Consider the following 227442-nt stretch of genomic DNA (forward strand, 5'->3'; position numbering starts at 1 on the left):
ACCAGGCCCGGTGACAACACCCCCCGGATCATTGGTGAGACAGGGGCACTGAGTCATGCCGGGCCCGGCGACCGTGACCCCTCCCTACGGGGTCACCAGCAAGGTAACGGGTGGATCCCTCGTCCGCGGCAAAGAGCTTGACCAATGTGCCGTTGGTGCGGACCACTTCAAGCCAGTGACTCTGGTCCGCCAACATGGTGCGGCGGTTCACCAAGGGATTGCCCTGCTGCATGATGGTGACGGACATGGGGTTCTGCTTCCCGACACAACCCTGCAGCAGCGTGGTGTAGGCCGTCGTGAACTTGGCGGCCTCATCCTCGGTGCCGAAGCGAAGGGCCTGACCAACCGCGCGTCGCTCGTCCTGGTCCTTGTAGTCGGAGGCAAGCACATGCTGGGGGGGTCGGCAACTCGATGCTGGCCGTGCAGCCCTGCATCACGAGTCCGGAGATCACCTGCTCGGGCTCGCGGGCATGGACCCAGGAGCCGTTGGGTTGATACGTTCCCTCGTCGCCCTCGCCAGGAACGGCTTTCCACCGCCCCAGCTCGGCGGCAAAGACGCTGTGGTCCAGATCGCCCGCAGTGGTCGCTGCGGGTGTCCTCGGAGCCTGCGGGGGAGATGCCTGGGCCTGGGTCTCGGGTGCCTCGGCGGGGGTGGTCGCGGCGGAGGCGGCACTGGCCCCTGTGCTGGGGTCGCTCGTCGAGGAATTCTGCTCCCCACTGCCGCACCCGGTGAGCAGGGCCAACAGGAGGAGCGTCGTGGTCGGGATGCTGGTCCGTCGCATTCTCATCGCACCTGGAAGTGTTGCCAGTCGAAGCCGCTCAGCCACTTGAAGCCATTGGCCTGGAAGGACTTGGTCATCGCGGAGTCGGAGAAGAGCATGCCGGGGCGACGATTGCTGCGGTCGACATAGGTTCGGCCATTGACCGGGTACCAGTAGCCATTCGGCTTGCGGTACGGATTCTCCCGCGGGTTGACGTCGACCGAACGGCCGTAGGTGTGGGGACTGGTGACATAGGGGTTGCCGTTGACCTGACGGCAGAAGAAGGCCGACGTGTTGTCAGCCGACATTGAGTTGTCGTCATTGCCGTAGGGGCTCGGGTCCTTCATCACGCGCATGGGGAAGTGTGCGACGAAGGCGGCGGTGAAGACATTGCGGAATCTGCTGACGTCGGTACTGCGCACGATCAGGTGCCCGGTGTGGATGCGTCCGTCGAAGCCGAAGTGGTTCATGGAGATCCGGGTGAGTTGTGAGGGTCCCACCGGGCAGCCGGCTCGGTAGGTGACCGGCACCATCGCGGCGGTCACGGAGCTGGTGCCGATGTCGATTCGGGCTGCCTTGTATTCGCGGAAGGTGCTCGAGAACCACGCACTGGGGTTGCTGTTGTAGTTGCTCTCCACCTTCCAGGTGCGGCCTATGATCCGTCCATTGTCATGGTTCAGGTGGGCGGTGAACCTGCCATCGGCGGTGGTGGTGACGGGGTGGGTGTAGGACCAGCGGGAGCGGCGCTCCTTGGGGAACCACGCCCAGACGGCCAGGCGGACTGTCCGGCCCGACATGCCGGTGGTCACCCGGCCCTGGATGCGAGTGCCCTTCACGGTGGACGCCGTGTAGTTGCTGGCGCTCATCCGGATGGCCGGGGCAGAGACCGCGATCGCGGGGGTGGTGGCGCTTACTCCGTTGGGGGCGGTCACCGAGGCGGGTTCAGGGCAATGCTGCCCGTGGCGGCAGCGGCCCGCATCTCGGCATCGGGACTCGGGGAGCTGCTGGGTGTTGAGCTGGGTGCGTCCTGCACAGCGCTGCCGGTGGCGTCAGGGGTCGTGGGGGAAGCGGCTTCGCTGGGCGTCGCCGGTGCGACGGGACTGTCCTGCGCATCCGGCGTCGGAGTCGTGCTGGGGCTCTGGGAGGCGACAGGGGAGGGGGACGACGTCGGTGTGGCCGAAGCGCTCGGTGTTGGGGGTGCACTCGGTGTTGGGGCTGCCTGCGCGCCCAGAGGGACGGTGAGGCCTACTGCGAGGGCGGCTGCGAGGTCGGTGGCAGCGGCGCGAACATGCATGTCTGGGCTCCTGTCCCGGGAACTAGTGCGCTGATCACAGCTGTCGGGGGTGCCAGCAACAGGGACCCGGTCGAGTCAGATCTTTCGGATCCGCACCCCGCGCACCTCGTGGTTGGGCCCCTTGCGGAGGATCACCGTCGCGCGGGGGCGGGTGGGGGCGACGTTCATCACCAGGTTGGGGCCGTTGATCTCGTCCCAGACCTGGTTGGCGAAGGCGATCGCCTCGTCGTCGGACATGGTGGCGTAACGGGCGAAGAAGCTGCGCGGATCGCTGAAGGCCGTCTCGCGCAGGGTGAGGAAGCGTTCGACGTACCAGTGGCGGATGTCCGCCTCGTCGGCGTCCACGTAGACGCTGAAGTCGAAGAAGTCGCTCAGGGCCAGCCCGGTGGTGCCATTGCTGCGGGCGCGAGCGGGCTGCAGCACGTTGAGGCCCTCGACGATGAGGATGTCCGGCCGGTCCACCACTTCCACATCGTCGGTGATGTCATAGGTCATGTGGGAGTAGACCGGTGCCTCCACCTTGGGGGCGCCGGACTTCACGTCGACGACGAAACGCAGCAGGGCCTTGCGGTCATAGCTTTCGGGGAAGCCCTTGCGGTCCAGGATCTCGCGGCGTTCCAGCTCGGCATTGGGGTAGAGGAAGCCGTCGGTGGTGATCAGCTGCACCTTGGGGCGGCCGGGGGAGCGGCTGAGCAGCTCGCGCAGCAGGCGGGCCGTGGTCGACTTGCCGACGGCCACCGAGCCGGCCACGCCGATCACGAAGGGCGTGCGACGCACATCGAGCCCCAGGAAGGCATTGGAGGCGCGGTAGAGGTGGCCCGTGTGGCGCATGTGCAGGTGGATGAGCTGCGTGAGGGGCACATAGACCGCACTCACCTCGTCCTGGTCGGTCGGGTCACCCAGACCGCGCAAGCGGTTCAGCGTCTGCTCGTCCAGATCGATGTCGGTGTTGTCGGCCAGGTCTGCCCAGGCGGCGCGATCCAGCTCGACATAGGGCCCGGACGGGTCGGTGGTCGAGTCCCGACGTGCCGTCGACGAGAAATCAGTCATCATTCGCCCTGCGTTCGGTGCAGGGCCTCCTCCGCACGCTAGATTCACACGTGTTCGGGTCCGTGTCCACCATGGATGGCTTTCTGGCGATCCGCTGAGCGCGCTGATTCGCGAATCGCTCACGTCATTTGTACACTTCTTGCCATGTGTGGAATTGTGGGTTATATCGGGCCGCGTAGCGCCCAGACCGTCGTCGTTGAAGGGCTTCGCAGGCTCGAGTACCGTGGCTACGACTCGGCCGGCATCGCCGTCGAGTCGAATGGCGTGATCTCGGCTCGCAAGAAGTCGGGCAAGATCACCAATCTGGATGCCGAGATTGCGGGCAACCCGCTGCCGGAGAGCAATCACGGCATCGGACACACCCGCTGGGCCACCCACGGTGGGCCCACCGACCAGAATGCGCACCCGCACGTGAGTCAGTCCGGCCGCGTCGCCCTGGTGCACAACGGCATCATCGAGAACTTCGCCGAGCTGCGCGCCGAGCTGGAAGGCCAGGGCGTCCAGTTCAAGAGCGAGACCGACACCGAGGCCGCCGCCCAGCTCCTGGGCAAGCTCGTCGACGAGGGCACCCCCCTCACCGAGGCCATGCACCAGGTGGCCAACCGTCTCCAGGGCGCGTTCACCCTGGTGGCCATCGACGCCAACGACCCCGACCGTGTTGTCGCCGCCCGTCACGACAGCCCCCTGGTGGTCGGCGTCGGTGAGGGCGAGAACTTCCTCGGCTCCGACGTGGCCGCCTTCCTGGAGTTCACCCGTGACGCCATCGAGCTGGGCCAGGACCAGGTGGTGGAGATCACCCGCGACGAGGTGAAGATCACGAACTTCGACGGCACCGAGGCCACGGCCGTCAAGCCCTACCACATCGACTGGGACATCGCCGCCGCCGAGAAGGGTGGCTACGACTGGTTCATGCGCAAGGAGATCTACGAGCAGCCGCAGGCCGTCGCCGACACCCTGCTGGGCCGCTATGACGCCGACGGACAGCTGACCCTGGACGAGGTGCGCATCTCGCCGGAGGAGCTGCGCCGCGTCAACAAGATCATCATCGTCGCCTGCGGCACCGCCTACCACGCGGGCATGGTGGCCAAGTACGCCATCGAGCACTGGACCCGCATCCCCTGCGAGGTCGACATCGCCAGCGAGTTCCGCTACCGCGACCCGATCATCGACCCCAACACCCTGGTGGTCACCATCAGCCAGTCCGGTGAGACTGCCGACACCCTGATGGCCATCCGTCACGCCCGTGAGCAGCACGCCAAGGTGATCGCGATCTGCAACACCAATGGCGCCACCATCCCGCGCGAGTCCGACGCCGTGATCTACACCCACGCCGGTCCCGAGCGTGGCGTCGCCTCCACCAAGGGCTACCTGACCCAGGTTGTCGCCTGCTACCTCCTGGGCCTCTACCTGGCCCAGGTGCGCGGCATGAAGTACGGCGACGAGATCAAGGCCATCACCGACGAGCTGGCCACCATGCCCGAGAAGATCCAGGCGATGCTGGACAATGACCAGCAGGTCCTGGACCTGGCCGCGCGCCTGAAGGACCAGCCGTCCTTCCTCTTCCTTGGCCGTCACGTCGGCTACCCGTCGGCGCTGGAGGGTGCGCTCAAGCTCAAGGAGATCGCCTACAAGCACGCCGAGGGCTTCCCCGCTGGCGAGCTGAAGCACGGTTCCATCGCCCTGGTCGAGCAGGACATCCCGATCTTCATCGCCGTCCCGCCGCGTGGCCGTGACCAGCTGCACGACAAGGTTGTCTCCAACATCCAGGAGGTGCGCGCCCGTGGCGCCCGCACCATCGTCCTGGTGGAGGAGGGTGACGACTCCGTCGTGCCCTACGCCGACCTGATCATCCGGCACGCCAAGACCTCGACCCTCCTGCAGCCGCTGCTCAGCATCATCCCGCTGCAGCTGTTCGCCTGCGAGGTGGCCACCCTGCTGGGCCACGACGTGGACCAGCCGCGCAACCTGGCCAAGTCGGTCACCGTCGAGTGACCTGAACCGATCCACCGCAACTGCCCTTTCCGGATTCCGGGGAGGGCAGTTGCGGTGTGTGCCCCCTCGGGTGGGGACAGGGTGCCGATCCTCCTGACGGCAGCACGGGCGTTTGCCGGGGGTGCGCGGACGGATATCGTCGTCCTGTGACTGATCAACCAAGCTTCGACGGAGGGCCCGGCTGGGTGGTGGATGCCACCACACTGCGGCCACGCATCGTCGATCCGGGCGGCTTCGCGGCCGATCGTGCGGGGGATGCGATGCTGCCCGTGCTGCAGTGCCTGTGGGGTGGCGATCCGGCGAGTGCCCGAGTGCTCCTGACCGACCTGCCCAGCGGCTACCAGCGCGACGTGCTCCTGGCCGAGGCGAACTCGCGTCTGGGCCAGCACGACGAGGCGGTCACCGGTCTGCGACTGCTTCGCACGAGTGCGCGCGATGCCGGCCGACGAGCCCATCTGGAAGAACAGCTGGGCCGGGCCCTGTTGTCCGCGGGTCGCCCAGCCGAGGCGTTGGGGCACTTCTCGGATGCCCTGGCCACGCGGCTGGCGACGGGTGCCTCGGCACGGAGCGTCCAAGCCCTGCGCCATGGGCTTGACCTGGCACGGGCCCGTGCCAGGCAGTGAGGTGATCTGGTGGCCGTGATCGGAATCGGCACCGACCTGTGCAGCATCGATCGATGGCAGGCCATGTGTGAGCGGCGTCCAGCGGTGGTGGAGCGCATCCTGACCCCCGCCGAGCGAGACCTGTCCCCGTCATCGCAGGCCGCTCGCTGGGCGGCCAAGGAGGCGCTCGCCAAGGCCCTCGGGGCGCCGGCCGGGATGGCCTGGAGCGATTGCGAGATCGTCCGCGACGAGCTGGGCGCCCCGCACTTCGAGCTCCAGGGAACCGTCCAGGCCCGCGCCGACGAACTGGGCATCACCCACATCCATCTCTCCATTTCCCACGATGGTGGCATGGCCACCGCACTAGTCGTCTGCGAGGCACGATGATTCCCGTCCACAAGGCACAACAGATCCGCGACGCCGAGGCCGCCTTCATGGCGCAGAATCCGGACGTCGATCTGATGCAGCTGGCCGCCGAGGGCGTCGCCGAGTGCGCCTTGCGCATGCTGGGCGATCCCGAGGGTTCCAGGCGCTATGTGCTGGTGGCCGTCGGCCCCGGCAACAATGGCGGCGACGGACTCTTCGCCGCGGCTCGGCTGGCTGAGGCGGGTTGTCAGGTCTCGCTGTGGCTGACCGCTGGCACAGCGCACGAGGCCGGACTGGCCGCGGCGACCCGAGCCGGGTGCCAGGTGGTGGAGTGCATCAGTGCCGCCGCCCACCTGGCAGAGGTGGACCTGCTCATCGACGCCGTGCTGGGCATCGGCGGACGGCCGGGCCTGGAACCCGCCGTCGCCACCTTCGCCGCCGAGGCCAGCATGCTCGAGGTGGACGTGCTGAGCGTTGACATCCCGTCGGGAGTGGATCCGGACAGCGCCGTACTGCCGGAGGACTGCTTCCGGGCCACTCGCACGATCACCTTCGCGGCCCGCAAGCCCTGCCACGTGCTCAAGCCTGCCGCGTCGGCCAGCGGTGTGGTGGAGGTCTTCGACCTGGGTCTGGAATTGCCGCGTCCGGCGCTGCGTCAGGCGCAGGTGGGCGACATCGCGCGGCGCTGGCCCCTGCCGGGCCCCACCAGCGACAAGTACTCCCGGGGTGTCATCGGCATCGACACTGGGTCGGCGCGCTACCCGGGTGCCGCGGTGCTGGGCACGATCGGCGCGCTGCATGCCGGGGCGGGCATGATTCGCTTCGTCGGTCCGGAGGTGGCTGCCAATCTGATCCGCACCACCTTGCCGAGCGTGACGCATGGTGAGGGCGCCGTGCAGGCCTGGTTGCTGGGTTCTGGCTGGGGCCAGACCGAGGCCAATCGCGAGCGTCTTGCTGCCCGGCTGGCGGCGGGCAAGGTGCCGGCCGTGATCGACGCTGACGCGCTGGTGATGCTGCCCGACACCCTGCCTGCGAACTGTCTGTTGACCCCGCATGCCGGCGAGCTGTCCCGCATGCTCGGCGTGGAGCGCTCCATCGTCGAGGCCGATCCGTTGCGACACGGCAGGATGGCGGCGGAGCGCTGGGACTCGGTGGTGCTGCTGAAGGGCGCCACCCAGTACGTTGTCACCCCCGACGGGCAGATGACGCTCGCCGTCCCCGGCCCCTACTGGAGTGCCCAGGCCGGATCCGGGGACGTGCTGGCCGGGATCTGCGCCACCCTGCTGGCCAGTGGCCTCTCGGCTGCCGATGCGGCGCTGCTGGGGGCCTCGGTGCAGGCGATGGCCGCCCAGCGTCGCCGGGGGCCCTTCCCGCCCGACGTGATCGCGCGTGAGGTGGCCACCATCGTCGGCGAGTTCGACTTCATCGCCTGATCCAGACCAATGACTGGGCCGGTCCCCTGAGGGGACCGGCCCAGTTACGTCACGTGGTGGCCTGCTGTCAGCGGGCGTCTGGAGGACCGATCAGAGCAGCGAGCTGGTCAGGCGGGGGAGGGTGACGCCCATCCGGATGGCCTCCCGGTAGTGGTCGACGAGTTCCTCGCAGATGTGGGACCAGGTGCGGAACTCGACGGACTCGCGAGCGGAGCGGCCGAAGGCCTCCCGCTTGTAGTCATCTCCCACCAGGTCCATCACGTAGCCGCGCAGCTGGTCGAGTCGGCCGGGCTCGTAGAGCCAACCGGTGTGTGAGGGCGCAACCAGGTCGATGGGGCCGCCGCGACGCGGGGCGATGACCGGCAGGCCGCTCGCCTTGGCCTCCTGGAGCGTCTGGCCGAAGGTCTCCAGCTCACCGGTGTGCACGAACAGGTCGAAGCTGGCCAGCAGGCGCGGAAGCTCGTCACCAGTGCGCATGCCGAGGAAGATTGCATTCGGAAGGTTGTCCTCCAGCTCGGCGCGGCTGGGGCCGTCACCGATGATGACCAGCTTGATGCCGGGGATGTCGGCGATGGCCGCCAGGTCACCCACGCGCTTCTCGGCCGCCAGGCGACCCATGTAACCGACGACCCGCTCACCATTGGGGGCCCAGCTGCGGTGCAGCTCCTCGTCCCGCTTGGCCGGGTGGAAGCGCACGGAGTCGACACCGCGAGCCCAGATGCCCACCCGCGGGATGCCCTGCTCCAGCAACTGGTTGCGGGCATAGGTGCTGGGTGCGAAGTTCAGCGTCGCCAGCTCGTGGGCCTGACGCAGTCGGTACCACAGGAGCGGCTCCAGGGCCGGAAAGCCGTATTGGGCGGCATAGGTGGCGATCTCCGTCTGGTAGATGCCGACGCTTGGGATGTTCAGGCGGGCCGCGCTCAGGGCGGCCTTGTAGCCGATGGCGAAGGGGGCGGCCAGGTGCACCACGTCGGGACGGAAATCGGCCAGCGCACGCTCGATCATGAAGCGCGGGGCGGTGTTGACCCGGACATCGCTGTAGCCGGGCAGACCCACGGAGGCGAGTGTGACCACCGGGAATCCCTCGTACTGCTTGGGCACACGCCCGGCATCATTGGGGGCGAGGACCATCGCCTCGTGGCCGGTGGCCCGCAGGTGCTCCAGCATGCGCAGCACGGAGTTGGTGACCCCATTGACCTGGGGAAGGAATGACTCGGTCGCAATCGCTACTCGCACATTTCGATGGTAACCACCTGCCCAGCGGGGCTCGTGCACGTTGGCACGCCAGGGGGATGAAGCTTGCGTGACTTTTGATCGGACTTCCCGTCACCCTGAGTTCACGTGTTCGGCCCGCGTTCCGACGCACGTACCAGAACCGACCCGCTGCGGTTCTTGCTCCTGAGAACGGGCTGATCCGAACAAATTGGGTTGTGGGAGCCCGGCTGGTAGAGTTTCCACAGTTGTGGGTGATTCGTGCCCGGGAGTCCACACCCGGGGCGGTAGTCCCCCCAGCGCAGTAGAGCGGATCAGTTGCAGCTTGGATGAGGCGACCAATTCGCCCCCAGCGCCTGATGCCTGATGGCCTCGAGTGCCATGTTCCGTCGCCCATCAATCTGCGTGCAAGTTGTGAAAGTGCATGTTGGTGCGCCGCGGTTCCTTGTGTCGAACACGTGTCCAGTAACCGATGTCGACGAACACGGAGTCGTTCCCGGCCCGTGACGAACCAGCCACGACGGCTGCCCCGACGGGCGCACTGCGCCCAGAAGTGAGTACCACCATGCCCCGTCCCACCCCGCATGGCCGCAAGGCCGCCAAGACCCCCGGATTCAAGCCCGCCAAGAAGGGCCCGAAGAACTTCAAGGCCGACGGAACTCCCAAGAACCGCTGGAGCGCGGACAAGCGAGCTGCCCTGGGCCACGCGCCGCGCAGCAAGTGGGAGAACCGTGATGACCGCGCTCCCCGTGGTGAGCGCGAGGAGCGCGGCTACCGTTCCAATGAGCGCGAGGACCGCGGATTCCGTGGCGACCGTCCGGAGCGCGGCTACCGTGGCGACCGTCAGGAGCGCGGCTACCGTTCCAATGACCGCGAGGAGCGCGGATTCCGCCCCGAACGTCGTGAGGACTTCCGCTCCAATGCCCCCCGCACGGCCGACTCGAAGGGTCGCAACTTCGAACGCTTCGACCCGCGTTCCGTGGAGCCCCGCGCCGAGGATCGCGGCGACCGTCGTGAGGGTGGCTTCGGGGGGCGCGCTCCCCGTCAGATGGACCGCGGCCAGTTCGACGGCGGCAGCCGCGGAGGCCGCCAGGACCGTTTCGAGCGTGGTGATCGTCGGGACTTCAGCCGTGGCGATCGTCGTGAGGGCGATCGTTTTGAGCGTGGCGATCGTCGTGAGGGCGATCGTTTCGAACGCGGCCCGCGCAAGGACTACCGCCCCGCCCGCAAGTTCGACTCCGCGCCGCGCCCCAAGTGGGAGCCGCGCGTGGACCGTCAGCCCTGGGAGCGTCCCGAGCGGCCGCAGCGCGATGAGCGTCCGGCCCGCGGTCATGGCAAGGATGACCGGATGCCGGCCGATGAGCGCACTTGGCGTGACGAGCGTCCGGCGCGCAATGAGCGTTCGTCCTTCACCCGGGATGACCGTCCGTCCCGCGGTGAGCACCGCTCCTTCGACCGTCGCGAGAACCGTTCCTTCGACCGTCGCGAGGACCGCCCGGCCAACGAGAACCTGGACCAGATGAGCTGGGAGGCCACCGACCTCGGCGAGGTCGACGACTCCGCAGTGGTGGAGACCGAGGGCTTCGCCGCCCTGGGCGTGCCGAAGAAGCTCGTCGCTGCACTGGACAAGCAGGGCATCACTAGCCCCTTCCCGATCCAGACCGCCACCATCCCCGACGCGATCGCCGGGCGCGACGTGCTGGGCCGCGGCCAGACCGGCTCGGGCAAGACCCTGGGCTTCGGCCTGCCGATGCTGACCCGGATCTCCCAGGCCGAGTCCACCGGTGGCGCCCCGCGCGGCCTGGTGCTCGTCCCCACCCGTGAGCTGGCCCTGCAGTGCGCGGACGTGCTCGCCCCGCTGGCCAAGACCCTGCGCCTGGACCTGACGCTGATCGCCGGCGGCATGGGCTACGGCCCGCAGCTGCGCGCCTTCGACCGTGGCGTCGACATCGTCGTCGCCACCCCCGGCCGCCTGATCGACCTGCTGGAGCAGGGTGCCGTGGACCTCTCGCAGGTCCTGGTCACCGTCCTCGACGAGGCCGACCACATGGCGGACCTGGGCTTCATGCCCGCCGTCACCACCCTGATGGACACCGTGCCGGCCGACGGCCAGCGCCTGCTCTTCTCCGCGACCCTCGACGGCGCCGTGGACAAGATCGTCAAGAAGTACCTCCATGACCCGATCACCCACGAGGTGGACTCGGACCGCGCGTCGGTGACCACCATGGAGCACGTGCTGCTGCACGTCCCGCCGCACGAGAAGAACGCCATCACCGCGGAGATCGCCAACCGCGAGGGCCGTTCCGTGATCTTCTGCCGTACCCAGATGGGCACCAACCGCGTCGCGGAGCAGCTGCGCGCCGCCGGCGTGATGGCCGGTGCGCTGCACGGTGGTCTGACCCAGGGCGCCCGCACTCGCATTCTCGCTGCCTTCAAGGAGGGCACCGTCCCGGTCCTGGTGGCCACCGACGTTGCGGCCCGTGGCATCCACGTCGACGACGTGACCCTGGTGCTCGAGGTGGACCCGCCGATGAACCACAAGGACTACCTGCACCGCGCCGGACGCACCGCCCGTGCCGGGACCAAGGGTGTCGTGGCCTCCATCTGCCTGCCCCACCAGCGCCGCAGCATGCTGCGCCTGTTGGGTGCCGCCGGTGTGAAGGCCGAGCAGCTCAGCACCCACCCCGGTGAGGAGGCCCTGGCCGAGAAGACCGGCGCCCGCCCCGTGACGGCAGCCCCGATCGAGGATGCCGAGTACGAGCGCATCATCGCTCCGAAGCGTGGCGGCGGTCGTGGCCCGCGCCAGGGTGGTGGCCGCGGTGGCTTCGGCGGTGGCCGTGGTGGCTACCGTGGCCAGGGTGGCGGTGGCCGTCGCTTCGGCGGTGACCGCGATCGAGGTGGCCGCGGCGGCAATGGCGAGGGATGGCGCCGCGATCGCTGAACGGCGATCGAGGACCGCTGTGCACGCGCGTAGAGTTGGACGACGTGAACAATCCTGACCAGGTGAGCCTGCGCATCGCCGAGCGTTGCGACGCACCCCAGATGCTGCAGGTCATCCACGAGGCATTCGGCGCCCGGCCGGCGGTGGACCCGCCGGCCGCGGCCCTGTCCGACACCGTGGCCGACATCGAGGCCCGGCTGGCCGCTGCCCCCGGCGTGATCGCGGAGGTGGACGGCCGGATGGTCGGCTGCCTCCTGACCAGCAGCGACGGCGAGGTCGGCGGCCTGCACCGGGTCAGCGTGCTGCCCGGCGAGCGCACCCACGGCGTGGCCGCCCAGATGGTGCGTGGCGCCGGTGAGGTGCTCGTCGAGCTGGGTGCTCGACGGGCGGAACTCCTGTGCCGCAAGGAATTCCCGGAGACGCTGCAGTGGTGGACCAACCACGGCTTCCGGGTGCTGCGCGACGCTCCCCTGGGGCACGTGATGGGCATCGATCTGCCAGCCCTGGTGGACGTGCCCACCGGTGAGCAGATGCAGGAACTGGGCAGGCGACTGGCCGGGATCCTGCGCGCCGGGGACGTCGTCGTCGCCTCCGGAGACCTGGGCGCCGGCAAGACCACCCTGACGCAGGGGATCGGCGCCGGCCTGGACGTCGACGGGCCGGTCATCTCGCCCACCTTCGTGCTCAGCCGGGTGCACCACAACCGTGGCGACGGCCCGGACCTGGTGCACGTCGACGCCTACCGGCTGGGTTCGGAGGCGGAACTGTTCGACCTGGACCTGGACCAGACCCTGCCCGAGGCGGTGACGCTGGTGGAGTGGGGCGCGGGCCTGGCCGAGGGACTGTCCAACTCGGTGCTGCAGATCGACATCCGACGCAGCGTCGACCCCGACGACGAGACCCGCACCGTCTACCTGCAGGGCACCGGCGAGCGCTGGCACGGCGTCGACCTGCACACCCTGGGAGAGGAACTCTGATGGCCTGGACCCTTGCGCTGGACACCTCCACCGACATCTGCCTGGCACTGGCCAAGGACGGGCAGGCGGTGGCCTCCCGGCTGATCGCCGACCGTCGCGGACACGCTGAGAAGCTGATGCCCGCCGTCGTCGAGCTGTGCACCGAGGCGGGGATCACCGTCGCCGACGTCACCGAGGTGGCCGTCGGTCTGGGGCCCGGTCCCTTCACCGGCCTGCGGGTGGGAATCGTGACTGCGCACACCATCGCGTCGCTGGCCGGCACCACGATGCACGGCGTGTGCAGTCTGGACGTCGTGGCCCGTCAGTGGGTGGACGCAGCGGACGCACCCCACGGTGACTTCGTGATCGCCTCCGACGCGCGACGCAAGGAGCTCTACTGGGCTCGCTATGACCGCACGGGCAGCCGCATCGACGGACCGCACGTCAGTGCCCCCACCGAGCTTCCCGAGGGCCTGCCGATCGCCGGCCCGGGTCACACTGCCTTCCCCGAACTCTTCATCGCTGGTGGCCCCGAGCAGTTCGACGCGTCCGTGCTGGCCACGCGCTGGGCCGAGCTGCCCGACGCCGGCCGCGACGCGATGTACCTGCGCAAGCCGGATGCCGTCGCGCCGACCACCCGCAAGTCCACCCTGCTCAGCAGCAGCGGCAAGCGCCTGACGCTCAAGCCGCTGCAGGCCGACGCATGATCTTCGGGGCGGCCCGGGAGGCCGATGTCGACGCGATCATGGAGCTGGAGTGCGGCGCCTTCCACCCCTGGGAGCGGTGGGGGCGGCAGTCCTGGCTCGACGAGATGCACGCCGACGACCGGTTCGTGATCACCGCACGGGATGCCGACGACCGGGTGATGGCCGCGGCCACCTTCCAGTGCGTCGCCGATGACGCGGACCTCCACCGCATCATGGTCGCCCGCCAGCACCGTGGCGAGGGTGCCGCCAAGCACATGATGCGGGCCGGGATGGAGTGGGCCCGGGCCATCGGTGCCGAGCGGATGTTGTTGGAGGTCCGTGAGGACAACGACGCGGCGATCGCGCTGTACGAGACCTTCGACTTCGAACCGATCAGCCGTCGTGAGAACTACTACGGGCAGGGAGTGCACGCCATCCTGATGGCCGCGCCTCTTGCCGCACAGCGCCCCCAGGGGCTGAGTGATGATGGGTTGGACTGATGAGTGAACCGCTGATCCTGGGCATCGAGAGCTCCTGCGACGAGACCGGCGTCGGAATCGTCCGGGGCAATGAGCTGTTGGCCAATGAGGTGGCCAGCTCGGTGGAGCAGCACGTGCGCTTCGGTGGCGTGGTGCCGGAGGTGGCGTCCCGGGCACATCTGGAGGCGATGGTTCCCGCGTTGGAGCGTGCGCTGGCCGCCGCCGACGTGGACCTCTCGGAGCTGGACGGCATCGCCGTGACCGCCGGTCCCGGGCTGATGGGTGCCCTGGTGGTGGGTCTGGCCTCCGCGAAGGCACTGGCCGCGTACACCAACAAGCCGCTCTACGGACTGAACCACCTGGCTGGCCACGTCGCCGTCGACCTGCTGGACCACGGTCCGCTGCCGACGCCGGCCGGCGCGCTGCTGGTCTCCGGTGGTCACACGGAGCTGCTGGTGGTCAACGACATTGCCACCGACATCGTCCAGGTGGGCGGCACCATCGACGACGCCGCGGGCGAGGCCTATGACAAGGTGGCCCGCGTGCTGGGCCTGCCGTACCCCGGTGGACCCGTGATCGACAAGGCCGCCCAGCAGGGCGACCCGAAGGCGATCCGCTTCCCCCGTGGCCTGACCACGAAGAAGGACCTGGAGAAGCACCGCTTCGACTACTCCTTCAGCGGCCTCAAGACGGCCGTCTCCCGCTGGGTGGAGACCCGGGAACGCGACGGTCTCGACCTTCCGATCAATGACGTCGCAGCCAGCTTCCAGGAGGCGGTCTGCGACGTGCTGACCGCCAAGGCCGTCGACCTGTGCGAACACCACGGCCTGGAGCACTTCCTCATTGGTGGTGGCGTGGCTGCGAACTCGCGACTGCGCACCCTGCTGGAGGAGCGCATGGCGGCAGCAGGCGTCGAGCTGCGCCGCCCCCGCCCCGGGCTGTGCACGGACAATGGTGCGATGATCGCTGTCCTGGGTTCCGAGGTGGTCAAGAAGGGCGGCAAGCCGTCCAGCATGGACATCGGCGCCAACTCCGGGCTGCCGATCTCCACGATCCTGGTCTGACCCCTCGACAGGCTCGGGGAACTCACGGTGGCCGAGCCTGTCGAGGCCCCGACGGCAACGAATTCCGCGGGTGTGTATACGCATACACACCCGCGGATTTCGTTGTTTTCCGGGACTTCTAGAGGAGGACCCGCAGGATGTGCACGCCCAGGATGACGGCGGTGAAGGCCGGGTAGAACCACGCGAGCCATGGCGACGAGCGAGGCCAGCTCAGGTCCTCACCGGTGACGGGGGAGCGCGGGTGCTCCCGTCGTTCGCGCCAGGTGAGCCAGGCACCCGTGGCGAGCAGGGATCCGGCCAGCAGCCACAGGCTCCACAGGGGCACCTCGAAGACCGTGCGGTCCTGTTCCACGAGCACCCACCAGGCAGCCATGAAGACGACGACGCCGGCGACGAGGGGCCGCCACGAGGTGGTCAGGTGTGCGATCAGCTGGGTCGCCAAGCCCCACAGCGTCGCCAGCCCGGCGAGGGCGAGGGCGCCCAAGGTGATGCCGACCTGGCTCGAGAGGGTCGCGTCGCTCGGCAGGTAGATCGTGATCAAGAAGGCGCCGATGGTGACCAGGGGCGGCAGCATCCGTCGGGCGAAGTTCGTCGCGGGGACGGGTCCGGGACGCAGCTGGCGGGCGTAGGCGAGAGGATCACCGAAGGCCTCGTCGGGGTGGACCTGTGCGTCGCGGCAGTATTCCCGCACGGCCGCCAGTGCCTCGCCCACCTCGCGCCCCGAGGCACCGCGCAGCCTCAGCTCCTGGCTCAGGGTGGCCTCCCACTTCTGCAGTTCGCCGACGTCCATGGCGGATTCCTTTCGACAAGGGGGCTCAGCGGTGGGCGAGCCAGCGGAAGAAGAGCAGGGCACCCGGGCCCCACAGCGGCATCGCGGCCAGCACCCACCACCAGAAGGCGGGCACCATGCTGGGGGTCTGGCCGGTGCGGGGGTCGATCGTGCGGTCCCTCGTCCACCGCCAGGCCGCGACGGTGGCGAGCGAGAGGCACAGGAAACAGAGCGTCCAGAGGATCCAGGCAGGAGCGACGATCGCCGTCGTGGTCCAGTCGCGCAAGGCCTGGGAACCCATCTGGAAGCCCATGAAGGTCACCATGAACAGGAGGAACCCCTGCCCCTTGTGCCATTGCATCCGACGTTGGGACACGACGATGCCGAGCATCGCGACCAGCCCGAAGGGGACCAGGGCAAGGGATCCCCAGGACACGTCCACAGGCTCCCGCAGGCCGACCAGCGGCATGAAAGCCGTCATGTAGCCGCCGATGATGGCCAGGACCATGCCGCCGTAGGTCAGGGCGATGGCTCGGGGACTGCGTTGGTCGTCGGTCAGTTCGGCGGCATAGGTCACGGGGTCCCCGAAGGCGTCGACCAAGCTGTCGCCAGTTTCCTGCACGTGCGCCTCGATGGTGGCCCACGCCTCGCCCATCTGGTGCCCGGAGGCCCCGCGCAGCCGCATCTCCTCCAGGAAGACGCCTCGCCAACGCTCCACGTCTTCACCGCGGGTGTTCCAGATGATGCCCTTCTCCATGGCCATGTCAGTGTCCTTCCCTGTCGCAGATGAAGCCGTGGGTGAGGCGGCTGAACCGGTCCCACCGTTCCGCCTCGCTGGCGAGGTATGTCTCGCCTGCCAGGGTCAGGCGGAAGTACTTGCGGCCGGGGCCGCGGGAACCCATCTGCCATTTGGTCTCGACGCGTCCCGCCTCCTCCAGGCGGGCCAGCAGGGGGTAGAGGGTCCCGCCCTTCACGGTGCCCAGCCCGATCTCCTCCAGGCGCGTCGCGATGGCGTAGCCGTAGGTCGGACCTTCGGACAGGATGCGCAGCACGGAGAGCTCCAGCACTCCGCGCAGCCACTCCGTCGGCCATCCCTCGTCCATGGATTAGACAGTACGCCAATCTAGTCAGGCGCGCTACACAAATTGGCGCACTACCCAAAGATTCCGTCGAAAGTCGTACCCGCGATTCCTGCGCCCGTCCGACGCGAACCGCACCACACAAGGGCAATGATGGGGCGGTGAACACTGCACCGCTCCCCAGCCCCTGGTGGCGACGGATCCCCGGCGTCTGCTGGGCCGCCGTCATCGCCGCCCTCTATGGCCTGCTGACCCTCGGTGCGACGGGGTGGGGAGCCGGGTTTCCGGACGTCCTGGACCGTGCCTCGCTGGCGCGGCACACGCTGGCCTGTCTGGTGGTGCTGGCCGCCTTCCTGGCCCTGGTGCGCTGGCCCGTTGCGGCCTTCCTGGTGGTGGCCGTCGCCGTCTTCCAGCTGCGCTTCATGCCGGGCCTGCTGGACTTCGCCCCCAGCTCGTTGCTGATCCCGGCCGGTTACCACCTGGGTCGCCGCACCCGCACACGGACCGCCGCTGCCCTGGCGCTGCTCGCGACCATCGTCGGCGTCGCCGCGTCAGCCGTGCAGTACGGCAACCAGCTGACGGATATCGGGGTGGACCAGGCGACGCTGCCAGAGGGGATGCACTACACGGCTTCCACGGTGCTCACCTTCATCACGGGGCACGTACAGGACGTGCTGCTGCCCGTCCTGGCCGGAATCATCGTGCGTCGGCAGGTGGCGCAGGCGGAAGCCATCGAGGCCCGCGCGGCGCGGGAGCGTGCCGCCGTGATCACCGCCAAGGCAGCCCGCAAGGTCAATGCCGACGACTCGGCCACTGCAGGGGAGCTGATCGACGACGTCGTCACCGAGACCCAGGCCGCCCAGTCCAGCCTGCGGCAGATGGTCCGCGTGCTGCACGACCCGGATGACGTGGTCCCGCTGCACCCACAACCACGGCTGGGGGAGATCGACGCCTTGGTGCAGCGCGCCCGGCAGATCAACCCGGACATCGTGCTGGAGGGCGACGACCCGGACGGCATCCCCGCGTCGGACTCGACGGCACTCGCGGCAGTGCGGATCGTGCAGGAGTCTCTGACCAATGCCCACCGACACGCCCCGGGCGCCCCGGTGACCGTGCGCCTGGAACGCGACGGTGACTGGCTCGCCGTCGAGGTGGTCAATGGACGATCGTCACGCCTCGTCGACGACACCGGGCTGGGCATGCGTCAGGGCATCGAGGGCATGACCCAGCGCGCCCGACTGCTGGGAGGCTCCCTGGAGGCCGGACCACACGGGCGGGGGTGGCGCGTGGCTGCCGAGCTGCCGCTGCACCCCGTCGAGGTGGATCTGTGATCCGGACGACTCATCTGACAAGGATCTGCACCCGGCTCGGTGTGCGAGACCGGGTGCAGCTCGTCGTCTGGGCCCATCGGTGCGGACTGGCGGGGTGGCGCCGGCGGCACCGGCGGATCAGCGACGGGTCACCCGTCAGGCGCCGATCCGAACTCTCAGGGAGTTCTTGGCCCGGGCCGCGAGCCGTCAGGCCTTGAGGGCCTGGGCGTGGACCGCGTCGAGCGCGGCGATCTCGGCCTGCACCTCGGCGACGGTCGCGCCTGCGTCGAACCAGACACCCACGGCGTGGGTCAGCTGGCGGTTCACCTGGCGGTAGCCCTCGGGCTTCTTGCCCAGCAGCGTGCGGTCGCGGCTGATACGGATCTCCCAGATCTTGGTGTTGAGCACGTCCTTGACGTAGATGGTGGCGCGGTCGGTGGGCTGCAGGTCGGGGTAGGTGGAGACCCGCTCGAAGGTGGCCTGCACGTCCTGCTTGCTCTCGTTGATCATCTCGACGGTGGCGGTGGGATTGACCAGCCGGAGCACGGCGCGGGTGATGCAGAAGCCGAGCTCGATGTGTGCGGTGTCCACCTTGGTGGTGAGCTCGGTGGTGGCGCGGTGGATCGTCTGGGCGGTGAGCAGGAAGAGCTCCACGCGCGGCTTGACGATGGCCATGTCGAAGGCGGGCACGCGTCCGGCGACGATCGCCTCGATGGTGCCGCGGAGCTCGAGGGCGGTCTTGACCAGGTTGCGGATCTCGGTGCGGTAGTCGACCTTGGGCCGATCTGCCTCGGGGATGCGATCGAGGGTCTGCTGCAGGCTGGTGAGTTCGGCCAGGCGGGCGTCCACCAGGGCAAGCGACTGCTCGGCCTCCTGGAGTGCGGTGGTGGTGTTGGTCTGGCTGGCGGGTGCCGAGCTGGCCACCGGGGCCGCGACGGCTGGCAGTGCGGGCGCCAACAGGGCGGCGCCAAGGGCGGGGACGAGGAGGACGGAACGCTTCATGAATCTGCTCCTGGATGGTGTGTGGGGTGGGTGTCCGGGAGGGACGATCAGGAGATTATCCAGAATTCTTCGACGGCTGGTGGCCGCGCATTGTCGATATTCCCGTGGTGATGAATTCTATCGGGGGAGACCATCGGTCGTTCATGGTTCAACGTGATGAAAGGGCTTGTCCATGCGGTGTTTCGGGTATCCAGGAAGGCATGTCACGTGAAGGAGTGACACCAGTTCATGGGACATCCAGCCGTTCCGGAATGTCGCGAAATGACCCGGTGCGGGGGAGTTCAAGTCAACCCGGAATTCTGGTTCGTGGTGGGGGGATTCGGCCATCGTCGTCGTCCCCGCGGCGCGCCGGGAAGGTAGGCTCGGCGCATGCCCCTGACCCCCATCCTGACCACCCTTGCCTTCGTCCTCCACCCCGACGGAGAGCGGGTGCTGATGGTCCATCGCACGGCCCGGCCCGGCGACGAACAGCTCGGCAAGTACAACGGTCTGGGCGGAAAGGTCGAGCCTGACGAGGACGTCGTCGCCTGCATCCGTCGCGAACTGCGGGAGGAGGCCGCCATCGAGGCGACCGGTCTGCGGCTGCGGGGCACCGTCAGCTGGCCCGGCTTCGGCCGTCACGGCGAGGACCACTTCGGCTTCATCTTCGTCGTGGACGCCTTCACGGGAGAGGTGCCGGACATCAACGAGGAGGGGGTGCTGAGCTGGGAGCGGATCGACGGACTCGACCAGCTGCCGATGTGGGAGGGGGACCGGCACTTCCTGCCGCTGGTCTTCGACGAGTCGATCGCCCAGTTCCACGGCTGCCTCCCCTACGAGGACGGCCGCCCCACCGGGTGGAGCGTGACAACCCTGTGAGTCTCCTGCACAGCCCCGAGGGTGCTGCGGCCCTGGCTGAGGCGATGGGGGAGATGGACCCCTCGTCGCTCGCTGCGGCGACGCGCCTGCGACGCACCCACAGCCCCGAGCTTGCCGCCGAGGCGCTCGGTCAGGCGGAATTGCGACGCAGGGCCCGCACCAAGTTCGGCGAGGATGCCGGCCGACTCTTCTTCACCCACGACGCCCTCGAACAGGCCACCCGCCCCGCCGTCTCCGCCTGGCGCGCCCGGCGTCTCCGGCGGGAGGGGATCACCCGCGTCGTGGACCTCGGGTGTGGCATCGGCGCCGACGCGCGGGCCCTCCTGGCCGAGGGGATCGACGTGGTGGCCGTCGAACTGGACGAGACCACTGCCCAGCACGCCGCCGCCAATCTGGGTGCCGGAAGGCCCCTCGACAAGCTCGGGGACCTTGGGTGTTCGTCGGCCGAGCCTGTCGAGGCCCCCAGTGCCGTCGTCATCCACGGCGATGCCGTCGCCCTCGCCCCCGAGCTGCTGGCCGGGGCGGGCCCCGAGACCTGTGTCTTCATCGACCCGGCCCGGCGCACCGAAGCTGGGCGCACGTGGAAGGTGGAGTCCTTCACCCCGCCGTGGGACTTCGTCCTGTCTCTGCTCGACGGTCCGCACTCCACGGTGGTGAAACTGGGGCCCGGTGTCCCCAAGCAGCTCCTGCCCGACGGCGTGGAGGCACTCTGGGTGGCCGAGGGGCACGACGTCGTCGAGTGCTCCCTGTGGCGCACGCCCGGCGCGCGCCCGGTGCACGGCGCGGTCCTGCTGCCCCTCGACAAGTTCGGGACGCGGGAAGGTGAGGAGCCCCTCCGCGTCGACGCACGGGCCCACGAGCCGCTGCCCGTAGGGCCCGTGGGGCGTTACCTGCTGGAACCGCATGGCGCGGTCATCCGTGCCGGAGCCCTGGACCGGATCGCCCCTGACGCCTGGCTGCTGGATCCCCAGGTGGCCTACCTGTCCACGGACCATCCCGTGGACACGCCCCTGGCCACGTGCTTCGAGGTGCTGGAGAACCTCGACTACAACCCCAAGACCCTCAAGGCGTGGGTCCGGGAGCATCGTGTCGGGACCCTGGAGATCAAGAAGCGGGCCCTCGACGTCGATCCTGCAGAACTCCGCAAGAGGTTGCAGCCCAAGGGCCCCCATCAGGCGACGATCATCCTGGTCCGCACCCCGGCAGGTGCCCGCGCTCTCGTGGTGCGACGCGCGTCGGCTGGCACTCGGCTTGAAGGAGTGCCAGCGTCGGTATAACTTTGGTTCTGGCACTCGGTGATGCTGAGTGCCAACAGCCGTCGGCGGCACCCGCGACGACGCCCCGGCTGCTCACATGACCTTGAAGATCGACGCCTCACCAGGCGCTACTAGTCAGAAAGGGGTTTGACGTGGCAACCACGATCAAGCCGCTCGAGGACCGCGTCCTCGTCCAGCCGCTGGAAGCAGAGCAGACCACCGCCTCGGGCCTGGTCATTCCGGACACCGCCAAGGAGAAGCCCCAGGAGGGCAAGGTCGTCGCCGCAGGCCCCGGCCGCTTCGACGACCAGGGCAAGCGCGTCCCGATGGACGTTGCCGAGGGCGACGTCGTCGTGTTCAGCAAGTACGGCGGCACCGAGGTCAAGTACGACGGCCAGGAGTACCTGCTCCTGAACGCCCGCGACATCCTCGCCATCGTCCAGAAGTGACCCACTTCGCGGCAAGGGGGGCGACCCCCTTGAACCCCCGCGACACTCGCGCGCTCCGCAGCTCGCAAGCTCGCAGCTGCGCTCGTGAGACGAAGAAGTGACCTCTGCCGCGCCCGCTGATCCAGACGGACGGCGGGCGCGGTTCTCACACCCGCAAGAACTCACTCCACAGGAGTATTGAATGCCCAAGATCCTGCAGTTCGACGAGGAGGCCCGCCGCTCGCTCGAGCGTGGCGTCGACACCCTCGCCAACACCGTCAAGGTGACCCTCGGCCCCAAGGGCCGCTATGTCGTGCTCGACAAGAAGTTCGGCGCTCCGACCATCACCAATGACGGCGTGACCGTCGCTCGTGACGTCGAGCTGAACGACCCCTACGAGAACCTCGGCGCCCAGCTCGCCAAGGAGGTCGCCACCAAGACCAATGACGTCGCCGGTGACGGAACCACCACCGCGACCGTGCTGGCCCAGGCCCTGGTGCACGAGGGCCTGAAGGCCGTCGCCTCCGGCTCCAACCCCGTGGGCCTCAAGCGCGGCATCGACAAGGCCGTTGCCGCCGTCGAGGAGGAGCTGAAGAAGGTCGCCAAGCCGATCGAGACCACCGAGGACATGGCCGCCGTGGCCAACATCTCCTCGCGCGACGAGGTCATCGGCAAGCTCATCGCCGATGCCTTCGACAAGGTCGGCAAGGACGGCGTCATCACCGTCGACGAGTCCAACACCTTCGGCACCGAGCTCGAGTTCACCGAGGGCATGCAGTTCGACAAGGGCTACCTGAGCCCCTACTTCGTCACCGACGCCGACCGCATGGAGGCCGTCCTCGACGATCCGTACATCCTCATCCATTCGGGCAAGATCAGCGCCATGAACGAGCTGCTGCCCGTGCTGGAGAAGGTCATCGAGGCCAAGGGCACGCTCTTCATCGTGGCCGAGGACGTCGACGGCGAGGCGCTGTCCACCCTGGTGGTCAACAAGATCCGCGGCACCTTCACCTCCGTTGCCGTCAAGGCTCCCGCCTTCGGCGACCGCCGCAAGGCCATGCTCGAGGACATCGCCATCCTCACCGGCGGCCAGGTCGTGGCCCCCGAGGTCGGCCTCAAGCTGGACCAGGTGGGCCTGGAGGTCCTCGGCCGCGCCAAGCGCGTCGTGGTCACCAAGGACAACACCACCATCGTCGACGGCGCCGGCGAGTCCGACGAGGTCGCCGCCCGCGTGCAGCAGCTGCACGCCGAGATTGCCCGCTCCGACAGTGACTGGGACCGCGAGAAGCTGCAGGAGCGCGTCGCCAAGCTGGCCGGCGGCGTCTGCGTGATCCGCGTCGGTGCTGCCACCGAGGTGGAGCTCAAGGAGACCAAGCACCGCATCGAGGACGCCGTCAGCGCCACCCGCGCCGCGATCGAGGAGGGCATCGTCGCCGGTGGCGGCTCCGCCCTCGTCCACGCGTCGAAGGTCCTGGAGGATGGCCTCGGCCTGGAGGGTGACGAGAAGGCCGGTGTGCAGATCGTCAAGAAGGCCGTCGTCGAGCCGCTGCGCTGGATCGCCGAGAATGGTGGCGAGCCCGGCTACGTCATCGTCAGCAAGGTTGCCGAGCTGGAGCCCGGCCATGGCTACAACGGCCGCACCGGCGAGTACGTCAACCTGATCGAGGCCGGGGTCATCGACCCGGTCAAGGTGACCCGTTCCGCTCTGGCCAATGCCGCCTCGATTGCTTCGCTGCTGCTCACCACCGAGACCCTGGTGGTGGACAAGCCCGAGGATGCCGACGAGGACGCCCACGGACACGCGCACTGAGCGACGCTGCGCTGATGGGCATCGCGAGGCCCCCGTCGGTTGGCGGGGGCCATCGTGCGCCATGACGAATATGTTTGATTGAACCGCTCTAGGGATTGCGGAATTCCTGCAGACACAGAAATTATGCCCTATGGTGAGCGTATGACCCGGTGATGGACTGCGGTCACGTGCGACAAGGAGGTCGAACAATGATGAAGGTGCGTACGCTCGCTTTGGCTGCTTCACTGGCGGCGACTGGGGCCGTTGCCGCGCCACAAGTGGCGCGGGCTGATTCGTGGCAGCTCACGGGCACCGTCGAGTCGTGCCACGCCTACTCCTTCGGAACGATGTGCAATGTCACGAAGAAGTACAAGCGTGTCGGGAATTCCTATTGCGATGCTGGGTTGAAGCCCGGCATGGATGCAGGAGCCTACTGGAGCTACTGTTACAAGGAGGTCCGCTCCACCGTTTACAAGTAGTCTGCGGAGAAAGCTGGCGTGGGTGGCCCAAGGTCTGGGCCACCCACTTGGTTTGGGTGGCCTGTGCACCATCAGCGAGAGGACGTGTTCTAAGCTGCCTCATGGCGAGAGCAAGCGCCTGTCTCTGACGGACCAAATCGTCAAGACTTGCTTGGGTCGAGCCTTGGTAGTAGCAGCGGCGTTTAGACGCCCGACGAAAGAGACGCAATGTCCACAACCCCGGCCCCGTCGGCGGCCAAGCAGGCCCAGGCGCACGTCCAGCGCTTCGGCACCTTCCTCTCGGGCATGGTCATGCCCAATATCGGCGCCCTAATCGCGTGGGGCCTGATCACCGCTCTCTTCATTGAGAAGGGCCCCTTCCCGCTGGGCAAGATCGGCGGATTCGGCCAATCGATGGTTGGCGGCAAGCTGGTTGACAACATCGGCATCGTCGGCCCCTCCATCAACTACCTGCTGCCGATCCTGATCGCCTTCCAGGGCGGCCGGATGATGTACGAGAAGAACCCCACGCGCGGTGGTGTCCTCGGCGCCATCGCAACGATGGGCGTCATCGCCGGTGTCCCCGGATACCCGATGTTCATCGGGGCCATGATCATGGGTCCGCTGGGCGGCTGGACCATGAAGAAGCTGGATGCTCTCTGGGACGGCAAGATCAAGCCGGGCTTCGAGATGCTGGTGAACAACTTCTCCGCAGGCATCTGGGGCACCATCATCGCGATCTTCGGCCTCTTCGCGGTGAGCCCGCTGGTCAAGATGCTGATGGACGTCCTGACCGTCGTCGTTCGCGTGTTGGTGCGCAACAACCTGCTGCCGCTGACGAGTGTCTTCATCGAGCCGGCCAAGGTGCTCTTCCTGAACAATGCCGTCAACCACGGTGTGCTGTCGCCGCTCGGCCTGGCCGAAGCCGCGGGCCCGGCCGGCAAGTCGATCCTCTTCCTGCTGGAGGCCAACCCCGGCCCGGGCATGGGCATCCTGCTGGCCTTCATGCTCTTCGGCAAGGGGGCAGCCAAGGCCACAGCGCCTGGTGCCGCGCTGATCCACTTCGTGGGCGGCATCCACGAGATCTACTTCCCCTACGTGCTGATGAAGCCAGCCCTGCTGCTGGCTGCCATTGCAGGCGGTGCCACCGGCGTGGCGACCAACATGCTGCTGCACACCGGGCTCAAGGGTCCGGCGGCTCCCGGCTCGGTCATTGCGATATCCGCCATGGCCGGTGGCGACATCGCCAAGGTGTGGATTGCCATCATCCTGGCCACCATCGTCTCCTTCCTGGTGGCTGCGGTCATCCTCAAGATGGACAAGTCCAGCGACGGTGACCTGTCCAAGGCCACGGCCGACATGGAGGCCATGAAGGGCAAGAAGTCCTCGGTGGCTGGCAACCTGGTTGCTGCCCCCCAGGGCGAGATCAAGAACATCGTCTTCGCCTGCGACGCCGGCATGGGTTCCTCCGCCATGGGTGCTTCCGTGCTGCGCAACAAGATCAAGGAGGCCGGCTTCGGTGACGTCAAGGTCAGCAATGAGGCCATCGCCAACCTGAAGGACGTGTACGACATCGTCGTCACCCAGGAGACCCTGGCGCCCCGAGCCATCCCGAAGGTGCCCAGCGCCACGGTGCTCACCGTCGACAACTTCATGAACTCTCCTCGCTATGAGGAGGTCGTGGAGATGATCCGCGCCCAGCGTTCCGGCCAGGCCGCACCGGTGGCCGCGGCGGCTCCCGCAGCGGAGGAGCCCGTTGCCCCGGCCCGCGCGGTCGCTCCCGCCGCAGACATCCTGGCCACCGAAAGCATCAAGCTCGGTGCCAGCGCCTCCAGCAAGGCCGACGCCATCACCCAGGCCGGCCAGCTGCTGGTGGCCCGCGGCGCCGTGGACGACGCCTACGTCGACGCGATGCACAAGCGCGAGGAGTCGGTCAGCACCTACATGGGCAACTTCCTGGCCATCCCGCACGGCACCAACGACGCGAAGGAGCACATCGTGGAGTCCGCGATGAGCTTCATCCGCCTGGACCAGCCCCTGGACTGGAATGGCAACCAGGTCAAGTTCGTCGTCGGCATCGCTGGCAAGAACAAGGAGCACCTGCAGATCCTCGGAAAGCTTGCGAAGATCTTCTCGAACAACGAATCGGTGCAGGCCCTCGAGAATGCCGGCTCGGCTGACGAGGTGGCTGCCATTCTTGGAAAGGTGAACTCGTGAAGAAGGCTGTGCACTTCGGTGCAGGCAACATCGGACGTGGCTTCGTCGGGCTCCTGCTCGACGAGGCCGGGTACGAACTGACCTTCGCCGACGTCTCGGAGGCGCTGATCGACCAGCTCAAGGCGGCCGAGAGCTACACCGTGCACGAGGTGGGCGACGGCGGTCAGGACCACGTCATCCGTGGCTTCAAGGCCATCAACTCCAATGCGGAGCCGGAGGCTCTGACGGCCGCCATCGCCGAGGCGGACGTGGTCACCTGCGCCGTGGGCCCGAACATCCTCAAGTTCATCGCCCCGGCCATCCGCGCCGGCATCGACGCCCGTCCCGCCGACGCCCCGAAGATCGCGGTGATGGCCTGTGAGAATGCCATCAATGCCACCGACGGGCTCAAGGGCTTCATCCTGGGCGACAATCCCGCCGACGTGGAGGCCAAGGCGGTCTTCGCCAACACGGCCGTCGACCGGATCGTCCCGAACCAGCCCGAGGGCATGGGCCTGGACGTGAACGTGGAGCCCTACTACGAGTGGGCCATCGAGGAGCCGGCCTTCGGCGGGAACCCGCCGCAGATCCCGGGCGCCACCTTCGTCGAGTCGCTGGCGCCCTACATCGAGCGCAAGCTGTTCACGGTCAACACCGGTCACGCCGCAACGGCCTACTTCGGCTACGGCGCGGGCATCGAGAAGATCTCCGATGTGCTGGCCCAGCCCGAGCTCAAGGACAGGATCCACGCGGTCCTGGCCGAGACCAAGGCACTGCTCGTGGCCAAGTACGGCTTCGAGCCGGAGGTCCAGGAGGCCTACGTCCAGAAGATCCTCAAGCGCTTCGCCAACCCGGAACTGCCGGACACGGTCACCCGTGTGGGACGTTCCCCGCTGCGCAAGCTCTCCCGCAAGGAGCGCTTCGTGGGGCCGGCCGCCGAGCTCGCCGAGCGCGGCATGGCGTCGAAGGCGCTGCAGCAGGCCATGCTGGGCGCGATGCTCTTCGACGTCGCCGAGGATGCCGAGGCCGTGAAGGTGGGCGAGATCCTCGCTGCCAACAGCGCCGAGGACGCCGTCGCAGAGCTGACGGGCCTGGATGCCTCGCACCCGCTCTTCGCGGAGCTGGTCGAGGTGGCCACCCGGGCCAAGGCCCAGCGCGCCTGATCCTCGTCGAGGTCACGACGGCCGTTCCTCCCATCAGGGAGGGGCGGCCGTCGTCGCGTGTCCGCTGAGGTCCAGAACTGTCGGTGCTCGCGGATAGGATGGTTCCACTCCCAAGTTCGAAGGTGGTCAGACGTGTCCCTGTCCGATGTCCAGCCCAGTGGTTTCAGCGATCTCGGAGCTGCCGGTGTGCCCGACAAGTTCCTCCCGATGGGCCTCACCTATGACGACGTGCTGCTGCTGCCCGGCGAGACCGATGTCATCCCGTCGGAGGTGGACACCACCGCCCAGCTCACCAAGGAACTCCAGCTCCGCATTCCGCTGATCTCTGCCGCCATGGACACCGTGACGGAGAGTCGGATGGCCATCGCAATGGCCCGTCAGGGCGGTCTGGGCATCCTGCACCGCAACCTGTCCATCGAGGACCAGGCCTACCAGGTGGATCTGGTGAAGCGGACCCAGACCGGGCGGATCACCAATCCCGTCACGATCGGCCCGGACGCCACGCTGGAGGACCTCGACAACCTGTGCGGCCAGTACCGCATCTCGGGCCTGCCCGTCGTCGACGCAGAGAACCGCCTGCTCGGCATCTGCACCAACCGTGACCTGCGGTTCACCCCCGTCGACCAGTGGTCCACCACCAAGGTCAGCGACGTGATGACCCCGCAGCCGCTGTTCACCGGCCGCGACGACATCACCAACGAGGAGGCCACCGCCCTCCTGCGCCAGAACAAGCGCGAGCGCCTGCCACTGGTTGACGCCGAGGGACGCCTGACCGGCCTCATCACCGTCAAGGACTTCGTGAAGTCCGAGCAGTTCCCCAATGCCAGCAAGGACTCCCAGGGCCGGCTGATGGTCGGTGCGGCCGTGGGCTATTTCGGTGACTCGTGGGAGCGTGCCACCACCCTGGTCGAGGCGGGCGTGGACGTGCTCGTGGTGGACACCGCGCATGGCCATGCCAAGCTCCTGCTGGACATGATTCGTCGTCTGAAGTCCGATCCGGCCACCAGTCATGTCCAGATCATCGGCGGCAATGTGGCCACCTTTGCCGGGGCGCAGGCGCTGGTGGAGGCGGGCGTCGACGCCGTCAAGGTGGGCGTTGGTCCGGGTTCCATCTGCACCACCCGGGTGGTGGCGGGCGTGGGCGTTCCCCAGCTGACCGCCGTCCACGAGGCCGCCCGCGCGGCGCGCCCCGCTGGTGTCCCGGTGATCGCCGACGGCGGTCTGCAGTACTCCGGTGACATTGCCAAGGCCCTGGTGGCCGGTGCCTCCACCGTGATGGTCGGATCGCTGCTGGCCGGCTGCGAGGAGAGCCCGGGCGAAACGGTCTTCATCGCCGGCAAGCAGTACAAGCAGTACCGGGGCATGGGTTCGCTGGGTGCCATGAGCAGCCGCGGCAAGAAGTCCTACTCCAAGGACCGCTACTTCCAGGCCGACGTGACCAGCGATGACCAGCTGATCCCCGAGGGCATCGAGGGCAATGTGCTCTACCGGGGCCCGGTGGGCCAGGTGGTGCACCAGCTCGTCGGTGGCCTGCACCAGTCCATGTTCTACGTGGGCTCGCGCACCCTTCCCGAGCTCTACGAGCGCGGGCGTTTCGTCCGGATCACGCCGGCGGGGCTGAAGGAGTCCCACCCGCACGACGTCGCCAACATCGCCGACGCGCCCAACTACTCGCGCTGAGCCGCAGGAGAACTGACACATGTATGACTTCGGACGCAGCAAGCGCGCCACCCGGGCCTACGCCTTCGACGACATCTCCATGGTCCCCACCCGACGCACCCGCGGCATCGACATGGTGAACCTGAGCTGGAAGATCGATGCGGTGACCTTCGACTTCCCGATCATCGGAGCGCCGATGGACTCGGTGATGAGCCCCGAGACCGTCATCAAGATGGGCAAGCTCGGTGGGCTCGGCGTGCTCAATCTGGAAGGCCTGTGGACCCGCTACGAGGACCCCGAGCCGCTCTACGAACAGCTCGCCGAGATCCAGGACCGCTACGAGGCCACCCGTTTCCTCCAGCAGATCTACGCCGAGCCGGTGAAGGCCGAGCTGATCACGGAGCGGATGCGCGTCATCCGTGAGGCCGACGTTCCGGTGGCGGGTTCGCTCAGCCCGCAGAATGCCCGCGAGTTCAGTGACGTGGTGGAGCAGGCCGGTGTCGACTTCTTCGTGATCCGCGGCACCACCGTTTCCGCCGAGCACGTCAGCGAGGCCACCGAGCCGCTGAACCTCAAGAAGTTCATCTACGACCTGGAGGTTCCCGTCATCGTCGGCGGCTGTGCCACCTACCGCAGCGCACTGCACCTGATGCGTGCCGGCGCGGCCGGTGTGCTGGTCGGCTTCGGCGGCGGCGCCGCCCACACCACCCGCGACGTGCTGGGCATCGAGGTGCCGATGGCCTCGGCGATTGCCGACGTGGCCGAGGCCCGTCGCGACTACATGGACGAGTCGGGTGGTCGTTACGTGAACCTGATCGCCGACGGTTCGGTGGGCCGCTCCGGTGACATCGCCAAGGCCATCGCCTGTGGTGCCGATGCCGTGATGGTGGGTGCACCCCTGGCGCGGGCCGCTGAGGCGCCTGGCAAGGGCTGGCACTGGGGTGCCGAGGCCTGGCACGAGTACCTGCCGCGCGGCGAGCGAGTCCACTTCGATCCGGTCGGCACCTTCGACGAGGTCGTGGTGGGTCCCTCCCACATTCCGGATGGCACCATGAACCTGGTGGGGGCACTTCGACGCTCGATGGCCTCCTGCGGCTACACCGACGTCAAGGAGTTCCAGCGCATCGAGCTGGTCACCCGCTGACCTGTTTGCCGGTGGCCGAGCTCGTCGAGGCCCGTCCGTCCCGTGGTCAGGCCCGCCCTCATGGGCGGGCCTGCCTAGTCTGGAGCCATGACTGAGGCCGCCGATCCGGAACTGCTGCGCCTTCGGGGCAGCATCGACAACCTCGACGCAGCGCTGGTGCACCTGCTGGCCGAGCGTTTCAAGGTGACCCAGCGGGTGGGGGAGCTCAAGGCAACCAAGGGTCTCCCGCCGGCCGACCCCGACCGCGAGAAGCGTCAGATTGCGCGGCTTCGCGCGTTGGCCGAGGACGCGCAGCTTGACCCCGAGTTCGCGGAGAAGTTCCTCACCTTCATCGTCACCGAGGTGGTGCGTCACCACGAGGCGATCGCCAAGGAACAGGGCTGATGCAACAGGGCTGAAGGAACAGGGAGCCTCCGGGTCGCGTGGGTCAGCGCACCTCGAAGGTTGTTCCCAGCTGGGCCAGCGACGAGCCGCCCACCCACACGTCGAAGGTGCTCGCATCCTGCACCCAGCCCCGCGTCGCGGCATTCCAGTAGCGCAGCTCGTCGGGTCCCAGCTCGAAGCTGAGCTCCCGCCGTTCACCCGGAGCCAGCGTGACGCGCTGGAAGCCCTTGAGCTCCCGCACGGGGCGCGACGCGCTGCCATGGCGCTGGTGCAGGTAGAGCTGGGCCACTTCGTCGGCCTCACGATCCGAGACATTGGTCAGCGTCACCCGAACGGTTGTCGTCTCGCCCACACCGATCGCGGGATCGTCCACGCGCAGGTTCGAGTACTCGAAGTGTGCATAGGACAGGCCGTGGCCAAACGGGTAGAGGGGAGTGGACGGCTCGTCCCAATAGCGCTCGTGCGCGCTCTCCGGCTGGAAGGTCGTGTAGTGCGAGAGCGTCATCGGCACCTGGCCCACCGTGCGGACCCAGGTGAAGGGGAGCCGCCCCGCCGGTGAGACATCGCCCACCAGGGCTGCGGCCACGGCCTCGCCACCCCGCGTGCCCGGGTACCAGGCCTGGAGGATGGCGGGCAGGTTTTCGTCGGCCCAGCGCAGGTCCAGCGGCCGGGCGGACATCAGCACCAGCACCACCGGCGTGCCCGTTTCCTGCAGTCGCTGCAGCTGCTCCAGCTGGCGTCCCGGCAGGTCCAGACTGCTCACCGACGCCTTCTCCCCGGTCTGGTTCTGCCGTTGACCGGCCACGACCACCACCACGTCGGCCTGCCGTGCCTGCTCGACGGCCAGGTCGATCGCCGCGTCGTCGTCATAGCCCTCACCTGTGACGGTGGGCTCGGCCTCCATGGCGTCGAACATCGACGGGAAGATGCGGTCGGGGATGCTGGCCCCGGGCGCCCACGTCACCTCGACAGCCTCACCGAACCGCGCTCGCAGGCCATCCAGCACGGTGACGGTCTCGTCGACGTCGAAGTCGAAGATCCATGGCCCCAGGCTGTCGCGGGCGCTGTCCGCCAGCTGGCCCACCACGGCCACCTGCTTGAGCGCCGGGACGTCGAGTGGCAGCAGCCCCTCATTCTTGAGCAGAACCAGAGACTTCTCGGCTGCCTCACGCGCCACCTCGCGGTGTCCGGGGGCGTCCAGCGTCTCCTTGGTCAGGGACTCGTCGGCGAACGGGTGCTCGAACAGGCCCAGCCGGAACTTGGCGGTCAGCACGCGTCGTACGGCCTGGTCCAGCTCTTCTTCGGAGACCGCCCCCTCGGCGATCGCTTGCGGCAGGCGCGAGTAGGCAGGGTCCGCCATGGTCATCTCCATGTCCAGGCCCGCGTGCATGGCCCGGGCGGCCGCATCGGTGAGGTCCTTGGCGAAGTGTTGGGTGGCCAGGGAGCGCACCGCATTGGCGTCGGAGACGACGAAGCCCTCGAAGCCCATCTCGTCGCGGAGCACCTCGGTGAGCAGCCAGCGATTGCCGGAGGCCGGAATCCCGTTGAGGTCCATGTAGGCGCTCATGATGTTGGCGGCGCCGGCCTTCACCGCGGCGTGGAAGGGCGGCAGGTAGACATTCCACAGCTCGTTGTCGCTGATGTCGGAGTCCTCGTAGTCGCGCCCTCCAACAGCGGCGCCATAGCCGGCCAGGTGCTTGGGGCCGGCCAGGATGCTGTGCGCGCCCAGTCGTCCCTGTTCGTCAAGCTCGCCCTGGAATCCCTGCACCTGTGCGGCGGCCATCGCCGATCCCAGGTAGGGATCCTCACCGGCGCCCTCGAACATCCGACCCCAGCGCGGGTCCCGAGCGATGTCCACCATGGGCGCGAAGGCCCAGTGGATGCCGACGCTGCGGGCCTCCCGCGCCGCTACCTCCTGCCCGCGACGGGCCGTCTGGGGGCAGAAGGAGGCAGCAACGGCCAAGGGAGCGGGCATCACGGTCCGGAAGCCGTGGATCACGTCGAAGCCGAAGAGCAGGGGAATGCCCAGGGGTGACTTCTCGACGGCCAGCTTCTGCAGTCGATTGGCCGTGGCGACGTCACGGACGAAGAGCACAGATCCTGCCCGTCCCTCGACGATCGCCTGTTCCACCTCGTTGACGTCATTGTCGGCATTCGCCTCGGATGCCTCTGGGGTGGCGAAGTAGAAGAACTGGCTCACCTGCCCGGCCTTCTGCTCCGTGGTCAACCGGGAGACGAGGTCCTCCACCCGCTCGGTGATCGGCAGGTCCTGGTTGCGGAAGGGTTCGTTGCCTGTCATTGCCAACTCCTGGGATTCAGGACGCGACGGCGCGTCCACCTACCAACAGGTTAGTTCCTGGCTCAAGGGTGCGGGGTCATGGGGGTTGTGGGCAACCGGTGCGAGGCGACGAAGGGTGTGACCAAAAGTCTTGGATCTTCATCTGACACAGGAAATGCCCAGTTCCGAGCCGGTGCGTGCCCAACACTGTGAACGGCACCTGTTGGGTGCCGCACCCCCCAGTGGTTCCCCGGAACCCAAACCCCCCCGGAGGAGACATCGATGTCATCTCGTTTCCGCATCGCCACGGCAGCGACAGCCGTCGCCGCGCTGCTGGCCAGCGCAACAGCCATGGCACCCGCCATGGCCAACGCCAACCCCCCGCTCAGCCACACCACGTCAGTTCGGACCCCGCAGATCGGGACCACGGCCACGCTGCCCCAGCGAACCGCCAAGACCCTCGCCGCCGAGGAGGCCCTCAAGAACCCGAAGGTGACCTGGGAGCGCTGCGCCCCGGGCCTGCAGTGCGGCGAACTCGTCGTGCCCCTGGACTACGCGGACCTGGGCAAGGGCACCATCACGCTGCCCATCGCGCGCCGCCCAGCCGACAAGCCCAATCGCCGCATCGGCTCGCTGTTCACCAATCCCGGCGGACCCGGGGGACCGGCCACGATGACCGTCTCCTTCTTCGCCGACGAGTTGGGCAACCAGGTCCGGTCCCGCTTCGACATCATCGGACTGGCCCCTCGGGGCGTCGAGGGTGCCGACTATGCCGCCTGCGAGGGGGAGATCCCGGCGGAGGGAACCGACGAAGTTCAGCCCATCGCCTATCCGATGAATGAGGCGGAGACCCAGACACTCCTGGCAGAAGATGCGAAGATGCGTGCCGCCTGCGCCAAGGGACCAGAGATCCTCAAGCACATGTCCACCGCCGACGTGGCCCGTGACATGGATCTGGCCCGCCGCGCACTGGGCGACAAGAAGCTCACCTACTATGGCGTCTCCTATGGCAGCTACTTGGGCGCCACCTATGCGGCGCTCTTCCCGAAGAATGTCCGTGCACTCGTGGTGGACGGCGTCCTGGACCCCGTCGCCTGGGCGACGGGGCGCGGCAAGCAGGGCACCACGGTGCCGGTGACCGAGCGCATCCTGTCCGGAACTGGTGCGCACGAGGCCTTCGAGGCCCTCATCGACGAGTGCGAGCGGGTCGGGACGAAGCTCTGCCCGGAGGCCCAGACCTTGCGTGAGGACTGGGAGTCGCTTCTGGGGCGGTTCAGCCAGGGCCCCATCGACGTGGGGGACGGCTGGTTCGTCCGCGAGGATGAGGTGTACGCAACGGTGATGTCCATCCTGTACAGCCACGAGGAGTCGGCACTGCTCCCGGTGCTGCTGCACAACCTCAATGACGCGCTGGCCGAGATGGAGCAGGCTGACCGGCTACGCGCCGCCTCGGCGCGGTCCACGGCGAGGTTGCAGGCGGGCGAACGCGCCCGCAGCACACTGATCAAGCTGCAGAAGTCGGCGGAGAAGGCTCGCAAGGGAATGCCGGCCGAGCAGGCCAAGGACAAGCAGGCCGCCCAGCGGATCAAGGCCGCGGGGGAGGGGAAAATCACCCCGGTCCGACGTGGCCCGGGCTTCCAGCCGCTCACGGGGCCTGAACCCACGTCGTCGCAGGAGCCCACGCCGTCGCAGGAGCCAGCCCCAGGCGACGAGTACGTGGAGGAGCCGCAGCCAACCGTCTACGACGCGACCTTCCACGGGGTCCTGTGCAGTGATGCCCTGAACCCGCAGGCCACCGCGGCCTGGACCACGGCGAATGGCCGCGTGCGCGCAACCACCCACGGTTTCGGCCAGCTGTGGCTGTGGAGCTCCAGCGTCTGCGCGGGCTGGCCGGCGCAGACGGCGCGTGCCTATCGGGGACCCTTCACCCAGAAGACGAGCGCACCGGTGCTGGTGATGAGCTCGCAGTACGATCCGGCCACTCCGTACAGCGGTGCGAAGGCCTACCGCAAGATGCTCAGCTCGTCGCGTCTGGTCACGGTGAAGGACACCTGGGCCCATTCGACGCTTGGTGTCTCCCGCTGCTCCGATGCGGTGCGCAATGCCTATCTGCTGACGGGAATCGCACCGATCCGCGACGTGACCTGCAAGCCCGACCATCCGCTGTTCACCCGCCTCGACTGAGACCTGGCCGGTGCCGGCTGGGCGGCGCAACAGATGACAGGGCCCCGACTTCCTGACGGGAAGTCGGGGCCCTTTGCATGAACCGCTCAGTTCAGCAGGCTCAGTTCATCAGATCCGAGTACAGCACGGTGGACAGGTAACGCTCGCCGAAGTCGGGCAGCACGACGACGATGGTCTTGCCGGCCATCTCGGGGCGCTCCGCGATCTCCTTGGCGGCGACGAGGGCTGCGCCGGAGGAGATGCCCACCAGCAGGCCCTCCTCCTTGGCGGCGCGACGGGCCATCTCGATGGCGTCCTCACCCTTGACCGTGAGCACCTGGTCGATGACGTCCTGGTTGAGGATCTCGGGGACGAAATTGGCGCCCAGACCCTGGATCTTGTGGGGGCCTGCCGTGCCTTCGGTCAGCAGCGGGCTCTCGGCTGGCTCGACGGCGAAGACCTTGACCTCCGCCTTCTGGGACTTCAGGAACTCACCGGCACCGGAGACGGTGCCGCCGGTGCCGATGCCGGCGACGAAGGCGTCGACGGTGCCGTCAGTGTCGGTCCACACCTCGGGGCCGGTGGTCTTCTTGTGGATCTCGCGGTTGGCCTGGTTGGCGAACTGGCGGGCCAGGATGCCGCCACGCTCGGCGGCGATCTCCTCGGCCTTGGCCACGGCTCCCTTCATGCCGTCGGCGCCCGGGGTGAGTACCAGCTCGGCGCCGTAGGCGCGCAGCAGGGCGCGGCGCTCCATGCTCATGGTCTCGGGCATGGTCAGCACCACGTTGTAGCCGCGAGCGGCGCCCACCATGGCCAGGGCGATGCCGGTGTTGCCGGACGTTCCCTCGACGATGGTGCCGCCGGGCTTGAGCTCACCCGAGGCCTCCGCGGCGTCGATGATGGCCACGCCGATGCGGTCCTTGACCGAGTTGGCCGGGTTGTAGAACTCGAGCTTGGCCAGGACGGTGGCGTTCTCGCCCACCAGCTTGTTGATCTTCACCAGGGGAGTGCGGCCCACCAGGGCGGTCACGTCGTCGAAAGTGTTCATGGCGATTGAAACGTCTTTGAGTCGTCCTTTGTTCCGCACCGCGGCATGAATTTCGGATCGATCTGGGTGAAGGAAGATCCGTGGGCGGCCACTCCTGCTGCGACTGGCCCGCGGAGGCAGGGGACTCCTACAATCTGCGCATGGCCCAAGACGCAGTTCCCTCGCCCGCGGCGCACCACGACCTCGTCGTCGTGATCGACTTCGGAGCCCAGTACGCCCAGCTCATCGCCCGACGCGTGCGGGAGGCCGGCGTCTACTCCGAGATCATGCCGCACACCGCGTCGGCGCAGCGCATCCTCGATCGCCAGCCGGCGGCCGTCATCCTGTCCGGCGGCCCCCAGTCGGTCTACGCCGACGGCGCCCCCCACATCGATCGTGCGATCTTCGACGCCGGCGTGCCTGTGATGGGCATCTGCTACGGCTTCCAGGAAATGGCCGCCGTGATGGGCGGCGTGGTCTCCAAGACCGGGCTGAGCGAATTCGGCCGCACACCCGTCGTCATCGACGAGCCGGGCGCCTTGCTTGACGACTGTTCGGGTGCCACGGTGTGGATGTCGCACGGTGACTCCGTCACGCAGGCTCCGCAGGGCTTCACCTCGCTGGCCCACACCGAGGGCGCCGCCGTCGCGGCCTACGAGAATCTCGAGAAGCGGATGGCAGGCGTCCAGTGGCACCCCGAGGTGCTGCACTCGGACATCGGCCAGCAGGTGATCGTCAACTTCCTCACCAAGGTCGCCGGATGCCGGCAGACCTGGCAGGCCAGCTCCATCGTCGACGAGGCCGTGGAGGCCGTGAAGGCGCAGGTTGGCGACAAGAAGGTGCTGTGCGCCCTGTCCGGCGGCGTCGACTCCATGGTGGCTGCCGCGATCGTCCAGAAGGCCATCGGCGACCAGCTCACCTGCGTCTACGTCGACCACGGATTGCAGCGCAAGGGCGAGTCTGAGCAGGTGGAGAATGACTTCGTCGAGATCACCGGTGCCAAGCTGGTGGTCAAGGACGTCTCCGATCGCTTCCTCGCCAAGCTCGCGGGTGTCACGGACCCGGAGGCAAAGCGCAAGGCCATCGGCAACGAGTTCATCCGAGTCTTCGAGGACACGGCCCGTGAGATCGCCGACGCCGACGGCATCGATTTCCTGGTGCAGGGCACGCTCTACCCCGACGTCGTCGAGTCCGGTGGCGGTGAAGGCGCAGCAAACATCAAGAGCCACCACAATGTGGGCGGGCTTCCCGAGGACATGCAGTTCCAGCTGATCGAGCCGCTGCGCACCCTGTTCAAGGACGAGGTGCGCGCTGCCGGACTGCAGCTCGGCCTGCCGGAGAAGCTGGTCTACCGCCATCCCTTCCCCGGGCCCGGCCTGGGCATCCGCATCATCGGTGAGGTGACCAAGGAGCGGCTGGACATCCTGCGTGAGGCAGACTTCATCGCCCGCGAGGAGCTGACGAAGGCGGGGCTGGACCGCTCCATCTGGCAGTTCCCCGTCGTGCTGCTCGCCGACGTCCGCTCGGTCGGCGTCCAGGGCGACGGCCGCACCTACGGGCACCCGATCGTGCTGCGCCCCGTCACCAGTGAGGACGCCATGACCGCCGACTGGGGTCGTCTGCCCTATGAGGTGATCGAGAAGATGAGCACCCGGATCACCAACGAGGTGCGCGAGGTGAACCGCGTCGTCGTCGACGTGACCTCGAAGCCGCCGGGCACCATCGAGTGGGAGTGACCTCCCGCTGGCCCGTGCGGGAACGCGACGATGCCCGCCCCGGGGGAATGGGGCGGGCATCGCTGTGTGTGGCGAACTCCAGGGGTTCGGGTCAGTTGCGCGGCTCCTCATAGGGGTTGAAGACATCCTGCGGCCGCTCGGCCGTGGGGGTCTGGGCCTTCTTGGCATCGCTGGAGGCCTTCCACTGCTTGGCCTGGTCAACCAGCCCGTCGACAGCGGCGCGGTCGGAACCCTCATCGGGCATCAGTGCCCACATCAACGGGTAGACCCACAGGCTCATGCCGCCGAACAGCACGGCGAGGGCGGTGACGGCCCGGACGAGGCCGGTGTCGACCTTGAGGTAACGGGCGATTCCGGAGCAGACGCCGGCGACCATGCGATCGTCGGCGGGCCGGACGAGATTCGGGATGAGTGCCATGACGGGTCTTCTCCTGGTGTAGGTGCCCCGGCCGGGTGAGGCCGGGACTGGTGTGTGGCTGGTGTGTCGTGCGAGGTCTTCGTGCCTTGCTGCCTCTTGTCTCCAATCCTGCGCCGACAACGGCTCCCGCACCATCGGGTACAACCCTGAAAGGGTCCCGACACCTCCCCCGAAGGGTGGCGCCTCGACCCCCGGCGTGTGACGCTTGGATCACGATGACCACGCCGGACGACGCCACGCAGGCCGCTGCTGAACAGGTGGCCGATGGAGCCATGCCCCCAGGTCCTCCGGCCGGTGTCGCGATCCCTGCCCAGGATGATGATCTGCCCCGCGCCGTCCGGGACCAGGAGAATGCCTGGCTCGGAGGAGTCTGCTCCGGTATCGCGCGGCATCTGGACTGGCCTGTTCTGCTGGTCCGCGGCGGATTCGTGGTGCTGGGCAGCATGCAGATGGTGGGTGTCCTGCTCTACGGCCTGCTGTGGATGCTCATGCCGGGTGAGGACGAGAAGCCCGAGGCACAAGCGCCCGGTCTGGAATCGGCCAAGCGCCGAGACATGCGTCGCACCTCGCAATCCGTGGAGGGGGCCCGTCGCGACAATGCCGCCGTCGCCGCCCTGTCCCTGATCGGTCTGGGTGTGGTCCTGCTGGCCCAACGGGTGGGCATCGGCCCGTCGAACGCCCTGTTCTGGCCCCTCGCCTTCGGCGGGGCGGGCCTTGCGATCGTCTGGCGGCAGGCCGACGCACCTCGTCCGGAACCAGAGGATCTGCAGCGCGGCCCATTGATGCGCCTGGTGCTGGGCCGTGGCTGGGCGGAGCTGGTGCGCATGGTGGTGGGTCTGGGGCTGGTGGGCACGTCGATCTCCCTGGTGGCCGCCAGCCAGATCGGTGTGGGGCAACTCCCGGTGGTTCTGGGTTTCTCGGCGCTGATGCTGATGGGCATCGCCATCGCCGCCGCGCCGTGGATCGCCCGCTGGCGTCGCGCCTCACAGGCTGCGCATGAGCGGCAACTCCTGGACCAGGCGCGCGCGGACATGGCGGCCCACCTGCACGACTCTGTCCTGCAGACCCTGGCCCTGATCCAGCGCCAGTCCAATGACCCCAAGCAGGTGGCCTCGTTGGCGCGCCGTCAGGAGAGGGAGTTGCGCACCTGGCTGTACGGCGAAGAGCCGACCGACTCATCCCTCAAGGCAGCCCTGACGCGAGCAGCAGAGGAGATCGAGGCAGAGCGCGGCGTCGACGTCGAGCTGGTCTGCGTGGGGGATGCGCAGAGCAACACACGGACCGACGCGGTGGTGCGCGCCGCCCGGGAGGCCATGATGAATGCCGCCAAGCACTCTGGAACCCAACGGGTCGACGTCTACAGCGAGGTGGACGGCAACCTGGTGGAGGTCTTCGTCCGAGACCGCGGCGCGGGCTTCGACCTCGATGCCATCGACGATGACAGGATGGGTGTGAGGCGCTCGATCATCGAGCGGATGGAGCGGCACGGCGGCAGCGCCCGTGTGCGGTCCGCCCCCGGCGAGGGAACCGAGATCCGTCTCGTCATGGAGATCTGAGAGGAAGATCATGGACAGCGAGTCGACCACCGAGTCAGTGCCCACCCAGGCGGCCGAGGACAGCAACGCACAGGTGCCGGCGGGTCCCCGTCGGATCGTCCTGGTGGATGACCACGCGATGTTCCGCGCTGGCGTGCGTCATGAACTGGGCTCCTCCGATCGCGTCGAGATCGTGGGCGAGGGGGAGGATGTCGCGACGTCGGTCACGGCGATCCTCGAGACGCTGCCCGACGTGGTGCTCCTGGACGTCCACCTGCCCGGCGGTGGCGGTGCCGAGGTGGTCAAGCAGGTGCACGCCACCCAACCGCAGGTGAAGTTCCTGGCGCTGAGCGTCTCCGATGCCGCCGAGGACGTGATCGGCGTGATCCGTGCAGGGGCCAGAGGCTACGTGACCAAGTCCATCTCCAGTGAGGAACTGCTGGAGGCCATCGATCGGGTGGCCGGTGGGGATGCGGTCTTCTCGCCGAGGCTCGCGGGCTTCGTTCTCGACGCCTTCAGCGGCAGCATCGACGTCGCCAGCATTGACGAGGACCTGGACCGGCTGAGCGCCCGCGAACGGGAGGTGCTCAAGCTGATCGCCCGGGGATACGCCTACAAGGAAGTGGCCAGGGAGCTGTTCATCAGCGTCAAGACGGTCGAGACGCATGTCTCCAGCGTTCTGCGCAAGCTGCAGCTGTCCAACCGTCATCAGCTCACCAAGTGGGCCACGGACCGCAAGCTGGTCTGACCGGGCCGCCGCGGTGACCGGCGAGGTGGGTTCAGCGCCGCCTGCTGGAGAGCAGCAGTCCCAGCGCGCCCAGCGCGATCAGGACGAAGGGGGCGGCGAGAAGTACCCGGTGCGGCGGGATGTGGTGTCCGGTTCCACTGAGGATCAGCAGCACGGCCAGCATGCCCAGCAGCAGGGCCGACAGCAGGCTGCCGACGTCGCGGTGCTCACGCATGGCTCACCTCTACCGCGGAGGCGGTCATGTCGATGGTGATCACCAGGTCGGGTTCTTTCCCGGACTGGTCGGCGGCCGGCTGCTTGGGCCACCGGCCGTCGACATTGCCCGTGGTGGAGAACTGCGCCTGGTCTGCCTCGTCGCCCTGCTGGACGGTCATCGTCGAAGCCTCCAGTCGGTAGTTGATGGCGACCGTGGCGTCCTGCGGCAGTTCCAGGTGCACGAAGGCCAGCTGTCCATTGATGGCCAGCTGTGCCGGAGCCTGCTGACCAGACAGGTCCAGGGCGCGCAGATCGATGAAAGCAGGCGCCGCATTGATCGTGACGGGTGCCGTCGGCAGGCTTGCCGGCGACGAGTAGCGCAGCTCCTGGACCGTGGACTTCACCGTGCGCTCCGGAGTGACGACCAGCGGTGCGATGCCCACGCAGAGCAGCCCCAGGGCGGTGACCATGGCCAGCCGTGGGCGGGGCCAGCGGAAGAGCCAGGTGAGGAAGAGCGCCAGCGACAGGACCGCGAGGCCCACACCGGCCGGCAGGCGCAACGTAGCGGTGCTGGTCTGGCTGACGACGAGCACGCTGGCGCCGATTGCGAGCCCCGAGACCAGCAGACCCAGGCCCCAGGAGGCGGTCCTGCGTCGGCGCCCGTGCCGTCGCGACGACAGGTCACTCGCTGGCCGAGATGTCGCAACGGCATCAGCCGCCCCACCCGACGTCGTTGGGCTGGGGGGAACCACCGGAGCGGTGGGGTAGGGGCTGGCCTGCGGCTGCGGGGCGGGTGTATCGGGTGCCTGGGGTGGCGCGGCTGAAACCTGCGACAGGCGCTCCTGCCAGGCAGTCACGGCCCGGGAGAACTCGGTCTCGGGGTTCGGAGCGGATGGCCCGGGAGTTTCGGTTGTGGGCAGCGTCGGCTGAACGCGTTGTGATGTCGCAAAGACCTCGTCGCGGTGCGAACGATTGCGGTGGGCGAGCCAGATCAGGCCACCCAGCACCAGGGCTGGCCCCATGCTCCAGGAGCTGGTTGCGGCGAGCACCAGTGCGGCGAGCACGACGATGGGCAGGGCGCTGGAGAAGAGCCGTTCGGCGGGCCAGCCTCGGGTCTGGGGAAACCACTGCTGCACCAGGCTCTCGGTGCGCCCTTCCTGCGGCATCAGTGCCCAGCAGGCGGTATACAGAACGAGGCCCAGACCTGAGCTGAGGACCAACAGGATGGTGGCCAGCCGTACCAGGAGGGGGTCGACGCGCAGCTGACGAGCCAACGAATGGCACACGCCGGCGACCACCGCATGGTCCCTGCTGCGGGGGACTGAGGGAAGTCGACGTGGATCCATGCCATCCATCCTGTTGCGTCGACGGGGAAAAAACATCAGGTGTTTCCCTGACTTCTGCCGCCTCGACGGGGGCGCTCGGCAGGATCAGGGAGACCGGGGCCCTGGGATGCAGGGCCGATGGCGCCCAGAAGGGCCCCGGGTTGTGCCGGGGCCCTTCTGGGATTGGTGTGCACGGACAGCCCAGTGACTGCTGGGGGCCCGTGACTGATTGGGGAAGGTTTGGTGCAGGACCCTGATGTGGGTCAGACGCGATTGCGGCCCTGGATCGCACCCCAGATGCCGAGCACGATGAGAGAGCCGACAATGGCGAGGAGCCAGCTGCGGAGATCGAAGAAGCCGCCCAGCGAGACGTTGAGCAGCAGCGATCCCAGCCAGCCGCCGAGCACTGCGCCGACGATGCCCAGGATCATGGTGACGAACCAGCCGCCGCCCTGGTCACCAGGCATGATCGCCTTGGCGATGGCGCCGGCAATGAGGCCAAGAATGATGAATGCGAAGAATCCCATGACAAAAACCATAGGCGGGAGACCTGCGGTTGTCGCGTCATTCCACTCGGGGCGAAATGTATTCCACCCGAGGGGGTGAAGGACATGGAGCGGTCAGAACAGGGGCCGCCACGGCGCCAGCAGGGATTCGGTGAATTTGGCGACGGGGGAGCGGCGCACCCATTCCTGGCGGGTGAGCTCCAGGCAATTCGCCTCGTCCACTGCCCAGATCTCCTCCATGCGCGCCGCAACGGCCTTGTCGAGGAATTCGGCGTTGATCTCGTAGTTGCCGGCCAGGCTCAGACGGTCGAGGTTGGCCGTTCCGATCGTCGACCAGACGCCGTCGATGGTGCAGGTCTTCGCATGCACCATCGCTCCCTGGTACAGGAACAGACGCACTCCGTACTTGAGCAGGTCGTCGTAGAAGCCTCGGGAGAGCCAGTCGGCGACGACGTGGTTCGACTGGGCGGGGACGATGATGCGCACGTCGACGCCGCGCCGGGCTGCGGCGAACAGCGCGGCGGTCAGGTCGTCGTCGGGGATCAGATAGGCCTGCGTCATCCAGATGTGGTCCACCGCCCGGTCGATGGCCTCCAGGTACATGTTGCGGATCGGGTAGACAGAGATCTTGGGCGTGTTGCGGTGGATGCGTACCGACGTTTCCCAGGACCGCTGAACCTTCTGGACCAGTTCGTGGTTCGGCACCCGGCGGGAACCCAGCACGCCCAGGTGACGAAGATTCCAGTAGTCGACGAAGGCATTCTCAATCTCCGCAACCCCGGGCCCCACCAGGCGGGCATGCGTGTCACGCCACCGGTCGGCGTAGGTGTCGCCAATGTTGTACCCACCGAGGTAGGCGACGCGGGAGTCGACGACCAGGAGTTTGCGGTGGTCCCTGCCGATGTTCCGCGGGGTGGGCACGGGGCTGGCGATGATCGGATGGGTCTGGACCAGCACCGAGTCCGGGAAGCGGAAGAAGCTGCGGGGCACCACCAGGTTGGCGAACTCGTCGTAGACGGCGCAGACCTTCACGCCTCTTTCGGCGGCGTCCACGAGTGCCTGCTTGAAGCGGTGCCCCGTCGTGTCCCCCTTCCAGATGTAGGTCTCGAAGTAGACCGTCTCCGTGGCCGCGGCAATGTCGGCCAACATGTCTTCGTAGAGGTCGTCGCCGAAGGTGTAGATGGTGACCTGGTCCGCCCCTGCCTGGACTGGCAGGGGATCCGCGACGGGGAAGCGGTAGGGGAGGCGGTGACGGCGCTGGATGGAGTCCGCGACGGTGAGTCCCAGGGCGGTGGTGACCTGGGCGGCAAAGAGCCCCGCCATGGCGCGCGTCGCGAGGCTGCGCAGGGGGAATCGGCCAAGCATGCCCCCACGATAGCGACTCGCTGTGGTGGGGCTTCCTCGACGTCCCTGACGCCGGTCCATCCCCGGGTGGCCGCACCTGTCAGCGCCACCGCATAGGGTGTACCTGCCATGACTGACCTCCCCGCACCGCGTGACCTTGCAGCCCCCGACCTGTTCAGCGCCTTCGATCCCGAGCCCGCGCAGCACACCCGCCCGGCCCGGACACCGATGACGGCCGCCCCGGCGACCAGCACCAATGTCGAGAAGTTGCTGGAGGGGTTGAACCCGCCACAGCGCGAGGCCGTGCTGCATGCGGGCGGACCGGTGCTGGTGGTGGCGGGCGCAGGATCCGGCAAGACCCGGGTGCTGACGCGTCGCATCGCACACCTGGTGGCCGAACGCGGCGTCCACCCGGGCTCCATCCTGGCCATCACCTTCACCAACAAGGCAGCCGCGGAGATGCGCAGCCGCGTGGTCGACCTGGTGGGCAACCGGGCCAAGTTGATGTGGGTCAGCACCTTCCACTCGTCCTGCGTGCGGATCCTGCGTGCGGACATCGACAAGTTCGGCATGAACCGCAACTTCTCGATCTACGACGACACCGACGCCAAGCGATTGATGACCCTGGTCACGCGCGACCTGGAGATGGACGCCAAGCGCTATCCGGTCCGTGCCGTCATGAACTGGGTGAGCAACTGCAAGAACGAGCTGCTTGACCACGAGACCGCCCTGGCCCGGGCCGATGAGGGCAACGAGAAGGCCCTTGCGGAGGCGTACGCCGAATACCAGCGCCGTCTGGTGGCGGCCAATGCGCTCGACTTCGATGACCTGATCATGACCACGGTGCACTTGCTCCAGGCCTTCCCCGAGGTCAGGGAGGGCTACCGTCGTCGCTTCCGGCAGGTGCTGGTGGACGAGTACCAGGACACCAACCACGCCCAGTACCAGCTGATTCGCCAGCTGTGCGGCGAGCTGGACGTCGAGTTGACCGACGGGACGCCGGTGGTGGAGCCCCCCGAACTGATGGTGGTGGGCGACTCGGACCAGTCGATCTATGCCTTCCGGGGTGCGACGATTCGCAACATCCTGGATTTCGCCGACGACTTCCCGGGCGCCGACACCATCCTGCTGGAGCAGAACTACCGCTCCACCCAGAACATCCTCACCGCGGCGAATGCCGTGATCGGCCACAATCCCAACCGCCCCGAGAAGCGGCTGTGGAGCGACCAGGGCGAGGGAGCCCTGATCACCGGCTATGTCGCGGACACCGAGCACGACGAGGCGCAGTTCATCGCCACCGAGATCGACAAGCTGGTGGACGAGGGCAAGACGCGCTACGGCGAGGTGGCGGTCTTCTACCGCACCAATGCCCAGTCACGCGCCTTCGAGGAGGTCTTCATCCGCGTCGGACTGCCCTACAAGGTGGTCGGCGGTGTCCGTTTCTATGAGCGCAAGGAGATCCGGGACGCGATCAGCTACCTGCGCTCCATCGCCAATCCGGCCGATGACGTGAGCACCCGCCGCATTCTCAATGTGCCCAAGCGAGGCATCGGCGAACGGGCTGAGGCTTCGATTGAGGCCCTGGCTGTCAGCGAACGGATCAGCTTCAGCGAGGCGCTGGAACGGGCCAGCGAGGCGCCCGGCATCGCCACCCGCAGTTTCAAGCAGATCCAGGGATTTGCCGAGATGATGTCGCGCCACCGCCAGATGGTGGCCCAAGGCGTGCCCGCCGACGAGATCCTCACATCGATCCTGAAGGAATCGGGCTATTTGGAGGAGCTGGAGAACTCGAAGGACCCCCAGGACGAGACGCGTCTGGAGAACCTCGTCGAGCTGGTGGCGGTGGCGGGTGAATTCGTCGCCGCAGCCCACTCGGTGGACCTGCCCGCTGACGCCGAGCTCCTGCAGGAGGACGGCTCGGGGGCCGGTGACGAAGAGCAGCCAGGAGTCCTGCTGTCCGGGATGCCCGAGCCGGACGACAGTCTGCCCGCCTTCCTGGAGCGGATCGCGCTGGTGGCGGACTCCGACCAGATCCCCGATTCCGAGGACGGCGACGGTGTGGTGACCCTGATGACGCTCCACACGGCCAAGGGCCTGGAGTTCGACACGGTCTTCCTGACCGGCTTCGAGGACGGCGTCTTCCCACACATGCGGGCGCTGATGGACCGCGACGAGCTGCAGGAGGAGCGGCGACTGGCCTATGTGGGCATCACCCGTGCCCGCAAGCAGCTCTACCTCTCGCGGGCGGCGGTCAGGACAGCCTGGGGATCGCCCCAGTACAACCCGCCCAGCCGCTTCTTCGACGAGATCCCGGCGCACCTGATGGACTGGCGACGCACCGGCGCCGCGCTGACTGGGTGGGCCAGCACGTCGGCGACGCGCAGCAGCCAGGCACGCCAGGCCACCGGACGTCCTGGCAGCAACCGCACACTGGGGACGAGCACGGCCCCGACTTTCGGGGCGGGCAAGCCCGCGGTGAAGCATGTGGCCTCGGTTCAGCCGGGGGAGCGGGTGCTGCACTCCACCTTCGGGATGGGGACCGTCGTCGCCACCTCCGGAGCCGGGGACCAGATGAAGGCCGACGTGGACTTTGGCTCCGCCGGCCTCAAGCGGCTCAGCCTGAAGCACGCCCCCATGGAGAAGCTCTAGCCCTCCCCCTGGTGGGGCGGGATCGCAGGACAGCAGAAGTCCCGCGCACCGGTTGGTGTGCGGGACTTCTTTTCTGAGATTCTCTTTGGCGCTGGGGTCAGACGTGGACGCCCAGGGTCAGCAGGAAAGTCACAGGATTGCTGGTCGAGTAGACATCGCCCGGTGTGGTGCCCTTGGGGTAGTACTCGAAGTGCAGGTGCGGGCCGAAGGTGCGGCCCTTCATGCCGTTGTAGCCGATGATGGTGCCGGCCTTGACGACCTGACCCGGCTGCACGGTGTAACGGCTCATGTGGGCGTAGAGCGTCGAGCTGCCATCGGCGTGGTGCAGGACCAAGGCGCTGTCGCCGGCCCAGCCCTGGCAACCGCCACAGTTGGTGGCAGCGACACCGTCGGCCACGGCGCGCACCGGGGTGCCCACGGGAGACGGGAAGTCCTGACCGGTGTGCCAGCGGGACCACGAGCCGTACTGGCCCCAGGAGGCGCCGACGGTGTACTGACCGGGGGGCAGCGGGGTGGTGCCGCCCGCACCGCTGAGCGTGGCGGCAGGAGCTTCCTTGGGGGCATCCTGGGCTGCAGGCTGCCCCGACTGCTGCTTGGCCTTCTTGGCTGCCTCGGCCTTGGCCTTGGCGGCCTCCATGCCCTGCTTCTTGAGCAGTTCCTCGGCCTTGCGCTTCTCCTCGGCGATGCGGCCGGCCTCGGCCTTCACACGCGCGAGGTCTTCCTCGATCTGGTCATCGCGGCTCTGGGCACCGGCGTCGGTGGCCTCGGCTGCGACATTGTCGTTGATCTCGTCGAGGTTGCCCTGGCGGGCAACGGCGCCCTCGGCAGCAACGGCCTTGCTCAGCTCGGTACGTGCGGCATTGCGCGAGATGGTGGTGCGGCCGGCGTAGGCGGCCAGCGTGCCGCTGTTCTGTCCCTGCACCTTGCGGGCCTGGGCCACCTGGGACTGGACCTGCTGCTCGATGGTCAGCGCGTCAGGAGCTGCCACGGCGCGGGTGATGTCATGGGTGTTCTTGTCCTTGGAGACCGACGCGGTGTCGACCCGCTCGGAACCGGCGGACGAGGCGGCGATGACGCCACCGATGGTCACGAGGCCAAGGGTGCTGACGGCCAGCGCGGCGAAGCTTCGCTTCAGGACGCTGTTGCTCGGCTCCTCTTCAGCGGTGTCGAGGACACTGTCGAAGTCGAGCTCATCGGGGGTCTCCGAAACCTCCAGTACGCGCTTGGCGCGAACCCTCCGGAAGGGGGTGCGGGACACGGTTCTCCTTGGTGCAGACAGTGGGCTCATCATATGTCGCAGCGCCACATGGCCAACTGCTCCTGGATGAGGGTCCCGATCTCTCGGAACTCCTAAACCTTAGCATTTCTCAGGAAGCGTACACCAATTCACTCGGCCTGAGTGGCCCGTTCTCCGGCACGCACCGCGATCTGGCCCATCTTCGCGCCGCCCAGGTCATAGGACGCGCTCGGGTTGTTGACGAGGTACAAGACCTTGTTGTCGACGGTCACGACGGCGGTGCGGAAGCGGGCCGTCTCTGCGCCCCCCATGCTCTGCTGGACCAGCAGGGTGGTGGCCGTGATGGGGGTCTGACCTGCCTTTCCGCGGGCGGTGGCGGCCTCGGACAGCTTGGCGGTCTCCTGGCGGTCGGAACACTTGGAGAGGTTTCCTCGCAAGGTTCCCGCGAAGCTGTCGGCCGCCTTGGCATCCTTGAAGGTCATCGCAACCACGTCGACGCCGAAGGTCTGCGGGGCGGCATTGTCCTGGGTCATCAGGTAGGTGCGCTGCTCTCGCTTGGTCGGCCCGGCCACCGAGGCCAGCGACATGTTCTCGCACTGACTGCCCTTGGTGGTGACATTGCTCACGTCGGTGACCGACCACAGGCCCGCTCCCGGGGAGACGCGGGGCAGGTCGGAGATGTTCAGCCAGCCCGGTGTGCCGCTGCTGGGCAGGGTGGTGGCTGCAACCTTCGGCTGCTTGGCGCAGGCGCCCGTCGAGCGAGCACACTGGCGGTTGATCGTCGAGGCGGCAGCCTGCACCACCGGGGTGGGCCCCATGGCCTTCTTGGACTGTGTGACGTCATATCCGTGCACCGTGGTGCCGGTACGAGCCAGCAGGAGAGTGTGGTACTCGGGGATGGTGTCCTCGAAGACCACGGTCATCAGCATGGCCTCGTCGCCAACGCCCGTCACGGAGGACGCACTGAGCAAGTAGGTGGGGACGTCATCACACTTGGCCATGTTGGTGGCCCGCAGCTTGTAGGCCTGTCCGGCATCGGCCGTCGTGGCGAAGTTGTCGATCTGGTGGCGGGCGACCAGGGGCAGCGAGGACTTGGTGCTCAGCGTGCGCTGTTTGGTCTGGGTGGCATTCGGCTGGCCCGTGGTGGAGTTCTGGCAGTAGAGCCGGTGCGAGGTGGGGGTCAACTTCTGCAGGGTCTCGACGGCCGTCCAGCCCTGCCCCTTGGCGATCAGCTCGGCGTCCCTGGGAGTCATCAGGTCGCCGTCGACCACGGCCGGCGGCTTGCTCACGCTGGGAGTGGGGGTGGGGGTGATCACCACGACGGGCTTGCGGGTCTGCTGCAGAACCAGGGCGAAGGCGACCACGGCGAGCACGAGGGCCGCCGCGATCCACGGCAACCACTTCTTCCAGCCGCCGGCGGCCGGTGCCTCGGCGCGCTGTGGCGTGGGCTGCAGATCCGCTCCGGACTCCTCGTCACGATTCTGGGCGGCTCTGGCGCCCAGACCGGCGGCGGCGAGCATCGGGTCAGATGCGTCGGCCTCCGCCTCGTCGGCCTCATCGGGCAGCAGTGGCGCGGCCTCGTCGAAGACGTCGATGGGTTCCTCGTCCAGGACCTCCGTGTCAGGAGTCTCAGGGGCCAGCGCACCGACCACCTCGGAGGTTCGCACATTCTCACCGACAGCCGGCCGCATCCAGGCGCTGTGGTCGGCCTCGACGACGGCATCCTCTGGGGTAGGGTCGAACCCGCTTTCCGGTGCCCCCGGCGTGTGGGAATTGACGATCGACTCGTCCTGGTCACCGTCGACGCGGGGCATCGGGTTCTGCTCGTCGGTCACGCGGGTTCCTCCGGGAGTACGGGACAGGGGCGTCAGCCCCTGGTCATTGCTCATGCGGAGTTTACCCGCCGGGCACTCGGGCGGCGATTCATCCGCGCGGACAGGCGTGAAGCTGAAGGGTGGCAGACAGTGGCTTTCTCCAGGACCTCACGTGGCCGGGGACGCGACGACGGCAGGGGCACCCCCGTCGTCGGGACGCGCCACGGGCACCGGTCGATGCTCAGCCTCGTGCCGTGGCCGCTGGTCTGCGCAGCAGCCGCGTTGCTCACCGTGCTCGCCGGAGTGGTGCCCCCGGTGGCGCTGGCGACGGTGGCCTGGGTCCAGGCGCCCGATCTGGGTTTCTGGACCGTGATCGGTGCCGGCGTGCGTGGCTGGCTACTGGCCCACGGGGCACGCATCGAGGTGGGGGAGAATGTACTGGGCATCGTTCCGCTGGGGGTCAGCCTGCTGATCGTGCTCGCCGGCAGTGGCCTGGCGGCGGTGGCCGCCCAACAGGCGCGCACCGGCGCGAGCGAGGACTTTCCCCAGCGCGAGCGCCGCGACCTCGTCCTGCGGGTGGCGAGCATCTTCGTGGCCACCTATGTGGTCTGTGTCCTGGTGGCCGCCGCGTTGACCGATACGGGCAGCCAGACCGGCGTGGCCCTTCTGGGCGGGATCGTGCTCGGCGCTGTCAGTGCCCTGGTGGGGGCGGGCCGAGCCGTGGGCTGGGATCCGACGCAGTGGTGGCCACAGTGGGCTCGCGCGGTTCCCCGGGCGATCGGCGCGGCCCTGTGCGTGATGGGTGCCACCGGTGCCCTGGTCACTGGCATCGCCCTGTGGCAGCACCGTGGGGCCGTCGTGGACCTGCACAATTCGCTGGTCCCAGGGGTGGCCGGGGGCATTGCGCTGCTCGTGCTCCAGCTGGTCTGGCTGCCCAACCTGGTGATCTGGGGCGCCTCCTGGGCCCTGGGGGCCGGTTTCTCCGTCGGCACCGGCACCGTCGTCTCGCCGGCCCACAACCTGACCGGCACCCTGCCGGCGATTCCCGTGCTGGGTGCGATCGGTGCCAATGGCCCGGGCCCGCGGGTGGCTCTGCTGTGGCTGCTGTCCGGCGTGCTGGCTGGCATCGTCGCCGCCTGGGTCATCGTGCGCTCCCGGCCGGCGGCGCGTCCCGACGAGACCTCGCTGGTTGGAGGCCTTTCGGGAGTGCTCGCCGGGCTCTGCTTCTGGGTGCTGGCGCTGGTCTCCGGCGGTGACCTGGGCGTGGAACGGTTGGTGGGCGTCGGTCCGCGGCTGGTGCCGCTGGCCGTGATGGCGCCCACGGTGATGGGCATCTCGGGGCTGGTCACTGGTCTGGTCCTGGGTCTGCTCCAGGCACGACCGATGCCGGTGGAGGCCAATGCGAGCCCGCTGGATCAGGACGAGGAGTCCGGGCACGGCGGATGAGCCGATAGGCTTGGCCGGTGACCTATCGCGTGCTCGTCCTGGTGTCTGGCAGTGGCACCCTGCTGCAGTCCTTGATCGACGCCCGCGACGAGGGGCGGCTGGATGCAGAACTGGTCGCCGTCGGTGCCGACGTCGAGTGTGCGGGGATCGAGCGGGCCAAGGCGGCTGGGATCGACACCTTCGTCCACCCGATGCCGACGCTGCTTCGTCGAGGCACCGACGAGCGACTGGTCTGGGATGCCGCGCTGGCTGACCAGATGGCCGCGCACCAGCCGGACCTCGTGGTCTCCGCAGGCTTCATGAAGTTGCTGGACCGTCCCTGCATGGAGCGCTTCGGCGACCGCATCATCAACACCCACCCCGCCCTGCTGCCCGACTTCCCCGGTGCCCATGCGGTACGCGATGCGCTCGCAGCCGGCGCCACCACGACGGGTGCGTCCATCTTCTGGGTCAACGACGGTGTCGACACCGGCGAGTTGATCACGCAGGAGGCCGTCGAGGTACTCCCCGGCGACGATGAGGCCACGCTGCACGAGAGGATCAAGATCGTCGAAAGGCGCCTGCTGGTGGACGTCGTCAACGACTTGGCTCGCAAGGCCGCCTGCTGACGGCGAACTCTTCTGCCCACGCTGCTGCCCGTCGAGGCAGCACCCACAGACCATTCCCTACGGCACGAAACATTCAGGAGAAGCAATGAGTGACAACCGAATGCCCATCAAGCGCGCACTGGTGAGCGTCTACGACAAGACCGGGCTCGTCGAGCTCGGCCAGGCCCTCGCCGCGGCAGGCGTCGAGCTGGTCAGCACCGGCGGCTCCTACAAGAAGCTCGTCGATGCCGGACTGCAGGTCACCGAGGTCGCCGAGCTGACCGGCTTCCCCGAGTGCCTCGACGGTCGCGTCAAGACCCTGCACCCGAAGGTGCACGCCGGCATCCTGGCCGACCGTCGGCTCGAGGACCACCGCAACCAGCTCGAGGAGATGGGCATTGCCGCCTTCGACCTGGTCGTGAGCAACCTGTACCCCTTCACCCAGACCGTCGCCTCGGGGGCCACGCCCGACGAGTGCGTCGAGCAGATCGACATCGGCGGCCCCTCAATGGTGCGCGCCGCCGCCAAGAACCACCCCAGCGTCGCCATCGTCACCTCGCCGGACCAGTACGAGGACCTGACGCGTGCCCTGGCCGAGGGTGGCTACACCCTCGAGGAGCGCAAGCAGCTGGCGGCCGCAGCCTTCAAGCACACCGCGAACTACGACATGGCCGTGGCCGGCTGGATGGGCCACGTGCTCACCGATAGCACCGACGGCACCGGCTTCCCGGGCTGGGTGGCCGGCAGCTACGAGCGCCTCGACGTGCTGCGCTATGGCGAGAACAGCCACCAGCAGGCCGCCCTCTACAAGAAGAACTTCGGGCCCGAGGGCCTGGCCACCGCCGAGCAGCTGGGCGGCAAGGCGATGAGTTACAACAACTACGTCGACACCAATGCCGCCCACCGTGCCGCCTATGACTTCGACGCCCCGGCCGTCGCCATCATCAAGCACGCGAACCCTTGCGGCATTGCCACGGGCGCGGACATCGCCGAGGCCCACCGCAAGGCGCACGAGTGCGACTCGCTGAGTGCCTTCGGTGGCGTGATTGCCGCCAACCAGACCGTCACCAAGGCCATGGCCGAACAGGTCAAGCCGATCTTCACCGAGGTGATCGTTGCCCCCGACTACGAGGCGGAGGCGCTGGAGATCCTGCAGAGCAAGAAGAACCTGCGCATCCTGAAGTGCGGCGCCCCGGCCCGCGGCGGCGTCGAGACCCGCGAGATCGACGGCGGCCTGCTGATGCAGCAGATGGACGTCCTGCAGGCCGAGGGTGACAAGCCCGAGAACTGGACTCTGGCCGCTGGCGAGCCTGCGGATGAGCAGACCCTGGCGGACCTGGACTTCGCCTGGAAGGCATGCCGCTCGGTGAAGTCGAATGCCATCCTGCTGGCCAGTGACGGCGCGTCGGTGGGCGTCGGCATGGGCCAGGTCAACCGCGTCGACAGCTGCAAGCTGGCCGTCGAGCGCGCTGGGGAGAGGGCCAAGGGCTCGGTGGCCGCCTCCGACGCATTCTTCCCGTTCAGCGACGGCCCCCAGATCCTCATCGACGGTGGAGTGAAGGCCATCGTGCAGCCGGGAGGCTCCATCCGCGACGAGGAAACCATCGAGCTGTGCAAGGATCGCGGCGTGACCCTGTACTTCACGGGCACGCGCCACTTCTTCCACTGACCAGTCCCGTGGCCCGGGCCCACAGTCCGGTGGGAAGAACTCACGCGGCGAAGGGGGCAGAATGGCCCTGACACCGTGGACATGACGATGGCCCGGGACACAGGACGAGACGGAAGGGCAGCGATGACTGCAACCAGGATCGACGGCAAGGCGGTTGCCGCCCAGATCAAGGACGAGCTCAAGGTGCGCGTCGACGCCCTACGGGCACAGGGCGTCGTGCCCGGGCTGGGAACCGTTCTGGTGGGTGACGATCCGGGCAGCCAGATCTATGTGGGTGGCAAGCACAAGGACTGCGCTCAGGTGGGGATCGAGTCGATTCGCGTCGACCTGCCCGAGGACACCACCCAGGAGCAGCTCGACGAGGCCATCCAGGCCCTCAACGAGAACCCCGCCTGCACCGGCTACATCGTGCAGCTGCCGCTGCCCAAGCATCTCGACGAGCACCGTGCACTCTCGCTGATCGACCCGGACAAGGACGCCGACGGCCTGGCCCCGGCCAGCCTCGGCAAGCTGGTGCTCACCGAGCCCGGCCCGCTGCCGTGCACCCCGCGGGGCATCGTCGAGCTGCTGAACCGCTACGAGGTGCCGCTCTCGGGCGCCGAGGTGTGCGTCGTGGGTCGTGGCACCACCGTGGGACGCCCGCTGGGTCTCCTGCTGACCCGCAAGAGCGAGAATGCCACCGTGACGCTGTGCCACACGGGCACCCGCGATCTCGCGGCGCACACCCGCGAGGCCGACATCGTGGTGGCCGCCGTCGGCCGCGCGGGCTTCCTCACCGCGGACATGGTCAAGCCCGGTGCCGTGGTGATCGACGTCGGCGTCAGCCGAGTGGACGGCAAGCCGGTGGGTGATGTCGCGGCCGACGTGTGGGAGGTGGCCTCCAAGGTGACGCCCAATCCCGGCGGCGTCGGCCCGATGACCCGCGCGATGCTGTTGAGCAATGTGGTGGACCGAGCCGAACAGCTGGCCGGGCTGCGGGGCTGACGATGGCGCCCGCCACCGAGCAGCATGCGAGGGACACCGCCATGGCCCGGGCACGGGCCATGGCCGGTGGGGCGACGCTGAACCAGTGGCCCCTGACCGTGGTGCTGGCAGCACTCGGCGTGAGCCTGGCGATCACCGCCACGGGGCACTGGCGTCGTGGCGCCTTTGCCATCGGGTGCAGCGTGGTGTTGGCGGGTCTGTTGCGGGCCTTCCTGCCGCGGCGCGTGGCGGGGCTGCTGGTGGTGCGTCAGCGCTGGTTCGACACGGCACTGTTGCTGCTGGCCGGCGGGGCGATGATGGCCATCACGCTGGTGGTGCCACACTCCCGGCCCGGCTACTGACCCGTCACTGCCCCGGACAACTGGGAGTTCCAATCCAGAACCGCGAACAGGCCGCCACCCACATGTGGGTGGCGGCCTGTTGCGTGGTGCACCGCCGGATGCTTCCGGCAGGCAGTCACCACTGGGTCACTTGACGAAGCCGAGCTCCTTGACGGCAGCGGCCTCTTCCTGCAGCTCAGCCACCGACGCGTCGATCTTTGCGCGGCTGAAGTCGTTGATCTCGAGGCCCTGGACGATCTCCCAGTTGCCATTCTTGTGGCGAACGGGGAAGGAGGAGATGATGCCCTCCGGAACGCCGTAGGAGCCATCGGAGACAACGCCCAGGCTGGTCCAGTCGCCACCAACGGTGCCGAGCTCCCAGTCGTGCATGCAGGAGGCGGTGGCATTCGCGGCCGACGCACGGCTCGACAGGCCGGTGGCGTCGATGATCTCGGCGCCGCGCTTGGCGACCTTCGGGATGAAGGTGTTCTTCACCCACTCGTCGTCATTGATCTCCTCGAGCACCGGCTTGCCGTCCACCGTGGCGTGGAAGAGGTCCGGGTACATGGTGGAGGAGTGGTTGCCCCAGATGGTGAGGCGCTCGATGTGGCGGGTGGTGACGCCGAGCTTCTTGCCCACCTGCGCCTTGGAGCGGTCCAGGTCCAGACGGGTCAGGGCACCGAAGCGCTCGCGCGGGATGTCGGGCGCGTTGTTCATGGCGATCAGGGCATTGGTGTTGGCGGGATTGCCGGTCACCAGCACGCGGATGTCGTCGGCGGCCACCTTGTTGAGGGCCTTGCCCTGCTGGGTGAAGATGCGGCCATTGGCGCTCAGCAGGTCGCCGCGCTCCATGCCGGCCTTGCGCGGGAAGGCGCCCACCAGCATGGCGATGTTGGCGCCCTCGAAGATGGTCTCGGGGTCATCACCAATGACGACATTCTTCAGGTTCGGGAAGGCGCAGTCGTCCAGCTCCATGACGACGCCCTCGAGGGCCTTCATGGCGTGCGGGATCTCGAGCAGACGCAGCTCGATCGGGGTGTCGCCCAGCACGGCACCGCTGGCAATGCGGAACAGCAGGCTGTAGCAGATCTGGCCGGCGGCACCGGTGACTGCAACCTTCACGGGAGTCTTTTGCATGGGTCTTCCTCTTCTCGTCGACACGCGAACAGCAAAAACAGTACAGGTCAGCAATGCCCCAGGGGCTGCCCGCCACTGCACCTGTGTGCATCCTTCGCGGCAGGCGTCATGCTTTCTTGCAGAGCCTAGCCGGGCGGGTGGAGGCCGAGGTGGGCGGGGCACGGCGAGGGCCGCTCCCATGGGGGAGCGGCCCTCGCAGCTTCTCGTGCGGTGCAGTGGGGAGCGGGTGCAGTGGGGATCAGTGCGCGATGGCACCTTCGGCGCCCGCACCGGTCATGGAGCGAACCTCCATCTCCGTGTACTTGGCGGCATTGTGCTCCTTCGAGGTGATGGAGCCGAGCCAGCCCAGGATGAAGCCCAGGGGCACGCTGACCAGAGCCGGGTTGTCCAGCGGGAACCACGCGAAGTCCGCATTCGGGAACATCGAGGTCTTCGCGCCCGAGACAGCGGGGGAGAAGGTGATCAGCACCAGCGCAGAGATCAGGCCGCCGTAGATGCTCCAGACCGCGCCACGCGTGTTGAAGCGCTTCCAGTACAGCGAGTACAGGATCGACGGCAGGTTGGCGGAGGCCGCGACGGCGAAGGCCAGGGCCACCAGGAAGGCGATGTTCTGGCTCTTGGCCGCGATGCCACCGACGATGGCAAGGCCACCGATGACCAGCACCGTGTTGCGGGCCACCTTCATCTCGGCCTGGGGATCGGCCTTGCCGTCCTTCAGGATCGAGTTGTAGATGTCGTGGGCGAAGGAGGCAGAAGCCGTGATGGCCAGGCCTGCGACCACGGCGAGGATGGTGGCGAAGGCCACGCCGGCGATGATGGCCAGGAAGATGGTGCCGCCCAGACCCTTGCCGGGCAGCCAGAAGGCCAGCGCCGGTGCGGCAGCATTCGCCTTGCCCGGCAGCAGGTTGATCACGTCGTAGCCGACCAGCCAGGCAGCGCCGTAGCCGAGCACCATGGTGAACAGGTAGAAGGCGCCGATCAGGCCGATGGCCCAGGTCACCGAACGGCGGGCTTCCTTGGCAGTGGGCACGGTGTAGAAGCGCATCAGCACGTGCGGCAGGCCAGCGGCGCCCAGCACGAGGGAGAGGGCCAGCGAGATGAAGCCGAGCTTGTTGCTGCCGTACTTGCCCATCGGCTCGGTCAGGTCACGCCAGGCGGCACCCAGTGCGGCGGGATCGGAGGCGCGCACCGCATCGGCCTTGGCCTGGGCATTGCCGACCAGGGTCGACAGGTTGAGGCCGGCCAGGCCCAGCACCCAGAAGGTCATGATGCCGGCGCCCGAGATCAGCAGCACGGCCTTGATCATCTGGACATAGGTGGTGCCCTTCATGCCGCCGATGAGGACGTAGACGATCATCAGGATGCCGACCAGCAGGATGACCAGGTTCTGCATCATCGGGCTGCTGACGCCCAGCAGCAGCGAAACCAGTCCACCAGCACCGGCCATCTGGGCGAGCAGGTAGAAGAAGGAGACGGCCAGCGTGGAGAGTGCGGCGGCCATGCGGACCGGCTTCTCCTTGGTGCGGAAGCTCAGCACATCGGCCATCGTGTACTTGCCGGTGTTGCGCAGCGGCTCGGCGACCAACAGGAGTGCGACGAGCCAGGCGACGAGGAAGCCGATGGAGTACAGCAGGCCGTCGTAACCGGTCAGCGCGACGGCGCCGACGATGCCCAGGAAGGAGGCTGCGGACAGGTAGTCGCCGGCGATGGCCAGACCGTTCTGGCGGCCGTCGAAGGAGGCGCCGCCGGTGTAGAAGTCGCTGGCCTCCTTCTTGCCGCCCGTGGAGACCTTGATGACGATCGTCAGGGTACCCACGACGAAGAGGGCGAAGATGAGGATGTTGGCCATCGGGTTGCCCAGCTTGGCCGTCTCCATCAGGGGGAGCTGCATCAGGGTGGTGGCATTCATCGGTTGCCCTCCAGTTCAGCGCGCAGCTTGGTGGCGATGGGGTCCAGGTTCTTGTTCGCGTGGCGGATGTACAGCGCGGTGATGAGGAAGGTCGTGAGGAATTGCAGCAGCCCCAGGAAGAGGCCGAGCGTCACATTGCCGAACAGGGGCTTCTTCATGAGGTCGATCGCGTAGGTGCTCAGCAGTACGTACGCGAAGTACCAGATCAGGAAGGCGGCGCTCATGGGGAAGGCGAAGTTTCGGAAGCGGCTCTTGAGCTCCTGAAATTCGGCCGAGGCATGGACCCGGGCCAGGGCCTCGTCGTCGGCGACATAGGGCCGGGGCGCGGCCGGAGTGCCGGCCGGCGGCAAGTGCTCTGCTGGCTCACCCTGAGGGGCGGCGGGGCGTGACGTGGACATCGTGCTCCTTGCATTTGCTGCTGGCGTGCAGCGATTCGCCTACGTTGGCGGAACTGCCGCAAAGGTAGCGGTTCAGGTGAGGGAAGTCACTACTCATTCGAGATATTTGTCACATGTCTTGGTGGATCTTCATGGCGCGCAGGAGGAACCCCACAGTCCGTGACCATGGGGTTTCCTTGTGTGTAAGAGGTTCGACGCCATCGCTCGATTGGTAGGCCAGGCATTGAAAGACTGGGGCGCTGGAAAAATCTCCGAGGAATGAGACGAACGGTGGTTCGTGAAAATGGTCCGATCGGTGTTTCGTCAGCGGAAGATGATCGTGCGGTGGCCGTCCAGGAAGACCCGCTTCTCCGCAAAGAGCTTGACCGCCTCGGTCAGCGTGCGGCTCTCTTCGTCCTGCCCGATCGCGACCAGCTCGGGAACGGTCCTGGAGTGGTCCACTCGCACCACGTTCTGCTCGATGATCGGGCCCTCGTCGAGGTCACTGGTGACGAAGTGGGCCGTGGCACCGATCAGCTTCACGCCACGCTCGTGCGCCTGACGGTAGGGATTGGCGCCCTTGAAGCCGGGCAGGAAGGAGTGGTGGATGTTGATGGCACGACCGGCCAGGGCCTCACAGAGCTCCGGCGACAGGATCTGCATGTAGCGTGCCAGCACCACCAGCTCGATGTCGTGCTCGTCGACCAGTTCCAGGACGCGGGCCTCGAAGTCCGCCTTCGTCTGCGGCGTCACGACGCGATCCTCGAAGTCGATGCCGTAGAAGCCCGCCAGGTCGCGCAGCGTCGGGTGGTTGGACAGGACCATCGGGATCTCGATGTTCAAGTGACCGCTGCGATGCCGGAAGAGCAGGTCATTGAGGCAGTGCCCCGCCTTGGAGGCCAGCACCAGGGTGCGGGTGGGCCGCGCCGCAAGGTCCAGCATCCAGTCGGCAGCCAGATCGTCCACCACTGGTGCCAGGGCGGCCTCGATGCCGGCCCGGTCCAGGGCCGTGGCCACGGTCACGCGCATGAAGAAGCGTCCGGAGTCCGAGGACGTGAACTGCTGGGACTCCAGGATGTTGCCGCCGGCGGCAACGCATGCCCCCGAGATCGCGTGGACGATGCCGGGGCGGTCATTGCAGGCAATGGTGAGCACCCAGGTCTGCTCGCTGACGGGTGCAGGGGTGCCTTCGGGAGAGACAGGGGAGGGCTGCGCGTAGATCACGGCGACACCCTACCGGCCGGGGCGCCGGGGATACGGGCTCGCCGCGAGCAGCCGTTATCCTGATCTGGTGAAAACACGCGGTCGACGATCGTCCCATCAGCAACCCACCGACCAGGAGGGGCACTGTTGCACCGACCGGGAAGGCGGCAGCCGCCCGCATCACGGGGCTGACGCATGAGTCTGACCGGGGTCCTGACCAATGTCGGGTTGATCTTCCTGTTCATCTGCATCGGTGGCGTCTTCTCGGGCGCCGAGATGGCCTTGGTCTCGCTGCGCGAGAGCCAGGTGAAGGCCTTGGCATCGCGGGGCAAGCGGGGCGAAGCCGTGGCACGTCTCACGGCAGATCCCAACCTCTTCCTCTCCGCGGTGCAGATCGGCGTCACGGTCTCGGGCTTCCTGTCCGCCTCCTTCGGTGGCGCGACGCTGGCACCGGCTCTCAGCCCTCTGCTGGTGAACCTCGGGATGCCGAGCGGTCTGGCCAACACGCTGGCCCTGGTGCTCATCACCGTGACGATCTCCTATTTCTCCATCGTGCTCGGCGAGCTGACGGCCAAGCGGATCGCGATGCAGCGCGCGGAGGGCTTCTCCTTGGCCATCGCGCCGCTGGTGGACACGATTGCGCGCGTCGCCCGACCGGTCATCTGGTTCCTCGGCAAGTCCACGGACGTCGCCGTGCGACTGCTGGGCGGCGACCCGCAGGCCTCTCGGGAGGAGGTCACCGACGAGGAATTGCGTCAGATGGTGATCGGCTCCCAAACACTCGGGGCTGAGGAACGACACATCGTCGACGAGGTCTTCGAGGCTGGTGAACGCAGCCTGCGCGAGGTGATGGTGCCCCGCACCGAGGTGGATTTCCTGCCAGGAGACATGCCGGCCTACAAGGCGATCCGGGAAGTTCAAGGGGCGCCACACTCGCGCTATCCGGTGACCGATGGATCCCGCGACAGGATCCTGGGTTTCCTGCACGTTCGAGACCTGATGGATCTGGACCCCGCCACCCGCTCGGCGCCCATCCGGCAGCTGGTGCGTCCCGTGGTGGGGTTGCCCGAGACGGTTCGCGTCCTGAGGGCACTCACCGACATGCGTCGCAGCCACTCACACTTGGCGATCGTCAAGGACGAGTACGGCGGTACTTCGGGCATCGTGACCCTGGAGGACCTCGTCGAGGAGCTGATCGGTGACATCACCGACGAGTACGACCTGGCGCCCGAGCCGGGCCACAGCCAGCTGAACGACATCGACGGTTTGATGACCCTGGAGGACTTCGCGGACAAGTTCGGCTATGTCCTGCCGGAGGGGCCCTATGACACGGTGGCTGGATACGTGATGGCCCAGCTGGGACATGTACCTGAGGTGGGCGACGAAGTTGCTGCCGAGCTGGAGCGCGACGTGGAGGATGCCCAGTTCGCAGACCTGCCCGAAAGGGCGCGAGTGGTGCTCACGGTCACCGAGCTGGACGGGCGTCGAGCCGCGTGGCTCTCGGCACGACGCGACGAGACAGGCGCAACCGCTGCGCCGACGACAACAGGGGAAGCAGCACCATGAGCATGGCCGCAACCGACGCCGATGGGCAGGACCTGCTGACCACGCAGGAAGTGGGGCCGCTGTTGGCGGCGGCGGTGGCCCATGCGGGTGGCGAGTTGCTGGGCTGGCGGCTGGACCACGTGGACCACGATCCGTCACGTTCCACCACGGCAACCTTCGTCGCGGAGGTGCAGTGGTCCTTCGGGCAGCGCACCGAGCTTCTGGGCTGCAGCGTGCGGGCCAGCGGCCCCGGGGGCAGCGACGACAACGCCGAGATCTTCCATGATGGCCAACGATCAGCTGCGGTGTGGATCTACCCGGCCGACCCGGACCTCCCCGGCCTGGCCAGGGCGGCCTATGCCGAACGCATGGCGGAGGTGGTCAACGAGTACGGGCTTGTCGTCGGCCCGGTGGCGGGGGACGATCTCGAGTTGACGATGATCGGCTACCGGCCGCGGCGCCGTGCCGTGCTCCGGATGACGGTGCGCGGCGAGGTCTTCTTCGTGAAGGTGCTCAGGCCGGACCAGGTGGAGCAGGTCTCGAACCGACACATCATGTTGGACGAGGCCCGCATCCCCTCGCCTGAGGTGGCCGCGGTCACCGACGACCATCTGCTGGTGCTGCGCCAGCTGCCGGGGCGTTCTCTTGCGGAAGCGATCTTCGATCCGGAGCCAGCATGCTCTGCCGAGGACATCGTGGCCTTGCTCGACGCGATGCCCGCGGGTGTCGCCAGACTGGAGAGACGTGCGCCCTGGGTCGACGGCCTGGCGCACTATGCCCGCATCGTCGGCAATGCCCTCCCGGAGGAGTCGAGCAGACTGTCCTGGCTGGTCCCGGAGATCCAACAGGGATTGGCAGGCATCCCGCTGGGCGACGAGCCGACCCACGGTGACTTCCACGAGGCCCAACTGCACGTCCAGGACGGGCGGATCTGTGGCCTGCTCGACGTGGACACGATGGGACCGGGGCGCAGGGCAGACGATCTGGCCTGCCTGGTGGCGCACCTGTCCACGGTGCAGCGCATGAATGCGCAACAGACCGAGCGGGTTCACCGACTGATCCGCACGTGGGTACCGGTCTTCGATGAGCGGGTGGATCCCACCGAGCTGCGCCTGCGAGCGGCCGCGGTGATCGTGTCCCTGGCCACCGGGCCGCACCGAGGGCAGGAACCGCACTGGGAGCAGGAGACCAGTACCATCCTTGACTCCGCCGAGGCGCTGGTGCGGCAGGTGGTCTGAACCCGCGGGGATGGGGTCGGGGCAGGTGTCCCACGAAGGGTGAACGGCAGGTTACGATGTGCGCGCACCCTCACCCCAGGAGCATCCACAGTTCATCTGCTCAGGAGGCAGTTCAGTGAAGAAGTCCCTCGTCGCCCCGGCCCTGTTGTCGGCGCTTGCCCTGTCCGTTGCCGGTTGCGCCAAGGCGCCCGACGCCACGTCCGCTGCCTCTGATGCCGCCAGCGCCGCCACCAGTGCCGCCGGCCAGGCGGCGTCGGGCGATTTCAAGGCCTGCATGGTCTCCGACGAGGGCGGTTTCGATGACAAGTCGTTCAACCAGACCTCGCACGATGGCCTGACCAAGGCCAAGTCCGAGCTGGGCATCCAGACCGGCGAGATGCAGTCCGCCACCCCGAACGACTTCGCCAAGAACATCAACGCGATGGTGGCCGCCAAGTGCAACATCATCGTGACCGTCGGCTTCATGCTGGGCGACGCCACCGTGGCCGCCGCCAAGGCCAATCCCGACGTGCAGTTCGCCATCGTCGACTGGAATGACGCCGCCAAGACCGCCGGCCTGAAGAATCTCAAGCCCCTGATCTTCAACACCGCCGAGCCGAGCTTCATGGCGGGCTACACCGCGGCTGCCATGAGCAAGACCGGCTCGGTGGGCACCCTGGGTGGCATGAACATCCCGACGGTGACGATCTTCATGGACGGCTTCCACCAGGGGGCCACCTACTACAACACCCAGAAGGGCAAGAGCGTCAAGGTGCTCGGCTGGGATCCGAAGAATCCCAAGGGCGGCCAGTTTGTCGGCAGCTTCGGCGACGTCGCCGGCGGCAGCCGCATCGCGAGCACCCTGACCAGCCAGGGTGCCGACGTGATCTTCCCGGTGGCCGGGCCTGCCGGTGAGGGCGCGCTGCAGGTGGCGAAGAAGTCCGGTGGCAAGGTCAACGCCGTCTGGGTGGACACCGATGGCTGCGTCTCCAGCGCCAGCTACTGCTCGAACATCATGACCTCGGTGCAGAAGGCCATGGACGTCGCCGTCTTCGACGCCATCAAGGCAGCCAAGGACGGCAGCTTCAGCGCCGACCCCTACGTCGGCAACCTGGAGAATGACGGCGTGAAGCTGGCCGACTTCCACGAGTTCGACTCCAAGGTGCCCGCCGAGCTCAAGGGCGAGCTCGAGACCATCAAGGGCGACATCGTCTCCGGCAAGATCAAGATCGAGTCGGCTTCGCAGCCGAAGTGATCCCCTAGGCTCGCCACCATCGCGTCGAGCGGGTGACGAGCCGAACCAGACCACTGTTCCCCGCCGCCCGGCAGGTCCGGGCGGCGGGGCCGTGTCCTGACGACGAGTGTGGGAGTATGCCCCTGTGATCGATCCAATCACTGTCAACGCCGACGCTGGCGCTCGGGCCGGGGCCGGCCTGCAGCTGCGTGGCATCACCAAGCGCTTCGGCAGCCTGGTGGCCAATGACCACATCGACCTGGACATTCGCCCGGGTGAGATCCACTGCCTGCTGGGCGAGAATGGCGCCGGCAAGTCCACCCTGATGAATGTCCTGTACGGCCTCCTGCAGGCCGACGAGGGGCAGATCACCGTGGACGGTCAGGAGCTGCACCTGGACAATCCGAAGCAGGCCATGGCGGCCGGCATCGGCATGGTGCACCAGCACTTCATGCTGGTGGAGGTCTTCAGCGTCGCGGAGAACCTGGTGCTCGGCCGCGAGCAGGGCATGGCGGGCACCGTGGACATGGGGGCCGCGCGCCGCCGTGTCCGGGAACTTTCGGACCGCTACAAGCTCCAGGTGGATCCCGATGCCGTCATCGAGAACCTCCCGGTGGGCATCCAGCAGCGCGTGGAGATCCTCAAGGCCCTGGCCAATGACGCCAAGTACCTGATCTTCGACGAGCCGACCGCAGTTCTGACTCCGCAGGAGATCGACGAGCTGATGGCCGTCATGCAGGCCCTGCGTGATGAGGGCAAGGCGATCGTCTTCATCACCCACAAGCTGCGCGAGGTGCGCGCCATCGCCGACCGGATCACGGTCATCCGACGCGGCAAGGTGGTGGGCGAGGGCAGCCCCGACATGACCGAGGCCCAGCTCGCCGAGTTGATGGTGGGCCGCGCCGTGCAGCTTCGCGTGGACAAGGATGCCCCGCAGCTGGGCGCCGAACGTCTGCAGGTGGAGGACCTCGTCGTCGCGGCCCCGTCCGGTGCCGTCATGGTGGACCACGTGGACCTGAGCGTGCGGGGCGGCGAGATCCTGTGCCTGGCCGGTGTCCAGGGCAATGGTCAGACGGAGCTGGCACAGGCGATGCTCGGCACCACCCCGGTCACCAGCGGTCGGATCGTCGTCGACGGCAAGGACGTGACGCGCCTGACCCCCAAGCAGAGCCTGGAGGCGGGCATCGGCTTCGTGCCCGAGGACCGACAGAAGGACGGTTTCGTCGGCCCCTTCAGCGTGGCCGAGAACCTGGTGCTCAACCACGTGGATGACTACGCCCACGGACTGGCCCTGGACATGGGGCGCATCCACGCGAATGCCCTCGAACGCGTCGACGAGTTCGACATTCGCACCAATGGTGTGGACCTGCCCGTGGCCAGTCTCTCGGGCGGCAACCAGCAGAAGGTGGTCCTGGCTCGTGAACTGAGCCGTCCGCTGAGCCTGTTGGTGGCGAATCAGCCCACGCGTGGTGTCGACGTGGGTGCCATCGAGTTCCTGCATGGCCGCATCGTGGCCGAGCGGGACCGGGGAACCGCAGTCGTGATCGTCTCCACCGAGCTCGACGAGGTGGTGGCCCTGGCGGATCGGATCGCCGTGATGTACCGAGGCCGGATCGTCGGCATCGTGCCGCCCGACACCCCGCGTGACGCCTTGGGCCTGATGATGGCCGGCGTCCCCGAAGCAGAGGCGCTTGCCGCCGTGCAGGAAGGAGAGCGCGCATGAGCACCCCCGCACCCGCGGCACACGAGTCGCGCCGGTTGAGCATTCCCTGGGGCGAGGTGGTCACGATGTTGGCCGCCTTCTTCCTCGCCTTCCTGATTGGAGCGATCCTGATGGTCGCGGCGGATCCGGAGGTCAGCGGCAAGTGGGCCTACTTCTTTGATCGCCCCGGTGACGCGCTGGGTGCCTCATGGGAGAAGGTCTCCAGCGCCTATGGGGCATTGCTCGCCGGTTCGTTGGGCAGTTGGAAGGCGATCACGGAGACCACCGCCGCGGCGGCACCGCTGATCAGCGCCGGCCTGGGCATGACGCTCGCCTTCCGTGCCGGCCTGTTCAACATCGGTGCCCAGGGACAGGCCATCGTCGGTGCCACCCTGGCTGCCTATGTCGGTTTCAGCATCGCCGGTCTTCCGCTGGCCGTGCACCTGCCCCTGGCCGTCGTGCTCGGTGTGCTGGGCGGCGCGCTGTGGGGTGGCCTGGTGGGCTGGCTCAAGGCCACCACCGGTGCCCATGAGGTGATCGTCACGATCATGCTGAACTACGTGGCCTCCCTGGGGTTGGCCTGGTTGCTGACCACCAAGGCCTTCCTGCGTCCCGGCCGCAGCGATCCGATCGCCCCCGAGGTGGACTTCAGTGCCACCTTCCCGCGGCTCGAGGGTGGCCAGCTCCACCTGGGCTTCATCCTGGCGCTGCTCGCCGCGGCGGGTGTCTGGTGGTTGATGGAACGCTCGACGATCGGTTTCCGGATCAAGGCCGTCGGTGCCAATCCCGACGCCGCGGCCACCGCCGGCATGAGCGTGCCGCGCACCACCATCATCGCGATGACGCTGTCCGGTGCCCTGGCGGGTCTGGCCGGCGTACAGGCCGCCCTGGGCCCCACCGAGTTCGGTCTGCCGACCCCGCTGTCCGCCGGTCTGGTGGGAACGATCGGTTTCGACGCGATCACCGTCGCGCTGCTCGGCCGTTCCAAGCCCTTCGGCACGGTGCTCGCCGGCCTGCTCTTCGGTGCCATGCACGCCGGAGGTCTGGCCATGCAGTCCCAGGCGGACACCCCGCTGACCCTCACCACGGTGCTGCAGGCGCTGATCGTGATGTTCGTCGCCGCACCCATGCTGGTCCGCACGCTGGTGCCCTTCCTCAAGGCGCGCAAGGCGAAGCCCACGTCGCTGGTGGGTGAGGCCGGTGCCGCCCAGCTTGAGTCCGCACAGGCAGGAGCCAAGGCATGAGGGCCACCAGGTTTCCGCAGAACTCCGGTCAGCTGACCGGCAAGGAAGACGCACCGATGACCGCACCCGCCCAGTCCACTGACGAGATCGTCCTGCGCACCACGGAGAGCGCCGCTGCGCGCCGAAGCCGCACCACAACGGGCGCCCTGGTCTCGCTCTTCGGCCTTCTGCTGCTCGGGCTGGCCTTCAGCGCCAAGGGCTCGGCTCGCTTCGCGCTGTCGGATGCCTTCGATCCCAAGCAGCTGCCCACCATCGCGGTTCCCGGCATGCCCACCGTCCTGGTGTGTGGCCTGGTGACGCTGCTGGCCGGCCTGGGCTACCTGTCCGGCCGCATGCACGGTCGCCTGCCCGCCATCGCCGGAACCTTGGCGGGCGTCGCCGTGATGATCGGATTCCTGGCCTGGGCCGCGGCGGGTCGCGACCTTCCATTTCCGGTGAGCAACCAGCTCAGCGGCACGCTGGCGATCGCGACCCCACTGGTCCTGGGCGCCTTGGCGGGCGTTCTGTGCGAGCGAGCCGGCGTGGTGAACGTGGCGATCGAGGGCCAGTTCCTCGTCGCGGCCTTTGCCGCCGGAGTCGCGGGCTCCGTGACCAAGTCCATCCCCGTGGCGCTGGTGGCTGCTGTCATCGCCGGTGTCCTGATGGCCGCGCTGCTGGCCCTGTTCACCATCACCTACCTGGTGGACCAGGTGGTCATGGGCGTGGTGATCAACCTCTTCGCAGCCGGCATCACGGGCTTCCTCTTCGACCAGTTGATCCAGCCCCAGTCGAGCACCCTGAACCAGTCACCGCAGATGCAGCCCATCCCGATCCCGGGCCTGTCCGAGCTGCCCTTCTTTGGGCCGGTCCTGTTCAACCAGACGGCCCTGGTCTACCTGGCCGTGGCCAGCGTTGTCCTGGTCTGGTTCCTGCTGTACCGCACCAAGTGGGGTCTGCACGTGCGGGCCGTCGGCGAGCACCCCAAGGCCGCCGACACCGTGGGCATCAACGTGGCGCGCACCCGGTGGGCCGCAGTGCTGGCCGGCGGAGTCTTCGCAGGTCTGGGTGGCGCCTTCTTCACGGTGGGCTCCACCGGTGCCTTCGCGAAGGACATCACGGTGGGCAACGGCTTCATCGCCCTCGCGGCGGTGATCATGGGCCGCTGGCACCCCGTGCTGGCAGCGCTGATGGCCATCTTCTTCGGCTTCGTGAAGCAGATGGCCTCGCAACTCTCGACCCTGAACACGCCCGCTCCGAGCCAACTGCTCTTGATGCTGCCCTATCTGGCGACGGTCATCGCCGTCGCTGGCCTGGTGGGCAGGGTGCGCGGACCAGCGGCTTCGGGCACTCCCTATGTGAAGGAGGGCCACTGAGATGGAGCCATGGGTTGACTGGGACCTGCTGCGCCGTCGTGCCCGTGAATTGTGTGATCGGGCCTACGCCCCGTACTCGAACTATCGCGTGGGGGCAGCCGCGCTCGTGGACGACGGGCGGATCGTCGCTGGCTGCAATGTGGAGAATGCCGGGTACGGGGTCACCCTGTGCGCCGAATGCGGGCTGGTGAGTGACCTCGTCGGCGGTGGTGGGGGCCGTCTGCTCGCCTTCACCTGCTGCAATGGCAAGGGTGAGGTCATCATGCCTTGTGGGCGGTGCCGCCAGCTGCTGTTCGAGCACGGGGGCAGTGAACTCCTGGTGGAGACGCCCCGCGGCATTCTTCCGATGCGGGAGGTCCTGCCGCAGGCCTTCGGGCCTGACGCCCTGGCCTGAGGGAGGCCGTCAGTTCTTGGCTCGGCCGGGTGTACGGGCGAGCTCATCGGCCAAGACCGGCGCGAGGATGCGCGAGGTAGCAGACGTGACATGGGTGTGGTCTCGGTAGAGGACATGGTTCCGGGTCACCATCGGACAACCCTGATGGAGGCACAGGATCGTCGAGAGATCGGCGTAGCGGCCCCCGGTGTCCGCCACCAGCCGCTGGCTCGTCCGCTCGGCCTGGGCAACCTCAGCGATGCGGTGCGGCACCAGACAGTTCTGGGCATCGGTGGCGTGCTCGCTCAGACAGTTCCCCGCAGCGGGAAGGTCCGAGATCTTGGGGGAGTACGACGGGTTGTCACCCAGATAGAGGATCCGCGAGGCGGCGGGAATCGCCCCCAGCAGATCGACCATCCCACGTTGCCAGCGCTGGTGGAAACCTGCCGGGTTCGGGGACAGGACCTGGTACTGGGTGATCGTCTGAGCCACCACGACGACCTCCGGCTCGACCTCCGCGAGGCTGCGACGGGCGGCCTGACGGAATGCGTCGCACTCGGCCGCGGACTCCTCGTCGCGGTCACTGGGGATCTCGCCGGGATCGGCAGCGGGGCAGGAGTTGCCCACCAGGGCCAGGACCCGGTAGTGCTCCTGGCGGCCAATGGCGTCCCACGCGTGCCACCACTGGCTGGCGTGGGAGTCCCCCAGCAGGACGAGGGTCCTTTCGGCTGCACGATCACCGCCCCAACAGGCCTCGTTCTGCAGGGCATTCACGTCTCCTGAGCAGCCGTTGGTCTGCACCTCGGTGAGGTCATGCTCCAGCTTGTTGATGGGAGGGGTCATCCGAGTGGGGGTCACCAGCCGGCCGGCGGCTGTGACCGACTCATTGGCGTAGTCCGCTCGAATGGGGGCCGGAACCGCGGCCAGCCGACGATCGAGTGCGGGGATGCGTACTGAACTGGACTGCCCCGACAGACCCCTGTCGGCATGCACGGTCGCCCCGGCCGTCACCAGGGTGAGCACCAGCGTCGTGGCGGCGCTGGTCAGGTAGATGGCACGTCTGCGGCCCTGCAGGGACATCCGCTGGAGGGGATCCTCGACGAGGACGTGGCTGGCCCATGCCACCAGCACCGCAATTCCGGCGAGGGCGAGGCGGGCTGCCAGCGGCAGCTGTGAACCATGGATGGCGGCAGGCAGCACCAGGATGGGCCAGTGCCACAGGTACAGGGAATAGGAGATGTCACCCAGCCAGACCATGAAGCGGTTCTCCAGCACCACGCGGGACAGGGGCGTGGTCCCGTGCTGACCGGCGACGAGCATGGCACCGGCGCCCAGAACAGATGGCACTGCTGCCCACCCGGGGAAGACGGTGCTGGCGTCCAGGAGCACCACGGACGCGAGGATGGACAGGCCACCAGCCATGAGCAGGCGGGTGCGGGCCCGCATGTCGAGCCGTGCCCCGAGGGCAGGCAGACAGGCCAGCAGGGCGCCCACCCCCAGCTCCCAGGAACGAGTGTGGAGCAGGTAGTACGACGGGGTGGGGAATCGGGGCGTCAGGACGACTGCCAGGGCGAAGGACCCCAGCACCACGGGCAGCAAGGCCATGGCCACTCGTCGTCGGGCGCGCGTGACGCGACCCCTGCTGACCAGGAGGACGAGCAGCGGCCACAGCAGGTAGAACTGCTCCTCCACCGCCAGCGACCAGAAGTGCAGCACGGGGGAGGGCGCCGCGTCGGCGAAGTAGCCCTGGATGTCACCCGCGAGAACGAAATTGGCCACGTACAACAAGGTGCCGAGCAGGTGGGGCCCGAATCGGGAGGTGTAGAGCGGAGGTAGCGCCAGCAGCATCGTCAGCAGGGTGACTGCGAGCACCAGCAGATAGACCGGTGCCAGCCGCTTGAGGCGTCGGGCATAGAAGTCCAGGAGATTGACCCGCCCGGTCTGTTCCACCTCACGCAGCAGGACCCCGGTGATCAGGAATCCGGACACCACGAAGAAGACGTCCACGCCGACGAACCCGCCATCCAACCCGGGAATTCCTGCATGGAAGAGCAGTACCGAGCCCACCGCCATTGCCCGCAGGCCCTGGATGTCGGGCCTGAAGCCCTTCTTTCGCTGCGGACTGCTGGTTGGAGTGGAAGGATGCACGGGGGCCTGCCGGGGCTCGGGGACATGATGGCCTTGCCACGCTACCTTGGCGACATCGGGAAAGTTCGCAATCCGGATTCCCGGGCGTTATCGCAGCCATGTGCCAGCACAGGAGGTTCCATGTCACCAGTCACGTCCGCAGCGTTGCGGCAGCTGCCGAAGGTGTCCCTGCACGACCATCTGGATGGGGGACTTCGGCCGCAGACGGTGATCGACCTGTGCCGTGAGAATGGGCATCCCTTGCCCACCAAGGACGCCGAGGGTCTGCAGGAGTGGATCTTCCAACAGTGCGATGCAGGCAATCTGGTGGACTATCTCAAGCCCTTCGAGCTGACGGTCGGGGCCATGCAGACCCCGGAGCAGTTGGCCCGCGTGGCCCATGAGTTCGTGCTGGACATGGCCCTCGACGGCGTGGTCTATGCCGAGACCCGATGGGCACCGGAGCTGCACCAACAGCGTGGGCTGGGGTTGAGCGAGGCGGTGCTGGCGGTCCGTGACGGGTTGGCGAGCGGAATGTCGGAGGCTGCCCGGCTGGGGACTCCGGTGGTGGCCCGCCAACTCCTGGTGAGCATGCGCCACCGGGAGCCGACGGTGACCATCGCGCAGTTGACCGTGGACCACCGGGATGACGGCGTCGCCGGTTTCGACATCGCAGGGGCGGAGGAGGGCTTCCCACCCAGTCGGCATCGAGAGTCCTTCGAGCTGCTCAAGCGCAACAACGCCCACTTCACGATCCATGCCGGGGAGGCCTTTGGGCTGCCCAGCATCTGGGAGGCCGTCCAGCTGTGTGGAGCGGAGCGTCTGGGGCACGGCGTGCGCATCGTCGAGGACATTGACGTGACGGGGGATCGGCCCGTGCTGGGGCCGCTCGCGGCCTATGTCCGGGACCGGCGCATCGCCCTGGAGCTCGCACCCACGTCCAATCTCCAGACGGGAATCGCCGCGACGATGGCTGAGCATCCCATCGGGCTGCTCTTCGACCTGGGCTTCCGCGTGACGGTCAACTGCGACAACCGGCTGATGAGCCGCACCACGATGAGCGACGAGTTCGCGGCGGTGGCAGCCGCCTTCGGATGGGGCATCGACGACGTCGAACGCTGCACCATTTCTGCCATGCACTCCGCCTTCTGGGACCACCAGGAGCGAGAACGCATCATCTCGGAACTTGTCCGACCGGCCTATCGCCTTGTCAGGGACGAGATGGGCGAGTTGTGAAGAAACTTGAGCGTACCTCGCTCAGGGCGGGAATAGTCTGGCTCCGAGCTTCGTTGGAACAAGTGACCGGCTCGCGAGGGCTGGCCACAACACCACAGGAGCAAGACCCCAGAACTGACAGGAGTGACTTTCATGGTTCGCACCTTTGATCCCTTCCGCGAGATGGACCGCTTCGTCAACGAGTTCACCCGTACGCCCGGCGCCGCGCCGATGCCGATGGACCTCTACCGCGACGGGGACACCTTCGTCGCACGCATCGACCTTCCGGGCGTCGAGCCCAGCTCGATCGACGTCGACGTCGAGGAGCGCATGCTGACCGTTCGTGCCGAGCGCAAGGCGGACGAGGGCGGCGAGAGCCGTCGTTGGCTCGCCAAGGAGCGAGCCGCCGGCACCTTCGCACGCCAGCTCAACCTGGGCCAGGGCCTGGCGCTGGACAAGATCGAGGCCGACTACCGCGACGGCGTGCTGACGCTCATCATCCCGGTGGCGGAGCAGGCCAAGCCCCGCAAGATCCAGGTCAACCACTCCGGTGGCCAGCAGATCGAGGGCCAGCAGATCGAGGGCCAGGTGGATGAGGCCGAGGGCGCGCAGCTGAACGGCCAGGAGGGCTGATCCATCGCGTGCCGATGGCGCGCAACAGACACCATGAAGGGGGCCGTCTCGGGGCGGCCCCCTTCGCCGTGGCCGCACTCGGGCGGCCATCGCTGGGGCCGGCTGGCACAATGACCCGGTGATCACTGCTGCAGCCGACGGTTCCTCCCTGTCCAATCCCGGCCCCGCCGGCTGGGCCTGGTTCATCGACGAGAACAACTGGGCCGCCGGTGGATGGCCCAGGGGAACCAACAACATGGGCGAGCTGATGGCCGTGCTCAACCTGCTGCAGCAGACCGCCGTCGTGGCCGACGAGCCGCTGCACATCCTGTGCGATTCGCAGTACGTCATCAATTCGGTGAGCAAGTGGATGCCCGGCTGGAAGCGCAAGGGTTGGCGCAAGGCCGACGGGAAGCCCGTGATGAATGTCGAGCTGCTGCAGGAGATTGACCGGCAGCTCGTCGGACGTGCCATCACCTTCGAATGGGTCAAGGGGCATGCGGGCCACGACATGAATGAGGCTGCTGATTCCCGGGCCCAGGCCGCGGCGCGCGCCTACCGGGACGGCACCGCGGTGCCTGCTGGCCCCGGATTCCGGGGGTCCGGTGCAACGGCCGCGGCCAGTCTGGACGTGGCGCCCACAGCGTCGGAACCGGTGGAGATCGACCTGTTCAGCTTCGACGAGCCGCAGGGCAGCACGGACGTCGATGACGTGGTCAGCCTCGAGGAGTCGCTCTTGCTTGATTCGGTTCGATCGGACAGGGCCCGAGTGGAGGGACTGCTGCACCCGGAGTTCACGGAGATCGGGGCATCGGGCAAGTTGTGGAGTCGGGCTCGGATGCTCGCCTCGATCCAGCCACTCACCAACCGGACCACTCTTGAGGTGATCGGCACGGACCGGCTGGCCGACGACGTGCTGCTGCTGCGCTGGCGCTCCCGCAGTCGGGGTGCGATTGCCCTGCGCAGTTCGATCTGGGTACGCACCACGCAGGGCTGGCAGCTGCGTTTCCACCAGGCGACGCCCGCCGACCTGTGATCTTCTGCTCGCGGGATCCCGTGGACGAGTTTCCCGGGGCCTTGCTTCCCTGACCAACTGGCCAGGGCTTCCATCCTTGTGGCCGATGCCCCCGGGGCATGCCGAGAACAACACTCGGGTGCCTACCCACCAGGAGGATTTCTTGCCCACAAAGAAGAAGATCACCGTCAGCCTGTTCACCAGCTGCCTGGCAGGCGCCCTGGTCTGTGCGCCGGCGGCCCATGCGTCGCCTGCGGGGACGGATCCGACGGCATCCGCCAGTGCCGCTGACCTGCGCGACACCCGCAACCAGATGAACCGGATCCGCAAGGCCGCGGCAGGGGCTGATCTTGAACGCAGGATCCGCAAGGAACTGTCCCGCCACGGCGTCGACTGGCCCGAGCGCCCGGCCCTCGACGGCAGCGCCGACGAGGTCTGCCAGTCGGAGACTGACCTGAGCCGTGCCGTCGAACGGCATCAGGCGAGGCTGAGCCTGGGAGACAGGATCTTCGTCGCCCTCACCTTCGCGGACCTGCTTCCGGTGCTCGAGGTGCTCCTGGCTGATGAGCCGCGGACCGCCTCGATCGACGAGACGGGCAAGGGGGAGGAACTTGAGCGTGATCTTGCGCAGCTGCAGCAGTTCTGGGATGTCGATGCGGCGGCCGTCGAGCTCAAGGGCCTCTCTGGAACGATGCTGGCCGATCGTGTCAGGGTCCAGCGGCTCTATGAGCGCATCGGGGTGCCGCGCGCGCTTGCAGAGTTTCTGGCAGACGCGATCTCCCGTCAGGTGACTGCCAGCCCGGGGCTGGCGGGCGGAGCGAATCCGATTCTCACCCTGAATGCCTTCGCGATCGCCCCGGATCCCGAGCAGAGGCCGGGTGGCCTGATCGTGATGGGCAAGGGGCTGCTGGATGTCTACGACGAGCTGGGTCAGGGCGAGGTCGCCCCCCAGGTGGTCCTGGCGCATGAGTACGCCCACCAGCTGCAGTACCGGACCGGCATGATCGAGCCCGGTGGGGTTGCCACGCCAGAAGGCACGAGGCGCACGGAGCTGCACGCCGATGCGAGCGCCACCTACTTCACCGTCCACAGCCGCGGAGGGCACGTCCTGCCGGCACGGATCCCCGCCGTCGAACAGGTCCTGTACGGCATCGGGGACTGCCAAGTGGACAGCACTGGTCATCACGGAACGCCAGCGCAGCGCCGGCGGGCGGGTCAGTGGGGGATCGCGCAGGCCCGGGCCAGCGAACCCCAGGTGCTCACCGTGGCCCGGTTTCAGGAGCGCTACGAGCTGGCGCTGCCACACCTGCTCACGGGCGCTGCGGCGCAACCTGACCGCGAGGCCGCCTGATCAGCTCACGAGGCCGAGTCCGGGACATTGGGTGAGGCTGCGTAGGCCTCGGTGGGCGTCATCGGGACCCCGTTGATCTCCACCGTGCGCTGCGTGGAGACCTGCGCGCACTGCCGGGCCTCGGCCGAGACCATCGGGGTGTCGACGGCCATCGGCTCGCTGGGGGCGCCGGACTCCACCGTCGGATCCGCCGGGGTGGGCTCCTCGGTGGCCGGCTCCTCAGCGGTGACTGACGTCGCCGGTTCGGCAGCGGCCGACATGCTGCTGGCGTCGGGTGACGGTGTGGGGGAGGCAGAGGCCAGCGGCTGGTCCGCCAGGAGCTTGGCGAACAGCTCCTCGGCCTCCGGAGCCGCGACGACCGTATTGGGATTGTCCGGATTGGTCTCGGTGGGCAGGGTCACGAAGGCTGTCGACTCGGTGGACACCTGGCCCACGGTGGCGGCCAGCTGGGCCAGATGGGTCACAGTGTCGAGGCCGGCGTCGACGGTGAGCGCCCGGGTGCTAGCCTCCGCAAGCCGGTGGACCTTGGCAGGGTTCAGCAAGGTGCCCAGGCTCTCCAGCTCGCGCTGCAGTGAACTCAGGTAGAGGTGTTGTGCGCCGGTGCGGCCCAGGTCCGATCCGTCGCCGAAGCCATGGCGGGTGCGCAGGAACTGCAAGGCCGCCTCGCCCTGCAGGGTGTGCTCGCCCTGCTTCAACTTCAGGTGGGAGTAGGTGTCGTAGACATCGGCGTCGACGCAGACGTCCACGCCACCGACGGCATCGGACAGGCTGATGACGCCGGCGAAGTCCACCATCATGAAGTGGGTGATGGGCAGGCCCGTCAACTCGTGCACGGCTCGCAGGGTGCACTGGACGCCGACATTGAGCGTGCCGTTGATGCGGCCACGTTCTGCGGGCTTCGCAGGATCGGTGGTCTCGGAACTGGTTGACGCTGGGTTCGTCGTCTCGGGATGGGGCGTCCCCGGCGTCGGGGTGGCGGTCAGGTCGGTGCAGTCGGGCAGGTCGATCACCGTGTCCCGCGGGATGCTGACCACGGACAGGTCCTGGTGGTCGGCCGACAGGTGCACCACCATGAGGACATCGGCATTCGTGTCGCCGTCCATCTTGTCGTCGCCGCAGGAACCACCGATCCGGCAGTTCTCCTCGGTCTGCCGCTGGTCGGTCCCGATGATGACGAGGTTCTGGGCAACCCCCTTGGGGAGCCCTTCGAGCGCCTCTCCTCCCACACCACCCGGCAGCTCCACGCTGGTGAGGTTCCGCTCCAGGTGTCGCTTGTAGCCAAAGGCCGCGGCCGCCAAGACGAGTGCCAGCGCCAGGATGATGGCGAGCGCGATCCGCCCTGTGCGGCGTGGTCGGGCGGGGGTGCTGTCTCGGGTGGGGGAGGACATGGGACAGGATTCTATCGCTGGGAGGGTGTGGCCCACCGCGGAGTCGGGGACCGGCTGTGGAGGGCGATAGTCTGTCCCGCATGTGCGCTCATGTTCTCGCTGCCGTCGCGTGGCCCTATGCCAATGGTCCCCGCCACATCGGCCACGTCTCCGGTTTTGGTGTTCCTTCCGACGTGTTCAGCCGGTTCATGCGAATGTCGGGCCACGACGTCCTGATGGTCTCCGGCACCGACGAGCACGGCACAGCCATCCAGGTGAAGGCCGATCAGGAGGGCCTGACCGCCGAGCAGACGGCTGACAAGTACCACCGCATCATTGCGGAGGACCTGCAGGGTCTGGGTCTGAGCTATGACCTCTACACCCGCACCACCACGGACAACCACCGCCAGGTGGTGCAGGAGATGTTCACCGTCCTGCACGACAACGGCTACATCATCAGCCGCACGGAGATGGGCGCCATCAGCCCGTCGACGGGCCGCACCCTGGCTGACCGCTACATCGAGGGTGAGTGTCCCCACTGCGGTTTCGACGGAGCCCGTGGCGACCAGTGCGACAACTGCGGCCGACAGCTGGACCCCGTCGACCTGAAGAACCCGCACAGCCGGATCGACGGCGAGGTGCCGAAGTTCGTCGAGACCGAGCACTTCTTCCTGGACCTGCCCGCCTTCGCCGAGGCGCTGGCCGCCTGGCTGGAGACCCGTCAGGACTGGCGCCCCAATGTGCTGCGCTTCTCCGCGAACTTCGCCAAGGAGCTGCAGCCGCGCGCCATCACCCGCGACCTGGACTGGGGCATCAAGATCCCGCTCGAGGGCTGGGAGGACAACAACCTCAAGCGGATCTACGTCTGGTTCGACGCCGTGATCGGTTACCTGAGCGCGTCCATCGAGTGGGCCAAGCGCTCCGGGGATCCCGACGCCTGGAAGAAGTACTGGCAGGACGAGGCCACCCGTAGCTACTACTTCATGGGCAAGGACAACATCGTCTTCCACTCGGTGATCTGGCCCTCCATCCTGCTCGGCGTCAATGGCAAGGGCGACAAGGGCGGACGCACCAGCGAGTGGTTCGGCACGCTCGACCTGCCCACCGAGGTGGTCAGCTCCGAATTCCTCACCATGGGTGGTTCCAAGGTGGCCAGCTCCCGCGGTGCCTCGATCTTCGTCGGTGACTTCCTCAAGGAGTTCGGCCCCGACGCGCTGCGCTACTTCATCGCCGTGGCCGGGCCGGAGAACCAGGACACCGACTTCACCTGGGATGAGTTCGTGCGCCGCACCAACTTCGAGCTGGCCAATGAGTGGGGCAACCTGGTGAACCGCTCCATCTCGATGGCCCACAAGAATGTCGGCTCCATCCCGGAGGCGGGGGAGTTCACCGCCGAGGACACGGCGCTGCTGGAGGCCTCCGCGCAGGCCTTCACCACCGTCGGCGAGCTGCTGAAGGTGTGCAAGTTCAAGGCCGCGATCACCGAGGCCATGCGCATCGTCAGCCTGGCGAACAAGTACCTGTCGGACCAGGAGCCCTGGAAGCTGAAGGACCAGCCCGAGCGTCGCAACACCGTGCTGCACGTCGCTCTGCAGGTGGTCAGTGACTGCAACACCCTGCTGACTCCCTTCATGCCGCACGCCGCCCAGAAGGTCTTCGAGGCGATGGGCGGCGAGGGGGTCTGGGCCGCGCAGCCGCAGATCGTTGAGGTCACCGAGACCCGCGAGGACGGCTCCGAGAAGACCTACCCGACCTTGCAGGGTGACTTCGCCTCGGAGCAGGCGGTCTGGGAGTCGCGGAAGATCGTCCCCGGCACCCCGCTGGCCAAGCCGAGCCCGATCTTCGCCAAGCTCGACGAGAAGCTGGGGGAGACCGGCCCAGAGTGGGCTCCCATCAAGCACGACTGAAGGGTCACTGACGATCGACGGTCGCAGTGAATGACTGGTGAGGGTGCCAACCGCGATGCGCTTGGCACCCTCACCAGTTCTCAGTCGTCCAGTTCCGCGCTCTCCCCGGTAGGGAAGTAGCCACGGATGAAGGCCGCCGCTGCGCAAAGGGTGGACAAGGAGAAGGCGAGGTCGCTCAAGCGCGCATCCGCACCAGAAACCACGGATCCGTTGCGCATGATGACGCCCGCCAATTGACCGAAGACCACACAGGCTCCGGTGAGCAGGAAGGCCACCAAACTGGCCCAGAACAGAATGTCGAGAATTTTTCGCATGATGATGACTCCAGCGAGTTAGTGGGGGATGGGCAGCCAGCCCATTCCGAGCAGCCAGGCAATGCCGATGATGGGCAGGACAAACCAGAGGATCAGGGGTACGAATGTCTCCTTCGGATCCACCTCCGCCATGCCTGACGCAAGGTAGATCGGGGCGCCTACTGGCGGTGACGCCCCTTCGGTCGAGGTGCAGACAAGAACGGTGCAGATGGCAATGACGGGCGGGACCCCCATCGCCGACAAGGCGATCACCGAGGGCGTGCCGATGGCGGCAGCTGTCGCGGTGGAGGACAGGGGTGTCGCCACGATGATGCACAAGATGCAGACCAAGAGAATCATCAATGGTTTAGGAAGATTTGCGCCAGCCAGAGCGGCATTGAGCTGTCGTCCGACGCCGAGCTTGTTCATGATCTCCGAGGCTGCGAGAGCTGCGAAGAGGGAAATGCCGACAGTGGCGAACTGCGGGATTTCCGCCTCCAGGGCTCGTCGGACCGAACCCCACTGTCCACGCAGTCGATGGCGTCCTTCAATCAAGGCAATGACCGAGATCAGGATCGGGACGTGGACGATGATCGAGACCGACTTGAGCGCTTTTCCGATGTTCTCGGGGCGTTCCAGATAGTCGAAGATTGGTCCGAAGGTCAGCATGACCGGAATTGCGATACCGAGAAAGATCAGCAACGAGGTCCAGCCCTCACGGAGCGCTTGGCGGAAGGTTCGACGTTCCCGAGAGGCCATTGCCGTGATGCCGTCACGGCGGGTCCAGAGCCATACTGCGACCATCCGGTAGAGCACGCAGTAGGCGCCAGCCGCCATCAAGGAGACGTAGACCTGTCCACTGGTCACTCCCATCGCTGCAACAGGTGCTGCCCCCAGAATGATGAACATCGTGGAATTGGGCGGTAAAGACACGCCCAGGCCGGAGTTGCCCGCGACCAAGGTCGCGGCGCGTGCTGAACTCCAGCCGTTCTCCTTCATCCAGGGAATGGTGACTGAGCCCACGGTGGCCGCATTGCCGGCCGTGGATCCCGCCACCATTCCCACTGCGGCGGACCCGGCTGTGGAGACGTACGCGGCGCCACCCGGTAGGCGACCAAAGATCGCGTCAAAGATGTTGATGAGTCGTTCAATGAGTCCTGTCTGCGCGACGATCACCCCCATGAACACGAAGGCCATGCCTGCGAAGGTGACGTCATTTGCCGTGGCCTTCTTGACTGCGCTCCAGAGCAGCTCTGGAGCCTGTCTGCCGCCCACCAAGGCCGTGGCCACGAGCGCGACCAACAGGGCTTCAGCGATGTTGCGTTTCAAGGGAACGTTGAGGATGACGGTTACTGCGATGAACACTGCGAGGGCCACGACGCCCATGGGTCTCTCCTTTCACCGGGCCTGCGACACTGCGACCCCGCGAGGAACCTGTCTACCACGCCTCCTCATGTTGTCGGACCACATCCTTCGGTGTGGCTGGCCGCCAGCGAACGGTCGCCAGTGACCGTCAGTGAGGGGGCGGAATCCGACCGTTCACGTGGATGGCGTCAGGAGTTCACATGCTGGGTTGGCAGGATGAAAGATCCCTGAACAGGCGAGTGAGAAGGGTGGAAGCTCCCCGTAGCTGCCCCTTCCGCAGGTTAGAAATGGGTCATGGAGGCTCTTCCCCGGACTGCACGATCCACCGCCCGTCGGCTCCTGGTGGTGGTCACGGCCGCCACTCTGGCGCTGACCGCCACCGCCTGCGACGACGAGGGGCCGGGTGGCGGCGGTGATGCGGGCGGGGCAGCAGCGGACAAGAGCCTCACGATCGTCGCCGGCTCCGAGCAGCGCTCCGTGCTGGACAGGATCGTCCTGCCCTGGTGCGACTCCAAGGGGTACAGCTGCACCTACACCCTCAAGGGATCGGTTGACCAGGCGCGCATGCTGCAGGGCAACAGCACCGAACACGATGCCTACTGGTTTGCATCCAGCGTCTTCAGCCAGCTCGGCAACACGAACTCGCAGCTAACCGACGCCAAGCCGATGTTCCTCACCCCGGTGGTCTATGCCGGCTTCAAGCCAGTGATGCAGGAGCTCGGGATGGTGGGCAAGGACCAGACGGCCGCGCAGATCATCCAGTCCGTCGAGAGTGGCAAGGCCACGGTGTGGGCCACCAATCCGACGCAGTCCAATTCGGGTGCCACCACGCTGTTCAGTTTCCTCAACCACTTTGCGGGCAACCCACCGGGCCAGGCCCTCACCCAGGAACAGCTCAAGGACCCCAAGGTGGTCAAGGGCATGCAGACCTTCATCCAGGCGATCGACAAGACCCCACCGTCCACCGGCACCATGATGGATGACTGCCTGGCCTCACCCGGGCAGTGCGAGACGATGTTCACCTATGAGGACCTGGTGATCGAGAAGAACCTCGAACTGGTGTCCAAGGGGGAGGAGCCCCTCTACGTCGTCTACCCGCGCGGCGCGATGGCCATCTCCGATGCGCCGCTGGGCTTCTCCAACCACGGGCAGGACCAGGTGGACGCCAAGCACGCCATCTTCACCGAGCTCCAGAACTACCTGCTCAGCGATCCTGGGGCCAAGGACAAGCTGCTCGCCCTGGGGCGGCGTCCCGCCGGTGGCGTCGGACTCAGCCTGGCCAGTGCTGACCCGAAGGTCTTCAACCCGGACTGGGGCATCAAGGCGAACCTCAAGGAGCAGGGCGTCACCTACCCGGCGGCCGCCGTGATCGAGAGTGCCCTCGATGCGTACCACACGCAGTTCCGCAAGCCGGTGGAGCTCTTCTACTGTCTGGACGGGTCGGGCTCGATGGCCGACAACGAAGGATGGGACGGTGTACAGGACGCTGCGGGTGCGCTCTTCGATCCCGAACAGGCCCGTCGCAACCTGCTCCAGACGGCCGCCGGGGACACGACCACGGTTGCCGTCTTCAATGGGGCGATCAAGGCCGGCCCCTGGACGGTGGCGGGCAATGCGGAATCCGACCTGAAGCAGCTCGAGAGCAAGATCCGCGACACCAGCCCCGGCGGTGGCACGGACATCTACTCCTGTCTGGATCTGGCCGCCAGCCAACTGGGCAGCTCGTCGGGCAAGGGCAAGCAGCTGATCGTCGTGATGTCCGACGGCATGTCCGGGACGGGCAAGCGTGACCAGGCCCTGGCCAAGCTGGACCAGGCGAAGGTCCCGGTGATCACGATCGCCTTCGGCAAGGACGCCGACCCCAACCAGCTCAAGGAACTGGCGCAGCGCAGCGGAGGAGCCTTCGTGCAGAAGAATGACATGGTGGCAGCCCTGCGCGAGGCTGCCGGGTACAAGTGATGCTGGCACGCAAGTACTCGCTGGCCACGGCATTGGTGGTGGGAGCCGTGGTCTTCGTCGGCATGTTCCTGGCGCTGGAGCCGGCCACGGACCTGATCCGGCTGGTGGGCCCGACGGTGCTGGCCGCCGTCGCCGCCACCGGTACAAATCTCCTCCTGGCGCGCAGTCCGGCACAGATCGCCGACGAGACCTATGCCCAGGACGCCCGCGCTCTGGGCCGCGGATGCACGGAGCTGGCGGAACAGATCCGTCGCGACGGCAGGCAGCTCCGTTCGGCCAGCATGCGCAGGGAACTCGACCGCATGGTTCAGGTGGTGCCCGAGCTCCTGGCCCGGGTGGAGCGGACCTCGCCCAGCTCGCTCTATTCGTCGGCCAGCCAGCTGAAGGGACACCTGACCTCCCTGCAGGGCGTGGTGCGCACCTACTCCGACATCGAGAAGCACCCGAACTTCTATGACCAGCCGGACCAGCTGCTCCTGGCGGGCGAGCAGGCCGTGCGACGTTTTGTGGAGTTCGGGCACGAGAGCATCCGGCTGGTGAACCAGGGCGACCTGGCCAGCTACCAGGCCAATCTGGCCACCGTGGCGCCGCCCGAGATGCCGGAACTCACTCGATCTCCCTCCCTTGACCCCCACGACCCGAAGGACCACTGATGCGCAATTCAAGGTTCGTCCTGGGGCTGGTGCTGCTGCTGGCCGTGCTGCTGGCGGGAGCCTCGCTCTACCTCTACACGCAGCGGACTCCGTCGGCCCAGAAGCCCGTGGAGCAGAAGCCGGTGACCATCACCTGCGCGGGCGGCTCCGAGAAGTCCAGTCTGATGGCGGACCCGCAGGTGCAAGAGCTGCTGCGCGACAAGCACGGACTGACGGTGAAGTTCGTGCCGATGGGTTCCTACAAGCAGGTCCTGCTGACAGCCGACGAGATAAAGGCGAAGTCGTTCAACTGCCTGTGGCCTTCCAGCGCATCCGCCCGCAGCGTCTTCGAGGCGCGGCACCGCGGCGAATTCCCCGACTATCGCGCCGAGACAGTCCTGCAGTCACCGGAGGTGATCTACTCCGGTCCCCATGCCACCGAGGCGCTGCGCACGGCGGGCCTGGTGACGACCAGCGGCAAGGTCAACAGTCTGGACATCGCAAAGCTGCTCACGGACCACGTGCTGAAGAAGACCACCTGGCAGTCGCTGAAGGCCACCGACCTGGCGGGCCCCGTGCGGATCGGCAGCACCGACGCCCGCACCTCCAACTCGGGCTTCACTCTGGCCCAGCTGGAGCTGACGGTCATTGCCACCAGTGACCTGACCCAGGCCCCCACCATTGCCGAGGCCCGCAAGGCACTCCCGACCCTGCGTCGGATCTACGAGACCTCCGGCCTGCAGGCCGCGAGCTCCGACGACGGCTTCCGCCAGTGGCTCACCCAGGGCGGCGAGTACTCATCCCCGCTCTATGCCGGCTACGAGAACCAGTTGATTCAGCAGTGGATCCAGGCCAACCGGTCCGAGTCCCTGATCTCCGACGTGACGATGCTGTACCCGAGCCCGTCGATCTACTCCGACCACCCCGTCCTGGCGCTCGACGCCGACGCACTACGTCTGATCGACGCGATGAAGGACGAGCAGGTGCAGCAGATCGCCTGGCAGCGATTCGGCTTCCGCTCCGGCACCAATGCGGCCATCAACGACGTGAAGGGTTTCGAACCGCTGCCGCTGGCGCCCCGCGTGCGGACCGTCCCGGCCCCCAACTCGCAGGTGACGCTGGCCATGCTCGACTGCCTGGAGGATGCCACCAAGTGTTCCTGAATCCGGGCCGCCCGACCCCCTGATTCGCCCGACCCCTGAGACCACATCCCCCATCCGTAGTGCTCCAGCAGCACGCGTCGAGAATCCTTCCCAGAAAGAGGCAGAACCCATGTCCGAGAGCAATGCCCCGGCCCAGATGTCCATCGACTTCGGTTCCATCACCGGCGCCCCGGCCCAGCCCACCGGTGCCGCGGAGAGCAGCGTCGCCGTCCTGGCCCAGAAGGTGGCCCAGGGTGCGCCCAGCAGTGAGTTGTCGTGTCTGGCGATGCTCTCGCCGGACCAGCAGGAGCAGGCACGTGCCGTGGCAGCCCAACAACTGCCGGCGATGCTGGCGGACACGCAGCGCCTCGCGACTTTCGGTGACCAGGCTCTCACCGCGGTGAACGCTCAGGTGAACCGCATCTTCAAGGAGGTGGGCCCGGTGGAGATCCCGGAGCTGACCACGATGATGCGGGAGATCAATGACCGGATGCGGGAATTTCGTCGGCACTATGACCCGTCGATCCCGCAGGTGCGGGAGACCTTTGACCGCTTCATGGACGCCGTGCGTGGCGTCTTCCAGCGCGGCCGGGACCTGGTGGAGATGCTCTTCGAGGAAGCCCGCTCGGTGGAGCAGCAGCTGGACCGGATCGCTGGCCAGCTGACCACCAAGCAGATGGAACTCAAGCGCAATGTGGTGCTGTGCGACGAGCTGTACAAGGCCAATGAGGCCTCCATCAGCCAACTCGTCGGCGTGATCGCGGTGATGGAGGCCGTGCTGGAGAAGGCGCAGCAGGAGGCCGACGCCATTGTGGTGGATCCCGCCAGCCCGGACCACCGTGCCCGCAGTGAGGAACGCGCTCGGATCACCGAGCTGATCATGGCCCTGCAGACCCGGATCAACGAATTCCAGCAGCGACTCTTCGTCGCCTGGTCCACCAGCCCGCAGATCCGCAACATCCGATCGCTGCACTACGGCCTGGGACAACGTCTGGCGCTGCTGGTGAACCTGACCATCCCGACGATGAAGCTCACCATTGCCCAGTGGGGTCTGCTGCTGCAGGCCCAGCAGGCGGCGGGCCTGCAGCAGGCCGTGGCCGACGGGGCGAACGAGGTGCTCGGTGCCTATGCTGCGGCGTCGGGGCGTGCGGTGCCCGAGATCGCCCGGCAGATGCAGACGCCGACGCTTCGTCCCGAGACGATCCTGGAGGTGGCTGCCTCCCTGGACACCCAGGCGACCGGTATCGAGGAGGCCGTCCGCTACGGGCAGCAGGCCCGGGCCCAGGTTCTGGGATCCATCCAGACCGCCCAGCAGGCCATGATCAGCAGCTCGCAGCGCTTGGGTGACGCCGTGAGTGAGCTGGTGGGGGCGAGCCAGCGCGAGCTGGAGCTGCCTGCGGCTCCCCAGCTGCCCGAGGCCGTCATCCAGCAGGCGCAACAGCTTTCAAACTGATCGCCGGATGTGCCATCGTGAGGGCGTGAATTCACCACAAGCGGCAGCGCAGCCACAGGTCACGAGCGATCCGCACGGGGACGAGCGGCGCCAGCTCCGCCGCGATGTCAGTCTGTCGGCAGTCTCGGCCGGGCTCATTGCGGTGGCCGTCTCCTATGCAGGACCGCTGCTGGTGGTGCTCGAGGCCGCTCGGCAGGGCGGTCTGGACGAGCGGCAGACGGCTTCATGGGTGTGGGCGGTCTCCGTCGGAGCGGGCCTGGTGTGCCTGTTCGGTTCGTGGTTGACCCGCAAGCCGGTCATGGTGGCCTGGTCCATTCCGGGGGCTGCGCTGTTGGTGACCACGCTGGCGGAGTACAGCTATTCCGACGTGGTGGGTGCCTTCATCGTGTGTGGCCTGGCCTGCGCCGTGCTCGGCGCGACGGGTCTGGTGGGCAAGCTGCTCAGGGCCACCCCGCGGCCCATCACGGCCGCCGTGCTGGCGGGCGTCCTGCTGCCCTTCGCGCTGAAGGTGGCCCGGGCGGTGGCAGAGCAGCCCGTCGTGGCCGGTGGCCTGGTGCTGGGCTATCTGCTGGGCCGTCGGATCCAGCCCCGGTTCGCGGTGATCCTGGCCCTGGTCTTCGGCGGCATCCTGGCGGTGGCCACCGGCCAGTCCAATCCGATGAGCGTGGAGCTGGGCCTGACGCTCCCGGTGTGGACCACCCCCACCTTCTCGCTCGGGGCGCTGCTGGGCGTGGCCCTGCCGCTGGCGCTGGTCACCGTGGTGGGCCAGGATGCCCCCGGACTGATCGCCGTGCACAGCAGCGGCTACGAGTTGAGTGACCGCAAGCTGCTGGGGATCGACGGCGTGTTCTCCGCGCTCTTCGCGCCCTTTGGCTCGCATGCCATCAGCGTCGCCGCGGTGACTGCCGCGATCGCCAGCAGCCCGGAGGCGCACCCGGACCGGAGCCGGCGCTACATTGCGGGCATGAGCTGTGGGCTCTTCTACCTGGTGGGCGGATTTGCGGCCACGACGATCGTCTCCCTGTTCGCCTCCATCCCCGCCGAGATGCTCACCGCCGTCGCCGGTGTGGCCCTGCTGTCACCGCTGCAGGCGGCCGTCTACGACACGATGCACGAAGGGGAGCACCACCGCAGCGTCACCGAGGCGGCGCTGCTCACGCTCGTGGTCACGGCCTCGGGCGTCACCATCCTGGGCCTGGCCTCCGCCTTCTGGGGGCTGGTGGCGGGACTTGGTGCCTACGCGATCCTGCGGCCGCGCATCCGCACAGCGGGAGCCCAGCAGTGAGACCTGATGTGCGTCGGGCCACCGGCGCCTGGGAACCCACCCGGGTGCTGCGAGGCTCCTTGCACGACCTGCGCGAGCTGCTGGAGGAGGTGGACGGCGCTGTCGTGCTGACCGGCGCCGGAATCTCCACCGAGTCCGGCGTGCCCGACTACCGCGGCCCCCGAGCCCAACGCGCCACGCCGATGATGTACCAGGAGTTCGTGGCCGATGAGGCCAACCGTCGCCGCTACTGGGCCCGCAACTACCAGGGCTGGGCCCATCTGGGGCAGGCGTTGCCGAATGCGGGACACCGGGCACTGGCGAGGTGGGAGGATGCCGACCTGCCAACCAGACTCGTCGGGCTCATCACCCAGAATGTGGACGGTCTCCACGAAGCGGCCGGATCCCGTCGGCTGGTGACGCTGCATGGACGATCCGCCGAGGTGGTGTGCCTGGGCTGCGGCCAGGTGACCTCCCGCGCGGACCTGCAGCCGCGCCTGGCCGCGCTGAACCCTGGCGTCGAACCACAGTCAGACATGGGGCATGCCGAGCTGCGGCCCGACGGTGACGCCGTGGTGGATGACTGGGCCGACTTCGTGGTCCCGGACTGCCTGGCCTGCGGGGGAGTGCTGAAACCACATGTCGTCTTCTTCGGGGAGCCGGTGCCTGCCCAGCGGGTGCGGCAGGCCCTCGACTGGTGTGACGAGGCGGACCTGCTGTTGGTGGCGGGCAGCTCGCTGACGGTGATGAGCGGCCTGCGCTTCGCGCGCCACATGCACAAGCAGGGCAAGCCAGTGGTCGTGGTGAACCAGGGCGCCACCCGTGCCGACGAGTTGGCCACGGTGCGCCTGGATGCCTCAACCGGGGAGGTGCTCCCGGCCCTGCTTGGCGCGTGAGCGACGCCGCCAGGCAGGGGCCAGAACCTTGTCGCTGCCGCACAGGCGACGGAGGATCCACACGGAGACGGCGAGCCAGACGACCACGGCTGCCAGGGACGCCTCCAGGCCGAAGACTCCGCCGGAGAGCAGCTCGGGACCAGCCGGATGGCTGACCAGCACCCCGTCGCCATTGGGCGTGGCTCCGGAGACAGCGGAGCCCAGAACTGGCCCGAGCACCACATTCCACGCCGCATGAACGCCGATCACCCACCACAGGCTACGGGTCCACGCATAGAGCAGTCCGAAGACCAGTCCCGCCTCGAGCGCGATCGCGATCGAACCCCACAGGGTCCCCTCCGGATTGCTGACGTGGGCCAGGCCGAACAGGAGGGCGGACAGGACCAGGGATCCCCAGGTGCCCAGGCCTCGCTCGACGAGCCGGAAGAGGATTCCACGAAAGAGGATCTCCTCGGTGATTCCGGCCGCTACGCCCAGCTGGAGCAGTGGGTCCACCAGCGGCGCGTCGGGATTGGTTCCGTCGATGGTGCGCCAGCCCGCGGCCCAGCAGATGACGAAGACCAGGGTGCACGCGGCCGCGCCCAGCAGCAGCCCCCAACCCAGCCCTGCCAGGCGACGCGGATCCAGTTCATGGGGGACCGTGCGCCCCTCCAATCCGATCGCGACGGCCAGATAGGCGCCGATGCTGCACACCAACTGGATGAGGACCCAGACCCACAACGGATCGTCGAGGGAGCCAAAGGGGGCCAGCAGGTAGGCGCTGCCGATGTACAGGCCCAGGAAGGCGACGGCGCGGGTCACGGGATGTGCCAGCCAACCGCGGCCGGGTGCGGGGGCATCGGGGAGGTCTGGCCGGGGGGCGGGGACGAGGTGGGGGTGCTCGACGGGAAGGCTCACGGGACTCCTTGGTGGGGGTGTGGTCACATGGGGGAGTTCACTGTCGCGGGGGAGTTCTGCGGGGATTGGTCCTGCAGCTGGCGGACCAGGGCGACGGCTTGTCGCATCCCCATGGGCTGGAAGCCCTGGGCGAGGGCGCGGTTGCGTTTGTCGGTCTCCTCGCGCCACAGCTGCAGGCCGCGGCGCACCAGGATGGAGGCGGGTTTGCGGTGCTGGGCCAGGTCGCGTCGCAGCCGTCGGACGCAATTGGCATGCCGGGAACGGTCCAGCCACAGCGCTGTCACGGCGATCTCGCGCTCCCGGCAGGCGGTGAGCAGATCCGGTGCGAAGATGCCCTCGGCAATCAGCACCCGCTCGTCCCCGAGGTCGACGACGTGCGTGCCCTCTGCGCGGCTGCGCGCAATCGAATAGCGAGGTACCTCGGCCCGTCCCGTGGTCAGCAGTTCGCCCAGTGCCACCGCGGCGGCCACGCTGTCCCACGTGGCGACGTCATCCCAGTCGATCCGGTCGTCGATGACGGGCAGGCCCGGGGCGTCGTGGTCCTTGTAGAAGTCATCCAGCCGGAACTGGGTGGCCCCGGTCACCCGGGCCAGGCGGGACTTGCCGCTGCCCGACGGGCCGGCAAGAAGTATGACGCTGCGCACAGTGCAGCATTCTACCGATGGGAAGGCTGGCACCGATGACGGCCCGGCATGGGCGCGTCACCAGCCGCCGCCACCACCGCCACCGAATCCGCCCCCACCGCCGCTGAAACCGGACCCGCCTCCCGAGGACTGCATCGAGGAGGCCGCGGCGGCAGCCTGTGAACTCTGCATGGCCGAGGAGAAGGCATCTCCCATGGAGCTCATGGATGAGCCGATGTAGCCGTAGTTGAACCCGTAGTAGGGATTGCCGACGTACCAGGCGGGGGCCATGTCATAGCGGCCCTCGGCGGCCAGCTTCTCGAAGAGCTTGCTCCACCGTTCTGCAACGCCGAACATGATGGCCCACGGCAGGTAGCGCGAGAAGATGTCCTCGCCCTCCTCGAACTTCAGCTGTTCGGCCTCGGCGGTGCGCAGGTAGAGCTCGAAGCCGCGGGCCTGGGCCAGGGCGGCCGAGCCGTCTGCGGTGCGAGCCGGCATCCAGGGGGAGACGATGGCGAGCGCGAGCCCGACCACCACCAGGGCCAGGCCCGGCCATGCCAGGTTGAGCAGGAACATGCCCCCGAGGAAACCAAAGAAGCCGAGCAGCACAATCGCCAGTCCGACCCCGAGCCACATGGTGCGCGTTGTCTGGGGACTGCTGCCGAACCAGTGGCGTCCGCCGGTCACCTGCTTGTAGAGGGCCGATCGAGCCTCCGGGAAGAGCTTGGCATAGCGCTTGTCCTTCAGGTCCCGCGTGGTCACCCGGCTGCCCCGGCTGAACAGGTGTTGCAGCAGCTTGGTCTCGTGCGGCAGCAACTCGTCGGGGTGCGCCGGGCGGGTCCGGGTGAAGGCCCACTCCTTCTTGCCCAGCTGCTCGATCTGGATCTGGCCACGCACCGCCAGGTCGATCAGGGTGGCGGTGACATCGCGCGTGTCGGCACGTTCGTCCACCAGGGTGCCGATCTCTCCGGGGCGCACGCCCGCCGGTGGGGTGAACTGGACGGTGACGGGCGCCTTGCGGCTGGTGCGACGGGTGGCACCGGCATCGCTGGCGGTGGGCGTCAGTCCGGGCGTGAGCCCCACGTAGACCTCGTCGCGGCCATGGCGACGGGCGGCGCGGACCACCATCAGCAGGCCCGCCAGCAGAACGCTTCCCGCGATTCCCGCATTGGCCGGGTTGGGCTCGAAGGCCCGCGCCGGGTTGAATCGCGTGACCACTTCCGGCTCGGCTCCGACGAAACTGCCGGTCGGCACACCGGCCACCACCTGCATGGGCTCACCGGATGCCAGGTTGTTGTGTCGGTAGGTGACGGTCCGCCCGTCCTGGGTCACCCGCTGGCAGGTCTGTGTCCGGTCGATCCAACAGGCCGTACGCGTGACGTCCGTGGGCATCACCAAGGTGGTGCTGGCATTGCGGATGGGCACGGTGAAACCGTCGCCGATCACATTCCAGTTCACCTCGTCCAGACCGCTCTCGGCATTCTCCGGATCGACGATTCCGCGCAGGCGGTAGCTGACCACATAGGTCTGCACCCCACGAACCCGGGTGCCCTCCCGGCCGATCCGCAGGGTGAGCACGCCCGGTTCGCTGCTGCGCTTCAGGTTCGTGGGTGCCCCGGTGGGGCTCGTGATGCGGACGTCGTCGTACGTGATGCGACGCCAGTGGTCCCGGTCGCCTGCGATGGCCTGCCGCGTCACGAAGGTGAGATAGGGGCCGTGGCCCGCATCACGACCGAAGTCGAAGTCGATGGTCGTGGTGACCCGCGCGTCACCGTTGGTCCCGAGCTCGGCCGTGGTCTCGTGACGGGTGATCTGCCACTGCGACGAGGTCTCGTCGCCCCGGGCAGGAAGTGCCGCCATTGCCCCCATCAACAGGGCGAGGAGCGAGGCGAGCATGCCTCGCACGAGCAGGGTGTACCTGGGGCGCACGGGATCCATGCCCTCCACGGTATTGGATCAGTGGGCCCAGCCCTGGACAGCGGGGCTCAACCGACGCCGAGGGCCTGGGCCATCTCGTCGCGGATGGTGGTCAACATCTGGGCCGCCTGGAGGCGTGCCTGCTTGAGCTCCCGAGCCGACTGCTCGGCGTCGACCCGGGCCTCCAGGTAGCACTTCAGCTTGGGCTCGGTCCCCGAGGGACGCGCCACGACGTGGACCCGCTGGCCCGTCAGCTCGATCGCATCCGTGGGCGGCAGGTCATCGGTGCCCGCGCGGAGGTCTCGGATGGTCACCGGCTCACCGGCCAGGGTGCTCGGCGGGTCATCCCGGAGGCGCTGCATGGCGTCGCGGATGACCTGCAGGTCCTCCACCCGCGCGCTGAGCTGGCTGGTGGCATGCACGCCATGGGTGCGGGCGATCTCGTCGAGGCGATCGGCGATGGTCTGTCCGCCTGCCTTCAGCTCTGCGGTCAGCCGCAGGATCGTCAGGCACGCGGTGATGCCGTCCTTGTCCGGCACGTGCGGTGAATCACAGCAGTAGCCGATGGCCTCCTCATAACCGAAGGCCAGGTTGGGTACTCGTCCGATCCACTTGAAGCCCGTCAGCGTGGTGGAGTGCTCCCGGCCCGCGGCTCGGGCCATCGTCCCCAGCAGGGTGGACGAGACCACCGAATTTGCGAAGGTGCCGGGCACCTGGCGGCGGATGGCATCGTCACCCAGCAGGGACCCCAACTCGTCGCCGGTGAGCATCCGCCAACCGACTCCGGGGAAGGGGGCGGCGATGGCACACCGGTCGGCGTCCGGGTCGTTGGCCACCACCAGGTCGACGTCGGTCTGCTCCGCAAGGTCCAAGGCCAGGTCGATGGCGCCCGGTTCCTCCGGATTCGGGAAGGCGACCGTCGGGAAGCTCGGATCTGGGTCATGCTGCTGCGGCACGCTGTGCGCAGCGGGGAAGCCGGCGGCCGCTGCGGCCTGTTCGACCACCCGGGCACCCACTCCGTGCATCGCGGTGTAGACCCACTCCACCTGGCGCGGTGCGTCGGCGGGAATGAGCTGGCGGGCCACGTCGACGTAGTCGTCGACCAGCTCCTGCCCGATGGTGCGGTACTGGGTGCTGCGCGGCAGCTCGCCCTGCGGGCGAGCCGAGACTTCCTGGATGTGGGCCTGGATCTCGGCATCGGCCGGCGGGACGATCTGCGATCCGTCGCCCAGGTAGACCTTGTAGCCGTTGTCCGCCGGGGGATTGTGGCTGGCGGTCACGACGATGCCCGCGACGCACCCCAGGTGCTTGATGCCAAAGGCCACCACCGGGGTGGGGACGTGCTGGTCGGTGAGGATGGGCTGGAAGCCCGCCCCGGCGAAGATCTCGGCCGTGTCCCGGGCGAAGACGTCGGAATTGGTGCGGGCGTCGTAGCCGATCAGCACCGGGCCACCTGCGTGGCCCTGCTCCTGCAGCCACGCGGCGAAGCCCGCGGCGGCGCGGGAGACCACCACGCGGTTCATCCGGCCGGGGCCGGGGCCCAGGGCGGCCCGCAGGCCGGCGGTGCCAAAGGTCAGCGGTCCGGCAAAGGCAGACGCGATCTCGTCGGTGGCCGACGTGTCGCCCTCGTCGCTCGCGGCGAGCAACTCGGCCAGCCGGGCCTGGGTCTGCGAATCAGGGTCGTCGGCGATCCAGGTGAGCACCTGCTGGCGAAGTCCTGCGTCGATCATGGCTTCTCCTTCTGGGCAGTCGGGTGGGAGGTCACAGGCGCTCGAGCAGCGCGTTCAGCAGGGCGGTCAGACGTGGGCCGGCAGCCTTGCCAGCCGCGATCACCTCGCCATGGTCCAGGTTCTGGGAGCTGATGCCGGCGGCGGCATTGGTCACCAGCGAGATGCCAAGCACCTCCAGACCTGCCTCGCGGGCGGCGATCGTCTCCAGCGCCGTGGACATGCCCACCAGGTCACCGCCGATGGTGCGTGCCATCCGCACCTCGGCGGGGGTCTCATAGCTGGGCCCGCTGAACTGTACGTAGACGCCCTCCGGCAGTTCCGGCTGCACCTGGCGGGCCAGGGCACGAAGGCGCGGGCTGTAGGCCTGGGACATGTCGATGAAGGTGGCGCCGCGAAGTGGTGTGGCACCCGTCAGGTTGATGTGGTCGGCGATCAGGACCGGCGTTCCGGGAGCCCAGTCGGGATTGAGCCCGCCACAGCCATTGGTCAGCACCACGGCGCTGGCACCCAGTGCGGCCGCGGTGCGCACTCCGTGAACCACCGGCTCGACGCCACGTCCCTCATAGAAGTGGGTGCGGCCGGTGAGCACCATGGCCACCTTGCCCCGTGGGGTCCGGGCCAACCGCAGCGATCCGCCATGGCCCGCGACGACGGGCTTGCTGAAGCCGGGAACCTCATCCAGGGCGATGGTGGCGATCTCCTCGCCGAGCCGCTCGACTCCCTGATTCCATCCGGAGCCCAGTACCAGGGCCATGTCGATGCGCTCGATCCCAGCCGGAGCAAGGAAGCCACTGCGCACATGGTCGGCCGCCAGCTGGGCCGCCGCGGTCGGGTCACTGAAGTCGAAGCTACTCACCACCCAAACAATAGGGGCGCGGGCCAGAAGTCTGGAAGAATGACCCCCGTGACCAGAGTCGTGATCATTGGCGGAGGCCCCGGAGGCTACGAAGCTGCCCTTGTGGCTGCACAACTCGGCGCGGAGGTGACTCTCGTGGAACGCACAGGGCTCGGCGGTGCTGCCGTGCTCACTGACTGCGTCCCGTCGAAGACCCTCATCGCCACGTCGGAGGTGATGACCACCATCGAACGAGCCGGCGAGCTCGGTCTGAAGGTGACCGCCTCCGGAGAGGACGACAGCATCGCGTCGTCGGTGGAGGTGGATCTGGCGGCGGTGAACAAGCGTGTGCTCGATCTCGCCCAGGCCCAGTCGGACTCCATCGCCGCGCAGCTGGAGCGCGTCGGGGTCACTGTGGTGAACGGCTCGGCCAAGCTCGATGGTCCGACCGCCGTGCTGGTCACCTCTGACCAGGGTGAGGAGCGGATCGAGTCGGACATCATCCTGCTGGCCACCGGGACGACCCCGCGTGAGCTGGAGACCGCCACGTGTGATGGTGAGCACATCCTGAACTGGAAGCAGGTCTACAACCTGACCGAGCTCCCCGAGAAGCTGATCGTGGTGGGCTCCGGTGTCACCGGTGCCGAGTTTGCCAATGCCTATGATGCCCTGGGCGTCGACGTTGTGCTGGTCAGTTCCCGCTCGCAGGTGCTGCCGGGCGAGGACCAGGACGCTGCGGCCGTGCTGCAGGGTGTCTTCGAGCGCCGTGGCATGGAGATCATGAGTGAGTGCCGTGCCAATGCCGCGCGACGTGAGGGCGACGAGGTGGTGGTCACGCTGGAGGACGGCCGCGAGATCCGCGGATCGCACTGCCTGATGGCCGTAGGCTCCATCCCCAATACGCAGGGCATCGGCCTCGAGGAGGCCGGAATCGAGCTCTCCAAGAGCGGTCACATCGTGGTGGACAAGGTCTCCCGCACGTCGCAGCGCACCGTCTACGCTGCTGGCGACGTGACGGGCGTCTTCGCCCTGGCCTCCGTCGCAGCCATGCAGGGACGTATCGCCATGTGGCACGCGCTGGGCGACGCCGTGGCTCCGCTGAACCTCAAGTCCGTCAGCTCCAATGTCTTCACCGCCCCGGAGATCGCCACGGTCGGCATGACCCAGAAGCAGGTGGACGAGGGCGAGCTGAAGATCGGGACCAAGACGCTGCAATTGGCCGGCAATCCGCGGGCCAAGATGCAGGGTGTGACCGAGGGCTTCGTGAAGGTCTTCTGCCTGCCCGTGACCGGCATCATCGTGGGCGGCGTGGTCGTCGCGCCACACGCCTCGGAGTTGATCCACTCGCTGTCCCTGGCGGTGGCCGAGAAGATCACCGTCGACCAGTTCAGCCACGACTTCACGGTCTACCCGTCGATGTCCGGCTCGATCGCGGAGGCGGCGCGTCAGCTGCACCTGCACGACCATCCGGAAAAGCCGTCCAAGACCCAGGTCTGAGGCCGCCCCGGGCGAGTCAGCGGCGCAGGAAGTCCGCCACTCGGGCGATGTAGCCGGGGCGGTCCGCGAAGTAGGCGCCGCAGTGGTCCAGACCATCCACGATCTCGAGGTGGGCGCTGGGCCCTGCGGCGTCGGCCAACCGGCGACTGTGCTCCACGGGGATGACGTGGTCGTCGGAGCAGTGGACCAGCAGCAGCGGTCGCGGTGCGATCTTCTCCACCACGTCAATCGGTGCCACGTCGGCGAAGCGGTAGCCGTAGCGCAGGCTGGTGACCCGGTCGACGAGGGAGACCAGCGGCACCGGCGGCAGGTGCAGGCCCCGCGCAGCGGCCGCGATCACGCCGTGCATGTCGGCGAAGGGGGAGTCGGCGACGACGCTCTCGATCCGCGCGTCCTGCGCGGCGACGAGGATCGAGGTGGCCGCCCCCATCGAGAAACCGACCAGGCTGATCGGCAGCCCGGGCGCCAGTCCCGCGGCCAGGTCAATGGCCGCAACCAGGTCGAGCTGCTCGTAGTGCGCGAGCGATTGCGGGCCGTCTGCTGATTCTCCATTGCCGCGGAAGTCGTAGAGAAGCACGCTGTTGCCGGCTCGCCACAGTCCGGGGCCGATTCCCAACATGTCCGCCTTGCTGCCCCGGTGTCCGTGGCTGATGACCACCACGCGTTCGGCGTCCTCGCGGCCCAGCCACCAGCCTGCGAGCCGGGTTCCGTCAGCGGCGGTGAAGGTGACATCGACGGCGTCGACCCCCACTTCGAACGGACTCATGCCGTAGTCCAGCGCGGGGCGCTGCGGCCCGCTGATCTGGTGGGCGGCTGCCGCGGCACCGGCCAGCACCCCCAGCCCACCGATGCCGAGTCCGCCAAGGCCAAGACCTGCCAGTGCACTGCGTGTGTTCACGGGTGTCAGTCTGGCAGGTCCCGGCCGGAGGTGGTGTCAGTCGCCGAAGAAGTCCCCGATGCCGTCGAACATGCCGCCGATGCCGTCACCGATCGATTCGAAGCCGTCGCCGATGCCGCCGAACATGTCACCGACGCCCTCGCCGATCTCACCGAAGCCGTCGCCCATCCCGTCCATCATGTAGGGCATGCCGCTCATGCCATGGAAGATCATGGAGCCGATCGCGATGTCGCGAATGAGGTTGGAGCCCTGCCAACCGGAGTAGTAGCCCTGGGCCCACGGAGCGTAGGCAGGGCCGCCCTGCCAGTAGGGCACACGCTGGGCACCCACCTGAACCGTGCGGATGTACGGGTCGGCACCGGCCAGTACCCGCTCGGCGTCGGCTGGGCAGGCCGGAATGTCCCGCGGGGCTCCACCCGGAGGAGTCCAGGTGACGTTCTGGCTGCTGGGTCCGTGCGCCGGGTTGAAGAAGCACGGCGGACGCTTCTGGGGCAGCGGTTCTCCCGCCACTCGGGCGTTGACACACGCGATGGCATAGCGGCCGTCCTCCAGCACCTCGGTGACATGGCGGATCTCGTCGGGCTTGGTCACCGCGGCCAAGGAGGCCTTGGCATTGTCATAGGCGTCCAGGGCCCGCTCGTAGTCCTGCCGCATGGCGGTGTCCAGCGGGTGGCCTGCCACTTCTGAGTCAAGACGCTGCAGTTCCTCACCGAACCGCGTGACGTCCTCGTCGGCGGCCCGTCGGCTGGTGGTCAGGGCAGCCTCCAGCTCTGCGGTCCTTTCGGCCTCGAGGGCGCGTCGCCGCTGACTCGACTGGAAGAGCGCGACGGCAGTCACCACCAGGGCCAGCAGGAAGAGGATCTTGAACATGGCTTCCAGTCTGCTGCATGGAAGAGGCGGGCCCAACACCGTGGACCCGCCTCAGCCATATTCATGGAGTCTTCACAGACTCCAGTGGATCATCACTCAGCCGCGGGAGCGTCACCCTCGGGGTCGACGATCTCGGCCAGGACCGCACCGGAGGTGACGGTGGCGCCAGCCTCGCAGCTGATGGACTTGACCACGCCGGAACGGTGAGCGGTCACCGGGTTCTCCATCTTCATGGCCTCGAGCACGACGATCAGGTCGCCCTCGGCAACGGTCGCGCCCTCCTCGACGGCGACCTTGACGACGGTGCCCTGCATGGGGGCGGTCAGCGAATTGCCGGACGCCTCGCTGGCCTTTGCGCCGCCACGGTCACGCTTGGTGGGACGCTTGGCCTTCTTGCCGGCGGGCTTGCTGGCGGCCGCGAGACCACCGGGCAGCTTGACCTCGAGTCGACGGCCGTTGACCTCCACGACGACCGTCTGGGCCTCGACGACGTCCTCGGCCTCACCCAGCTCACCGGTGTACGGGGCAACCTTCAGATCGGCGGCCGTCTCGATCCAGTTGGTGTAGACACCGAAGTTCCCGTCAGCGGCGACGAACGCGGGGTCGTCCAGGATCGCGCGGTGGAAGGGGATCACGGTGGGCATGCCCTCCAGGACGATCTCCTTCAGCGCACGACGCGAACGGGCCAGCGCGTGCTCGCGGTCGACGCCGGTCACGATGACCTTGGCCACCAGCGAGTCGAAGGTGCCGGGCACCGTCATGCCAGCGTGGTAGCCCTCGTCGACGCGGACGCCGGGGCCGCCCGGGGCCTTCCACTTGGTGAGGGTGCCGGGGGCCGGCATGAAGTTGCGGCCGGCATCCTCGGCGTTGATGCGGAACTCGATGGAGTGGCCGCGGATCTCCGGGTCGTCGAAGTCCAGCTTCTCGCCATTCGCGATGCGGAACATCTGCTGCACCAGGTCCAGGTCGGTGACCTCCTCGGAGACGGGGTGCTCCACCTGGAGACGGGTGTTGACCTCGAGGAAGGAGATCAGGCCGTCCTGGGCCACGAGGAACTCGCAGGTGCCGGCACCGACATAGCCGGCCTCCTTGAGGATGGCCTTCGACGACTCATACAGGCGCTCCAGCTGCTCGTCGGTGAGGAAGGGCGCGGGGGCCTCCTCGACGAGCTTCTGGTGACGACGCTGCAGCGAGCAGTCACGGGTGGAGACGACCACGACATTGCCGTGCTGGTCGGCCAGGCACTGGGTCTCGACGTGACGCGGCTTGTCCAGGTAGCGCTCCACGAAGCACTCGCCGCGACCGAAGGCGGTGACTGCCTCACGGGTGGCCGACTCGAAGAGCTCGGGCACCTCCTCCATGGTGCGGGCCACCTTCAAGCCTCGGCCGCCGCCGCCGAAGGCCGCCTTGATGGCGATCGGCAGGCCGTGCTCCTTGGCGAAGGCGACGACCTCGTCGGCGTCGGCGACGGGGTCAGGGGTGCCGGGAACCAGCGGGGCGCCCACCTTGAGGGCGATGTGACGGGCCTTGACCTTGTCGCCCAGGTTCTCGATGGCCTCGGGCGAGGGGCCGATCCAGATGAGGCCGGCGTCGATGACGGCGCGGGCGAAGTCGGCATTCTCGGCCAGGAAGCCGTAGCCGGGGTGCACGGCGTTGGCACCGCTCTGCTCGGCGATGGCAAGGATCTTCTCGACATTGAGGTAGGTCTCTGCCGGAGTGGCACCGTTCAGCGCGAAGGCCTCGTCAGCCAGGCTGACGAAGAGCGCCTCCGAGTCGCTGTCGGCGTAGATCGCGACGCTCCCGATCCCGGCATCGGCGGCGGCACGAATGACACGGACGGCGATCTCGCCGCGGTTCGCCACGAGCACCTTGGTGATCTGGTTTCCCACTGTTCCTCCTTGAACGGGCCACGGGCATGGCCTTGCTCTTCGGATTCTAGGGGCAACCGAGGCCGCCCGTCAGCTCTGGGAGGAACCAATCACACTCTGGACTGATTCCTCACACTACTGTGGTGAGCATGCCCACACCGGACTTCATCCTGGAACTTCGCAAGCACGTCGGAACGGCCCTGCTCTGGTTGCCCGGAACCACGGCGGTGGTGCTGCGTCCGGGGCCACGCGTCGAGCAGGTGCTGTGCGTCCAGCGCGCGGACAACGGCAAGTGGACACCCATCTGCGGCATCGTCGAACCCGGTGAGGACCCGCACGTCGCGGCCGTCCGGGAGGCCGAGGAGGAGGCGGGCGTCATCATCGAGATCGAACGGATGGTCTGGATGAGCCCCACCGGCTGGATGCAGTACGACAATGGGGACCAGAACGACTACCTCGACCACACCTTCCGCGCTCGCTACGTCAGCGGCGAGGCCGTCGTCGGTGATGACGAGTCCGTTGCGGTCGGCTGGTTCGACGTGGACCGACTCCCCGAGGACATGAGCGCCATCCAGCGTCGACGTATTGCCGTGGCGGTGGCCAATCCGGCCGACGTCCTGCTCGGCGTCCAGGCGGCCAAGGACTTCCTGGGGGAGAAGGACCCCGAGTACGGGGCCTGACGGGTCGGGAATCGAGGATCTCAGCGGGAGAAGCTGAGCCGGTTCACGGCCGTGCCGGTCTGCAGTGCCTGCTCCAGTGTGGTGGCCCGCAGTCCGCGATCCGTCAGTCCGTGCAGCACGTCGTCGAGCAGGCGGGGCTTGTCCACGTCCGTGACGGCGGCCTCGCTCGCCAAGTCGGAGGCGTCGGCCGACCCGTCGTGGGCCAGCAGGATGGCTCCCGGCCGGGCATCCGCCATGGCCTTGGCCACCCGCTCCTCGTGGGTGACGTCCTTCCAGTCCCAGGTGGTTCCTGACCACAACACGGTCCGCAGTCCGTGACGGGCAGCCAACAGTCGGGTTGCCGGATTCTGGGCACCGTGCGGAGGACGAAAGAGCGTGACGGGCGCGTCGACGGCCTCGGTGAGTTCCGCATGGGCCCGCCTCAGCCACTCGTCGGCCTCGCGGGTGCGCAGCGACGTGATCCGTCGATGGTCCAGGCCGTGCAGCCCGATCTCGTGCCCGGCGGCGGCCAGGTCACGTACCAGCCCCGGAGCTCGGGAAACCCGCGTCATCAGCACGAAGAAGACCGCACGGGCGTCGTGGTCCGCCAGTACCTCCGCCAGCTGCTCCGTGCTCCCGGGCAGTGGGCCGTCGTCGAAGGTCAGCACCACCTGGGGCTGCTCGGTCCGCACGGAGACGGTGGAGCCGATCACGGGGCCGAGGACCCGATGGGCGGGGGTACGCAAAAGGGTGCGGACTGCAGGCTGCACGGGCATCTCCTGATCTGTACGACGGATGTGGTCTACGACGGATGGGGTGTACGACGGATGTGGTCTACGAAGGCTTGATGCGGACCCCGCGGGGCTGACCGGGAGCCAGGTCCTCGGGCACCCGGGAGAAACGCTGCCTCCAGCTGCCGTGGCGCTGGTACTCCTGATAGGCAAGCCCGGTCGCGGCCAGCACCATACCGAGTCCGCGCATGGCGGCCCTCGCGCCCCGGGCGCTGTGGGTCCGGTCGCCGGTGACGGTGCCCAGGCCGGACCGCAGGCCGCCCCCTGCCAGCCGGACCAACCCCTGGGCCAGGAGTCGCGGGCGGGCCAGCGCGGAGCTGGACAGGTGGATGTCCAGGAGTCCGCCGGTATTGCCATGGCTCAGCGCACGCTGCAGCACCCAACCCCGCGTCATCCGTTCCACTGCCACCTGGTCCTCCACGACGGCGTCGTGGCAGAAGACGATGCGCCCCCCTCGGGCCACCAACTGCCGGGTGAGCAGGGTGTCCTCCCCGCCGCTCAGGCCCAGACTCCGGGCAAAGCGAAGATCGCCCAGTTGGTGCAGGTCCAGGAGCAGGTTGCCGCAGGCGGCGGCCTGCAGGGGCTGGCCGTCCCTCCAACGGCGCCGGGTGAAGAAGCCCCCGGCATGGATCCACGGGTCAACCCGACCCAGATAGCGGGTGTCCACCCAGCCGGCGACGGCCGCCGGGTGGCTCTGCCGCCAGGTTTCGAGCATCAGGCTGAGCCAACCGGGTGCCGGGCGGCCGTCGTCGTCCAGGAAGAGCAGGACGTCTCGGCCCCGAGCCTCATCGAGTGCCCGATTGCGGGCCGCGGCGATGCCGGGCGTGGACTCCACCACGACGCGGACGCCGGGCAGGTCGAGGGCTTCGACGGCGGCGCGTCCCGAGCCGGCAGGATCGTTGTCCACCACCAGAACCTCCACCTGCCACGCGGCGTCCTGCTCCCGGGCCTGACGGCACAACAGGGCCACCGTCTGCCGGATCTGTTCCGGGCGGTGGAAGGTGAGGACGGCGATGGTGACCAGCGTCGGACTGTCCATCCGGCAACGCTAGCCGTGGACAGTGGCAGCCGGCTGAGAGTGTGCTGGACGGATCGTGCCGTCCTCGAGGGCGGTTCGTCCAGCCTGCGGACAGGGGATACCGTGGATCCATTGCGATGGGGGAATCCGGTGGGAGACCGGAGCTGACCCGCAGCCGTGAGGACCATGTCCGAGCCGGAATGCCCATCTCAGCAAAGCTTCATCCACCCGTCGAGGCATGCGGGGGCTGGGGATCGCCCCTGCTGCTCGCATGCATGAGCCTGGGAGTTCCTGCCCGATGTCCCGTTCCGTGGCCGCAGGCCGTGCCGTCGAGGTACCGACCGTGGCCAGACGCACCGTGGCGCGCGCAGTGCACCCGATGGCCTGGTGGGGGTGGGCCCTGGGCTGTGCCGTGGCCGTGAGCCTGCTGCACAATCCGCTCGTGGTTGTCCTGGCCACCGCGCTGGTCTGGCTGGTGGTGCTGGAGCGCAGGTCCGACGCCCCCTGGGCCCGCTCGACCAGTGCCTATCTCACGCTGGCCCTGGTGGTTCTGGGCATCCGGATGATCTTCCAGGTCTTCATGGGCGTCAATCGCTCCGGGCAGGTGCTGTTCACCCTGCCCAGCATCGAGCTGCCGGCCTGGGCCGCCGGAGTGCGGCTGGGCGGTCCGGTGACCCTCGACGCGCTGTTGTACACCCTGTACGACTCGCTGCGCCTGGTGGCCATGTTGCTGTGCGTGGGCGCGGCGAATTCCCTGGCCAATCCGCGCCGGGCGCTGCGGTCGGTCCCGCCGGCGCTCTACCAGCTCAGCGTCGCGCTGGTGGTGGCGCTCAGCGTCGCGCCCCAGCTCATCGAGAGCGTCGGCCGGGTGCGTCGCGCCCGACGCCTCCGGGGTGGTCGGTCGACCGGCTGGCGCGCTGCCGGGACCGTGCTGGTTCCGGTGCTGGAGGACGCCATCGACCGGTCCCTGCTGCTGGCCGCCGGCATGGAATCGCGTGGCTACGGCCGCACGCACCAGCAGGAGCCGGTGGGGCCGGCGACCACGGGTGCCATGCTCGCGTCGATGGTCCTGATCACCTACGGCACCTTCCTGCTGCTGGGCGTGCCCGGTGCTGGTCCCTGGTCCTGGTCCTGCCTCGTCGCCGGGTGCCTGTTGGCCGCGATCGGCATCCGGCTGTCCGGGCGACGCCTGGCGGTCACCCGCTACCGGCCAGATGCCTGGGGGGCCCCGGAACATGCGCTGTGCATGGCCGGCCTGGTGGCGGCCCTGTCCAGCATCGCGCTGGTCCGGCTGGCCCCGGACGTGGCCATGACACCGGCCTCACCGCCGCAGTGGCCGCTGCTGCACCTGTGGGTGCTGCCCCTGCTGGTGGCCATCGCCTCACCCCTGTTCACCACGCCACTGCCGACAGAAGAGACGCTCGCGAAGGAGATGCCGTGATCGAATTCGACGACGTCACCATCCGCCACAGCGGTGCGGCACGCCCGACGATCATGGGGGCCAGCCTGACCATCCCCGATGGGGATCTGTGCCTCGTCGTGGGGCGCACCGGAACCGGGAAGTCCACCCTGCTGGGGGCCATCAATGGCCTGGTGCCGCATTTCAGTGGGAGCCACCTGGCGGGTGACGTGCGCGTCAACGGGCGTTCCACACGCACCCACCGGCCCCGGGACCTGGCAGAGGTGGTGGGACATGTGGGGCAGAATCCGCTGGCCGGCTTCGTGACCGACCTCGTCGAGGACGAGGTCGCCTACGGCATGGAGCAACTGGGCATCGATCCGCGGGCCATGCGCAAACGCGTCGAGGAGACGCTCGACATCATGGGGATCGCCGACCTGCGTCGACGTGCCCTGACCGAACTGTCCGGCGGGCAGCAGCAGAGGGTGGCGATTGCCTCCGTGCTGGCGGCCCAGCCGCGGGTGGTGGTGCTCGACGAGCCCACCAGCGCCCTGGACCCGACTGCGGCGCAGGACGTGTTGTCCGCGATCACGACCCTGGTTCACGAGGTGGGTCTGACCGTCGTGCTGGCGGAGCACCGTCTGGAGAGGGTCATGCACGTCGCTGATTCGGTGCTCTGGTTGCCCGGCGACGGCAGCGTCGAGTACGGCGATGCGGGCGAAATTCTCGCCCGGGCGGACGTGGTGCCGCCACTGAGTGCCCTGGCGCGTCGTCTGGGCTGGCAGGAGGTGCCCCGCAGCGTGCGAGATGCGCGTCGTCGGGCGCAGCGCGAGGGCGTCAGCGTGGCACCTGCCGCGAGCAGTCTGGAGGCCGATGGGCTGGGCGGTGCGGAGGTGGCCCGCGTGCAGGGACTGCAGGTGAGTCATGGCCAGGTGCGGGCCGTGGACGATGTCAGCCTGTCCTTGCGGGCCGGCACGATCACCGCCGTGATGGGTCGCAATGGCGCGGGCAAGTCGTCGCTGCTGTGGGCCGTGCAGGGGGCCATCGACAGCGCGGGGGTGATCGACGTGCAAGGGGAGGACCCGCGTCGCGTGGGGCCTGGGCGCGCCCGGGAGCTGGTCTCCCTGGTGCCCCAGGATGCCGCCGACCTGCTGTACCTGCCGACCGTCGCCCAGGAATGTGCCCAGGCGGATGCAGAGACCGGGTCTGCTTCCGGGACGACGGCGGCGATCCTGGCCGAACTGGGCAGCGACCTGGACCCGGATCGCCACCCGCGCGACCTGTCCGAGGGACAACGGCTCTGTCTGGTGCTGGCCATCCAGCTGGCCGCCCATCCGGCCCTGGTGCTGCTCGACGAACCCACGCGTGGGCTCGACTACGCCATGAAGGAGCAGTTGTGCCGGATCCTGACCCGGATCGCAGCCAGTGGCAGTTGCGTGCTGGTCAGCACCCACGACGTCGAGTTCGCGGCGTCGGCCACGGATCGCACCATCGTGATGGCCGACGGTGAAGTGGTGGCTGACGGTCCCACCCGCCAGGTGTGCACCAGTTCGCCGACCTTCTCGCCCCAGGTCAGCAAGGTCTTCCACCCCAGCGACGTGTTGACCGTCGACGAGCTGGTGGTGCTCCCGGCAGGTCCTGCCACGTCGCCCAGTGGGGTGCCCGCCGGTGCTTGAGGTGGGGGCCGCCCGGGGCGTGAAGAGCAGGCCGGCCGTGGTTCGCGTGACGGGTCGATCGGCCCTGGTGCTCACCTTGGCTGCCGTGATGTCGCTGTTCGCCTTCTGCTGGCCACTGCTGTGGAAGCCGGGCGCGGGCATGACCGGGGGGTCGCAGACCCCGCTGGTCTTTGCGCTGCTGCTGCCGGTGGTGATCGCAGTGGTCATGACGGAGATCAGTGGGGGTGACCTCGACGTCAAGGCGCTCGCCCTGTTGGGGGTGCTGTCGGCCGTGGGGGCGGCCGTGCGGCCCTTGAGTGCCGGGACGGCCGGGCTGGAGTTGGTCTTCTTCCTGATCATCATCGCGGGCCGGGTCTTCGGACCGGGTTTCGGTTTCGTGCTGGGCAACACGACGCTCTTCGCCTCGGCGCTGATCACGTCGGGAGTGGGTCCCTGGTTGCCCTTCCAGATGCTGGCGGCTGGCTTCGTGGGGCTGGGGGCTGGTCTGTTGCCGCGCGCCCGGGCCTGGCTGGAGGTGGCGATGCTTGCCGCCTACGGCTTCGTGGCGGGGTTCGGGTACGGCTGGCTGATGGACCTGGCCTTCTGGCCGTTCACGCTGGGTGGTGCTTCCGAGCTGTCCTTCGTCCCGGGTGCTCCGGTGGGGGAGAACCTGCACCGTTTCGTGCTCTACAACCTGGCCACCTCGATGGCCTGGAATGCCGGGCGGGCCCTCAGCAATGCGGTTCTGGTGGTCTTGCTCGGCCCGGCGATGCTGCGCATCCTGCGGCGGGCAGCCCGTCGGGCCGCCTTCGAGTGATGCGGTCAGGCCCGGAAGACGGGGCGGATGGAGACCTCCTCCACCATGGCTTCTGGGCTGGCGAAGACCGCCAGGGCGACGGCCTCGGCCACCGATTCGGGCCGCAGGTGCTCGGCGGCCACATAGGGCCGACCCATCTGGCGCTGCAGGTCCACCTGCATGTCCGTGTCCACCCGGCCGGGGTGCACCGAGCTGACCCGGACAGTGCCGCGTTCCTCCTCCCGCAGGGCGTCGGTGAAGGCGCGCAGCGCGAACTTGGAACCGGAATACAGCGCCCCTCCGGCGCCGGAACGCAAGCCGGACCCCGAGTTGATGGTGACCACCTGTCCCTGTGCGGCCCGCAACTGGGGCAGGAGCAACCGGGTGAGGTCGGCCACGGCCACCACATTGACCTCGAGGATCTCGCGCCACTGCTCGCGGGTGGCCTCGGCCACGTCGGCGGAGCGGGCGATGCCGGCGGAGTGGACCAGCACGTCCAGACGCTCGACGCCGGCGGCCGCCTCCTCGGTGGCCCGCGCGTCGGTCAGGTCGCACAGGAAGGGGGCGGCACTGGGCAGTGCGTCGGCGACGGACTGCACGGCGGCGGCGTCGCGGCCACCGACCAGCACGTGGTGCGTGTCGGCGAGGCGGCGGGCGATGGCGCGGCCGATGCCGCGGTTGGCGCCGGTGACCAGCGCGACGGGGCGGGTGCTCATGACCGGATCGTAGCCAAACCGAAAGATCGGCCGAAGGCCCTAGGCTGGCCGGGTGACCGCTCGTTCCCTCGTGCCGCTGGCGATCGCCGGGCTGCTGCTGGCCGGCTGTTCCTCGTCTCCCGGGGCATCCGCCCCCAGTCCTTCGCTTTCGGCGGTGAGCGCCCCCGCCGGGGGTGCTGCGCTGCGCCAGCTCGGGCTGGTGCACGGCCCGCAGGACTTCTGGCTGCCCGCCCAGATCGAGGTCACCAGCCAGATCGACCAGCCCAATGTGGTCACCCTCACCATGCCGACGGCCCAGCGTGCACTCCTGGTGGGTTGGCTGCAGCAGGAGTTGCCGCCCGGTTGGACGGTGGACGGCGCCTCCGACGATTCCGTGCTCTTCCATGGAGGGCAGTGGCAGGGGGCCTTCACCTGTTCGACGACGACGTGCGCCGTGACCTTGCGCCACCAGGCCGGCCCCGCCTGAGCACCCGACTTGGTGCCCAGCCCGGCCTCGGGGTAGATTCTTGCCCATGCCATGCAAGTGCGAGATCATGACGGGCCACACCATGCCCGTTCTCGTGTGCGCCTGCATGATGCGCCGAATGTTCGGCTGACAACGCCTTTCGAACCTCACCTCGTCGTGGGTGGGCCCGGTTGAGCACAGCTCCCGGCGGTGTTGTCAGACAGTGCTGCAAGACTTCGTCCGAACTCCCTGCCCACTTCCGGGCCCCACACGAAAGACCGATCATGAACAAGACCCTCCGCACCCTCCTGGCCGGCGTGCTCGCCGTCCTCACGCTGGGACTGGCCGGCTGCGGCGCCGGGGCCGGCGCTGACACCGACAAGCCGCTGGTCATCCTGGCCGACGCAACCCCGCACAGCGAGATCCTGCAGCAGGCCGAGAAGCTGGGCCTGCTGGGCGACACCAAGATCGAGATCAAGACCATCGTCGGTGACATCGATGCCAACCAGCTCGTCCAGAGCGGCGACGTCGATGCCAACTACTTCCAGCACAAGCCCTACCTGGAGACGTGGAAGAGCCAGAAGGGCGTCGACGACCTGGTGGGCGTCGCGAATGTGCACATCGAGCCCCTGGGCCTGTACTCCAAGAAGGTCAAGGACCTCAAGGCAGTCCCCAGCGGTGCGACCATCGCCATTCCTGCCGATCCGTCGAACCTGGTCCGTGCGCTCTTCCTGCTGCAGCAGGCCGACCTGCTGACGCTGGACGTCAAGCCCACCGACGCCAATGTGGACTACTCGCAGATCACCACCAAGAACATCACCGCGAACCCGAACAAGCTGAAGTTCATCCAGATCGATCGTCCGCAGCTGGCCGCCACGCTGGACGACGCAAAGGTGGACCTGAGCATCATCAACGGCAATTACGCCCTGGAGGCTGGCCTGAAGCCCAAGACCGACTCCTTGGCGCTCGAGTCGGCCGACGAGAACCCCTACACCAACCTGTTGGTGGTCAAGAGCGACAAGAAGGACGACCCGCGCGTGCAGAAGCTGGCCGAGGCGCTGCAGAGCAAGGAGATCCAGGACTGGATCAACAGCAATTTCGAGGGCTCCGTCCTGCCTGCCGGAAAGTGACCCGATGATCGAGTTCACCAGTGTCACCAAGGTCTACGACGGGCGCGGCAAGAGCGCCGCGCCCGTCGTGGCGCTGGATGACGTCAACCTGCGGGTGGAGCCCGGCCAGATCTTCGGCATCCTGGGCCGTTCCGGCGCCGGGAAGACGACTCTGCTGCGCTGCCTGAACCACCTGGAGCCAGTCACCAGCGGCACCATCACGGTCAACGGCACCGACTGGACCTCGCTGACGGACAAGCAGTTGCGCAGCGCACGTCGGCAGATGGGCACGATCTTCCAGCACTTCAACCTGCTGGGTTCGCGGACCGTCGCTGACAATGTCGCCTTCGGCCTGGAGATCGCCGGGCAGAAGAAGGACGTCATCGTGCCCCGGGTTGCGGAGCTGCTGGAGCTGGTGGGTCTGCCGGACAAGGCATCGGCCTATCCCTCCCAGCTGTCCGGCGGTCAGAAGCAGCGCGTCGGCATCGCCCGGGCGCTGGCCACCGACCCGTCGGTGCTGCTGATGGACGAGGCCACCAGCGCGCTCGATCCGACGACAACCGAGCAGATCCTTGACCTGGTCAAGAGCCTGCGAGACCGGATGGGTCTCACGGTGCTGCTCATCACCCATGAGTCGGACGTCGTGCGCCGCATCTGCGACGGAGCGGCCCTGATGCAGGACGGCCGTGTTGTGGAGCAGGGCAGGCTGCTGGACCTGGTGGCCGATCCTGACAGCCGGATTGCGGACCAGCTGATCCCCCTGGGGCGCGCGAACGAGGAGCTCACCGGCCCCTCGCAGCTGCTCAGCTTCGTCAATGAGGGCATCGGGGATCCGCTGCTGAGCCGCTTCACCCGCGAGACCGGGATCGATGTCTCGATCCTGGGCGGTTCCGTGGAGCAGATCGCCGGCCACAAGGTGGGACGGCTGCGGGTCAGCTTCGATCACCCGCATGGAGATGTCGACGACGCCGTGATCCAGGACTGGTTCCGCGAGCATCAAGTGACGGTGAGCCGATGAACAAGACAAGCATTGCCGAGTCCCTTCCCGAACTGTGGGCCGCGCTGGGTGACACCGCCTGGATGGTCCTGCTGAGTTTCGTGGTCACCGTGGTCTTCGGGATCATCACCGGCGTCCTGCTGCGCCTGACCGATCACGACGGACTGCGCCCCCATCGCACCTTCAACCGGATCTTCGGCGCCATCGTGAACGTCTTTCGTTCGCTGCCCTTCCTGATCCTGCTGATTGCCGTGATTCCGTTCACCCGTTGGGTGGTGGGCACGGCCTATGGCCCGACGGCCGCCGTGGTGCCTTTGGCCATTGGCGCCATTCCCTTCTTCGGCCGCGTCGTGGAATCGGCGCTGCGCGAAGTGGCGCCGGGCAAGATCGAGGCAGCGCAGGTGATGGGCGCCAGCACCTGGCAGATCGTGCGCAAGGTCCTGCTGCCCGAGGCCATGTCACCGCTGGTCTCCGGAGCGACGCTCACGCTGGTGATGCTGATCGGCTACTCGGCGATGGCCGGCACGATCGGTGGCGGCGGCGTGGGTGACTTCGCCATCAAGTACGGCTACCAGCGCTTCAACACCCCGGTCTTGCTGGTCTCCGTCGTGGTGCTGATCATCATCGTCCAGCTGATCCAGTCCATCGGCGACGCCATCGTGCGCAGCATGGCCCACAAGCGGGGCTGAGACCGCGTCGAACCCACATCCCTGTGCCGGGCCCATCCCGGTGCAGGGATGTGTTGTCTCACCGTGCCGACGTCGGCAGGTTCCACATGGTGTGCCAGGCGACGCCCAGGTCGAAGAGCATCTGTCGCAGCAGGGGCAGGGAGATGCCCACCACGTTGTAGGGGTCTCCGTCGATTCGGGTGATGAAGGCACCGCCCAGCCCGTCGATGGCGAAGCCACCCGCGACGCGAACCGGCTCGCCGGTGGCCACATAGGCATCGATCTCCGCGTCGGTCAGGTCCGCGAACTTCACGATGGTGGTGGCGACGCGGTTCACCTGGCGCAGTTGTCCGTCGCGGTTGACCACCACATGGTGTCCCGTGTGCAGCAGGGCGGTGCGGCCGCGCATTCGGCGCCACAGCTCCACGGCAGCGGCCTCATCGGCCGGCTTGCCCCAGGCGCGCTGGTCCAGTTCGAGCATGGAGTCGCACGCCACCATGGCCCATGGAGCCTCACGGTGGTGCAACTGCTCCAGCACGGTGGTGGCCTTCAACCGAGCCAGCTCGGCGGTGAGGGAACTCGGTCCCGCAGCGGTGACGGATGACTCGTCGGCGTCCGGGACGAGGACCTCGGGGTCGATGCCGGCACCGCGAAGCGTCTGGAGCCGGGCGGGGGAGGAACTGGCGAGAATGAGCTGCACGCCCCCAGCCTAGGGGCTGGAGGCGTGCAGTGGCTCAGATGACGGCTGGTCTCACTTCTTGCCGAGCAGACCGCCCAGGATCTGGCTGACGATGTCGCCGCCATTGGCCTGCGCCTGCTGGGTGGTGGCCTGCGCCTGGCTGGGGTCGAAGGGGTTGTTCGCCGGCGCTGCATTGCCGCCGAGCACGCTGCCCAGCACCTGCGACAGCACGCCACCAAGAACACCTGCGTTGGCATTCGTGCCGGCCTGCTGGCCCGCGCCACCCAGCACCTGGCCAAGGATGTTCCCGGCCATGCTGTTGCTGCCGCCCAGCTGCTTGGCCAGGTAGTTGAGGACGATCGGCGCCAGGATCGGCAGGAGCTTCTTCACCAGCAGGGTGCTCACACCCACCTGGGCGCTCAGGGCCTGGGCGACGCCCTCGGACTGGTTGCCGAAGACGTGGCCGAGGATCTTCTCACCGTCATTGGTGTCCACGGCCTCGAGCTTGACCGGCTCGTTCTCCTGGAGCAGCTCGCTCTCCTGGTGCTGCTGGAGGGCGCTGGCCAGCGAGAGCTCGCCCTCCGGGCTCTGCGCATTCTGGGTCAGGCCGCCCAGGATGCTGGTGACGGCAGGGGCCGCTGCCTTCTCGACCTCGGCCGGGTCCTCGCCAAGCTGCTGGGCAAGCTGCTCGATGGGCAGGGCGGCGAGGATGTCGTTCAGAGCACTCATGTTTCGGAATCCTTTCAAAGGGTGCACGACAACAGTGGCACACGCGGAGCCCGGGGCAGCGGATTTTCGTCTATGGGCGGACATGCTTCAGCTCCCGCCAACCAGTCTTCAGGATTGCTGGTTGCGCGGGAGCTGGAGCAGCTGTGTCACGGACGAGCGCTGTACCGCCAGGCCTCACGGCCGTGCGTCGGCATGCGCCGCATCACGCGCGTGTAGGACTTCCACCCACCGGCCAACGGGCGGTCGTCGGATTCCTCCACCGGCCCGGACGGAGCCATGGCAGCCATCAGCGCGGTGATGACGGCCGCGGTCTCGGCGTCGTCCGGGTTGCCGCCGGTCACCTCGATGGTGAGGGGCGCCTGCGGGGTGGTCTCGGTCTCGTTCTCGCTCATCTGTCTGCTCCCGTCACAGCGGAATGTTGCCGTGCTTCTTCGGGGGCAGCACCTCGCGCTTGGTGCGCAGCAGGCGCAGCACCCGGATGACCTCGGCCCGGGTCTCGTGCGGGTAGATGATCTGGTCGACGTAGCCGCGCTCGGACGCCACATAGGGGTTGGCGAGCTCGTTGTTGTAGTCGTCGATCAGTTCCTTGCGACGGGCCTGCTTGGCAGCCTCGTCCTCGATCGCCGCCAGCTCCTTCTTGTAGAGGATGTCGACGGCGCCCTCGGCACCCATCACCGCAATCTGGGCGGTGGGCCAGGCCAGGTTGATGTCGGCACCCAGGTGCTTGGAGCCCATGACGTCGTAGGCGCCGCCGTAGGCCTTGCGGGTGATGACGGTGAGCAGCGGGACCGTCGCCTCGGCGTAGGCGTAGATCAGCTTGGCGCCGCGCCGGATGATGCCCTGGTGCTCCTGGTCGACGCCGGGCAGGAAGCCCGGGGTGTCGACGAAGGTGAGGACCGGGATGTTGAAGCAGTCACAGGTCCGCACGAAGCGGGCGGCCTTCTCCGAGGCGTCGATGTCCAGGCAGCCGGCGAACTGCATCGGCTGGTTGGCGACGACACCGATGGAACGACCCTCGATGCGTCCGAAGCCGCAGATGATGTTCTGCGCAAACAGCGGCTGGACTTCGAGGAATTCGTCGTCGTCGAGGACGGTGCGGATGACCTCGCGCATGTCGTACGGCTGGTTCGGGGAGTCCGGGATCAGCGTCGTCAGCTTGCGGTCGTGGTCCGTGATCGTCAGGTCCACCTCTTCGTCGTCGAAGATCGGCGGGTCCTCAAGGTTGTTCTGCGGCAGGTAGCTGAGGAGCTCACGCACGTACTCCAGCGCGTCATTCTCGTCGGCCGCCAGGTAGTGGGCATTGCCCGACTTGGTGTTGTGCGTGCGGGCGCCACCCAGTTCCTCGAGCGAGACGTCCTCGCCCGTCACGGTCTTGATGACCGCCGGGCCGGTGATGAACATCTGCGAGGTCTTGTCCACCATGATGGTGAAGTCGGTCAGGGCGGGGGAGTACACGTGGCCACCGGCTGCGGCACCCATGATCAGGCTGATCTGCGGAATGACGCCGGAGGCGTGGGTATTGCGTCGGAAGATCTCGCCGTAGAGACCGAGCGAGACGACGCCCTCCTGGATACGGGCGCCGCCGCCCTCGTTGATGCCGATCAGCGGAACACCGGTCTTGATCGCGAAGTCGATGATCTTGACGATCTTCTCGCCGTAGACCTGGCCGAGTGCGCCACCGAAGATGGCCACGTCCTGGCTGAAGACACAGACCGGGCGGCCATTGATGGCACCCACGCCGACGATGACACCATCGCCGTACGGTCGCTTCTTCTCCAGGCCGAAGGCCGTGGAACGGTGACGAGAGAACTCGTCCAGCTCGGCGAAGGTACCTTCGTCGAGCAGCGCGAGAACTCGCTCGCGTGCAGTCATCTTGCCCTTGGCATGCTGCTTCTCGACGGCCGCGGGCGATGCGGCATTGACAGCGGCGTCAATGCGGCGGCCCAGATCGGCGATCTTTCCAGCGGTGGTGTGGATGTCGATCTCCATGAGGCGACCCTAGCGGGAAATGGGCCAGCCCGCAGCGACAAGATGGGCAATTCCATCCCTCGGGACTAGCGTGGACTGCATGCCGGCCACCGAACCTCTCGATCTCGACAGACTGCGTGAACTGCTGGGGCACACGCCCCTGTGGAGCGACATCCGCTGGGTCCCCAGCACGGGCAGCACCAATGCCGACCTCGCCGCCCTGGCGCGCACCAGCGAGCTGTCCGGTGTGGTGTTGGTGAGCGAGGAGCAGACGGCAGGCCGGGGTCGATTCGAGCGGCGCTGGGAGACGCCGGCCGGGGCGGCGCTGGCCTACTCCCTGCTGCTGCGTCCCGAGCGCCCGGCGCTGGACTGGGGCTGGCTCTCGCTGCTGGCGGGCATGTCTGTGGCGACAGGGGTGGAACGAGCCACCGGTGCGGCCCCCGGCCGGGTGGAGCTGAAGTGGCCCAATGACGTCCTGGTGGACGGCCGCAAGCTGTGTGGCATCCTCTCCGAGCGGGTGGAGACGGCTCCGGGCCGCGCGGCCGCCGTGGTGGGCGTCGGGATCAATGTCTCCCTGTCCGCCGATGAGCTGCCCGTGCCCACCGCCACCTCACTGGCCCTGGCCGGGCTGGCCCAGGACAAGGCTGCCGTGCTCGCCGAGATCCTGAGGGAGTTCGCGCGTCTGTTCGAGCTGTGGGAGCGCGACGGGCAGGTGCACGACGAGTACGAGGCACGGTGTGCCTCGGTCGGTGCGCCGCTGCGCGTGATCCTCGATGAGCAGACCACCGTCCTGGGTATCGGCCACAGCGTCGACGAGTGGGGGCGGCTGGTGGTGCGTACCGAGCAGGGCCTGCAGGCCTTCAGCGCGGGCGACGTCTTCCACCTGCGCCTGCAGGGCTGACCGGGCTCGCAGGGCTGACCGGGCTCGCAGGGCTGACCGGGCTCGTCAGTCGCGCCACTCCTGGTCCACACTGCGGTGGACGCCAGGGTTGGGGACCTCGTGGATGAGCTGCGAGATCATCTCGTGCACCCGAGTGACGTCCGGTACGTCGCGCATCCAGACAGGTTCCTCGGCGGCGGTGGTGAGCTTCAGGGTTCCGCAACCCAGCATCCGGTCCAGGACGCCACGTTCGCTCGAGATGTCGTTGACCCGGGTCAACGGCAGGGCGTGACTGGTCCGGGTCAGGATGCCCTGCTGGTGCACCAGACGACGGGTGGTCAGGGTCCACGTGTTGCTCCACCACCTGGCCAGTGGCAGGAAGCACCACCAGACGAGCAGTACCAGGGCCAGCGCGAGACTGGCCCACACCGTCCACGGCCTGCCCTGCTGGGGAAGCAGGGCCACTGCGGCGCCGATGCCAGCCGCGAGCAGCAGGAAGGCCAGGGTCGGCCACACGAGGGCCACCGGGTGCGTGTGCATCCGGCGGATGACCTGCTCGTCGGGACCCGAGGAGGGGAATGGGCCGGACGCGGGGAGTGGATCGGGGCGTGCCATGGGGCAAGGGTAGGTCGGAAAGAGGAGCAGGCCGGGGAGGCGGGCGCGCGGGCGAATTCTTGGAATCAGGTGAATTCTTGGAATCAGGCAAGAACTTCCTCAGGAAGTGGTCAGTGGTCCGCAGATCCGCAGGCTACGATCATCCCGGTCACCCACGGGGGTGTGCCCTCGGGGATGCAAGGAGATCGCCATGTGGCGTACTGGTTCCGCTCATCGCAGGACGGGTGCTGGCGTCAGCGCCCTCGCCCTGGCCGCATCGATCGCCGTCTGGGGCGGCACCACGGCAGCCAACGCGGTCAGCCCGTGCGATGGTCTGGGCAGTGAGCTCTACCAGCAGATCAACAACACCTCCGGCACCAGCCTGGTCACTGCGTGGAAGAGCGAGTTCGAGCTTGCCTCCCAGTACAACTTCAGCCAGGTCGGTGCGATCGGCAAGGTCTCGCAGCGTCCCGCCGAGGGCCTGGTTCCCGTGCACCGGCTGACACTCAAGGGCGACTTCGTGACCGCACCTGCCCCGGACCTGCAGTCCTGGCTGGACCGCGGATATGTGGACAATGGCATCTACTTCCACGCTGCACCGGCCTCGGCCAGCTGTGGTGTGGCGGTCCACCGCGTCGTGCGCAAGGGCATCCACCGTGAGGTGCTGGCCCAGGACGTGGCGGCCCTGGTGGGCCAGGGATGGATCGATGTCGGGGTGAAGTATCGCGCGGCGTCGGTGGATGCGCCCGTCTCCGGTCAGCTGCCCGGCAGCCCGGCCCCGGCGCCCGCCCCCACCCAGGAGGCCGAGCCCACTCGCGCCCCGGAGCCCGTCACGGCCCCTGCTCCCGCGCCGGCCCCTGCACCTGCGCTGGGCGATGCCGACGCCGATGGCCGGTTCGGCTTTGCGGTGATCCCCGACGTGCAGGACGAGACCACCAATGCCGGTGCTCCCCGCACCGTCGCGCGCAACAAGTGGCTCGTCCAGCGCAAGGGTGCCGCTGACCTGGACCTGCGCGCCGTCCTGCAGGTGGGTGACCTGGTGAACTGGGACACCCCCACCCATGACCAGTACGTCAATGCCTCCGGTGCCATGAAGGTGCTTGAGGACAACGGGCTGCCGTGGGTTGGCGCGATCGGCAATCACGACGGCCAGGCCACGGGGGAGGGCGGCTCGGCCCGTCCCGGCGTCGACACCCGCGTCGCGCTGCGTGACACCACCGTGTACAACCGCTACTTCGACGCCAGCCGCTTCCGCCTGCGCACCGCTTCCGCTGACAACACGCAGGACACGTCGGTGCACACCTTCGAGGCCGGCGGTCTGAAGTGGATGGTGGTCTCGCTGGAAGTGTGGCCCCGTCAGGAGAAGCTCGACTGGGCCAAGCAACAGGTGGCCGCCCACCCGGACCACAATGTGATCCTCCTGACCCACAGTTACCTGGACTGGAATGGTTCGGTCGCCAGCGGCAATGACGGCTACGGCGCCCTGCCGGCCACGGCGATCCGTGACCAGCTGGTCTCCCAGTATCCCAATGTGAAGATGGTCTTCAGTGGCCATCTGGGCCTGGGGCAGACCATGGTGCAGGACTTCGGCACCCATCGCGTGGTGGCGATGCTGCAGAACTACGACAACTTCCATGACACGATGACCCGGCTGGTCCAGGTGGACGCCAAGGCCAACACCATCACCCACAGCTACCGCTCCGCCACCACGGACCGGGTCGTGACCGGTGACACCACCATCGACCAGATGGCCTGGGTGCGGTGACGCGATAGGGTTTCGCGCGTGACACGTCCCTACACCATCGGCATCGTCGGAGGCGGACAGCTCGCCCGGATGATGCACCAGGCTTCCATCGGGCTCGGCGTCCGCGTCAGGCTGCTGGCAGAAGGCCCCGACGTCTCCGCCGCCCAGGTGGTGCGAGACGTCACCGTCGGCGACTACACCGACCGCGAACAGCTGCTGGCCTTCGCCAGCGGCTGCGACGTGATCACCTTCGACCACGAGCACGTGCCGGTGCACCTGCTGCGCGCCGTCGAGGAGGCCGGTGTGGCAGTGCGGCCGGGCCCCGACGCGCTGGTGCACGCCCAGGACAAGGCAGTCATGCGCGCTCGCATGGCCGCGCTGGGCATGCCCAATCCCCAGTTCGAGGTGTGCGAGCGAGCCGAGCAGTTGGTGGCCTTCGGCGAGCGGACCGGTTGGCCCGTCATCGCCAAGATCTCCCGCGGTGGGTATGACGGCAAGGGCGTGTGGAAGATCGACGGCCCCGGCCAGGCGGCCGAACCCTTCGAGGTGATCCGGCAGGCCGGCAGCACCGTGGACGGTGGCACCATCAGCCGCGAGGGCGTGGTGATCGTCGCCGAGGAGTTCGTCGCCTTCACCAGGGAACTGTCCTGCGTCGTGGCGCGATCCCCGCAGGGCCAGGCCGTCGCCTACCCCGTGACCGAGACCGTCCAGACCGGCGGGATCTGCACCGAGACCATCAGCCCGGCCCCCGGCCTGTCCGATGACCAGGCCAGCGAGCTGCAACACCTGGCGCTGCGCATCGCCGGGGAACTCGGTGTGGTGGGGCTACTGGCCGTGGAGCTGATGCAGCGCCAGGACGGCTCCGTGGTGGTCAACGAGTTGGCCATGCGCCCGCACAACACCGCCCACTGGACGATCGACGGGGCCGCCACCAGCCAGTTCGAGAACCATCTGCGGGCCGTACTCGACCTGCCTCTGGGCGATCCTGGTCTGAACGCCCAGCACGTCGTGATGACCAATGTGCTCGGCGGCTCCGAGGAGGACCTGACCGGAGCCCTGCAGCACGTCTTCGCCCGGGACCGCCGGATCCGCGTCCACCTCTACGGCAAGGACGTGAAGCCCGGTCGCAAGGTGGGGCACGTGACCGCCACCGGCGCTGACCTGGCCGAGGTCACCAAGCGCGCCCGGCACGCCGCCGGCTACCTGATGGGAGATCCCAATGCCTGAGACCGAGAACCAGCCCCTGGTCGGCATCGTGATGGGCAGCGATTCCGACTGGCCCACCATGGAGGCCGCCACCACGGCACTCGACGAGTTCGGCATCGGCTGGGAGGCCGACGTGGTCAGCGCCCACCGGATGCCGGAGGACATGGTGCGCTACGGCCGCGAGGCCCACACCCGGGGGCTGCGCTGCATCATCGCCGGGGCCGGGGGAGCGGCCCACCTGCCGGGCATGCTGGCCTCGCTGACGCCGCTGCCAGTCATCGGTGTCCCCGTGCCGCTGAAATACCTCGACGGGATGGACTCGCTGCTCAGCATCGTGCAGATGCCGGCTGGTGTTCCCGTCGCCACCGTGAGCATCGGCAATGCCCGAAATGCCGGTCTGCTGGCGGCTCGGATGATCGCCGCTGGTGACGCGGAGCTGACCCGCAGGATGCTGGACTTCCAGGCGAGTCTGCGCGACGTCGCGCTCGCCAAGGGTGAGAAGGTGCGCGAGCACAACCGCTGAGGCCCCGGCGAGGACCCCAGCGGTGTGAACTCACACCACGTCACGTCGTCGGAAGGCGAGCCAGCCGAGCACCATGGTGACCACCGACAGGCCACCCAGCCAGAGGATCGAATCGCTGCGTGTGAGGGTGTACGCGATCTGTCGGCAACTGTCCCGGTTCACCGTGCAGTCCATCAACCAGTAGGTGTGCGTTCCGTCGAACCAGGCCGAGAGGTGCTGGACCAGCCCGATCCGGTGCAGTCCAGCGAAGGAGCCATTGGTGAGGTAGAAGGTGGAGACCAGCGCATAGCCCGCGATGGTGGCCACCACGGCCACGGTGTGCCGGGTGAGGAAGGCCAGCCCCGCGGCCGCCATGGCCGCCAGCGGGACGATCGCCAGCACTCGCAGCATCTGCGCCGCCAGGTGGGCCTCCTGCGCGCCGGTGAGGTCATTGGTCATGCGGGCCAGTCTGGCCACCAGACCGAATCCGGCCAGGTCCAGCGCACAGAAGACCAGCGAGACCAGCAGCGCCCCCAACCCGACGGCCAGCAACTTCGATGCCACGACGGAGGTGCGTCTGGGTTCCACCACCAGCCAGGTACCCATCGCGCGGGTGGTGAACTCCGCTGCGACGAAGCTGGCCGCCACCAGCATGCTCGCCGCCAGCAGTGTGATCGTCGTGAAGTAGTGCATCCCCAGCACCGGTCCAGAGACGGTGCGCGGCGCGAACCGGTAGGACTGCTGCTGCGGGCCCAGATCGGTGCAGCGCATCGGTTCGGAGCCCTGCATGCCCAGAACCTCGTTCTCCCTCTCGCACTGCTCGATGATCCCGGGGCCGTCCACCTTCCACTGTTCGACGGCCCGTTGATAGGCCTGGGCCATGTCCTGGCGCTGCTGTTCGGTGGGCGGTTTGCTGTCCTGGTACAGGGCAAGGCCCACCACGAGATGTCCCAGCAGGAGCAGCGCCAGGGTGACCCGGGTCAGGCGGCGGTGCCATAGGCGGCGCAGCTCCACGGCGACCAGTCGCGTCATCTCAGTTCTCCTCGGGTTTGTGGGACAGGGTGTTCGTGCGGGCCACCACGGGAGTCAGCGGGGGCAGGACGATGCCGCGTTCGGAGGCTGGACGCAGCCCCGATGCGTCGGTGAGCTCCAGGTAGACCGACTCCAGGTCACGTCGGGAGGCCACCAGTTCGCGCAGGAAGAGATCGTGCTGGGCCAGCAGGCGGGTGATCCGGGCAGGATCCGCAGCGCCCTCGACGAGCAGCGCCGGGCCGTCCAGGGTCACCTGCAGCCCGTCGGCGACGAGCAGCTGGGCTGCCCGGGTGGCATCGTCCACCTGGACCCGCATGCGACTGGCGCGGTTTCCCAGGAGTTCCACGACAGGACCGGAGGCCAGTACCCGGCCCCTGCCGATGATGCTGACCGTGTCGGCCACCTGCTCCACCTCGGACAGGATGTGGGAGCTCACCAGCACGGTGCGCCCTTCACGGCCCAACTCCCGGATCGTCTCCCGCACCTCGTGGATGCCGGCAGGGTCCAGCCCATTGGTTGGCTCATCGAAGATCAGCAGCTCGGGGTCCTTGAGCAGGGTGGCGGCAACGGCCAGGCGCTGCTGCATGCCCAGGCTGTAGGTGCGATAGGGGTCGTCGGCGCGCTCCTGCAGCCCCACCTGGTCCAGGACCTTGTGCACCCGACGCGGATCGGTTCCGGTGGCGCCTGCTGCCAGCTCCAGACTGAGCCGGCCGGAGAAGTTCGGGAAGAAGCGTGGACGTTCCACGACGGCCCCGATCCGGCTGATCACCGCCGGCAGGTCCTGGGGGATGGGGTGGTCGAGCACCCGGATGCTTCCCTCGTCGGGACGAGCGAGCCCCAGCAGCATGCGGATCGTGGTGGTCTTGCCGGAGCCATTCGGCCCCAGGAATCCGTGCACCCCGCCGCGGGGGACCTCCAGGTCCAGACCCTCGACCGCGACGCGTCGGCCCCTGGGGCTGCGATAGCTCTTGCGCAGCCCCTTCGTCTGGATGGCAAGCATCTCGGCCATCGTCATCCTCCCGTCTGTCTCGGGCCCGGTGGGGCCCGTGACGCAACGCTAGGAGTGACCCGGTGGCTCTGTCAGCCGTCTGGCGCACGGCCACGACCGTGGTCGTAGCAGGTGTGGTCAGCGGAGGTACTTCTCCATGCCATCGGTATCGCCGGAGGCCAGCTGGCCGAACATCTCGCCTGCCAGCTGCTCGTCCCAGATCACGGAGGAGCCGGCGGCAGTGTTGGCATGGTCGCTGCTGAGCGGGACGGTCAGGGTCAGACCCTTTCCGCTGGCGATCCGGCGGAAGGAATTGGCGGCGATGGCCATGTCAGCGGGGCCCGTGGACTGGCCGCGCAGCACCGACTCGCCCACGGCCATGTTGAGCTTCCAGTACCGCACCGGGTTGACGAAGGTCCAGGGGCTGACGGCCTCCTTGACGATGGCTGACATCATCTCGCGCTGGCGTTCCACGCGGCCCAGGTCTCCCCGGGGATCGGCCTTGCGCATCCGGACATAGCCGAGCGCCTGCGTACCGCTGAGGTTCTGGCATCCCGCGGGCAGGTCGGTGTGGGAGTCACGATCCTGCATGGGCTCGTCGAGGCACATCTCGACGCCGCCCACTGCGTCGACGACATTGGCGAAGCCGTCGAAACCGACCTCCAGGTAGCTGTCCACCCGCAGGCCGGTGTCCTGTTCGACGGCTGCGACCAGCAGGTCGGGGCCGCCCAGGGCGTAGGCGGCATTGAGCTTGTCACGGCCGTGGCCGGGGATGTCCACATACGAGTCCCGCGGCAGGCTCACGAGCACCGGCTGGCCGATCGTGGGCGTGTACAGCAGCATCATGGTGTCGGTGCGCTTGCCCACCTCGGTGCCCGTGCCCAATTCGGCCTGCTGCTCGGCGGAGAGGTTCTCCCGGGCATCCGAACCGACGAGCAGGGTGGTGGTGCCCGGCTGGTTGCCGGGGCGACTGCCCTCGGGGCGTTCGTCGACCTTGCCGGCGGTGGTCAGGGCGACGATCGGCACCGCGATCAACCACACGATCCAGGCCAACAGTGCCAGCACGATCCATCGCAGCACGCCACCGCGACGCCGCGGGCGTGGGGCGCGGGTACGGACGCTTGATCTGGGGGTCGGCTGGGGGCTGGGCGCTGGCTGGGGACGCGGCGCGGGCTGGGGACGCGGCGCGGGGGCAGCGGCGGCTGGCGCCGGCCGACGTCGCGGCGTCTGGTCGGCCAGACTGCGCGATCGGGGCTCGGCGGGCGCGGCCGGGAACTCATCCTCCGAGTGGATCACCCGCCGCGGGGCCTCCTCTTCCTCGGCCTCCTGGGCTGCCTGCGCTCCCGCGCTGGCGGCCTGGATGCGGCGACGCTCCAATTCTTCCAGTTCAGCGGAGTCCATCACGCACGTCTGGTCGGCGCTGGGGCGCTCGGCTCCGTAGAGCCAGTCCAGATCAGCCTGTCGCCGGGCCTCGTCACGTGAATCCATGGCGTCCACGGTACCCACCCACATGGATGGATCGCACTCTCCGGGCGACGGCGAGTTGGTCGTGAGTGGTGCAGGCGGGCTGGAAGAATGGCCCCCATGACTGCTCCCGACGCACCCGACGACATGACGGCCGCGCCCGCGGCGCGTTCGACGCGCGAGCCGGTCAGCGTGGTCATGCCGGTGCTGAACGAGGAGAAGCACCTGGCCAGCTCGGTCGCCGGCGTCCTGGCACAGGACCATCCGATGGAGATCATCCTGGCCGTCGGGCCCAGCAGCGACCGTACCGAGGAGATCGCGCGAGAACTCGCCGCCGCCGACGATCGAATCTGCGTGGTGCCCAATCCCACCGGCACCACGCCCGATGCCTTGAATCTGGGCATCGCCGCCAGCCACCACGACGTCATCGTCCGGGTGGATGCACACGGCGAACTGGCTCCCGGCTACATCCACCGGGCCGTGGAACTGCTGCAGAGCACGGGGGCTGCGAATGTGGGTGGCCACATGGCGGCCCGTGGCACGACGCCCTTCGAGAAGGCCGTCGCGGTGGCCTACACCTCACCCATCGGTCTGGGCGGGGGAAGTTTCCACCTGGAGAACTCCCCGGAGGGCCCAGCCGAGACGGTCTTCCTGGGGGTCTTTCGACGTGAGGCGCTCTTGGCCGTGGGTGGCTATGACCCGTCGCTGCTGCGCGCGCAGGACTGGGACCTGAACTACCGGCTGCGCAAGAGCGGCCGGACCGTGTGGTTCTCGCCGGAGCTGGAGGTGACCTACCGCCCGCGGTCCAGCACACGGGCGCTGGCCAAGCAGTTCTTCCGCACGGGCCAGTGGCGACGCGAGGTGATGCGTCGCAATCCCGACACGATCAGCCCCCGCTACCTCGCACCGCCGCTGGCCGTGCTGGCGATCGGATCGGGAACCGTGGCTGGCCTTGCGGGGCTCCTTCTGGGCCGACGCAGCCTCCAGGTCGGGCTGCTGGCGCCGCTCGGCTATCTGGGGGCCGTCAGCGGCGCGTCGGCCGTGATGCGACGCCCGATGGAGGCGCAGGTGCGCGTGCGTCTGCCGCTGGTGCTGACCGTCATGCACATGGCCTGGGGAGCCGGCGCGCTCGTCGGTCTGCCGGCAGAGCTGCGCGGCACGGAAGCGCCCGACGAGCGGCGCTGAACCGGCTCAGATCCCGGTGCAGAAGTCCTGTAGCAGGGCTCCGACCCGGGCGGGATCCTCCAGCGGAGCCAGGTGACCCACTCCGTCGAGGACCTCGAGACGCCCGTTCTCGACGCCGCTGCTGATCTGCTGCATCGCCTCCGGCGGGCTCACCGGATCGTCCGCGCCACAGATGCACAGCACCGGCTGGCTGATCGCTGCCAACTCAGGGCGAACGTCGTACTGCGCCAGTGCCTCGCAGAGGCGGGCATAGCTGGCCACCTCGACGTCGGCGATCTCGGCCGCAACGCGGCGGCTGGCCTGGGTGGGCTCGGCGGTGATGTGGGCGCCGAACCACCGGCCGGGGGAGGACTCGGCGATCGGCCGCATACCCTTCTCGCGCACCATGGCGGCACGCTCGAGCCAGTTCTGGGGATCGCCGAAGACGGGGCTGCTGCAGGCGACGATGCCAGCGCGAACCCGCTGCGGGTGGTCGAGCAGCAGGCGCAGGGTCACCGCGCCACCGATCGAGTCACCCGCGTGGATGAAGGGGGCGGTGGCGTCCAGGCCGGACTCGGCATCCAGCGTGTCGAGCACCGCGGTGGCCAGCTCGGCCACGGTGAGACTGTCGTGGTGGGCAGGGCTCTTGCCGTGGCCCGGCAGGTCCCAGCCAACCACGTGGAATCCTTCGAGGGCAGGAACAGCCTCACCCCACAATCGTCCAACCGCGGTGGCCAGGGAGGGACCGACGACCACGAGCGGGTCACCGGCCTGTCCGGCCAGGGTGGACAGGACGAGAGTGGGGCGAGGGCTGTTCATGCTGTCTTCCTTGTCTTTCGTTCTACCTGGTCCTGCGTGCCGTCAGGACCTACTTGATGTCCGACGGGTGCTTGGCGAGCGGGGTGACCTCGATGTCCATGTACTTGAACAGCGGGAGACCCCACAGCACCTCGTGCAGCTGGTCGTGCGACTCGACATTGAAGATCGAGTAGTTCGAGTACTGGCCGGGAATGCGCCAGATCTCGGGCCACACGCCGTCACGCTGGAGCTGCTGGGAGTACGCCTTCTCCTTCGCGATGGTCTCGTCCCGCAGCTGCGGATCGAGGTCGAGAGGGATGTTGACGTCCATCTTGACCAGGTAGAGCATCAGGCCTTCTTCTCCGGGTCGAGGACGAAGCCGTACTCAACGGTCCACTGGCCATTGCCCTGGTCCTGGGGGTCCAGGATGAGCTCGGGCTTGACGGCGCTGGCGATGTCATCGTCATTGTGCTCGTCGCCGGGGAAGTAGAGCTGCGCGGTGAGCAGCTCGTGGCCCGGGGCGGAGACCTTGACGTGCAGGTGGGCGGGACGCCATGCGTGCCAGCCAGCGGCGGCGATCAGCTTGCCGCAAGCACCGTCGGTGGGGATCATGTACGGAGCCGGCTTGATCGTGTGGATCTCGAAGGAGCCGTCCTCCTTGACCGGGAAGGTGCCACGCAGGTTCCACTCGGGCTGGCCGGGGGCGAACTGCGAGTAGAAGCCGAGCGAATCGGCGTGCCACAGCTCCACCTTGGCGTCGGTCAGCGGGCTGCCGTCGGTGCTGGTGACCTTGCCGGTCCAGGTCATGCGGTCGCCGGGCTCGTCGTCGCGCATCGGGATCTTGCCGTCGGCGCAGACCGGTGCGTTCGGAACGTAGTAGGGGCCCTCGATGGAGCCCTTGTTGCCCTCGCGGTGCTCGGTGGCAACGTCCTCGACGGCGTGCTCGACCCAGACGTCCAGGAAGAGCGGCCACTCGCCATCAGCGCCCACCTGGATGAGCCATGCCTTCAGGGCGTTGTACTCGGCGTAGGTGACCTTCTCCTCGCGGACGGTGTTGTTGATCTCGTTGATGATGCGCGAGGCGAGCTTGTCGACGCGCTCCTTCGGGACGTCCTTGACGGCCTCGTAGGCGGCCTTGTCGTGCTGGAAGTTCTCGGTGGCCTTGGTGCCAGCACCAACAGCGGTGCCCTTCGACTCTTCCTCGAGGTACTGCGACATTGCGGTGTCCTTTCGTGTGGGCGGTACTACTTGTCGGTTCGGTAGTGGTTCAGCTTGTCGGTGTCGATCTCGACACCGAGCCCGGGGCCCTTCCGGATGGGAAGTTCGCCCCCCTGGATCTGCAACGGCTCCGTGAGGAGGTCGTCGCTCATGTCCAGGAAATTCGAGAGCTCACCGGCATGGCGGCTGGTGAGGCGGTGTGCGGCACCGAAGGTGACCGTCGCGATGCTGCCGAGCTGGGTGTCGATCTGGTTTCCCATCACGACCTCGACGCCGAGACCCTCGGCGAGGTGCAGGCAGCGCTGCGAACTGGTGAATCCGGTGCGCGCGGTCTTGATCGAGATCGCCGTGGCCGAGCCGCCCAGCAGCTCGCGGGTGATCTCGGCCGGGGTGGTGGCCGATTCGTCGGCGATGTAGGGAGCATCCACCTGACCCACCAGCCAGCGGCGACCCAGGACGTCGTCGGCCGGGTTGAGCTCTTCGGCGAAGGCCAGGTCCAGGTCCTGCATCATGCGCCAGGCGCGGGCGGACTCGGCGGCGCTCCAACCGCGGTTGCCGTCGACATAGAGGGTGATCTCGCTGCCGAAGTGCTCGCGCAGGGCGCGCACCACGTCGACGTCGAGCTCCACCGGGTGGCGGCCGACCTTCACCTTGAAGGTGCTGATGCCGTACAGGTCGCGCATCTTCTGCGCCTCCGCCACCATGGCGGCGGGCTCGTCGAAGCCGAGCATGTGGCTCACGCGCATCGAGTCGGCATAGCCGCCGAGCAGGTCACTGACGTTGGTCTGGAGTGTGTGGCCGATGGCATCCCAGATGGCGATGTCGATCGAGGACTTGGCGGCGGGATTGCCCACCGTGCGCTCCATGCGGGCCGCGTGCAGCTCGCGGGCGAACAGCGAGGTGCCGATCAGCGCGGGCGCGAAGATCTTCTCGATGACGGCGATGATGCCGTCCTGGGTCTCGCCGTAGGTGAAGGGCCGCGGCACGGCGTCGCCGATGCCGACCACGCCGTCGCTGGTGGTGACGCGCACCAGCACGTGGGTGGCGGCATGCACCTCACCGCTGGCGAACTTGAGGGGCTTGAGGTAGTCGATGGCGTACGGGATCGCCTCGATCGACGTGATCGTGGTCATGCGGTCTCCTGGATCTCGAGCCTGCGCACTGGAGCAAGCGGGGCGGTGTCCCGGGCGGCGAAGCCGTGCGCCTCGAGCGCGTCGAGGGCTCGGGCCAGGACGGGGGTGTGGTCGTCGACGCGGACGGCCAGCGACAGGTCGACGGTGGTGGCGTCCTCCACGGAGCGCATCACGACGCCCTGGGGACAGCCGGCCCGGGCCGAGGCGGGCAGCAGGGCGATGCCGAGGTCCGCTGCGACGAGGGCGAGCAGGGCGGCGGTGCCGGGTGCACGGTGGATGATGCGCGGGGCGAAGTCGGCACGGCGGCAGCTGGCCGCCATGGCCTCGTTCACACTGGACAGTTCCGCCGTGTAGGTGATGAACGGCTCGGTGGCCAGGTCCCTCATTTCGACGACCGGTTCGGGCACCAGGCGGTGTCCGGCCGGCAGTGCCAGCACCATCGGTTCGCGCAGCAGCGAACGGACCAGCAGTCGGTCCTCGTCGACGGGGCCGCGCAGGATGGCCAGGTCGATCCGGTCGTCCAACAGGGCGGTGACCTGCACGGGGGTCAGCATGTCGGCGTGGATGTCCAGGCCGACATCGGGCAGGGCCTCGCGCATGATGCGGGCCAGCACGGGCAGCTGGCTGTGGGCGCTGGTGCCGGTGAAGGCGACGCGCAGGATGCCGGTGGTGCCGCTGGCGACATTGCGGACGCGCTCGACGCTCTGGTCAAGTTCGGCCAGCAGGCGTCGCACGTCCGAGTGGAAGTACTCTCCGGCGGTGGTCAGCTCGACGCGACGAGTGGTACGTGTGAACAGTTCGACACCCAGCTCCTTCTCCAGGCGTCGCACGGCCTGCGAAAGGGCCGGCTGGGCCATGTGGAGGCGTTCCGCGGCTCGGCCGAAGTGGCAGGTCTGGGCCACCACGTCGAAGTAGCGAAGTTGCTTGAGTTCCACGGTTCACCTCCCTCGTTGGAGCTGTCATGACCAGATCCGGATCGTCCCGGCGTGGGTCAGTGGCTGATGAGACAACGCTAAGCTGCGGAACCCATAAACACAATGACGAAAGTGTGCTTGATTGATACGCGACGCTTATGAATCGACTCTGGGGTGGTCCTAGGCATTTGCCGGTGTGCTCGGGCATTCCTTGCATGGTGGAGTTGCGAACCAACGACCCCCCTCAGAGCTGCGGAGGAAGCAATGACCACCGATAATTTGGCGCGCATCGAGAAGGTGCTCGACCAGGCCGTGATCGATGATCCGGAGTCCGGCATCTACCGGGCGAACCGTTCGATCTTCACCGACGAGGAGATCTTCGAACTCGAGATGAAGCACATCTTCGAGGGCAACTGGGTCTACCTCGCCCACGAGAGCCAGGTTCCCGAGCCAGGCGACTACTTCACCACCTACATTGGCCGCCAGCCCGTCGTGATCACCCGCGACACGAAGGGCGAGCTGCACTGCCTGATCAATGCCTGTGCGCACCGCGGCGCGATGATCTGCCGTCGCAAGACCGACAACCGCAAGACCCTGACCTGCCCCTTCCACGGCTGGACCTTCCGCAATGACGGAACCCTGCTGAAGGTGAAGGATCCCGAGGGTGCCGGCTACCCGGACAGCTTCGACAAGGATGGCTCGCACAACATGACCAAGGTGGCTCGCTTCGACAGCTACCGCGGTTTCCTGTTCGGCAGCGTCAACCCCGACGTCGTGGAGCTGACCGAGCACCTGGGCGACGCCACCAAGGTGATCGACATGCTGGTGGACCAGTCGCCCGAGGGCCTCGAGGTGCTGCGCGGTGCCTCCACCTACACCTACGACGGCAACTGGAAGGTCCAGGCGGAGAATGGCGCCGACGGCTACCACGTGACCGCGACCCACTGGAACTACGCCGCCACCACCTCGCGACGCAACACCGGTGAGAGCGCCAACTCCACCAAGACCCTGGATGCGGGCCAGTGGGGCAAGTCGGGCGGCGGCTACTGGAGCTACCCGAATGGCCACCTGTGCCTGTGGACGTGGGCGGGCAACCCGCAGGACCGTCCGCTGTGGGACCGCATGGACGAGCTGAAGGAGAAGTACGGCGACGCCAAGGGCGAGTTCATGGTGAAGGGCTCGCGCAACCTGTGTGTGTACCCGAATGTCTACTTGATGGACCAGTTCTCCACCCAGATCCGTCACTTCCGCCCGATCTCGCCCGACAAGACCGAGGTCACCATCTACTGCATCGCCCCCAAGGGCGAGAGCGACGAGGCCCGCGCCTGGCGCATCCGTCAGTACGAGGACTTCTTCAACGCCTCCGGCATGGCCACCCCGGACGACCTGGAGGAGTTCCGATCCTGCCAGCTTACCTTCCAGGCCACCGCTGCGCCCTGGAATGACATGAGCCGCGGTGCCGAGCACTGGCTCACCGGCCCCGACGAGGTCGCCACCGCCCTGGACATGCCGAATGTCATCTCCGCGGGCGTCAAGAACGAGGACGAGGGTCTGTACCCGGTGCAGCACGGCTACTGGGTGGAGACGATGCGCAAGGCCGTCGAGCGCGAGGGCGCAGTGCAGGACTACCAGCAGGGCAAGCGTGGCGCCAAGAAGGGCAAGGAGGCCTGAGATGAGCGAGAAGACCATCAACCACCACCAGATCGAGCAGTTCCTCTACCGCGAGGCGCGCTACCTGGATGACCGCGAGTTCGAGAAGTGGCTCGAGTGCTATGCCGAGGACGTCGTCTTCTGGATGCCGGCCTGGGATGACCGCGACCTGCTCACGGAGGATCCGCAGCGCGAGGTCAGCCTGATCTTCTACCCGAACAAGGGCGGCCTCGAGGACCGCGTCTTCCGCATTCGCACCGAGCGCTCGTCGGCCACCTCCATCCCCGAGCCCCGGACCAGCCACAACATCAACAATGTTGAGGTCATCGAGCGTCGTGGGGACCTGGTGGACATCCGTTTCAACTGGCACACGATGTACTTCCGCTACAACACGGTGGACCCGTACTACGGGACGTCCTTCTACACCATCGACTTCTCGGGCGAATCGCCGCTGATCCGGCGCAAGACCGTGGTGCTGAAGAATGACTACATCCACCACGTGGTCGACGTGTACCACGTCTGATCGGGGGTTGACATGACGACCACCGAGAACGAGGTCCCCACCTACCAGGTGGCGTTGGCCTTCGAGGACGGCGTCAGCCGGTTCATCAAGGTCCGCGAGGACCAGACCGTCGCCGACGCCAGCTACCGACAGCGGATCAACATCCCGCTCGACTGCCGTGACGGTGCCTGCGGCACCTGCAAGGCCTTCTGCGAGTCGGGCGAGTACGACGGCGGCTACTACATCGACGACGCCCTCACCGAGGACGAGGCCGCCCAGGGCTATGTGCTGCCGTGCAGCATGAAGCCCAAGAGCGACCTGGTGCTGCAGATCGCGGGCACCTCGCAGATGGCCAAGGCCGGCGCCTCCAGCTGGAAGGGCCGCATCGTCGGTCTGGAGCACCTGTCGGCCACCACCGTCGAGCTGTCGGTGGAGATCGACAATCGGGACGAACTGGTCTTCCTGCCCGGTCAGTACGTGAACATCAGCGTTCCCGGCACGGACCAGAAGCGCTCCTACTCGTTCAGCAATGCGCCGAGCGAGAAGACGCTGACCTTCCTGATGCGCATCACACCGGGTGGCGTGATGTCGACCTACCTGACCGAGCGGGCGGCCGTGGGCGACCAGCTCGAGATGGATGGTCCGCACGGCTCCTTCTTCCTGCGTGAGTCGACCAGTCCGTTGCTCCTGGTGGCAGGTGGAACCGGCCTGGCTCCCGTGATGTCGATCATGCGGCAGCTGCGCCTTGCGGGCGACAGTCGCCCCGTGCACCTGGTCTACGGCGTCTCCACGGACGCCGACGTGGTGGCCGTCGACCAGATCGAGGAGGTCGCCGCCGGGCTGGAGGGCTTCACCTGGGACTTCTGCGTCTCGCGTCCCGAGGCCAGTGAGATTGCAGGGCGTCCGGTGAAGTCGGGCTATGTGATGAGCCTGATCGAGCCCGGCCACCTGCATGCCGGCGACGTGGCCATCTACCTGTGTGGTCCGCCGCCCATGGTGGAGGCCGTCCGCACCGACCTGAACGAGCGCAAGATTGAGCCCGAGGGCTTCTACTTCGAGAAGTTTGCCCTGGCGGTGCCGGCCGCGGCCGCCGCCCAGGCGAAGCAGGGTCTCGAGGAGTCCGAGGCCGAGGCTGCCGCCGAGGCAAAGGTGGTCGAGTCCGCCAAGGTGAGGGCGACGCCGACATCCGTGGACTCGGTGCTGGGCGGCGAGGCCGCCATCACCCCCGTCGGGGAGGGCCGCAACATCGCCAAGCAGCAGGTCTTCGACGCGCAGGACCTGGAAGTCCGAGCCGGAACCCCCATCGACGATGGCGGCGCCGTGCGGCGGATTGCCAAGCAGCAGGTCTTCGCGGCCAGTACCGACTCCGGCCAGACCGGTGAGGTCGAGGCTGGTGGCACCCTGCAGCCGACGGGTGAGGGCCGCAACATCGCCAAGCAGGAGGTCTTCGGCCCGGCCGAGATCGAGCAGCTGGTGGCCAGCAGCAGCAATACCGCCACGGTGGCCCCTGACGGCTACCAGATCGGTGAGGAGCACCCCGACGTCCAGTTCTCGGACGCCATCTTCGATGCCCGCCAGGCACTCGAGCTGGGCGCCCTCGAGCTGACCATCGGCCGACTGTCCGCGAGCCAGATCTCCGGCTACCGGATGCTCGCGGAATCGACGCTGCCGCACGTGGAGGGGGACCGATTCGTCGATCCGGTGGCCTTCACGGAGACCAATGCCGAATTCCACGACTTCCTGTTCGGGGTGACCGGCAATGACCACCTGTTGCAGGCCTACCACGCGCTGGGTGTCAAGGCGCACATGGCCGAGACGCTGCGCAATGCCACCTGGTGTGATCCGGAATGCACCCGCGACCACATGCGGATCGTGGACGCCTACGAGGCCGGTGACCGGGATGCGGCCCGCGAGCTGATCGTCAAGCACGCCGAGCGCTCCAAGGCGACGATGCGTCGCGCGATGAGCGAGAGCCGTGAGCGGACCCGTCCGCGTTTCGTGACCCCCGGTCGCTTCGCCGACAAGGTGGTGCTCGTGACGGGTTCCGCGCAGGGCATCGGCGCTCAGGTGGCCCGTCGGATCAGCGCGGAGGGTGGCAGCCTGGTGCTGGCCGACCGCTCCGAGCTGGTGCGCGAGCTGGCGGAGGAACTGCAGTCGAACGACCAGGCCCAGGTGCTGGCCGTCGAGTGCGACCTCGAGTCCGGTGATGGTGCCCGCGCCATGGTCGAGAAGGCGCTCGAGCGCTTCGGTCGGATCGACGTGCTGGTGAACAATGTGGGGGGCGCGATCAATTTCAAGCCCTTCACCGAATTCACTGATGCCGAGATCGAGGCGGAGATCACCCGATCGCTGCTGACCACGCTCTTCGCCACTCGTGCCGCGCTGCCGGCCATGGTGCAGGCGGGGCGGGGCGTCGTGGTGAATGTGTCCTCGGCTGCCACGCGGGGAATCCACCGGATTCCCTACTCGGCGGCCAAGGGAGGCATCAATGCGATGACCGCGTCGCTGGCCCTGGAGTACGCGCCGCACGGCATCCGCGTCGTCGGAACGGCTCCCGGAGGCACCGAGGCACCGCCGCGTCGCATCTCCCGGGGCACGCCGGAGGCGCGCACCGAGCAGGAGAAGGCGTGGTTCCAGGCCCACATCGACCAGACGCTGGAGCACTCCCTGCTGGGGCGCTACGGCACGCTGGACGAGCAGGCGGCTGCCATCACCTTCCTGGCCTCGGACGAGGCGAGCTACATCACCGGCACCGTGCTGCCGGTGGCGGGAGGTGACCTGGGCTGATCTCCCGATGGGAGATCGTCCCGAATTCACCGAACAGGTGTCGCGATGGTCCCATCCGGTCTACCCTGACCGGATGGGACCATCGTCGCTCCTGCCCACTCGCCGCCGTGACCTGGAAGCTCTCGTCGAGCTCACCAGCGCCGCGAGCGGAAGTCGTGTGGTTGCCGTCCAGTGGGATGCGGGCGTCGAAACCGGACCGCTGCTGCGGGAGTTGACCGCACAACTGCCGCTCGATCCGGCCCGGATCCACCTGCTGACCGGGCTGTCCTGGCAGTCCTCGACCCCGGGCGCCCTGCTCCGGGGAATTCCCTGGTCCGAACGCGGCGCCGAGGGGCTGCTCGCCTCCGTGACACCCTCCGGACTCGACGGGCCGGACCTGGCCGTCATCGTGGACCAGGCGCAGCACGCCGATGTGGACAGTCTTCGCGCCCTGGTGGAATGCGCGCACACCGCCCACGGCTTGCGCGTCCTGTTGATCATCGGGCTGGAGGAGCAGGGACCGGCCATGGCCGCCCGACCCGCAGCAGAGCGCGCCCTCCTCCACGAAGTGGTTCGCTCGGCCCACGACCGCCATCGCCTGCCCGCGCTGGGGATCGAGGACGTCGTGGAGATTGCCGGCCGCCAGGGACTGGCACTGCTGCCAGGGGTCGCCGCCAGGGTGCTGGACCATTGCGGAGGGCATGACGAAGAGGTGGAGGAGACCATCCGCCTCCTGGCGGACCAGCCGCATCTGGCGCGGCAGCGCAGCATGCCGGTGCCGCCCAGCCTGCGCAACCGGACCGAGGTGACACTGGCCACGCTGTCCGACGAGGCAGTGGGGCTGCTGCAGGCGGTCGCCGTCCTGGAGGTGTGCCGCCCGGGCCTGCCGGTGCAGGTCTCCGAGGCGGGGCGGGTGGCCGGTGTCCAGGCCGAGGGCAGGGCGGTGGATCGTACCTCCGCACTGGTGGACGAGACGAGGAGCACCGGCCTGTTGCGCGTCGTGGACCCCGGCTCCCGCACGGTGGTGCTCGCCAGCCCGTCGGTGCGGGTCTGTCTGCTGGAGGCAATGGGGATCGCGGGGCAACGAGGCCTGCACGCCCGGGCCGCGCGACTGCAGGATGATCCGGAGACCCAGTTGCGCCACGAATGGTACGCAGACCCTCGAGCGGATCGCGGGCTGGCTGAGGGCTTCCAGCGGCTGGCCGCCCAACGGGCCAGGCGCGGCGAGTGGATGGCCAGCGCCCACCTCCTGGAGCTGGCCGCGGAGGCGACGGACGACCCGGTGCGCTCGGCAGACCTGTTCGTCGAAGCAGCCGACGCCGTGGTCGGCGCCGGTGACCTGACGCTGCTGGGTGCCCGGATCGCCCAGCTGGAGACCGTTCGGGAGACGGCCCTGCGGGAGGCCTGCCTGGGTTACATCGGTTGCCTGACGGGACGCCCGAGCACGGCTGGAGCTCGTTTGCAAAGGGCGAGGGAACTGGTCAACCCGCAGCGCAATCCGGAGGTGGCCCGCAAGGTGGCCGAACGGCAGGTGCTGCACGCGCTGGCCAGGTGCCGGGCCGAGGAGCTCCTGGAATGGCACCAGCGCGCTCGGATTCTGCGGCCGGACGGGGACCCGGAGGATCGCTACTGCGAGGCGGAGGCGATCAGCGGTGTGGCGCAGGCCGCGCTGGAAGGGCCTGAGCTCGCGCTGGCTCGACTGGACGGTCTGCTGGCCGAAGTGCCGGAGGGGGCCATGGGCCAGCGGTTGCGGCTGGCCCGGGGTTGGGTGTTGCTGGCGGCCGGGGACCACCTGGCAGCTCGTGACGAGCTGGAACGCGCGGCGGCCGGCGCCGGGGTGGGCAGTTCCTTCCGGGTCACCTCGTGGGCGACGGCGTGGCTCGCCCGGGTGCAGCTGGAGACGGGGGAGTGGCAGCGTGCGGCAGCCACCGCCGCGCGGGGCGCGGACGAAGCCCGTCGGCACGGCCTCTACCTGCTCGTGCCGCTCTTGGAGTGGACCGCGGCCGAGGTGGCGGCACTCCGGGGGGACTGGGAGCAGGCGGAGCGCAGCCTGCAGGCAGGTCGAGCAGACGCGTCCCACTACGAGATCATGCGCGCCCCGGCCATGCTCGCCCGGGCAGCGGTCGCGCGCGAGCGGGAGGACCCGCGGGCGGTCTTGGAGGCTCTGGCGCCCTTCGACCAGTCCTGGGCTCGCGGCTGGGTCTCTGCCCCCGGCTTCTGGCCGTGGGCTGAGATGCGCGCCGATGCGCTGCTCCTGATGGGTCGGCGTGAAGAGGCGGAGGCCCTGGTGACCGCCCATGAGGAGAGGGCCGTGGCGCAGGGGCATCGGCTGCAGATCGCGAGGATGGCGGGTCTACGGGCTCGCTGCCTGTTGCTCGACGGGAGGGTGGACGAGGCCAGGGCCGCACATGCTCGGGCACTGGAGGTCCTGGAGGAGCTCCCGCTACCTCTGGACCGGGCTCGCCTGCACGCTGGGTGGGCGGGGGCGCTGCGACGCTCCGGGCGCCGGACCGAGGCTGAGGCGGCGCTGACGCTGAGCCGCCAGGTGCGCCAGTCCCTGGGGCTCGGCGGGCTTGTGGAGGCGGCCGACCGCGTGGCCGTCTCCGAAGAGGAACCGGGCCGAGCGGCGCGCCCGGTGTTGACGCAGAAGGAGCTGTCCGTGGCCCGTCTGGTGGCCGACGGGATGACGAACCGTGAGGTGGCCGGCCAGCTCTTCATCTCGGTGAAGACAGTGCAGTACCACCTGACGGCCGTGTACGCGAAGCTCGGCATCCGCTCCAGGGCCGAGCTCGCGGCGCGAGGCCTGGCGGATCTGGCGAGCTGACGGTCACTGCTGGCGGGCCAGGTCCTTGAGCATCTCCAGCGCCCTGAGCAGATGGGGTTCTTCGGTCTGGGTCAGGTGTGCGGCCACCAGATCCACGTGGGCGTCCTCGTCGATGAGAGGGATGTAGCGGACTCCCTCCAGCGCCAGGGCCCGCGTGGGTTCCGGGACCACGGCGACGCCTCGTCCTGCCGCGACCAGCGTCACCATCGTCGACGTCTCGCCCACCTCGTGCCGGATCCTGGGCGCGGTTCCGGCGTCGGAGAACAGGCGCAGCACCACGCCGTGCATCGCGGACAGCCGGGGAGCCTGGTGCACGATGAGATCACTTCCCGCCAGCTGGCTGACCGACAGCTCCTCCCGGTCGGCCAGGGGATGGGTGTGCGGCACTGCGGCCAACAGCCGGTCGCGCCGCAGCACCATGGCGGTGAGGGTGGCGTCGTCCACCGGCGGGCGCAGCAGGGCCAGATCGATCCGTCCCTGGCGCAGCGCCGTCAACTGTTCCTGACTCAACATCTCGCCCTGGAAGGAAACGTCGACGCCGGGCAGTTCACGGCCCAGCAGGCGGGACAGCGCCGGCAGCAGGCTGTAGGTGGCCGAGCCGACACAGCCGATGGCCAGTCTGCCCACCATGCCCATCGCCACGCGGCGGGCCCGTTCATCTGCGGCGTCCACGGCCGCGAGGATCTGGCGGGCGTGGAGCAGGTAGTCCTCGCCTGCGGGCGTGAGCGCTACGTGACGGGTGCTGCGGGTGAACAGTTCCACGCCCACCTCCTTCTCCAGACGGCGGATCTGCTGGGAGAGGGGCGGTTGGGCCATGTGCAGGCGCTGGGCGGCGCGGCCGAAGTGGCATTCCTCGGCGACGACGATGAAGTAGTGCAGCTGCCGGAGACGATCCATATTCAATAGAGTATCAATCAAGCTAGATATTGATACTTCACAATATGTGTCGCATTGTCTACGGTCGAGACATGACCTCCTACGTGTACTCCGCAGTGCGCACGCGCTTCGGCAAGTTCAACGGGGCGCTCGCCGGTGTGCGCCCCGATGACCTGACCGCCACCGTGATGCGCGCCATCGTCGACCGCCATCCCGACCTCGACCCCGCCCGCATCGATGACATCGTCTGGGGCAATGCCAACGGTGCTGGCGAGGAGAACCGCAATGTCGGACGCATGGGTGCGCTCCTGGCCGGTTTCCCGGTCAGCGTCAGCGGCACCACCGTGAACCGCCTCTGCGGCTCCAGCCTCGACGCCGTCATGATCGGCTCCCGCGCCATCGAGACCGGCGACGCCGACCTCATCCTCACCGGCGGCAGCGAGTCCATGACCCGTGCCCCCTGGGTGATGCCCAAGCCCGATCGCGCCTTCCCGGCCCGCGACGTGACCGCCGTGTCCACCACGCTCGGCTGGCGACTCGTCAACCCGAAGATGCCCAAGGAGTGGACCGTCTCGCTCGGCGAGGGCAATGAGCTGTTGCAGGAGGAGTTCGGCATCTCCCGCGAGCGACAGGATGAGTTCGCCGCTCGTTCGCACCGGCTGGCCGACCAGGCCTGGAGCGAAGGCTTCTACGACGACCTGGTGGTCGACGTCGAGGGCGTCGAGCTGGAGCGCGACGAGTCGATCCGCCCCGGATCGACCCCGGAGAAGCTGGCGGCGCTCAAGCCCGCCTTCCGCCCCGACGGCAGCATCACCGCGGGCAATGCCTCGCCCCTCAACGACGGCGCCAGCGCCGTGATGCTCGGCTCGGAGCAGGCCGCAGACCTGCTCGGCGCCCAGCCGCTGGCCCGGATCGCCGGTCGGGCCGCCCATGCCCTGGACCCGCACCGCTTCGGTTTCGCCCCCGTCGAGGCCGCCAACAAGGCACTCGAGAGGGCCGGCATCGACTGGGGCCAGGTGGGCGCCGTCGAGCTGAACGAGGCCTTCGCGGTGCAGTCGCTGGCCTGCGTCGACGCCTGGGGCATCGATGCGGAGATCGTGAATGCCAAGGGTGGCGCCATCAGCATCGGGCATCCGCTGGGTGCCTCGGGCGGTCGCCTGATCGGCACGCTCGCCAAGCGCATGAAGACCGAGGGCGTCCGGTGGGGCGTGGCAGGAATCTGCATCGGGGTCGGGCAGGGCCTGGCCGTGGTGCTCGAGAACGAGGAGGGCAAGAACTGATGGCGATGACACAGATCCTGGAGACGACCGACGAGGCCGTCGCTGGCGTGCAGGACGGCGACACCGTCCTGGTGGGCGGTTTCGGCCTGGCCGGCATGCCCTTCGACCTGATCGACGCGCTGATCCGGCAGGGGGCCAAGGACCTCACCATCGTGGCCAACAATGCCGGCAACGGCGAGGTCGGCCTGGCCGCGCTGCTCAAGGCTGGCCGCGTGCGCAAGGTGATCTGCTCCTTCCCGCGCCAGAGCGATTCCTATGTCTTCGACGAGCTCTACCTGGCCGGCAAGATCGAGCTCGAGGTGGTGCCGCAGGGCAACCTGGCCGAGCGGATGCGTGCCGCCGGTGCCGGGATCGGCGCCTTCTACTGCCCCACGGCGGTGGGCACCCCGCTGGCCGAGGGCAAGGAGACGCGCACCATCGACGGTCGTGACTACCTGCTGGAGTACCCCATCAAGGGTGACTGGGCCCTGATCTCCGCCGAGAAGGCAGACCGCATGGGCAACCTCCTCTACCGCAAGACGGCCCGCAACTTCGGACCCGTGATGGCCACCGCCGCCAAGCAGACCATCGCCCAGGTGCACCACGTCGTCGAGACCGGTGAGCTGGATCCCGAGGCGGTCGTCACCCCGTCCATCTTCGTCGACCGCGTGGTGCGCGTCGACGCCCGTTCCTACACCGTGGAGGGTGCCCGATGAGCATCGAGAATCTTGACCGCGAGCCGCTGAGCAAGCCGGAGCTGGCCGCCCTGGTGGCCACCGCCATCAAGCCCGGATCCTTCGTGAACCTGGGAATCGGCCAGCCCACCACCGTGGCCGACCACATCTCGGCCGAGGCCGGCGTCGTGCTGCACACCGAGAACGGCATGCTGGGTATGGGTCCGGCGGCCGTCGGCGACCAGATCGACCCCGACCTGACCAATGCCGGCAAGGTTCCGGTGACGGAGCTGCCGGGTGCCAGCTACTTCCACCACGCCGACTCCTTCGCGATGATGCGCGGCGGTCACCTCGACGTGTGTGTCCTGGGCGCCTACCAGGTGGCCTTCAATGGTGACCTGGCCAACTGGCACACCGGCAAGCCGGACGCCATCCCCGCTGTTGGCGGAGCGATGGACCTGGCGATCGGCGCCAAGGACGTCTACGTGATGATGTCGCTGTTCACCCGCGACGGCCAGCCGAAGCTGGTGCCCGCCTGCACCTACCCACTGACCGGCGTGGGCTGTGTCACCAGGGTGTACACCAACCACGCGGTCTTCCAGGTGGGTCGCCCGGATGGCACCGTCGGTGTGCTGGGCACCTGGGGCATCTCCGTCGACGAGCTGTCCAACCGCTTGGGCACCGAGCTCGTCCAGATCGAGGCTTGAGACCCCTGCGAGCTGCAAGCGGCCGGCCTGTGTGGAGGGTTGGCGTTCAGGATTCTTCCTGGCGCCATTCCACTCCGTGCAGGCCGGCTGCCACGTCGCGGGCCGTGAACTGGACGGTCCGACCGACCGTGAGCGGCTGCTGGACCCAGTTCGCGACGGGGCCGGGCCCTCGGTGGTAGTAGTGCGCCGAGCTGGGTCGCTGGTCGTTGAAGACCAGCTCGAAGGTCATGAAGCCCACGGGAGTGGCCAAGGATCGCCCGTGCTTGCCGAAGCGGCCGTCCTCCGGCTTCCAGAGGACCTCATAGCTGACCATGGCCAACTGGCCGGGGCTCAGCGGAGCCGGCAGGATCATCTCGGCCACCAGGGTGGAGGTCTCCTTGAAGGTGACCACGCGGCCCACCCGGCAGCCCCGCAGGGATCGCAGTAGCGGGATGTAGGGCTCGGGGTGGCTGCCCGACAGGGCGATGGGGAAGCGGACGGCCTCTGCCATGTCGGCGTGCAGCAGCTGCCGTGTGATCTGGCGCTGCCAGCGACTCTGGGGATCGTTGACCACCACGTCGTGCAGGGTCATGGTGCTGAAGGGCGTGTTGAAGGACAGCCCCAGTTCCTGGAGGGCCGTCCTGGGCTGCTCCCAGCAGGGCAGGGCGGCCTCCGGCTGCCACACCAGTCGCGTGTTGCCGGGCAGGCCGGCGATCAGGTGGCCCGGTGGCACACCCAGAACCGTCTCCAACATCTCGACGGCTCGCAGGGACTTGCGACGGGTGGGCAGTGAGCGGCCCGTCTGCCAGTAGCTGAGGGTGGCCGAGGAGACCGGACAGCCAGCCTGTCGCAGACGTGCCTCGACCGTCCCCAGCGTCAGTCTGCTGGCCCGCAGCGCCCCGGAGAGCCGTTCGGCGAAGTCGTCCTCGCAGGTGGTCTCGGGATCGGTTCCGGTGGGGTTCTGGGAGGTCGACGGCTGCATGGCGCCATCATCGCGAGGGTCACGCGTCCCGCGTTCGACAGGGCACCCAAAAAGGCCCGGAAATCCTTGTATGTAACGAAAAACGGGGACTGGACGGGGTGCTCTCCGCGTGCTGTCAGTGCTGTGCTGAGGCGTGCTCGGCCGCGGCGATCGCCTCGATGCGATCGGCGTCTGCGGTGCCCCGCACGACCACCACGGAGCCACCCCCTCGCAGGGCCCCCAGCAGGCCGTGCACCAGATCCTGCCATGGCTCACCCCCCGGCAGGAAGAGTCGACGTTCTGCCTGGGACTCGACGGCATCGAGGGCCGCCTGGTCCAGCCGGGTCTCCCCGTCGTCGAACCAGACCGCGGGCGGATCATTGCGCCAGTGCATGTCGGGCTGGCTGAGTGCTTCGGCAAAGTCGGTCACACCGGCCGCAGGCTCATTCAGTCCCAGGCCGAGTGGATGCAGTGAGCAGGCGACGGTCTCCACGCCGGGCACGGGGTGTGCGTGCGTGGGGCCCACCACGGCGAGCTCGACGCGGTCGAGGTCATCGCGGGGCAGAGCCAGGACGGGATTGCCGTACTGCCAGCTCGCCATCGTCCACACCAGGGTGACCCAGTGGCCGGGGTGTGTGAGCAGCAGTGGGAGGCCGATGTCGTCGCCCTCTTCCAGGCCCATGCTCCCGATCAGGTTCGCCGTCTTGTCCACCCAGTTCGCAAAGGTTCGGGCGGAGAACTCCACTCGGGAGTCGTCATCCAGGTCGTAGCAGGTCAGCAGGGGCCGGGCGCCGTCGCGGACGACGCGCTGCTCCAGCGCGGCGACGGGGTCGAAGGTGCTGCTCATTGGGCCATCGTAGGGGCACGGGCTGCGCGGGTCACGTCCGGACTTCCTGCTGTGTGCGGGCTGAGGGAGCGCCAGCGGGTGGCCGCGGGCTTCACTAGGCTCGGCTCCATGAGACATGTGGTGATCATGGCCGGTGGTTCGGGGACCCGGTTGTGGCCGCTCTCCCGCAAGGGTGAGCCGAAGCAACTGCTGGAACTGGTTGATGGCAAGAGCCTCCTGCGCCTTGCCTACGAGCGCGTGGCGGGCATGGTGCCCGACGCCAACATTCTGGTGTGCTGCGGTGCGGCCTACACCGACGTCGTGGCCCGGCAGCTGCCGGAACTGCCCCAGGAGAACCTGCTGGGGGAGCCCATCGGGCGCGACTCCCTCAATGCCGTGGCCTGGCCCGCCGCAGTCCTGGCCCAGCGCGATCCCGAGGCCGTGATGGCGGTCCTCACCGCGGACCAGATCATCACGCCCGTCGACGAGTTCACCCAGGCGCTGGATGTGGCCTACCAGATCGCGGAGTCCGACGACGACGCCCTGGTCACCTTCGGCGTCGTGCCGGACAGCCCGCACACCGGTTACGGATACCTGAAGCGTGGTGAGGCGCTCAGTGCCTTCCCGCAGGCGAGTGCCATCACCGAGTTCAAGGAGAAGCCCTCGCTGGAGGTGGCCCAGGAGTACCTGGCCAGCGGCCAGTACTGGTGGAATTCCGGAATGTTCGTCTGGCAGGCCGCCACGGTGCTGGAGCAGCTGCGGCAGTTGGTGCCCCAGACCCATGCCAGCGTCCTCGAGCTGGCGGAGCGTCCCGAGAGGCTTGGGGAGATCTACCCCGAGTTGGAGAAGATCTCCGTCGACTACGCGATCATGGAGCCTGTGAGTCAGGGCAGGGGCAGCGCCCACGTCGTCGCCGTCCCGCTGAACATCGAGTGGTATGACCTGGGTGGCTTTTCCGCGCTGGCCGAGCAGATTGCCCACGACGAGGATGGCAATGCCCGCGAGGGTGTCACCGTTGCCCTGGACAGCAGCAACAACCTGATCATCAACCGGGGTCGTCCCGGGACCGTGGTGGCGGTGGCTGGATTGACCGGCATGGTGGTGTGTGTCACAGAGCAGGCAACGCTGGTGGTGCCCATCGAGCAGTCGCAGCGGGTGAAGCAGCTGGTGGGTCTGGTCTCCGAGCAGGTCGGTCCCGAACTGGCATGAGCCCGTCCTGAGCCCGGGCCCCGCGTCCTCGTCGTCGTCGAGGGTGGGGGGCCCCTACTCTTGGTGCCATGGCAGACAGTGTGAAGCGCTACCGCGAGACGGCAGCCACCGTGGTGCTGGCGATCAGCGCGGGATTCATCGTGATGTCCCTGGTGGAGTGGGGCTACCTCCTGGTCAAGGGCGGGACCCTGGTCTCCGCCTCGCGCGCGATCGGCGGCAGCTCGCTGAGTGTCGTGATGGTCCTCGCGTGCGTGGCGACGGCACTGTGGTGCACGCTGGTGAAGCCAGTCACTGCCCGGGGGCGGGCGCTGGCCCGCATGGCGGCCGGGCTCGTCGGCCTGGCAGCTCTCCTTCAGCTGGTCTTCCTGGTGATCGGACTGACCAATGTCCCTGGTGGGGTCTTCCTGGCGGTGGTGGAGGCGCTGGGCGGGCTGCTCGAGGTGGCCATCAAGGCGGCGGCGGCACGGCTTCTGATGGTGGTGGGCCGTGCTGAAGAACGAGACGTCGAACAACCGCAGGCGCCTGCACCGGCCGCTGGCGTCGAGCCGGAAGCGGATCCCGAGCCGGAGAAGCAGGCGGCCAGCTGGACTGCGGACCAGGCGGCCGGGGCCGTGTGGACCCGGGCCGGCGATGCCGCCAGTGGTGCCGAGGCCAGTGGATGGGGGCGGCCGGGGCAGGCGTCGAGCGGCTGGCAGGTGGCCTCCGAGCAGCCCGAAGCAAACACTCGGGAAATAACCTCGGGACCGTGGGCGACGGCCGGTGATGTCGCCTCGGGGACGGTCCCGGCGAGTGGCTCGTCCGCTCCTGACAACGGAGCTCGTCCAGATGGCGGGCGAACGGTGAGCTGGGAACCCGTGCCGCGAGATCCAGAGCGATAGGACTGACGACATACTGGCGTTGCCGTGGGTTCATTTTCGGTGTTTGTCAAATTTCCACACCGGCTTGACTCCGGGCAATTGCACGCATGTAATTGGTCCTGGGGGACGCACAATTCGTGCGACCCCCTTTCGTTTTCTCACACGGTTTCTGACTGTGTGATGACATGGCGCACGAGGTCGAGAGGACACGGGCTGATGGAGCTGCTGACGCTGATGGCAGAGGTCGAGAAAGGAGTGCTCGGCTGGCAGGAGCGGGCCCTGTGTGCCCAGACGGACCCCGAGGCCTTCTTTCCGGAGAAGGGTGGATCCACCCGCGAGGCCAAGAAGGTCTGCCAGACCTGTGACGTGAAGGCCGAGTGCTTGGAGTACGCCCTGGCCCATGACGAGCGATTCGGCATCTGGGGCGGTCTGAGCGAGCGCGAGCGTCGCAAGCTCAAGCGCCGCGCCTGATCCTGTGGAGGCTGCCGAGCACGACTGGAGCTGGGCCCACGAGACGGATGCGACCCACCCCAAGATGGTCGACCCGTCCCGAGTGGTCGCGGTCCTGCTGGTGCACAATGCCGAGCCGTGGCTTGCGAGGACACTGTCCGCGCTGGCACGGCTCGACTGCCTTCCCCCGGTGGTGGCGGTTGATCTGGGCTCCAGCGACGCTTCCCGCACCATGCTCGACCAGGCCCTGGCCGACGGACAGTTGGCCGCAGTGCACGAGGGGGGAGCCACGGAGCCGCCCGGCCGCGCGCTGGCCCGGATTGAACCGGGACTGGAGGACAACGTCCAGTGGCTCTGGTTTCTCCACGACGACGTCGAACCGCGCCCCGACGCCCTGACCGAACTGCTGCGGGGGGCCACGGATGAGGCCGGCGAACCCGCGGTGGACATCCTGTTGCCCAAGCTGCTGGAGCCTCGCCGTCGCAACCATCCGGACCGGATTGCCGAGCTGGGTCAGAGCATCTCGCCCGGCGGGCGGCGCGTGCTGGCCCCAGCCGCTGGGGATCTGGACCAGAGCCAGGTGGCGGCATCGTCGGTACTGGGTGGCTCGACAGCGGGCATGCTCATCGCACGCCAGGCATGGCGACGCCTCGACGGCACCAGCCCCCAGCTTCCCCTCTACCGCGATGGCGTGGATCTGGGATGGCGTGCCAACCAGGCCGGCCTGTCCGTCAGGACCTGTCCCCAGGCGGCCGTCCACCACCGGCGAGCCGGACGCTCCGGTCAGCGAGAGTCGGTGATCGCCAGCCATCCGGACAGCCTGGATCGTCTGCTGGGCCTGCGGTTGGTCGCGGCCCAGTCCAACCACGGGTGGCTCACCGGGCTGCGTCTGATGCTGGGCTGCCTGCTGGCCGCCGTGGGCCACCTGCTGGGCAAGGCACCGTCCGCCGCAGCCGATGACCTGCGTGCGGCCCGCGCCTTCCTGTCGTCCGGTGACCAGACTTCGGGCCTGCGGGAACGCGTCTCCTCGACGCCTGAGCCAGCCGGAACACGACACCTGCGGCCCAGCGCCGGGGCCCGCTGGCGGATGCGATTCGACGCGCTGGCCGGCTGGGTGGCCGACGTGGTGCTGCCCGAACGCGACGCGGAGACGACCCTCGACGAACTCACCACCGATGAGGTGCAGCATCGGGGCCGGCGTCGGTTCCCGGTGCTGGCCGTGGGATTGACCGCACTCGTCCTGACGGCCCTGGTTGCGGGCCGACGACTGTTCGGCTTCGGCGTGTTGGAGGGGGCCGCGCTCGCCCCCTCCCCGGCCGAGCTCACGGACGCGTGGGATGCCTGGCTGCGAACGCCTCTGGGGGCCAGTGGCTTCCAGAGTGCGGGCTGGCTCGGGGCCGGCGCTGTCGGTTCCTGGTTCACCCTGGGGCGGCCCGCGTGGTTCGCCCTGCTCTCCCAACTGTTCTGTGTGCCACTGGCCGCTGTCACGGCCCTGGTCCTGTGGCGCCGCTTTGTTCCCCAGGCTCCGCGCTGGGTCCAGGGCCTCCTGGCCCTGGCCTGGGCGATGGTCCTGCCCGCGATCGGCGCCGTGGCCAGCGGCCGGCCGTCCAGCCTGTTCGTGGCTGTGCTGCTGCCTCTGGCCGCTGCTGCGCTGCACACTTGGTGGTGCCAGACCAGCGAGGGCGCCCAGGCCTGGCGTGCACCAGCAGCCTTCGCGGGCTGGACGACGCTGGTCACCCTCGCCCTGCCGGCCCTGTGGCTCCCCGCCGCCCTGGCCGCCACCGTGACGGCCATCAGGCGTCCCCCGCGGGCAGCCCTGGTGCTGCTGGTCGCGCCCCTCGTCGCGCTGGCGGGCTGGTTGCCCCGGCTGGTGAGGGAACCCGCGCGCCTGCTGAACGGATCGGATCCGCATCGTTGGGCCGAGGCGCCCCAGCTGCCCTGGTGGGCGCTGGCGCTGCTGGTGCTGCTGCTCGCTGCTGCGGCAGTGCTTGGCCTGCTCATGGATGACCGGGGTGTCGACGACTGGTGGCTCGTCGCCCTTGGCATCGGATCGGCAGCAACCGCCTGGGCGGTGACCCGGCTGCCACTGCGGCTCGACGGCCTCGGCGTGCGGGCAGATCCGGACGGCTGGCTCCTGGTGGCCTGTCTTGTCCTGCTGGTGATCGCTGCACGGGGTCTTGCGTCGGGTCTACCCCGGGTGGTGCACATCGTCGCAGGACTGCTGATCGTGGCGAGTCTGGTCTCGGCTGTCTGGTGGTTGTCCGCTCCCGACGGTGGCGTGCAGCGCAGCCGGGGCAGTCTGGGCGCCCACGTCGACGCCGTCCAGCGGTCGAGCCGCCAGACGCGCGCGCTGCTGGTGGAGGTGGCTCCCGGTGGCGCCCGCTGGAATGTCGTCGCCGCCGACGCGCCGATCTGGGGCACCGCGGAGGGCCTGCCCGTGCCCGACGGCGCTCAGCGCGCCGCTGCCGAAAGCCTGGTCACCGCCATGGTGACGGGCCAACCCTCGGACGAGGTGGCGCCGCTGGCCCGTGACCTGGCGATCGGTCATCTGCACCTGACCGGGGCCGATCCCGAAGTCGTCGCCTCCTTTTCCGATTCTGCGGGCTTGGGCCCGGCGGAGACCCGCGACGGGGGCACCACCTGGACAGTCACCGGGCTGGTCACCCGCGAGGCCACCGACGACTGGCAGGGCCCGCGCCACTGGTGGCCGGTGGGTGTGCAGGTGCTGGTGCTGGGGCTGCTCGTGGAGCTGGCTGCCCCGGTCAGCAGTCGCACGGCGGGTCCCCGTCGGGCTCGCAGCGCGGCAGGGGGTCGTCGATGACCAGCGGTGGAACAACAAGCTCCGGCGCCCTGACCCGGGCCGCCGTCGTGGGGCTGGCGGCGCTGGGCCTGACCGCCGCCGCCGTCCTGCTGCCGCCGTGGTCGGCCCCGCAGGCCACAACACCGCACGACGATCCGGCCCCGGCCCTGACGCACGCTGTTGCCTGCCCCCCGGCGCCCCAGGGGCTGGCCGGAGCGCAACTGTTGGCTGCGCCCACTGACCCGACGGCTGCCCCGGCGACGCTGAGCCGCCGCCCCCTGCCATCGGGCGATGACCGTTCGGCCGCTGCGCAGGTCTTGCCGGCAGCTGCATGGCAGCCCGCCGGTGGTGTGCAGCTGGTGGGCAGGCCGAAGGCTGGTACGCGCTGGTGGGGCGAGTGCCGCGCAGCGGCGCAGCGACAAATGGTACTGCTGCCCGATGCGGCCCACAGCCGACTCGTGCTGGCCAATCCGGGCCGGCAGGATGCCGTCGTCGACGTTGACCTGCTGGGCCCGCAGGGGCGCATCCGGGCGGTGGGCACGGCCGGGGTCACCGTGCCCGCGGGTGGCCAGCGGGTGGTCCCGTTGTCCGTGCAGGTCCCGGCTGGGAAACCCGTCGGTGTGCAGGTGGTCGCCGCCAAGGGACGCGTCGCCGCCTGGGCCGTGGTGAATTCCAAGCAGGGCGGTGACTACCTGCCGGCCGGCCCGGTGACACAGCAGGGGGAGATCACCGCCATTCCCGTCTCCGACGCCGTCCAGGTGGTGCTGGCCAATCCGGGTCGCGAGCGCGCCCGGGTGGAGCTGTCCGTGCGGGGCACGAGCGGCACCTTCACCCCGTCGGGTGGCGAAGGCGTGGTGGTGGAACCGGGCAGCAGCACGGTCGTGGAGCTCGACAGCTCATTTGCCGGTGACTCCGGCTCGCTCGGCTTCCGCAGCAATCGCGAGGTGGGCGTCGCGGTGCAGAGTTCCGGTGGAAAGGATCTGGCGCTGATGGCTGCCGGTCAGGCACGCCTGGCGGGCCAGCTGCCGCTGCCCGGTCCCGGGCGGCTCGTGATCGCGAACCCGGGAACGGAGCCCGCAGTGGTGCGGATGAGTGGGGGTGGGCCCTCGTCGACGACGATTCCACCGGGATCCAGCATCCAGGTGGTCCATCCTGCCGCACAAGGGGAAGCCGAAGGAGGGCTGGCACGCTGGACCAGCAACCGGCCGGTGACTGTCGCCCTGGTCCTGACTGACGGCGGGAGCTCGGTGGTCAGCTCCCAGCCGACGGAAGAGGCACGGGAGCAGCTGCCCATCCAGCCGGACGGCTCACTGCGCTGATCGGAGTACCGGGGTCACCAGTCCTCGTCCAGGCTTGGATCGATGTCGCGCACGTGCTGCGCGGTGAGGGCTGCCAGTTGTTCCACCAGGGTGCGGTGCACCAGCTCGAGCAATTCGGCGCGGGAGGCGGCCCGGTGCTCCAGCGGACGGCGGAAGAGCACGATCCGGGCGGGGCGGGAACTGGTGGCCTCCACTGCGACGGCCAAGGGAACCCGGTCATCCATCCAACCGTTGGCGACGTGGGGTACCTCCTCGACCCCGATGTCCACCCCGTCGAGTCCTCCGGGATAGGTCTGGCCGATGCGTTCGACGGCCCGGGTGATGGCCTCGGTGAAGAATTCCTGACTGGTGGCCTGCCTGCGGAGGGGGACCGGGCGCCCTGTCAGGGGATTCGGCAGGGCGAGTGGGCCACGGATTCCGCGGTCATGGCGATCACGTCGACGAGGCATGTCGGCCACTGTAGTCGAGCCCTTCCGCGCGTCCTGCACGGCGGACTCGTGGCCGGGGGCACTGGCGCGATACCCTCGCCCGGTGGCGCAGAGAAGGTGTACCAAGACGGGCTGTCAGCAGACGGCCGTGGCGACGCTCACCTATGTCTACGCGGACTCCACCGCAGTCCTTGGACCTCTTGCCCCAGAACACTTTCCCGGCACCTATGACCTGTGTCGCCAGCACTGCGACCAGCTCTCGGCGCCGCGCGGCTGGGAGGTGGTGCGGCTGCCCGACGGCGAGCCCGCCCCGGCCGTTCAGGATGACGAGGACCTGATGGCGCTGGCCAATGCCGTGCGCGAGGTGGGACTGCTGCCCGAGGAGCTCGGGCACCCCCCGACGCCGCTCGCGGATCCGTTCCCGCCGGAGGGTGGAGTGGTGGTCCTGGCAGAGAAAGGTCACCTGAAGGTGATTGCGGATCGCGGACAGCAGGGGCCGTCCACCCGTTAGATTGACGCGAGAGTCGATCGGGGGATGGACATGATCAATCGAGCAATGCTGCGCGGCGGTGACATCAGGGGAAGCGTCGGAGGAGCCGAAGCAGACCTGGACGCCACAGCCGCACGTGCCCTGGGCGCGGCCTGGGTGGACGTGCTGGAACTGGCCGGCGGGGCCTTCGTGCTGGGCCACGACATGCGGCTGGGCGGCAGCGAACTCGCGCGCGCCTTTGCGGAGGGTGCAGCCCTGCGCGGATCCGACGTGGTGGACCTGGGCCTGTGCAGCACCGACCAGATCTGGTTCAGCGCGGCCGTCCTGGAAGTGCCCGGCGTGCAGGTGAGCGCCGGCGAGCACCTGGTGAACCTCAACGGCTTCAAGTTCTGTTCCGCCCGAGCCGGGCTGCTGCCCGAGAAGCTGCTGCTGCAGGTGATCAACCGGGCCGTCGAGCTGGAACGCAGCTGGCGTGAGCCGGCTCGCCAACGGCCGACGGCACCCATCGTCGTGGGCCGGGTGGAGTCGGACGACACCCTCGAGGACTACGCCGAGCACCTGCGCAACAACATCGACCTCGTGGGTCTGCAGGAACTCACCGTCGTGGTGGATGCGGGCAATGGGATGGCGGCACGTACGGTTCCAGCCGTGCTGGAGGGCCTGCGTGTCACGGTGGTGGGCTTGCACGAGCGCCTCGACGGCACCTTCCCCTTCCGCAGCCCCAATGCCCTGGAACGGATGAGCCAGGAGACCGCGCGGGCGGCAGTCCAGGAGCACTCTGCGGATCTGGCGCTGGTTTTCGACGGTGATGCCGGCCGGTGTGCAGTCCTCGACGAGACCGGCGAGCTGATGAGCACCTCCGCGGTGGCGACGGTGGTGGCCACCGAGGTCCTGCGGCGCCACCCCGGGGGCACGATCGTGGTGGATCCATTGACCGAGGCGGCCCTGGGGCATGTGGTGGAGGGCCTGGGCGGTCAGTTGGTGGTAGCGCCGACGGGACGTCGCGCCCTGCGAGAGGCGATGGAACGCGTCGGCGGTGTCTTTGCGGCCGACCACACGGGACACTTCCTGTTCAGCGACTTCTACGGCGCCGACTCCGCCATGTTCTGTGCCCTGCACGTGCTGGCTGCGGTGGGGCGGGGCGCCGCGCCACTGTCCGCCCTGGCGAGCGCCCAGCACCGCTTCCTCACCTCCGGAGAGCTGAATCTGGTGGCGGACGATCCCCAGCGGGTGCTGGCTGCCGTGGGGGAGGGTTTCCGGGGACACCTGCTCAACGGGGAACGTCCAGACGAGCTGCTGATGCGCGGCCGGGCCGGCGAGCGGGGGGAGTGGTGGGCGAGCATCAGCCCCCGTGCCCATGAGGACTGGCTCCGGTTGACCGTCGAGGCAGAGGACCAGGCCGTGATGGAGGCGATCCGCGACGACGTGTGCTGGTTCGTCAGCCAGCTGGAGCCGGTGGCGGCCGTCGCCTGATCGGTGCCGTCAGGGACCCGGCCCTAGACTGGGTGCTGTTCGCCCGAAGCTCGGGCGTCCCAGCAGCTCAGGAGATCCGATGCCCGACCAGATGGAACTGTCACCCACCTTCCTGGAGATCGCGGCCTGCCCCGCCTGCCACAGCAAGTTCGCGGTCGACTATGACCGCTCCGAGCTGGAGTGCACCAATTCGGGGTGTGGCCTGGCCTTCCCGGTGCGTGACGGGATCCCCGTCCTCCTGATCGACGAGGCCAGGCGCCCCGGGGACCGGTGATCCGATGCTCCGGTTCGACGAATCCCTGCTGGACGATCCGCAGGCCCTGCTCCGGGTTGACGAGCGGCTGCGCGATCTGGCCTCGGCGGGGGCCCGGGTGCGCATCCTCGGCTCGGCCGCCCGTCCGGCCAGGGCCAGCGGCCTCGACATCGACCGCCCCCGTGGTGTGCTGGCGCTGGGCACCGAGGCCCGGCTGGTGCGTGCGGTGCTGGAGCCCGTCTGCCCGGTGCCCTTCGTCGCCTGGCAGATCGACGGTCTGCCCGGTTGGGTGGGTCCGCTGGACCTCGTCGTGGTCCTGGCGAGCGAGGGCAGCGGACCGGATCTGATGAGCGCCGTCGGCGAGGCGGTGCGTCGGGGTGCGTCGGTGCTGGTGGCGGGAAGTCCGGACTCGCCGATCGTGGAGCAGGCCGCCTCACGCAGCACGATGGTGCTGCCCACCGACCACGGCGATCCGCTGGCAGCCGTCGTCGTGACGCTGGAGGTCCTGCACGAGCTGGGCCTTGGCCCCCGGGTGGACCACGAACGCGTCGCCGCCTGTGCGGACCGGGTGGCCGAGGAGTGCTCACCGCACCGGAATCTGGCCCAGAATCCCGCCAAGGAACTTGCCCTGGCCCTGGGCGATGCACAGCCGCTGGTGTGGGGCGGGACCGTGCTCGCCGCTCGCGCCGCGCGACGGATCGCCGAGGCGCTGCGCGTCGCCAGTGGGCGCCCTGCGCTGTCCGCCGATGCGCGTGCCCTGATGCCGGTCCTGGAGGCCTGCACCCCGCCCGACCCCTTCCGCGATCCCTTCGAGGGCGGCGAGGGGGAGGCGCCCTGCGTGCTGGTGGTGGTGGACGACGGGTCCCGTGACGATCGCGTCCGGAGGGAGCGCGGCGAACTGGTGGCCGCGGCCCAACAGCAGGGCGTGCGGATCTGTGAGGTCGTCGCGGCGGCCGACGAGTGTTCCGGGGAGCTCGACCGCTATGTGGAGCTGGTCCAGCGTGGTCGGTTTGCGGCCACCTACCTGCAACTGGGACTGGGGGAGCAGGCATGAAGGTGATGGTCCTGAATGGCGTGAACCTGGGACGTCTGGGCAAGCGCCAGCCCGAGGTCTACGGTGCCACCAGCCATGCTCAGCTGGCCGAGCGGCTTGTCGTGGTGGGGGAGAGCCTCGGCCTGGACGTCGAGGTGCGCCAGACCGATTCCGAGGCCGAGATGGTGGGCTGGCTGCACGAGGCGGCCGACGGGGAGATCCCGGTGGTGCTCAATCCTGCTGCCTGGACGCACTACTCCATCGCGCTGGCCGATGCCGTGGTCCAGGTGCCCCGGGTGGTGGAGGTGCACATCAGCAATGTTCATGCCCGGGAGGACTTCCGTCGGCACAGTGTGATCAGTCCCTATGCCGAGGGCGTCATCGCTGGTCTGGGCCTGGGTGGCTACGAGTTGGCACTGCGCCACCTGGCGGTCGGCAGCTGAGACAGGGGCAGCCACCACATCCCATTGCAAACATGGTGGGCGTCATAGAAGATGAAGTGTGGAAATCACTCGACGTGCCCTGTTGGGGCAGACCTTGGCCGGGGGCGCGCTGCTCGTCGGCAGCGCCCCAGTCCTGACGCCCACACATGCCGCGGCAGCCACTCCTCGCTCCGCACACCTGGTGAAATGGTCCGGGCTGCGGCTGGCCTCCGGAGGCCATGAGGGGACACGGGCGATCCCTCGCGGACTGCACCTGGCGCGCGCGGCGCGCACCACCACCCTGTACGACCCCCATACCGGCCGCAGCCTGGTGATGGACCAGGCCCAGTGGACCAGCGAGGTGATGGCCACCCAGCTCGCAGCTCGTGAGCTGGTTCCCTCCTGGAATGCCAGCACCCCCTTGGGGTCGGCCGTCCGGGTCTGGTTGCGGGCGCGCAGCAGCTCCGGGGTGTGGTCACGCTGGTTCGTGCTCGGGCTGTGGGCGTCGTCGAGTGCCGCAACCACCAGTCCCACCCGCACCACGGTGAACTCCCAGAGCGACGCAGTGGCGAGGATCGCCACCGACACGCTCGTCGCCCAGAGCGGGATCACCCTGAGCCACTTCCAACTGCGGCTGGAGTTCCTGCGCGCCCGGGGGAGCGGCATCACTGCCTGGGTGCACCAGGCGGCGGTTGTCGCGTCCACGGGACGGCAGTCCAGCACCCCGGTCAGTCCACGGGGCGTGGGGGTGGGCCGGGAGGTCCCGGTGCCCGCCTACAGCCAGATGAACCATGTCGGACACTACGAGCAGTGGAATGGCGGGGGAGAGGCATGGTGCGCTCCCACCTGCACGGCGATGGTGCTGGACCGGTGGGGCGCGGGTGCCTCCGCGGCCGAGCTCGCCTGGGTGCGCCCCCAGCCCCACACGGACCCCCAGGTGGAGCAAGCGGTGCGCGGCGTCTGGGATGCCGGTTACCGAGGCACGGGCAACTGGGCCTTCAATGTGGCCTACGCCTCAGCCCGAGGGCTGCGCGGATTCGTGACCCGGCTCAACAGCCTCACCGAGGCCGAACGCTTCATCGCGGCGGGCATTCCACTGATCGTGTCCACCAGCTTCTCCTCCACCCAGCTCACGGGGGCGGGCTTCGGCACCAATGGGCACCTGATGGTCGTGTCGGGCTTCGACTCCGCAGGCAATGTGATGGTCAACGATCCGGCATCGGGGATGAAGGCCAGCAATGCCCTCGTCCGGCGCACCTATGACCGGGCTCAGTTCGAATCAGCCTGGGGGCGCACCGCGGGGACCACCTATGTGATCCATCCCCGGGAGCGCGCCCTGCCGGGGCGGCCCAGCGGTCTTCCTCGTTGGTGAAGGAGGGCTACCGTGGGGCCATGGACACCAGTCGTTCGACGCTCTGCGGCGCCGCCCTCCTGCCGCTGGCCCTGCTCGCCGGCTGTCAGCAACCCCCGTCGCAGCTGGTGCCCTCGAGTGATGCGGTGGTGAAGGTGCACACCTACGGTGAGCACGAGGCGTCCTTCACTGCGAAGAGTCGCCAGATCCATCGTCTGCGCGCCAGCTGCACTGGCAGCGGTTCCATGACGGTGGAGGTGGTGGTGATCGATGACCGAGGAACGCGCACCGAGCGCGGATCGGTGGTTCGCTGCCCAGGAACCTTCGAGGATGATGACACAGGATTCACCCCGGGGCTGCCCGTCGTACTGCGCGTCAGCGGTGACGCGTCGACGGTGGATGGTTGGGCCGAGCTGGTCCCGGGCGGCTGAATCCGGCTCGGGTCACCTGATCAGGCGTCGGGGTCCTGGCCGCCCTTGTCACTGAAGGATTCCCAGATCTCCTTGCAGTCGGGGCAGACAGGGAACTTCTCGGGATTGCGGCTGGGCACCCATACCTTGCCACACAGCGCCACGACGGGGGTTCCCATCACCATGGCCTCAGTGAGCTTCGCCTTGGGCACGTAGTGGCTGAATCTCTCCTGATCGCCTGCCTCCATGTCCTGAGTGCGCTCGTCGATCACCGTCTGCGAGCCGGGAGCCAGTTGCTGAGTCATGCCGAACAGTCTAGGCAGTTGTGTCCGGGGGCGTCACCGCCAAGACCGTTCGCCCATGGGAGAATGCCGTCACCGACGGACGGGGAGAATGCCGTCACCGACGGACGGGGAGAATGCCGTCACCGACGGAAAGGGTGGGGTGAGTGGACCAGGAGGCGCCGATGCCTGAAGGGCAGGCGCGCTCGACCCCACCCGTGGCGGCGCGTCGCCGCCTGATGGCCGGTGTGCTGGCAGGAGTCGTGTGTGTCGCCTTCGAGTCGGTCGCCGTCGCGACTGCCATGCCGGCAGCAGCCCGGGAGCTGGGTGGGATGGGCCTCTACGCCTGGACCTTCACGCTCTTCGTGCTCGGCATGGTCTTCTCGACCGCCGTGGCCGGCCGGGTCAGTGACCGGGTGGGGCCGATTCCGCCCCTGGCCATCGGCACGGCCACCTTCGTGGTGGGGCTCCTGGTGGCCGGCGCAGCGCACTCGATGCCGGTGCTGGTCGCAGCGCGCTTCCTGCAGGGCATCGGCGGTGGTGCGGTCAACCTTTCCCTGATGGTGGTGGTCGCCCTCGCCTTCCGAGAGGACGAACGAGCCTCCGTGATGACCTGGTTCAGCGTCTGCTGGGTGATGCCTGCCTTCCTCGGCCCGCCGATCTCGGCGGCCATCACGAACCACTTCGGCTGGCACTGGGTCTTCTGGGCCCTCGTCCCACCCCTGATCGCCGCGGCCGGGCTGGCGGCAGGACCCCTGGTCCAGCTCCAGCGCAACCACCAGGCGGAGCCGGAGGAGGGCAATCCCGTGCCGCTGTGGGCGGCGCTGGGCGCAGCGCTGGGTGTCGCGGCGCTCCAAGTGGCCGGCCAGTGGCTCGGCTGGCGCGGAGCCGCGCTGGCAGCCGCGGCACTGGTTCTCCTGTTGGTGGCGGTGCCCAAACTGATGCCCCCCGGCTTCCTCACCATGAGGTCCGGGTTGGCCGCCGTCGTGTGGGCCCGCGCCTGCCAGGCCGGTGCCTTCTTCGCCGCGGAGTCCTTCCTGCCGCTCGGGCTGGTCGAGATGCGCGGCATGTCGCTCTTCCAGGCGGGTCTGGCGCTCACCATCGGTTCGCTCGGCTGGACGCTGGGCTCGTGGGTGCAGGCGAGACCGTGGCTGTCCCTTCGTCGAGACCAGATCATCGTCGTGGGAATGGCGTGCACCTGCGCGGGCATCGGCGCGATCGCCGTCGGAGCGTGGCACCCGTCGGGCACCCTGGCGCTGATGGCCGTGGGGTGGACCGTTGGCGGATTCGGGATGGGGCTGTCCATCGCGTCGGGCTCGCTGGCCGTCATGGCCTTGTCATCGGGATCAGAGCTGGGACGCAACACGTCGTCACTGCAGACGGCTGAGGGGCTGGGCAATTCTGTCGTCGTGGGGCTGGCCGGCACGATCTTCCATGCTCTCCACTCCGCGACGACGGCCCAGCACACCTTCGGCTGGGTCTACCTGGCGGCGATGGCGGCCACCATCGTCGGCCTGGTGGCGGCCGCACGCATCGGGCCGGTGCGCAATGCGTCGCACGGCCGTTGAGACAGTCGGGCGAGTGAGGGTGGCCCCCCGCTTGGGCCACATGAGATATTGGAGGAGTGACTTCGACAAATCCGCCGATGGACTGGTACCCGGATCCCGCTGACCCCACTCGCGAACGCTATTGGGACGGTGAGCGCTGGACACACAACACCCGCGAGGTGCAGGCGATGCCCGCGCCGGCCCAGCCCGCGTCGGATCCGTGGGCGGCACAGCAGGGCCCAGCCGGTCAGCCCCAGGGGGGCGGCTATGGCCCGTACCAGGGAGGAACCCCCCAGTCCGGTGCCCCTGCTGCCAATCCCTACGCGACGAACCCCTACGGCACCGAGCCGGCGGGCAAGCAGACCCACACCGCGGACGGGGTTGCGCTGGCTGGCTGGTGGTCGCGAGCCTTCGCGTGGATCATCGACTCGATCATCACCACCACGGTGGCGAGCCTGCTGGGCATGAATTTCGTGCGCCAGCTGACCGACGGCTTCACCAAGCTGTGGCAGGACATGCTGCAGATCGCCGAGAGCGGCGGCACCATGCCGGCCGGCGACATCGCCACGCTGGAGAAGTACGGCCTGGTGCAGCCGATGTACGCCCTGCAGGCGATCGGCGTCGCGGTGCTCTTCGGCTACCTCCTGTTGTGCTGGAAGTTCATGGGGGCCACGCTGGCCCAGCGGATGCTCGGCCTGCGGGTGGTTCCGGTGGACGAGGGGCGCGCCCCTCGCCCGCTCTCGTGGGGACGATCGATCGTGCGAGCCCTGGTGCTGACCTTCAGCGGCATGGTCTGGTTCGTCCAGCTGATCAGCTTCCTGATGCCGCTCGGCACGCGTCGTCGCCAGACGCTGCATGACCTGGCAGCTCGCACGCAGGTGGTCCGGGGTCGGTGAGCCAGCCCGCCGCCGGGTGGTATGCGGATCCGGCCCGACAGGCATCACTGCGCTGGTGGGACGGGTCCCGATGGACCACCCAGATCACCGGCGCCACCCCCAGCACAGCGTCGCCCGCCACACCCGTCCGGTTGGCCGGCTGGGGCGAACGTGTTCGGGCCTACCTGCTGGACGCCATGCCGCTGTGGTTGGTCTCACTGGTCCTCTTCGACGCCTGGCACCAGCCCTTCATCAATGAGCTGGTGGGCGTGCTGAGGGTCTCCTACCTCACCCAGGGAGGTCAGCTGCCCAGCCTGGGGATGCTCTGGGACTACGGTCTGTTCGAGATGTGGCTGGTGACGGCCCTGCCGGGCGTCGGGCTGCGGGTGGTCTACGACATGGTGACGCTGTGCTGGAAGGGTGGAACGTTGGGGCACCTCAACGGACGCCTGCGCGTGGCCCCCCAGAACGTGTGCCAGCAGCCGGGGCAGTGGGATGCCGCCCGTGGGCTGGCCTGGCCCAAGGCCCTGGTCCGCAGTCTGGTGCACCGATTGCTCGCCATCACAGGTATCGGATTTCTGCTGTGCGTCTTGTGGCCGCTGGTGGATCCAGGACGCCGAAGCCTGGCCGATCTTGCCGCCGGTACGCAGGTGGTCCACGTGGATGTGACGACCTCGCTGGGCAGCTAGGCTGTCGGGGACACTCCTGCTGCCGACCACCCGGGAATCCACGATGGCACTGAACGATCCGATCCTGTCCGAGCTGGCCGAACATTTCGGCATCGCCACCGAGTTCTGGGACTGGAAGGGTCGCGAGACCCAGATCAGCGAGGAGACCGTGATCGCGGTCCTCAAGTCCCTGGAGATCGACGCGTCAACCCCCGAACTGGCCCAGCAGGCCGTCGAGGAGCTGCGCAATCGCCCCTGGCGTCGCAAGCTGCCTGCCTGCGTGGTCCTGGAGCAGGGCCAGCCCGGTTGGGTCAATGTCCACGTCAATTCCGGTGCCGACGCGAGCCTGTACATCCGTCTGGAGAATGGCGAGCACCGAGAGACGTGGCAGTCCACGAATGACGCACCGGACCGGGAGCTCGACGGCGCCTGGATCGGCGAGGCCACCTTCCAGCTGCCGGCCGATCTGCCACTGGGCTACCACCGACTCGTGCTGCGCAGCCAGGACGTGGAGGTGGAGTCCAGCCTGATCATCACCCCGAGCTTCCTGGGCCTGCCCGCCAGCATGAATGACCGCCGCATCTGGGGCTACGCCACCCAGCTCTACAGCGTTCGCTCCAGCGATTCCTGGGGTGTGGGCGATCTCACCGACCTGGCAGACCTGTCCGTCTGGTCAGCCACCCAACAGTTCGCCGGGTATGTCCTGGTCAACCCGCTGCATGCGGCCCAACCGCAGCCGCCGCTGGAACCGTCGCCCTACCTGCCCACGAGCCGCATGTACGTCAACCCGCTCTACATCCGCCCCGAGGCGATCCTGGAGTATGCGACGCTCGACGAGTCGGATCGCAAGAAGGTCGCCAAGCTGCGCAAGAAGCTGCTCAAGGAGCTCGACGGCGTTGACGAGATCCGCCGCAATGAGTCCTGGGCCGCCAAGAACGAAGCCCTGGAGATCATCTTCCGGGCCGGTCGCAAGCCCGCCCGCGAGATGGCCTTCAACGACTTCATCCGTCGCGAGGGGCGTCAACTGCGTGACTTCGCCACTTGGTGCGCCCTGTACGAGGTCTTCGGGCCGGACTGGCGCACCTGGCCCGCCGAGCTGCGCCGGCCCACCTCTCCGGAGGTGGCCGAATTCTACCGACAGAACCAGCAGCGGGTTCGCTTCTACAAGTGGCTGCAGTGGGTGGCGGAGACCCAGCTCTCCGACACGCAGCAGGCAGCCCGCGACGCGGGCATGCCGATCGGCATCGTCAGTGACCTGGCCGTGGGCGTCAACGCGTCGGGTGCCGAGACCTGGATGCTGTCCGACGTCTTCGCCCAGGGATGCACCGTGGGCGCCCCGCCGGATGCCTACAGCCAGCTGGGCCAGGACTGGGGCCAGCCGCCGTGGCGTCCCGACCGCCTGGCCGAGCTGGGCTACGCGCCCTTCCGGCAGATGGTCCAGGGCGTCCTGCGCCATGCCGGTGGACTGCGCGTCGACCACATCATCGGACTCTTCCGCTTGTGGTGGGTGCCGCGGGGCAAGTCCGCCAAGGAGGGCACCTATGTCCGGTACGACCACGACGCGCTGATCGGCATCCTGGCGCTGGAGGCACACCGCTCCCAGGCGCTGGTGATCGGTGAAGACCTGGGCACCGTGCAGCCTTGGGTGCGTGAGTACCTGAGCCGCCGTGGCCTGCTGGGCACCTCCGTGATGTGGTTCGAACAGGACGAGCAGGGCCCCACGCCGCCGGAACGATGGCGTGAATACGCCATGAGCTCGGTCACCACGCACGACCTGCCGCCCACCACCGGCTACCTTGCGGGCGATCACATCCGTCTGCGCGATGAACTGGGCATGCTCACGGAGAGCCTGGAGGACGAGCTGGCCGAGGGTCGGGCCGAGCAGCAGGCCATGCTGGAGGCGCTGAAGCGCTATGGCGCGCTGTCCGAGGAGGACTTCGAGAGCCGCGACGTGGAGCAGATCGTGCTGGCCATGCACCGGGCGCTGACCTGGACCCCGTCCAAGGTGCTCAATGCGGCGCTCGTGGACGCCGTTGGTGATCGCCGGACCCAGAACCAGCCCGGCACCATCGACGAGTACCCCAACTGGCGAGTGCCGCTGTCCGCGCCCAATGGCAAGCCGATGCTGCTCGAGGACGTCTTCGAGAGCGAACGAGCCAGCCGCCTGGCCGCTGTGATGAACGGCTACACGCAGCTGCCCGAAAGCCGCTGACCGCTCAGCGCACTCGGATCCCGGCAGCCTCGAATTCCTGGAGGACTGCCGGGACACGGGCCGGGTCGACGGCCGCGGTGAGGTCCATCCGCACGGTCGTCGTGAAGCCCTCGCTCGTGGCATCCAGGGCGGTGGCGCGCACGCAGTGGTCGGTCGCGATGCCCACCACGTCCACGTGGCTGACCCGGTGTCGCAGCAACCAGTCGACCAGGTTCTCACCGCCCTCGTGGCCGCCGACGGTGCCCTCGAAGGCCGAGTAGGCGGCGCTGTAGGAGCCCTTGTCGAAGACGGCGTCGAACTCGACGTCGGCCAGCGCCGGGTGGAAGTCCTGGCCGGGCGTTCCCACGACGCAGTGCGGGGGCCAGCTGTCGACGAAGTCGGGTTGGTCGCTGAAGTGCGCGCCCGGATCGATGTGGTGGTCTCGGCTGGCCAGCACATTCGCGTAGCCGCCGCGGTCGTCGGCCAGGAGCTCGGCGATCCGGGCGGCCACGTCATTGCCTCCGGCGACGCCCAGGGAGCCTCCCTCACAGAAGTCCTGCTGGACGTCGACGACGATCAGGGTGCTGAACATGGGGGAGGGCCTTTCGTTTTTTGGGGGGCTTGGGGAGTCAGATGTTGCGGGGAATGGCCGAGTGCAGGTAGGGGTTGTAGGCCTCGTCGCCCTCGGAGTCGAGGATGATCGTCGGAATGGCGGGCTCGCCGCGGCTGACGCGCAGGGCAGCAACCGGTAGCTCGGCGCGGGACCGGTCGTGGCGTTCGCGGGCCTTCTCAATGGGTTCGCGGCCCACCACCTGGCCGTTCTCCACCAGCGGCACCATCAGCTGGCGGTCATTGGCGTCGCCCGTCGGAGGAGTGCCGATGCCGATGATCTCCGCCTCCGCCACGCCGCGCTCGTCGAAACGGCGCATGGCGAACTTGCGCCCACCGACGGTGTTCTTGTTGGCGGACTTCTTGGCCACCGGATAGAGCTCGGCCTCGGGGGAGTCGTCCTTGGCGCGGGCCACCAGCTTGTAGACGAAGCCGCAGGTGGGGTGGCCCGATCCGGTCACCACGGAGGTGCCCACGCCGAAGCCGTCGACGGGGGCGCCGCGCAGGGCTGCGATCTGCCACTCGTCCAGGTCGCTGGTGACGATGATCCGGGTCTCGGTGGCGCCCAGGTCATCCAGCAGATCACGCATCTGGCGGGCCACGATCGCATGGTCACCCGAATCCAGACGGATCGCGCCGAGCTTGCCGTCGGTGAGGCGGACCGCGGTACGCACGGCCTCCTCCAGGTCATAGGTGTCGACGAGCAATGTGGTGTCCGTGCCGAGCGCAGCGAGCTGCGCGGCGAAGGCGTCCTCCTCGCTGTCATGCAGGAGCGTGAAGGAGTGGGCGGCCGTGCCTCCGGTGGGGACGCCCCAGCGCTTGCCCGCCTCCAGATTGGAGCTGGACGAGAAGCCTGCGACATAGGCCGCGCGGGCAGCAGCGACGGCGGCCTGCTCCTGGGCGCGGCGGGATCCCATCTCGATGCACGGGCGGCCCTCGGCCATCGCGGTCATCCGGCTGGCGGCCGACGCGATGGCGGAATCGTGGTTGTAGATGCTGAGCAGCACCGTCTCCAGCACGCAGGCCTCGGCAAAGCTGCCCTCCACGCGCAGCAAGGGTGCACCCGGGAAGTACATCTCGCCCTCGGGGTAGCCCCACATGTTGCCGGTGAAGCGGTAGTCGCGCAGCCACGCGGCCAGTCCCTCGTTGACGACGTCGGTCTCCAGCAGCCAGGCGACGGTCTCCTCGTCGAAGCGGAAGTCCTCGAGGGCCTGAAGCATCCGGCCGACGCCCGCGACCACGCCATAGCGACGGCCCTCGGGCAGGCGCCGGGGGAAGAGCTCGAAGATGCTGCGCCGAAAGGCGGTCCCCGAGCCCATGGCCGCACGGATCATGGTCAGCTCGTAGTGGTCGGTGAGCAGAGCAGTCGTCATGGGCCCAACCTATTGGACAGGGGGGTAGGGCCGAAAGAGGTTCGACGTGCACCGTCCACTCCGCACGTCGCGGTGGCTCAGGCCTCCGCTGCAGCACGTGCCCTGCGAAGTTCGACGTGCTGAGTCCGGATCAGGGCGGATGATCACAATGCTCGCCGCAGTGCCACACGCGGGCGCTGCATGGGGCTGGTGCTTGCTGGGTAGGCAACAATGGGGCGCATGAGCAGCGAGCCCACCATCACACCGTCGGGTGGTACGGCGGTCGTCGAGCGCACCGACGAGCAGGCTGCGGCGCAACAGCCGTGGGTGACGCTCGTCTGGGATGACCCGGTCAACCTGATGAGCTACGTCACGCATGTCTTCACCAGCTATTTCGGATTCTCCCGGGAGAAGGCCGAGCAGTTGATGCTGCAGGTGCACAATGAGGGCAAGTGCGTGGTCTCCAGCGGCGGCCGCGAGCAGATGGAGCGCGACGTCAGTGCGATGCACGACTACGGCCTGTGGGCCACGATGGAGCGGGCGGAATGAGGGGCGTCGAACCGGAGCATGACCACCTGGCGATCCACTTCGATCGCGACGAGGCGGCACTGCTGGCCAGCATCGTCGACCAGCTGGCGGAGTTGCTGAGGCAGCAGGACATGCCCGTGGAACAGATCGGCCCGGTCGCGGAGGCGGCGGACCCCTTTGCCCAGTGGGAGGCCGAGTTCAGCGGCTCGGCGGGGCCCACCGTCGAGGATCCCGATCTGGATGCACTGGACCAGGCCGATCCAGTCATCCGTCGACTCTTTCCGGACGCCTACCCCGATGACCCAGCCGCCTCGCACGACTTTCGGCGCTTCACCCAGCCGCAACAGCGCAGCCGCAAGGTGGCCGACGCGCAGCTGGTGGTCGCCGACCTGCAACAAACCTCCCGCAAGGGCATCTGTCGCATCCCGTTGGACCATGCCACGGCCTGGCTCAAGACGCTCACCAATGTGCGGCTCTCGCTGGCCGCTCGGCTGGACATCACCGACGAGGTGAGCGCCGAGGAGGCTGCCCAGCGTCCCAAGAGCGATCCGCGGGCATGGATGCACGAGATCTACCAGTGGACCGGTTGGGTCCAGGAGTGCCTCGTCGAAGCCCTCTGATCGGGCCACGACCCGGCGGTGAATGTGAGATACCACTCACTTGCACCGCATTGCTTAGGCTTACCTAAGTTGGGCGTACCATCAATCCATGATCGAAGCCATCAGTCTGTCGGCGGCCCCCCTGGGGGAGCAGCTGGTCCTGGTGCGCGCTGACGGCAGCCCGGAGCTGTGCCGCCGTCTGGCCGCTCTCGGGATCCGCCGGGGCGCCCAGCTCTCCCTGGTGAACCGGACCAGCGGCGGGGGCCGCGTGGTCAACGTCGCAGGATCACGGATCGCCCTGGATCCGTCCATGCTGCAGCGCCTGTTCGTGGAGGTGGGCGCGCGATGAGCATTGACCAGGACTCCCCGAAACTGCTGCAGATCAGCACTCGCGCCGTGGTGCCCAGCGCCAAGGCGTGCTGCGAGGACACCTCCGGTGCCGGCGCCGGTTCCGGCGCTCCCGTCGTGGCGCTGGTTGGCGCGCCCAATGTGGGCAAGTCCACCCTGTTCAACAGCCTCACCGGATCACGCGTGACCATGGGCAACTGGCCCGGCACCACTGTCAGTGTCTCGCGGGGCGTGTGGCGCACGGCTGGCCCGGACTCGGCGGACATGACCCTGATCGACCTGCCGGGCGCCTACTCACTTGACCCCGTCAGCCCCGACGAGGCACTCACCCGCGAACTGTTGGTGGACGGGCCCGTCGACGAGCGTCCAGATGTCACCGTCGTCGTGGCCGATGCCGCGCACCTGGCGCGTTCGCTGTACATCGTCACCCAGCTGCGCGAGCAGCCCACCAAGGTGATCGTGGCGCTCAGCATGCTCGACGTGGCTCGCCACCGCGGTATCGAGGTGGACACCTTTGCCCTCGCCTCGGAGCTCGGCTGCCCCGTGGTGGCCATCGACCCGCGTCGCCGTCAGGGGATCGAGAACCTCACCTCGGCGGTCAGCGAGGCCCTGGGGTCGCCGCGTCCGCGGCCCCGTTCGTTGTCCGCGATCCCCGGCCCGGAGCTGTCCGTGCTGGACGCGGATCTGGTGCGCGAGGACGAGCGCTTCGCCTTCATCGACGAGGCTGTGGCCGCGGGCACCCGGGACTCGGCCGAGGCTCGGGCCTCGTGGAGCGATCGCGTGGACCGCTGGGTCACGGCTCCCGTCATCGGGCCGCTGATCTTCATGGCCGTCATGTGGGTGGTCTTCCAGGTCACCACCACGGTGGCGGCACCCCTGCAGGACGGTCTGGACGCCTTCTTCGTCGGGCCGGTGAGTGACTTCGCCCGTTCCCTGCTGGCCGGCATCGGTCTGGGCGGCAGTTGGGTGGAGGGACTGCTGGTCGACGGCCTGGTGGCCGGCGTCGGCATGCTGTTGACCTTCGCACCCCTGATGGCCCTGATGTTCCTGCTGCTGGCGCTGCTGGAGGACTCCGGCTACATGGCACGCGCCGCAGTGGTGACGGACCGGATGATGCGCAGTCTTGGCCTGCCGGGCCGCGCCTTCCTGCCGCTCGTGGTGGGTTTTGGCTGCAATGTGCCCGCCATCTCCGCCACCCGCATCCTGCCGCAGGTGCGCCAGCGCATCCTGGTGGCCCTGCTGGTGCCGTTCACCAGCTGCACCGCCCGTCTGACGGTCTACGTGCTGGTGGCCACCACCTTCTTCGGCACGTGGGCCGGCACCGTTGTCTTCGCCATGTACCTGGTCAGCATCCTGATGGTGGTGGGCGTGGGACTGCTGCTGCGCAAGACGCTGTGGCGAACCATGGGCGCCGAACCGCTCGTGCTGGACCTGCCGCCCTACCAGGTGCCCACCGCCCGGCTGACCGCGAGTGTGACCTGGGTGCGGCTGAAGGGCTTCCTCAAGACGGCCTCGGGCATCATCGTCGCGACGGTCTGTCTGGTGTGGGCCCTGCAGTCCATTCCCGCCAGCACGGCCCATTCCTTCGGCGAGGTGCCGGTGGAGGAATCGGTCTACGGCGTCGCGGCGCAGGCCGTCACACCGGTCTTCGAACCGACCGGCTTTGCCCAGTGGCAGACCACCTCCGCCCTGGTGGTGGGCTTCGTGGCCAAGGAGGCCGTCATCTCCTCCTGGGCCCAGACCTATGCCGTCGACGAGCCAGAGGAGGGCGGCGACCCCGGAAGTCTGGGGGAGCGGATCACCGCGGACTTCGAGAAGAGCTCCGACGGGCACCCATTGCCCGCCGTGATCGCCTTCCTGGTCTTCATGCTGGCCTACACACCGTGTGTTGCCACCCTGGCCGCGCAGAAGCGCGAGATCGGATGGCGCTGGACCCTGTTCGGCATCGGCATGCAGCTGGTGGTGGCCTGGACCGCCGCGGTGGCGGTCTTCCAGATCGGCCGGTTGTTCTGGTGAGCGGCCCCCTGTCCGCGGTGCTGGCGGCCTTCGAGGGCGGTGCCAGCAGCCTCGACGAGGTGGCGGCGCGCACCGGCCTGTCCGACGACGTGGTGCGCACCAGCGTGGACCACCTGCGTCGGATGGGGCGCATCGAGGCGCGAGAGCTCAGCATGGGCTGCCCGAGCGGGGGCTGTGGCTCCTGTGCCTCGGGCACCGTCGACGGTGCGGCCGGGTGCGGCTCGACGGGTCCCGCGCAGACACGTCGCGGGCCGGTCCTGGTGCAGCTTGGCCTGCGTCGCTCGGGCTAGACTTGTCCGTCAACCACGGTGAGGTGGGCGGTCGCTGTGCCGCACGGACGGGAGATGGTCATGGCTTTGGAGATCGAGCGCAAGTTCAGGCTGCCGGAGGGCGCCCCCATCACCGAGCTCGGTGAGGTTGCGGCCCTGCGGTCCCGACGCGAGATGTCGCTGCGGGCCACCTATTTCGACACCCCGGGCCTGGACCTGGCGCGCGCCGGCATCACCCTGCGTCGTCGCACCGGCGGGCATGACGAGGGTTGGCACCTCAAGCTGCCCGCCACCGGGGATGCCCGGCAGGAGATCGCGGAGCCGATCGTCGAGGGGAGCAGTGAGCTGCAGGTGCCCGGAGTTCTGCGGGCGCGCGTTGTCGACGTGATTGGCCAGGCTCCACTGGCGCCCATCGCCCAGATGGACACCGAGCGTGCCGAGACCACGCTGACCAGCCCGGACGGGGCCCCGCTGGCCCTGCTCTGTGAGGACGCCGTCACCGTGACCCGTGCTGGCCAGGTGCAGCAGTGGCGCGAGGTGGAGGTGGAACTCACGCAGGGAGACGAGCAGGACCTGGAGCGGATCTCGCAGGCGCTGGTGGAGCGTGGGGCCACGGCCCAGCCGCAGGTCTCCAAACTGGTGCAGGCCCTGGGTGACCTGCTCTCCGCCCGGAGCGACGAGCCGTTGACTGCCGCCCAGGTGGTGGGCGCCTACATCGCCGCCCAGGTGGGCGTGCTCCAGGCCCGCCAGGAGCAGGTGCGTGAGGACGCGCCCGACGCGGTGCACAAGATGCGGGTGGCCACCCGTCGCCTGCGCAGCACGCTCAAGACCTTCCGCGACCTGCTGGACCGTGAACGCACCGACGCGCTGCTGCCGGAGATCAAGTGGCTGGCCGACCAGCTGGGTGGACCGCGTGACGCCGAGGTGCTGCGTGACCGGCTGAATGCCGCTGCTGCGGCGCTGCCCGACGAGTTGGTCCACGGGCCGGTGCGGGAGCGGATGGGCTCCGAGCTGGAGCAGCGGCACGCCCACGTGCACGCCGAGCTGGTGGCGGCGATGGACTCGCCGCGACATGCCGCACTGCTGGACGAGTTGGTGCGGCTGGTCCAGGATCCGCCCTTCTTGCCCGCAGCCCACGCCCCGGCGGAGAAGTCGCTGCCCAAGCCATTGCGCAAGGCGGGCCGCAGGGTGGTCCGGTTGTGGGACGCGGCGCAACAGGCCGGGGGAGAGGAGTGCGGCGAGTTGGCGCACGAGGCGCGCAAGAAGGCCAAGGCCTGCCGCTATGCCTGGGAGGCCGTGGTGCCCGCCTTCGGCAATGCGAAGCAGGCCGCCGCGGCCTGGGAGGCGGTCACCGAGACGCTCGGCAGCGCCCAGGACAGCGTCGTCGCCCGCGAGCGGCTGTTGGAGTTGGCGGAGGTGGCCCAGGGGGCAGACGAGCCCACTTTCAGCTACGGAGTGCTCTACGCGCTGGAGCTCGGCCACCAGGACGACGCCCACGGGGAGGCCGACGAGGCGATCCGCCGGGCCCGCAAGGAGTCCCGGCTCTGAATCAGGGGACGGGGTGAATCAGGAGAGCGGGATGGCGCGGTCGTCGTGGTCGACGAAGCGACGACCGCCGAGCGGCCGGGCCAGCGTGAAGTCATAGGCCTTGCCGATGCCGACCGCCTCCACACTGCCGCTGCTCCCGGTGGTGACCTCGACGGTCAACTTCACGCGGTCCACCGCCTCCTCGATCAGGTGGTGTGCCTGCAGGAAGTCTTTTCCCACGGTGTAGTGCATCGTGAAGCTGACCGGGTCATTGCCCCTGATGATGCGCTCGACGGCCACCGGTGCGGTGGATCGCCCCAGCCCGCAGCCACCGAGGGTGCCCGCTCCGAACAGGCCGGCGACCGCCATCAGGCTGCGACGCGCGAAGGGGCGTTCGGTGGCCAGCCGGAACCACGGGGCACGGTGGAATGGGGGATTCTGGGGCATGGGGCCTCCTCGGCTGGTGCCCGTCGGGTGTCTTGGGTTCTATCATGGCTCGGGTTGAAAGGACGTGCGAGTGATCCCCTTCGAGTCAGAGATCGGCAGCGATGCACCGATCGGCATCTTCGACTCAGGCTTCGGTGGCCTGACCGTCGCCCGGTCGATCGTCGACCAGTTGCCGAACGAGGACATCGTGTACCTGGGTGACACCGCCCGCACCCCGTACGGTCCGCGACCCATCGCCGAGGTTCGCGCCTATGCCATCGAATGCATGGACCGGCTGGTCACCCATGGTGTCAAGGCATTGGTGATCGCCTGCAATTCCGCGTCGTCGGCGGCCCTGCGTGATGCGCGGGAACGCTACGACGTGCCGATCATCGAGGTGGTGCTGCCGGCCGCTCGTCGTGCCGTGGCCGCCACCCGCAACAGTCGGATCGGCGTGATCTGCACCGAGGCCACGGCCAATTCCCGCTCCTACAACGACGCGGTGGTGGTGGCCCCGCAGATCCAGTTGACCACGCAGGCCTGCCCCCGATTCGTCGAGTTCGTCGAGGCGGGCATCACCGGTGGCGACGAACTGCTCGCGGTGGCCCGGGAGTACCTGGAGCCGATCCAGCGTGCCGGCTGCGACACGCTGATCCTGGGCTGCACGCACTACCCGCTGCTCCAGGGCGTCATCAGCTATGTCCTGGGCGACGAGGTGACGCTGGTGAGTTCCTCGACGGAGTGCGCCAAGGCCACCTACGCCGTCCTGCAGCGTCGGGAACTGCTGCACCACGAACCGCGTGAGGCGCAGCGGCTCTTCCTGACCACCGGGTCGCACCAGGACTTCGAGGGTGTCGGGAGCCGGTTGATGGGCGGCTTCGTCCAGGACGTGCAGCGCATCGCCTTGTGATTCCTACCTCGGGAGGTGGCACCATGGAAGGGCACACATCCACCGAGGCGAGGAGACAGCCATGTGCATGAAGGTCACCTGTGACAAGTGCAACAAGCCCACCTGGCAGGGCTGCGGCCAGCACATCGAAGAGGCGCTCAAGGACGTGAAGCCCGAGGATCGCTGCACCTGCCCCCGCTGAACACCCGGATCGGCCCAGTCATCGCGACGGTGACTGGGCCGGGCCACATCCACGCCCCGAAAGGAAGTTTGCCATGTCCCAGACCGTGAAGGCCGTCATCTCTCGCTCCAAGGATGCCGACGTCGAGGTGGTCGACATCGTCGTCCCCGATCCCGGCCCCGGCGAGGCCGTCGTGAAGGTGCAGGCGTGCGGCGTGTGCCACACCGACCTGCACTACAAGCAGGGCGGCATCAATGACGACTTCCCCTTCCTGTTGGGGCATGAGGCCGCGGGCATCGTCGAGTCCGTCGGAGAGGGCGTCACGAATGTGCAGCCCGGTGACTATGTCGTGCTGAACTGGCGCGCCGTGTGCGGCCAGTGCCGCGCCTGCCTCAAGGGCGAGCCCTGGTACTGCTTCAACACGGCCAATGCCACCCAGAAGATGACCTTGGTCGATGGCACCGAGCTGACCCCGGCGCTGGGCATCGGCGCCTTCGCGGAGAAGACCCTGGTGGCCGCGGGCCAGTGCACCATCGTCGACGAGAAGGCCGAGCCGGCCGTCGCCGGCCTGCTGGGGTGCGGCGTGATGGCCGGTCTGGGCGCCGCGCTCAACACCGGTGAGGTCAAGCGCGGCGAGTCCGTGGCCGTGATCGGCCTGGGCGGTGTGGGCATGGCCTCGGTGGCCGGGGCAGTGCTGGCCGGTGCGTCGAAGATCGTCGCGGTGGACACCGACGAGCGCAAGCTGGAGACCGCCCGAAAGCTGGGTGCCACCCACACCGTGCACTCCACCGATGGTGGCACGGTGCAGAAGATCCAGGAGATCTGCGACGGCTTCGGGGCGGACGTGGTGATCGACGCCGTGGGCCGGCCGGAGACCTTCCAGCAGGCCTTCGAGGCGCGCGATCTGGCCGGCCGGGTGGTGCTGGTGGGCGTCCCGACGCCGGACATGGTCTGGGAGACGCCGCTGATCGAGATCTTCAGCCGGGGCGGCGCCATCAAGAGTTCCTGGTACGGCGACTGCCTGCCCAGCCGCGACTTCCCGATGCTCGTTGACCTCTACCTGCAGGGCCGGCTGCCGCTGGACGCCTTCGTCACCGAACGGATCCAGCTGGACCAGGTGGAGCAGGCCTTTGGCAAGATGGCCTCGGGCGACGTGCTGCGCAGCGTCGTCGAACTGGAGCACTGAGACCAACCACAGCGGCCCGATCGGCCCCAGGAGGACACGCATGAGCACGCTTCGCATTGACCACGCCGTCGTCAGCGGCACCTTCAGTCTGGATGGCGAGACCTTCGACGTCGACAACAATGTCTGGGTGCTGGGTGACGACGCCGAATGCGTGGTGATCGACGCACCGCACGATGTTGATGCGATCCTCGACGTGGTGGGGGAGCGCACCGTGCGGGCGATCGTCTGCACCCATGCCCATGACGACCACGTCCGCTTCGCCCCGGACCTGGCCGCCCGCACCGGGGCGCCGATCATGCTCCACCCCGACGATGCCGATCTGTGGAAGCTGACCCACCCGGATCGAGACCCGGACCTGCCGCTGGCCGACGGGCAGGTGCTCGACGTGTGCGGCACCGACGTGCGCGTGCTGCACACCCCCGGCCATGCGCCCGGCGGCGTCTGCCTGTACGTGCCCAGCCTCGGTGTCGTCTTCACCGGTGACACTCTCTTCCAGGGCGGGCCAGGCGCCACGGGCCGCTCCTTCTCCAGCCGGGAGGTGCTGGAGCACAGCATCCGCGAGAAGCTCTTCGCGCTGCCGCAGGAGACAGTGGTGCACACCGGGCACGGTGACTCGACCACGATCAGTGCCGAGGCCGAGGCTCTTGGTCGCTGAGGCCCCTGCACCGGGCCAGCTGACCGAACATCCGGACCTGGCCCGGCTGCGGGCGCGCCCACGATCCGTGCTGGCCGATGCCGTCGCGGTGGTTCTGGACCCGACGATGACGCTCTTCGCCGGGCTGGTGGTCACGATCCTGCACGCGATGTGGCCACACGCCCTGGCCGGTCTGGGCTGGGTGGCGCTGGCTGCCCTCTTCGTCGTGGTCTCCCCACTGGCGGTGCTGGAGGTCTGCGTGCGCCGCGGGTGGGTCTCCGACCTCCAGGTGGTGCGCCGCGAAGAACGGGTCAAGCCGCTGCTGCTGGTGATCGCGATGGTGCTGCTGGGCCTGGGAGTGCTCGTGGTGCTGAGCGCTCCCCGGGTGCTGCTGGCCTTCGTCGGGGCAGTTCTGGTGGGGCTGACCGCCATGACTGCCATCAGCGTGAAGTACAAGGCGTCCTTCCATGCCGGGGTACTGGCAGCCATGGGAGCAGTCGTCGCCGTCGAGGTGGGCTGGTGGACGGTGGGCGTCAGCCTGCCATTGCTGGGCCTGCTGGCGTGGGCCCGGTGGCGCGCCGGGCGGCACAGCACCGGCCAGGTGCTGGTGGGCGCCCTGCTCTGCTCGGTGCTGGTTGGCGGCAGCTTCGCACTGCTGCACTGATGCTGGCGGTCGGACGCGGACTCGCCATGAACCGCTAGATTTGGTGCATGACTGACGCGAACACCCCCGGAACCCGTATCGACGGCCGCGCGGCCGACCAGCTGCGCGAGGTCAAGATCACCCGCAACTGGCTGGACCATGCCGAAGGCTCCTGCCTGGTGGAGTTCGGCAAGACCCGCGTCCTGGTGGCGGCCAGCGTCGAGGAGGGCGTCCCGCGGTGGATGAAGGGCCAGGGCAAGGGCTGGGTGACCAGCGAGTACGAGATGCTGCCCCGCTCCACCCACACCCGCAGCGGCCGTGAGTCCCGCAAGGGCAAGGTGGGGGGACGCACCCACGAGATCAGTCGCCTGATCGGCCGTGCGCTGCGCGCCGTCATCGACTACGAGGCGCTGGGCGAGAACACCATCGTGATCGACTGCGACGTGCTGCAGGCCGACGGCGGCACCCGCACCGCGTCGATCACCGGTGCCTATGTGGCGCTGGCCGACGCCGTGGAGTACCTGCGCGGCAAGGGCGCCCTGAATGGCGAGCCGCTCAAGGACTCCGTGGCCGCCATCAGCGTCGGCGTCGTGGACGGCACCCCGATGCTGGACCTGGCCTACACCGAGGACTCCACCGCCGACACCGACATGAACATCGTCGTCGCCGGCAATGGTGACTTCATCGAGGTGCAGGGAACCGCCGAGGGCGTCCCCTTCGACCGCGACACGCTGAACACCCTGCTGGACCTGGGCCTCAAGGGCTGCAGCGAACTCAAGGCCCTGCAGGCCGCGGCTCTCGAGGTCAACTGATGGAGGGCGAGACTCGCGCCCAGGTGGTGCTGGCCACCAACAATGCCAAGAAGCTCGCCGAGCTGCGCGCAGCGATGGACAGCCTGGACCTGCCGATCGAGGTGCTCAGCCTCTCCGACGTCGAGCCCTATCCGGAGCCCGACGAGACCGAACGCACCTTCGAGGGCAATGCGCTGATCAAGGCGCGCGAGTGCGCCCTGCGCACCGGCCTGCCGGCGCTGGCCGACGACTCGGGCATCGAGGTGGGGGCGCTCAACAACTGTCCCGGTGTGCGTTCCGCCCGCTGGGCCGGCACCCGAACCGGCGACCGCGCCACCGACGACCAGGCCAACAATGACTTGCTGATCGCCCAGATCTCCGATGTCCCTGAGGGGCAGCGCGAGGCGCGCTTCGTGTGTGCGATGGCCTTCGTCATTCCCGACCAGATGGGCGGGATGCGGCACTGGGAGTCGCTGCGCGCCGAATGGCCGGGACAGATGGCCTTCGAGCCGCGTGGCGAGAATGGCTTCGGCTACGATCCGTTGTTCATCCCCGACGACGCCCCTCAGGTGGATGGGCGCCGGCTCACCAGTGCGGAACTCGATCCTGCCCACAAGAACGAGATCTCGCACCGGGGCCAGGCGGTCCGCCGGATCGTGCCGGCCGTGGCAGGTCTGCTGAACCTCAAGATGCCCGAGGAGGGCGCCGGGTTCAGCGGAAACGACCAGAAGGAGTCCTGACCGTGCAGCAGTACCTTGACCTGCTCCGGTTGGTGCTGGAGGAAGGCGCCCAGAAGGGCGACCGCACCGGCACCGGCACGCGCAGCATCTTCGGCCACCAGATGCGCTTCGACCTGGCCGAGGGCTTTCCGCTGCTGACCACCAAGAAGCTGCACACCCGCAGCATCTTCGGTGAGCTGCTCTGGTTCCTGCGTGGCGACACCAACATCGCCTGGCTGCACCAGAACAAGATCACCATCTGGGACGAGTGGGCCGACGAGAACGGTGACCTCGGTCCCGTCTACGGCTATCAGTGGCGCAGCTGGCCCACCCCATCGGGGGAGCACGTGGACCAGATCGCCAAGGTGATCCAGTCCATCAAGACCAACCCCGATTCCCGCCGACACATCGTGAGTGCCTGGAATGTGGCCGACGTGGACCAGATGGCCCTGCCTCCGTGCCATGCCCTCTTCCAGTTCTACGTGGCCCCCGGCGTCGACGGTGGGCGAGGCAGACTCAGCTGCCAGCTCTACCAGCGCAGCGCCGACCTCTTCCTGGGCGTGCCCTTCAACATCGCCTCCTATGCGCTGCTCACCCACCTGGTGGCGCAGGTCTGCGACCTGGACGTGGGTGACTTCGTGCACACCTTCGGAGACGCCCACCTGTACTCGAACCACGTCGAACAGGCCAGGCTGCAGCTGACCCGTGAGCCGCGGCCGTTGCCGCAGCTGCGGTTGAACCCCGACGTCCGCGAGATCGACAGGTTCGAACTCGCGGACATCGAGATCGTCGGCTACGACCCCCACCCCGGCATCAAGGCGCCGATTGCTGTCTGATTGAGCAAGGGGACGACCCCCTTGAACAGGAATGAGCAAGGGGGACGACCCCCCTTGAACCCCCGCAGCACTCGCGCGAAACACTCACCCGGTTCCTGCGCTGACTGGGGTGAACTGGCAGGATGGGGTGAAGACCGAGGAGACCTGCCATGCGAGTGATTGCCATTGCCGTCGTCAGCGAGAACGGCGTGATCGGGGACGGCCAGGACCAACCCTTCAAGTTCCGTGAGGACTGGGCACGCTTCAAGCAGACCACCCTGGGTCACCCGATCATCCTGGGCCGCCACACGCATGAGGCGATCGGTGGCTACCTACCCGGGCGCACCACCATCGTCGTCAGCCGTGATCCGGAACAGATCGAGCTGAGCGACGATCCGGACGCGCCCAGCTTCGCCGTCGGCTCGGTGGAACTGGCCCTGGAACTGGCCGAATCGCTCGACGACGTCTGCTTCGTCTGCGGCGGTGGTCAGGTCTACGAGAACGCGTGGGAGTACCTGACCGAGCTGGACATCACCCAGGTGCACCAGCGCGCGGAGGGCACCGTCCTGTTCCCGGAGATCGACCCCGAGGAGTGGCTGCTGCTGCACCGCGAGCCGCGCGCCCAGTTCGACTTCACCCGCCTCTTCCCGATCACCCGCACCGATCGACTGACACTGGTCCCCGTCGGTCCCGACGACCTGGACGACTGGGCCCGCCTCTACTCGGCCTCCGACCTTCCCGAGGTTCCGCTCGAGCGCCACCGGGTTGGCCTCGAGGCCAATGTGGAGCACTGGCTCAATGACGGGCTGGGCTACTGGTTGGCCAAGGAGAGCCTGCACGACCGTCCGGTGGGCGTGGGCGGTGTGCGCCGTTCCAAGGAGAATCCCGACGACACCTGGAGCCTGTACTACCGCTTCGAGGAGGGCTCGCGGAACCAGGGTTATGCCGTGGAGATCGCCAAGGCCGGCGTCGCGGCACTCAAGGTGCTGGATCCCGATTCCGAGCTGCGGGCCGTGCTGCGTCCGGACAATGCCGCTGCCTGCGCCGTCGCGGAGAAGGTGGGCCTGCTCCCCACCGGCGAGACCAGTGACGAGCGTGGCCCCTTGCAGATCTGGTCCGCCGTGGTGGCCACCCTGTGAGCTCGTGAGGAGCACCGCCAGCATCCTGCACCTGGATCTGGACGCCTTCTTCGCGTCGGTGGAACAGCGCGACAAGCCGTCGCTGCGGGGAAAGCCGGTGATCGTCGGGGGAGTTGGCCAGCGTGGAGTGGTCTCCACTGCCAGCTATGAGGCCCGCGCCTTCGGTGTCCGATCCGCGATGCCCTCCCACGAGGCCCGACGCAAGGCTCCGCACGCCGCTTTCCTCTCTGGCCGCTTCGATGCCTACCGGCAGTCGAGCCGGATCGTGATGCGGCTCCTGCACGAGCTCTCGCCGCTGGTGGAACCCCTGAGCATCGATGAGGCCTTCGTTGACCTGGAGGCGGGTGGTCATGACTGCAGCGACCTCGGCGCGTTGCGGGCACTGGGGCAGAGGTTGCGGGCCGATCTCTTCGAACGCACGGAGGGTCTGACGGCCAGCGTCGGCCTGGGGTCCAGCAAGTTCATCGCCAAGGTGGCCAGCGAGATGGCAAAGCCCAATGGTCTGGTGGTGGTTCCCCCGGGCAGCGAGGTGGAGGTCATCTCGCCGCTGCCTGCCCGCGCCGTCCCGGGCGTGGGGCCGGCGACGATGGAGAAGCTGGAGCGGCTGGGGATCCGGACCGTCGCGGACCTGCAACGTGTCCAGGTGCAGGAACTCTCCCGCGAGGTGGGGCGCAGTTGGGGTCATGGTCTGCACGAATTGGCCTTCGCCCGCGACGACCGACCGGTCAGCCCCCATCGCGAGGCCAAGAGCATCTCCGTGGAGGACACCTTCGAGACCGATCTGACCGACCGCGTCGAGCTGGAGGCGATGGCCGCCCGCGATGCCGCCATCGTCGCCGCACGCCTGCGGGCCTCGGGGCAGTTTGCCCGCACCATCACCCTGAAGGTGCGCCTGGCGGACTTCACCACCTGGACCCGGTCCCGCACCCTCAACGGCGCGACCGACTCGACGGACCGCATCACGGACGTGGCGCGGGAATTGCTGCAGGCCCTGGATGTGCGCGAGGGCATCCGACTCCTGGGCGTCGGCGTCTCCAATTTCACCCTGGCCGCGCAGGAGGAACTCTTCGTCCTGGCCGGCGACGACGTCGTGGTCACCGAGGAACAGACCACCACCGAGGCACCGCCCCACCGGCGTCGCGGACGAGGGGAGTGGAGCCCCGGCAGCGAGGTCGAGCACCCCGAGTACGGGCGCGGCTGGGTCTGGGGCTCGGGCCTGGGGCGGGTCACGGTCCGCTTCGAGACCCGGCTCACCGGCGTCGGGCCAGTGCGGACCTTCCGCACCGACGACGAGAGCCTGACCCGCCCGGCATCCCCGCTGCCGATGACCTGGGACGTGGAACAGGACGACTGACCGGTGTGGATTGTTCTTGATCCCCTGTATACATAGGATCTCGCGCTACCTGTAGATGGGATTCCCGGCATGGGGAATCTGTCAGAAGTGGTGTCTGCGTTGGCGGCTGTCGGTGCACTGGTCGCAGCTGTCTGGGCTGGCTTGACGGCGAAGAAGCTCTATGACATGGAGACCAGGCGCGACGAAATGAGCTCCGAGTTGCAGCGTCGCCGAGCCGCTTCGCGGGTCAGTGCTTGGGTGTGCACTCACTTCCCGGAAGGCGTCAATGAGGGCGCCAACCGTCGTGATGGAGTGATCATTGCCAATCAGGGGGACTGTCCGATCTACGACGTTCGCATCGAGAGCACGGGCAAGGACGGGCTTCAGAAGAAGGAGATCGTCCAGCATGTGCTGCCGCCGGGCGAGTACTTCGTGGGCTCTCGAAGTGATGCGTTCCAGTGGGATTCTCCGGACCAAACCCAGTGCCTTGAGGGGATCATCCGTCCGATCACGAAGAAGCCCGACTGGAGGGTGACACAGCTGAAGTTTCAGGATGCTGACGGGAATCGCTGGTTGAGAGACGAGCGCGGTCGCTTGGGAGGAGATACTCCCCTCACAGCCGCTTCTGCCACGCGCCCTCGGTGAGGCCCGGCTGGAATCCCAGGTCTCGATTGATCGAACGCATCCAGTCGTTCTCGTCGGCATTCCAGGTGTGCACGCGCCGAAGACGGGGGCGGTGCTCTGCAAGGGCCTGGTGGTTGGCCAACTTCACCAGCAGGCCCAGACGATGGCCTCGGTGGGCACGGTCCACCACGGTGACCTGTTGGAAGCAGACCTCGGGGTGGACCGGGTCGGTGGTGATGTCCGTGGACGCCACCACCGCCCCGGTCGCCTCGTGGATGGCCAGGGTGGTGACGGCCTCACGGCCAGCGGCGGCGCGAGCCGCCTCGCCACGTCGGATCCGGTCAGCGTCCCAGCATTCCGGCTCCGTCTCCAGGCCGCCGCTGGGCACCTCGGCACTGAAGTGCTCCAACAGCTGCGCGTAGCCGCAGACCAACTCGTCGGGGACGGGGCCGACGAAGCTGTGCAGCTGGTAGCCCGCAGCGTGCGGCAGTGCGTCGGCACGCAGCTCTGCCAGCTTCCCTGCATCGCCCGGCAGTGCGCACACGGAGTGCTGTTCGCACTGTTCCAGCCGGTAACCCCGGGCCAGGGCGAAGCCCGCCGCGGCGTCGTACGGGACCCGGCCCGCGCCCGTCGGGGGAGTGAGGGCATCCTCGTTCTCACCTGGACTGCGGTGTTCCGCCCAGCCCTGGACCGTCGTGCAGCCCTTCTGCCGTGCCACTCGTTCGCAGGCGGCCAGCAGAGCCGTCCCGACTCCTTGGCGTCTGGCGGGCTCGGCGACGATCACCCCCAGCTCGGCCACATTCTGGTTGTCGTTGAGCCCGCCGCTGATGCCGGCGACTCCCAGGACAGTGCCGGGATGCGGCGCCCGCTCGGCCTCCCATGAGAGCTCGGCTGCTGCCTGCCCCTCGACGGCCACCAGCGCCACTCGCCAGCGGTCCACCTGACGTCGCATCCCGTGCACCCCGGAGGCCAGCGGCGTGAAGAAGTCGTCACTGCCCAGTGTCTCGAGCGCGTCGCGTCGGCGCAGCTCGTCGCTCTGCCGCATCACCCACGACGGGGCGAAGCTGTCACTGCGGGGCACGGCGATGGTGCTGATGGTGAAGTCGGCCATGACCCCATGCTCTCGGGCAGCAAGCCCTGCGCGCCACCGGTTTTCCAACCGGCCCGCCGCAGCGGACGCGATCTTGGCCTAGACTTCACAGCCGAGCCGAAGTGGTGGAATTGGCAGACACGCAGGATTTAGGTTCCTGTGCCTTCGGGCGTGAGGGTTCAAGTCCCTTCTTCGGCACTGCTGCACCATCCTGGGCGGGAGCGCAGCCGACGAATGCGCTCCTGACGAGGGGCTGAGCAGTGTCTGAAGGACCGGGTCATTCGTTCGTCATGAGCCGGGTGTGGGAGAGGATTGGGTCACCTGAATCCGTCCCCCGAGAACAGGGCCTTCCCCCATGAGCCACACCATTCGCATCCCCGCCGTCGCCCCCTTCGAACTGCTCAGTACTGCCCCCTCGTCGACCGTCTGGGGTCGGCTTGAGGAGGCCACCGACTTTGCCGCCGTGTCCACCGTCTGGGGTGCGGCCAGCCGCCAGGGCGATCAGGTGACGCTCTGGCTCTCCGACCCGCCGGAGGCTGCTCGTCGCGCCGCAGTGGGCGATCCGGAGCCGCCGCGCCGCGGTCTGGGCCGCTTCTTCGGCGCTCAGGTGGTGGTGACCCGACGAGACCTCAAGGATTCCGACGTGGTCCTGGCCGTTCTGTTGGCGCTGCACCCGCGCGGTCGTGGCTGGCCCCAGTCGGCGCTGCCCCCCTCGGTGCAGTCCGTGGCGGTGCAGACCGTCGTGGGCCGGCGCCGGGCCGACGGCACCCCGTGGCACATCACCCGTCAGTGCGACGAGGATGCCGTGGCGGAGCTCCTGTGCGAGATGGCCGGCAGTTTCCAGCACGACAGTGGTGAGGAGAACGAGGCTCGTCTGGTGGAGTTGGCCCGCAACATGCCGGCGACGGCCGATGAGGCCCGTCGGGTCATGGACGAACTGCTCTGATCCGGACGCGTCCGATCCGCGGGGTCGGGGTCAGACCCCGAGCTCGCGGCGCAGGCGCGCCACGTGACCGGTGGCCTTGACGTTGTACTGCGCCAGCTCGATGGTGCCCTTGCCGTCGGCGTCCACGTCGATCACGAAGGTGGACCGGATCACGCCCTGGATCTCCTTGCCATAGAGCATCTTGGTGCCGTAGGCGGCGTAGGCCTCCAGCACGGTGCGCTCGGGATCACCCAGCAGGATCACGTCGAGCGACTCCTTCTCGCGGAAGCGCGCGAGCTTGGCAGGCGAGTCCGGGGAGATGCCGATCACGCGGTAGCCGGCGGCGGCCAGCTCGTCCAGCGAGGCGGTGAAGTCGACGGCCTGGATGGTGCAGCCGGGCGTCATGGCGGCGGGGTAGAAGTACAGGATCACCTTGCTTCCCGCGAAGTCGGCAAGCGTGACGATCTTCTCGTCCGCGTCGGGCAGGGCGAAGTCGGGTGCGGGGGAGCCCGCGGCAAGGCGCTCGGTCATGGCGCCACTGTAACGGGGTTCGCCGACAGCGCACAGGTGTCCACGGTGCTGACGTGGCCGGATGTCCCCGCGTGGGCATAGTCTGGGTGGGTGAATGCGGGCCCGTGCTGGCCCGACGTCGTGCAGCGCCAGACAGGAGACCCCATGGCTGACAAGAAGACCGACACCCGTTCGGCACAGCAGATCCGCGCGGACATCGCCGCGGCCCGGGCCCGGATGGGCGCCAATGTCGAGGGCCTGGTCAACGAGGTCCACCCCAAGGCCGTCAAGCAGCGGAGCGTCGACGAGGCCAAGGCCTTCGTGATGACCGAGGTGGACGCCGCCAAGAGCCAGGTGAAGGACGAGGATGGGTGGCGAACCGATCGCCTGACGCTGGCCGGTGCTGCCGCCGGTGCCGCCCTGGTGGCCCTGCTCACCGTTCGTGCCATCGTGCGTGGCATCGGCAAGAAGGCCCAGACGAAGAAGGCCCTGAAGAAGGCCGCCAAGAAGCACTGACGCGCCGCCGCGGCGGATCCGGGCAATCCCACAGGGAAAGCCACGGCAACCGCGGTCCAGGTGCCCCTCGTGGCTGGGCGCAGTGCCCCCGAACCCTCGGCTCGGGGGCACTTCGCCGTCTGCGCCACGGAATGCTGATGTCCGAACTGTTGGGAAAGCGTGACTTCATCTGTTGTTTCTTCCAATCGGTAGGTAGGCACCTGGTGAATTATTGATTTGAACCTGCCAAGTGCTGGGGACTAGGGGATTTTCCAGCGCTCACCCGCGTCCTCGAGGATGTTCGTGGAAGGTTCATAACGAATCGGCGGCTAACTCGGCCCCGCCCTCGCCGCCCGGCCCGTGTGTGGTTAGTCTTCTGTTCAATCCCCGTTCGCGTGGGGATGTTGACCACAAAGAAGTGAGGATCGCCCATGTCAACCACCAAGAAGGCGCAGCGGGTTGCCGTTGCCGGCCTGTCGATCGCTGCCGTCCTGGCCAGCACCGCCTGCGGCGGAGGTTCCAGCGACGCCGGATCCGACGAGAGCGCCGCCGCTCTCAACTGGGACCAGAGGGGCCCCATCACCTTCGTCCAGGGCAAGGACAACAACAACCTCGTCCAGCCGCTGCTCGACGAGTGGAACAAGGCCCACCCGAACGAGAAGGTCACCTTCGTGCAGCTTTCGGCCTCCGCCGATGAGCAGCGCCAGAAGATGGTGGACAATGCGAACACCAATGGCGCCAGCAACTACGACGTCCTCTACCTGGACATCGTCTGGACCGCCGAGTTCGCCGCCAAGCAGTGGGTGCACGAGCTGCCCAAGGACATGTTCCCCACGGACGGCATGCTGCAGCCCGCCGTCGACGGCGCCACCTACTTCGACAAGCTGTACGCCTACCCGACCAGCTCCGACGGCGCCATGCTGTACTTCCGCAAGGACCTGCTGGAGAAGGCCGGCATCAAGGAGACCCCCAAGACCTGGTCCGACATGAAGGCGGCCTGCACCAAGGTCAAGGCCCTGCCCGAGGGCAAGGGCATCGACTGCTACGGCGGCCAGTTCCAGAAGTACGAGGGCCTGACCTGCAACATCACCGAGATCGTCAACTCCGCCGGCGGCGAGTTCCTGGACAAGGACGGCAAGCCGCAGGTGAACTCCGAGGCCTCCCTCAAGGGCGTCCAGTGGCTGCAGGACTCCTTCAAGGACGGCACCATCCCCAAGGCCGCCACCACCTGGATGGAGGAGCCCAGCCGGCAGGCCTTCCAGGACGGCAAGCTCGTCTTCCTGCGCCAGTGGCCCTACATCTACTCCCTGATGCAGGCCAAGGACGGCAGCTCGAAGGTCAACGACAAGTTCGGCGTCGCCCCGCTGCCGGGCCTCGAGGGCCCCGGCGTGTCCACCCTGGGTGGCCACAACCTGGCCATCTCGAAGACCGCGAAGAACCTGGGCACCGCCCGTGACTTCATCAAGTGGTACGGCGAGGAGGCCCAGCAGAAGACGGCCGCCCAGAAGGCCACCCTGGCCCCCACCCGCGAGTCGCTGTACGCGGATGCGGACCTGGTCAAGCAGCTGCCCTACCTGCCCGTGCTGAAGGAGTCCATCGCCACCGCGAAGGCCCGCCCGAAGGCCGTTCAGTACAACGACGTGACCCAGGCCATCCAGGATGCCTCGGCCAATGTGATCGCCGGCAAGGACCCCAAGAGCAACTTCGAGGGTCTGCAGACCAAGCTCACCGAGCTCACCAAGGCCTGATCCCTACGGGGCCACACTGCCCGGCACGGATCGCGACCGCGGTCCGTGCCGGGCACTGCGTGACCTGCACCCGATTCCCAAAGGAGGGAAACGATGGCCACCTCAGCTGTCGAAACACCGGGCACTTCCAGCCGCAAGGTGAAGAAGAACGCCCTGAGCGACGGGCAGGGCACACTCGCCTGGGCCCTGGTTGCTCCCACCCTCGCGGTCATCCTGTTCGTGGTCGGCCTGCCGATCATCCTCAGCGTGATCGAGTCCTTCTACAAGACCAGCAACGGCATTGACCCGACCACGGGTCTGGCCGACTCCGGCACCAAGTTCGTGGGCCTCGAGAACTACGTCAACGCCCTCACCTCGAACTCCACCGCCGTCGAAGGCGTCTTCGGCTCACTGCCGCGCCTGACGAATGCCTTCGTCAACAACATGTGGTTCACCATCGTCTGCGTCTCGATCGAGACCGTGCTCGGTGTGGCCATGGCGCTGATCATGGCGCGCGCCTTCAAGGGAACCGGCCTGGTTCGTGCCGCCATCCTGGTGCCGTGGGCCATCCCCACCATCGTGTCCGCCAAGCTCTGGTTCGTCGTCTTCCAGGCTGACGGTGTGATGAACAAGATCATCGGCAAGCAGGTGCTCTGGCTTGGTGACTCCTCGGCTTCCCAGTGGGCGGTCATCATGGCCGACGTGTGGAAGACCGCACCCTTCATCGGCCTGCTGACCCTCGCGGGCCTGCAGACCATCCCGGCCGAGGTCTACGAGGCCGCCAAGGTCGACGGTGCCACCGCGTGGCAGCAGTTCACCCGCATCACGCTGCCCATGGTCAAGCCTGCCCTCGTCGTGGCCGTGCTCTTCCGCACGCTCGACACCATGCGCATGTTCGACCTGCCCTATGGCTTGATCGGCCCCAACAAGTACTCGGTGGAGACGCTGAGCATGTTCGCCTACAACGAGGCCATGAGCCAGCGCTACGGCCCGGCCGCGGCGTACTCGATCCTGCTCTTCCTGCTGATCTGCCTGGTGGCCTTCCTGTTCATCAAGTTCCTCGGCGCGGATGTCGTCGGTGACGACGAGACTCGTGCGAAGAGCGAGCAGCGCAAGCGCATGCGCCAGCTGCACAAGCAGCAGGTCAAGCGCACCAAGGCCAACAACCGCACCATCACCAGCGGGGAGAGTGCAGTATGACCCAGCAGGCATCCATGAACGCAGCCGTGCCCACCGGGCAGGAGCTGCTCACCAAGCGCGAGCTGGAGACGCTCAACAAGCCCAAGAAGACGGGCAAGGAGTTGGCAGGTGGCATCGCGTCGGTGCTCGGCATCGTGCTGATCATCATCTACTGCATCCTGCCCTTCCTGTGGATGGTGATCAGCTCGCTGCGCCTTCCCACTGAGGGTCTGAGCACCGAGTTCATCCCGAACCCGATGTCGGTGCAGAACTACCACATCGTGTTCAACGAGAAGAACAACTTCCTCACGGCCATCGGCAACTCGATCTTCATCTCGACGGTCACCACGTTGCTGACGCTGCTCTTCGGCATCGTCGCCGCCTACGCGCTGGCTCGCCTGCGCTTCGCCGGCAAGGCCATGGTGCTGGCCATCATCATCGGTTGCTCGATGTTCCCGGCCATCACCATCCTGGTGCCGCTGCTCAAGATGTTCACCGGCACCTACAGCTGGATGCCGATCGACTGGATGAACCACTACCAGGCAGCGATCATCCCGTCGCTCAGCTTCGGTCTGCCGCTGTGTGTGTGGAACCTGACGGCCTTCTTCCGTCAGCTGCCCGTCGAGCTGGAGCAGGCGGCCATGGTGGACGGTTGCACCCCCACCACGGCCTTCCGCAAGATCATCCTGCCGCTGGCCGCGCCCGGCATCTTCACCACGGTCATCCTGACCTTCATCGCCGTCTGGAATGAGTACATGTTCGCCATGACCTTCCTTCCCGGCAAGGAGAAGATGACGGCCCCGGTGTCGCTGGCCGGATTCACCGGCGACAGCGCGTTCAACATTCCCTACGGCGCGATCATGGCCGCAGGTGTCGTGGTGACCGTGCCGCTGCTCGCCATGGTGCTGGTCTTCCAGCGCCGCATCGTCGCTGGCCTCACCGCCGGTGGCGTCAAGTGACGCAGTAGTCGTTCAACCGCTCGCAGGGGCGTCGGGGGAGACCTCGGCGCCCCTCGTGCATTTCAGGAGCTGCTCGATTCAGCGCCGGTGCGGCAGCTGATTTGCGCGCGCCAGCGCGTGCCGCGTATAGTTGCTCATCGCGCGCACCGCTAGCTCAACTGGCAGAGCAGCTGACTCTTAATCAGCGGGTTCAGGGTTCGAGTCCCTGGCGGTGTACCAGGCGAAAAGGCCCCGATCGTGATGATCGGGGCCTTTCGTGTGTCCCGTCACCCACGATTTGCGCCGTGGTTCACCGAGGCGTAATGTTCCCTCTCGCGCGCACCGCTAGCTCAACTGGCAGAGCAGCTGACTCTTAATCAGCGGGTTCAGGGTTCGAGTCCCTGGCGGTGTACAGATGAGAAGGCCCCGATCGTCATGATCGGGGCCTTCATGCCTTTGCCCTCGACGGGCTCGAAGCCTCAGCGATGCGGCTGGGGGTCGTGCACGGCGGGGCAGGCATCCAGCAGCGCGACCTCGTCGTCGCTGAGCTCCAGCTCCACGGCCCTGGCCGAGTCCGCGATGGACTCGGGGCGGCTGGCGCCGGGGATCGGGATCATCCGCTCGTAGGTTGCCAGCTCCCAGGCCAGCACCACCTGCTGCGGGCTGACGTCGTGGGCCTGTGCCACCTGGCCGAAGGCGGCGAAGTTCTCACCCACGTGGGTGGCGCCGCCGGAGGTTCCGCCCAGCGGGCTCCACGGGAGGAAGGCGAGCTGGTTCTCCTTGCACACGGTGAGGGTGTCGGTGGCGCAGCGTCGGGCGGGGGAGAACTCGTTCTGCACGCTCCCTAGGCTGTCGCCCAGCACCTCGACCGCGATCTCGATCTCCTCCACATTGGCATTGCTGATGCCGATGGTCTTCACCAGACCCTCGCGCTTGAACTCGGCGAAGGTCTCCAGCACCTCGCCATAGACCTTCCAGCGATCGGGGCGGTGCCACTGGTACAGGTCGATGCAGTCAACCTCCAGGGCCGTCAGGGAGGCCTCCAGGGCCCTGCGGAGATAGTCCGGGGATCCGTCGCGTCCCCAGCTCTCGCCCTCGCCACGAGTGATGCCACCCTTCGTGGCGAGGACGAGCTGGTCACGACCGTCGACGCCGCGCAGCGCCTCGGCCAGGACTCGTTCGTTGTGCCCCATCTGGTCCCACGACGGGGCGTAGATGTCGGCGGTGTCGAAGAAGGTGATGCCCGCCTCCAGTGCGGCCTGTACGGTGGCATTGGCCTGCACCTGGCTGGCCACCGTCGGGCGTCCCATTGAGAGGGGCATGCACCCCATGCCGATGGCGCTGACGGTGAATGGTCCGAGCTGTCTGGTCTTCATGACTCGACGCTACTCGCTCGGGACGGACCCCCTGTGCTGCCACCCGAACGGCCTCATCCTGCTGCCGATGCTCTGGGCCATGATCATCCTGGTGAACATGAGCTTCAATGGCGGCCTGCGCCGTCGCTGAACCACTGCCGTTCGCCCTCGTGGAAAGTGGTCAAGGAATTGCGTGAGAATCCCTTGCCGCTGACACGTGTCAGGTCTAAGCTGACACGTGTCAGGTACTCGACGAGGAGTTCACAATGGCAGACATCTCACGCCGCGCGCTGTTGGGCGTCGCGGGCGCCGGAGCGGCAGGGACCGCCCTCAGCTGGAAGCGCTTGACCGGGCAGGACATCCCTGGCCGCGGGCGCGACGAGCTGAGCATCGCGATCAATGGCACCGCGCAGGACGCGGCATCGAATCAGGGGCTGATCGACGCTTTCCAGCGCAAGCACCCTGACCTGAGCGTGCGGATCGTCCCGATCCAGGGCACCGACTGGAGCGACTTCTTCGCGAAGATCCTCACACTGGTGGCGGCCGGCACGCCGCCCGATGTGGTGATGGTGGCCACCGAAGGCACCCAGCTCTTCGCCGAGCGCCTCGCACATCCCCTGGATGAGTTCGTCATGCGCGACCAGGAGGAGATGCGTGAGTTCTTCGAAGACGTCCATCCCTCCCTGATCGAGGCCTTCATGTACCAGGGAAGCCTCTTCCAGTTGCCCCTGAGCTGGAATGCGGCCAATGTCTACTTCTCCTCCCAGGCCATGCAGCGCGCCGGGCTGGAGTACCCGCGTCAGGACTGGAGCTGGGATGACTTCCGCAGCTACCTCGTGGCCATGAAGAAGAGCGCGACCGGATCCTTCCGCCCCTTCTTCTGGACCAACCGTATCTGGGGCGGGGTGGTGCCGTGGCTCTACACCAACGACACATCATTCCTGAAGCCCAGCCGATTCCAGGGCGGCGAGTGGCTGTGGGAGGAGTTCTACCCCCAGGAGGCCCATCGCAGTGGCGGCTATCGGTGGACCGAGCCGAATGCCGACGACCCCAAGGTGCTCGAGTCCTTCGAGTTCCTGCAGTCGCTCGTGGCCGAAGGTCTGGGCTCATCGCCGGCTCAGGGTGGTGGCAATGAGCTCGTGAGCCGCTTCGGCTCGGGCGTGATCGGCATGACACCTTCGGGTGGCTATTGGGTGCACGGCCTGGCCGGCGCCGGCATGCAGCGCGATGACTACGACGTCTGCTACTTCCCCAAGGGGCGCACGCAACAGCACCAGTTCGGCAGCGCGGGCTACGCGATCATGAAGGACTCCAAGCGCAAGGACGCCGCCTGGGAATGGCTGAAGTTCTGCGTCTCCAGGGAGGGCATGCAGATCGCCCAGAAGAATCCGGACTCCAACAGCGCCCGCCGCTCGCACAACACCGCGCTCTACCAGGGCACGGGTCCCAAGCACTGGGACGTCTTCTACGGAACCCTCGACGAGTTCCCGACCACGGCGCCCATCCCGGCGCCCCCGCAGGCGGCCGCGGTCGAGACCGCCCTGATCAAGAACGTGCTGGGCGCCGTCACCGGCTCTCGCGCCAATGTCCGCAAGTCCTTGGGCACGCTGCAGCGTGACCTCAGCCTGGCCCTCGGGGAGGAATGACCATCATGAGCACCAAGAAGCAAGCAGGGGAGGGGCGCCTGGCAGCACTGCTGCTGGCACCGACCGTCATCGGCATCGGTCTGTTCACCGTCGTGCCGATCATCGGATCGCTGGTCCTGGCCTTCTTCAGCTGGGACATCATCTCCGAACCGCGCTTCGTCGGCCTGGACAACTTCCGCACCTTGGCCACCTCGCCCACCATCAGGGTCAGTTTCCTCAACACCTTCGGCTTCGTGGCAGTCGCCGTGCTGCTGCAGATCATCGTCGCGATGGGACTGGCCGTGTTGGTCCAGTCAAAGATGCCCGGCTGGATGCGGGCCTTCTTCCGCTCGGTCTTCTTCTTCCCGCTGATCCTCTCGGCGGCCTCGGTCTCGCTGATCATGTCCTACCTGTTCAACGAGGATTTCGGCACGGTCAACAAGTTGCTCGGCCTGCTGGGCATGGCGCCCGTGCCGTGGCTGACCAGCACCACGGGTGCCATGGTCGTCACGATCCTGGTCTATGTCTGGCAGAACTTCGGCTTCACCTTCCTGCTGTTCATCGGAGGACTGTCCTCGATTCCGGCCGACGTCTATGAGGCGGCCGACATCGATGGCGCGACGCCCTGGAGCCGCTTCTGGCGGTTGACGCTCCCGCTGGTCAGCCCGACCATGCTGGTGGCCACGGTGATGGCGATCATCTCCGCGCTGCAGATCTTCGACCAGCCCTATGTGCTCACCCGTGGTGGTCCCGGCGACTCCACCCGAACCGCGGTGATGGTGATCTACCAGTCGGCCTTCCAGGAACTGCACTTCGGTCTGGCCGCAGCCATCGGTCTCGTCCTGATGCTCATCATCATGTTCGTCACCTGGCTCCAGTTCCGTCTCAGCCGTCGCTTCGTCTTCTACATGTGAGGGGTCCGACCATGTCCACCACCACCTCGGTCCAGCCGGGCGGTTCCGCCAAGCGGCTGCGGCAACTCTCGTTGGGTGCACGCATCCTGGTCCTGCTGGTTGCACTCTTCCTCACCCTGGGGCCAGTGGTCTGGACCCTCTGGGTGGCGCTCACTCCCGCCGACGCGGCAGGTCACCGCACGCTGAGCCTGGCCGCCTTCCGGGATGTTTCCACGAAGGTCGACATCGTGCGACTGTTCTGGAACTCCACCCTGGTCACCGGGCTGGCGGCCGTGGGCCAGATGTTCACCGCAGCCCTGGCTGGCTATGCCTTCGCGCGGCTGCGCTTTCGCGGGAGCAATGCGCTGTTCGCCGTGATCCTGGCGACGATGATGGTGCCGATGCAGGTGACCATCGTGCCCGTCTTCATGCTGGTCCGCGGCATGGGTCTGGCAGACACCCTGCTGGCCCTGATCCTGCCGGCCATCCCCACAGCCTTCGGCACCTTCCTGATGCGCCAGTACTTCATGGGCATCCCCGACAGTCTGGCCGAGGCTGCACAGATCGACGGTGCCACGCCCTGGCAGATCTTCTCGCGTATCTACCTCCCGCTCGCCACCCCCGGCTTGGCGATCGTCGGGATCCTTGCCTTCAACGGCATCTGGAATGAATTCTTCCGGCCGCTCATCATGACCATCAGCCAGGAGAACTTCACGTTGCCGCTGGGCATGGTGAGTCTCCAGGGTCAGCTGGGCACCGGAAGCATGTCCACCGTCCTGGCCGGCGTCGTGCTGTCCATGATCCCCGCCCTCATCGTCTTCGTCATCGGGCAGCGACCGCTGCGCGAGGGCCTCACCGCAGGAAGTGTGAAGTGACTGACCTGACCCTGCCCATCCACCACGTGCGTCCGCCCCGGGGATGGGTCAACGATCCCAATGGCCTGGTGCACCACGATGGCCGCTGGCACGTCTTCTTCCAGTACAACCCGGACAGTCACCGCCACCACCGGATCCGTTGGGGCCATGCCAGTTCCGAGGACCTGCTGCACTGGCGCCAGGAACCGGACGCCCTGGTGCCCTGTGACGGTGCGGTCAATGACGCGGGCTCCTGGAGCGGCACGATCACCATCGACGCGGACGGCACGCCGGTGGCCTGCTACACCGCGGTTCGGACGGACCCGCGTCAGGCGGTCGGCGCGATCGCCCGGGGCTCACGCGATCTGCGCGAATGGGAAGTGGTGGAGCAACCTGCCGCCGCCCGACTCGGCGTCGAGCTGGCCGAGACCCGCGACCCCTACGTGGTGCAGATCGACGGGCACCGCTACATCATCCAGGGCCATGGCGGGCCGGGCGTCCCGGCACGCGTCCTGGTGTACGACGCCGAGGACCTCTCCCAGTGGCGACTGCTGGGCGACCTGTGCACCGTGGACGATCCGGTGGCTGCCGCCGGGGCAGCCGCAGACATCTGGGAGTGCCCGCAGCTGGTCCAGGTGGACGGGCACTGGGTTCTGGTGCTGAGCCTGTGGCGCCACGACGGGGTCCAGGGTCAGCTCTCGGGCGTGCGGTGGTTGGTCGGTGATGTGGACCTTCGAGATGGGTGTCCACACTTCACCGCCCGCACCGCCGGCGTGCTCGACGACGGCCCTGCCTTCTACGCGCCACAAGTGGTGACGCATGACGGACGCACCCTGCTCTTCGGCTGGTCCTGGGAGCTCGACTGCCCGGACGAGGTGCTGGCCGAGCGTGGTTGGGCCGGTGTCATCACCAGTCCACGAGAACTGCGCGTGCGAGACGGTCGCGTGCTCCAGGAGATCCCCACTGAGCTGGTGGCACCGGCTGGTGAGGTCCTGGCCACCACGTGGCGCCAGGCGGAGCACCGGCACGTGGTGCTCACGGCCCAGGAGGCGGGGCGGCTCACCTGCACCGGGGGCCGGGGGCGTACGCCCGTCGAGCTGGCGTCGGGTGCTGTCGTGCTGATCGACGGTTCGCTCGTCGAGGTCTTCGTCGATGGCCGAACCCACACCACACGCGTCTACCCGGGTGAGGAGTCAGTCTGGGAGTTCTCCGGGGCGGCCACGGTGCGGGCCTTCTGCAGTCACTGAGCGTCAGCCGGTAGCCGGTGCCGCGATCGATGCCCGGGGCACCGGCTGCACGGGGACCAGCACGTCCTCGGTGGGAAGATCTGCCCCGTCCAGCGCCGCGAGGATGAGCTCGGCGGCCTTCTCGCCCATCTGCAGATGGGGGAGCAGCACGGTGCTCAGACCCAGCTGTGCCGCCACATTCGGATCATCGTCGTAGCCCACCACCGACAGGTCCTCTGGAATGCGCAGGCCCCGGTGTGCGGCGGCCAGGAAGACACCGGCGGCGACGCGGTCGTTGGCGCAGATGATCGCCGTCGGCTGGGCCTCGTCGAGTGCACGCCCACCCACCTCCAGGCCACGGTCGAGTTCCCAGCCACAGTCGATGACCAGGGGCTGGAGTCCCTGCTCCGCCATCAGGTCCCGATGCGCCTGGACGCGGCGCTCGCCCGCGACAGCGTTCTTCCCGCCGCTCAGGCAGACGATCCTGCGGTGGCCATGGTCGAGCAGCATCTGGGTGGCGACACGGCCACCCATGTACTCGTCGGGATAGACGCCGGGAACGCGCCCCTGGGGGTCGAACGCATTGACCAGCAGTGACAGGTCGTCCTGGAAGGCCGACGGGGGATCCCACGCGATGAGTCCTTCCGCGACGAACATCAGCGCGTCGCACTGGCGTGACTGGAGCACGCCGATGGCCTCGGCCTCCACCCGGGCGTCGCGGTGCGAGTCCACCACCAGCAGGAGGTAGTCCCGGGCCGCCGCCACCCGGGTGGCGCCGGTGAGCATGGCCCCGCCGAAGGCGCTGGTGGTCACGGCGTCGGTGACCACGCCGATGGTGTTGCTGGAGGAACTGCGAAGGCTACGGGCGACGCTGTTGGGCCGGTAGCGCAGCTGGGCCGCGGCCCGTCGCACGGCTTCCTGCTTGTCCGGGGCAATGTCGCCGTCCGCTCGGCCGTTGAGCACCATGGACACGGCGCTGCGGGAGACCCCCGCCAGCTCCGCGACATCCTTGGCCGTGACCTTCCTGGGCACGGTCAGCCGCGCAGGGCGTCGATGCGCTGGCGCCGCAGCTCGTCGATCTCGGGCATCGGCAGGGGCTCGAGACCGCGGCCCAGGGCCAGCTCCAGCAGGTGGTCGGCCAGCTCCGGGTTGCGGGGCAGGATCGGGCCGTGCGGGTAGGTGCCGATCACCCATCCCTTGCCGACCTGCTGCACTGCACCCTCGACGCCACTGCCGTCATTGCCCACGCCCACCTCGACGGTGGCCAGGGGCTTGGCCGCGGGGCCCAGGGTGGTCCGGCCGCCGTGGTTCTCGAAGCCGGTGATGAGGCTCTCGGTGCCGTCGGGGCGTGTCCAGCGGTGCAGCACCTCTCCCACGGCGCGGGGCTCGCCGCGTCGGGTCTCCACGTCCAGCAGTCCCAGGCCCTCGACCACCTCGTCACGGGCGCCGACCGTGAGCGTGGTGCCGCAGATCTGGAAGCCGGCGCAGACGGCCAGCAGAACGCCGCCATTCTCCACACCGCGGCGCAGTCCGCCGTCGGACTGGAGAGCCTTGAGGGCACTGATCTGGGCCATGTCCTCGCCACCGCCCAGGAAGTAGAGGTCCGCGTCGTCAGGCATCGGCTCGCCGGGCTCGACGCTGACCAGTTCTGCCTCGATGCCGCGCAGCTGGAGCCGCTTCAGGGCCACTTTGGCATTGCCCTGGTCACCGTAGATGCCCAGCAGGCTCTGGTAGACGAGGACGATCGTGACGGGCTTGCTCATGCGAGACCTCCGAGCTTGCGCAGCTTCTGGAATGGTGTGTAGGTGCTGACCAGGTCCACCGTGCCTTGGTTCTTGACGCTGTTGGCGGGGTTCTTGACGCTGGAGATCGCGGTCATCAGGTCGTGCTCGATGGTGTGCTCGACGTCGCCATAGGTCAGACGGACGGCCAGGTCATGGGCGCGGGGGCCGGTGCACACCACCGTGCGGCCGCGCAGCTGCTCGAAGTCCACGTCCCACAGCCAGCTCACGTCGCGACCGTCGGCGGCGATCGCGTCGATGGCCAGCACGACGGGATCGCTCGTTGCCAGGGCCAGACTCTCGGCCCAACCGGCGGGATTCTTGGCCAGCAGCAGGCGCGCCTTCACATCGCCGAAGGTGCCGACGGCGAAGCGACCGGCAGGCGCGGAGACCGAGGCCATGCCGCGCAGCGCCACCGCGGGCTCGACACCCATCACGCGAGCGGCCGCCAGCGCGCAGGCCGCATTGGCACGGTTGAATCGGCCCGGCACGTTGAGCTGCAGTTGCCAGGTGGTGCCGTCCTTCTCCACGACGGTCTCGCCGTCCACCCGGTAGTCGGCGGGGGGCTGGGTAAGCTCACAGCCGGTGCAGGTCCAGGAACCACCCCCGACGATCTGACCGTCCTTGCGCGCCAGCGCGGCTCCGCAGGCGGGGCACAGCGCCGCATCCTGGGTCCAGCCGGCACCCGTGTCGATCCAGATGACGCGCTGGGCAGGCTGCGCAGACCACACGACCAGCGGATCATTGGCATTGGCGACGATGACGGGTCCGTCCTGACCGGCTGCCTCCAGGGCGAGGCGCCATGCGCGACCCAGGCTCTTGAGTTCGAAGTTGCGATCCATCTGGTCGCGGCTGAAGTTCAGCATCACCAGCACCTCGGGGTGTCCCAGCCGGATGACGTCGGGCACCACGCGCTCGTCGGTCTCCAGGCAGGCGATCGTGGACCGGGGTGCCTCGCCCAGCGCCGAGGCGATGCCGTGGTGCAGGTTGGCGCCGTCGGCATTGGTCACCACGGTGAACTGCCCGTCGGGCGTGCCGGCCCGCATGGCGGCCGTGAGCAGGTGGGTGGAGGTGGTCTTGCCATTGGTCCCGGTCACGACGGCGACCCGACGATTGGCGAGCAGCTTGCCCAGCGCGTCGGGATCCACCCTGGTCATCACCTTGCCGCGGATCGAGGCGCCGGAACCCTTGCCCGTGAGGCGGGAGGCGAGGGCGGCGGCGCGCCCGGCGGTGATGGCCGCCGTCAGGCGCGGGTCGTGCAGGAAGGAGGGCGTGCGTGGCATGGGAGACATTGTGGCATCTTCGTGGCCGTCCACCCCTTCGGGACGCTCACCCAAGGGGGTTACCGTGTGGTTGGATGAGTCATCCGGGCACACCCCCGACGCCCAGCTGTCGAAGCAGACAAGCAATGCTCGCAATCTGGGGCTACCTGATCGTGGTGCTCTTCATGGCCCTGATCATGACCAAGAAGGCCACACCGTTCACCTCCCTCATCCTCGTCCCGCTCGTGATCGGCCTGATCGCCGGTCTGGGTAGCCAGGTGGGTCAATTCGGCCTGGCGGGCATCAAGGGCGTGGCCCCCACGGCGGTGATGCCGCTGTTCGCGATCCTGTACTTCGGGCTCATGATCACGGCTGGCCTGTTCGATCCGCTGGTGCGCTCGATCCTCAAGGTGGTCAAGGGTGATCCCCTCAAGGTGCTGGTGGGTACCGCCGTCCTGGCCTCGGTGGTGAGCGTCGATGGTGATGGCTCCACCACGACGATGATCGTCTGCTCCGCCATGATCCCCGTCTACAAGCGGTTGAACATGAAGATGATGGACCTCGCCGTGATCGTGATCCTGGCGAACAGTGTGATGAATCTGCTCCCGTGGGGCGGCCCGACGGCTCGCATCATCGCCGCACTGCATCTGGAGGAGGGCGAGCTGCTGCGCCGCATCCTGCCGGGCATGTTCCTGGCGATCGCGTGGGTCATCTGCGTCGCCTGGATCCGCGGCCTGCAGGAACGCAAGCGCCTGGGCGTCAAGGAGCTCGACGAGGATGACATCGCCGCGATGGACGCCACGCTGACGCATGAGGACGACGAATTGCAGCGCCCCAAGATGCTGTGGCCCAATTTCGCGCTGACCATGATCCTGATGGTCCTGCTGGTCTTCGGTGGCATGTACGGAATGCCCAAGATCCCGGCGGCGGTGCTCTTCGAGATCGGCTTCGCCGTGGCCCTCCTGTTGAACTACCGCAATGTGAAGGACCAGCAGAAGATCATCGAGATCCACGGCGCCAACGCGCTGCAGGTGATCACGATGGTGCTCGCGGCGGGCATCTTCATGGGCATCCTCAATGAGTCCGGCATGAGCCAGGCGATCGGTGAGTCCTTGGCCCGCTGGGTGCCCAGCTCCCTGGGTGGGCAGTGGCCGCTGGTGACGGCGATCGTCTCGGCCCCCGGCACCTTCCTGCTCAGCAACGACGCCTTCTACCTGGGCGTGCTGCCGATCCTGGCCCAGACCGGTGAACAGTACGGCTTCAGCGCCATGGACATCGGCGTCGCGTCGACGGTGGGTCAGGCCTTCCACCTGCTCAGCCCGCTGGTGGGATTCATCTACCTGCTGCTCAACCTGACCGGCGTGGACATGGGTGCCTGGCAGCGGCAAGCCGGCAAGTGGGCCTGTGGCACCTTCCTGATCTTCCTGATGAGCATGTACGTCTTCGGGGGAGTGCCGCTGTGACGGGCCATCACGAGGGGCGCTTGTGGACTCACGTCAAGATGCCCGCAGAACTGTCGTAGCGGGTGGGTAGGCTCGAGACATGGCTATCACTGACAACGGACCCAACCCGAACGTCTTCGACATCGAGACCGAGACCAAGGCCAACGAGAACTACCGCACGGTGGCCTGGAGTGGTAAGTACCTGCAGGTCACGCTGATGAGCATCCCCGTCGGCAAGGACATCGGTCTGGAGGTGCACCATGACACCGACCAGTTCCTCCGCATCGACGCGGGCAAGGGCAAGGTGCAGATGGGCCCCGCCGAGGACGAGCTGACCACCGAGCAGGAGGTGTCCGACGGCTGGAGCATCCAGGTGCCGGCTGGTACCTGGCACAACGTCACCAATACCGGTGACGAGCCGCTGCAGCTGTACACCATCTACGCGCCGGTCCACCACGCAGCCGGCGTGGTCCACACTGACTTCGAGGATGCCGAGAAGCAGGAGGACGCCGGCCTCGACGAGCCGCCGGCCTGGAGCGTCCAGCCCCAGAACACGACGCCCGACGAGAAGGCCTGAGCCAACTCGCCCAAGCGGCCAGCGAACGCCGTCCGGATGCCATCCGGGCGGCGTTCGTTCATTCCTGATTTCCTTGTCAGACACTGTTCCTTGAGGTAATACCATCCCGCTGTCCGGGTGCCCCCGTGCTGTGTCTATGGTGGAGTCAAAGCCTTGACGAGGGAGCGCCATGCCGAGCCAGTCGACGTTGACCAGACCGCCTGCCCCAGCCCGGGCCGGACACTCCACCGGAATGTCGAATGCGGCTGCAAAGGTGGTGATGGCCGTCACCGGGATCATCTTTGCCCTGTTCGTCCTGGTGCACATGATCGGCAACCTCAAGATCTACATGGGTCCGGAGGAGTTCAACGGGTACGCCCACTGGTTGCGCGCCGCCTTCCACCCGGTGCTGCCGTACGAGGGGCTCCTGTGGATCCTGCGCATCGTGCTGCTCGCCTGCCTGGTGGCACACGTCTACTGCGGATTCTTGATCCGCACGCGGGGCCGGGCCGCACGGGGTTCCGTGCGGCGCAAGGGCATGGATGCCTCCACCTGGATGGCCCGCACCATGCCGGTCACGGGCCTGATCCTGTTGGGTTTCCTGGTCTTCCACCTGCTCGACCTCACCATTGGTGCCGCCCCGGTCGCCCCAGGCGCCTTCCAGGGCCCGACGCTGGAGGCCTCCCATGCCCATGCCAATGTGATCGCTTCCTTCTCCCGCGTGCCCGTCGCGCTGGTCTACGGCCTCACGATGGTCGCCCTGTGCGCTCATCTGGCCCACGGACTGCTCAGCGTCGTGCTCGATCTGGGTGCCGCGCCCGGCCCCAAGGCTGTTCGCATCACCAGCGCGATCGGACTGGCCGTCGGGCTGGTCGTCGCGTTCGGCAACCTGACCATCCCGATCGCCGTGCTGACAGGACTCGTCTGATGACCTCGCTGCAGATTCCCCACGCCACCCAGCCGCTCGACGGGCGGATGCCCGACGGCGATCCGGCCACCGCGTGGAGCCGCGCCAAGCTCGGCTACAAGCAGGTGAGCCCGTTGAACCGCCGCAAGTTCACCATCGTCGTGGTCGGCACTGGCCTGGCTGGGGCTGGCGCCGCCGCCGCCCTGGGCGAGCTCGGCTACAACGTCGTCACCTACACCTTCCACGATGCGGCCCGCCGGGCCCACTCGGTGGCCGCCCAGGGTGGCATCAACGCCGCCCGCGCGCGCAAGGTGGACGGCGACTCGCTGGAGCGATTCGTCAAGGACACGGTCAAGGGCGGCGACTTCCGAGCCCGCGAGGCCGACGTCTTCCGGCTCGCCGAGGAGTCCGTCAGGGTCATCGACCACATGGATGCGATCGGCGCTCCCTTCGCCCGGGAGTACGGCGGTCAATTGCGCACCCGTTCCTTCGGTGGCGTGCAGGTCAGCCGCACCTACTACACGCGCGGCCAGACCGGTCAACAGCTGCAGGTGGCCGCGGCCCGTGCCCTGCAGCGCCAGGTGGCGGCCGGGACGGTGGACCTTCGCACCCATCGCGAGGTGCTCGACCTGGTGGTGACCGACGGTCGGGTGCGCGGAGTGGTCGCCCGCGACCTGCGCACCGGTGCCATCGAGGCGCAGCCGGCCCATGCCGTCGTGCTGGCCACGGGCGGTTACGGCAAGGCCTTCTTCCACTCGACCCTGGCCCACAACTCGAATGTGAGCGCCGCCTGGCGGGCCCATCGCCGCGGCGCCTACTTCGCCTCCCCCTCCTACTTGCAGTTCCACCCGACAGCGCTCCCCGTGAGCTCGCAGTGGCAGTCCAAGACGACGCTGATGAGTGAGTCGCTGCGCAATGACGGCCGGATCTGGGTGCCGGTCAAGCCGGGTGACGACCGGCCGGCCAATGAGATCCCGGAGAACGAGCGGGACTACTACCTGGAACGCAAGTACCCCGCCTACGGCAACCTCGCGCCCCGAGACATCTCGTCGCGGGCAGCGCGTGAACAGATCGAGGCTGGCAGGGGAGTGGGGCCGCTCAGGAACAGCGTCTACCTGGACTTCCGGGACGCCATCGGGCGGCTGGGCAGGAAGACGATCGAACAGCGCTACTCCAACCTGTTCGAGATGTACGCCGACTGCACGGGTGAGGATCCCTATGTGGTGCCGATGCGCATCGCCCCCGGCGCACACTTCTCGATGGGCGGTCTGTGGAGCGACTACAACATGCAGACCACCATCGACGGTCTGTTCGTCGGCGGCGAGGCCGGCTGGGGCTATCACGGTGCCAACCGGCTGGGAGCCAACTCGCTGCTCAGTGCCTGCGTCGACGGGATGTTCACGCTGCCGTACACCATCCCGAACTTCCTGGCGGACCACCTGAATGAGCCGCTGCTGGACGTGGACGATGCGGCCGTGCAGCAGACGGTGACCGAGGCGACTGCGCGACTCGACCGCATGCTGGCGATCGGCGGCAGGACCGGATCCGACCGCTTCCACCGGGAACTGGGCGAGATCCTCTACCAGGGCTGCGGTGTGGCGCGCAGCGAGGAGGGTCTGACGAAGGCCATCGGGCAGATCCGAGACCTGCGGCAGCGCTTCTGGAGCGACCTGCGCGTGCCCGGCCATGGTCAGCAGCTCAACCAGGAGCTGGAGAAGGCCGGCCGGGTGGCCGACTATCTGGAGCTGGCCGAGTTGATGTGTGTCGATGCCCTGGATCGTGACGAGTCGTGCGGAGCCCACTTCCGCGTCGACCACCAGACGCCCGAGGGTGAAGCCCTGCGCGACGACGAGAACTGGTGCTTCGTCTCCGCTTGGCAGCACACTCCCGGCCCGGAGGGCCAGCCGGGGATGCCCGTACGTCATGCCGAACCACTCACCTTCACAGCTGTCCCCCTGCAGACGAGGAACTACACATGAGGATCACGCTCGAGGTGTGGCGTCAGGCCCACGCACAGGCGTCCGGAGCATTCGTCACCTACCAGATCGACGACGCAACCCCGGAGATGTCGATGCCGGAATTGCTCGACCGGCTCAACGACCAGCTCGTGGAGGCCGGCGACGAGCCGGTGGCCTTCGAGAGCGACTGTCGCGAGGGCATCTGCGGTTGCTGCGGCATCACCATCGACGATCGGCCGCACGGGCCGGTGCCGAACACGCCCACCTGCCAGCAGCACCTGCGCAATTTCTCCGACGGTGACGTGTTGCGCCTGGAACCCTTCCGGTCCGAGGCATTCCCCGTCGTGAAGGACCTGGTGGTGGACCGGTCGGCGCTGGATCGGGTGGTGCAGGGCGGTGGCTTTGTCAGCGTCGACACCGGAACGGCCCCTGACGCGGAGAGCCACCAGATTTCCTTCCAGCGTGCCGAGAAGGGCCTCGACTTTGCCGCCTGCATCGGCTGCGGTGCCTGCGTGGCGGCCTGTCCGAACGGGGCCGCGCACCTGTTCGGTGGAGCGCTGCTGACGCACTTCTCAACACTGCCCCAGGGCCTGCCGGAACGGTCGAAGCGTGGCCGGGGGGTGGTGAAGGCGCTGGAACAGGACTTCGGTCCGTGCTCCACCTATGGCGAGTGCGTTGAGGTGTGCCCGGCGGACATCCCGCTGGCGGCAATTGGCGCGGTGAATCGGGAAGTGATGCGCGCCGCCTGGCGGCGTGGCAAGGACGACTGACGTCAGACCCTCCCAAATCGCGGTGCCCCAGAAGTTCCCGTCGACCATTGATCATCGAACGTGTGTTCGATAGAATGGTGGTGTTGATCGAACGCGGACCGGGGGAGGGAGCGTCATGACACAGACCAGTCCAGCTGTCGCGGGCGGCGATCCCGTCGCCGGCGACATTATGTCCCTGGCGGATCCGGTGTCCGTCATCGAGGCCATCCGCGAGAACCGACGTCAGTGTCGCGTCCTGGAGGCACAAGAGGTGGCTCTGCTCGCTCACTGTGCCGACCTGTGTGCCATGGTGTGTGACGGCGAGGCTGGACACCTTCCCGGTGCCGAGCAGCTCGTGGAGCTGGGGGGAGACGGAACTCCCGGCGTCGCGGAGTTTGCAACCCTGGAGCTCGCCGCCGCTCTCGGGGTGCGAGAGATCGAAGCCCGATGCATGGTGGCGGACGCACTCGACCTACGGCATCGCCTGCCCGAGTTGTGGCGTCAGACGATGGCGGGCGAGCTTCCCGTCTGGCGTGCGCGCCACATTGCCGGGGCCACCCGGCGCCTCGAGTGGGATGCGGCCCGGCTGGTGGATGTGCAGCTTGCTCGCCAGATTCCGGGCATGGCGTGGGGCAGGGTCAAGAATCTTGTCGCCGGGCTGGTCCTGGACCATCTGCCGGTGGAGGAGGCGGATCAACAGCGGGCGGATGCCAAGGATGCGCGCGGCGTCTGGATCTCCCAGGGTGAGTTCGGGATTGCCGATCTTTCTGCGGTGATGGACGCCCCCGATGCAGACCGGTTGGAACAGAGCCTGACGCGCATCGCCGGCATCCTCAAGGCCGGGGGCTCCCGCGACGGGCTGGACGCGCGCAGGGCCAAGGCGCTGGGAATGCTCGCCAGCCCGGCCCGGGCACTCCAGCTGCTGCAGGCTTCCCTGCTCGACACCGCGGTTGAGGAGCTGCCCGGCCTGGACGTCACTGCGGACTGCCATCTGGAGGGTCAGCCAGGGCACTGCTGCGGCACGATCGCGGTGGATCCCACGGCCCTCGCGCCCAGGACATCGCTCGTCGTCCACCTCACGGACACCACTCTCTGTGCTGGCGAGGGCATCGTGCGCGCCGAGGGGATTGGTCCACTGCTGGCAGAGTGGTTGCATGATCTGATCCCCGACGCGGTGGTCACCGTCCGTCCGGTCATCGATGGCAATCACGAGATCACCAGTGATGCTTACGAATGTCCGCCGACGATGCGCGAGCAGGTGGAACTCAGGAACCCCTACGAGGTCTTCCCCTGGTCGACGCGCCGGTCCAGGAGTCTCGACCTGGACCACACGATCCCCTTCGGGCGTGGGCCGACGCGCACGGACAACCTCGGCCCACTCACGCGAAAGGTGCACCGGGCCAAGACCCACGGTGGGTACCGGCTGGAACAACCGATACCAGGTCACTTCCTGTGGCAGACGCCTTTGGGCTTCCGCTATCTGGTCACGCCCAGCCGAACTCTGGAGCTCGGCCGCCCCGACGTCTGCGTCGTCGCTTAGATTGTGCGCATGGCAGACCTCGTGATCGAGGAGTACGGCCGGCACTGCGGCCATGCGGATCGGTTGCGTGAGGCCGTGGATGGGTCCGTCGGGGAGTGAGCAGAAGGCCCCGGTCGAAATGACCGGGGCCTTCTGTCTGGGGTGAGTAACGGGACTTGAACCCGCGACCACCTGGACCACAACCAGGTGCTCTACCAACTGAGCTATACCCACCATGTCTCGGGGCTACTGCCCTGAGCGCTGGATCAGCTTAGCGTGCTTTCCTGTTCGTGTGAAATCGAGGTGAAGATTCAGCGTGGACGGATGCCGGTGATGGACCCCTGGTGCTTCATGGCAATGTGCTTGGCCTCGCTCGTCGACGGGCCGGGCGACGGGACGAAGACGGCCTCGCGGTAGTAGCGCAGCTCCTCGATGGACTCCTGGATGTCGGCCAGGGCGCGGTGGTTCCCGTTCTTGGCTGGTGACTGGTAGTAGGCCCTCGGGAACCAGCGTCGGCTCAGCTCCTTGATGCTGCTGACATCCACATTTCGGTAGTGCACCCAGCCCTCGAGCTCGGGCATGTCACGGGCGAGGAAGGCACGGTCGGTGCCGATGCTGTTGCCGGCCAGCGGGGCCTTGCGGGCCGTCGGGACGAAGGTGCGGACGTAGTCCAGCACCTGGGCCTGCGCGTCTTCCATGGTGGTGCCACTGGCGAGTTCGTCGAGCAGTCCCGACTTGGTGTGCATCTCGCGGACGAAGTCACCCATCTGGGCCAGTGCCTCGTCCGACGGCTTGATGAGGACGTCGATGCCCTCGCCCTGTACGTTCAGGTCGGAGTCGGTCACCAAGGCCGCCACCTCGACCAGCGCGTCATTGGCCAGGTCGAGCCCGGTCATCTCACAATCGATCCACACCAGCATGTCATTCACCCGTCCACCTTACGCCGCGCGCAGCAGGAGGAGCCATTTCGACCCCGTGCTGCGCGTTCCCGGCGTCCCGCCCCGGCACCGCTACGATGGACGGCGACCAGCCTCAGTAGCTCAGCGGATAGAGCAGCAGCCTTCTAATCTGTCGGTCGCAGGTTCGATTCCTGCCTGGGGCGCCATTGACCATCTGGCCACGGAAAGCTTGGTGACGAGTGAGCACGACGCAGACCAGCCCCGCATGGCAGTCCACCAACAGCGGGTGGACGCTGAACGGACAGCTGGAACCGGGCGCCGACGTGCGTCCCGAGCGTCGTGCCAGATCCCTGTCCGGACTGCCACCACGGCCCACAGGCGAGACGAACCGCTGGATGCGTCTGCTCACCAATCCCTGGACGTGGATCTCCGTCGTGCTCTTCCAGCTGTACGCCGTCACCCTCTACCTGGTGTGGCGTCAACTCTCCGCGGATCAGGTCTTCCCTGAGGGCGTCATCCCCGGGCTGGACTGGGCCACCCTGAAGCAGTGCGCCGGCTATGCCGCCCCGACGGCCGCCGTGTGGGCCCTGGTCTTCATCGCCTTCGACCGCTTCCGGCCCATGCGGCCCCTGTTCTGGCTGCTGGCCTTCGGCTGGGGCGCGTGCATGTCCATCTGGATCAGCCTGAACGTCAACTCCTGGGCCGCCAGCCTGCTCAATGTCACGGCCAGTCCCGGCGATCCCGCGGCCCAGGCCAGACCAGCGGTCTTCGTCGCACCCTTCGTCGAGGAGGCCGCCAAGACCACCTTCCTCTTCCTGCTGGCCGTCCTGGTGCGCTACCGAATCGTCTCTGCACTGCAGAGCGTCTGCCTCGCAGGTCTGGCCGCGGTCGGCTTCGCCTTCACCGAGAACATCGTCTACTACGCACGTGCCATGGTCTACGGCTCTGTGACCATCGGCACCGGCGACGTCGAGGAGGCCGTGCAGCAGTTGGTCTTCCTGCGCGGGGTCATCACCAGCTTCGGCCACCCGCTGTTCACGATGCTGACGGGCGTCGGTCTGGTCATCGGCCTGCGCGCCCGCAGCAAGCTGGTGCGCATCCTCGCCCCGTTGACGGGCTTCTGTCTTTCGGCCTTCGGTCACATGGCCTTCAACGGCATGAGCTCCATCAGCCAGATGTCGATGACGCGGCTGGTCATCCAGTTCGTGATCGTCATCGCCATCATCGCCTTCTTCCTCTTCCGCCAGATCTTCAAGGAGCGCAAGCGGATCGCCACCCGGCTGGGCGACTACGTGCGGATGGGCCGGCTGGATTCCCGCGACGTGGTCAACCACTCGGTGCTGTGGCGCCGCGCCTGGATCCTCATCGTCGCGGCCCGACGGGGCTGGCGCACCTTCCAGGCCACCCGGCAGCGGATTCGCGCAGTGACCGAACTGGCCTATCTGCGCGACGCGATGGTGCGCGGCATCGTCGACGAGGCCGGGCACGAACGCGAGAAGGAACTGCTCGGGCAGCTGGCCGTGCTGCGCGGCACCGCCCTGACGGAGGCGACTGGCCTGCGGCTGGACATCCCGTGGAGGCGACTGGCCTTCTGGCGCCGTCGACGGGCGTGACGCGGGCAGCGAAAGTCTCAACCCAGCGCGCACAACGGGGTCACTTCATGTCACAGTTGTGCGGAAGTTCGCGGATGCCGGGGGTGTCCGCGCCGTCGAAAGGAATGGTGTGAGCAGCACACGGCTGACCCAGGCACTGGTCGAACTGCGCGAGTCGTTGGCTCCCGTTCGGCTCCCGCTGCCCCTGCCCCAGGCGATGGAGCAGACCCGCTCCGCACGCGAGATGCAGCGCCAGCTCGACGACTACATCCTGCCCCGACTGGCCACCATCGAGGCGCCGCTGCTGGCCGTCGTCGGCGGCTCCACGGGTGCCGGCAAGTCCACCCTCGTGAACTCCGTCGTGGGACGCGTCGTGACCACGCCCGGAGTCATCCGCCCCACCACCAAGTCGCCGGTGCTGATCTGCCATCCCGATGACGTCAAGTGGTTCAACGATGACCGGATCCTGCCCGGACTGGTGCGCTCCCGTTCCAGCTCGGTGGACTCCAACACCCTGCAGCTGGTGGAGGAGCCGACCCTTCCGCGCGGTCTGGCGTTGCTGGATGCCCCCGACGTTGACTCCGTCGTCGAGCAGAACCGACTCCTGGCGGCCCAGCTGCTGCAGGCGGCCGACTTGTGGATCTTCGTCACCTCCGCCGCCCGCTACGCCGACGCGGTGCCGTGGGACTTCCTGAAGTCCGCCGTCGACCGCTCCGCTGCAGTCGCCGTGGTCCTGGACCGCGTCCCGCCGGCCGCCATGAACCAGGTGCCGCCCCACCTGGGCCGTCTGATGACCGAACGTGGCCTGGCCGATTCGCCGCTCTTCGCCGTGCCCGAGACCGAGACCGACACGGAGGGTCTGCTGCCGGATGCCGCCGTCTCGCCCATCCGCACCTGGCTGGCGACGCTGGCCGCGGATGCCGCGAGCCGCCAGCGCGTCGTGATGCAGACCCTGGATGGTGCGATTGGCTCCCTGGTTGCCAAGGCGCCGCCCGTCGCCGACGCCGTCGAGGCGCAGGCCGAGGCACTGGACAGCCTGCGCGCCGACGCCCAGTCTGCCTACGCCGAGGCCACCCGTCAGGTCTCGGTGCAGTCGGCTGACGGAACGCTGCTGCGCGGCGAGGTGATGGCCCGCTGGCAGGAATTCGTCGGCACCGGCGAGTTCATGAAGACGATGGAGAACAAGATCGGCTGGCTGCGTGACCGCGTCTGGTCGACGGTCAAGGGCGCCCCACCCGAGGCCGAGGGCGTCAAGGTGGCCGTCGAGTCCGGCCTGGAAGCCCTGATCCGCGAGCAGGGCGAGGCGACTGCGGAGCGAGTGGACACCGCCTGGCGCGCCACTCCCTTCGGCCGCGAGGTCCTGCGCACCTACGCCGGCGGTGACCTGTCGCGCGCCTCGTCCGGCTTCGATGAGGAAGTGGCTCGCGCCATCCGTGACTGGCAGAGCGACGTGATGGAGATCGTCCAGGGCGAGGGCATGGGCAAGCGCACCCAGGCGCGTTACCTGGCGCTCGGCGTCAATGGCGTCTCCGCCGCGCTGATGATGGTGGTCTTCGCCTACACCGGCGGCCTCACCGGTGCCGAGGTGGGCATCGCCGGCGGTTCGGCCGTGCTCGCCCAGCGGGTGCTGGAGGCCGTCTTCGGAGATGACGCCGTCCGTCGCCTGGCCAAGCAGGCCAAGGAAGATCTGGATGCCCGCGTCGAGGCCGTCATGGCGAAGGAGCTGCAGCGCTACGACGAGGCCCTCGCCAGCCTGGCCTCCGACCGGGACCTGGCCGAGCGCCTGCGTCTGGCCGTCGAGGAGGTCAACTTTGCTCGTCACCAGGGCTACGACGATGTGCTCAACCCGGCGCCCCGGCCGGAGGCCATCGAATCTGCCCGGCCGGAGGCCATCGAATCAGCCCGGCCGGAGGCCATCGAATCCAGCGGCCAGGTCTCGATTGAACCCCAGCGCCAGACCGTCCAGCTGAACACGGTGGCGGACCACGGTGATGCCGAGGTGGTCGAGGCGGAGATCGTCGAGCACGAGACGATCGAGAACGAGCGAGGAGGAAGGCTCTGATGGCTCGCCGCACCAATCCTGACCGACAGGGCGTCCCGGAGAAGGTCCGCGCCCTGGCCGAGACCGTCGAACTGGCCGAGGGCCGCGCCGACGAGGAACTCATCTCCCGGGCCCGACGCGTCGTCGGCCACACCGACAAGCGTCTCGCCTTCAGCGGTGACATCACTGTCGTGGCGCTCGCTGGAGCGACCGGTTCGGGCAAGTCCTCCACCTTCAACGCCCTGTCCGGCACCCAGTTGGCCGTGCCCGGCATCACGCGGCCCACCACCAGCAAGGCGATGGCCGCCTTCTGGGGCGACGAGGTGCCCAATGACCTGTTGGACTGGCTGGAGGTGCCCACCCGGCACGTCGTGACCGGGGGAGACCCGGCACTGAAGGGCCTGGTCCTGCTGGACCTGCCGGACCATGACTCCACCGAACTGGCACACCGTGCCGAGGTGGACCGCCTGGTGCAGCTCGTCGACATGTTCATCTGGGTGGTGGACCCGCAGAAGTACGCCGACGCGGCGCTGCATGACCGCTACCTCAAGCCGCTGGCCCAGCACGCCGAGGTGATGATGGTGGTGCTCAACCAGGCAGACCGACTGCCCGAGGGGCATCTGGAACCCACCATGCGAGACCTGCGTGCCCTGCTGGATTCCGAGGGTCTGCAGAAGGCCCAACTGTGCGCCGTCAGCGCGCTGACCGGCTTCGGGATCGACGAGCTGCGCTCGCAGCTGGCCACCGCCATCCAGAACAAGCAGATGGCCGCGAAGCGTCTGGAGGCCGACGTCGTCCAGGTGGCCCGCGAGCTCTCGGAGGACATCGGGCACGCCGATCCGCAGGAGATCGGAAAGGCCCGCGAGGCCCAGCTCAACAAGGCCCTCGGTGAGGCCGCGGGGGTGGGCGTCGTCAGCGAGGCAGTGCTCAAGGCCATGCGTCGCCGCGGCACGCTGGCCACCGGCTGGCCCGCCGTCAGCTGGATCAAGGGCCTCAAGCCCGACCCACTGAAGCGGCTGCACCTGGATGCCGTCAAGGTGAACAAGAAGCAGGAGTTGGAGCCCGCCCGGGTGCAGCGCACCGGCGTGAACCGGGGCAGCGGTTTCAACGGCGTCCAGCAGGCACGCGTCGATTCCGCGGTGCGCGCGGTCGCTGACGAGGCCTCGCAGGGCCTGCCGCGAGGCTGGCAGGACGCTGTGCGCAAGGCTTCCCGCCAGCATGACCAGCTGCTGCCCGACGAACTGGACCGGGCCGTGGCCACCACGGACCTGGCGATGGACCGTGGCCAGGGCTGGTGGAAGATCTTCCAGGTGCTGCAGTGGATCCTGATCAGCGCGGTGGTGGTGGGAGCCGGCTGGCTGGCACTGCGAATGGCCCTGATCTACTTCGGTTTCCCGCCGCTTGACCTGGGGCCGACCTACCGGGGCTTCGCGCTGCCCACCCTGATGGTGATGGGCGGTGTGGGGGCGGGCATCCTGCTCGCGGCGGTCAGCCGATTCCTCGTCGAGCTCGCTGCCAAGCGGAAGGCTGCTCGCGCCACCCACGTGCTGGAGAAGTCCATCGGGGAGGTCTCGCGTCAGCGGATCATCGATCCGATCAATGCCGAGCTGCGTCGTTACGAGCAGGCCCAGCAGGCCGTGGCGCGCGCACGCTGACGCGCTGCCGCCCCGGGACGGATCAGGGGACCCGGAAGACCGTCGCGACGAAGTGGACGCTCACCGTCAGCTCGGTGAGCGCGGCGAGGCGTTCCTGGCCGTCGCGCGGCGTGTTCCACCGGTAGGGGGTCATGCCCCAGACCTCATGGAGCTCATCGGCGCTGGCCAGGTGGACGGTGTCGGTGAACCGGCGCTGTTCCAGCACTGGCAGCGAATCGGCGAGCGCCACCTGCTCGTCGTGCGGGAGGTAGTGGGGGTACAACACCTGGCGGAGTTCGGCCAGGTGACTGTCGCCGGGCGAGACCACCAGGATCCTCCCTCCGGGCTGGGCGACGCGTGCGAATTCCGCCTCGTGGAGCGGCGCCATGATGCTGGTCAGCAGGCCGACGCCGTGGTCGCGCACGGGCATGTCGATCACCGATGCGACGGCCGTCAGGGTGTCGGGAACCCGCCGGGCGGTGGCCTTCACCGCTGGGCGAGAGATGTCGAAGGCCATCGTGGGGCAGCCGGTGGGCAGGGCGGCGACCATCGAGGCCGTGAAGGTTCCCTCACCGCACCCCACGTCGAGCAACCCGGCGACGGGTTCGGAGCCGTCCAGGTCTGCGACGAGTTGCCCGACGCCCCGGGTGAGGGCGTCGTAGTGGCCACGCTCCAGGAATCGCCGCCGGCTGGCGACCATCTCCGCGTCATCCCCGATCACGGCCTTGCGCGACTTGCCCGGCCGCAGCAGGTTCACGAAACCTTCGCGCGCCCGGTCGAAGCTGTGGCGATTGGGGCAATGCAGCGTGCGGTCCTCCACCTGCAGCCCCTCGTGACAGACGGGGCAGGCGGCGAGGGCATGGAGTGTTGACACGCCGCGAGCCTATCGAGCCGTGTGGTGCCCGCTGTCCACAGGAACAGCGCACCCGAGGATCTGTCCACAGCCGAGTCCCGCCTGAATCCTGGCGGCGCGGGATGGACAGGTTGTTGGTGAGTGGGCAGCACGAGGGTGCGCCCCCAGTCACAGGAGGAAGAATGCAGGACGCACTGATCAGCCTGAGCGGCAATGTGGGCACCGACGTCGAATTCAGTCAGGGGGAGGGCTGGCAGCTGGCGCGCTTCCGCCTGGCCTGCACGCCCCGTCGCAATCGTGAGGGGACGTGGGTGGACCTGGAGACGACGTGGATCGGGGTTTCCGTGTGGGGACGGATGGCCGAGAATGCCAAGACCTCGTTGGCCAAGGGAGACCCGGTGCTGGTGGTCGGACGCCTGCGCACCTCGGCGTGGGTGGACGCCGAAGGGGTGCGGCGCGAGCGGCTGGTGGTCGAGGCCACCGGGCTGGGCCACGACCTGGCGCGTGGGCGGACCGACTTCACCCGCAATGAGCGACGCGTCGTGGCGGAACCAGAGCGCAGCTTCGAGGAGGAGCCGATCGACGATGTGGACGCAGAGAGCGTGGACGTCGAGACCGGTGAGGTGGTGATGGCCGACGCGTGAGCGACGACGCTTGATGGGGGAGCGGGGCGCAACTGGCATACTGGGTGACGTTTGCTGCCCCGCTCGGGGCAGTCACCCACGCCCTCGATCGAAGGACATCCTGCCTGCCATGGCCGAGTTCATCTACACCATGCACAACGTTCGCAAGAAGATCGGCGACAAGCTGATCCTCGACAACGTCACGCTCTCGTTCTTCCCCGGCGCCAAGATCGGCGTCGTGGGCCCCAACGGCGCCGGCAAGTCCACCATGCTCAAGCTGATGGCCGGCCTCGACACCCCCAACAATGGCGATGCCATGCTCATGAAGGGTGCCACCGTCGGAATCCTCCTCCAGGAGCCGCCGCTCAGTGAGGACAAGACCGTCCTGGAGAATGTCGAGGAGGCCGTCGGCGAGATCAAGGGCAAGCTCGATCGCTTCAACGCCATCGGCATGGAGATGGCAGAGCCCGACGCCGACTTCGACGCCCTGATGGCAGAGATGGGCGAGCTGCAGACCGAGCTGGACAATGCCAATGCCTGGGACATCGACGCCCAGCTGGCCCAGGCCATGGAGGCCCTGCAGTGCCCGCCCGGCGACACCCCCGTGAACGTGCTCTCCGGTGGTGAGCGTCGTCGCGTCGCCCTGTGCAAGCTGCTGCTCGAGGCACCCGATCTGCTCCTGCTCGACGAGCCCACCAACCACCTCGACGCCGAGAGCGTGAACTGGCTTGAGGGCCACCTCAAGACCTACCCGGGCGCCGTCCTGGCCGTCACCCACGACCGCTACTTCCTGGACAACGTGGCCGAGTGGATCTGCGAGGTGGACCGTGGCCGCCTGCACCCCTACGAGGGCAACTACTCCACCTACCTGGAAACCAAGCGCCAGCGTCTGCAGATCGAGGGTCAGAAGGACGCCAAGCGCGCCAAGATCCTGGAGAAGGAGCTGGAGTGGGTCCGTTCCAGCCCCAAGGCCCGTCAGGCCAAGAACAAGGCCCGCCTGGCCCGCTATGAGGAGATGGCAGCCGAGGCCGAGCGCAACCGCAAGATTGACACCTCGGAGATCAACATCCCGGCGGGCCCGCGTCTGGGCAACACGGTCATCGAGGTGGAGAACCTCAAGAAGGGCTTCGGCGATCGCGTCCTGATCAACAACCTGTCCTTCAGCCTGCCCCGCAATGGCATCGTCGGCATCATCGGACCGAACGGTGTCGGCAAGACCACGATGTTCAAGACGATCGTTGGCTTCGAACAGCCCGATTCCGGCACCGTCAAGGTGGGCGAGACGGTCAAGTTCAGCTACGTCGACCAGAACCGCGCCGGCATCGACCCGAACAAGAATGTCTGGGAGGTCGTCTCCGACGGACTGGACTTCCTGAAGGTGGGCAACTTCGAGATGAACTCGCGCGCCTACGTGGCGAGCTTCGGGTTCAAGGGCCCGGACCAGCAGAAGCTGGCCGGTGTGCTCTCCGGCGGTGAGCGGAACCGCCTGAACCTGGCGCTGACCCTGAAGCAGGGCGGAAATGTCCTCCTGCTCGATGAGCCCACCAATGACCTCGACGTCGAGACCCTGTCGAGCCTCGAGGATGCCCTCCTCGAGTTCCCCGGCTGTGCCGTCGTGATCTCCCACGACCGCTGGTTCCTGGACCGCATCGCGACCCACATCCTCGCCTGGGAGGGCGACGACGAGGACGAGAGCAAGTGGTTCTGGTTCGAGGGCAACTTCGCCGACTACGAGGCCAACAAGATCGAGCGTCTGGGCGCCGACGCGGCTCGTCCGCACGCCTCCAAGCACCGTCGCCTCACCCGCGACTGATCGCAACAGGCCAGAAGATGGAAGGAGCCGCACCCCTGAGGGGTGCGGCTCCTTCGTTGTTGTGGCCCAGCGTCCTTGTGGCCCAGCCGTCATGGCGACGCGGGTCAGTTCCTGGTCGTGTCCAGACGGCATGTTCCGGTGCCGCCCGGCAACTGGTGACGGTGGCGGGCCACCCACCGGTAGACCGGCTCCGCCACCACCAGCACGAGCGGATGGCACAGTGCGCGGCCCACCAGTCCCAGAGTGCCGCTGCCTGTCGAGAGCGCCTCTCCGAAGGCTCGGGCACCGTGGGTCACCGTTGCGTCGGCGGCAACGAACGGAATCTCCTGCCAGGCACGATCCAGGTCCACACCGGCCTGCGTCAGCGACGCCGGTGACATCGGCCGCACGTGGATCGGTAGCCCCCAGCCCGCCACCACCGATGCAGCACGTGTGCAGAATCCGCAGTCCGGGTCGTAGAAGAGAGTGCCTCGCATATGGCCATTCTCACCCACGCGGATCCTGACAGTCGCGGTAGGCCGCGTCAGACGGCGACGCTGCAGCGCTGCTCGAAGCTGGTCACACGGTAGTCGTAGCGGTACAGATTGCTGACTCGACGCTCGTCGATGTTCAGGCTGTGCACCACGAAGCTGCCCGCGGCCAGATCCACGTCGGTCACCCGCACGTACTGGGTGGGGGAGTCCGGGTCGTGGTTGGCCTCCACCGCGGCGGCCAGCGACTGGGCCTTCCACATCAAGGAATCCATCACCACGGCGGTCTGGGTGGCGGTGCGCACCGTCGGATCGATGCTGACGGTGGCAAAGCAGTGCCGGGCATACGGGATGCCGACGTAGTCAGCACGTGCCGTGCTGGTGGTCAGGGGAACGGCCAGCAAGCCAAGGGTGGCCGCACCGGCAGCCAAGAGGGCGCGACGACGCATTTCTCTCTCCATCTCTGTGATGACAGGCGATCCCTGAAGGTCAAGGATTCGCCTCCATTGTTCGATGGTAGTGCCAACAGGTCGACCACCAGAATTTGCGTTCAGTTAAGTCCCGCCATGTGGCAGCATCAGCCAGGTGACCCGACGGCCCAGCATCCTGCTCGACACCCGCCCCTTCAAGGCATCCCGCCATTTCACCTGGATGTGGCTCGGTGCCCTCGTGGCCGGCGTCGGGAACTCGCTCACCGCCGTGGCAGTGGGCTTGCACGTCTACGAACTCACCCATTCAACCTTCGCGGTCTCCATGGTGGGGGTGATCGCGCTGCTGCCCACCCTGTTCGCCGGCCTGTACGGCGGCACCATCGTCGACCGGTATGACCGGCGCGTCGTGGCACTCCTGGCCGCCCTGCTGGCATGGAGCTCCACCGCGGTGATCGCCGCCCTTGCATGGCTGGACATGGAGACCATCTGGACGCTGTATCTGTTCTCTGCCCTCAGCACGATCGGCGCGACGCTGGTCAGCGCCTCCCGCCAGGCGATCATCCCGAACCTGCTGGAGGCCGAACTGCTGCCGGCGGCGGGTGCGCTGAACGGCATGAGCATGGGGCTGCAGATCACGCTTGGCCCCAGTCTGGCCGGACTGCTCGTGGCACGGTTCGGGTTCGCCTGGACCTACACACTGGACCTGGTGCTCTTCTGCGGAGCCTTCCTGGGGCTCGCAGCCCTGCCCGCCATGCCACCCGAGGCCGGGGGGCAGACCAAGGCCTGGGCGGCAATCCGGGAATCCTTCGCCTACATCCGCCAGACGCCCGTGGTGGCGATGAGCTTCGTCGTCGACATCATCGCCATGACCTTCGGCAACCCCCGCTCCCTGTTCCCGGCGCTCGGTGCCATCGCCATCGGTGGTGGCCCGGTGACGGCGGGAATCCTGGCCGCAGCCTCCGCGGTGGGTGCCGTGCTGTGCAGCCTGCTCAGCGGGCGAATCGTCGGCTGGAGCAGGCACGGGCGTGCTGTGAACCTGTCGGTGATCGCCTACGGGATCTTCACCGTCGGGCTGGGAGTGGTGGTGCTTCTGGTTCGCACTGGCCTGTGGCCGGGCGGGGTGGGAACGCCGGACCGGATGAATTCCTCCGCCATGTGGGCTGCGATGGTGATGCTGCTGGGGATGGGCGCAACGGACAATGTCTCGGCCATCTTCCGCAACACGATCCTGCAGCAGGCGGTGCCCGACCGGATCCGCGGCCGGATGCAGGGGATCTACATCATGGTGGTCACTGGCGGACCGCGCCTGGGTGACCTCTTCGTCGGCCTGTTGGCCATCGGCGCCGTGTGGGCCCCGCCGCTGGTGGGCGGTCTGGCCATCATCGGGCTCGTGGCCGTGCTGGCGCGGGCCGTGCCAGGATTCCACCGCTACGACGCGCATGCCAGCGCAGCCCGGACATGACGGTGGGCCCGCCCCCACCCCGGGACGGGCCCACCAGAGATCGGATCAGGGGCGAGTCTGGATCACGGCGAAGCAGTCCTGCTCCAGGATCTCCTCGACGCGGTAGTCAGAGAAGACGCCAGTGGCGACCCAGGTCTGGTCGTAGGTGTGCATGGCCTTCATGGTGCCGGTGGTGGGGTCGACCTCGGTGACGCTCAGGCCGGCGTTGTAGGCCTTGTTGGCCACGCGGGCCATGTTGTAGCGCAGCTGGGTGCTGGTGTACCCGTCGGTCTCGAACTGGACCTTGGTGTAGCACATGCCCTGACGCTGCGTGCCGTCGGGATCCAGAGCGGCCTGGGCGTTGCCGGCGGCCAGGGGGGCGGCCAGGAAGCCCAGGGCGACGGTGGTGGCGGCGAGCTTGCCGAATGCCTTCATGACGTTCTCCTTGATTCTCGGGGGTGCAGGAGGATCTCTGGTGAGAGAGTCTCTGTAGGGAAAGGATTGCCGCGCGTGGCGCCATCAGCTTCCCAATGTGTTGTGACTTCGCTCAAGCGTCATAAATTGCATTCAGTTCGGTTAACTCAGCTCCGGTCCTCGGGCATCTCGATCTCGCCCAGATCGCTCCAGCCGTCCTGGGGGATCTCGTAGCTGATGACCTTCGGCCGGTTGGCGGCGTACTGGCCCTGTTCCTTCATGGCCTTCTTGAAGTGCTCGCTGTTCACGTGCGCCGAGCCGGCCTCGCCGTCCTTGTAGGCCTCGATCAGGATGTACTCGTTGGGGTTCTCGACACTGCGCGACCAGTCGAACCACAGGCAACCGGGCTCGGCGCGGCAGGCGTCGGTGAACTCCTGTGTCAGCGACATGAAGTCGTCGGCGTACTCGGGCTTGACGTCCCACTTCACGGTGATGGTGATCATGCAGCCATTCTGCCCGGATCCTACGGGGCCGCGGAAAATGTCAGTGCCGAGTGGTGGACTTGGATCATGCAGAGGGAGGAGCCGTGAGGCTGGTCTATGTGGACGACTCGGGCGCAGAGATCTCCGGGATCGCCTGCTTCAGCTGGGTCGAGGTGCCGGAGGAGGCGTGGGCGCCGGTACTCGGTGCCTGGCTGGACTACCGCGATGAGCTGTGGCGTCATCATGGCGTGGGCAAGACCGTCGAGATCCACTCCACCAGCTTCACCAATGGCCGTGGTCGGCCGTCGTGCAATGACCAGCTCAACGCGTCCAAGCTGGCCCGACGGGAGGTCTTCGAACGGGGACTCGACGTCCTGGCCACCCAGTCCATGGTGCAGGTGGGCAGTGTCTTCGGCCGCACCCGAGGCCGTCGCGGCGAATACCGAGACGAGCGGATGCGCGTCTACCAGGAGATGGTCCTCCTGCTCGACGATCGGATGCGGCAACGAGGCGAACGCGCGCTCGTGGTGATGGACGGCGACGGCACGGACACCGGCTACGCGACGGCCCATCGGGCGCTACGTCGTAGTACCCGTCACGTGGTGGAGGATCCGATCTTCCAGCACTCGGACCGCAGTCACTGGCTGCAGATGGCGGACATGGTGGCCTACTCCGCCTACCAGGAAGTACTCGCCCATCCGGCCAAGGCCTTCAGCCACGCGTGGTATCCGCGATTTCGTGAGCAGGACGTTCTGGGTGGACCGTGCCAGGTGTGAGCCGGCCGGAAAAAGAAGCTGGACCCGTCTCCCTGCATGCACAGGACGGGTCCGCAACTCAAGGATAGGTCATTCGCCCGGCCGGTACATGCAAGGGCCAGTGTCAGTTGCAGCCCTCGGGGCCACAGGAGGGGCCAGTGGTGTCCATCCCGTCGATGCCGGGGACGGCCAACGGCTGGATCCTCGGATGTGACTCGTCCCAGACCTGCCTCAGGGCCTGCTCGAAGACCTCTGCGGGCTGGGCCCCCGAGATGCCGTACTTGTTCTCCAGGACGAAGAAGGGAACGCCCTGGATTCCCAGCTGGCCGGCCAGCTGGATGTCATTGGCCACGGCCTGGTCCAGTCGGTGCGCCTCGGGACTGTCGCCCACGGCGATGGCGGCCTTGTCGGCGTCCATGCCCGCCTGACCCGCGATCCGCACCAACACCTCGGGATCGGAGATGGACTCACCGTCGGTGAAGTGCGCCTTCAGCAGGGCGATCTTCAGCGTGCGTGCGACAGCGCCAGAGGGATCCTCGACCCGGGCCGCGTGCAGGAGGCGATGCGCACGGCGGCTGTTGGCCACCTGGACGGAATCGAAGTCCAGCACCAGACCCTCGGATGCGCCAGCCGCGCGCACCTGGCCGAACATCTGCTCCACCTGGTCCCGGGGCATGCCCTTGGTGGCAGAGAGGTAGTCCACCTCGGTGCCGTCGTAGGCCTCGGGCAGGGTGGGGTCCAGCTGGTAGCTGTGCAGGCGCACCTCAACCTGGTCCTTGTGCGGGAAGTCGTCCAGCACGCGCTCGAAGCGGGTCAGGCCGATGTAGCACCACGGGCAGGCAATGTCGGACCAGATGTCGATCTCCATACCGGGACAACCCGGACCGCGGTCCATTTGTTCCCGGGCCTCAGGTGTTCCCGGGCTTCAGCGGTGGGCGGCCAGGAGCTCACCCAGGGTCATCGCGTCGCGATCCTCCAGATCCTTGGCCTGCTTGCGGCAGCTGAAGCCGTCGGCCAGCACGATCGCGTCGGGATGGGTGCGCAGGGCCGGCAGCAGGTCGTGCTCGGCCACCTTCACGCTCACCTCGTAGTGGCCCTTCTCGACGCCGAAGTTGCCGGCCAGGCCGCAGCAGCCGCCCAGGGTGACAACCTCGGCACCCGTGCGGGCCAGGATCTCCGCGTCGGCCTTCCAGCCCAGCACCGATGCATGGTGGCAGTGCGGCTGCGCGACGATGGTGTGGCCCGACAGGTTGGGCAGCGCCAGATCATCCACGGTCAGCAGCAGTTCCGCCAGGGTGTGCATGCCCTGCGCGATGGCCTCCACCCGGGGCTCGTCGTGCAGCAACTCCTTGGCATCCGAACGCCACACCGCCAGACAGCTGGGTTCCATGCCGACAATCGGGATGCCCGCCTCGACGATGGGGTACAGCACTTCCACTGCCGCGCGGAGCTGCTTGCGCGCCCCGTCGAGCTGGCCAGTGGTGATCCAGGTGAGACCGCAGCAGGCATTCTCCTGCAGCACACGAGGCTCGAAACCGGCCGCCACCAGCGTCTGCACCAGACCCGCCAACTGGTTGCCCACGAAGGAGTCGGTGAACGAGTCCACCCAGATGACGCACTCCCGGCGAGGCAGGACACCCCCAGGCTCGGCCCCCGTTGGGCGGGTCGCCGCCACCATTCCTCGATCCTTTCGAGGGGGCGTGCCGTCGAGCGACTTGCGTGCGCTTCCGGCCACCCGGAATTCGGGCATCGGACGGCGCTGGTCGACGCCGGCCGCCCACCGGACCGCGTGCTTGAGGCCCGGCAGCTGGGTGCCCAGATTGGCGATCGCGCCAACCCCGGGCACCTTGGTCACCAGCCGACCCCAGCGGGGCAGCCAGCCCATCGCATAATGGCTCATCGGCCGCAACCGTCCCTTGTAGCTCTCGTGGAGCACCCGAGACTTGTAGCTGGGCATGTCGATGCCGGTGGGGCAGTCGTGCGAGCAGCCCTTGCAGCTCAGGCACAGGTCCAGGGCCTCGTGCACCTCGGGGGAGCGCCACCCCTGGGCAACCAGCGAACCGTTCACCATTTCCTGCAGCACTCGGGCCCGGCCGCGCGTGGAGTCCTTCTCGTCGCGGGTTGCCTGGAAGGACGGGCACATCACGCCGCCACCGGCCGTGGAATCGGCCAGACACTTGCCCACGCCGGTGCACTGGTGCACGGCCTTGACGAACTCGGGATCCTCCAGCCGCAGCGGGGAATTGACCGTCGCAGCCACGCGGATGTCGGCCTCGACCGGAACCGGGTCCACCAGGACGCCGGGATTGAGCAGGTTCTTGGGGTCGAAGAGCTGCTTCACCTGCCCGAACAGGGAGAGCGCCTCCGGCGAGTACATGGCCGGCAGCAGGGCAGACCGGGCCCGTCCATCGCCGTGCTCGCCACTCATCGAACCGCCATGCCGGGCGGCCAGCGCCGCGGCCTGCTCCACGAACTCGCGGTAGGCGGCCGGACCGTTGGGCTTGTCCAGCGGGAAGTCGATGCGGCAGTGCACACAGCCGTCGCCGAAGTGGCCATAGGGTAGGCCCTGCAGACCGTGCTCGGTCAACAGCGCGTCGAACTCGCGCAGATAGGCACCCAGGCGTGCGGGCGGGACGGCAGCGTCCTCCCAGCCGGCATAGGCCGGGTTGGCCAGGCTGACGCCGGCCAGGCCGGCGCCATCGGCCCGAATCTTCCACAGCTGGGCTGCCAACGCCCGGTCGTCAACCACCCATGCCTCCAGGGCATGGGCGGCGTCGGCCAGGGCCTGGCAGCGTTCCCGGACCTCGGTCTCGTCCTCGCCCACGAGTTCGACGAAGACCCAGCCGTCGCCGCGGGGCAGTGCGGGCAGGGCCGCGGCCCCGTGCTGGCGCTCCACCACGTCGTAGATGCGACGATCCATGCCTTCGCAGGCAACCGGTGCGAACTCCAGGATGGTGGGCATGTCATCGGCCGCCTCGGGCATCGACGCGTAACCCAGCGCCACCATCATGGAGACGGGGGCATCGGCCACCAGGCGCACCGTGGCGCCGGTGATGATGCCGAGCGTGCCCTCCGTGCCGCTGAAGAACTTCGCGACGTCGAAGCCCTTCTCCGGCAGCAGGTGCTCCAGCGAATACCCCGAGACCTGACGGCTGAAGTGCCCGAACTCGGTGCGGATCGTGCCCAGGTTCGTCGCCACCAGGTCGCGCAGGGCCGGAAGGGGAGTGGCATCGCTGCCACCCTCGCCCAGACGCACCAGCTCGCCGGTTCCGGTGATGACGTCGAGCGCCACCACATTGTCGGCGCTGCGGCCATAGCCCAGCGCGCGCGGGCCGCACGCATTGTTGCCGATCATGCCGCCGATGGTGCAGCGGGTGGCCGTGGACGGGTCCGGCCCGAAGCGCAGCGCGTGCGGGCGGGCGGCGACCTGCAGGTTCTGCTGCACCACTCCGGGTTGCACGACGGCGGTGCGCGTCTCAGGGTCGATGCCGCCAATGGCATTCAGGTGCCGGGCGACGTCGATCACCAGACCTTCGCCGATCGCATTGCCCGCGCAGGAGGTACCCGCACCACGGGGGACGATCGGCAGGCCAACGGTCAGTGCCGCCCGGACGACGGTGGTCAGCTCGTCAACGGTCCGCGGCCGGGCGACGGCCTGCGGGACCACTCGGTAGATCGAGCCGTCACTGGAGTAGATGGCCCGCGTCAGGGTGCTGGTGTCGGTGCACGCGGCGGCGCCGGGCTGGGCGAGGAATTCGTCGAGCAGGCTGGTCACGTGCTCAGTCTTCCACTGACAGGATGGCTTCCATGACTCGTCCCATGGCCTTGAAGTCCTCGGGGTCAGCGGCGTCGACGAGGATGCGGCGCACCGCGGCGACGTGGTTGGGGGCTGCCTCTTCCAGCAGCTTGTAACCGCGATCGGTGAGGATGGCCATCACACCCCGACGATCGTCGGGCGCGGCGCAGCGCTCAACCCAGCCGGACTTCTCCATGCGGGAGACGGCGTGGGTGAGGCGGGAGCGGGACTGGTGGACCAGTTCTGCCAGCTCGCTCATGCGGCACCGGCGGTTCTCGCTCTCGGAGAGCACCACCAGGATCTCGTACTCGGCAAGGTCGAGTCCATGACGCCGCAGGTCCTGGTCAAGGTAGTAGTCCACCCTGGCAGTGGCCAGCAGCCACTTGCGCCAGATCCGCTGCTGCTCGTCGTTCAACCAGAGGGAGTCGTCGGGGTCGGCCATGGGGTCACAATACCGACCGCCGGATGGGGGCCGATACCCTGCCCCCAAGGCGTGGGACTGCGCTGCGATGGGGCGCCGCCCGGCAGCTAGGCTTGCGGAGCGCTCGCAATCGTCGACGCCATTCACCCAGGAGGCATGAGCTCGTGCAGCATCCCGTCACCACGCTCGACGTCCCGATTCGCTGGACGGACCTGGATCTCCAGGGACACGTCAACAACAGTCTGGTGGTGGAGTACCTGCAGGAGGCCCGCAGCGGACTGATGTCCGCCGGCCCCAACCGGCACCTGGTCAGCAGTGGCGTCGTGGTCGTCGGTCACGTGGTGGAGTACGTGCGTCCCATCCTGTTCAGCGAGACGCCACTCAGGGCAGAGGTTGGCGTGTACGACGTCGGGGCTGCGCGCTTCCACGTGCAGTACGAGCTCTTCCAGGAAGGCCAGCTGTGTGCCCGGGCCAGCTCGACCCTGTGCCCCTTCGACTTCGAGGCCAACCGTCCACGACGGCTCACCGCCGCCGAACGGGACTGGTTCGTGCAGGTGGCGGGCCCGGCGCCCGAGCAGCGGGAGCTCGCGGTGCCTGCTCTGCAGGGACGTGGACACGTGCATCCCTTCACCGTGCGCTGGGGCGACGTGGACCGCTACGGGCACGTCAACAATGTGCGGCACTTCGACTACCTGCAGGTGGCCCGGATCGCGGCCACGACGGCCGCCGACAGCTCCATGGCCCGCGACGGGGGCCAGACCCGATGGGTGGTGGCCCGCCAGGACGTGGACTACGTCGGGCAGATCAGTCACCGCCCGGAGCCCTACGCGGTGCACACCGCCGTGGCCCGTGTGGGGACGACCTCGTACACGCTGGCCGCCGAGATCGTCGACCCGCTTGCCGGCGGTGAAGTCCTCGCCCGCGCCCGCACGGTGCAGGTCTGTACGGATCGCGACGGCAAGAAGAAGGAACTGCCCGCCAGCACCCGCGAGGCGCTGACGGGCCTGCTCATCAGCTGAGTCGCAGCCAGGCGGCCGTGTCGCCAGGCAGCCTTCCGTCGGCAAGGTCGCCCGTGGCCACCAGCAGATCGCCCTCCAGTTCCACCGGCTCGTCGCCGAAGTTCACGACGCAGCGCAGGCCGTTCCCGCGGGTGAAGCTGAGCACTTGGGCGGGGGAGTCCTCCCACACCAGCGTCCCGTCGCCCAAGTCGTCCAGCTCGCGCCGCAGCCGCAGCAGGGTGCGGAAGAGGTTCAGCGACGAGGTGAGATCCACCTCCTGCTTGTCCACCGTCCAGGCTGCCCAGTGCTCGGGCTGGGGGAGCCACGGGCGAGCATCCTCGCCGAAACCGAAGGGCTGTGCGTCACCCTTCCAGGGCAGCGGCACGCGGCAGCCGTCGCGGCCACGCACCGTGTGGTTCGAGCGAACCCACGTCGGATCCTGCAGGGCCTCTTCCGGAAGGTCCTCCACCTCGTCCAGACCCAACTCCTGACCCTGGTAGATGTAGGCGCCACCCGGCAGGGCCAGCATCAGCGCGGCAGCAGCGCGGGCCCGACGACGACCCAGCTGCACGTCGGTCTCCTGGCCGGTGAAGGCGTCCTGCCAGTGCGGGTCCTCCTCGTGCGGGGTCGACGAGAAGTGTCGCCCCGACTTGGGCTTTCCGTACCGACTGACGACGCGCATCACGTCGTGGTTCTCCAGCACCCAGATGGTGGGGGCGCCCACGGCCGCGTGTCCCTCGATGCCGGAGTCGATCGTGGTGCGCAGGCTCTCGGCGCTCCACTCGGACTCCAGGAAGTCGAAGCAGAAGGTGGTGTTCAAGCGATCCGGACGCACGTACTCCACCAGGCGGTCCAGCGGCAGGTAGGCCTCGGAGACGAAGATTCGGGCTCCCAGTTCCGTGCCCGCATAGGAGTCGGCAATCGCGCGCCAGCGGCGCTGGATCTCGGCCAGTTCCGGACGGTCCCACATGGGGGCCCCGACGGGCTTGGCGGTGGTGCCGAAACCGGTCTTGGGGTCGTGGGGAACGTCGGGCCAGCTGGTGTCCTTGAACAGGCTGTCGGCCACGTCAACCCGGAAGCCGTCGACGCCGCGGTCGAACCAGAAGCGCAGCACCCGGTCGAACTCGGCCCGCACGGCCTCGTGCTCCCAGTTCCAGTCCGGCTGTTCCGGAGCGAACATGTGCAGGTAGAACTGTCCCGGGGTGCCGTCGGCATTGGTGGTGCGCTCCCACATGGAGCCACCGAACAGCGCGCCCCAGTTGGAGGGGGGTTCATTGCCGTCGGGGCCAGTGCCGTCGCGGAAGATGAACAGGTCTCGCTCCGGGGAACCCGGTTCTGCGGCCAGCGCCTTCTGGAAGAGCGGGTGATCGATCGAGCAGTGATTGGGAACCAGGTCGATCAGCACGCGCAGGCCAAGGTCATGGGCCGTGGCGACGAACTCGTCCGCATCGGCCAGGGAGCCGAAGTCCGGATGGATGTCGCAGTAGTCGGCCACGTCGTAGCCACCGTCCCACAGCGGCGACGGGTACCAGGGCGAGACCCAGACCGCGTCGACGCCGAGGTCCTTGAGATGGGGGAGCTTGTCCACCATGCCTCGCACGTCTCCGGTGCCGTCATTGTTCGCGTCAGCGAAGCTGCGGGGATAGATCTGGTAGGTGACGGCGGAGCGCCACCAGTTCGCGTCGTCAGGAATCACAGGCCCACCCTAGGCGAACAGCACAAAGGGGAGGCATGCGCACCCTGGTGGCCGGCCCGCAGCCTCCGCGGGCGTAGGATTCTGCGTCGGCGCGCCCACCGGTGCGCCCAGTCTTCCAGGAGAAACATCGTGACCAACAGCCCCGTCACGGCGACGGGTGTGCCGCGCACCAGCATCAAGGAGCTGACGCTCCGCGGTGTTGTCATCGGCGGCATCATCACCCTCGTCTTCACCGCTGCCAATGTCTACCTCGGCCTCAAGGTGGGGCTGACCTTCGCCACGTCCATCCCCGCAGCCGTCATCTCGATGGCCATCCTGCGGATGTTCCACGACCACACGATCGTGGAGAACAACATCGTCCAGACCATCGCGTCGGCCGCCGGAACGCTGAGCGCCATCATCTTCGTGCTGCCCGGCCTGGTGATGCTCGGCTACTGGCAGGGCTTCCCGTACTGGACCACCGCCGCCGTCTGCTTCTTCGGCGGCGTGCTCGGCGTCATGTACTCTATTCCGCTGCGCCGGGCGCTGGTGACGGGTTCCGACCTGCCCTATCCGGAGGGCGTCGCCGCTGCGGAGGTGCTGCGCGTCGGTGACTCCGCCGAAGGTGGCGAGGAGAATGCCCGCGGCCTCAAGATCATCACCGTTGCAGGCCTGAGTGCGGCGGCCTTCACCATCATCGCCAAGATGAAGCTGGTGGCGGAAGGCGTGCAGCAGGCCTTCAAGGTGGGAGCCGGCGGCACCATGGTGGGCACCAGCCTTTCGCTGGCCCTGATCGGCGTCGGCCACCTGGTGGGCATCACCGTGGGCCTCGCCATGATCGTGGGTCTCTTGATCAGCTATGGCGTGATCCTGCCGATGATGACCCGCGGCCAGATCGACCCCGAGTTGCCGCTGGCCAAGAGCGTCGGTGCGGTCTTCTCCAGCGATGTGCGCCTGATCGGCGCCGGGACCATGGCGGTGGCCGCCGTCTGGACCCTGCTGAAGATCATCGGCCCCATCATCAAGGGCATCACCGAGTCCCTGGCCGCACACCAGAAGGCGCAGGGCGAGCTGCCCATCGAGGAACGTGACCTGTCCATGAAGGTGGTGATCGGCACCACCCTGGCGTCGATGCTGCCGATCGGCGCCCTGCTGTGGCTGTTCACCCGCGGCACCCCGCTGGAGAGCAATTCGCTCGGCCTGGTGATCACCTCGGTGCTCTTCGTGCTGCTCGTCGGCCTGTTCGTCGCCTCGGTCTGCGGCTACATGGCCGGCCTGATCGGCGCCTCCAATTCGCCCATCTCGGGCGTCGGCATCATCGTCGCCATCGCGGCGGCCCTGCTGATCAAGGGCGTGCACGGCGCCGGGACCGGGGAGATGACCGAGGCGCTGGTGGCCTACACCCTGTTCACCACGGCCGTCGTCTTCGGCGTCGCCACCATCAGCAATGACAATCTGCAGGACCTCAAGACCGGTCAGCTCGTGGGTGCCACCCCGTGGAAGCAGCAGGTGGCCCTGATCATCGGCGTCGCCTTCGGTTCGGCGATCATCCCGCCGGTGCTGGGCGTCATGAACACGTCCTTCGGTTTCGCCGGAGCCCCGGGCGCCGGTGAGGGAGCCCTCGCCGCCCCGCAGGCCTCGCTGATCTCCACCCTGGCCAAGGGCGTCCTCGGTGGCGGTCTGGACTGGAACCTGCTGGGCATCGGCGCGCTGATCGGCTGTGTGGTCATCGCGATCAACGAGATCCTGGGCAAGACCACCAAGGGCCGCATGGCGCTGCCGCCGCTGGCCGTGGGCATGGGCATGTACCTGCCGATCAGCCTCACTCTGATGATCCCGATCGGGGCCGCTCTGGGTCTGGCCTACGACAAGTGGGCCGACCACACCCCCAGCCCCGAACGCAGCAAGCGGATGGGCACCCTGTTGGCCACCGGTCTGATCGTTGGAGAGAGCCTCTTCGGTGTCATCTACGCCGGTATCGTCGCGGCCACCGGCCAGGAGGAGCCGATGGCCGTCATCAAGGCCGAGAGCTGGGTGAACCCGGCTCAGCTGTTGGGCATCGCGGTCTTCGCAGCGCTCGTCGCAGCCTTGTACGCGTGGACGAAGAAGCAGGCCGTCGACCGCCTCTGACGCCTCGACGCCGTGGTGACACACGTAGCGAAGGGCGCTCCCACCTTGTGGTGGGAGCGCCCTTCGTGTGTCTGGTGAGCCTGCGGTGCGAGGAGCAGGACTCAGTGGTTGCCGCCGTCGCCGGCGATCTCCGACTTGTCGCCCGACCACAGGGTGTGGAAGGAGCCCTCGGCGTCGATCCGCTTGTAGGTGTGGGCACCGAAGTAGTCGCGCAGACCCTGCGTGAGCGACGCGTTCAGGCGCGGAGCACGCACCTGGTCGTAGTAGGCCAGCGATGAGCTGAAGCCCGGCACCGGGACACCGGCGGTGATGGCGGTGGTGACCACGCGACGCCAGGCGTCCTGCCCCTTGGCGAGCTCCGCCTTGATGCTGGGGGCCTCCAGGAGGGTGACCAGGTTGCCGGCGGCGTACTCATTGCTGATGCGGTCGAGCAGCTTGGCGCGGATGATGCAGCCGTCGCGCCAGATCTTGGCGACCGCGGCCACGTCGATCTCCCAGCCGTACTCCTGGCCGGCGATGCGGATCTCGTCCAGGCCCTGGGCGTAGGCGATCACCTTGGAGGCCCACAGGGCCTGACGGATGTCATCGGTGAAGGCCTTCACGTCGTCCACCGCGAGCGAGCCGTCCGGGCCCTCCAGAGCGGCCTGTGCGTGCTCGCGCAGCTCGGGGCTGGAGCTGATGGCGCGGGCGAAGACGGCCTCGCTGATGGCATTGACCGGCACGCCCAGCTTCAGGGCGGACTGCACGGTCCAGGTGCCGGTGCCCTTCATGCCGGCGGCGTCGACGATCACGTCCACCAGGCCCTTGCCCGTCTTTGCGTCCACCTGGCGCAGCACCTCGGAGGTGATCTCGATCAGGTAGGAGTCCAGGTCACCGGTATTCCACTCGGCGAAGACGTCGGCCATCTGTTCATTGCTCAGTCCAGCGGCCTTGAGCAGGGTGTAGGCCTCGCCGATGAACTGCATGTCGGCGTACTCGATGCCGTTGTGGACCATCTTGACGAAGTGGCCGGCGCCGTCGGTGCCGATGTAGGTGCAGCACGGCTCGCCCTCGTACTGGGCGGAGATCTTCTCCAGGATGGGGCCCATCGACTCGTAGGCCTCGCGGGTTCCGCCGGGCATCATCGAGGGGCCCTCCAGGGCACCAACCTCGCCACCGGAGATGCCGCAGCCGACGAAGTGCAGCCCGGCGTCGCGGACCTTCTGCTCGCGGCGGATGGTGTCCTCGTAGAAGGCATTGCCGCCGTCGACGATGATGTCGCCCTGCTCCAGCAGGGGAATGAGCTGGTCGATCACCGCGTCGGTGCCACGGCCGGCCTGCACCATGATCACGATGCGACGGGGGCGTTCCAGCGAGGCGACGAAGTCCTCGATCTTCTCGGAGGCAATGAAATTGCCCTCGGTGCCGTGCTCGGCGATGACCTCCTCGGTCTTGGCGAAGGTCCGGTTGTAGATGGCCGTGGTGTAGCCCTTGTGGGCCATGTTGCGGGCCAGTGAGGAGCCCATCACGGCCATGCCGATCACGCCGACATCGGCGAGCTGCTTCGCTTCGGTGGTGGGCGAGGTGGTCTCGGTCATGGAAACTCCTTGGGTCGGGGCAGTTCTGGCCGACAGCAACTCTGCCTGCCGGCCTGTGACGGGTCCAGTCCAGCAAAGGCGGGACGGCGGCGGGAGTCCTTGCCACATGTTGCAGGGCCAGATTGATCGATCTGAGTGATGAAATAGCCCTGACCAGTGCTGTTGCCCACTGTTGCCATCTGATGACGGCGCATACTACAGTCAGTAGCATGGCACAGGGCAAGGATGACCAGTCACAGAGCCGGCCGGCCACGATCTACCAGGTGGCCGAGGCTGCTGGAGTCAGCCCGTCCACGGTTTCCCGGGCCTTCTCGCGCCCCGGGCGGGTGAGTGACCAGACGGCCGCCAAGATCCATCGCATCGCCGCGGAGCTCGGTTACCGCACCGAGGCGGTCTTCCGGGCCGAGCGCCCGGTACGCACGAAGATGATCGGACTGTTGATCGGCGACGTCACCAATCCCTTCTACTTCAACATCATCCGGGGTGCCGAGGTCACCGCGGCCAAGGCGGGCTTCTCCATCGTGCTCGCCGATTCCCAGGAGTCGACCGAGCGTGAGGGCACTCTCCTGGAACGGTCCCTGCCGGTGCTCGACGGGCTGGTGATCGTCGCCTCTCGCCAGTCGGACACGGCCCTGCGCGGGGTCTCCAAGAAGGTCCCGACGGTGGTGCTCAACCGCCACGTCACCGGACTGCCCTGTGTGACCAGCGACAATGCCCGCGGCATGCGACGAGCCCTCGAGCATCTGGGGGAGCTAGGGCACCGCCGCATCGCCTATGTGGCCGGGCCGGAAGCCTCCTGGGTGGACGGCATGCGTTGGCGTGCCTTCCGCGATGCCTGCTCCGAGCTGGGCCTGGATGACTTTCGCTATGGCCCCGTCCATCCGACGGTCAGGGGCGGTCTGACCGCCTCCCGGGACATCGGCAACCACCGCGAGACCGCGGTGGTCTGCTACAACGACCTCGTGGCCATCGGTGTGCTGCGCGGGCTCGCCCAGCGTGGGATCAGCGTTCCCGGTGACCTCTCGGTGGTTGGCTTCGACAACACCTTCGCGTCTGACCTCGTCACGCCGGCCATCACCACGGTGGCCTCCCCGCTCCGCCAGCTGGGGGAGGAGGGCGTGCGCACCGTGCTGGCCCTGATGAAGTCCCACCAGACCGCCGTACCGGGGCTCGCCACGATGCCGATGGAGCTGGTGGTACGGGAGTCGACGGGGCCGCTCAGCAGCGGGCAGTGAATCAGCGCTGGGAATTGAGCTTGAACAGGATCTCGCCCGCATTGGGCACGACCATCGTTCCGGGTGTCTTGGCCTCGGCCTCCAGATCGATGCTGGCGGGGTCCAGGTAGCCCAGGTTCACCTGGGCGCACGTCTCCGGCGTGATCTGCGTGGCCAGCGTCACCTTGATCCGGTTGTGTTCGGTACCGGTCTGCTCATCGTAGGTCCCGGCTCCCCGCACGTGAGTGGAGTGCGCCAGGACACCCTTGGGCACATCCTGGAAGCGGTCCCACTGCTTGGTGAAGTACTCGATGCAGTGGTAGCCAATCTCGTAGATCTCGTGGTGCACCTCCGAGACCTCCGTGACGTGCGGGGCATAGATGATCACCTCACCCCCGTCGGCCATCGCCGGCTGCGCCTTGTAGCAGCCCTTCGCGGCGGTCCAGATGTCGTCATAGCGCTCGGGCATGCAGGCGATCACCTTCTGCAGCGGCTCGTCCAGCCAGACGATGTGGCTCTCGGCGGCAACCTCCGCCATGGCTGCCCAGGCGTCCTCGCTCGTGCCGAAGGCAGCAGCCTCCAGCTCGCCCGAGCCGGACTGCACCACCAGGCACAGCGCCAACTTCTCGTTGTCGATCAGGTCCGTGCCGGCATTGATGATGGCGCGCATCGGCGTGATGCCGGTGGTGCCGATCACCTTCTCGACGCCCAACAGGGCCCCCACCCAGTGCGAGAGGTCGATCGCGTCGTGCGTGGCACAGCCGGGGATGAAGTACTTGTTGCCGCCGGAGATGCCCACCACCTCGTGCGGGAAGACGGGTCCGATGACGATGTTCACGTCGGCCTCGACGACGTAGCGGTTGATCTCCACGTCGACGGAGACGTCCTGCGCACCCTGACTGAGCTCACGGATGGTCTCCGCGCTGAGGGTGCCGACCTTGACGATCTTGTCCGGGTCCTGCCACTCGTGGTTGACCACCCGCATGCCCGGGTAGGCCTCCTCCAGCGTGGCCGGCTGCCCCTCGCCCCCGACGCCGAACCAGCGGTCGATCTCGTCAGGCTCCATGTAGGAGTGCGTGCCCAGGGCGATGACCGCGGTGAGCTCGGCCACCCGCGGTGCGAGCTGGGCATGCACGGCCTTCAGCACCATGGGCAGCGGCATGGAACGGGTGCCGTCCGGGACCACCAGCACCACCTTCTTGCCGTCGACGTCGGCGCGGGCGAGGTTGCGCTCGACGAAGGCGATGAAGTCGGCCTCGCCGACCTGCTGGTGGGCACCGCCGATGCTCTCGACGGGGAAGGACTCGCTGGAGGTGCTTTCGGGGCTCATGGAGCCAGTCAATCCTGCAGCCCGTCCGCGGGCAAGCGGTTGCGTGGGATTGCCGTGGTGGCACGCCCCTTCGCGGTCGACGTGATCGGCCAACACGTGGCAACCGGTGGAAACTGTCAGTGGCTCCGGAGAGCATGGGCCACATGGCACAGGCAATGACGCTCCACCCAGACCGACTCTTCCCCGCAGACCCCACCACGCGTGATGCGGCCCGTCGCATCTACGACGAGGTCAAGGACCTGCCGATCCTCTCGCCCCACGGCCACGTGCCCCCGGCCTGGATCGCGGACGACATCCCTTTCGGTGACGCCACCGAGCTGCTCATCACGCCCGACCACTACGTCAACCGCATCATGCACGCCAATGGCGTGGAGCTGTCGACGCTGGGCGTCCCCGTGGGCACCGAGCTCACCGACGAGCAGAAGCGAACCGCCTGGCGCACCTTCTGTGAGCACTGGAGCGACTACAACGGAACGGCCATGCGCTACTGGATGCAGGACCAGCTGGTCGGCATCTTCGGGATCGACAAGCGACCCAGCGCCGAGACCGCCGACGAGATCTACGACGCGATCAATGCCAAGCTGGCCACCCCGGAGATGAAGCCCCGGGCCCTGATGGACTCCTTCGACATCGCCTTCATCGCCACCACCGACGACCCGTGCGATGACCTGCACCACCACCAGAAGATCGCCGCCGACGAGTCCTTCACCCGTCGCGTGGTGCCCACCTTCCGGCCGGACAAGTACCTGGAGCCCGGACGACGCGACTGGAATGACCTGGTCACCGCCCTGGGCGAGGCCGCGGGGATGGAGATCTCCTCGCTGGCCGACTACACCTCGGCCATGGAGAGCCGCCGCGCCTTCTTCAAGGAGAACGGTGCCGTCTCCACCGACCACTCGCATGCCGACCTCGCAACCGTCGCGCCGGATCCCGTCGAGGCCGCCAAGCTCTTCGAGCTGGCCCGCAAGAACGAGGCCACCCCGGAGCAGTGCGACCAGCTGCGACGCCACCTCCTCACAGACCAGGTGCGGATGGCCACCGAGGACGGCCTGACACTCACCCTGCACCCCGCCGTGGCCCGTGGCCATGACCACGCTGCCACCGAGGAGTACGGCGCCGACGTCGGCAATGACATCCCGGTGAAGCTCGAGGTCACCCGTGCTCTCGAACCGGTGCTGAACGCGTTCGGCAACCACCCGAATCTCAACCTGGTCCTGTTCACGCTGGACGAGGACAACTTCAGCCGGGAGATCGCGCCGCTGGCCGGTTGGTACCGCAGCCTGTACATCGGTGTCCCGTGGTGGTTCATCGACGCGCCCGAGTCGATCATGCGCTTCAAGCAGTCGGTCACCGAGATGGCCGGATTCACCCGCGTCTCCGGGATGATCGACGACACCCGCGCCTTCTGCTCCATCCCCGCCCGTCACGACATGTCCCGTCGTCTGGACGCCGCCCACCTGGCCAGCCTGGTGGTGCAGCACCGTCTGGACGAGGACGAGGCCATCGAGACGGCCATCAACCTCGTCAGCAACAACCCGAAGAAGGTGTTCAAGCTGTGACCACTCTCAATCGCACCGAGCACGGGCGACCCAAGGCCCCCGTTCGCATGATCCACCTGGGTATCGGAAACTTCACCCGGGCCCACCAGGCCTGGTACACCGAGCACGCCACCGACGCCGACCAGTGGGGCATCGCGGCCTTCACCGGTCGTTCTCCGGCCATCGCCGAGACGCTCGCCCCGTCGGAGGGCCTCTACCAGCTCTGCGTCGCCGCGCCCGATGGCGACCAGGTGGAGGTGATCAGCTGCCTCTCGGAGGTGCACGCCGCCGACGACCTGGAGGCATGGCGGGGCTACTTCGCCGATCCGGCGCTGGCCATCGTCACCTCGACGATCACCGAGGCGGGCTACCTGCGCAACAAGGATGGCGACCTGGACCTGCAGAACCAGACCCTGCAGGCGGACCTGGCGGCGCTCAAGGCCGACTCCACGGCGGCGGTCTCCACGGCTCCGGCCAAGTTCGTGGCGGGCCTGCTGGCCCGTCGCGAAGCCGGCGGCAGGGAGATCACCTTCTGCCCCTGCGACAACATCCCCGAGAACGGGCCGATGGTGAAGCACGTCATCACCCAGGCCGCCGAACAGGTGGATCCATCCCTGGTGGAGTGGATCGAACAGAATGTCGGCGTGGTCACCACCATGGTGGACCGGATCACGCCGCGCACCACCGACGAGGACCGTGAGCGCGTCGAGCAGGAGACGGGGATCGCCGATCCCGCACTGGTGGTCACGGAGCCCTTCGCCGAATGGGTGCTGTCCGGAGAGTTCAAGGCCGGTCGTCCCGCGTGGGAGACCAAGGGTGCGCGCTTCGTCGATGACGTCGTTCCGCACGAGGCCCGCAAGCTCACCCTGCTCAATGGATCACACTCCCTGATGGCCTACGCCGGTTCGATCCGGGGCCACGAGACCGTCTACGACGCGATCAGTGACGAGGTGGTGCTGGGCTGGGTCAACGAGTTCTGGGACGACGCTGTCAAGCACCTGGAACTGCCCGCCGAGGAGCTGGCCGAGTATCGTGAGGCGCTGCTGGGCCGCTACCGCAACCCGCGCATCAAGCACCTGTTGGCCCAGATCGCCGGCGACGGATCCCAGAAGGTCCTCATCCGCCACGTCCCAACCATCAAGGCAGAACTCGCCCAGGGCGGCATCGCCGAAGGGGCCACCCGGGCCGTCGCAGCCTGGGTACTGCACCTGCGCGGCGTCGGAGCGCCCGTCAACGATGCCCGTGCCGACGAGGTCACCGCCCTGGTCGCCGGCGACGAGCAGGAGTCGGTGGGCAAGGTGCTCGGCTACCTGGGCATCGAGGACGAGCGCGTCGCGCAGACGGTGCTGCGGCAGATGGTCGAGCTGCAGGCCTGACCGCGGTCACGACCAACCAACACGTCGAACCAACCAGACCAACCAACAGGAGACAGATCCATGAAGCTTCGTGAAGACGCCCAGTGGTCGATGGTGGTGCCCACCTCGATCGGTGTCCGGATCACGCCGGAGAACCGCCAGAGTGTGCACGTCTCTGACCGCTACATCATGCAGGCCACCTCGGCGGAAGCGAATGTCGCTTCGATTGCCTCGCACCTGGGGGAGCCCACCAAGGTGCTGACCGCCTTCGTCGAGGGCTCGCCGATCAGCGCCTTCATCAAGTCGCAGCTGCGTGCCCGGGGCATGGCCTTCGAGGGTCCTGAGGTGCCGCAGGGCGACGCCTGGGGCTACCGCCACCAGTTCAACATCGCCGACTCCGGCTTTGGTGGCCGCGCGCCGCGAGTGTGGAATGACCGGGCCGGAGAGGTCGGCCGCGAGCTCAGCGTCGAGGACTTCGACCTGGATCGGCTCTTCGGCCAAGAGGGCGTCAAGATCCTCCACATGTCCGGGTTGGTGGCCGCGTTGTCGCCCAAGACCAGTGCCTTCTGCGTCGAGCTGGCCAAGAAGGCCAAGGAGCACGGCACCCTGGTCAGCATGGACATGAACTACCGCGCGTCCTTCTGGAAGGGCCGCGAGGATGAGCTCTCCAAGGCCTTCCACGAGATCGCCGAGCAGTGCGACATCCTCTACGGCAACGAGGAGGACTTCCAGCTCTGCTTGGGCATCCAGGGGCCGGAGGCTGGCGGCGAGGGCATCGATGCGAAGATCGACGGCTTCAAGGAGATGATCGGCCGGATCAAGGAGGCCTACCCGCAGGCATCCATCATCGGTACGTCCTTGCGTGAGGTGGTCAGCGCCAATCATCACAAGTGGGGCATGGTGCTGTGGAGCTGCGCAGAGAAGCCCGAGGGTGAGTTCGCGGTGCAGGAGCTGCGTGACATCGACGTCCTTGACCGCATCGGTGGCGGAGACGGCTCCGTGGGTGGCGTCCTCTACGGCGTCCTCAAGGGCTGGGGCGTGGAGAAGTGCTCCCAGTTCGGCTGGGCCACCGGCGCGCTCGCGGCGACGTCGGTCACCGACAATGCTGCGCCGGCCGACGAGGCGCAGGTGTGGTCCATCTTCGAGGGTAATGCGCGCGTGCAGCGCTGATCCGGCAGTGGCAATCCCCGGCATCCCCACGTGGATGCCGGGGATTTGCTGTCTCGTGACGAGCGTTTCCGGTGGGAATCAGGGGCTGCTACGGAAGTCACAGTCGATTGGCATTTCAGTGATGAAATAGAATCATACTTTTGGGTGAGTCATAAGGGGTGGGAAACGCGCTGGGAAGGAGATATTCGTTCGCTGAGGGTGGATTGAATGGCGCATTATGGTGAATTAAGCCTATGTTTCTAGATGTCCAAGGACTCCCGAACGAAGGGGTCACACGACTCCCAACCACAAGGAGAGACATCATGCGCAAGACCCTCGCAGCAACTGCCCTCGGCGCGGCCCTGACCCTCGGTGCCCCCGCACTGGCCAATGCCGAGACGGCCACCCCGGCGCCCTAAGAGCCGACTGCCACCGCGACGGCCACCGAGCACACCACCACCACGGTGGAGGAGAAGGACCGCACGGGTCTGTGGGGCCTCCTGGGTCTGACGGGTCTGCTGGGCCTGGCCGGTCTTCGCAAGAAGCCCGAGCATCACACCACGGTCCGCCCGGCCCACGTCGAGCACCGCACCGAGCCCGTCCGTACGGAGCACGTGCGTGACCACCGCACCGAGGACCTGCGTTCCGGCAATGTGAATAATGGCCCGGTGAACAATGGCCCGGTGAACAATGGCCCGGTGAACAATGGTCCGGCGACCGACCTCAACCGCGACGGACGCCGCGACATCTGAGGCCGCGAGCCCTGAGGCTGAGTAGTCGCCAGCCTGAAACGGCCCGTTTGGCCAATCCGCGATCTGCGGGGAGGCTCAGGGAGTCGGCAGGCCGCCGTTCACGTTCAACGTCTCGCCCACCACGTAGCTGGACTCGGCAGAGGCGAGGAAGACATAGGCCGGCGCCAGTTCCACCGGATGGCCCGCACGCCCCAGCGCGGTCTGCTCGCCGAACCCCGGCAGGTCCTCGGTCTGCTGACCGCCCTGCACCTGCAGCGGGGTCCAGATCGGCCCCGGGGCCACGGCATTGACCCGGATCCCCTTGGGTGCCAGGTACTGCGCCAGACCCTTGGTGAAGTTGTTGATCGCAGCCTTGGTGGAGGCGTAGTCGATCTTGTCCTCACTGGGCTGGTAGGCCTGCACCGAGGTGGAGTTGATGATCGTCGATCCCTCCGGCAGGTGCTTCAGGGCCTCCTGGCTCATCCAGAACATGGCCAGGATGTTGGTGTCGAAGGTCTCTCGGAGCTGCTCGTCGGTCATCTCCTCGAACTTCGCCGTCGACTTCTGGTGCCCGGCATTGTTCACGAGGATGTCCAGTCCACCCAGCGCCTCGGCTGCGTCGTTGACGAGCTTGCGGGCCGCCTCCGACGTGCTGACGTCTGCCGGCAGGCGAACGGCCGTGCGGCCCTCTGCCTCGATCAGGTCGGCGATCTTCTGGGCGTCCTCCTCCTCGGCGGGCAGGTAGCCCAGGGCGACGTCGGCGCCCTCGCGGGCGA

General features: G+C 67.9%; 207 protein-coding genes, 5 tRNA genes, 1 pseudogene and 1 riboswitch (1 of these 214 only partly in view). Of the genes and pseudogenes, 136 read left to right on the forward strand and 77 right to left on the reverse strand.

Annotated elements, in window-relative coordinates:
• Positions 1–28: 28 nt before the first annotated feature.
• The 3 genes from ACTQ49_RS01350 to coaA form a co-directional block, all read right to left on the reverse strand.
• Entirely contained in the window at positions 29–388 is a 360-nt protein-coding gene (locus tag ACTQ49_RS01350) for a hypothetical protein (protein WP_441826050.1), read from the reverse strand.
• 396 nt (positions 389–784) lie between these two features.
• Positions 785–1693 (reverse strand): M15 family metallopeptidase, encoded by a 909-nt coding sequence (locus tag ACTQ49_RS01355; RefSeq protein WP_441826051.1) that lies wholly within the window; start codon positions 1691–1693, stop codon positions 785–787.
• A 437-nt stretch (positions 1694–2130) separates the two neighbouring features.
• Positions 2131–3105 (reverse strand): type I pantothenate kinase, encoded by a 975-nt coding sequence (gene coaA / locus ACTQ49_RS01360; RefSeq protein ID WP_441826052.1) that lies wholly within the window; start codon positions 3103–3105, stop codon positions 2131–2133.
• Between the two features lie 144 nt (positions 3106–3249).
• Between coaA and glmS the strand changes: the two genes are divergently transcribed.
• From glmS to ACTQ49_RS01380, 4 genes are all read left to right on the forward strand, one after another.
• Entirely contained in the window at positions 3250–5097 is a 1848-nt protein-coding gene (gene glmS, locus ACTQ49_RS01365) for a glutamine--fructose-6-phosphate transaminase (isomerizing) (RefSeq protein WP_441826053.1), read from the forward strand.
• 146 nt (positions 5098–5243) lie between these two features.
• Positions 5244–5720, forward strand: coding sequence for a tetratricopeptide repeat protein (locus ACTQ49_RS01370; RefSeq protein WP_441826054.1), 477 nt, complete (start codon positions 5244–5246; stop codon positions 5718–5720).
• A gap of 9 nt (positions 5721–5729) precedes the next feature.
• A complete protein-coding gene (locus ACTQ49_RS01375; RefSeq protein ID WP_441826055.1) occupies positions 5730–6086 on the forward strand; it encodes a holo-ACP synthase in 357 nt (118 codons plus the stop codon).
• Complete coding sequence (locus ACTQ49_RS01380) at positions 6083–7498, forward strand: NAD(P)H-hydrate epimerase (protein ID WP_441826056.1); 1416 nt, start codon at positions 6083–6085, stop codon at positions 7496–7498. Before ACTQ49_RS01375 ends, ACTQ49_RS01380 begins: the two co-directional genes overlap by 4 nt.
• Positions 7499–7588: 90 nt before the next feature.
• Here ACTQ49_RS01380 and ACTQ49_RS01385 read toward each other — a convergent pair whose 3' ends face one another.
• Positions 7589–8734 (reverse strand): glycosyltransferase family 4 protein, encoded by a 1146-nt coding sequence (locus ACTQ49_RS01385; protein WP_441826057.1) that lies wholly within the window; start codon positions 8732–8734, stop codon positions 7589–7591.
• A gap of 541 nt (positions 8735–9275) precedes the next feature.
• Here ACTQ49_RS01385 and ACTQ49_RS01390 point away from each other — a divergent pair.
• From ACTQ49_RS01390 to tsaD, 5 genes are read left to right on the forward strand one after another with little or no spacing between them, the layout of a single operon-like run.
• Positions 9276–11651, forward strand: coding sequence for a DEAD/DEAH box helicase (locus tag ACTQ49_RS01390; RefSeq protein WP_441826058.1), 2376 nt, complete (start codon positions 9276–9278; stop codon positions 11649–11651).
• Positions 11652–11695: 44 nt separating this feature from the next.
• On the forward strand, positions 11696–12628 hold the full coding sequence (gene tsaE / locus ACTQ49_RS01395; protein WP_441826059.1) for a tRNA (adenosine(37)-N6)-threonylcarbamoyltransferase complex ATPase subunit type 1 TsaE: 933 nt from the start codon (positions 11696–11698) through the stop codon (positions 12626–12628).
• Positions 12625–13314, forward strand: a complete 690-nt coding sequence (gene tsaB, locus ACTQ49_RS01400) for a tRNA (adenosine(37)-N6)-threonylcarbamoyltransferase complex dimerization subunit type 1 TsaB (RefSeq protein WP_441826272.1) — start codon at positions 12625–12627, stop codon at positions 13312–13314. Before tsaE ends, tsaB begins: the two co-directional genes overlap by 4 nt.
• Entirely contained in the window at positions 13311–13793 is a 483-nt protein-coding gene (locus tag ACTQ49_RS01405; RefSeq protein ID WP_441826060.1) for a GNAT family N-acetyltransferase, read from the forward strand. Before tsaB ends, ACTQ49_RS01405 begins: the two co-directional genes overlap by 4 nt.
• Positions 13793–14836 carry a tRNA (adenosine(37)-N6)-threonylcarbamoyltransferase complex transferase subunit TsaD gene (gene tsaD / locus ACTQ49_RS01410; RefSeq protein ID WP_441826061.1) on the forward strand — a complete coding sequence of 348 codons (1044 nt, stop codon included), beginning with the start codon at positions 13793–13795 and terminating at the stop codon, positions 14834–14836. Before ACTQ49_RS01405 ends, tsaD begins: the two co-directional genes overlap by 1 nt.
• A 118-nt stretch (positions 14837–14954) precedes the next feature.
• On the opposite strand, the gene ACTQ49_RS01415 is transcribed toward tsaD, so the two are convergent.
• Genes ACTQ49_RS01415 through ACTQ49_RS01425 form a run of 3 tightly spaced genes read right to left on the reverse strand, consistent with a single transcriptional unit; the run spans position 14955 to position 16708 of the window.
• Positions 14955–15626, reverse strand: coding sequence for a hypothetical protein (locus ACTQ49_RS01415; RefSeq protein WP_441826062.1), 672 nt, complete (start codon positions 15624–15626; stop codon positions 14955–14957).
• Between the two features lie 25 nt (positions 15627–15651).
• Entirely contained in the window at positions 15652–16368 is a 717-nt protein-coding gene (locus ACTQ49_RS01420; RefSeq protein ID WP_441826063.1) for a hypothetical protein, read from the reverse strand.
• A 1-nt stretch (position 16369) separates the two neighbouring features.
• A complete protein-coding gene (locus ACTQ49_RS01425; RefSeq protein WP_441826064.1) occupies positions 16370–16708 on the reverse strand; it encodes a PadR family transcriptional regulator in 339 nt (112 codons plus the stop codon).
• A 137-nt stretch (positions 16709–16845) separates the two neighbouring features.
• On the opposite strand from ACTQ49_RS01425, the gene ACTQ49_RS01430 reads away from it, so the two are divergent.
• Entirely contained in the window at positions 16846–18015 is a 1170-nt protein-coding gene (locus ACTQ49_RS01430; RefSeq protein WP_441826065.1) for a sensor histidine kinase, read from the forward strand.
• A gap of 186 nt (positions 18016–18201) precedes the next feature.
• Here ACTQ49_RS01430 and ACTQ49_RS01435 read toward each other — a convergent pair whose 3' ends face one another.
• Complete coding sequence (locus tag ACTQ49_RS01435; RefSeq protein ID WP_441826066.1) at positions 18202–18996, reverse strand: CAMP factor family pore-forming toxin; 795 nt, start codon at positions 18994–18996, stop codon at positions 18202–18204.
• Between the two features lie 369 nt (positions 18997–19365).
• Here ACTQ49_RS01435 and ACTQ49_RS01440 point away from each other — a divergent pair, with 369 nt between their 5' ends.
• The 10 genes from ACTQ49_RS01440 to ACTQ49_RS01485 all read left to right on the forward strand — a co-directional run bounded on the left by ACTQ49_RS01440 (position 19366) and on the right by ACTQ49_RS01485 (position 30331).
• On the forward strand, positions 19366–19854 hold the full coding sequence (locus ACTQ49_RS01440) for an NUDIX hydrolase (RefSeq protein WP_441826067.1): 489 nt from the start codon (positions 19366–19368) through the stop codon (positions 19852–19854).
• On the forward strand, positions 19851–21131 hold the full coding sequence (locus ACTQ49_RS01445; protein ID WP_441826068.1) for a class I SAM-dependent methyltransferase: 1281 nt from the start codon (positions 19851–19853) through the stop codon (positions 21129–21131). The genes ACTQ49_RS01440 and ACTQ49_RS01445 overlap by 4 nt, the downstream gene beginning before the upstream one ends.
• A 131-nt stretch (positions 21132–21262) precedes the next feature.
• Positions 21263–21559, forward strand: coding sequence for a co-chaperone GroES (gene groES, locus ACTQ49_RS01450; RefSeq protein WP_441826069.1), 297 nt, complete (start codon positions 21263–21265; stop codon positions 21557–21559).
• 181 nt (positions 21560–21740) lie between these two features.
• Positions 21741–23348: a chaperonin GroEL gene (gene groL, locus ACTQ49_RS01455; RefSeq protein WP_441826070.1), complete on the forward strand. Its 1608-nt coding sequence runs from the start codon at positions 21741–21743 to the stop codon at positions 23346–23348.
• A gap of 197 nt (positions 23349–23545) precedes the next feature.
• The gene (locus ACTQ49_RS01460; protein WP_441826071.1) at positions 23546–23806 is read left to right on the forward strand and encodes a hypothetical protein; all 261 of its coding nucleotides are present in this window, start codon (positions 23546–23548) and stop codon (positions 23804–23806) included.
• A 207-nt stretch (positions 23807–24013) separates the two neighbouring features.
• Complete coding sequence (locus ACTQ49_RS01465) at positions 24014–26002, forward strand: PTS mannitol transporter subunit IICBA (RefSeq protein ID WP_441826072.1); 1989 nt, start codon at positions 24014–24016, stop codon at positions 26000–26002.
• Positions 25999–27144: a mannitol-1-phosphate 5-dehydrogenase gene (locus ACTQ49_RS01470; RefSeq protein ID WP_441826073.1), complete on the forward strand. Its 1146-nt coding sequence runs from the start codon at positions 25999–26001 to the stop codon at positions 27142–27144. The genes ACTQ49_RS01465 and ACTQ49_RS01470 overlap by 4 nt, the downstream gene beginning before the upstream one ends.
• A gap of 207 nt (positions 27145–27351) precedes the next feature.
• Positions 27352–28824 carry an IMP dehydrogenase gene (guaB, locus tag ACTQ49_RS01475; RefSeq protein ID WP_441826273.1) on the forward strand — a complete coding sequence of 491 codons (1473 nt, stop codon included), beginning with the start codon at positions 27352–27354 and terminating at the stop codon, positions 28822–28824.
• 19 nt (positions 28825–28843) lie between these two features.
• Entirely contained in the window at positions 28844–29947 is a 1104-nt protein-coding gene (locus tag ACTQ49_RS01480) for a GuaB3 family IMP dehydrogenase-related protein (protein ID WP_441826074.1), read from the forward strand.
• A gap of 87 nt (positions 29948–30034) precedes the next feature.
• A complete protein-coding gene (locus tag ACTQ49_RS01485) occupies positions 30035–30331 on the forward strand; it encodes a chorismate mutase (protein ID WP_441826075.1) in 297 nt (98 codons plus the stop codon).
• Between the two features lie 43 nt (positions 30332–30374).
• Here ACTQ49_RS01485 and ACTQ49_RS01490 read toward each other — a convergent pair whose 3' ends face one another.
• Positions 30375–32630 carry a glycoside hydrolase family 3 N-terminal domain-containing protein gene (locus ACTQ49_RS01490; protein ID WP_441826076.1) on the reverse strand — a complete coding sequence of 752 codons (2256 nt, stop codon included), beginning with the start codon at positions 32628–32630 and terminating at the stop codon, positions 30375–30377.
• A 261-nt stretch (positions 32631–32891) separates the two neighbouring features.
• Here ACTQ49_RS01490 and ACTQ49_RS01495 point away from each other — a divergent pair, with 261 nt between their 5' ends.
• The gene (locus ACTQ49_RS01495) at positions 32892–34793 is read left to right on the forward strand and encodes an alpha/beta fold hydrolase (protein WP_441826077.1); all 1902 of its coding nucleotides are present in this window, start codon (positions 32892–32894) and stop codon (positions 34791–34793) included.
• Positions 34794–34893: 100 nt separating this feature from the next.
• Here ACTQ49_RS01495 and cysK read toward each other — a convergent pair whose 3' ends face one another.
• Complete coding sequence (gene cysK / locus ACTQ49_RS01500; protein ID WP_441826078.1) at positions 34894–35820, reverse strand: cysteine synthase A; 927 nt, start codon at positions 35818–35820, stop codon at positions 34894–34896.
• Positions 35821–35960: 140 nt separating this feature from the next.
• On the opposite strand from cysK, the gene guaA reads away from it, so the two are divergent.
• The gene (gene guaA, locus ACTQ49_RS01505) at positions 35961–37535 is read left to right on the forward strand and encodes a glutamine-hydrolyzing GMP synthase (protein ID WP_441826079.1); all 1575 of its coding nucleotides are present in this window, start codon (positions 35961–35963) and stop codon (positions 37533–37535) included.
• A 91-nt stretch (positions 37536–37626) separates the two neighbouring features.
• Here guaA and ACTQ49_RS01510 read toward each other — a convergent pair whose 3' ends face one another.
• Positions 37627–37953 carry a PspC domain-containing protein gene (locus ACTQ49_RS01510; protein WP_441826080.1) on the reverse strand — a complete coding sequence of 109 codons (327 nt, stop codon included), beginning with the start codon at positions 37951–37953 and terminating at the stop codon, positions 37627–37629.
• A 215-nt stretch (positions 37954–38168) separates the two neighbouring features.
• Here ACTQ49_RS01510 and ACTQ49_RS01515 point away from each other — a divergent pair, with 215 nt between their 5' ends.
• Positions 38169–39509, forward strand: coding sequence for a PspC domain-containing protein (locus tag ACTQ49_RS01515; protein WP_441826081.1), 1341 nt, complete (start codon positions 38169–38171; stop codon positions 39507–39509).
• A gap of 10 nt (positions 39510–39519) precedes the next feature.
• Positions 39520–40236 (forward strand): response regulator, encoded by a 717-nt coding sequence (locus ACTQ49_RS01520; RefSeq protein WP_441826082.1) that lies wholly within the window; start codon positions 39520–39522, stop codon positions 40234–40236.
• A gap of 31 nt (positions 40237–40267) precedes the next feature.
• Here the strand turns inward: ACTQ49_RS01520 and ACTQ49_RS01525 are convergent, their stop codons facing one another.
• The 4 genes from ACTQ49_RS01525 to ACTQ49_RS01540 all read right to left on the reverse strand — a co-directional run bounded on the left by ACTQ49_RS01525 (position 40268) and on the right by ACTQ49_RS01540 (position 43627).
• Complete coding sequence (locus ACTQ49_RS01525; RefSeq protein ID WP_441826083.1) at positions 40268–40450, reverse strand: hypothetical protein; 183 nt, start codon at positions 40448–40450, stop codon at positions 40268–40270.
• Positions 40443–41777, reverse strand: a complete 1335-nt coding sequence (locus tag ACTQ49_RS01530; protein ID WP_441826084.1) for a PspC domain-containing protein — start codon at positions 41775–41777, stop codon at positions 40443–40445. The genes ACTQ49_RS01525 and ACTQ49_RS01530 overlap by 8 nt, the downstream gene beginning before the upstream one ends.
• Before the next feature lie 242 nt (positions 41778–42019).
• Positions 42020–42283 (reverse strand): GlsB/YeaQ/YmgE family stress response membrane protein, encoded by a 264-nt coding sequence (locus ACTQ49_RS01535; protein WP_441826085.1) that lies wholly within the window; start codon positions 42281–42283, stop codon positions 42020–42022.
• Positions 42284–42376: 93 nt separating this feature from the next.
• Positions 42377–43627, reverse strand: a complete 1251-nt coding sequence (locus ACTQ49_RS01540; RefSeq protein WP_441826086.1) for a phospholipase D-like domain-containing protein — start codon at positions 43625–43627, stop codon at positions 42377–42379.
• A 108-nt stretch (positions 43628–43735) separates the two neighbouring features.
• Here ACTQ49_RS01540 and ACTQ49_RS01545 point away from each other — a divergent pair, with 108 nt between their 5' ends.
• Complete coding sequence (locus ACTQ49_RS01545; RefSeq protein ID WP_441826087.1) at positions 43736–46255, forward strand: UvrD-helicase domain-containing protein; 2520 nt, start codon at positions 43736–43738, stop codon at positions 46253–46255.
• Between the two features lie 97 nt (positions 46256–46352).
• Here the strand turns inward: ACTQ49_RS01545 and ACTQ49_RS01550 are convergent, their stop codons facing one another.
• Both ACTQ49_RS01550 and ACTQ49_RS01555 read right to left on the reverse strand, forming a co-directional pair.
• Positions 46353–47513 (reverse strand): M23 family metallopeptidase, encoded by a 1161-nt coding sequence (locus tag ACTQ49_RS01550; protein ID WP_441826088.1) that lies wholly within the window; start codon positions 47511–47513, stop codon positions 46353–46355.
• 128 nt (positions 47514–47641) lie between these two features.
• Entirely contained in the window at positions 47642–49381 is a 1740-nt protein-coding gene (locus ACTQ49_RS01555) for a hypothetical protein (RefSeq protein WP_441826089.1), read from the reverse strand.
• A 75-nt stretch (positions 49382–49456) separates the two neighbouring features.
• On the opposite strand from ACTQ49_RS01555, the gene ACTQ49_RS01560 reads away from it, so the two are divergent.
• The 5 genes from ACTQ49_RS01560 (at position 49457) to ACTQ49_RS01580 (ending at position 54333) form a co-directional block, all read left to right on the forward strand.
• Positions 49457–50752 carry a cell division protein PerM gene (locus ACTQ49_RS01560; RefSeq protein ID WP_441826090.1) on the forward strand — a complete coding sequence of 432 codons (1296 nt, stop codon included), beginning with the start codon at positions 49457–49459 and terminating at the stop codon, positions 50750–50752.
• Between the two features lie 17 nt (positions 50753–50769).
• A complete protein-coding gene (gene purN / locus ACTQ49_RS01565) occupies positions 50770–51360 on the forward strand; it encodes a phosphoribosylglycinamide formyltransferase (RefSeq protein ID WP_441826091.1) in 591 nt (196 codons plus the stop codon).
• 85 nt (positions 51361–51445) lie between these two features.
• Positions 51446–53008 carry a bifunctional phosphoribosylaminoimidazolecarboxamide formyltransferase/IMP cyclohydrolase gene (gene purH, locus ACTQ49_RS01570; RefSeq protein ID WP_441826092.1) on the forward strand — a complete coding sequence of 521 codons (1563 nt, stop codon included), beginning with the start codon at positions 51446–51448 and terminating at the stop codon, positions 53006–53008.
• A gap of 123 nt (positions 53009–53131) precedes the next feature.
• A complete protein-coding gene (locus ACTQ49_RS01575) occupies positions 53132–53992 on the forward strand; it encodes a bifunctional methylenetetrahydrofolate dehydrogenase/methenyltetrahydrofolate cyclohydrolase (protein WP_441826093.1) in 861 nt (286 codons plus the stop codon).
• A 2-nt stretch (positions 53993–53994) separates the two neighbouring features.
• A complete protein-coding gene (locus ACTQ49_RS01580) occupies positions 53995–54333 on the forward strand; it encodes a DUF3017 domain-containing protein (RefSeq protein ID WP_441826094.1) in 339 nt (112 codons plus the stop codon).
• Between the two features lie 126 nt (positions 54334–54459).
• On the opposite strand, the gene ACTQ49_RS01585 is transcribed toward ACTQ49_RS01580, so the two are convergent.
• The 4 genes from ACTQ49_RS01585 to purU all read right to left on the reverse strand — a co-directional run bounded on the left by ACTQ49_RS01585 (position 54460) and on the right by purU (position 58890).
• Positions 54460–55449 (reverse strand): malate dehydrogenase, encoded by a 990-nt coding sequence (locus ACTQ49_RS01585; protein WP_441826095.1) that lies wholly within the window; start codon positions 55447–55449, stop codon positions 54460–54462.
• Between the two features lie 238 nt (positions 55450–55687).
• Complete coding sequence (locus tag ACTQ49_RS01590; RefSeq protein ID WP_441826096.1) at positions 55688–57358, reverse strand: solute symporter family protein; 1671 nt, start codon at positions 57356–57358, stop codon at positions 55688–55690.
• The gene (locus tag ACTQ49_RS01595) at positions 57355–57756 is read right to left on the reverse strand and encodes a DUF485 domain-containing protein (RefSeq protein WP_441826097.1); all 402 of its coding nucleotides are present in this window, start codon (positions 57754–57756) and stop codon (positions 57355–57357) included. The genes ACTQ49_RS01590 and ACTQ49_RS01595 overlap by 4 nt, the downstream gene beginning before the upstream one ends.
• A 303-nt stretch (positions 57757–58059) precedes the next feature.
• Positions 58060–58890: a formyltetrahydrofolate deformylase gene (gene purU / locus ACTQ49_RS01600; RefSeq protein ID WP_441826274.1), complete on the reverse strand. Its 831-nt coding sequence runs from the start codon at positions 58888–58890 to the stop codon at positions 58060–58062.
• 249 nt (positions 58891–59139) lie between these two features.
• On the opposite strand from purU, the gene ACTQ49_RS01605 reads away from it, so the two are divergent.
• The 7 genes from ACTQ49_RS01605 (at position 59140) to ACTQ49_RS01635 (ending at position 67626) form a co-directional block, all read left to right on the forward strand.
• On the forward strand, positions 59140–60504 hold the full coding sequence (locus ACTQ49_RS01605; protein ID WP_441826275.1) for a hemolysin family protein: 1365 nt from the start codon (positions 59140–59142) through the stop codon (positions 60502–60504).
• On the forward strand, positions 60501–61721 hold the full coding sequence (locus ACTQ49_RS01610) for a phosphotransferase (protein ID WP_441826098.1): 1221 nt from the start codon (positions 60501–60503) through the stop codon (positions 61719–61721). The genes ACTQ49_RS01605 and ACTQ49_RS01610 overlap by 4 nt, the downstream gene beginning before the upstream one ends.
• 115 nt (positions 61722–61836) lie before the next feature.
• Complete coding sequence (locus tag ACTQ49_RS01615) at positions 61837–62955, forward strand: BMP family lipoprotein (protein WP_441826099.1); 1119 nt, start codon at positions 61837–61839, stop codon at positions 62953–62955.
• 127 nt (positions 62956–63082) lie between these two features.
• Positions 63083–64657, forward strand: coding sequence for an ABC transporter ATP-binding protein (locus ACTQ49_RS01620; RefSeq protein ID WP_441826276.1), 1575 nt, complete (start codon positions 63083–63085; stop codon positions 64655–64657).
• Positions 64654–65880 (forward strand): ABC transporter permease, encoded by a 1227-nt coding sequence (locus ACTQ49_RS01625; protein ID WP_441826100.1) that lies wholly within the window; start codon positions 64654–64656, stop codon positions 65878–65880. Before ACTQ49_RS01620 ends, ACTQ49_RS01625 begins: the two co-directional genes overlap by 4 nt.
• Positions 65877–67232 (forward strand): ABC transporter permease, encoded by a 1356-nt coding sequence (locus tag ACTQ49_RS01630; RefSeq protein WP_441826101.1) that lies wholly within the window; start codon positions 65877–65879, stop codon positions 67230–67232. The genes ACTQ49_RS01625 and ACTQ49_RS01630 overlap by 4 nt, the downstream gene beginning before the upstream one ends.
• 1 nt (position 67233) lies before the next feature.
• Complete coding sequence (locus tag ACTQ49_RS01635) at positions 67234–67626, forward strand: cytidine deaminase (protein WP_441826102.1); 393 nt, start codon at positions 67234–67236, stop codon at positions 67624–67626.
• Positions 67627–67635: 9 nt separating this feature from the next.
• On the opposite strand, the gene ACTQ49_RS01640 is transcribed toward ACTQ49_RS01635, so the two are convergent.
• Positions 67636–69753, reverse strand: coding sequence for an acyltransferase family protein (locus tag ACTQ49_RS01640; protein ID WP_441826103.1), 2118 nt, complete (start codon positions 69751–69753; stop codon positions 67636–67638).
• A 120-nt stretch (positions 69754–69873) separates the two neighbouring features.
• Here ACTQ49_RS01640 and ACTQ49_RS01645 point away from each other — a divergent pair, with 120 nt between their 5' ends.
• From ACTQ49_RS01645 to ACTQ49_RS01660, 4 genes are all read left to right on the forward strand, one after another.
• Complete coding sequence (locus ACTQ49_RS01645) at positions 69874–70968, forward strand: adenosine deaminase (protein ID WP_441826104.1); 1095 nt, start codon at positions 69874–69876, stop codon at positions 70966–70968.
• Positions 70969–71100: 132 nt separating this feature from the next.
• Positions 71101–71580 carry an Hsp20/alpha crystallin family protein gene (locus ACTQ49_RS01650; protein ID WP_441826105.1) on the forward strand — a complete coding sequence of 160 codons (480 nt, stop codon included), beginning with the start codon at positions 71101–71103 and terminating at the stop codon, positions 71578–71580.
• A gap of 118 nt (positions 71581–71698) precedes the next feature.
• Positions 71699–72595: an RNase H family protein gene (locus tag ACTQ49_RS01655; RefSeq protein WP_441826106.1), complete on the forward strand. Its 897-nt coding sequence runs from the start codon at positions 71699–71701 to the stop codon at positions 72593–72595.
• Positions 72596–72737: 142 nt separating this feature from the next.
• On the forward strand, positions 72738–73925 hold the full coding sequence (locus tag ACTQ49_RS01660) for a hypothetical protein (protein ID WP_441826107.1): 1188 nt from the start codon (positions 72738–72740) through the stop codon (positions 73923–73925).
• Positions 73926–73930: 5 nt separating this feature from the next.
• On the opposite strand, the gene ACTQ49_RS01665 is transcribed toward ACTQ49_RS01660, so the two are convergent.
• A complete protein-coding gene (locus ACTQ49_RS01665) occupies positions 73931–75313 on the reverse strand; it encodes an LCP family glycopolymer transferase (protein WP_441826108.1) in 1383 nt (460 codons plus the stop codon).
• An 80-nt stretch (positions 75314–75393) separates the two neighbouring features.
• Here ACTQ49_RS01665 and metG point away from each other — a divergent pair, with 80 nt between their 5' ends.
• The gene (gene metG, locus ACTQ49_RS01670; RefSeq protein WP_441826109.1) at positions 75394–77199 is read left to right on the forward strand and encodes a methionine--tRNA ligase; all 1806 of its coding nucleotides are present in this window, start codon (positions 75394–75396) and stop codon (positions 77197–77199) included.
• Between the two features lie 80 nt (positions 77200–77279).
• On the opposite strand, the gene ACTQ49_RS01675 is transcribed toward metG, so the two are convergent.
• Positions 77280–77513 (reverse strand): hypothetical protein, encoded by a 234-nt coding sequence (locus ACTQ49_RS01675; RefSeq protein WP_441826110.1) that lies wholly within the window; start codon positions 77511–77513, stop codon positions 77280–77282.
• An 18-nt stretch (positions 77514–77531) separates the two neighbouring features.
• The gene (locus tag ACTQ49_RS01680; protein WP_441826111.1) at positions 77532–78878 is read right to left on the reverse strand and encodes a TRAP transporter large permease subunit; all 1347 of its coding nucleotides are present in this window, start codon (positions 78876–78878) and stop codon (positions 77532–77534) included.
• A gap of 273 nt (positions 78879–79151) precedes the next feature.
• On the opposite strand from ACTQ49_RS01680, the gene ACTQ49_RS01685 reads away from it, so the two are divergent.
• The 6 genes from ACTQ49_RS01685 (at position 79152) to ACTQ49_RS01710 (ending at position 86203) form a co-directional block, all read left to right on the forward strand.
• The gene (locus ACTQ49_RS01685; RefSeq protein WP_441826112.1) at positions 79152–80816 is read left to right on the forward strand and encodes a vWA domain-containing protein; all 1665 of its coding nucleotides are present in this window, start codon (positions 79152–79154) and stop codon (positions 80814–80816) included.
• On the forward strand, positions 80816–81469 hold the full coding sequence (locus ACTQ49_RS01690) for a hypothetical protein (RefSeq protein WP_441826113.1): 654 nt from the start codon (positions 80816–80818) through the stop codon (positions 81467–81469). The genes ACTQ49_RS01685 and ACTQ49_RS01690 overlap by 1 nt, the downstream gene beginning before the upstream one ends.
• The gene (locus ACTQ49_RS01695) at positions 81469–82611 is read left to right on the forward strand and encodes a hypothetical protein (RefSeq protein WP_441826114.1); all 1143 of its coding nucleotides are present in this window, start codon (positions 81469–81471) and stop codon (positions 82609–82611) included. The genes ACTQ49_RS01690 and ACTQ49_RS01695 overlap by 1 nt, the downstream gene beginning before the upstream one ends.
• Before the next feature lie 109 nt (positions 82612–82720).
• Positions 82721–84043, forward strand: coding sequence for a toxic anion resistance protein (locus ACTQ49_RS01700; protein ID WP_441826115.1), 1323 nt, complete (start codon positions 82721–82723; stop codon positions 84041–84043).
• Between the two features lie 25 nt (positions 84044–84068).
• Positions 84069–85328, forward strand: a complete 1260-nt coding sequence (locus tag ACTQ49_RS01705) for a benzoate/H(+) symporter BenE family transporter (RefSeq protein WP_441826116.1) — start codon at positions 84069–84071, stop codon at positions 85326–85328.
• The gene (locus tag ACTQ49_RS01710; protein WP_441826117.1) at positions 85325–86203 is read left to right on the forward strand and encodes a Sir2 family NAD-dependent protein deacetylase; all 879 of its coding nucleotides are present in this window, start codon (positions 85325–85327) and stop codon (positions 86201–86203) included. Before ACTQ49_RS01705 ends, ACTQ49_RS01710 begins: the two co-directional genes overlap by 4 nt.
• On the opposite strand, the gene ACTQ49_RS01715 is transcribed toward ACTQ49_RS01710, so the two are convergent.
• From ACTQ49_RS01715 to ACTQ49_RS01735, 5 genes are read right to left on the reverse strand one after another with little or no spacing between them, the layout of a single operon-like run.
• Positions 86165–87100, reverse strand: coding sequence for a CPBP family intramembrane glutamic endopeptidase (locus ACTQ49_RS01715; RefSeq protein WP_441826118.1), 936 nt, complete (start codon positions 87098–87100; stop codon positions 86165–86167). The two genes, ACTQ49_RS01710 and ACTQ49_RS01715, sit on opposite strands and share 39 nt — an antisense overlap.
• A 23-nt stretch (positions 87101–87123) precedes the next feature.
• Complete coding sequence (locus ACTQ49_RS01720; protein ID WP_441826119.1) at positions 87124–87744, reverse strand: uridine kinase; 621 nt, start codon at positions 87742–87744, stop codon at positions 87124–87126.
• Between the two features lie 57 nt (positions 87745–87801).
• On the reverse strand, positions 87802–89661 hold the full coding sequence (locus ACTQ49_RS01725; protein ID WP_441826120.1) for a DUF2207 domain-containing protein: 1860 nt from the start codon (positions 89659–89661) through the stop codon (positions 87802–87804).
• Positions 89662–89708: 47 nt separating this feature from the next.
• Positions 89709–91370 carry a phospho-sugar mutase gene (locus ACTQ49_RS01730; protein ID WP_441826121.1) on the reverse strand — a complete coding sequence of 554 codons (1662 nt, stop codon included), beginning with the start codon at positions 91368–91370 and terminating at the stop codon, positions 89709–89711.
• Between the two features lie 31 nt (positions 91371–91401).
• Positions 91402–92226: a purine-nucleoside phosphorylase gene (locus tag ACTQ49_RS01735; protein WP_441826122.1), complete on the reverse strand. Its 825-nt coding sequence runs from the start codon at positions 92224–92226 to the stop codon at positions 91402–91404.
• 48 nt (positions 92227–92274) lie between these two features.
• Between ACTQ49_RS01735 and ACTQ49_RS01740 the strand changes: the two genes are divergently transcribed.
• Entirely contained in the window at positions 92275–93702 is a 1428-nt protein-coding gene (locus tag ACTQ49_RS01740; RefSeq protein WP_441826123.1) for an NAD(P)H-quinone dehydrogenase, read from the forward strand.
• A gap of 16 nt (positions 93703–93718) precedes the next feature.
• Here ACTQ49_RS01740 and ACTQ49_RS01745 read toward each other — a convergent pair whose 3' ends face one another.
• The 3 genes from ACTQ49_RS01745 to ACTQ49_RS01755 all read right to left on the reverse strand — a co-directional run bounded on the left by ACTQ49_RS01745 (position 93719) and on the right by ACTQ49_RS01755 (position 97359).
• Positions 93719–94600, reverse strand: a complete 882-nt coding sequence (locus tag ACTQ49_RS01745) for an alpha/beta hydrolase (protein WP_441826124.1) — start codon at positions 94598–94600, stop codon at positions 93719–93721.
• A 36-nt stretch (positions 94601–94636) separates the two neighbouring features.
• Positions 94637–95470 carry a hypothetical protein gene (locus tag ACTQ49_RS01750; RefSeq protein WP_441826125.1) on the reverse strand — a complete coding sequence of 278 codons (834 nt, stop codon included), beginning with the start codon at positions 95468–95470 and terminating at the stop codon, positions 94637–94639.
• Positions 95471–95562: 92 nt separating this feature from the next.
• Positions 95563–97359, reverse strand: coding sequence for an ATP-binding protein (locus ACTQ49_RS01755; RefSeq protein ID WP_441826126.1), 1797 nt, complete (start codon positions 97357–97359; stop codon positions 95563–95565).
• A 128-nt stretch (positions 97360–97487) separates the two neighbouring features.
• On the opposite strand from ACTQ49_RS01755, the gene ACTQ49_RS01760 reads away from it, so the two are divergent.
• Entirely contained in the window at positions 97488–98018 is a 531-nt protein-coding gene (locus ACTQ49_RS01760) for an NUDIX hydrolase (RefSeq protein WP_441826277.1), read from the forward strand.
• Between the two features lie 20 nt (positions 98019–98038).
• On the opposite strand, the gene ACTQ49_RS01765 is transcribed toward ACTQ49_RS01760, so the two are convergent.
• Together ACTQ49_RS01765 and ACTQ49_RS01770 are read right to left on the reverse strand one after the other, a co-directional pair.
• Entirely contained in the window at positions 98039–98767 is a 729-nt protein-coding gene (locus ACTQ49_RS01765; RefSeq protein ID WP_441826127.1) for a polysaccharide deacetylase family protein, read from the reverse strand.
• Positions 98768–98831: 64 nt separating this feature from the next.
• Complete coding sequence (locus ACTQ49_RS01770; RefSeq protein WP_441826128.1) at positions 98832–99827, reverse strand: glycosyltransferase family 2 protein; 996 nt, start codon at positions 99825–99827, stop codon at positions 98832–98834.
• A gap of 78 nt (positions 99828–99905) precedes the next feature.
• Positions 99906–100032: riboswitch (cobalamin riboswitch) on the forward strand.
• 117 nt (positions 100033–100149) lie between these two features.
• Between ACTQ49_RS01770 and ACTQ49_RS01775 the strand changes: the two genes are divergently transcribed.
• The 3 genes from ACTQ49_RS01775 to ACTQ49_RS01785 are packed head-to-tail and all read left to right on the forward strand — an operon-like array spanning position 100150 to position 103677.
• A complete protein-coding gene (locus tag ACTQ49_RS01775) occupies positions 100150–101247 on the forward strand; it encodes a CbiQ family ECF transporter T component (protein WP_441826129.1) in 1098 nt (365 codons plus the stop codon).
• 53 nt (positions 101248–101300) lie between these two features.
• Positions 101301–102881: an ABC transporter ATP-binding protein gene (locus ACTQ49_RS01780; RefSeq protein WP_441826278.1), complete on the forward strand. Its 1581-nt coding sequence runs from the start codon at positions 101301–101303 to the stop codon at positions 102879–102881.
• Between the two features lie 19 nt (positions 102882–102900).
• A complete protein-coding gene (locus tag ACTQ49_RS01785; protein ID WP_441826130.1) occupies positions 102901–103677 on the forward strand; it encodes an ECF transporter S component in 777 nt (258 codons plus the stop codon).
• Positions 103678–103682: 5 nt separating this feature from the next.
• Here ACTQ49_RS01785 and ACTQ49_RS01790 read toward each other — a convergent pair whose 3' ends face one another.
• A complete protein-coding gene (locus ACTQ49_RS01790) occupies positions 103683–104372 on the reverse strand; it encodes an SDR family oxidoreductase (RefSeq protein ID WP_441826131.1) in 690 nt (229 codons plus the stop codon).
• Between the two features lie 52 nt (positions 104373–104424).
• Here ACTQ49_RS01790 and ACTQ49_RS01795 point away from each other — a divergent pair, with 52 nt between their 5' ends.
• The 4 genes from ACTQ49_RS01795 (at position 104425) to ACTQ49_RS01810 (ending at position 107612) form a co-directional block, all read left to right on the forward strand.
• The gene (locus tag ACTQ49_RS01795) at positions 104425–104838 is read left to right on the forward strand and encodes a hypothetical protein (protein WP_441826132.1); all 414 of its coding nucleotides are present in this window, start codon (positions 104425–104427) and stop codon (positions 104836–104838) included.
• 263 nt (positions 104839–105101) lie between these two features.
• Positions 105102–105947, forward strand: coding sequence for a MetQ/NlpA family ABC transporter substrate-binding protein (locus ACTQ49_RS01800; RefSeq protein WP_441826133.1), 846 nt, complete (start codon positions 105102–105104; stop codon positions 105945–105947).
• Positions 105948–105951: 4 nt separating this feature from the next.
• Entirely contained in the window at positions 105952–106944 is a 993-nt protein-coding gene (locus tag ACTQ49_RS01805) for a methionine ABC transporter ATP-binding protein (protein WP_441826134.1), read from the forward strand.
• Positions 106941–107612, forward strand: coding sequence for a methionine ABC transporter permease (locus tag ACTQ49_RS01810; protein WP_441826135.1), 672 nt, complete (start codon positions 106941–106943; stop codon positions 107610–107612). The genes ACTQ49_RS01805 and ACTQ49_RS01810 overlap by 4 nt, the downstream gene beginning before the upstream one ends.
• 58 nt (positions 107613–107670) lie before the next feature.
• Here ACTQ49_RS01810 and ACTQ49_RS01815 read toward each other — a convergent pair whose 3' ends face one another.
• From ACTQ49_RS01815 to ACTQ49_RS01830, 4 genes are all read right to left on the reverse strand, one after another.
• Positions 107671–108291, reverse strand: coding sequence for a Maf family protein (locus ACTQ49_RS01815; RefSeq protein WP_441826136.1), 621 nt, complete (start codon positions 108289–108291; stop codon positions 107671–107673).
• 51 nt (positions 108292–108342) lie between these two features.
• On the reverse strand, positions 108343–108999 hold the full coding sequence (locus tag ACTQ49_RS01820; RefSeq protein ID WP_441826137.1) for a DUF937 domain-containing protein: 657 nt from the start codon (positions 108997–108999) through the stop codon (positions 108343–108345).
• Positions 109000–109145: 146 nt separating this feature from the next.
• A complete protein-coding gene (locus ACTQ49_RS01825) occupies positions 109146–109391 on the reverse strand; it encodes an acyl-CoA carboxylase subunit epsilon (RefSeq protein WP_441826138.1) in 246 nt (81 codons plus the stop codon).
• Positions 109392–109404: 13 nt separating this feature from the next.
• Positions 109405–110988 carry an acyl-CoA carboxylase subunit beta gene (locus ACTQ49_RS01830; RefSeq protein ID WP_441826139.1) on the reverse strand — a complete coding sequence of 528 codons (1584 nt, stop codon included), beginning with the start codon at positions 110986–110988 and terminating at the stop codon, positions 109405–109407.
• Between the two features lie 79 nt (positions 110989–111067).
• Here ACTQ49_RS01830 and ACTQ49_RS01835 point away from each other — a divergent pair, with 79 nt between their 5' ends.
• Positions 111068–111868, forward strand: a complete 801-nt coding sequence (locus tag ACTQ49_RS01835; protein WP_441826140.1) for a biotin--[acetyl-CoA-carboxylase] ligase — start codon at positions 111068–111070, stop codon at positions 111866–111868.
• 45 nt (positions 111869–111913) lie between these two features.
• On the opposite strand, the gene ACTQ49_RS01840 is transcribed toward ACTQ49_RS01835, so the two are convergent.
• Positions 111914–112462, reverse strand: coding sequence for a PH domain-containing protein (locus tag ACTQ49_RS01840; protein WP_441826141.1), 549 nt, complete (start codon positions 112460–112462; stop codon positions 111914–111916).
• Positions 112463–112652: 190 nt separating this feature from the next.
• Here ACTQ49_RS01840 and ACTQ49_RS01845 point away from each other — a divergent pair, with 190 nt between their 5' ends.
• Genes ACTQ49_RS01845 through purE form a run of 3 tightly spaced genes read left to right on the forward strand, consistent with a single transcriptional unit; the run spans position 112653 to position 115914 of the window.
• Complete coding sequence (locus ACTQ49_RS01845; protein ID WP_441826142.1) at positions 112653–114206, forward strand: metallophosphoesterase; 1554 nt, start codon at positions 112653–112655, stop codon at positions 114204–114206.
• An 18-nt stretch (positions 114207–114224) separates the two neighbouring features.
• Positions 114225–115412 (forward strand): 5-(carboxyamino)imidazole ribonucleotide synthase, encoded by a 1188-nt coding sequence (locus tag ACTQ49_RS01850; RefSeq protein WP_441826143.1) that lies wholly within the window; start codon positions 114225–114227, stop codon positions 115410–115412.
• Positions 115405–115914, forward strand: coding sequence for a 5-(carboxyamino)imidazole ribonucleotide mutase (purE, locus tag ACTQ49_RS01855; RefSeq protein ID WP_441826144.1), 510 nt, complete (start codon positions 115405–115407; stop codon positions 115912–115914). The genes ACTQ49_RS01850 and purE overlap by 8 nt, the downstream gene beginning before the upstream one ends.
• A 30-nt stretch (positions 115915–115944) precedes the next feature.
• On the opposite strand, the gene ACTQ49_RS01860 is transcribed toward purE, so the two are convergent.
• The 3 genes from ACTQ49_RS01860 to ACTQ49_RS01870 form a co-directional block, all read right to left on the reverse strand.
• Entirely contained in the window at positions 115945–116925 is a 981-nt protein-coding gene (locus tag ACTQ49_RS01860; RefSeq protein ID WP_441826145.1) for a hypothetical protein, read from the reverse strand.
• Position 116926: 1 nt separating this feature from the next.
• Entirely contained in the window at positions 116927–117934 is a 1008-nt protein-coding gene (locus ACTQ49_RS01865) for an ABC transporter ATP-binding protein (RefSeq protein ID WP_441826146.1), read from the reverse strand.
• 117 nt (positions 117935–118051) lie between these two features.
• Positions 118052–119401, reverse strand: a complete 1350-nt coding sequence (locus tag ACTQ49_RS01870; protein ID WP_441826147.1) for an LCP family protein — start codon at positions 119399–119401, stop codon at positions 118052–118054.
• Positions 119402–119524: 123 nt separating this feature from the next.
• Between ACTQ49_RS01870 and ACTQ49_RS01875 the strand changes: the two genes are divergently transcribed.
• Positions 119525–120562 carry a glycosyltransferase family 2 protein gene (locus ACTQ49_RS01875; protein ID WP_441826279.1) on the forward strand — a complete coding sequence of 346 codons (1038 nt, stop codon included), beginning with the start codon at positions 119525–119527 and terminating at the stop codon, positions 120560–120562.
• A 6-nt stretch (positions 120563–120568) separates the two neighbouring features.
• Here the strand turns inward: ACTQ49_RS01875 and ACTQ49_RS01880 are convergent, their stop codons facing one another.
• Genes ACTQ49_RS01880 through ACTQ49_RS01900 form a run of 5 tightly spaced genes read right to left on the reverse strand, consistent with a single transcriptional unit; the run spans position 120569 to position 124625 of the window.
• Positions 120569–121360 (reverse strand): alpha/beta fold hydrolase, encoded by a 792-nt coding sequence (locus ACTQ49_RS01880; RefSeq protein WP_441826148.1) that lies wholly within the window; start codon positions 121358–121360, stop codon positions 120569–120571.
• Positions 121361–121409: 49 nt separating this feature from the next.
• Entirely contained in the window at positions 121410–121688 is a 279-nt protein-coding gene (gene catC, locus ACTQ49_RS01885; protein WP_441826149.1) for a muconolactone Delta-isomerase, read from the reverse strand.
• Complete coding sequence (gene catA, locus ACTQ49_RS01890) at positions 121688–122557, reverse strand: catechol 1,2-dioxygenase (RefSeq protein WP_441826150.1); 870 nt, start codon at positions 122555–122557, stop codon at positions 121688–121690. Before catA ends, catC begins: the two co-directional genes overlap by 1 nt.
• Before the next feature lie 26 nt (positions 122558–122583).
• The gene (locus ACTQ49_RS01895) at positions 122584–123690 is read right to left on the reverse strand and encodes a mandelate racemase/muconate lactonizing enzyme family protein (RefSeq protein ID WP_441826151.1); all 1107 of its coding nucleotides are present in this window, start codon (positions 123688–123690) and stop codon (positions 122584–122586) included.
• Positions 123687–124625 (reverse strand): LysR substrate-binding domain-containing protein, encoded by a 939-nt coding sequence (locus ACTQ49_RS01900; protein WP_441826152.1) that lies wholly within the window; start codon positions 124623–124625, stop codon positions 123687–123689. Before ACTQ49_RS01900 ends, ACTQ49_RS01895 begins: the two co-directional genes overlap by 4 nt.
• Positions 124626–124868: 243 nt before the next feature.
• Here ACTQ49_RS01900 and benA point away from each other — a divergent pair, with 243 nt between their 5' ends.
• From benA to ACTQ49_RS01920, 4 genes are all read left to right on the forward strand, one after another.
• Positions 124869–126275 carry a benzoate 1,2-dioxygenase large subunit gene (gene benA / locus ACTQ49_RS01905; RefSeq protein WP_441826153.1) on the forward strand — a complete coding sequence of 469 codons (1407 nt, stop codon included), beginning with the start codon at positions 124869–124871 and terminating at the stop codon, positions 126273–126275.
• A 1-nt stretch (position 126276) separates the two neighbouring features.
• The gene (gene benB / locus ACTQ49_RS01910) at positions 126277–126777 is read left to right on the forward strand and encodes a benzoate 1,2-dioxygenase small subunit (protein WP_441826154.1); all 501 of its coding nucleotides are present in this window, start codon (positions 126277–126279) and stop codon (positions 126775–126777) included.
• A 12-nt stretch (positions 126778–126789) separates the two neighbouring features.
• Positions 126790–129543, forward strand: a complete 2754-nt coding sequence (gene benC / locus ACTQ49_RS01915; RefSeq protein WP_441826155.1) for a benzoate 1,2-dioxygenase electron transfer component BenC — start codon at positions 126790–126792, stop codon at positions 129541–129543.
• A 73-nt stretch (positions 129544–129616) separates the two neighbouring features.
• Positions 129617–132346: a LuxR C-terminal-related transcriptional regulator gene (locus tag ACTQ49_RS01920; protein ID WP_441826156.1), complete on the forward strand. Its 2730-nt coding sequence runs from the start codon at positions 129617–129619 to the stop codon at positions 132344–132346.
• A 3-nt stretch (positions 132347–132349) separates the two neighbouring features.
• Here the strand turns inward: ACTQ49_RS01920 and ACTQ49_RS01925 are convergent, their stop codons facing one another.
• Positions 132350–133243 (reverse strand): LysR family transcriptional regulator, encoded by an 894-nt coding sequence (locus ACTQ49_RS01925; protein WP_441826157.1) that lies wholly within the window; start codon positions 133241–133243, stop codon positions 132350–132352.
• A 71-nt stretch (positions 133244–133314) separates the two neighbouring features.
• Between ACTQ49_RS01925 and ACTQ49_RS01930 the strand changes: the two genes are divergently transcribed.
• Genes ACTQ49_RS01930 through ACTQ49_RS01940 form a run of 3 tightly spaced genes read left to right on the forward strand, consistent with a single transcriptional unit; the run spans position 133315 to position 135862 of the window.
• A complete protein-coding gene (locus ACTQ49_RS01930; RefSeq protein ID WP_441826158.1) occupies positions 133315–134502 on the forward strand; it encodes a thiolase family protein in 1188 nt (395 codons plus the stop codon).
• Positions 134502–135197 (forward strand): 3-oxoacid CoA-transferase subunit A, encoded by a 696-nt coding sequence (locus tag ACTQ49_RS01935; protein WP_441826159.1) that lies wholly within the window; start codon positions 134502–134504, stop codon positions 135195–135197. The genes ACTQ49_RS01930 and ACTQ49_RS01935 overlap by 1 nt, the downstream gene beginning before the upstream one ends.
• On the forward strand, positions 135194–135862 hold the full coding sequence (locus ACTQ49_RS01940) for a CoA-transferase (RefSeq protein ID WP_441826160.1): 669 nt from the start codon (positions 135194–135196) through the stop codon (positions 135860–135862). Before ACTQ49_RS01935 ends, ACTQ49_RS01940 begins: the two co-directional genes overlap by 4 nt.
• A 46-nt stretch (positions 135863–135908) precedes the next feature.
• Here ACTQ49_RS01940 and ACTQ49_RS01945 read toward each other — a convergent pair whose 3' ends face one another.
• Together ACTQ49_RS01945 and ACTQ49_RS01950 are read right to left on the reverse strand one after the other, a co-directional pair.
• Positions 135909–136823, reverse strand: coding sequence for a hypothetical protein (locus ACTQ49_RS01945; RefSeq protein ID WP_441826161.1), 915 nt, complete (start codon positions 136821–136823; stop codon positions 135909–135911).
• A gap of 115 nt (positions 136824–136938) precedes the next feature.
• On the reverse strand, positions 136939–137649 hold the full coding sequence (locus ACTQ49_RS01950) for a TIGR03089 family protein (RefSeq protein WP_441826162.1): 711 nt from the start codon (positions 137647–137649) through the stop codon (positions 136939–136941).
• A gap of 108 nt (positions 137650–137757) precedes the next feature.
• On the opposite strand from ACTQ49_RS01950, the gene ACTQ49_RS01955 reads away from it, so the two are divergent.
• The 5 genes from ACTQ49_RS01955 (at position 137758) to ACTQ49_RS01975 (ending at position 144263) form a co-directional block, all read left to right on the forward strand.
• Positions 137758–138837 (forward strand): mannose-1-phosphate guanylyltransferase, encoded by a 1080-nt coding sequence (locus ACTQ49_RS01955; RefSeq protein WP_441826163.1) that lies wholly within the window; start codon positions 137758–137760, stop codon positions 138835–138837.
• A gap of 68 nt (positions 138838–138905) precedes the next feature.
• Positions 138906–139715, forward strand: a complete 810-nt coding sequence (locus ACTQ49_RS01960) for a hypothetical protein (RefSeq protein WP_441826164.1) — start codon at positions 138906–138908, stop codon at positions 139713–139715.
• A gap of 195 nt (positions 139716–139910) precedes the next feature.
• Positions 139911–140165, forward strand: coding sequence for a WhiB family transcriptional regulator (locus ACTQ49_RS01965; RefSeq protein WP_441826165.1), 255 nt, complete (start codon positions 139911–139913; stop codon positions 140163–140165).
• A 4-nt stretch (positions 140166–140169) separates the two neighbouring features.
• The gene (locus ACTQ49_RS01970; protein WP_441826166.1) at positions 140170–142965 is read left to right on the forward strand and encodes a hypothetical protein; all 2796 of its coding nucleotides are present in this window, start codon (positions 140170–140172) and stop codon (positions 142963–142965) included.
• Entirely contained in the window at positions 142962–144263 is a 1302-nt protein-coding gene (locus ACTQ49_RS01975) for a DUF5719 family protein (RefSeq protein WP_441826167.1), read from the forward strand. The genes ACTQ49_RS01970 and ACTQ49_RS01975 overlap by 4 nt, the downstream gene beginning before the upstream one ends.
• A gap of 14 nt (positions 144264–144277) precedes the next feature.
• Here the strand turns inward: ACTQ49_RS01975 and ACTQ49_RS01980 are convergent, their stop codons facing one another.
• Complete coding sequence (locus tag ACTQ49_RS01980) at positions 144278–144712, reverse strand: metallopeptidase family protein (protein ID WP_441826168.1); 435 nt, start codon at positions 144710–144712, stop codon at positions 144278–144280.
• An 82-nt stretch (positions 144713–144794) separates the two neighbouring features.
• Between ACTQ49_RS01980 and ACTQ49_RS01985 the strand changes: the two genes are divergently transcribed.
• From ACTQ49_RS01985 to ACTQ49_RS02015, 7 genes are all read left to right on the forward strand, one after another.
• Positions 144795–145202: a DUF3499 domain-containing protein gene (locus ACTQ49_RS01985; protein ID WP_441826169.1), complete on the forward strand. Its 408-nt coding sequence runs from the start codon at positions 144795–144797 to the stop codon at positions 145200–145202.
• A 30-nt stretch (positions 145203–145232) separates the two neighbouring features.
• On the forward strand, positions 145233–146654 hold the full coding sequence (manB, locus tag ACTQ49_RS01990) for a phosphomannomutase/phosphoglucomutase (protein WP_441826170.1): 1422 nt from the start codon (positions 145233–145235) through the stop codon (positions 146652–146654).
• 79 nt (positions 146655–146733) lie between these two features.
• Complete coding sequence (locus tag ACTQ49_RS01995) at positions 146734–146928, forward strand: Trm112 family protein (RefSeq protein WP_441826171.1); 195 nt, start codon at positions 146734–146736, stop codon at positions 146926–146928.
• 4 nt (positions 146929–146932) lie between these two features.
• Positions 146933–147961 carry an SIS domain-containing protein gene (locus ACTQ49_RS02000; protein ID WP_441826172.1) on the forward strand — a complete coding sequence of 343 codons (1029 nt, stop codon included), beginning with the start codon at positions 146933–146935 and terminating at the stop codon, positions 147959–147961.
• Positions 147958–148383: a type II 3-dehydroquinate dehydratase gene (locus tag ACTQ49_RS02005; protein ID WP_441826173.1), complete on the forward strand. Its 426-nt coding sequence runs from the start codon at positions 147958–147960 to the stop codon at positions 148381–148383. Before ACTQ49_RS02000 ends, ACTQ49_RS02005 begins: the two co-directional genes overlap by 4 nt.
• A gap of 58 nt (positions 148384–148441) precedes the next feature.
• Positions 148442–149734, forward strand: coding sequence for a peptidase C39 family protein (locus ACTQ49_RS02010; RefSeq protein ID WP_441826174.1), 1293 nt, complete (start codon positions 148442–148444; stop codon positions 149732–149734).
• A gap of 20 nt (positions 149735–149754) precedes the next feature.
• Complete coding sequence (locus tag ACTQ49_RS02015) at positions 149755–150144, forward strand: hypothetical protein (protein ID WP_441826175.1); 390 nt, start codon at positions 149755–149757, stop codon at positions 150142–150144.
• A 20-nt stretch (positions 150145–150164) separates the two neighbouring features.
• Here the strand turns inward: ACTQ49_RS02015 and ACTQ49_RS02020 are convergent, their stop codons facing one another.
• Positions 150165–150428 carry a DUF3039 domain-containing protein gene (locus ACTQ49_RS02020; protein ID WP_441826176.1) on the reverse strand — a complete coding sequence of 88 codons (264 nt, stop codon included), beginning with the start codon at positions 150426–150428 and terminating at the stop codon, positions 150165–150167.
• Between the two features lie 161 nt (positions 150429–150589).
• Here ACTQ49_RS02020 and ACTQ49_RS02025 point away from each other — a divergent pair, with 161 nt between their 5' ends.
• The 4 genes from ACTQ49_RS02025 to malQ are packed head-to-tail and all read left to right on the forward strand — an operon-like array spanning position 150590 to position 155706.
• Complete coding sequence (locus ACTQ49_RS02025) at positions 150590–151972, forward strand: MFS transporter (RefSeq protein WP_441826177.1); 1383 nt, start codon at positions 150590–150592, stop codon at positions 151970–151972.
• A gap of 56 nt (positions 151973–152028) precedes the next feature.
• A complete protein-coding gene (locus ACTQ49_RS02030) occupies positions 152029–152847 on the forward strand; it encodes an RDD family protein (protein ID WP_441826178.1) in 819 nt (272 codons plus the stop codon).
• Positions 152844–153515 (forward strand): DUF2510 domain-containing protein, encoded by a 672-nt coding sequence (locus ACTQ49_RS02035; protein WP_441826179.1) that lies wholly within the window; start codon positions 152844–152846, stop codon positions 153513–153515. Before ACTQ49_RS02030 ends, ACTQ49_RS02035 begins: the two co-directional genes overlap by 4 nt.
• 43 nt (positions 153516–153558) lie before the next feature.
• Positions 153559–155706 (forward strand): 4-alpha-glucanotransferase, encoded by a 2148-nt coding sequence (malQ, locus tag ACTQ49_RS02040; protein ID WP_441826180.1) that lies wholly within the window; start codon positions 153559–153561, stop codon positions 155704–155706.
• A 4-nt stretch (positions 155707–155710) separates the two neighbouring features.
• On the opposite strand, the gene ACTQ49_RS02045 is transcribed toward malQ, so the two are convergent.
• Complete coding sequence (locus ACTQ49_RS02045) at positions 155711–156277, reverse strand: isochorismatase family protein (protein ID WP_441826181.1); 567 nt, start codon at positions 156275–156277, stop codon at positions 155711–155713.
• A gap of 37 nt (positions 156278–156314) precedes the next feature.
• Positions 156315–157667 carry a nicotinate phosphoribosyltransferase gene (locus ACTQ49_RS02050; RefSeq protein ID WP_441826182.1) on the reverse strand — a complete coding sequence of 451 codons (1353 nt, stop codon included), beginning with the start codon at positions 157665–157667 and terminating at the stop codon, positions 156315–156317.
• 219 nt (positions 157668–157886) lie between these two features.
• Here ACTQ49_RS02050 and clpS point away from each other — a divergent pair, with 219 nt between their 5' ends.
• From clpS to ACTQ49_RS02080, 6 genes are all read left to right on the forward strand, one after another.
• Positions 157887–158195, forward strand: coding sequence for an ATP-dependent Clp protease adapter ClpS (gene clpS, locus ACTQ49_RS02055; RefSeq protein ID WP_441826183.1), 309 nt, complete (start codon positions 157887–157889; stop codon positions 158193–158195).
• A complete protein-coding gene (locus ACTQ49_RS02060; RefSeq protein ID WP_441826184.1) occupies positions 158192–158794 on the forward strand; it encodes a DUF2017 domain-containing protein in 603 nt (200 codons plus the stop codon). Before clpS ends, ACTQ49_RS02060 begins: the two co-directional genes overlap by 4 nt.
• A gap of 88 nt (positions 158795–158882) precedes the next feature.
• Positions 158883–159122: a FeoA family protein gene (locus ACTQ49_RS02065; RefSeq protein WP_441826185.1), complete on the forward strand. Its 240-nt coding sequence runs from the start codon at positions 158883–158885 to the stop codon at positions 159120–159122.
• Positions 159119–161137: a ferrous iron transport protein B gene (gene feoB, locus ACTQ49_RS02070; RefSeq protein WP_441826186.1), complete on the forward strand. Its 2019-nt coding sequence runs from the start codon at positions 159119–159121 to the stop codon at positions 161135–161137. The genes ACTQ49_RS02065 and feoB overlap by 4 nt, the downstream gene beginning before the upstream one ends.
• Positions 161134–161427, forward strand: a complete 294-nt coding sequence (locus ACTQ49_RS02075; protein WP_441826187.1) for a FeoC-like transcriptional regulator — start codon at positions 161134–161136, stop codon at positions 161425–161427. Before feoB ends, ACTQ49_RS02075 begins: the two co-directional genes overlap by 4 nt.
• 60 nt (positions 161428–161487) lie before the next feature.
• Positions 161488–162954, forward strand: coding sequence for a CYTH and CHAD domain-containing protein (locus ACTQ49_RS02080; protein ID WP_441826188.1), 1467 nt, complete (start codon positions 161488–161490; stop codon positions 162952–162954).
• Positions 162955–162972: 18 nt separating this feature from the next.
• On the opposite strand, the gene ACTQ49_RS02085 is transcribed toward ACTQ49_RS02080, so the two are convergent.
• Positions 162973–163380, reverse strand: coding sequence for a hypothetical protein (locus tag ACTQ49_RS02085; protein ID WP_441826189.1), 408 nt, complete (start codon positions 163378–163380; stop codon positions 162973–162975).
• Between the two features lie 73 nt (positions 163381–163453).
• Between ACTQ49_RS02085 and murI the strand changes: the two genes are divergently transcribed.
• The 10 genes from murI (at position 163454) to ACTQ49_RS02135 (ending at position 172334) form a co-directional block, all read left to right on the forward strand.
• Positions 163454–164269, forward strand: a complete 816-nt coding sequence (gene murI / locus ACTQ49_RS02090) for a glutamate racemase (protein ID WP_441826280.1) — start codon at positions 163454–163456, stop codon at positions 164267–164269.
• Between the two features lie 254 nt (positions 164270–164523).
• Positions 164524–165615 carry an S-(hydroxymethyl)mycothiol dehydrogenase gene (locus ACTQ49_RS02095; RefSeq protein ID WP_441826190.1) on the forward strand — a complete coding sequence of 364 codons (1092 nt, stop codon included), beginning with the start codon at positions 164524–164526 and terminating at the stop codon, positions 165613–165615.
• 40 nt (positions 165616–165655) lie between these two features.
• Positions 165656–166270: an MBL fold metallo-hydrolase gene (locus tag ACTQ49_RS02100; protein ID WP_441826191.1), complete on the forward strand. Its 615-nt coding sequence runs from the start codon at positions 165656–165658 to the stop codon at positions 166268–166270.
• The gene (locus ACTQ49_RS02105; RefSeq protein WP_441826192.1) at positions 166260–166913 is read left to right on the forward strand and encodes a hypothetical protein; all 654 of its coding nucleotides are present in this window, start codon (positions 166260–166262) and stop codon (positions 166911–166913) included. Before ACTQ49_RS02100 ends, ACTQ49_RS02105 begins: the two co-directional genes overlap by 11 nt.
• Positions 166914–166960: 47 nt before the next feature.
• Positions 166961–167704 (forward strand): ribonuclease PH, encoded by a 744-nt coding sequence (gene rph / locus ACTQ49_RS02110; RefSeq protein ID WP_441826193.1) that lies wholly within the window; start codon positions 166961–166963, stop codon positions 167702–167704.
• Positions 167704–168423, forward strand: coding sequence for a non-canonical purine NTP pyrophosphatase (locus ACTQ49_RS02115; RefSeq protein ID WP_441826194.1), 720 nt, complete (start codon positions 167704–167706; stop codon positions 168421–168423). The genes rph and ACTQ49_RS02115 overlap by 1 nt, the downstream gene beginning before the upstream one ends.
• Before the next feature lie 2 nt (positions 168424–168425).
• Positions 168426–169238 carry a thymidylate synthase gene (locus ACTQ49_RS02120; protein WP_441826195.1) on the forward strand — a complete coding sequence of 271 codons (813 nt, stop codon included), beginning with the start codon at positions 168426–168428 and terminating at the stop codon, positions 169236–169238.
• A gap of 149 nt (positions 169239–169387) precedes the next feature.
• A complete protein-coding gene (locus tag ACTQ49_RS02125) occupies positions 169388–170356 on the forward strand; it encodes a dihydrofolate reductase (protein ID WP_441826196.1) in 969 nt (322 codons plus the stop codon).
• A 4-nt stretch (positions 170357–170360) separates the two neighbouring features.
• Positions 170361–171710: a DNA polymerase IV gene (locus tag ACTQ49_RS02130; protein ID WP_441826197.1), complete on the forward strand. Its 1350-nt coding sequence runs from the start codon at positions 170361–170363 to the stop codon at positions 171708–171710.
• A gap of 69 nt (positions 171711–171779) precedes the next feature.
• Positions 171780–172334, forward strand: a complete 555-nt coding sequence (locus ACTQ49_RS02135) for a hypothetical protein (protein WP_441826198.1) — start codon at positions 171780–171782, stop codon at positions 172332–172334.
• Here ACTQ49_RS02135 and ACTQ49_RS02140 read toward each other — a convergent pair.
• The gene (locus tag ACTQ49_RS02140; RefSeq protein WP_441826199.1) at positions 172303–173424 is read right to left on the reverse strand and encodes a GNAT family N-acetyltransferase; all 1122 of its coding nucleotides are present in this window, start codon (positions 173422–173424) and stop codon (positions 172303–172305) included. The genes ACTQ49_RS02135 and ACTQ49_RS02140 overlap by 32 nt on opposite strands.
• 95 nt (positions 173425–173519) lie before the next feature.
• Between ACTQ49_RS02140 and ACTQ49_RS02145 the strand changes: the two genes are divergently transcribed.
• A tRNA-Leu gene (locus ACTQ49_RS02145) sits at positions 173520–173601 on the forward strand.
• Between the two features lie 157 nt (positions 173602–173758).
• On the forward strand, positions 173759–174349 hold the full coding sequence (locus ACTQ49_RS02150; protein ID WP_441826200.1) for a hypothetical protein: 591 nt from the start codon (positions 173759–173761) through the stop codon (positions 174347–174349).
• Positions 174350–174379: 30 nt separating this feature from the next.
• Here the strand turns inward: ACTQ49_RS02150 and ACTQ49_RS02155 are convergent, their stop codons facing one another.
• Positions 174380–174859 (reverse strand): peroxiredoxin, encoded by a 480-nt coding sequence (locus tag ACTQ49_RS02155; protein WP_441826201.1) that lies wholly within the window; start codon positions 174857–174859, stop codon positions 174380–174382.
• A 144-nt stretch (positions 174860–175003) separates the two neighbouring features.
• Here ACTQ49_RS02155 and ACTQ49_RS02160 point away from each other — a divergent pair, with 144 nt between their 5' ends.
• The 6 genes from ACTQ49_RS02160 (at position 175004) to ACTQ49_RS02185 (ending at position 179589) form a co-directional block, all read left to right on the forward strand.
• Positions 175004–175354: a DUF3618 domain-containing protein gene (locus ACTQ49_RS02160; RefSeq protein ID WP_441826202.1), complete on the forward strand. Its 351-nt coding sequence runs from the start codon at positions 175004–175006 to the stop codon at positions 175352–175354.
• A gap of 410 nt (positions 175355–175764) precedes the next feature.
• Complete coding sequence (locus tag ACTQ49_RS02165) at positions 175765–177081, forward strand: ABC transporter substrate-binding protein (RefSeq protein ID WP_441826203.1); 1317 nt, start codon at positions 175765–175767, stop codon at positions 177079–177081.
• Between the two features lie 93 nt (positions 177082–177174).
• Positions 177175–178260 (forward strand): carbohydrate ABC transporter permease, encoded by a 1086-nt coding sequence (locus ACTQ49_RS02170; RefSeq protein WP_441826204.1) that lies wholly within the window; start codon positions 177175–177177, stop codon positions 178258–178260.
• 173 nt (positions 178261–178433) lie between these two features.
• The gene (locus ACTQ49_RS02175; protein WP_441826281.1) at positions 178434–179198 is read left to right on the forward strand and encodes a carbohydrate ABC transporter permease; all 765 of its coding nucleotides are present in this window, start codon (positions 178434–178436) and stop codon (positions 179196–179198) included.
• A 143-nt stretch (positions 179199–179341) separates the two neighbouring features.
• Positions 179342–179417: transfer RNA gene (locus ACTQ49_RS02180), tRNA-Lys, on the forward strand.
• Between the two features lie 99 nt (positions 179418–179516).
• Positions 179517–179589 (forward strand) — tRNA-Lys (locus ACTQ49_RS02185).
• A 67-nt stretch (positions 179590–179656) separates the two neighbouring features.
• On the opposite strand, the gene ACTQ49_RS02190 is transcribed toward ACTQ49_RS02185, so the two are convergent.
• On the reverse strand, positions 179657–180553 hold the full coding sequence (locus ACTQ49_RS02190) for an aldo/keto reductase (protein ID WP_441826205.1): 897 nt from the start codon (positions 180551–180553) through the stop codon (positions 179657–179659).
• Here ACTQ49_RS02190 and ACTQ49_RS02195 point away from each other — a divergent pair.
• The 5 genes from ACTQ49_RS02195 (at position 180552) to ACTQ49_RS02215 (ending at position 185151) form a co-directional block, all read left to right on the forward strand.
• Positions 180552–180683, forward strand: coding sequence for a hypothetical protein (locus ACTQ49_RS02195; RefSeq protein WP_441826206.1), 132 nt, complete (start codon positions 180552–180554; stop codon positions 180681–180683). The genes ACTQ49_RS02190 and ACTQ49_RS02195 overlap by 2 nt on opposite strands.
• Before the next feature lie 115 nt (positions 180684–180798).
• Positions 180799–182178: an extracellular solute-binding protein gene (locus ACTQ49_RS02200; protein ID WP_441826207.1), complete on the forward strand. Its 1380-nt coding sequence runs from the start codon at positions 180799–180801 to the stop codon at positions 182176–182178.
• 5 nt (positions 182179–182183) lie between these two features.
• Entirely contained in the window at positions 182184–183071 is an 888-nt protein-coding gene (locus ACTQ49_RS02205; RefSeq protein ID WP_441826208.1) for a carbohydrate ABC transporter permease, read from the forward strand.
• A gap of 11 nt (positions 183072–183082) precedes the next feature.
• Positions 183083–183925, forward strand: coding sequence for a carbohydrate ABC transporter permease (locus ACTQ49_RS02210; RefSeq protein WP_441826209.1), 843 nt, complete (start codon positions 183083–183085; stop codon positions 183923–183925).
• The gene (locus ACTQ49_RS02215) at positions 183922–185151 is read left to right on the forward strand and encodes a GH32 C-terminal domain-containing protein (protein ID WP_441826210.1); all 1230 of its coding nucleotides are present in this window, start codon (positions 183922–183924) and stop codon (positions 185149–185151) included. Before ACTQ49_RS02210 ends, ACTQ49_RS02215 begins: the two co-directional genes overlap by 4 nt.
• Positions 185152–185154: 3 nt before the next feature.
• On the opposite strand, the gene ACTQ49_RS02220 is transcribed toward ACTQ49_RS02215, so the two are convergent.
• The 3 genes from ACTQ49_RS02220 to ACTQ49_RS02230 are packed head-to-tail and all read right to left on the reverse strand — an operon-like array spanning position 185155 to position 188068.
• Positions 185155–186162, reverse strand: a complete 1008-nt coding sequence (locus ACTQ49_RS02220) for a LacI family DNA-binding transcriptional regulator (RefSeq protein WP_441826211.1) — start codon at positions 186160–186162, stop codon at positions 185155–185157.
• 2 nt (positions 186163–186164) lie between these two features.
• On the reverse strand, positions 186165–186893 hold the full coding sequence (locus ACTQ49_RS02225; RefSeq protein ID WP_441826212.1) for a type 1 glutamine amidotransferase: 729 nt from the start codon (positions 186891–186893) through the stop codon (positions 186165–186167).
• Positions 186890–188068: a MurT ligase domain-containing protein gene (locus ACTQ49_RS02230; RefSeq protein WP_441826282.1), complete on the reverse strand. Its 1179-nt coding sequence runs from the start codon at positions 188066–188068 to the stop codon at positions 186890–186892. Before ACTQ49_RS02230 ends, ACTQ49_RS02225 begins: the two co-directional genes overlap by 4 nt.
• Positions 188069–188319: 251 nt before the next feature.
• On the opposite strand from ACTQ49_RS02230, the gene ACTQ49_RS02235 reads away from it, so the two are divergent.
• The 7 genes from ACTQ49_RS02235 to ACTQ49_RS02265 all read left to right on the forward strand — a co-directional run bounded on the left by ACTQ49_RS02235 (position 188320) and on the right by ACTQ49_RS02265 (position 195424).
• Complete coding sequence (locus ACTQ49_RS02235; protein WP_441826213.1) at positions 188320–189636, forward strand: CitMHS family transporter; 1317 nt, start codon at positions 188320–188322, stop codon at positions 189634–189636.
• A gap of 79 nt (positions 189637–189715) precedes the next feature.
• The gene (locus tag ACTQ49_RS02240) at positions 189716–190192 is read left to right on the forward strand and encodes a cupin domain-containing protein (RefSeq protein ID WP_441826214.1); all 477 of its coding nucleotides are present in this window, start codon (positions 189716–189718) and stop codon (positions 190190–190192) included.
• A gap of 232 nt (positions 190193–190424) precedes the next feature.
• On the forward strand, positions 190425–191099 hold the full coding sequence (locus tag ACTQ49_RS02245) for a succinate dehydrogenase cytochrome b subunit (protein WP_441826215.1): 675 nt from the start codon (positions 190425–190427) through the stop codon (positions 191097–191099).
• Positions 191099–193057 carry a fumarate reductase/succinate dehydrogenase flavoprotein subunit gene (locus ACTQ49_RS02250; RefSeq protein WP_441826216.1) on the forward strand — a complete coding sequence of 653 codons (1959 nt, stop codon included), beginning with the start codon at positions 191099–191101 and terminating at the stop codon, positions 193055–193057. The genes ACTQ49_RS02245 and ACTQ49_RS02250 overlap by 1 nt, the downstream gene beginning before the upstream one ends.
• A complete protein-coding gene (locus ACTQ49_RS02255; RefSeq protein ID WP_441826217.1) occupies positions 193054–193806 on the forward strand; it encodes a succinate dehydrogenase/fumarate reductase iron-sulfur subunit in 753 nt (250 codons plus the stop codon). The genes ACTQ49_RS02250 and ACTQ49_RS02255 overlap by 4 nt, the downstream gene beginning before the upstream one ends.
• Positions 193807–193921: 115 nt before the next feature.
• The gene (locus ACTQ49_RS02260; protein ID WP_441826218.1) at positions 193922–195325 is read left to right on the forward strand and encodes a DUF222 domain-containing protein; all 1404 of its coding nucleotides are present in this window, start codon (positions 193922–193924) and stop codon (positions 195323–195325) included.
• Positions 195326–195334: 9 nt separating this feature from the next.
• Positions 195335–195424, forward strand: a complete 90-nt coding sequence (locus tag ACTQ49_RS02265) for a mycothiol transferase (protein ID WP_441826219.1) — start codon at positions 195335–195337, stop codon at positions 195422–195424.
• A gap of 38 nt (positions 195425–195462) precedes the next feature.
• Here the strand turns inward: ACTQ49_RS02265 and ACTQ49_RS02270 are convergent.
• Positions 195463–195538: transfer RNA gene (locus ACTQ49_RS02270), tRNA-His, on the reverse strand.
• A gap of 77 nt (positions 195539–195615) precedes the next feature.
• Entirely contained in the window at positions 195616–196224 is a 609-nt protein-coding gene (gene orn, locus ACTQ49_RS02275) for an oligoribonuclease (RefSeq protein ID WP_441826283.1), read from the reverse strand.
• 109 nt (positions 196225–196333) lie between these two features.
• On the opposite strand from orn, the gene ACTQ49_RS02280 reads away from it, so the two are divergent.
• From ACTQ49_RS02280 to ACTQ49_RS02295, 4 genes are all read left to right on the forward strand, one after another.
• Positions 196334–196409: transfer RNA gene (locus tag ACTQ49_RS02280), tRNA-Arg, on the forward strand.
• 33 nt (positions 196410–196442) lie between these two features.
• Entirely contained in the window at positions 196443–197816 is a 1374-nt protein-coding gene (locus tag ACTQ49_RS02285; RefSeq protein ID WP_441826220.1) for a PrsW family intramembrane metalloprotease, read from the forward strand.
• A gap of 109 nt (positions 197817–197925) precedes the next feature.
• The gene (locus tag ACTQ49_RS02290) at positions 197926–199857 is read left to right on the forward strand and encodes an ABC transporter (RefSeq protein ID WP_441826221.1); all 1932 of its coding nucleotides are present in this window, start codon (positions 197926–197928) and stop codon (positions 199855–199857) included.
• Positions 199857–201491 (forward strand): YfjP family GTPase, encoded by a 1635-nt coding sequence (locus ACTQ49_RS02295; RefSeq protein ID WP_441826222.1) that lies wholly within the window; start codon positions 199857–199859, stop codon positions 201489–201491. The genes ACTQ49_RS02290 and ACTQ49_RS02295 overlap by 1 nt, the downstream gene beginning before the upstream one ends.
• Before the next feature lie 22 nt (positions 201492–201513).
• Here the strand turns inward: ACTQ49_RS02295 and ACTQ49_RS02300 are convergent, their stop codons facing one another.
• Entirely contained in the window at positions 201514–202344 is an 831-nt protein-coding gene (locus ACTQ49_RS02300; protein ID WP_441826223.1) for a putative RNA methyltransferase, read from the reverse strand.
• 161 nt (positions 202345–202505) lie between these two features.
• On the opposite strand from ACTQ49_RS02300, the gene ACTQ49_RS02305 reads away from it, so the two are divergent.
• Positions 202506–202967 carry a single-stranded DNA-binding protein gene (locus ACTQ49_RS02305; protein ID WP_441826224.1) on the forward strand — a complete coding sequence of 154 codons (462 nt, stop codon included), beginning with the start codon at positions 202506–202508 and terminating at the stop codon, positions 202965–202967.
• Positions 202968–203076: 109 nt separating this feature from the next.
• The gene (ettA, locus tag ACTQ49_RS02310) at positions 203077–204759 is read left to right on the forward strand and encodes an energy-dependent translational throttle protein EttA (protein ID WP_441826225.1); all 1683 of its coding nucleotides are present in this window, start codon (positions 203077–203079) and stop codon (positions 204757–204759) included.
• 104 nt (positions 204760–204863) lie between these two features.
• Here the strand turns inward: ettA and ACTQ49_RS02315 are convergent, their stop codons facing one another.
• Entirely contained in the window at positions 204864–205235 is a 372-nt protein-coding gene (locus tag ACTQ49_RS02315; protein ID WP_441826226.1) for a thiol-disulfide oxidoreductase DCC family protein, read from the reverse strand.
• Positions 205236–205282: 47 nt separating this feature from the next.
• Positions 205283–205678: a hypothetical protein gene (locus tag ACTQ49_RS02320; protein WP_441826227.1), complete on the reverse strand. Its 396-nt coding sequence runs from the start codon at positions 205676–205678 to the stop codon at positions 205283–205285.
• A 136-nt stretch (positions 205679–205814) separates the two neighbouring features.
• Here ACTQ49_RS02320 and ACTQ49_RS02325 point away from each other — a divergent pair, with 136 nt between their 5' ends.
• Positions 205815–207122, forward strand: a complete 1308-nt coding sequence (locus ACTQ49_RS02325) for an MFS transporter (RefSeq protein WP_441826228.1) — start codon at positions 205815–205817, stop codon at positions 207120–207122.
• Positions 207123–207167: 45 nt separating this feature from the next.
• On the opposite strand, the gene ACTQ49_RS02330 is transcribed toward ACTQ49_RS02325, so the two are convergent.
• Both ACTQ49_RS02330 and ACTQ49_RS02335 read right to left on the reverse strand, forming a co-directional pair.
• Positions 207168–207536, reverse strand: a complete 369-nt coding sequence (locus ACTQ49_RS02330; RefSeq protein WP_441826229.1) for a hypothetical protein — start codon at positions 207534–207536, stop codon at positions 207168–207170.
• Between the two features lie 146 nt (positions 207537–207682).
• Positions 207683–208018: a putative quinol monooxygenase gene (locus tag ACTQ49_RS02335; protein WP_441826230.1), complete on the reverse strand. Its 336-nt coding sequence runs from the start codon at positions 208016–208018 to the stop codon at positions 207683–207685.
• A gap of 83 nt (positions 208019–208101) precedes the next feature.
• Between ACTQ49_RS02335 and ACTQ49_RS02340 the strand changes: the two genes are divergently transcribed.
• Positions 208102–208773: a DUF3800 domain-containing protein gene (locus ACTQ49_RS02340; protein WP_441826231.1), complete on the forward strand. Its 672-nt coding sequence runs from the start codon at positions 208102–208104 to the stop codon at positions 208771–208773.
• A gap of 103 nt (positions 208774–208876) precedes the next feature.
• Here ACTQ49_RS02340 and ACTQ49_RS02345 read toward each other — a convergent pair whose 3' ends face one another.
• From ACTQ49_RS02345 to ACTQ49_RS02355, 3 genes are read right to left on the reverse strand one after another with little or no spacing between them, the layout of a single operon-like run.
• Positions 208877–209620, reverse strand: a complete 744-nt coding sequence (locus ACTQ49_RS02345) for a DsbA family oxidoreductase (protein ID WP_441826232.1) — start codon at positions 209618–209620, stop codon at positions 208877–208879.
• A gap of 57 nt (positions 209621–209677) precedes the next feature.
• A complete protein-coding gene (locus tag ACTQ49_RS02350; RefSeq protein WP_441826233.1) occupies positions 209678–212527 on the reverse strand; it encodes an FAD-binding and (Fe-S)-binding domain-containing protein in 2850 nt (949 codons plus the stop codon).
• 4 nt (positions 212528–212531) lie between these two features.
• Entirely contained in the window at positions 212532–212990 is a 459-nt protein-coding gene (locus tag ACTQ49_RS02355; protein ID WP_441826234.1) for a MarR family winged helix-turn-helix transcriptional regulator, read from the reverse strand.
• A gap of 143 nt (positions 212991–213133) precedes the next feature.
• On the opposite strand from ACTQ49_RS02355, the gene ACTQ49_RS02360 reads away from it, so the two are divergent.
• Positions 213134–213988, forward strand: coding sequence for an acyl-CoA thioesterase (locus ACTQ49_RS02360; protein WP_441826235.1), 855 nt, complete (start codon positions 213134–213136; stop codon positions 213986–213988).
• Here the strand turns inward: ACTQ49_RS02360 and ACTQ49_RS02365 are convergent.
• Positions 213981–215663, reverse strand: a complete 1683-nt coding sequence (locus tag ACTQ49_RS02365) for a glycoside hydrolase family 13 protein (RefSeq protein ID WP_441826236.1) — start codon at positions 215661–215663, stop codon at positions 213981–213983. The two genes, ACTQ49_RS02360 and ACTQ49_RS02365, sit on opposite strands and share 8 nt — an antisense overlap.
• 129 nt (positions 215664–215792) lie before the next feature.
• On the opposite strand from ACTQ49_RS02365, the gene ACTQ49_RS02370 reads away from it, so the two are divergent.
• On the forward strand, positions 215793–217772 hold the full coding sequence (locus ACTQ49_RS02370; protein ID WP_441826237.1) for an OPT family oligopeptide transporter: 1980 nt from the start codon (positions 215793–215795) through the stop codon (positions 217770–217772).
• Positions 217773–217873: 101 nt separating this feature from the next.
• On the opposite strand, the gene gndA is transcribed toward ACTQ49_RS02370, so the two are convergent.
• Entirely contained in the window at positions 217874–219349 is a 1476-nt protein-coding gene (gene gndA, locus ACTQ49_RS02375) for an NADP-dependent phosphogluconate dehydrogenase (RefSeq protein WP_441826238.1), read from the reverse strand.
• Positions 219350–219558: 209 nt separating this feature from the next.
• On the opposite strand from gndA, the gene ACTQ49_RS02380 reads away from it, so the two are divergent.
• Positions 219559–220584 (forward strand): LacI family DNA-binding transcriptional regulator, encoded by a 1026-nt coding sequence (locus tag ACTQ49_RS02380; RefSeq protein WP_441826239.1) that lies wholly within the window; start codon positions 219559–219561, stop codon positions 220582–220584.
• A 1-nt stretch (position 220585) separates the two neighbouring features.
• Here the strand turns inward: ACTQ49_RS02380 and ACTQ49_RS02385 are convergent, their stop codons facing one another.
• Positions 220586–221893 (reverse strand): lactate racemase domain-containing protein, encoded by a 1308-nt coding sequence (locus ACTQ49_RS02385; RefSeq protein ID WP_441826240.1) that lies wholly within the window; start codon positions 221891–221893, stop codon positions 220586–220588.
• A 143-nt stretch (positions 221894–222036) separates the two neighbouring features.
• On the opposite strand from ACTQ49_RS02385, the gene uxaC reads away from it, so the two are divergent.
• The 4 genes and pseudogenes from uxaC to ACTQ49_RS02405 form a co-directional block, all read left to right on the forward strand.
• The gene (gene uxaC, locus ACTQ49_RS02390) at positions 222037–223452 is read left to right on the forward strand and encodes a glucuronate isomerase (protein ID WP_441826241.1); all 1416 of its coding nucleotides are present in this window, start codon (positions 222037–222039) and stop codon (positions 223450–223452) included.
• On the forward strand, positions 223449–224807 hold the full coding sequence (locus ACTQ49_RS02395; RefSeq protein WP_441826242.1) for a mannitol dehydrogenase family protein: 1359 nt from the start codon (positions 223449–223451) through the stop codon (positions 224805–224807). The genes uxaC and ACTQ49_RS02395 overlap by 4 nt, the downstream gene beginning before the upstream one ends.
• Positions 224808–224867: 60 nt before the next feature.
• Complete coding sequence (locus tag ACTQ49_RS02400; RefSeq protein ID WP_441826243.1) at positions 224868–225956, forward strand: PfkB family carbohydrate kinase; 1089 nt, start codon at positions 224868–224870, stop codon at positions 225954–225956.
• A gap of 422 nt (positions 225957–226378) precedes the next feature.
• Positions 226379–226687, forward strand: a pseudogene (locus ACTQ49_RS02405) (WGxxGxxG family protein); the annotation flags it as partial.
• Between the two features lie 75 nt (positions 226688–226762).
• Here the strand turns inward: ACTQ49_RS02405 and ACTQ49_RS02410 are convergent.
• Positions 226763–227442: the 3' portion of an SDR family oxidoreductase gene (locus tag ACTQ49_RS02410; protein WP_441826244.1), read on the reverse strand. 247 nt of this gene lie beyond the right edge of the window; 680 of the gene's 927 nt are visible here — the last part of the coding sequence; the start codon falls outside the window, past its right edge — the gene reads right to left on this strand; the stop codon is at positions 226763–226765.

The organism is Luteococcus sp. Sow4_B9, from assembly GCF_052116585.1.
In the GTDB taxonomy this organism is placed as follows: Bacteria; Actinomycetota; Actinomycetes; order Propionibacteriales; family Propionibacteriaceae; genus Luteococcus.

Bases quoted from the DNA above. Each gene is read 5' to 3' on its own strand.
- ACTQ49_RS02305 (WP_441826224.1), top strand. From the start codon at position 202,506: ATGCAGGACGCACTGATCAGCCTGAGCGGCAATGTGGGCACCGACGTC.
- glmS (WP_441826053.1), top strand. From the start codon at position 3,250: ATGTGTGGAATTGTGGGTTATATCGGGCCGCGTAGCGCCCAGACCGTC.
- ACTQ49_RS01390 (WP_441826058.1), top strand. From the start codon at position 9,276: ATGCCCCGTCCCACCCCGCATGGCCGCAAGGCCGCCAAGACCCCCGGA.
- ACTQ49_RS01650 (WP_441826105.1), top strand. From the start codon at position 71,101: ATGGTTCGCACCTTTGATCCCTTCCGCGAGATGGACCGCTTCGTCAAC.
- ACTQ49_RS01925 (WP_441826157.1), bottom strand. From the start codon at position 133,243: ATGGATCGTCTCCGGCAGCTGCACTACTTCATCGTCGTCGCCGAGGAA.
- ACTQ49_RS01870 (WP_441826147.1), bottom strand. From the start codon at position 119,401: ATGGATTCACGTGACGAGGCCCGGCGACAGGCTGATCTGGACTGGCTC.
- ACTQ49_RS02155 (WP_441826201.1), bottom strand. From the start codon at position 174,859: ATGACCGAGCGCCTTGCCGCGGGCTCCCCCGCACCCGACTTCGCCCTG.
- ACTQ49_RS02260 (WP_441826218.1), top strand. From the start codon at position 193,922: ATGACACAGACCAGTCCAGCTGTCGCGGGCGGCGATCCCGTCGCCGGC.
- ACTQ49_RS01995 (WP_441826171.1), top strand. From the start codon at position 146,734: ATGCCCGACCAGATGGAACTGTCACCCACCTTCCTGGAGATCGCGGCC.
- ACTQ49_RS02355 (WP_441826234.1), bottom strand. From the start codon at position 212,990: ATGGCCGACCCCGACGACTCCCTCTGGTTGAACGACGAGCAGCAGCGG.
- ACTQ49_RS02315 (WP_441826226.1), bottom strand. From the start codon at position 205,235: ATGCGAGGCACTCTCTTCTACGACCCGGACTGCGGATTCTGCACACGT.
- ACTQ49_RS02060 (WP_441826184.1), top strand. From the start codon at position 158,192: ATGAGGGGCGTCGAACCGGAGCATGACCACCTGGCGATCCACTTCGAT.
- ACTQ49_RS01875 (WP_441826279.1), top strand. From the start codon at position 119,525: ATGACGGCCGCGCCCGCGGCGCGTTCGACGCGCGAGCCGGTCAGCGTG.
- ACTQ49_RS01645 (WP_441826104.1), top strand. From the start codon at position 69,874: ATGTCACCAGTCACGTCCGCAGCGTTGCGGCAGCTGCCGAAGGTGTCC.
- ACTQ49_RS02020 (WP_441826176.1), bottom strand. From the start codon at position 150,428: ATGACTCAGCAACTGGCTCCCGGCTCGCAGACGGTGATCGACGAGCGC.
- groL (WP_441826070.1), top strand. From the start codon at position 21,741: ATGCCCAAGATCCTGCAGTTCGACGAGGAGGCCCGCCGCTCGCTCGAG.
- ACTQ49_RS02165 (WP_441826203.1), top strand. From the start codon at position 175,765: ATGTCAACCACCAAGAAGGCGCAGCGGGTTGCCGTTGCCGGCCTGTCG.
- ACTQ49_RS01750 (WP_441826125.1), bottom strand. From the start codon at position 95,470: ATGTTCAAGATCCTCTTCCTGCTGGCCCTGGTGGTGACTGCCGTCGCG.
- benA (WP_441826153.1), top strand. From the start codon at position 124,869: ATGACCACCGATAATTTGGCGCGCATCGAGAAGGTGCTCGACCAGGCC.
- ACTQ49_RS01435 (WP_441826066.1), bottom strand. From the start codon at position 18,996: ATGAAGCGTTCCGTCCTCCTCGTCCCCGCCCTTGGCGCCGCCCTGTTG.
- ACTQ49_RS02245 (WP_441826215.1), top strand. From the start codon at position 190,425: ATGTCGAATGCGGCTGCAAAGGTGGTGATGGCCGTCACCGGGATCATC.
- ACTQ49_RS01675 (WP_441826110.1), bottom strand. From the start codon at position 77,513: ATGCGAAAAATTCTCGACATTCTGTTCTGGGCCAGTTTGGTGGCCTTC.
- ACTQ49_RS01555 (WP_441826089.1), bottom strand. From the start codon at position 49,381: ATGAGCAATGACCAGGGGCTGACGCCCCTGTCCCGTACTCCCGGAGGA.
- ACTQ49_RS02190 (WP_441826205.1), bottom strand. From the start codon at position 180,553: ATGAAGACCAGACAGCTCGGACCATTCACCGTCAGCGCCATCGGCATG.
- ACTQ49_RS01810 (WP_441826135.1), top strand. From the start codon at position 106,941: ATGAACAAGACAAGCATTGCCGAGTCCCTTCCCGAACTGTGGGCCGCG.
- ACTQ49_RS01980 (WP_441826168.1), bottom strand. From the start codon at position 144,712: ATGCCTCGTCGACGTGATCGCCATGACCGCGGAATCCGTGGCCCACTC.
- metG (WP_441826109.1), top strand. From the start codon at position 75,394: ATGTGCGCTCATGTTCTCGCTGCCGTCGCGTGGCCCTATGCCAATGGT.
- ACTQ49_RS02175 (WP_441826281.1), top strand. From the start codon at position 178,434: ATGGTGATCAGCTCGCTGCGCCTTCCCACTGAGGGTCTGAGCACCGAG.
- ACTQ49_RS01680 (WP_441826111.1), bottom strand. From the start codon at position 78,878: ATGGGCGTCGTGGCCCTCGCAGTGTTCATCGCAGTAACCGTCATCCTC.
- ACTQ49_RS02015 (WP_441826175.1), top strand. From the start codon at position 149,755: ATGGACACCAGTCGTTCGACGCTCTGCGGCGCCGCCCTCCTGCCGCTG.
- ACTQ49_RS02065 (WP_441826185.1), top strand. From the start codon at position 158,883: ATGATCGAAGCCATCAGTCTGTCGGCGGCCCCCCTGGGGGAGCAGCTG.
- ACTQ49_RS01790 (WP_441826131.1), bottom strand. From the start codon at position 104,372: ATGAGCACCCGCCCCGTCGCGCTGGTCACCGGCGCCAACCGCGGCATC.
- ACTQ49_RS01515 (WP_441826081.1), top strand. From the start codon at position 38,169: ATGACCACGCCGGACGACGCCACGCAGGCCGCTGCTGAACAGGTGGCC.
- ACTQ49_RS01930 (WP_441826158.1), top strand. From the start codon at position 133,315: ATGACCTCCTACGTGTACTCCGCAGTGCGCACGCGCTTCGGCAAGTTC.
- malQ (WP_441826180.1), top strand. From the start codon at position 153,559: ATGGCACTGAACGATCCGATCCTGTCCGAGCTGGCCGAACATTTCGGC.
- ACTQ49_RS01490 (WP_441826076.1), bottom strand. From the start codon at position 32,630: ATGACAGGCAACGAACCCTTCCGCAACCAGGACCTGCCGATCACCGAG.
- ACTQ49_RS01585 (WP_441826095.1), bottom strand. From the start codon at position 55,449: ATGCAAAAGACTCCCGTGAAGGTTGCAGTCACCGGTGCCGCCGGCCAG.
- benC (WP_441826155.1), top strand. From the start codon at position 126,790: ATGACGACCACCGAGAACGAGGTCCCCACCTACCAGGTGGCGTTGGCC.
- ACTQ49_RS01965 (WP_441826165.1), top strand. From the start codon at position 139,911: ATGGAGCTGCTGACGCTGATGGCAGAGGTCGAGAAAGGAGTGCTCGGC.
- ACTQ49_RS02380 (WP_441826239.1), top strand. From the start codon at position 219,559: ATGGCACAGGGCAAGGATGACCAGTCACAGAGCCGGCCGGCCACGATC.
- ACTQ49_RS01630 (WP_441826101.1), top strand. From the start codon at position 65,877: ATGAGGGCCACCAGGTTTCCGCAGAACTCCGGTCAGCTGACCGGCAAG.
- ACTQ49_RS01800 (WP_441826133.1), top strand. From the start codon at position 105,102: ATGAACAAGACCCTCCGCACCCTCCTGGCCGGCGTGCTCGCCGTCCTC.
- ACTQ49_RS02335 (WP_441826230.1), bottom strand. From the start codon at position 208,018: ATGATCACCATCACCGTGAAGTGGGACGTCAAGCCCGAGTACGCCGAC.
- ACTQ49_RS01975 (WP_441826167.1), top strand. From the start codon at position 142,962: ATGACCAGCGGTGGAACAACAAGCTCCGGCGCCCTGACCCGGGCCGCC.
- ACTQ49_RS02235 (WP_441826213.1), top strand. From the start codon at position 188,320: ATGCTCGCAATCTGGGGCTACCTGATCGTGGTGCTCTTCATGGCCCTG.
- ACTQ49_RS02025 (WP_441826177.1), top strand. From the start codon at position 150,590: ATGCCTGAAGGGCAGGCGCGCTCGACCCCACCCGTGGCGGCGCGTCGC.
- ACTQ49_RS01595 (WP_441826097.1), bottom strand. From the start codon at position 57,756: ATGTCCACGTCACGCCCCGCCGCCCCTCAGGGTGAGCCAGCAGAGCAC.
- ACTQ49_RS02085 (WP_441826189.1), bottom strand. From the start codon at position 163,380: ATGCCCCAGAATCCCCCATTCCACCGTGCCCCGTGGTTCCGGCTGGCC.
- clpS (WP_441826183.1), top strand. From the start codon at position 157,887: ATGAGCAGCGAGCCCACCATCACACCGTCGGGTGGTACGGCGGTCGTC.
- ACTQ49_RS02100 (WP_441826191.1), top strand. From the start codon at position 165,656: ATGAGCACGCTTCGCATTGACCACGCCGTCGTCAGCGGCACCTTCAGT.
- ACTQ49_RS01530 (WP_441826084.1), bottom strand. From the start codon at position 41,777: ATGGATCCACGTCGACTTCCCTCAGTCCCCCGCAGCAGGGACCATGCG.
- ACTQ49_RS01950 (WP_441826162.1), bottom strand. From the start codon at position 137,649: ATGAGCAGCACCTTCGACCCCGTCGCCGCGCTGGAGCAGCGCGTCGTC.
- orn (WP_441826283.1), bottom strand. From the start codon at position 196,224: ATGCTGGTGTGGATCGATTGTGAGATGACCGGGCTCGACCTGGCCAAT.
- ACTQ49_RS01415 (WP_441826062.1), bottom strand. From the start codon at position 15,626: ATGGACGTCGGCGAACTGCAGAAGTGGGAGGCCACCCTGAGCCAGGAG.
- uxaC (WP_441826241.1), top strand. From the start codon at position 222,037: ATGGCACAGGCAATGACGCTCCACCCAGACCGACTCTTCCCCGCAGAC.
- benB (WP_441826154.1), top strand. From the start codon at position 126,277: ATGAGCGAGAAGACCATCAACCACCACCAGATCGAGCAGTTCCTCTAC.
- ACTQ49_RS01695 (WP_441826114.1), top strand. From the start codon at position 81,469: ATGCGCAATTCAAGGTTCGTCCTGGGGCTGGTGCTGCTGCTGGCCGTG.
- ACTQ49_RS01610 (WP_441826098.1), top strand. From the start codon at position 60,501: ATGAGCATGGCCGCAACCGACGCCGATGGGCAGGACCTGCTGACCACG.
- tsaD (WP_441826061.1), top strand. From the start codon at position 13,793: ATGAGTGAACCGCTGATCCTGGGCATCGAGAGCTCCTGCGACGAGACC.
- ACTQ49_RS02295 (WP_441826222.1), top strand. From the start codon at position 199,857: ATGGCTCGCCGCACCAATCCTGACCGACAGGGCGTCCCGGAGAAGGTC.
- ACTQ49_RS02135 (WP_441826198.1), top strand. From the start codon at position 171,780: ATGGGGAATCTGTCAGAAGTGGTGTCTGCGTTGGCGGCTGTCGGTGCA.
- ACTQ49_RS01940 (WP_441826160.1), top strand. From the start codon at position 135,194: ATGAGCATCGAGAATCTTGACCGCGAGCCGCTGAGCAAGCCGGAGCTG.
- ACTQ49_RS01860 (WP_441826145.1), bottom strand. From the start codon at position 116,925: ATGACGCGACTGGTCGCCGTGGAGCTGCGCCGCCTATGGCACCGCCGC.
- guaA (WP_441826079.1), top strand. From the start codon at position 35,961: ATGGCCCAAGACGCAGTTCCCTCGCCCGCGGCGCACCACGACCTCGTC.
- ACTQ49_RS02115 (WP_441826194.1), top strand. From the start codon at position 167,704: ATGGAGGGCGAGACTCGCGCCCAGGTGGTGCTGGCCACCAACAATGCC.
- ACTQ49_RS02050 (WP_441826182.1), bottom strand. From the start codon at position 157,667: ATGACGACTGCTCTGCTCACCGACCACTACGAGCTGACCATGATCCGT.
- ACTQ49_RS01805 (WP_441826134.1), top strand. From the start codon at position 105,952: ATGATCGAGTTCACCAGTGTCACCAAGGTCTACGACGGGCGCGGCAAG.
- ACTQ49_RS01580 (WP_441826094.1), top strand. From the start codon at position 53,995: ATGGCGCCCGCCACCGAGCAGCATGCGAGGGACACCGCCATGGCCCGG.
- ACTQ49_RS01440 (WP_441826067.1), top strand. From the start codon at position 19,366: ATGCCCCTGACCCCCATCCTGACCACCCTTGCCTTCGTCCTCCACCCC.
- ACTQ49_RS02140 (WP_441826199.1), bottom strand. From the start codon at position 173,424: ATGGCCGACTTCACCATCAGCACCATCGCCGTGCCCCGCAGTGACAGC.
- ACTQ49_RS02255 (WP_441826217.1), top strand. From the start codon at position 193,054: ATGAGGATCACGCTCGAGGTGTGGCGTCAGGCCCACGCACAGGCGTCC.
- ACTQ49_RS01945 (WP_441826161.1), bottom strand. From the start codon at position 136,823: ATGCAGCCGTCGACCTCCCAGAACCCCACCGGAACCGATCCCGAGACC.
- ACTQ49_RS02150 (WP_441826200.1), top strand. From the start codon at position 173,759: ATGAGCCACACCATTCGCATCCCCGCCGTCGCCCCCTTCGAACTGCTC.
- ACTQ49_RS01495 (WP_441826077.1), top strand. From the start codon at position 32,892: ATGTCATCTCGTTTCCGCATCGCCACGGCAGCGACAGCCGTCGCCGCG.
- cysK (WP_441826078.1), bottom strand. From the start codon at position 35,820: ATGAACACTTTCGACGACGTGACCGCCCTGGTGGGCCGCACTCCCCTG.
- ACTQ49_RS01480 (WP_441826074.1), top strand. From the start codon at position 28,844: ATGTATGACTTCGGACGCAGCAAGCGCGCCACCCGGGCCTACGCCTTC.
- ACTQ49_RS02045 (WP_441826181.1), bottom strand. From the start codon at position 156,277: ATGTTCAGCACCCTGATCGTCGTCGACGTCCAGCAGGACTTCTGTGAG.
- ACTQ49_RS02225 (WP_441826212.1), bottom strand. From the start codon at position 186,893: ATGAGCAAGCCCGTCACGATCGTCCTCGTCTACCAGAGCCTGCTGGGC.
- ACTQ49_RS01895 (WP_441826151.1), bottom strand. From the start codon at position 123,690: ATGACCACGATCACGTCGATCGAGGCGATCCCGTACGCCATCGACTAC.
- ACTQ49_RS02005 (WP_441826173.1), top strand. From the start codon at position 147,958: ATGAAGGTGATGGTCCTGAATGGCGTGAACCTGGGACGTCTGGGCAAG.
- ACTQ49_RS01485 (WP_441826075.1), top strand. From the start codon at position 30,035: ATGACTGAGGCCGCCGATCCGGAACTGCTGCGCCTTCGGGGCAGCATC.
- ACTQ49_RS02210 (WP_441826209.1), top strand. From the start codon at position 183,083: ATGTCCACCACCACCTCGGTCCAGCCGGGCGGTTCCGCCAAGCGGCTG.
- ACTQ49_RS01760 (WP_441826277.1), top strand. From the start codon at position 97,488: ATGCCCACACCGGACTTCATCCTGGAACTTCGCAAGCACGTCGGAACG.
- ACTQ49_RS02195 (WP_441826206.1), top strand. From the start codon at position 180,552: ATGACTCGACGCTACTCGCTCGGGACGGACCCCCTGTGCTGCCACCCG.
- purH (WP_441826092.1), top strand. From the start codon at position 51,446: ATGAGTGACAACCGAATGCCCATCAAGCGCGCACTGGTGAGCGTCTAC.
- ACTQ49_RS01520 (WP_441826082.1), top strand. From the start codon at position 39,520: ATGGACAGCGAGTCGACCACCGAGTCAGTGCCCACCCAGGCGGCCGAG.
- ACTQ49_RS02160 (WP_441826202.1), top strand. From the start codon at position 175,004: ATGGCTGACAAGAAGACCGACACCCGTTCGGCACAGCAGATCCGCGCG.
- ettA (WP_441826225.1), top strand. From the start codon at position 203,077: ATGGCCGAGTTCATCTACACCATGCACAACGTTCGCAAGAAGATCGGC.
- purE (WP_441826144.1), top strand. From the start codon at position 115,405: ATGCCTGAGACCGAGAACCAGCCCCTGGTCGGCATCGTGATGGGCAGC.
- ACTQ49_RS01465 (WP_441826072.1), top strand. From the start codon at position 24,014: ATGTCCACAACCCCGGCCCCGTCGGCGGCCAAGCAGGCCCAGGCGCAC.
- ACTQ49_RS01880 (WP_441826148.1), bottom strand. From the start codon at position 121,360: ATGAACAGCCCTCGCCCCACTCTCGTCCTGTCCACCCTGGCCGGACAG.
- feoB (WP_441826186.1), top strand. From the start codon at position 159,119: ATGAGCATTGACCAGGACTCCCCGAAACTGCTGCAGATCAGCACTCGC.
- ACTQ49_RS01380 (WP_441826056.1), top strand. From the start codon at position 6,083: ATGATTCCCGTCCACAAGGCACAACAGATCCGCGACGCCGAGGCCGCC.
- manB (WP_441826170.1), top strand. From the start codon at position 145,233: ATGATCAATCGAGCAATGCTGCGCGGCGGTGACATCAGGGGAAGCGTC.
- ACTQ49_RS01730 (WP_441826121.1), bottom strand. From the start codon at position 91,370: ATGATCGACGCAGGACTTCGCCAGCAGGTGCTCACCTGGATCGCCGAC.
- ACTQ49_RS01685 (WP_441826112.1), top strand. From the start codon at position 79,152: ATGGAGGCTCTTCCCCGGACTGCACGATCCACCGCCCGTCGGCTCCTG.
- ACTQ49_RS02205 (WP_441826208.1), top strand. From the start codon at position 182,184: ATGAGCACCAAGAAGCAAGCAGGGGAGGGGCGCCTGGCAGCACTGCTG.
- ACTQ49_RS01960 (WP_441826164.1), top strand. From the start codon at position 138,906: ATGGCAGACAGTGTGAAGCGCTACCGCGAGACGGCAGCCACCGTGGTG.
- ACTQ49_RS01575 (WP_441826093.1), top strand. From the start codon at position 53,132: ATGACTGCAACCAGGATCGACGGCAAGGCGGTTGCCGCCCAGATCAAG.
- coaA (WP_441826052.1), bottom strand. From the start codon at position 3,105: ATGACTGATTTCTCGTCGACGGCACGTCGGGACTCGACCACCGACCCG.
- ACTQ49_RS01690 (WP_441826113.1), top strand. From the start codon at position 80,816: ATGCTGGCACGCAAGTACTCGCTGGCCACGGCATTGGTGGTGGGAGCC.
- ACTQ49_RS02000 (WP_441826172.1), top strand. From the start codon at position 146,933: ATGCTCCGGTTCGACGAATCCCTGCTGGACGATCCGCAGGCCCTGCTC.
- ACTQ49_RS02400 (WP_441826243.1), top strand. From the start codon at position 224,868: ATGAAGCTTCGTGAAGACGCCCAGTGGTCGATGGTGGTGCCCACCTCG.
- ACTQ49_RS02250 (WP_441826216.1), top strand. From the start codon at position 191,099: ATGACCTCGCTGCAGATTCCCCACGCCACCCAGCCGCTCGACGGGCGG.
- ACTQ49_RS02230 (WP_441826282.1), bottom strand. From the start codon at position 188,068: ATGACCAGGGTGGATCCCGACGCGCTGGGCAAGCTGCTCGCCAATCGT.
- guaB (WP_441826273.1), top strand. From the start codon at position 27,352: ATGGGCCTCACCTATGACGACGTGCTGCTGCTGCCCGGCGAGACCGAT.
- ACTQ49_RS02320 (WP_441826227.1), bottom strand. From the start codon at position 205,678: ATGCGTCGTCGCGCCCTCTTGGCTGCCGGTGCGGCCACCCTTGGCTTG.
- rph (WP_441826193.1), top strand. From the start codon at position 166,961: ATGACTGACGCGAACACCCCCGGAACCCGTATCGACGGCCGCGCGGCC.
- ACTQ49_RS01835 (WP_441826140.1), top strand. From the start codon at position 111,068: ATGCCGGCCACCGAACCTCTCGATCTCGACAGACTGCGTGAACTGCTG.
- ACTQ49_RS02265 (WP_441826219.1), top strand. From the start codon at position 195,335: ATGGCAGACCTCGTGATCGAGGAGTACGGCCGGCACTGCGGCCATGCG.
- ACTQ49_RS01525 (WP_441826083.1), bottom strand. From the start codon at position 40,450: ATGCGTGAGCACCGCGACGTCGGCAGCCTGCTGTCGGCCCTGCTGCTG.
- ACTQ49_RS01770 (WP_441826128.1), bottom strand. From the start codon at position 99,827: ATGGACAGTCCGACGCTGGTCACCATCGCCGTCCTCACCTTCCACCGC.
- catC (WP_441826149.1), bottom strand. From the start codon at position 121,688: ATGCTCTACCTGGTCAAGATGGACGTCAACATCCCTCTCGACCTCGAT.
- ACTQ49_RS01935 (WP_441826159.1), top strand. From the start codon at position 134,502: ATGGCGATGACACAGATCCTGGAGACGACCGACGAGGCCGTCGCTGGC.
- ACTQ49_RS01780 (WP_441826278.1), top strand. From the start codon at position 101,301: ATGGGGGCCAGCCTGACCATCCCCGATGGGGATCTGTGCCTCGTCGTG.
- ACTQ49_RS01405 (WP_441826060.1), top strand. From the start codon at position 13,311: ATGATCTTCGGGGCGGCCCGGGAGGCCGATGTCGACGCGATCATGGAG.
- ACTQ49_RS01625 (WP_441826100.1), top strand. From the start codon at position 64,654: ATGAGCACCCCCGCACCCGCGGCACACGAGTCGCGCCGGTTGAGCATT.
- ACTQ49_RS02330 (WP_441826229.1), bottom strand. From the start codon at position 207,536: ATGAAGGCATTCGGCAAGCTCGCCGCCACCACCGTCGCCCTGGGCTTC.
- ACTQ49_RS02080 (WP_441826188.1), top strand. From the start codon at position 161,488: ATGGCTTTGGAGATCGAGCGCAAGTTCAGGCTGCCGGAGGGCGCCCCC.
- ACTQ49_RS01955 (WP_441826163.1), top strand. From the start codon at position 137,758: ATGAGACATGTGGTGATCATGGCCGGTGGTTCGGGGACCCGGTTGTGG.
- catA (WP_441826150.1), bottom strand. From the start codon at position 122,557: ATGTCGCAGTACCTCGAGGAAGAGTCGAAGGGCACCGCTGTTGGTGCT.
- ACTQ49_RS01535 (WP_441826085.1), bottom strand. From the start codon at position 42,283: ATGGGATTCTTCGCATTCATCATTCTTGGCCTCATTGCCGGCGCCATC.
- ACTQ49_RS01420 (WP_441826063.1), bottom strand. From the start codon at position 16,368: ATGGCCATGGAGAAGGGCATCATCTGGAACACCCGCGGTGAAGACGTG.
- ACTQ49_RS02200 (WP_441826207.1), top strand. From the start codon at position 180,799: ATGGCAGACATCTCACGCCGCGCGCTGTTGGGCGTCGCGGGCGCCGGA.
- ACTQ49_RS01665 (WP_441826108.1), bottom strand. From the start codon at position 75,313: ATGTCCTCCCCCACCCGAGACAGCACCCCCGCCCGACCACGCCGCACA.
- ACTQ49_RS01830 (WP_441826139.1), bottom strand. From the start codon at position 110,988: ATGGAGATCGACATCCACACCACCGCTGGAAAGATCGCCGATCTGGGC.
- ACTQ49_RS02170 (WP_441826204.1), top strand. From the start codon at position 177,175: ATGGCCACCTCAGCTGTCGAAACACCGGGCACTTCCAGCCGCAAGGTG.
- ACTQ49_RS01840 (WP_441826141.1), bottom strand. From the start codon at position 112,462: ATGGCACGCCCCGATCCACTCCCCGCGTCCGGCCCATTCCCCTCCTCG.
- ACTQ49_RS02125 (WP_441826196.1), top strand. From the start codon at position 169,388: ATGCGAGTGATTGCCATTGCCGTCGTCAGCGAGAACGGCGTGATCGGG.
- ACTQ49_RS01425 (WP_441826064.1), bottom strand. From the start codon at position 16,708: ATGGACGAGGGATGGCCGACGGAGTGGCTGCGCGGAGTGCTGGAGCTC.
- ACTQ49_RS01635 (WP_441826102.1), top strand. From the start codon at position 67,234: ATGGAGCCATGGGTTGACTGGGACCTGCTGCGCCGTCGTGCCCGTGAA.
- gndA (WP_441826238.1), bottom strand. From the start codon at position 219,349: ATGACCGAGACCACCTCGCCCACCACCGAAGCGAAGCAGCTCGCCGAT.
- ACTQ49_RS02385 (WP_441826240.1), bottom strand. From the start codon at position 221,893: ATGAGCCCCGAAAGCACCTCCAGCGAGTCCTTCCCCGTCGAGAGCATC.
- ACTQ49_RS01510 (WP_441826080.1), bottom strand. From the start codon at position 37,953: ATGGCACTCATCCCGAATCTCGTCCGGCCCGCCGACGATCGCATGGTC.
- ACTQ49_RS02345 (WP_441826232.1), bottom strand. From the start codon at position 209,620: ATGGAGATCGACATCTGGTCCGACATTGCCTGCCCGTGGTGCTACATC.
- ACTQ49_RS02095 (WP_441826190.1), top strand. From the start codon at position 164,524: ATGTCCCAGACCGTGAAGGCCGTCATCTCTCGCTCCAAGGATGCCGAC.
- ACTQ49_RS01820 (WP_441826137.1), bottom strand. From the start codon at position 108,999: ATGAGTGCTCTGAACGACATCCTCGCCGCCCTGCCCATCGAGCAGCTT.
- ACTQ49_RS01540 (WP_441826086.1), bottom strand. From the start codon at position 43,627: ATGCTTGGCCGATTCCCCCTGCGCAGCCTCGCGACGCGCGCCATGGCG.
- ACTQ49_RS01865 (WP_441826146.1), bottom strand. From the start codon at position 117,934: ATGGCCGAGATGCTTGCCATCCAGACGAAGGGGCTGCGCAAGAGCTAT.
- ACTQ49_RS01545 (WP_441826087.1), top strand. From the start codon at position 43,736: ATGACTGACCTCCCCGCACCGCGTGACCTTGCAGCCCCCGACCTGTTC.
- ACTQ49_RS02240 (WP_441826214.1), top strand. From the start codon at position 189,716: ATGGCTATCACTGACAACGGACCCAACCCGAACGTCTTCGACATCGAG.
- ACTQ49_RS01845 (WP_441826142.1), top strand. From the start codon at position 112,653: ATGTGGCGTACTGGTTCCGCTCATCGCAGGACGGGTGCTGGCGTCAGC.
- ACTQ49_RS01920 (WP_441826156.1), top strand. From the start codon at position 129,617: ATGGGACCATCGTCGCTCCTGCCCACTCGCCGCCGTGACCTGGAAGCT.
- ACTQ49_RS01700 (WP_441826115.1), top strand. From the start codon at position 82,721: ATGTCCGAGAGCAATGCCCCGGCCCAGATGTCCATCGACTTCGGTTCC.
- ACTQ49_RS01725 (WP_441826120.1), bottom strand. From the start codon at position 89,661: ATGGATCCCGTGCGCCCCAGGTACACCCTGCTCGTGCGAGGCATGCTC.
- ACTQ49_RS01825 (WP_441826138.1), bottom strand. From the start codon at position 109,391: ATGAGCGAGAACGAGACCGAGACCACCCCGCAGGCGCCCCTCACCATC.
- ACTQ49_RS01590 (WP_441826096.1), bottom strand. From the start codon at position 57,358: ATGAATGCCACCACCCTGATGCAGCTCCCCCTGATGGAGACGGCCAAG.